Below are 230686 nucleotides of genomic sequence, written 5' to 3'. Positions count from 1 at the left end.
GAGCATGTCGGACATTGCTCACCACCCGGCGGTGTTTCCGGGAGGCAACACCTTTACTCACCATATCGTGCAGCGCCTGTTTGAAGGCCAGGGCCTCACACCCAATATCGCCATGAGCACCAACTACCTGGAAACCATCAAGATGATGGTGTCCATCGGTCTGGCATGGAGCGTGTTGCCGCGCACCATGCTCGATGAACAAGTGGCCTCAATCGCCTTGCCGGGCATACAACTGACACGTCAACTAGGCTATATCGTGCACACCGAAAGAACTTTGTCGAACGCCGCACACGCTTTCATGACACTGCTGGATGCCCAAGTCGACACGCTGCACACTGAGCAACCCTGAAAACACCGGTTCAGGCATGGATCGTTTTCAAGATTTTCAGCCCAAGGACTGCAGTCAATGTCAAACCCCACGGATGCGCTGCACCCTGCCCCTGATGCGTCTGATATCGACCTGTCAGCCCTGGACAATCACGCGCTGAGTGCCACGCAACTGCTCACCGCCATGAACGCAGCCCAACTGGGCGCCTGGTGCTGGGAACTCAACAGTGGCGACTTGCATTGGTCGAATGGAGCCCACGTTTTTTTTGGCTTTGATTCAGCCCTTGCGCTGCCCGGTAACCTTCAGCAATTGGCCTCCCTGCCCTTTGACGACTGGCCCAAGGCCCAACAGGCCTTCGACGCGATTATCAACGGCAAGCAATTACTAAAACCCATTCATTACCGGGTGCGCTGGCCTGATGGCAGCCTGCACTGGCTGGAGATTCACGGCAGCCAGGTCCCCGGCGATGACCCGAACCCACGGATCATGGGGGTGATTCGCGACGTCACCCTGCAACGTCAGCGCCAGCAAGCGCTGAACAGTTCAGAGCAACGCTTTTCGACGCTGTTTCAGCTGTCACCGCACATGGTTTTGCTGGTACGCATCGAAGACGGGCTGATCAGCGAAGCCAACCATAGCTTTGAAAGCCAGTTGGGCTGGACCGCCGCCGAAGCCATTGGCCGTACCACGGTTGAGCTGGGCATCTGGCCAGACCCGGCGCAGCGCCTGCAATTCACCAAAGCCGTCAGTCAGCAGAACGCACCGATCACTCTGGAAGTGCAATTGGCCGACCGTCACGGTCAGTTTCATGAAGGCATGCTGAGCGCGCAAAAAGTCGAACTGGAGGGCGAGGCGTACCTGATCAGCACCTTCGTCGACAACCGTCTACGCAAAGAAGCCGAGCAAGCGCTGATTGAAAGCCAGGAACGCCTGGACCTTGCACTCGACTCGGCGCAACTGGGCACTTGGGACTGGCACATCCCCACCGGCCGCCTGTATGGCTCGGCCCGCGCCGCTCAACTGCATGGCCTGCCCGCAGAGCCGTTCAACGAATCATTTGACGCGTTTTTTGAAGGCGTGCCCGAAGAAGAACGCTTCAACATGCGCAATGCCTACCGCTCGCTGCGCGAAGGCCCGGCCGGCAATTACCAACTGACTTACCGTGTGCCGCTGGCTCACGGCGCCTCACGCTACCTGGAAAGCCGTGCCCGGCTGTACCGCGATGCAGCGGACAAACCGCTGCGCATGGCCGGCACTTTGCTCGACATCACCGACCAGGTAGAGCGCGAACAGCGCTTGAGCGCCTCAGAAGAAAAGTTTGCCAGTGTCTTCCAGACCAGCCCCGACCCCATTTGCGTGATGCTCGCAGACAGCGCGCACTTTATCGAAATCAACACCAGCTTCACCCAGACCTTTGGCTGGACCGTGGCCGACCTGCAAGAAGGTGCAGACACCAGCAGCGCCCTGACCGACGCCAGCGCCCAGCACCTGCGCCAGTTACAGCGCATTATCCGCGCCCCGGCACAGACCAACCCGGCGTTAACCTTGCACCACAAAAATGGCGAACCGCTGACCTGCGTATTGTCCAGCCGCCACATCGAGGTCAATGGCCAGCCGTGCATCGTCACCACCCTGCGCGACATTACCCAGCAACAGCGGGCCGAAGCCGCGCTCAAGGCCAGCGAAGAAAAATTCGCCAAGGCTTTTCACTCAAGCCCCGACGCCATCACCATCAGCGAACTGGTGAGCGGTCGTTACCTTGAAGTCAACGACGGCTTCACCCGGCTGACAGGCTACAGCAGCGACGAAGTGATTGGCCGCAGCCCGTATGAGCTGGGGATTTGGGGCGACAGCTCGAAGCGTCAGGCGCTGCTTGATGAACTGCGTGAAAAGGGCCGCATCAGCAACCGCGAGGTGCTTGGCCGGGCCAAAAACGGCAGCCCGCTCACGGTCGAAATTTCAATAGAGCTGATTACCCTAAACGAGGCGCCCTGCTTGCTGCTGACCGCCCGCGACATCAGCCAATTGAAAAGCGCCCAGGCGCAAGTCCGGCACCTGGCGTACCACGACCCTTTGACCAACCTGCCGAACCGCGCCCTGCTGATGGACCGCCTGAGCCAGCAGACCTCACTGCTCAAGCGCCATGATTTGCGCGGTGCGCTGTTGTTTCTGGACCTTGATCACTTCAAGCACATCAACGACTCATTGGGGCACCCGGTGGGCGATTCGGTGTTGCGCATCATCACCGCGCGCCTGGAAGCCAGCGTGCGCAGCGAAGACACCGTGGCCCGTTTGGGTGGTGATGAATTCGTGGTGCTGCTGACCGGGCTTAAAGGCTCGCAGCAAGAGGTCACTGACGCGGTGTGCCATATCGCCGACACTATTCGCCAATTACTCGCCGAGCCAATGTTCCTCGACGGCCAGCGCCTGCAAGTGACGCCCAGCATTGGTATCGCGCTGATTCCCGACCACGGCGCCAACCCGGCCGACCTGCTCAAGCGCGCCGACATTGCGCTGTACCGGGCCAAGGATGCCGGGCGCAACACCACGCAACTGTTTCACTTTGAAATGCAGACCGCTGCCAGCCAGCGCATGCGCATGGAAAGCGATTTGCGCCAGGCGCTGGCTCGCAGCGAATTCAGCCTGCACTTTCAACCGCAAGTCGACGCCCGCAGCAACCGCATCGTTGGTGCTGAAGCCTTGCTGCGCTGGACGCACCCGGAGCTGGGACCGCAGTCACCCAGCGAGTTTATTAAAATCCTCGAAGACAGCGGTCTGATTCTGGAAGCGGGCACCTGGGTGCTCGATGAGGCGTGCCGTGCTTTCAGCGAACTGCTCAAAGAAGGCCTGCTCGACCCGGAGGGTTTCAGCCTGTGCGTCAACATCAGCCCACGGCAATTTTTGCAGAGCGACTTTGTTGAGCGGGTCCAACGCAGCCTGTTGAATCACCACCTGCCCTACTCGATGCTCAAATTGGAAGTCACCGAAGGCATCGTGATTCAAAACCTGGAAGACACCATCGAAAAAATGCACCAGTTGATCGCCCTGGGCGCCAGCTTTGCGATGGACGACTTCGGCACCGGTTATTCCTCCCTGACCCATCTCAAGCGCTTGCCGGTCGACACCCTGAAAATTGACCAGTCGTTTGTGCGTGACGCAATCCAGGACCCCAACGATGCCGAGATTATCCGCGCCATCGCCGCCATGGCCCATAGTCTCGGCCTGACCGTGGTGGCTGAAGGCGTTGAGCAACTGGCGCAGTTGACGTATTTGCAAACACTGGACTGCCATTTGTATCAGGGCTATCTGCACAGCAGGCCAGTGCCCTTGGCGCAATTTCGCGAGCTGTTACAAAAAACCCCGTAGTCGCTGACGAGGCACGAAGGCTGCGATGCGGGCCGCAGGACCGCCGATTGGGGTCGCTGCGCAACCCATCGCAGCCTTCGTACCTCGTCAGCGACTACAAGATCCTGGGTTACATCCGGCCGAACTTGCCCGACTGGAAGTCCCTGAACGCCTGATGAATCTCAGCCTCGCTGTTCATCACAAACGGACCGTGACCAACGATGGGCTCGTCGATCGGCTCACCGCTGAGAATCAACAACACGGCATCGTGACTGGCGTGCAGTTTTATCTGCGTGCCTTCACGTTCGAACAGCGCCAGTTGGCCTTCGCCCACTGCTTGCGCGCCATTAACCTCAACCGTGCCGTGCAACACAACCAGCGCCGAGTTGCGGCCCGCAGGCAGGTCAAAGGTTGCCGACTTGCCCGCGTTCAGGCGTATGTCCCACACATCGATGTCAGTGAACGTACGCGCCGGGCCACGTGTGCCATCGAACTCACCGGCAATCAAACGCAAGGTGCCGGCATTGTCCTTGAGCGCCAACTGTGGAATTTCGCGGTCCAGAATGCCTTGGTAACCCGGCTTGGCCATTTTGTCCTTGGCGGGCAGATTCACCCACAGCTGGACCATTTCCAGTGCACCGCCACTGCGGGCAAACGCCTCTGAGTGGAACTCTTCGTGAAGGATGCCGGACGCCGCCGTCATCCACTGCACATCACCGGGCCCGATGATCCCGCCGTTGCCGGTGGAGTCACGGTGTTCAACTTCGCCTTTATAGACGATGGTCACTGTCTCGAAGCCGCGATGCGGGTGTTGCCCGACGCCACGACGCTCAGTGGTCGGCGTGAACTCGGCTGGGCCCGCGTAATCCAGCAAAAGGAACGGGCTGATGTGCTTGCCCATCGTGTCGTAGGAAAACAACGTGCGCACCGGGAAGCCATCGCCGACCCAATGACCTCGTGGCGCGGTGTAGAGACCCATAATGTTTTTCATGTTGCACCTCCTGTCATGCATGGCAACCACTATAGATTCGCATCACCCATAGCACTAGATGGCAATTTTGAATTATATCGTTCCACAGATAGAACGATCACTCCAACGCCCCAAACCCCCGTCTAAATTTCTGCGTCATCCCCTCGTCCCCTCCTGATAGCAAAGGCCGTATAGCGGCGGATTTCTACTGAGATGGCGATGACTAAATCACGCAGCAAAAAAGCCCTGTTTATCGGTATTCCTCTGGCGCTGGCCGTGGCCATCGGCGGCGGATTTTTGGCCTGGGACGCGTTTTACAAAGGCAATGCCGGCTACCCGCTGAGCATCGTCAAACAGGCCGATGAACTGCAAAACCGCCTGCTGTCATTCGACAGCCATATCACCGTGCCGCTGGAGTTCGGCAGCGCAGGCAATGAAGCCGACAAAGACGGCCCCGGCCAGTTCGACCTGGTCAAGGCAGCCAAAGGCCGGTTGTCGGGCGCCGCGCTGACGATCTTCGGCTGGCCAGAAATCTGGAACGGTCCGAACGCCCCGCACCGCCCAACCGCAGGCTTTGTCGACGCCGTGCGTAATGATCAAGAGGTGCGCTACACCATCATCAGCGCCATAGTGCGTGACTTTCCCGAGCAAGTGGCCATTGCCTACACCCCGGATGATTTCCGGCGTCTGCACGGCGAAGGCAAGTTTGCGATTTTTATCAGCATGCTCAACGCCTACCCATTGGGTAATGACCTGAACCAACTGGACAAATGGGCCGCGCGCGGCATGCGCATGTTCGGCTTCAGCTATGTCGGCAACAACGACTGGGCCGACTCTTCACGCCCGCTGCCCTTTTTCAATGACACCCCCGACGCCCTGAACGGTCTGTCAGACACCGGCAAACAGGCCGTCAAGCGCTTGAACGATCTGGGCGTGATCATCGACGTTTCGCAAATGTCGAGCAAAGCGCTGGAGCAAGTCAGCCAGCTCAGCCGTACCCCGCTGGTGGCGTCGCACTCTGCCCCACGGGCGCTGGTCGACATCCCGCGCAATCTCAGCGACAAGGACATGCAACGGATCAAAGACACTGGCGGCGTGGTGCAAATTGTCGGTTTCGGCACTTACTTGCGCCCGCTGAGCCAGGCCAGCCAGGACAAGCTCAATACCCTGCGCAGCCAGTTTGATTTGCCGCCCTTGCACAACCTCGAAATGGCCCTGATGCCCGGTGACGCGATCATTACCGTGTGGCCAGAACAACGTTTCGGCCAATACGCCAGCGGGCTGTACGACATCGTCGAGCATGAGCCCAAAGCCACCTTGAAAGACTACGGCGATGCCATTGACTACGCGGTGAAAAAAATCGGCATCGACCATGTCGGTATCAGCTCTGACTTCAACGATGGCGGCGGCCTGGAAGGCTGGAAAGACGTGAGCGAGACCCGCAACGTCACCGCCGAGCTGCTCCAGCGCGGCTATTCAGAAGCCGACATCGCCAAGCTTTGGGGCGGTAATTTCCTGCGGGTCTGGGACACCGTGCAAAAAGCCGCCAACCCTATCTCCCAGTGAAGTGTTTAACCATGCCCACGCTAAAACCGCTGTATTGCCTGTTGTTCGCCAGTGCCCTGCCCGCCTTGGCCCACGCTGCCCCGGCTGCCGAACCGGGCACGGTCTTTCAAGATTGCAAAAACTGCCCGCAAATGGTGGTGCTGCCGGCGGGCAGTTTCGTCATGGGCACCCCTGACGATGAAGTCGGCCGCGAACCTGATGAAGGCCCGATGCACACCGTGACCTTCAGCAAGCCGGTGGCGATCAGCCGCTTTCAAGTCACGGCAGGCGAATTTGATGCGTACATCAAGGAAACCGGGGTCAAGATTGCCGACGGCGACGACCGCCCCGGGCGCAAATGCACGGCGAGCAAACCCAGCTACCCGCAGGGGCCGCGTCAGCCCGCGGTGTGCATGGACTTTGAAGACGTTAAGCAATATGTCAGCTGGCTGGCAAAAAAGACCGGCAAGCCGTACCGCATGGTCAGCGAGGCCACCCGCGAATACGCCGCCAGGGCCGGATCGACCGGGCCTTTCCCGTTCCCGATGGATGAAGGCAAGCCCTACAGCATCGCCAAGCACGCCAATACCTACGGCCCTGCAGATGGCTACAGCTACAGCTCGCCGGTCGGCAGCTACCCGGCCAACGCCTTTGGCGTGTATGACATGCACGGCAACGTGTACGAATGGCTCGCAGACTGCAAACACAACGACTACGTGGGCGCACCCACCGATGGCAGCGCCTGGGTGACTGAGTGCGCGGGCGAACTGATGCAGATCCGCGGCAATGACTGGGGCGAAGCCCCGGTGTTCTCACGCTCGGGCAACCGTAACGACATTTACCCGCAAACCCGTGGCGACTGGATCGGCTTCAGGGTTGAGCGCGATCTTTAAAGCCCATAACCTTATTGTAGGAGCGGGCTTGCTCGCGATACGGGCGGCTCAGTTTGTCTGTCGTCCCCGGTAATGCTATCGCGAGCAAGCCCGCTCCCACAGGTTCATTCTCAACCTGTTGCAGCGGCTAAATCCCCACCCCAATCACTCGTTCACAAGAGACTGCCCTTCCCTTGAGCCAAGGAACTCTTGTTTATGAGCCAGCCTGCCACGCCCCGGACATCGCCCGGGGTTCTTCGAGAACTGTTTATTCTGCTCAAGCCTTTTCGTTTGATCGTCAGCCTGTCGATCGTGCTGGGCATGATCGGCGGGTTAAGCGTGACGGTGCTGCTGGCGACCATCAACAGTGCCCTGCACGCCGAAAGCGGGCTCACCCAACAGGTGGTCGCGCTGTTTGCCGGGCTGTGCGTGCTGGCGCTGATCAGCAGTATTTGTTCCGACATCGGCAGCAATTATGTCGGCCAGCACATCATCGCCACCCTGCGCCGAGAGCTCGGCGAAAAGGTGCTTTCGGCGCCCATCTCGCACATTGAACGTTACCGCAGCCACCGGCTGATTCCGGTACTGACCCATGACGTCGACACCATCAGCGACTTCGCCTTCGCTTTTGCCCCACTGGCGATTTCGCTGACCGTGACCCTGGGTTGCATGGGCTATCTGGCCATGCTGTCGTGGCCGATGTTTGTGATGATGCTCGTAGCAATCGCCATCGGCACGGTGATCCAGTACATCGCCCGCGGCTACGGCCTCAACGGGTTTGCCGAAGCCCGTGAAGCCGAAGACGAGCTGCAAAAGCATTACAACGCAATTGCCGAAGGCGCCAAGGAACTGCGTATTCACCGCCCCCGTCGGCAACGGATGTTTGTCTCCGGCATTCAGCGCACGGCGCAAAAAATCTGTGACATTCAGGTGCGCTCGATCAACACCTTCGTCATCGCCAAAAGCCTCGGTTCGATGCTGTTTTTCGTGGTCATCGGCCTGGCGCTGGCCATGCAGTCGTTTTGGCCCAGCGGCAACCCCGAAGTCATCAGCGGTTTTGTCCTGGTGTTGCTGTACATGAAAGGCCCGCTGGAGCACTTGATCAGCACCCTGCCGATCATCAGTCGTGCGCAAATCGCCTTCCGGCGCATTGCCGACTTGTCCGAACAGTTCAACTCGCCCGAGCCGCACCTGCTGCTCAACGCACAGGACGCACCTGACAAGACCCTCAACAGCCTGCAACTGGTGGACGTGAGCTACAGCTTCCCGCCCGTGGACGGCAGCGCCCCGTTCCGCCTCGGCCCGGTGAACCTGACGATCAAGCAAGGCGACATTGTGTTTATTGTCGGCGAAAACGGCTGCGGCAAAACCACCCTGATCAAGTTGCTGCTGGGCCTGTATGCACCGCAACAGGGTGAGATCCGCCTTAATGACCAGCCCGTGTCAGCTGAAACCCGCGATGACTATCGGCAGTTGTTCACCACCATTTTTGCCGACTACTACCTGTTCGATGACGTGGTGCAAGGCGACATGCACATCCCCCAGGACGCCGAGCAGTACCTCAAGCGCCTGGAAATTGCGCACAAGGTCAGCATCACCGACGGCCAGTTCAGCACCACCGACCTCTCGACCGGGCAACGCAAGCGTCTGGCTCTGGTCAACGCCTGGCTGGAAGAGCGCCCGGTGCTGGTGTTTGACGAATGGGCGGCCGACCAAGACCCGACCTTCAGGCGGATTTTCTACACCGAACTGCTGCCGGACCTTAAGCGCCTGGGCAAAACCATCATCGTGATCTCCCACGACGACCGTTATTTCGACGTTGCCGATCAATTGGTGCGCATGGACAGCGGCAAGGTCAGCACGGCGCTGGACGTGGCGTAATTCCCGGCTCTCAGCCTGCTTGAAGAGCAAAAGACCGCGAGGCGAGCTCGCTCCTACAGAGGTTTTCGACCACAGCTGAGAGCACGGCTAATTTTTTTCAGGAACTTTTATCCGGTTTTTCAATCGTGCTGCGTCTAATAACTATTCCCATTAACAAGAAAGAATTTTTCTACGGAGCCTAGGCACGACATGCAACGACCAACCTTGAGCCGGACACCTCTCGCGATCGCTACCCAGCGTCAGACTGTGCGCCGCACCCTGTTGTCCAGCGCCTTTGTGGCATCGGTTTTACTAGGCTCTTCACTGGTTCAGGCCGCCCCGGTCGCGGTGAACATTCCGGCACAGTCGCTGGCCAGCGCACTGAACGAGTTTGGCAAGCAGGCCAACCTGCAAGTGCTGTACAGCCCGGATCAGGTGCAAGGGATCAAATCGCATTCGGTGTCGGGTTCGCTTGAGCCCATCCAGGCACTGGAAGCCCTGCTGCAAGGCAGCGGGATTTCCTATCAGCTCAATGGCAATACAGTGATTATCAACACCCATCAGGGCAAAGGCCTGGAGTTGGGCGCCACAACCATTACCGGCAAGGGCCTGGGCAACACGCTGATCACTGAAGACTCCGGCTCGTACACCACAGGCGCTACCGCCAGTTCGACCAAGTTGCCGTTGTCGATCCGCGAAACCCCGCAGACCGTGACCGTGATCACCCGCCAGTTGATGAACGACCAGGCAGCGCAAAGCATCGGCGATGTGCTGCGCAATGCGCCGGGCATTTCGACCCAGGCCTACGACAGTGACCGCATGGAGTACTCGGCGCGTGGCTATGCCATCACCAACTTCCAGTACGACGGCGTCAACAGCCAGTACGACGGTGTGTTCGATGAAGGCGCGACCAAGGTCGACATGGCCCTGTACGACCGCGTCGATATCATCAAGGGGGCAACGGGCCTGCTGTCCGGCTCGGGCGAGCCTTCGGCCACGGTCAACCTGATCCGCAAAAAACCGACCCGCGAATTCAAGGCATCGGTCAGCGGCAGCGTCGGCTCATGGGATGATTACCGCACCGAAGGCGATATTTCCGGCCCGTTGAATGAAGACGGCAGCGTGCGCGGCCGCGTGGTGGCGGTGTACCAGGACGCAGACTCGTACCGCGACCATTATTCCAAAAAGAATGACGTGTTCTACGGCATCATCGAAGCCGATCTGACCCCCGACACGCTGTTCACCTTCGGCATGGACTATCAAAAAATCAAGCCGCGCGGCTCGTCCTGGACCGGTAACCCGTACTACTTCTCTGACTACAGCAAGACCGACTTCAGCCGCTCGTTCAACCCGGCCACGGACTGGAGCCGTCGTGATGTCGTCGCGCAAACCACCTTCGCCTCCCTTGAGCACACCTTTGCCAACGACTGGAAGGTCAAAGGCACGCTGAACCAGCAAACCAACGACCACGACACCCAACTGGGCTCGGCCAGTGGCGGCACCCCGGACCCGGTGACTGGTGAGGGCATGTTCTTTTACTGGGGCAAGTGGGAAGGCCATCGCGTACAAACCACCGCCGACATCAATGCGACAGGCCCTTTCACCCTGTTCGGCCGCGAACATGAACTGGTCGTCGGCGCTACATCGCAGTCGTCACGCCAAACCGGCGCGACCTTCGATGGCAGCGCGTTCGGTGAGGTACCCGGCAGTATCTTTGACTGGAAGGGCCATTACCCGAAACCGGATTTCCCGAAAAACGGCAAGTACGAAAAAAACACCAATCAGAACAGTGCCTACATTGCGGCCCGCTTCAAACCTGCGGACGACTTGTCGGTCATTTTGGGTAGCCGCCTGAGCGACTTCCAATACAACGACACCTACAAGTATTACGTGCAGTCGTCTGCATTCAGCGACAACAAAACCACCTCCAAGCAGCACGGTAAAGTCACGCCTTATGCAGGTGTGGTGTATGACCTGAACGACACCTACTCAACCTATGCCAGCTACACCTCGATCTACAAACCGGTGACCGAGCGCAGCCAGTCCAACACCAACCTGCCACCTACCGAAGGCAACAGCTACGAAATCGGCTTGAAGGGTGAATACTTTGGCGGCCGCCTGAACGCGACCGTGGCGGTGTTCCGCACCGAGCAGAAAAAACTGCCGATCTACGCCGGCACAGACGCGGATACCGGTCGCGACTTCTACGAGTCGGTTGATGGAGCCAAAACCAAAGGCATCGAGTTTGAACTGGCCGGTGAGTTGATGCCGGACTGGAACATCATGGCGGGCTACACCTACGCCCAGACCAAAACCGATGACGGCAAGCGCCTGTATGGCTTCCCGCTGGAAACCACCAAGCCTGAAAACGTGGCACGGGTGTTCACCACCTATCGCCTGCCAGGCGCGTTGAACAAAGTCACTGTGGGCGGTGGCGTGAACTGGCAGAGCCCGTTCTACGGGCGGATCTGGAACGACCCGAAAGGCGACTACGACATCATCGAGCAGAACAGCTACGCGCTGGTTAACCTGATGACCCGCTACGATTACAACGAACACCTGTCGTTCAACCTCAACGCCAACAACGTGTTCGACAAAAAGTACCTGTCGGGCCTGGGTAACTTCAGCACCGTTTACTACGGCGAGCCACGCAGCCTGTCGTTGACGACTAAATACACCTTCTAACCCCGCAAAATCTGTAGGAGCGAGCTTGCTCGCGATCTTTTGATCTTTATAAAAGATCGCGAGGCGAGCTCACTCCTACAGTGTCCATGTGTTTTTCGTACATTGCCCTTACACTGAGCACCCCTTGCTCACAGGCACGATCATGGACCTCGACCTGGCCCGTACCTTCCTCGAAATCGTCCGCTGCGGCAGCCTCGCGGCAGCAGCCGAAAAACTTCACATCACCCAGACCGCTGTGACCGCCCGCGTGCAAAAGCTCGAAAGCCTGCTCGGCACCGGGTTATTTGTGCGTAACCGCGCCGGAGCCAAGCTGACCCCGGACGGCGAAGCCTTTGTGGTCTATGCCAATCAACTGATGCAAACCTGGGAGGCCGCCCGCCGTGATGTGCCGCGCCCCGAAGGCTTGCACAAAATGCTGCACATCGGCGGTGAAGTCAGCTTGTGCAACCCGCTGATTCTGAGCTGGGCGAAAACCTTGCGAGAACACCTCACCCAACACGCCTTGCGGATTCAGATTCGCGACGGTGAGTTTCTGTTGCGCCAGATCGAAATGGGCCTGCTGGATGCCGCGCTGGTGTATCAGCCTGCGTATTGGCCGGGGATGCAAGTTGAGCAGTTGCTTGAAGAGAAACTGATTCAGATTCGCTGCCCTGCCCTGCCCGAGCCTTATGTATACGTGGACTGGGGTGAAGACTTCCGCCGTCAGCATGACGCCGCCCTGCCTGACAAAGCCCGGGCGCCGATCAGTTTTAATCTGGGGCCGGTGGCCTTGCATTTCATTCTGGAAAACGGCGGTAGCGGCTACTTTCGCACCCGGGTGGTCAAAAGTTACCTGGACAGCGGCGCCCTTGAGCGCGTGCCCAAAGCCCCGGAATTCAGCTACCCGACCTATTTGGTGTACTCACGCGAACGCGACAGCCCGGCGTTGCAACACGCCATCGAACTGCTGCGCGAGCTGGTCAAGGAGGACGGCGACTGGTCGCAGCGCTGGGGCCCGGAGATTTAACCAACAGCTGTGCGACAACCGGGCGTCTTGTGAAGATGAAAGCTTTCAGCTTTAGAGCCAATCTCTTAATCTGCGAGCGCTGAATAACAAGAACCCCACAGGTGGCACATGACCAATCTCACGCGTACCAACGAAAGCTGGCTGACTTCTGCCTCCCATCAACAGTGGCTGCACGACCAGGGGCAAGCGCTGGTGGATTTCGCCAAGGCTGCGCGCGTGCCGCTTGGGTTTGCCAGCCTCGACCACTTCGGCCAGCGCCCGAACGATGCCCAGGTGGATACCGTAACCACCGCGCGGATGGTTCACAGCTTTTCCCTGGCGCATATTCAGGGCCTGCCGGGCTGCGGGCCGTTGATTGATCATGGTCTCTCGGCACTGGCCGGCGCGCTGCAAGACGCCAATTATGGCGGTTGGTTTGCGACCCCCAATGGCGAAGATGGCAACCGCCGCAAGTACGCCTACCTGCATGCGTTTGTCGCCCTTGCCGCCAGCTCTGCGGTGGTGGCCGGACGCCTGGGCGCTGCTGAATTGCTCGCAGAAGCCGTGGGTGTGCTGGAGCGTCATTTCTGGTGCGAAGAGCAAGGCGCCTTGCAGGAAAGCTTTGCCGAGGACTGGACTGACTGCGAGCTGTACCGTGGGGCCAACAGCAACATGCATGGCACCGAAACCTTTCTGGCACTGGCCGATGTGCTCGACGAAGACCTCTGGCTCGACCGCGCCTTGAGCATCGCCGATCGGGTGATTCATCAACACGCCGCGCAGTCCGGCTACTTGCCCATTGAGCATTTCGACGCGCAATGGCAAGCGCTGCCCGACTACAACATCGATAACCCGGCCGACCCTTTCCGCCCTTTTGGCAAGACACCGGGCCATGCGTTTGAATGGGCGCGCCTGTTGCTGCACCTTGAAGCCGCACGCAAGCAGCGTGGCCTGGAAAACCCTGAATGGTTGCTGGACGATGCCCGCCATTTGTTCGCCAGCGCTTGCCGCTATGGCTGGCAGGTGGACGGTGAACCGGGGATTGTTTACACGCTGGACTGGAACCATCAACCGCAGGTGCGTGAGCGCCTGCACTGGACCCTCGCCGAAGCCGCAGCGGCGGCCACGGCCCTGATCCAACGCACCGGCGAGCCTGAGTATGACGTGTGGTATCAGCGTTTCTGGGACTACATCGACCTGCACCTGATCGACCGTGAGAACGGCAGTTGGCACCACGAACTGGGCCCGGACAACCTGCCATCGGCCACCATCTGGCCCGGCAAGGGCGATTTGTACCACGCTTACCAGGCCACGTTGTTGCCACGCTTGCCACTGGCGATCAGCCTGGCCAGCGCCCTCAAGCTACGCCGATAAAAAAACCCGTCCGTAGCAGTTGTCGAGCCTGCGAGGCTACGTCCGATTGCGCAGCGATCGTAAACGCTAAGTGCAAGGTCGAACTGGCAGACTGGGGCGCTTGCTGTGACGACTGCTTCGCAGCCGGACGTAGCCTCGCAAGGCTCGGCAACTGCTACGAGCAGGACGTTCTCCTAAAGCCATTTAAAAATTAACGAACCACGTCAATCACCGTCAACCACGGCCCATAGCGCGTGACTTTGAGCGGCAGGGTTTGCGCCAGTGCACTCAAGGTATGCGCGGTGTTGTCCAGCGCGAATACCCCAAAGACCCGCAACCGCGCGGCTTCTGGGCTGATGCGCAACACGCCGGCCTGGTAGGGACGCAAGGCATCGATCAAGTCCGACAGCGGCTCATCGTACAGCTCGATGGTTTTGCGTTCACCAGTGCCGGTGTATTGATCGGCCGTCAAGCCTGCCAACGGCACTACGCGGTCTACCAACACGGCGGCGCCCAGACCGAGCAATAACAGCAGCACAGCGCCTTGCAGGGCTTTTTTACGCACTGGCGAAGGCTTATCCAGCAAGGCCTTGAGTGCCGCCTGCATTTGACCCGGGCTACGCCGATCAACCGATTGCAAGTCAGCCATGGAATTTTTCACCAGCCCGGCGACCCGTTGCCAGGCGGCCTTGTGCTCAGGGTTTTCAGCCAGCCAGGCTTTGAACACTTGGCGCTCGGAAGAACAGGCGCGGCCAGACTCAAGGTGCAGAACCCAGTCAATGGCATCACGGGTAATGGGGTCGAGCTTGTTTTTGCTCATGGGCATTGCGCCGTATGTGATAAGCAATGAACAAAGGCACGGTCTGGAAGAGGTGCAGACACGACAGATCACCAGACTCAAATAGCAATAAGTCGCATTATCAGCAGATTGAGCGTAATTGCAATGCGCTTGTTCAGAACATGTCGAGCGCCCCGCGATCTTTTGATCGTTTAAAAGATCGCGGGGCAGGCTCGCTTCTACAGTCGTTTAACGCCCGCCGCCCAGGTCCAGAAAGGTGCCGGTGGTGTAGGAGGCTTTGTCCGAGAGCAGCCAGATGATGGCTTCGGCGACTTCTTCCGGGCGCCCGCCTCGTCCCATGGGGATGAGGGGTTCAAGTTTGCTGACCCGACCCGGGTCGCCGCTGAGGGCGTGAAAGTCGGTGAAGATGTAACCCGGCCGCACGGCGTTGACCCTAATCCCCTCGCCGGCCAGTTCTTTGGACAAGCCCAAGGTGAAGGTGTCGAGGGCGCCCTTGGAGGCGGCGTAGTCGACGTACTCGCTGGGCGAGCCCAGTCGCGCGGCCACCGATGACACGTTGACGATGTTGCCACCCTGGCCGCCGTAACGCGGTGACATGCGCAGCACCGCGTGCTTGGCGCACAAAATCGGGCCCAGCACGTTGGTTTTAAGGGTATGCATGATGCGCACTTGCGACATTTCGTCGACCCGGGACTTCTGCCCCACGGTCCCGGCATTGTTGACCAGCGCCGTGACCGGGCCCAGTTCAAGATCAACCCGCGAGAACAGGCTGATGACCTCATCTTCGTCGCTGACGTCTGCCCGAACGGCAATGGCTTGTGCCCCCAGCGCACGCACCTCGTCCAGCACTTGATGCGCCGCCGTGTCGTCAGACTGGTAGTTGATGCAAATCCGGTAACCCTGTTTCGCCGCCAGCACAGCAGTGGCTGCGCCAATGCCGCGACTACCACCGGTGATCACGATGACTCTATCCATAAATACGCGCTCCCCATTCAACCAGTGGACATGAGCACAAGAGTAACCGCGATACACCGGTTTTGTCAGGCCGAAGCCGGGTTGCCTGCGACGGGCTGTTCAGCGCGGTGAATATCCACCATAAATTGCTCGGCTGGCAGGGGCTGCCCCAGCAAAAAACCTTGCAGGGAATCACAGCCCAAGGTGGTCAGGAAGCTTTGCTGGGTGTCGGTCTCGACGCCTTCAGCAACGATCCGCAACCCCAGCGCCTGACCCAACGCCACAATGGCCGAGACAATCGCCGCATCGTCGCTGTCATGTTCCAGATCGCGCACGAAACCACGGTCGATTTTCAGCTCGTTGGCAGGCAAGCGCTTGAGGTACATCAAGCTGGAATAGCCCGTACCAAAATCATCAATGGACAGGTCAACGCCCATGTGCGAGAGCTTTTGCAGCACCGTCATGCTCGCGTCAGCGTCACTCATAGCGGTGGTTTCGGTGATTTCCAGGGTCAGGCTGTTGGCTGGCAATTGGTTGCGTTCCAGCGCCGAGACCACGCTGTCGACCAGCCCTGAGTAGCAAAACTGCAAGGCCGACAAATTGACCGCGATGCGCCAGTGGCTGTAGCCCTGATCAAACCAGATACGCATTTGCCGGCATGCCTCGTTGAGCACCCACTCGCCAATCGGGATGATCAGGCCGGTTTTTTCGGCCAGCTCGATAAAGTCGTCCGGTTGCAGCAAACCCTGTTGCGGGTGCTCCCAGCGCAGCAAGGCTTCGGCCCCGACCGGCTTGCCGTTGCTGGCATCAAATTTGGGCTGGTAGTGCAGGCGGAACTGGTTATGTTCCAGCGCCTGCCGCAGGTCCTGCAACAGTTGCAGTTGTTTGCGCGCGTTGGTGTTCATCGATACGTCAAAGAAGCTGTAGCCGTTTTTACCACCACCTTTGGCGTGGTACATCGCGGCGTCGGCGTTCATCAGCAGCTCTTCGGCGCTCTGGCCATTGCCGGGGTACAGCGCAATGCCGATGCTCGCAGAGATCTGCAAGTCATGCTCATCTACCCGAAAGCTCTTCGCCAACAGGCTGACCTGGCGGGTGGCCACTTGCGGTGCGTCGTCTGGCCCGGTCAAACGCACCAGCAACACAAATTCATCGCCGCCAATGCGCGCCAGGGTGTCCTGGCTGCGCAACTGCTCGCGCAAACGCAAGGCCACTTCACGCAGTAAGCGGTCACCCACGTGATGGCCAAAAGCATCGTTGACCGGCTTAAAGCCGTCCAGGTCGATAAACATCAGCGAAAAGCACCCGCCCTGCTCCGCGACCTTGGCCATGGCCTGGCTGATCCGGTCAGCCAGCAGGATGCGGTTAGGCAGCCCGGTCAGGGTGTCATGCAAGGCCAGTTGGGTGAGCTCTTCGTTGGCCAGGGTCAGTGAATCCGCCAGCGCCGCCGTGCGGGCGTCCAGGCGGGCATCGAAGATCGAGGTCAGCAGCGCTATCACCAGCACCGCGAGGCTGGACACCAGCACCAGGTTGTCCAGACCTTTGCCGCTCAGCCCATCCACCAGCGCGCCGCAAAAACTGCCCACCGGGAAATTCGCCGCGGCCATGCCGGTGTAGTGCATGCCGACAATCGCCAGGCCCATGATCACCGACGCACCGCCGCGAATCAGGCGCACATAAGGGGTTTGCTTGCGCAAGCGAAACGCGATGGACAGCGCAGCCGCCGAGGCGCCGACCGCAATCACCAGCGACAGGCCAAACAGCGTCGGATCGTAGTCAATGCCCGGCTGCATCTTCAAGGCCGCCATGCCGCTGTAGTGCATGGCGCTGATCCCGGCGCCCATGATCAAGGCGCCCAACAGTAATTGCAGTGCCGGCAGGCTCGGCTGGCTGACCAGCCACAAGGCAAACCCGCAAGACAAAATCGCCACCAGCAATGACCACAGGGTGAGGCCAAGGTCGTAGCCCAGCTCCAGCGGCAACTCCAGGGCGAGCATGCCAATAAAGTGCATCGACCAGACCCCGAAACCCATAGCCAGCGCCCCGCCCCCCATCCACAAATAGGCCGTTCGCCCACGCGCGGTAGCGATTCGCCCTGTCAGGTCAAGTGCGGTATACGAGGCCAGAATGGCCACGCATAAGGAAATAAACACCAGGGCGGGAGAGTACGTTGCAGCAACCATGAGCTTTCTCTTGAACGATCCGGACCAGCATCCATGTCCAGTGAAAAATGCGCGATTGTACTGTTTCCTGAAACGAACGCACGCAAATGCTAACCCGCTTCATGCTTGACCTTGTCTATATAACGCACGACTGCCGCGGACTTTTCAAATCGGCGATAGATCAACGACAACCAGGAGGTTGCGTCACACCCTTCGATAGTCCGGTACAGCACATTCGGCAGGCTGATATGCCCCACCACCGAGGCCGGCACCACCGCCACGCCCCGGTTCAAAGACACCAAAGCGATGACAGCCACCAGCCCGCCGGGCTGCGCACCCAGTTTAGGGGCATAGCCTCCTTGGGCCGCCACGTGCAATGTGCCGCTGATCTGCTCGGGCAAGATGAAGGTCTCGTGCTGCAAATGCTCGGCGCTGATGTGCTTGAGGCGAGTGAGCCACGCGTCGGCGGCTATCGCCAAGACAAACCCTTCGCTGTTCAGACGAATGGCTTCCAGTTCCGGGGGCAGCGCCATCGGTGAGCGCACATAGCCCAGGTCAAAACGCCCTTCGGCCACCATCGTCGGCAAACTGGCCATCGGCGCTTCGCGCACGCTCAAGCTGACTTCTGAGGACTCATCGGCGTAAGCCTTGACCTGGCGCTGCAAGATGCCTGAATACACCGCCGAGGCCACATAGCCCAGTTCGATATGCCCGGTCTCGCCGCGTCCGGCCCGTTGCGCATGCCGCTGTGCAAGCTCGAACTGGCGCACAGTGGCATCGGCTTCAGGCAACAGCGCCTGCCCCGCCTCGGTCAGGCTGACCTGACGCTGCTCGCGCACAAACAAGCGCACCCCCAGGGCGTTTTCAAGGTCCTGGATTTGTCGGCTCAGGGTCGGCGGTGCAATGCCCAGCACTTCAGCGGCGCGGGTGAAATTGCAGTGCTGTGCAACGGCCAGAAAGTAGCGAAAGTGGCGTATTTCCATAGCAGCATTAGCTCAAAGGTAATGAAGTTCGAGCAGCCAGCTAACGCAACTCAGCCAGCGCAGCGATACCCTGTTGACACCGCCATATGAGAGAGACTCGCACATGTCCGTCAACTTGATTACTCACAAAGTAACGCCCTTGGTTGGCACAGGGCAACGCCCATGAAAACAGTAAGCCCACGTCTGACCCTGCTGACTGCCAGCGGGGTGTGTTCATTGATCGTGCTCGACACCAATATCGTCGCGGTCACCCTGCCCACCATCGCCCGTGATCTGGGCGCCAACTTTGTCGACATCGAATGGGTGGTCAGCGCGTATATGCTGGCGTTTGCCGCCTTGCTGCTGCCGGCCGGGAGCATTGCCGACCGCATTGGCCGCAAAACCACCCTGATCTGGGGCCTGTGTATTTTCATCCTCGCGTCACTGGCTTGCGGGGCAGCGCCCAATAGCCTGCTGCTGGAAATCGCCCGCGCAGTAAAAGGCGTTGGAGCGGCGTTGCTGCTGACCTCGGCGCTGGCCTCCATCGGGCATGCCTTCCATGATGAAGTTGAACGGGCCAAGGCCTGGGCGTTTTGGGGCGCGTGCATGGGGGTGGCCATGACCGCAGCGCCAACCTTGGGTGGGCTGATCACCGAGTACCTGGGCTGGCGCTGGATTTTCTACCTCAACTTGCCGGTCGGCCTGGTACTGATGGCGCTGGTGCGCCACGCCATCAGCGAATCCCGCGATCCGCAGTCAGCACGCCTCGATCCTTGGGGCAGCCTGGCCTTCAGCGCCAGCTTGCTGTGCCTGATCTGGGGCCTGATCGAAGCCAACCGGATTGGCTGGGATAACCCGCTGACCTATGCCCGCCTGTGCGGCGGCGCCTTGCTGCTGGCGCTGTTTGTGTGGATCGAGTCGGTGCAAAAACGGCCGATGATCGACCTGCAACTGTTCCGTCACCCGCGGTTTATCGGCGCATTGCTGGGCATGTTTGCCTATGCCGGGTGTGCTCAGGTGATGATGACCTTGCTGCCGTTTTACCTGCAAAACGGGCTGGGCCTCACGGCCATTCTCTCGGGGTTGGGCATGCTGCCGTTTGCCCTGACCATGTTGATCTGCCCACGAATTGGCGCGCGCATGGCATCACGCTACACCCCGGCGAGCATGATGGCTCTGGGGCTGACCCTGGTGGGCTGTGGCAACTTGCTGAGCGCCTGGGCCGTGGGTTATGGCGGCTACCTGAGTTTCGCCCTGGCCACCGCTGTGACTGGCGCGGGTGCCGGGCTGCTGAACGGCGACACGCAAAAAAACATCATGGCCTGCGTCCCGCGAGACCGGGTGGGCATGGCGTCCGGCATGAGCACCACCATGCGCTTTAGCGCCATCGTGTTGGCGATCGGCGTGTACGGCACCTTGCTGGGCGGGCACACCGAGCAAAACTTGCAAGCCAGCCTTGCACAGGTGGCGAGCCCCTGGCTGGAACAAAGCCACTTTATTGCTTCACGGGTGGTCGCCGGCGACATGTCAGGGGCGCTCAGCCAGTTGCCGCTGGCGGCACAAGCGCAGATTCAACCACTGGCGACCCAGGCGTTTGTGGCAGGCTTCAGTACTCTGCTGTGGGTGGCCGGGTTGCTTGCGCTGTTGGGCGCACTGCTGGTGGGTACCCTGATGCGTAAACCGATACCACGGTTTGTCGTTGCCACCTGAAAAGGCTTCGCCCCGCTCATGGTGATGCTGGCATACCTTCCTGCAAGCGCTGCAGTTCGCGGCGAACCATGCTGGCATATTCGGCGGGGCTCAAACTGTACAGTTGCCCCGCCACCCAGCCCAGCCAGGCGCCTTTGAGGTCCGTGCGCCGGGCAAATAGCTCGGCAGCCTTGGCCTGGGCCTGCTCAAGGTGCTGCTGATGAAACTCGCTGCGCGTCAGCGTCACTCTTTGCTGGCCTTGAAGGTCAGCTCACCCTTGCGCCATTTGGCCGCCTTGGTGGTAACCGCCTTCAAGGTTTTGCTCAGGCCAGCTTCGAGTTGCTCGGTGGCCGCAAACACCAGCATCACGGTTTGGCCCTCTTTGAAAACAATACCTTCACCTAAGGGCGACTTGACGTAGGCATAGTCACCAATGCCATACACCGTCATTTTGATTTCACGAAACTTGATGTCCAGCTTGCCGCCTTCACGGCTCGGCATGACGGCGGCACTGAAATGATCGCCAACCTTGAGTTTCAGGCCCGGTTTGTCGTCTACCACCAACGCTGTTTCGGTATCGATTTCAGCGATGTAAATACCTTCTGCCGTTTGTTCGGTGACGTATACAAAGCGCGACTGGAACAATTTGACCAACCGGGCCCGCAAGTCACCCAACACAAATAAAGCGTGCATCTCCAAATTGCTGACTGCCAACGAAAAGCCCTCAATAACAAAAAAATGAATCTGCCTGCTAAAAGGCAGGCAGCAAAAAAGGCCTCACCCGCCCACTTAAAAACCGAGTACGGGAAATTCAACTGACGGCTGGGGTCAGGGATGGCCTGTGACGTAAAAGTAATGGATTCCCGCCTGGGTTGCCCTGACAAAAAGGCGCCAGAACTTGAAGGAAATTAACCAGGGCATGTGCTCGCGCACAGCGGTTTGTACTCAGTTGGGCGGCTATTCTACCGACTCAGGCACAGGAATGGGTATACACATCCTGTTCCCAATTTTGCCAACGGCTTATTTTCTGCCTGATTGGCCCCATATTCAACAGGGCTTTCGTCGCACCGATGCGTTAACTGCGCCACAACCCGCCAACTGCTGCCATACTGGCGCGAAAAATTGGCCTGGCCCATGCCGCCAGGTTGTCTGTACTCCATTACTTGCAAGGAATCATGACACGTGACGGAATTTGATATTGGCGAGTATTTCATCCGTGGTGACGTCAAAGATGTCGACGGAGAGTTTCAGGCAGTGATCGTGATGCGCCCAAAACCACCTTTGACCAAAGTCAGTTACTACCAGGTTGAAAAGGACCGTTGGTTCAAGACCGCCGAACTGGCAAAAATAGCCGGCATGGAATCTGCCCGGCAACTAAAAGAAGCCGTCGACGCGGGCGCTCTCAACGCTTAAACGCACTTTAAACAACACGTTTCATGTTTCTATTCTAGGCTTGGCCTCGAACTCTTTGCTCTCGCAGGCCTCAAAGCTGAGCACCCACTCAAGGAAATGAACATGGACGATACCCCTGTCACCCTGCAAGCGTTGTTTGAACAACTGGGTCTGGATGCTGATCAAGCGTCGATCGACGCGTTTTTTCTCAAGACCCCGACACTGGCTGAAGACGTCAAACTGGCCGATGCGCCTTTCTGGACCGCGGCTCAATCGCAGTTTCTAAAAGAAAAAATCGCCGCTGACGATCACTGGGCCATTGTTATCGACGAACTCAACGAACGCCTGCATCAAGCACGCTGAGCGTGCTCTAGCCGTGTGCCAAGGTTGGCGCCCAGTTGCGCCAACCACGCCGTGCGACATTCTTCTGCTTCGACCCGGCTTGAGAACGCCGTCCCCCGCTGCTCACCATTCACCAGTACTACCCAGCAAGCCTTCTGGCCCAAAACGCGCAAGCTTTTGGGAACACCGCTACCAATCATCACGGCTACATCGACCTGGTTGGTCATGAGGGTCACTCCGCTAATTAGTTAGTCTCCTAACGATGCCGGCTATGTTAGTGCTTCCGTGACAGCGGAAAAAGCTATGTACCGAATAGATGCATTGCATGACCTGTAACAATCCCGCTGTACGCTTACCCGAATACAGGGGCCTTTTGCTCATAGATGAAGCGCCCGCCTTCCTGCGGTCGATTGAAAAAAGCCTGATCGATAATCCCTTCTCCCGAACCCACCGAGGCATTCCAATTGGCCGATTGGTGGATGTAGCGCTGACGTAAAACCCGCTCTTGCTCATCGCTCAGATCGATAGCGCCAAGACGCACTTGCGCCTGAAGACTTGCTTCAATGGGCAGCAGTTCGTCAGGCAGTGCGCAAGCAGCCTCGGTCAATGGCTTGAGCGGCACGCCCTGCTCGCACGCCAGGCTGTGCATGATGCGCAGGTACACCCGCGCCAAATCACCGAATACCCGGCGTTGCATAAACACTGCGGCCAGTACTTGTTGCATGGGGTCTTCGCGGCTGCCCTGGCGGCGTGAATCACTGCGCACTTGCAGCAGGCGATCCGGGTCAGCGGGGTCCAACACGTCCCGGGCCTGCCACTGTGTCAGTTCTGCACTCGCGCGCTGCCAAGCGTGGGTCAGGTTGATGGGTGTGGACGGGCTGACCAGATTGGTTTGCCAGCGCGTCAAAAACACCTGCTCGGACATCAACGCCGGATACCCGCCCCCCACATCGGCATGCGCGCCGGGGACGGCGATTTCCATGGGCCACTGCCCAGCGATGCTGTTGAGCGCAAAATTGCGCCGCTGCTCATCACGTGCAGCCAACTGCACAACATACTTCGCACAGCCAGGGCTCAGGTACAGGTTAAGGCCGGGGTTGATGTCGTCACTGATATCGCCGCCGTCTGCCAGCCCACCCATGGCGGCGACAGTATCGAACAAGCCGATAAAGGCAATCTCGCACTCAAAATCTGCGGCCAGGCTGAACTGCGACTTAAAGGATCCGCTGATGACGAGGTTGGCAAAGTGCCGGGCGGCGGCCGCGCCACGACTGAATCCAAAAATATCCAGCTGTAACCGGCTCAAAGAAGCCGCTGGCGCGGTCTGGATAAAATGCGTCATGCACTCGAGCAGTTGCGCGTAAGCCAGCTCTGCCTTGCCCACTACGCCGCTGCTGCCACGGCCATAGGTCTGGGCCGGAAAACGCGTATCCGCCGAGCCTGTGGTAGTCCCTATACCGCCAATATAGAGAGACGTCACGGCGTTGCCGTCGGTATCGAAAGTCTGTTGCGCCGGGTAATGCTGGTACAGCGCGGCAATATTGGTCGTTGCGTTGGCGTAGCTGCTGTCGCTCTCGACCCTCAGCCCTTGCGCCATTCGGGCCTGACCCGATGCACTGTTGAATTGGTTATTGGCGGTGCCATCAAAAAACACACCCACCCGCAACACGCGTTTTGTGTTGCTTGAATCACCCATGAATTTCACCCTCGCTCAAATCGGCCACGCGTAAAAATGCCGCGCAACTATAAGGTGCTTCACCGGAGGGACCCACTCAACGCGCGGAGATTGTTGTACAAGGTTTTACAAGGCGGGACGGGCAGCAAAGCGAATGCTCGCAGAACCCAAAAGCTACCGGGGCCGTGCGGCCCCGGCAAGGTCAGGCACTCAGGCTTGACGCTGGTGCTTGTCGATTTGCTCGTGACGCTCTTGAGCTTCGATGCAGTACTTGGTGGTCGGGCTGATCAGCAGGCGCTTCAGGCCAATGGCCTCGCCGCTGTCGTCGCACCAGCCGAAGCTGTCTTCTTTGATGCGCTCCAGCGCTTGTTCCAGCTGAGGCAGCATGCGCTGGTCACGATCGATTGCGTTCACCAGCCACGTACGTTCTTCTTCAACCGAGGCGGCATCCGCAGGATCGGCAGGGGTGTCCAGGCTCTCGATCGCAATGCGGTTTTGCTCGATGCGCTCGTGGGTTTCAACCTTCATGCCTTGCAACAACTCAGTGAAAAAAGAGTGCTGCTCGGCATTCATGTAGTCATCCGCCGGCATGGCCAGCAACTGTTCCTTTGTCATTGATTTCTCTATAAAAAATACGTGCATTAAGGCGAAATGGGGAGCGATCGGATCGTTCTTTATCCAAACCCGTTAGGTGCCATCTATCTCAAGCGCCACCCGGCACTCAATTTACGAGGGGCGGCAGTCTAAGGCCGACTTATCGAGTCAGCAACTGAAATGACAGCTATTTGTCCAGCTAAACGTGGAAAGAGACGAAAAAACCGTTCAGAGGGGCTAATGGAGTGCGTTTATAGCAAGAAATTCAATCGTGCTGCTGAAAATCATCACCCTTTGAAAAAAGGCCTCGCTCAAGCAGCCGAGCCCTGACCTTTTACCCTCAGCCGAAAATACTTCGGATTGTTACATCAGAGTAAAAATCAGTAAGACCCAGGCTCAACACGCGAACGTTTGCAGTCATCTCTACGTGCGACTTTAACGCGCTACGTCTCCCGCTTCTTGGGTTGAAAAATCCCACAAACTTCTCCGTAAATCTTATTGGTAGTTACGCACTGCCTGACAATACTGCGCGGGAATCGCGCTTTACAATCACTCGACCAAATCCCATATCCCACGCCAAGTAAATGATCGATATGTCACTGCTTGTATCGCCAGCGCATAACGCTTTAACCGAACCGACTGCCAGATAATAAATAGCCTTTGTTCAGGGGTACGACGTGATGAGAAATTCCTTGTTTGCCGACGATCAACCCGCACGGGCGCCAAGTGTGCCAATTATCCCTCTGCCAGAGCACGCGGTGAGCCTGCCCGAACTGGAGCGATTGAGCACACTGCGCGATGCCCTGCTATTGCTAAAAGTACCGCTGGCCAACAGTTGCGGATTACGTGTCCTGATTGAGAGGCAGTTGCTGAGCAATGACGTGTATGACCGCGTGCTGGGCAAATCATCAACCTCGGACTCTCCCGCCTGCGCACCGACACTGCCGTAGCCTGCACAGGCGCGCCTTAGCTCAATAAAAATGCAGTTAAGCATCATTATTATGAATTTGCGGATTGCAAACGACGCAAGCACACTGCGCACGTTCCTCCCCCAATAAAGGAACACTTTTAAGGGCTTGCCGGGAAACCCGCACGGCCCTTTTTTTATCCCTTCGTTGCCAGATTCCGGATTTCCCCACCATGCAAAACAGCTGGATCAGCCGCCTGTTGCCTGCGGCCACGAATACCCGCCCCACCGAGTGGAGCCGCGCTGCGATAGGCGTCTCGCTGGGCACACTGCTGTGTGTCTGGGTCTGTAGCCTGTTCTTTGGCCTGCCCGTGGCCATGCACCTGATTGGCCCTTTGGGGGCCTCGGCCATTTTGCTGTTTGCCGTGTCCTCCGGGGCCTTGGCGCAACCCTGGTCGATTGTCGGTGGCTACCTGTGTGCAACGGTAGTGTCATTGGGCGTGGTGCATTTTTTCGGCCGCAATCTGGACAGCGCCTGCCTGGCGGTAGGCCTGGCGATGCTCATCATGTGCCTGCTGCGCTGCCTGCACCCACCGGCAGGCGCACTGGCCTTGCTGGTAGTTCTCGCAGACCCGGACAGCGCCCGCCTGGGCTGGGGGATGCTCGGCCCCGTGATGCTCAGCGCTGTGTGCATGCTGCTGGCTGCATTGGTCTACAACAACCTGACGCGCGTGCGTTACCCTAAAAAAAATGCTGAACCGGCACCGGCCATTGTGGCTCCGCATATCCCCGGAGAGGCCGGCATTACGGCTGAGGACTTGCAAAAAGCCATGGAACAAATGGACGCGTTTATTGACGTGACACCCGAAGACCTCGAAGCCCTGGTACGCGCCAGCGAGCACAATGCGCGCCGACGCAGTGTGCGCGAGGTGTTTGCCGAAAGCACCTAGCGCATAAGCGAGCCTCATGCCTGATACGGCGCCTGTCGAAAACCTGAAGACTCCTGCTAGGGTTACTGAAGCGTCGTCCGGGCGGGTTGTGTTCACACACAGTTGATCACTCGGATCCCACACTCCACGTGATCAAGGCTCGCAATGCTCAGAACCATCGAGAACGAAGTCTCCCGGCAGGCTGCGCCCCCCGCCCTGCAAGCTGAATTTGCCCAGCATGACTTTGAGAAGCTGCGCACGTTTTGCAGCCTGACCTATATCGCCAGCACGATTATCTGGCTGATGTTTGACCTGATTGTCAGCACCAAGGGCGGTCAGGGGTTTACCGGGCTTTCCATGCTGTTCATCGCCACCATGGTCGGCCTCACCCTTCTTATCGGCTTTCTGCGCACGGCTCAACAATTCAACCTGTTGAACGTGGTCTTTGTGCTGGTGATCAGCATCGGCATACGCTTGCTGGTTGAGGGCCTGCCAGAGACCGAGCAAGCCGTGTGGCTGACCCTGGCGACCTCAAGCATGCTGTATTGCGCCTCGATCCTGCCCTTGAGCCGCTGGGCATTCATCAGCACCCTGGCTATAACCGTGGTAGTACTTAACCCGTTTGTGCTGACTGAAATATCGTTAATGGACCTGCGGGGCAGCATGCTCCTCTGCTATTACTCTTTTCTGGCCTGCCTGACGACTTACAGTTTTTTCAAGTTGCGCCGCGTGAAACTGCTCAACTACACCCTGTCCAAACTGCTGATTGAGCAGGCCTACATTGACACCCTGACCGAGATCCCCAACCGCCGATCCTTTATGGCGCGGGCTGGCAGCGAATTGGGCATCCGGCCCCGTGAGCACGATCACTACCTGGCGATGATCGACATCGACAACTTCAAGAAAGTGAACGACCTGTACGGCCATGATATTGGCGACGAAGTGCTCAAACGCACGGCGGCGAATATCAAAGCCGTGGTGCAGGGCTATGAATATGCGCGCCTGGGCGGGGAAGAGTTTGCCGTGTACGTTTCAGGAGTGCGCCGGGATGACGTTGAAGTGCTGATGGATGCATTGTGCCGTCAGGTGCGCGAAGACCCGCATCAATACCCGGTGACCATCAGCATCGGCCTGACCCGGGTTGACGACCACGACACCCTCAACCAGGCTCTGGCCAAGGCGGACAAAGCGCTGTACGCGTCCAAAAATAGTGGCAAGGACCGGTTTACGTTTCATGCTGATTGAGGCTACAGAACGCACTAAATCTCGCGATCCTTTAATTTTTCGCAGCCTTCGTGCCTCGTCAGCGACTACGCCGGACGTAGCCTCGCAAAGCTCGTCAACTGCTACGGGGTCTTTGTAAATCACCAACTGTAGGAGCGAGCTTGCCTCGCGATCTTTTGATCTTTCGCAGCCTTCGCACCTCGTCAGCGACTACGGTCGGACGTAGCCTCGCAAAGCTCGTCAACTGCTACGGGGTCTTTGTAAATCACCAACTGTAGGAGCGAGCTTGCCTCGCGATCTTTTGATCTTTCGCAGCCTTCGCACCTCGTCAGCGTCTACGGTCGGACGTAGCCTCGCAAATCTCGTCAACTGCTACGGGATTTGTGTGCACCGCGATCTTTTGATCTTTCGCAGCCTTCGTGCCTCGTCAGCGACTACGCCGGACGTAGCCTGAGCAGGCCCTAGCGCTCGCTCACTTCCATTTTTCCGTCCCAGCCACCGCCCAGCGCGGCGATCAATTGCACGCTGGCGATCAAGCGGCTTTGCAGCAGGTTCAAGACGCTGCGCTCGGTGCTCAAGGCGGTGGTTTGAACGTTGACGACATCCAGATACGCAATCAAACCCGCCTTGTACTGATTGGTGGTCAGACGAAGTGATTCGCGGGCCGATTCCAGCGCCTGCTCTTGCACCACGGTTTCATCACCCAGCACTTTCAACTGGATCCTGTAGTTTTCCACCTCACGGAAACCGTCGAGCACGGTCTGACGGTATTTAGCCACGGTCTGGTCATACACGGCTTCGTTACGGTCCACTTCGGCCGAACGCTGGCCGCCATCAAACAATGGCAATGAAATTTTTGGCCCCACCGACCAGAACCGGTTTGGCGCGCTGATCCAGTCCTGATACTGGCTGCTGCTGTAGCCGCCCGACAGGCTCAGGCTGAAGTCCGGGTAGTACGCTGCCTTGGCCACGCCTATGTTGGCGTTGGCGGCAATAATCGAGCGCTCTGCCGAGGCAATGTCCGGGCGCCGCTCAAGTAGTTGCGAAGGCACGCTGACCGGGATCGCCGGCAGCTTGGGGATGTCGTTGATTTCTGCCAGTTTGAAGCCCGTCGGCGGTTGACCGGTGAGCACCGCAATGGCGTTTTCAAACTGGGCACGTTGCCAGATCAGGTCGATCAGGCTGGCCTGGGTATTGCGCAATTGGGTCTGCGCTTGCGCCACCGCATCTTTGCCGGAGATCCCGGCGCGGTACTGGTTTTCGCTCATTTTCAGCGACCGCTCATACGCCTCGACGGTCGCTTCCAACAAACGCTTCTGCTGATCAATCACCCGCAGTTGCAGGTAGTTCTGCACCAGCTCCGACTGTTGGCTCAAGCGCATGGCTGCCAGGTCGGCATAGCTGGCTTCGGCGCTGGCTTCATTGGCCTCAAGGCCGCGCCGCAATTTGCCCCAGACATCAGCCTCCCAACTGACGCCGACCTGTGCGTTCAAGGTGTCGCGAATACCGCTGCTGGAACTGGTCAGGCTGGAGTTGGAACTGCCGGTACCCTGGCTGGAGCGGGTTTTACCCACACTTAAATCAGCACTCGGCAAGAAGGCTCCACGGGCATTGCGCACCAGCGCCTGGGCTTGGCGAAATTGCGCCTCGGCCTGGGCAACACTCTGGTTGTTGCTGTTGAGCTTGGCCACCAGCGCGTTGAGCTGCGGGTCAGCGTACAACTCCCACCAGGCGCCCCGCTCCAGGGCATCGCTCGGGTTGGCCTGGGTCCAGCCATCAACCGCGTTGAACTGCTGCGGCACGGCCAGTTCAGGGCGCTGGTAATCCGGCCCCACCGCACAGGCGCTGAGCAGCACGCCGGTCAGCACCAGGCCCAACAGACGCGAGCCACGGGCGAGCGCCCAACGTTGTGGCGACAAAGCCGGAGCAAGGTTAAGCAAACGAGAGGTCATAGCGGAGTTTCCAGAGCAGCATCAGTACGCACACCACGCCATTGGTTGAAACGATGGCGCGCACGGTCGAGATAGAGGTAAACCACCGGGGTGGTGTAAAGGGTCAGGATCTGGCTGAAGACCAGCCCGCCGATGATGGTGAGGCCCAAGGGCTGGCGCATCTCGGCGCCTTCGGCATGGCTGAGCATCAACGGCAAGGCGCCAAGGATGGCCGCCAAGGTGGTCATCAGGATCGGCCGCAAACGTTGCAGGCAGGCGCTGCGGATGGACTCTTGCGGGCCCATCCCCGAATGCCGTTCCAGTTGCAGGGCCAGGTCGATCATCAGGATGGCGTTTTTCTTCACCACGCCGATCAGCAGGAAGATCCCGAGCAACGAAATCAGGCTGAATTCACCGCCCGTGAGGTAAATGCTCAACAGCGCCCCGACCCCCGCTGACGGTAAGGTCGAGAGGATGGTCAGCGGGTGAATGTAGCTCTCGTACAGAATGCCCAGTACCAGATACACCGCCACCAGCGCGCCCAAAATCATGAAAGGCTGGCTCTTTTGCGTGGCAGCAAAGGCATCGCCGGTACCGGCCATTTTCACGATCACTTCTTCGGGCAAGCCCAATTTGGCGATCTCGCGTTCAATTGCTGCGGTGCCCTGCTCCAGTGAAACGCCGGGGGCCATGTCAAAGGAGATGGTTTCAGAGGCAAACTGGCCTTCATGTTCAACCCGGTCGTCTTGCAAACTGTTCTCGTAGTGAGCAATGGCCGACAACGGAATCCGTGCACCATCGGCCGTAATGACCTGTACCTGATCCAGGGTTTGCGGATCCTGGGCGTATTTGGGGTTAACCTCCATCACCACCTGATACTGGTTCAGGCTGTCGTAGATGGTCGAAATCTGCCGCTGGCTGTAGGCGTTGTTCAGCACCGCAGTGACCATGTCCATATCGACCCCGAGGCGTTTGGCCTGATCGCGATCTACCACCAAGGTGACTTGCTGCGCACCCCGCCCTTCACGGGCATCAATGGCAGTGAGTTCGGGCAGGGACTTGAGTGCAGCCACCACTTTGGGGTACCAGGTGCGTAACTCACCCAAGTCGCCGCTTTGCAGGATGTAAGAATACTGGGAACTGGTTTGCTCACGGCCACCGCCAAATTGCAGGTCCTGGTCGGCCATTAGCATCAGGCGCCCGCCCGGCACTTTGGGCATGTTTTCACGCAAACGCTCGATAACTTTTTGCGCAGAAATTTTGCGCTCAGTGATCGGTTTAAGCCGCACGATCATCACAGCGTTATTGGTGCCGCTGTTGCCGCCAATAAAGCCCGCCACGCTGTCTACTGCCGGATCTGCCAACACTGCCTGGCGGAAAATATCCATCTTGGGCTGCATCACGCTGAACGACAGGCCATCATCGCCGCGCACAAAGCCAATCAGTTGCCCGGTGTCTTGCTGCGGCATAAAGGTTTTGGGCACCACCACGTACAGCGCAACGTTTACGCCGATGGTCAGCAACAGGCTGAGCAGGGTCAGGCGCTTGTGCCGCAAGACCCAATCCAGGCTGCGGGCATAGCCCAGCACCATGCGGTCGTTAAGCCGGATGCTCCAGCGCTGCATGGCGTTTTCAGTGCCCGGCACATGGGGTTTGAGCCAGCGCGCGCAGAGCATCGGGGTCAAGGTCAGCGATACCACCAGCGACACCACAATCGCCGCCGCCAGGGTGATCGAAAACTCCCTGAACAAGCTTTCAATGATCCCGCCCATAAACAGGATCGACAAAAACACCGCCACCAGCGAAACGTTCATTGAGAGCAAGGTAAAGCCGACTTCCTTGGCCCCCAGGTATGCAGCCTTCATGGGCGAGATCCCGGCATCAATATGCCGTGAGATGTTCTCAAGCACGACGATGGCGTCGTCCACCACCAGCCCGGTGGCCAGGATCAGGGCCATCAGCGACAGGTTGTTCAGCGAAAAGCCGAACAGGTACATGATGGCAAAAGTACCCACCAGCGACACCGGCACCGCCAGGGTCGGGATCAGCGACGCACGAAAATTACCGAGAAACAGGAACACCACCAGAATCACCAGCGCCACGGCAATCAGCAAGGTCATCTCGGCTTCATGCAGCGTGGCCTTGATGACCGGGGAGCGGTCCATGGCCAGGTTCAGTTTGACGCTGGCCGGCAGGACCGCCTGCAAAGCAGGCAACTGGGCCTTGATCGCGTTGACGGTTTCAATAATGTTGGCGCCAGCCTGACGGTTGATCACCAGCAACACCGCAGCATCGTTGTTGAAAAAACCACTGTTGTAGCGGTCTTCAACGCCGTCCTGGACCTTGGCCACATGGCCCAGACGCAAAGCCGCACCGTCCTGGTAACGGATGATCAGCGGCTCGTAATCCTTGGCCTTTTCCAGTTGGTCATTGGCCTGTATTTGCCAGTTATGCTCGTCATTCGACACAGCCCCCTTGGGCCGGCGAACGTTGGCGTTGGCAATGGTGTTGCGCACGTCATCCAGCGCCACGCCGTACTGGTTAAGCAGTTGCGGCTCCAGCTCGATACGCACGGCAGGCAACGAACTGCCGCCGATTTGCACCTCGCCCACCCCAGGCACTTGCGAAAGGCTTTGCGAGAGGATGGTCGAGGCCAGATCGTAAAGCTCGCCCTTGGCCAACACATCGGACGTCAGCGACAGCACCATGATCGGTGCTTGCGACGGGTTAACTTTTTTGTAGGTCGGCATGCTGCGCATACCGCTGGGCAACAGGTTACGCGAGGCGTTGATCGCCGCCTGCACCTCACGGGCCGCGCCATTGATGTCGCGGTCCTGATCGAACTGCAAAATCACCCGCGTCGAGCCCTGGCTCGAGCGGCTGCTCATGGTGTTGACCCCGGCAATCGCGCCAAAGGATCGCTCCAGCGGCGTGGCCACGGTAGATGCCATCACCTCGGGGCTGGCGCCCGGCAAGCTGGCAGACACCACGATCACCGGAAAATCCATTTGCGGCAGCGGCGACACCGGCAGCAAACCAAAGCTCACACCGCCCAGCAACATGATTGCCAGACTCAACAGCATGGTCGCTACCGGGCGCTTGATGAACGGGCCGGACAGGTTCATAGGGTCAGCCTCAAGTTGCAAGCTTCAAGCTTCAAGTTAGAAGCTAAGAGCCCGCACGCAGGTTGAGTCTGCTTTTCTCTTGCAGCTTGCCGCTTACCGCTTGCCGCTAACCCCCTCATACCTCCACCTCTTTCAAACCGGACTTACCAAAGCGCCGTCCCATCCGATCAAACGCCAGGTAAATAACGGGGGTGGTAAACAAGGTCAACACCTGGCTCACCAGCAGACCGCCGACCATCACCAGACCCAGCGGTTGACGCAACTCCGCACCGGAGCCGGTCGCCAGCATCAGCGGCACGGCACCAAACAAAGCGGCCAAAGTGGTCATCAAGATCGGCCTGAAGCGCAGCAACGCCGCCTGGTAAATCGCGTCATGGGGGGCCATGCCCTGGTTGCGCTCAGCGTCGAGGGCGAAGTCGATCATCATGATCGCGTTCTTTTTCACGATGCCGATCAGCAAGATGATGCCGATGATCGCGATCATGCCCAGGTCATTGCCGCTGAGAATCAGCGCCAACAAGGCGCCGACGGCCGCCGAAGGCAAGGTCGAGAGGATGGTGATCGGGTGGATGTAGCTCTCATAGAGCACGCCCAGCACGATGTACATGGTCACCACCGCCGCCAGAATCAGCAGCAAGGTGCTCGACAACGACGCCTGGAACGCTTGTGCAGCGCCCTGGAACTCGGTTTGCACGCCAACCGGCATGCCGATGTCTTTTTGCACCTGATCAATCAGTTCGACCGCCTGCCCCAGCGCCACGCCGGGCGCCAGGTTGAACGAGACCATCACCGACGGGAACTGACCGATGTGGGAAATGGACAGTTGCGACTGACGCTCTTCAACCCTGGCCAGGCTGGACAGCCGGACCTGACCGCCATCCGTGGTTTTGACGTGGATCTGCTCCAGCGACTGCGGGCCGATTTTCTCGCCATCTTTGGCCTGCAATACCACGCGGTACTGGCTGGCCTGGGTGTAAATGGTCGAAATCTGCCGCTGGCCGAAGGCGTCGTACAGTGCGTCCGTGATGTTCGCTACCGACACCCCGAGGCGCGACGCGGCATCGCGGTCGATGACCAAAAACACCTGCAAGCCTTTGTCTTGCAGGTCGCTGGCGACATCGGTCAGTTCTGGCTGATTGCTCAAGGCCGTCACCAGTTTTTGGCTCCAGGTACTGAGCAACTCCGCATCCGGCGATGACAAGCTGAATTGGTACTGAGTGCGGCTGACGCGGTCTTCGATGGTCAAGTCCTGCACCGGCTGCATATACAGGCGAATCCCGATCAGCTTGTCCACCTGCGGTTGCAGACGCGCAATCACTGCTGAAGCACTGTCGCTGCGCTCGCTATGGGGCTTGAGATTGATCAGCATGCGCCCGCTGTTGAGGGTGGCGTTATCGCCGTCCACACCGATGTAAGACGACAGGCTTTCAACATCCGGGTCTTGCAGGATGATCTTGCCCAGCTCTTGCTGACGCTGGCTCATGGCGCTGAACGAAATCGACTGCGGCGCCTCGGAAATCCCTTGAATCACGCCCGTGTCTTGCACCGGGAAGAACCCCTTGGGCACCACCATGTACAGAAACACCGTGAGCGCGAGGGTGCCGATGGCTACCAGCAATGTCAGTGGCTGATGCTTGAGCACCCACTGCAGCATGCGCCCGTACTCGGCGATCATCCAGTCAATAAAGGCACCGCTGGCCCGGTAGAAACGGCCCTGCTCTTCGGGCTTTGGCTCGGCTTTGAGCAAGCGTGCGCACATCATCGGGGTCAGGGTGAGCGACACCACCAACGAGATCAGAATCGCCACCGCCAGAGTGATGGCAAATTCACGGAACAGCCGCCCGACCACATCCGCCATGAACAACAGCGGGATCAGCACGGCAATCAGCGACAGGGTCAGCGAGATCAGGGTAAAACCAATTTGTTTGGCGCCCTTGAGGGCGGCCTGCATCGGGGTTTCGCCCTCCTCGATATAGCGTGAAATATTTTCCAGCATGACGATGGCGTCATCGACCACAAAGCCGGTGGCAATGGTCAGGGCCATCAGTGTCAGGTTGTTGACCGAAAACCCGGCCAGGTACATCACGCCAAAGGTCCCGATCAGCGACAAAGGCACCGCAATCGACGGAATGATCGTGGCGCTGGCGCGGCGCAGAAACAGGAAGGTCACCATCACCACCAGCGCGATGGCGATCAACAATTCATGCTGCACATCACGTACCGAGGCGCGGATGGTTTGCGTGCGATCGGTCAGCACGGTGACATCGATACCGGCTGGCAGGTTGTTGGTGATGCTCGGCAACAGCGCCTTGATCCGGTCCACCACTTCAATCACGTTGGCACCGGGTTGACGCTGGATATTGAGCAATACCGCCTGATTTTCATTGGCCCAGGCGGCCAGGCGTTCGTTCTCGGCCCCGTCGACGATTTCTGCCACGTCTTTGAGTCGCAACGGCGCGCCATTGTTGTAGGCCAAAATCAGTTCGGCGTATTCCTGCGGGGTTTTCAACTGGTCGTTGGCGTCCAGCATCGACACCCGCGTCGGGCCGTCAAAGTTACCCTTGGGCTGGTTGACGTTGGAGGCGCCGATCAGGGTGCGCACATCCGCCAGGTTCAAACCATTGGCGGCCAGCGCCTCGGGGTTGACCTTGATCCTCACGGCCTGGCGCTGACCGCCGGCAATGCTGACCATGCCCACACCATTGATCTGGGCAATTTTTTGCGCCATGCGGGTATCGACCAAGTTGTTGAGCTTGGGCAACAGCATGGTTTTAGAGGTAATCGCCAAAGTAAGCACCGGGGTGTCGGCCGGGTTGACCTTGTTGTACACCGGCGGTGCCGGCAAGTCCTTGGGCAGCAGGTTGGTCGCGGCGTTGATCGCGGCCTGCACCTGCTGCTCGGCGACATCCATGTTCATGTCCAGGTTAAAGCGCAGGGTCAATACCGAAGCGCCACCGGAACTGGTCGAGGCCATCTGCGTGAGGCCGGGCATTTGCCCGAACTGGCGCTCAAGGGGCGCCGTCACCGCACTGGTCATGACATCCGGGCTGGCGCCGGGGTAAAGCGTCATCACGCGGATGGTCGGGTAATCGACCTGAGGCAAGGCCGACACCGACAGCAGGCGATACGCGATGATCCCGGACAAGACGATGGCAATCATGCACAGCGTGGTTGCAACCGGGCGCAGGATAAACAGCCGCGACAGATTCATTCGCCGGCCTTGCCCTTGCCCGTACCCTGGGCTTTGGCAGCACTTGGGTCGGCGTCCGCATCCGGACCACCTTGCAGTTGCCCTGCGGCCGATGTCGGTACTTCGCTGCTGTTGCTGACCACTTCGACCAGGCTACCTTCGCGCAAGCGATCGGTGCCTTCGAGCACCACGCGATCACCCGGTTCCAGGCCTTCTTTGACAACGGTCAAGTCGCCATCGGTCGCACCCAGTTTGAGGGTGCGGATCTTGACCTTTTTATCACCGTCCATTGCATAGACAAACGAGCCATTGGTGCCGTACTGAAGTGCTGCTGTCGGGGCCAGAATCACACCTTTGAGGGTGTCAGCCAGCAGGCGCACGTTGACGAACTGGTTGGGGAACAGCGCCTGATCGCGGTTCTCGAACAGCGCCTTGAACTTCAAGGTGCCGGTGGTGACATCAATCTGGTTATCAATACTGCTCAACACGCCGCTGGCCAACTCTTTCTGATCACCGCGATCCCAGGCTTGTACCGGCAGTTTTGCACCGCTGCGATAACGCTCCAGTACCAGAGCCAGGTTGTTTTCCGGCAAGGTGAAGCTGACCACAATTGGCTCGGTCTGAGTAATCACCACCAGCGCGGTGGTGTCGTTGGCCGCGACCAGGTTACCGACGTCCAGCTGGCGCAAGCCCACGCGGCCGCTGATCGGTGCCCGAATCTTGGTGAACTCAAGGTTGAGCTTGGCATCATTGACGGCCGCCTGATTGGTCTTGACCGTGCCCTGATATTGGCTGACCAGGGCTTCGGCCGTATCCAGCGTTTGCTTGGCGATGCTGTCCTCGGCGTAGAGACCGCGATAGCGCTGCACATCTACCTGGGCGTTTTTAAGCTGGGCCTGGTTCTGCAACAGCGTGCCTTCGGCTTGCAGCAGTGCATTTTGATAGCTGCGCGGGTCGATTTCTGCCAGCAATTCACCAGCTTTAACCATCTGCCCTTCTTTGAAGTAGACCTTGACCAACTCGCCTGCCACGCGGCTGCGCACATTGATCGTGTTCAGCGCAGTGACCGTGCCCAACGCCTTGTAGTAGATCGGGAAATCCCCCCGTGTCACCTCTGCGACCAGAACCGGCACCGGTAACGTTGAGCCACCAAAGCCCGGGCGCATCGCCCCCGTGCGGCTGGTGTGCCCGGCGGGTTGCGCGTTCTGGCCTTTTTTCGCCGATGCGGGCCAAAGCCACCAGCTCACGCCAGCAACGATCAGCAAAATCAGCAGGCCAACCAGCCAGCGACGAGAAGTGCGAGAAACAGAGGATTGCATTGAGTGATCAACCAGTTGGGCGCGAGCGCTTAATTTCAGGAGCCTGAAAGATAAGCAGTGCAGACAGTTATGAAAAGGCTCTTTACCGGCTATTTACGTTATAGCGCGTCAAAGACCTGCTTTACATTCACGACAAGGGCCTGCCCGGACTTTGATCTGTTTAGTTTCCAACACCAACACTCAACCTCAAATAATCCAGACTTGAGGCAGCCCTTGCCTCAATTGTGCCGCGCAGAGTGTCTAGAACCTGTGTGACATTATGTAGGCCGGTTTGATTATTTGATCTTTACGGGCAATAAAAAACGGCCTGGCATTCAATGCCAGGCCGTTTTCGGTGTTGCTGTACGACTTACTTCAAAACAGCCAGAGCTGCTTCGTAGTTAGGCTCTTCAGCGATTTCTTTAACCAGTTCGCTGTGCAGCACAGTGTCGTTTTCGTCCAGTACAACCACTGCGCGAGCAGTCAGGCCTTTGAGCGGGCCATCAGCGATTGCCACACCGTAGTTCTTGATGAACTCGGCACCGCGCAGCGTCGACAGGTTTTGTACGTTTTCCAGACCTTCAGCACCGCAGAAACGCGCTTGAGCGAATGGCAGGTCAGCCGAAATGCACAGCACCACGGTGTTGGCCAGTTCGTTGGCTTGTGCGTTGAACTTGCGTACCGACGTTGCGCAGGTCGGGGTGTCAACGCTTGGGAAGATGTTCAGCACTTTACGCTTACCGGCAAAATCGGCCAGCGTTACATCGGACAAATTACCGGCAACCAGCGAAAACGCTGGCGCTTTGGAACCTACTGCAGGCAGCACGCCGTCGACTTGAACAGGGTTGCCTTTAAGCGTCACTTGAGCCATGAACGATGTCCTTTTTAACTGTTTTTGAAGAGCCGGAAGTTAAACACGAAACGCGCACGCGACCTATGCCCGGAGCACAAATTGTCATGCCGGGTGTGACAAAAAGAGGGGCCCGGCACTGCCAAAGGGATGTCGCCGCGTGCCAGGGCTCTTCTAATCCTTGACCTTCTGAAATGACTGGCGCATGTCCGACGCCCAGCCATCGATCACTGCTTTCACGTCATCTGCCTTCATCACCTGGCTGGCATTGCTCAGCGGTTTGCCCGTGCCTTTGCGCACCACTTGAGCAACAACATGCTGATCGTTCCCGTCGATAAAAACGGCCTCGGTAGACAACTGGGTTTCCTGATCACGGATCCCCGAGGCCGTCGTCACCGCTGCCGCCACCAGAGCGACAGGGATGTACTCATAAGGTGCCAGGCTTTCAGTTTGGCTGCTGACGGCAGTAATCGCCGGGCGCACCACAATCACCCCTGGCCCTGGCGCGCTGGCCAGCGGCAGCACTTTACTGATCTCTCGTTTGAGCGCCTGATCGTAGTAGGCCGTAATCGCGTTCAACGTGCTCTGCGGAATTTTCTCGGTAGGTTTTGGCGCCGGATAGAGCTGGCTCGGCTCTATATACACACTGGTGTATTGGTCGACCTTGATCGTGGGATCAACCCAGCGCATGACCTCAGCCCCCGAAGGCGACCGGGCTTCTTTAAGTCGGCTGTAATCTTTTAAAAAGCCGGAGTATTCATCCGGTTGCTGAACCTTGCTGGCGCATCCGGCCAGTACCAGCGTAGCGAGGCATAACGTACCGATCATCAACCCAGGTTTCATGGTGGAAACTCCTGTATGAGACGCAACCGTTTGAACATGGAGTTGTAGGTATAGCCAACCCTCCACAGATTGCTTTTCTCGCGATTAAATCTCCTGATCAGTTGCACAACGACCTTGTTCGACGGCATTCTGCCACTTATCGTTTAAAGAACTTTTGCTCGACGACGTACTCCATCTGTACAGCCATTAATACCTTTGAGACAGAGACGCTCATGACTTCCAAGCTGGAACAACTCAAGCAGTTCACCACCGTGGTCGCAGACACCGGCGACCTCGACGCGATTACCCGCCTCAAACCCGTTGATGCCACCACCAACCCTTCCCTGCTGCTCAAGGCCGCAGCCCTGCCGGGTTATGCCGACCTGCTGAAAAACGCTATCACCCACGCCAAAGGTGATGTTGGCCTGGCCTGCGATCTTTTCGCGGTGTCGGTGGGTAGCGGTATCTTGAAGGTCATTCCGGGCCGTATCTCCACCGAAGTCGATGCGCGCCTGTCGTTTGACGAGCCAGCCCTGCTGCAAAAAGCCAATCAATTAATCGAGCTGTATGACAAGGCCGGCGTAAGCCGTGACCGCGTATTGATCAAGCTGGCGTCGACCTGGGAAGGCATCCGTGCCGCCGAGAAGCTCGAAAAAGCCGGTATCCAGACAAACCTGACCCTGCTGTTCTCGTTTGCCCAGGCCGCAGCTTGTGCCGATGCCGGGGTGTTTTTGATCTCGCCGTTCGTGGGCCGAATCTACGACTGGTACAAGAAGTCCACCGGTATTGATTACACCGGCTCAGATGATCCGGGCGTGCAGTCGGTAACCCGCATCTACAACTACTACAAGGCCAATGATTACAAGACCGTGGTCATGGGCGCGAGCTTTCGCAACACCAACCAGATCGAGCAACTGGCAGGCTGCGATCGCCTGACCATCAGCCCGGACCTGCTGGAAAAACTGGCGCTGGACGACGGCGCACTGGCGCGCAAACTCAGCCCCGGCGCGACCGGCGAGCCGCGTTTGACCCTCAACGAAGCGCAATTTCGCTGGGCTTCGAACGAAGACGCCATGGCCACTGAAAAACTGGCCGAAGGCATCCGCCAATTCGCCCGCGACCAAGAAAAACTTGAAGCCCTGCTGTCAGGTAACTAACGGCTGACACCCCACCTTCTGTTGGCGCGTCTCGCGATCTTTTGGCCATAACAAAGATCGCGAGGAGCGGTGGCCCTTTACCAAGACCCATAAGGCACCCCGTATTTTTCGATGTAGGCTTTTGTTTCTGGCTCTAACGGCAAGGCATATTTGCCATTAGTCTGGCCGCCAGAAGGCCCTTCCTTAACGATTTCTCCTTGAACCCTGGCCACTTCGATTGGGCTGACGCAAGGGCCTGAAATCCACACCTTGGCAATACCGCCGGGTGCCAACCCTACGGTCACGCCTTTGCGGTAACCGGTGATCCATTTGGCATCGGCGGCACAAAAAGCTTTCTCAGGTTTGACCATGGCCTGCTGAATGGCTTCGGGGATCACGATATAAGCCTCGTAGGTTTGTGGCTCTACCAATGATTGCCAGCGCACATAAATCAGGCGTGGTACAGCAGCCCCGTAAACATATTTACCTTTACCCCAACCGGGATAGCTGGGCCAACCGCGAGGATTACCTTTGAGGTTTTTAGGCGTCTGAATTGCGGCCACTCCACTCATGGCTCGTTTGAATACACGGTCTCGCACATCCACCGCATCTGCGGTTTCGATCCACACTTCCATATAGTTGGGAGCGAACAGTCCAAGCCGCCAGCCATCATAGGGCAACCCATTGCTGCCCTTGGCACAGCCCGCCATCAACCCAAGTACACCGCACACCCATAGCAGCTTGAATGTATTCATTGGGATGCACCGCCCGTGTGCGGCGGCCCTTTACCAAGAGCCATAAGGCACCCCGTATTTTTCGATGTAGGCTTTTGACGTTTCGCCAAGCGGGAAATGATGGCCTTCGGACTTCCCGCCATAAGGTCCTTCTTTCACTACTTCTCCCTGAACCCTGGTCACTTCGATTGGGCTGACGCAAGGGCCCGAGATCCACACCTTGGCAATACCGCCGGGGGCCAGCCCTACCGTCACGCCTTTACGGTAACCGGTGATCCATTTGGCATCGAACTCGCAAAAGGCTTTCTCAGGCTTGACCATGGCCTGCTGAATGGCTGTGGGGATCACGATATAAGCCTCGTAGGTTTGTGGCTCTACCAATGATTGCCAGCGCACATAAATCAGGCGTGGTACAGCAGCCCCGTAAACATATTTACCTTTACCCCAACCGGGATAACTTGGCCAACCGCGAGGATTACCTTTGAGGTTTTTAGGAGTCTGGATAGCGGCTACTCCACTCATGGCTCGTTTGAATACACGGTCTCGCACATCCACCGCATCTGCGGTTTCGATCCACACTTCCATGTAGTTGGGGGCGAACAGTCCAAGCCGCCAGCCATCATAGGGCAACCCATTGCTGCCCTTGGTACAGCCCACCATCAGCCCAAACACAGCGCACACCCATAGCAGCTTGAATTTACTCATTGGGATGCACCGCCCGTTTACCGCCTGCAGCCGGCCGATTAATAAAGAGCACCTCAATGTCGCTGTTGTTCTTGCCGCTGGCAGCATTCCAATTGCCTGACAAGTGGATGTATTTGCGCTGTAGTAAAGCCACCTCTTCATGGGTCAGTCCGGGAAAGCTGTCGCCGACGGCATACGCTTGCAGTTTGATGGCAATGTCGTGCAGGTCAGCAGGAATCGCCAATGCAGGGTTACGATCATCAATGGATACGAAAGGAACCCCATTTCGTACTCCCAACTCGCGCATGGCTCGCAAGTAAATCAGTGACAACTGACCATGCACTTGCCGTTCACTGCGTAGGGCGGCATACACGCGTTTCTCGGCAAACATGTCACGGCGTCTGTTATAAGGCAGAACCACCGCCCATGTGTCGACACTCCAGCGCTGCAGATAGGGCTCCAGATCCGGCAGCATAACCCCCATGAGCTGACGGGCTCGGTCATAAGCGACCGTGGAAGTTTCTGGCATGTCGACAGGCACCTGACTGCTCTGGGGTTTACTCAGCAGCACTTTTTCGGTGGCCAGAGGCAAATAACCGCCGCCAATATCGGAATGGACACCGGGCAGCTCGATGTCATTGTCGGTACGAACCAGTGAGAAGTTATGACGATATTCGCTGCGCGCCACAAATTGCACCACATAGCGCGCAATGCCAGGGGCAAGGTGCAGGTTGAGACCAGGGTTACTGGCGTTATGCGGGCTAAAGTCGCCGCTTAAGGGTGCAACCATCCCAGGCACCGTATCAAACAGGCCGATAAAGTTGAGGTTGAAATCAGTTCGGTGGCGCCATCTAAAGCCATCTGACATGCCCTTCGTTCCCGGAGGGATCGATTGGGCGATAAGGCTTTTCGGCCCCTTCAACAAGTCATTGGCACAATGCCGTGCAGCAGCGGCACCACGACTGAAGCCAAACAGATCGATAACGATTCGCCAAATAGTCAGGCCGGGATTGTTGTCTTGCAGTGTTCGAACCTGCTCCAAAATCAGCGCAGGCGCTTGCTCAACTCGCGCCACAATACCAGTGCTGCCTTGACCGCTAGCCTGGCCATAGACCGAGTCAGCTTGCCCCGTGACTGTACCGATACCTTCTAGGTAGACACTGAGAAACGCCTCTTCAGTTCCTTGCGGCAATTGCGTATCCGCATGATCCGGATACAAGTCATAAAGCCGCGCCACATTGGTGACATCGTTGCTATAGCTGTTATCCGGCGAGTTTCCTTTACCGTCAAAGCCAAAGCTCGCGCAATGCTGACGTATATCCGCGCCTTCCTGTTCACCTATACCCAAGCTAATGGCCAGGCAACCTCGCGCCGCCTCGCTGTTGCCCTGGTTATTCCCGGTGCCATCGAAGAACAAGCCCACATGCAGGGTGATGCCGGTGTCCTGTTCCTCTTCTTCGTCCTCTTCTTCCAGCTCGGGCTCGGGATTAACGGGCGCTGTTTTTTTAGGTGCCGGCGATTCGGGCCACTGAGCCAAATACTCCATGTAACTCTGCTGAGGCCCTCTGGTATCTCCCAGCACTTGGCCTCTGATGTATTGATCAGGGATCAGTCGCGGCGCAGGGCGGCACAGGCACTGGCACAAGTCGCCTTCCAGCGCGGCTTGCCGCCCTCCCAGTGATTCATCATGGCGCGGACCGCACAGTACGATAACGCCTGTGCTGCCGCACACAGGACACTCGATGCTGTCACCTTCGCGGGCCAGAATCTGGTCGTTGATTGTCATCAGCTCCCAGCCCGTCACCACCACGCCGCCCACCGTCGTCCTGGACCCGACGGTGATGTTCATGCGCTTCATACGCAGGCACCGGGCAAGGCGTGAGCGTTGTTGTGTAATAGGGTCATGTCGGCATCCTGGTTGAGGAAGGTTGAGTGCCCGCTAACTGTCAAATTGCCAGTTAGCGGCGCCCAGCCAGTATGCCGAGGGGGTGCGGAACCACCCTGTCAGAAGGATCCGTTTGGTTTGTAGTACGCGTAGCTTTCCGAGAGTTGAGAGGGAATCACGCCGGTTTTTGCGTCACAAACGCGTAAGTGATGTACGGCACGCTGACTTCCCCGCCGTGATTCAACACGCTGTGTGACGCGACAAACGCACGCAACTGCTGCTCCACCTTTTCCCGCTCATCAGGCGCCAGTGCCGAGATAAAGCTGGTGGAACGCACGCGATTGAAAATCACGTCCTCGACCGGCCCGTTATGAGGCTGAATGAACCGTTGCTCTTGCAACGGCCCAAGGCCGTCATACGGAAACGCCTGACGCCAGGCGCCGGTGTAGAAGCGTGGCGCGTCGGCTTCCCATTGATTGACCAACGCATCGAGCTCCGCCACCCACGGTACGCTGGCATCACGCAGATTCCAGATCAGCCCCAGGCGCCCGCCCGGTTTAAGCACGCGATGGATCTCGGCCAAGGCTTCATGGTTGGCAAACCAGTGAAAGGCTTGTGCGCACACCACCACGTCGACACTGGCATCGGCCAACGGAATGGCTTGTACGGTGCCTTGATGGGCTTCGACCTCAGGATGGGCCTTTGACAGCTTGGCGAGCATGGCCTGGACCGGCTCAAGCACGATCACCCGTGCGCCGGTCTGCAACAGGCGCGGGGTGAATTTGCCAGTTCCGGCACCCACTTCGAGTACCGTCTGGCCAGGCTCCAGGCCCAGGGTGTGAGTCAGCCAGGCGCTGACCTGGGGCGGGTAATCAGGGCGCCCGCGCACATAAGTATCAGCGCCCTGGGCATAGCCCTCAGCCGCAGCATGATGAAGGGTTGAGTCGCTCATCGTCTGGCTCCGCTTGGAATGGTTGCTCAACCATAGCCCAATCGTCCCCGCTGCGACATGAAACCCTTGTCAGAAGCTGTACTTCATCCCCAGCATCAGGTTGCGCGGATCGCCATAGTAGTAGGTTGAGTACAGGCCATAACCACTGAGGTATTCGCGGTCAAAGACGTTGTTGAGGTTGACCGTGGCGCTGAGGTTTTGGCTGATGTCATAACGCGCCATCAACCCCACCACCGCGAAACTGCCTTCTTTGGCGTCGGCTTTGATCGATGAGTCCAGCTCACTGTAAGTCGAACCTTGCCAGGACACATTACCGCCCACGGTCAGGTCCTTGAGGTCACCGTCCAGTTGGTAACTGGTGGCCAGTTTGAACAACTGCTCGGGATGATTGCTGTTGATGCGTTTGCCGTCCTTGTCCCGGGGTTGAGCGTAGGTGTAGCCCGCCAGCAATTGCCAGCCGCGTGCCACTTCACCGGAAATCTCGGCCTCAAAGCCCTTGGTTTTAGTGCCGTCGATGGCCTTGTAGGCATCTTCGCCGTTATCGCGCACACCATCGTATTCGGCGTAGTTGTTCTGTTTGATCAGGAACACGGCAAAACTGGTATTCAGTGCACCGTCGAAATACTCCGACTTCAAGCCCGCCTCGTAGCTTTTACCGGTCATCGGTGCGAGCACTTTATCGTTGCGATCGAAATAGCTTTGCGGGGTAAAAATCTCGGTGTAGCTGGCATAAACCGAGTGATTGGCGCTCAGGTCGTAGACGATCCCCGCATAGGGGATCGGCTTGCCGGTCTTTTTCGAATCATCCAGCGTAGGGACCGTTTGCGCAGCGTTGTAGGTCATTGTCCCCTTGCGGTCGTAGTCGACCACGCGAGCACCGAGAATGACCGATAAATCATCCGTCGGCTTGAGGCGCAAGGCGCCATAGAGCGCCGATTCCTTCGTCTTATAGCGCTGTTTCAAGCCTTGGCTCAATTGAGCAGGGCCCGGACGCGGCGCATCGTTGTTCCAGTTTTGGTAATTGATGGTCAGGTCGTCAGCATTCTCGGCCAGGTAGTCGTTGCGACGATTGCTGACATTGGCCCCCAACACCAATTCATGGCTGCGCCCCAAGAACTCAAAGGGCCCGGTGGCATAGGCGTCCAGCGTATCGGTGTTGATCTCGAAGGTTTTGGTGCCGCTCATGAACTGCGCTTCACCCGTGGTTTTGTCCGGGAACGGTCCCCAGCCCACGATATTGCCCTGCAACTGATCGGTGTTGCCCTTCCAGTGGCTGGCTTCGACTTTCAACAGCCAATCGTTATCGAAACGCTGCTCTACCCCGGCGAAGTACTTGGTGCTTTTACTGTCGGCATACGCCCACTTGGCGGCCGGGTTCATGGAGCGCTTAAAGTGGGTTCGGCTGCCATCGCTGTAATACAGCGGCAACTGGCCAAAGCTTGAACCATTGGAGTCGATTTTTTGATAGTCGATACCGGCATACAGCGTCGTATCGTCGGTCAGATCAGCCTCAGCGATGCCATAGAACACATCTTTGATGGACGAGTAACGGTCGATAAAGGAGCGTCCATCTTCATGGGCGGCCACCACGCGCCCGCGCACCGCGCCGTTTTCAGTCAAGGGGCCCGACAAGTCCAGTTCACTGCGATAGCGGTCCCACGAGCCACCGCTGCCCGACACATAGCCCTGGAAGTCTTTGGTCGGGCGTTTGCGCACCAGATTCACCGCCCCCGACGGGCTGCCCACGCCGCTCATCAAACCGGTGGAACCGCGCACCACTTCTACCCGGTCGTAAATGGCCATGTCGCGCATGCCTAGACCGTTGGTATTGGTAGTGAAGTCCGAGGTCGGTACGCCGTCGTACTGGAAGTTATCCAGGGTGAAACCGCGGGAATAGAAGTTGTAACGCTCGCTGTCATCGTGCATCACGGTTATGCCCGGCGTTTGCTCCATCACTTGAGCAATGCTGCCTAGCCCTTGATCGGTCATTTGCTGACGGGTAATGACCGTGACTGACTGCGGTGTTTCACGCAAAGAAAGGGGCAATTTGGTTGCCGTACTGGTTTCGCCCGTGGTGTAGGAATTGCTGCCTTCGGTGGTCCCGCCCAATGCCACGCCGGTCACACTGGTGGCCTGTAGTTGTAACTTGCCGTCTGCGCTGCCAGAGGTCAGCGGGTACAGCGTCCACACCCCGTTGGCCCCTTCGGTGGCGGTCAGGCCGCTGCCTTTGAGCAATTGCTGCAACGCTTGTGGTACATCAAATCGGCCCTTGAGGGCTGGCGCCTGTTTGTTCTGTACCAGTGCCGGGTCGTAAGGCAGCGAGATATTGGCCTGCTGGGCAAAGCGGTTAAGTGCGTCCTCCAGCGTACTGGCCGGCACATCGAAACTGCGTTGCGCACTGACCGATGCGGCCACCGTCATCGAAAACGGTTGCACGGCTGCCAGCACAGCACCGCCCAGCAAGACCGCCTGCAGGGCAATGGCCAAGCGGCTACGCGCGGGCAAGAAAAGAGGTTGAACGGCAGCGGACATGGGTTTTGCTCCTGCAATTAAAAGGTCTTATGCCTAGTTGTCGAAGGACGCGAAAAAACCCGCAAAGAAATTTGATAATTATTCGTATTGACACAGGCACGAGCTGGCCGCGCGATCTTTTGATCTTGGCTAAACCGCCACAATCCGCGTCCAGAACCGCGTTCTGCGCTCGATGCGCACCGCCAGCGTCTGGCTCAAGCCCTGCAATGCCTGGTCGATATGCTCGAGTTGAAACACCCCCGACACGCGCAAATCACTGACAGCGGGTTCGCACAACAACCAGCCCTGGCGATAACGCGACAGTTCGGCCGCCAAGTCTTCCAGGCGCATGTTTTTCGCCACCAGCGCCCCGCTCGTCCAACTGCTGACGTGCAAGGCCGAGGAGGTTTGCAAACGGGCCGATTGCCCATCGATCACATATTCCTTGCCCGCCTGCACCAACACCGGCTGCGTCGCCGGCAGATGGACAGCCACCATGCCCTCTTCAACCATCAGCCGGGTACGGCCAGACTCCTGGCGCACGTCAAACGCGGTGCCGATAGCCTGTAACCGCGCCTCACGGGTGTGCACCCAAAACGGTCGGCGCCCGGCCGAGGCGTCAGGGTCATTGCCGGTACGGATAAAAACCTCGCCGTCACGCAACACAATCAAGCGCTGTTGCTCGTTGAAGACAACGTCCGCAGCGCTGTCGGTATTGAGTTGCAGGCGTGTGCCATCGGCCAGATTAAACACCCGGCGCTCGCCCACGGCAGTGGCATAGTCAGCGCCAAAGGTGCGCCACGGTTGTTGTTGCCACACAAGCCCTCCCGCCCCGGCGCCCAGCACACCTAGCCCCAGGACCTTGAGCGCCTGGCGCCGTGAGCGCAGCCGACTGCTGCCACTCAAGGTGTCCAGCGCCACCCGCCCCGACAAGGCTGACGCCTGGCGAAAAGTCGACTCGGTCACTTGCAGGGCTTGCCAGGCCGCCTCATGGCTGACATGCGCGGCGCGCCATTGCTGGCAGGCTGCGTGTATCTGCGGATCAGCAGCCCCGGACTGGGTTTTCACCAGCCAGTTAATCGCCGCATCCAGCACCTCGGATGAAAACTCGACAGAACCCGACATGGCGCCGTTGCCCCCGCTCACAAGGCCGCGCGCGCCAGGAAGCAATGACGAATCGCCGTCGCCATGTACTTCTCGACCGAACTCACGCTCACCTCCAACCGCTCGGCAATCGCCTGATAGCCCAAGCCTTCGAGCCGCGACAGCAAAAAGGCAGTGCGTACGTTGGGTTTCAGGCCATCGAGCAAGGCATCGATACGTGTCAGGGTTTCCAGCAGGATCAAGCGTTCTTCGGGTGACGGCATGTCCTGTTCAGGCACGTGTGCAAGCGCCTGCAAATAAGCCTGCTCCACCTGCTGACGACGATAACGGTCAATCATCAAGCCTTTGGCAATGCTGCTCAGCCAGGCGCGCGGTTCACGCAACTGCGCGACCTGCTCCGGTTTGCCGAGCACATAAAGGAAAGTGTCCTGCGCCATGTCGTCCGCATTCTCGGCATTGCGCAGCCGCCGTCGCAGCCAATTCACCAGCCAGTGGTGATGGTCGCTATACAGATTGCGAACGTCGGTGTGCAGCAGCGATGAGTTGGACGGTGATGACGACACAAGAGCCCTCGATGCACACTGAAAATAAAATGCGAATAGGAATTTGTCGCAATAGTATTCAGAGTGCAGCCCAGACTCAAGCGTTGCACGACAAGAGACGATCAATCAGTGGCCTGTCGCTGCGCAGAACGGCAGCGACAGGCCCTGGATCAAGGGATCAGCGAGTAGACCAGCGACGAAATCGCTACCAGGCCGACCACGGTGACAAACACGTTGGAGATTTTGCCCGCGTGCTGACGCATGCTCGGCACACGACGAATCGCGTACATCGGCATCAGGAACAGAATGGCCGCAATCACCGGGCCGCCGAAGCTTTCGATCATGCGCAAAATGCTGGGGTTGAGGGTCGCAACTGCCCAGCACACCAGCAGCATGAAGGCTGCCGTCAGGCGCTCCAGGGTTTTGCCGGCAGGACGCTTGCCGGTCTTCAGAATCAACCCTTTCAGGCCCTCATTGGCACCGATGTAGTGCCCCAGGAAGGACTTGGCAATCGCCACAAACGCAATCAGCGGCGCGGCAAAGGCGATGGTCGGGTTGCTGAAGTGGTTGGCCAGGTACGACAGGATCGACAGGTTCTGCGCCTTGGCTTCGGCCAGTTGTTCAGGGGACAGCGTGAGCACGCAACTGAACACGAAGAACAGCACCATCACCACCATCAGCAGGTGCGCGCGAGAGAGGATCTGCGAGCTGCGCTCATCCGCGCTGGCGCCATAGCGGCGCTTTTGATCAACGGCAAAAGCCGAAATAATCGGTGAGTGGTTAAACGAGAACACCATCACCGGGATCGCCAGCCACAGGGTGTGCAGCAAGGCCGATGGCTCCGGCAGGGTGCTGGCCGTGGCCAGAATGCCGCCGTTCCAGTGCGGGATCAAAAACACTGCCAGAAACAGCAGCGCAGCAATGAACGGGTAAACCATCATGCTCATGGCCTTGACGATCACTTGTTCGCCGCAGCGCACCACCGTCAGCAAGCCGAGGATCAGCACCAACGACAAAATGACCCGGGGCGGTGGCGTGATGTGCAACTGATTGAGCATGAAGCTGCCGACCGTGTTGGTCAGCGCCACGCTGTAGATCAGCAGAATCGGGAAAATCGCCAGAAAGTACAGCAGCGTGATCAACGCCCCGGCTGTCAGGCCGAAGTGTTCTTCCACCACGTCAGTGATGTCTGAGCCTTCACGACCGGACAGTACAAAACGGGTCAGGCCGCGGTGCGCATAAAACGTCATGGGGAATGCCAGCAGCGCCAGGATCAACAGCGGCCAGAAGCCACCAATGCCTGCGTTGATGGGCAAAAACAAAGTACCTGCGCCAATGGCCGTGCCAAACAGGCCCAGCATCCAGGTAGTATCGTGGCGGTTCCAGCGACTGAGGGTCGCAGGTGTCGCGTCGTCAAAGCGTTCATCGACGCTGTTAGCCTGGTCATTCATCCGGTCAAATCTCCGCTAGCCGGTCGTTACCACGCAGCCGGGGCGGACAAAACACACCTTACTGACCACGCCCCAGCCATAAGAGGGCCGCGATTGTCCGGGATTAGACATAAGAAGCAAAGGTTTAGCTGAGGAATGGTGAAAATGATTGATCACACTAAAGCAAGACTTTGACACCTATTGATACACTATAGCCTTTCGAAACCTGCGCTCAAGGCCTGTTGCCCATGACTGTTTGTCACCGTTACACCGCATTTGCCGGACTGCTGCTGGCCCTGTCGCTACCTGCAGCCAACGCCGACAGTTTGATGATCACCTGGCCAGGTGGCTGGGACGTCCAGGCCGTGCCGGCCGAGGCCGACACTACCGTTCAACGCCAGCGAGCGGTGAAAAACGACGCCAATGGTGACCCGCAGATGGTCATGGAGCTGACCCAGTCGACCCTCGCGCCTGAGCACCAGGTGAACATGGACGCGGTGTTGCTGGAAATGCGCAAGACCTTGCAGAAGAACTTCGCGCAAGGGGGTTATCAGAGTGCCTGTAACAAAATCCACCCCAGCACCTTGGGCGGCCTGAAAGCGCTAGAGACCACCTGCAAAATCACCCAAAACGGCAACCACGTGATCACCCAGACCCTTGTCGCAGCGACTCAGGGCCAAAGCGCTTACGCCCTCTCCTACGCGGGTCCGGCTGACGGATACAAAGCCAACGAGCCTGAAGTCCAGGGGATCCGCGCCAGCTTGCGATTGAGCCAGACCCAGCCGTAAACCTTGTAGGAGCGAGCTTGCCTCGCGATTTTTTAAAAGATCAAAAGATCGCGAGACAAGCTCGCTCCTACAGGTTGATCAGTTATGGAATCAGCACCACTTTGGTGCTCGCCCCGGCGTTGACTTCAGCGTAGCTGGCCAGCCCTTGCACCAGTGGGGCTTGTTCAAGGTCGCGGGGTGCGGGCAGTAAGCCCTCATCGAAGTACTGGCCAAATTGATTGAGCATGCGTGCGCACTCGGTGCTGCTATATAGCAGGCTGTTGACGCCAATCAGTGAGCCGCCTTTGCGGTACAGCGCCAGCGCCGGGAGTTGCACGTGCCCGTCCAGTGGCGCGGCGATAATGGCCAGCCGACCAAACACCGCCAGCGCTGGCACCGCAGCCGGCAGCCAGTGACCGGTGGTGTCAAAAATCACGTCGGCGCCCCCGGCAAACACCGCATTGACTTCGCCCGCCAATGCTTCGGGTTGTTCAAGCACGATCACTTCATAACCCTGCTCGCGCAGTACACGCGCCTGCTCCGGGCGACGCACGGCAGCCAACACCTGCGCTCCCAGCACTGTTGCCAGGCCCAAGGTGGCCGAGCCCACCGCGCCTTTGGCGCCGATCACCAGTAAACGCGTACCGGCCACTACGCCACTGCGCTGTAAGGCATCCCAGGCCGTGGTGTAGGGCACGCCCATGCTGGCGGCCTGTACAAAGCTCAATGCCTCAGGTTGTTGCGCGACGCCACTGGCGGGCAGGGTCAAATACTCAGCGTGGGAACCGTCACGGTTAAACCCCAGGTCCTTGCCCGTGCCCCAGACCTTCTGCCCTATTAAGGCTTTGGGGCCCTCAACGACGACACCGGCAAAATCGCGCCCCGGAATCCGCGGCAAGGTGGTGTAAGGGAAACGCCCCAGCACGTTCTTTACATCGCTGGGGTTCAAGCCCGCGGCCTTGACCTGCACCAGCACCTGGTCGGCAGTTGGCGTCGGGGTGGGCACGTCGACTACCTGCAAAGCGGCCAGATCACCGGTTTTGGAAAATTGCAGCGCCTTCATGTTCTAGCCTCCAGGTCAGTGAGATAGCCATGAGTCTATGACCGGCAAACGCCGCGCATCGGTCAAACCCTTCTGCCTGTCGGCCAGATTCAAGCGTCTGGCAGGTGGCCCTGCCCATATAAAGACGGCGTAACACCCAGCTCGCGGCGAAACATGTCGCTGAAGCTGCTCGGTGAATACCCCAGCGAACGGGCGATCTGGCTCACCGACACCCCCTGGATCAGCTCCGCCGCCGCCGTGGCCAACTGCACCTGGCGTCGCCATTGCGCAAAGCCCATGCCCAGCTCCGTCTGAAACAACCGCGCCAAAGTACGCACGCTGGCCCCGGCATGGTCGGCATGCTGTTCAAAGGCGATGTCCAGCGTCGGGTTGGCCATTACCGATTGGCACAGATTGAACAGCCGCCGATCCGCAGCGTCAGGCATCGGCACCTTGAGCAGCGTGCGCCGGGCGCGCTGCAACTCGAGCAAGGTCAGATTGAGCAACGCGTCGGTGTAGGCCGGCGGCGCATCAGGCTGATCCACCAGATTGATGATCAACTCTCGCAGCAGCCGCCCGACTTCCAGCACTTGCACATGACTGTCGAGCGTGCGCGCCGTGACTTGGGGCAAATACAGATTGCGCATCTGTAAATCCGACACCACGCGAATCCCGTGGGGCACGCCCGGGGGCAACCAGACCGCACGTTGCGGCGGCACGGCCAAGGCTTCATCCGGGGTATCAACCCACATCACGCCGCTCATGGCATACAACAACTGGCCCCATTCATGCTGATGCGGCTCAATGTACAAACCGCGCGGGTAGGTGCGCGCCAGCTGCTGTACCGGCACGGCGGGGTCAGACAAATCAGGCGGGGCAGCAAGAGCCATAAGCAGTTCACGTCAGAAAAGTAAGTGGGCATGTTACATCAGCGTGTTTGTGCCTAAAGTGTCGGCACCTGACAAAACTGTCATCTGAACATCAGTTGCCTGACAGCCCGCGCAGTCCAGGCTGAGTTATTTCATCAAGAGGTCATCAATGAAGAACCCGTTACGTATTTTTGCGCTCTCTACACTCTTTATTACGTCATTCGCCAACGCTGCTGAACAACTGACCATGGACGTACACCGCGATGCCAACTGCGGTTGCTGCAAGGCCTGGATCTCGCACCTGCAAGCCAATGGCATCAAGGTCAATGACCACGTTGAAGACGACATGAGCCGCGTCAAACAAGAGCTCGGTGTACAACCACGGCTGGCTTCGTGCCACACCGGGGTGATCAACGGTAAATTCGTTGAAGGTCACGTGCCGGCCGAGCAGGTGATTGCCCTGAGCAAGCGTCATGATTTGAAAGGCATTGCGGTTCCGGGCATGCCAATGGGCTCGCCGGGCATGGAAATGGGCGACCGCAAAGACGCTTTCCAGGTGATTGGCTTGCGCAACGACGGCCGTGATGAAGTGGTTGCCGAATACCCTTAACCCCCGCATAAGCCAGCAGGAGCGAGCGCGGTCTTTTGAGCTCTAAAGCTCGCTCCTGCTGTTTGTCTGAAAATTCCTCGTTACCCAATATTCTTGCAATCTCGCCTAGCCCCTTGCGGCATCTCTCCTACACTCATCGCTGTCGTGTATACGACACGCAACGTCGTTTTAAACAAAGCGAACCTTCTACCCCTCTGACAGGTCAACCTGATACAGGGCTGCCTGCTTGGTGCATTCCTTGCAGCACTTTTTTCACCTTCTACGCCTTTGGCCAAGGTGACCTTTATCAATCTGAACGTGGAGGCTGACTGGCCTTAAGGCCGATAGCAGCTCAAATAAGTACAACGGGAGAGAGTCATGATCAGTGCTGCTGCTCCACATCAAGACGAACGGCTAAATCCGCCAGCGGCGTCTTCGATCACGCTCTCCGGGTTGGCACCTGCGGGTAAAGCTGTACCGCCAGTGGTGAATACCAATCCCAATAAAAAGAAAGTCCTGTTCGTGACCTCCGAACTGGCAGACCTGGTCAAAACCGGTGGCCTTGGCGATGTATCAGCCGCCCTGCCCCGGGCCATGCGCCATTTGCACGATGTGCGGGTGTTGATCCCCGGCTATCGGCAAGTGCTGCACAGCGATAACCCGATCCACATCATTGGTGAACTCGGCGGCCATGCCGCGCTGCCACCGTGCAAAATCGGGCGCATGGACCTCGCAGACGGCTTGGTCATTTATGTGCTGATTTGCCCGGAACTGTACGAGCGCGAGGGCACGCCTTACGGCGCCAATAATGGCCGTGACTGGCCCGACAACCACATCCGGTTTGCCCGCCTGGGCCTGGCCGCCGCTGATATCGCCGCCAACCTGGCGCAGATCCACTGGCAGCCCGATTTGGTGCACGCCCACGATTGGCCAGCCGGCCTGGCCCCGGCTTATATGCACTGGCGCGGCCAACGCACGCCCACGCTGTTTACCATTCATAACCTTGCCTACCAGGGTGTATTCAGCCGCGCGTGCTGCCCGGAATTGGGCATTCCACCCCATGCCCTGCAACAGGACGGCATGGAGTTTTACGGCAAGCTGTCGTATCTCAAGGCGGGCATGGCGTATGCCAGCCACATCACCACTGTCAGCGCGACCTATGCCCAGGAAATCACCACCCCGGCCTTTGGCTGCGGGCTGGATGGCTTTTTGGCCAGCAAAACCCAGCAAGGGTTGCTCAGCGGCATCCCTAACGGCATCGATGACACGTGGGAAGCCTCGACCGATCCGCACCTGGTCGCGCCGTTCAGCATCGGTGACTGGGAAGGCCGGGCGGTCAATACCGCTTACGTGCGCGACTTGTTTGGCCTGCAACCGTCTGCCGGGCCTTTGTTCGCCGTGGTGTCGCGGCTGGTCTATCAAAAGGGCCTGGACCTGACTGAAGCAGTGGCCGATTTCATCGTCGCCTCGGGCGGGCAGATCTGCATCATTGGTCGCGGCGAGCCCGAAGAAGAACAAGCCATGCGCGAACTGGGGCTGCGCTTTCCAGGGCAAATCGGCGTGCGCATTGGCTTCAACGAGGCCGATGCCCGGCGCATGTTTGCCGGCAGTGACTTTTTATTGATGCCCTCGCGCTATGAGCCCTGCGGCCTGAGCCAGATGTACGCGCAACGCTTTGGTTCGCTGCCGGTGGCGCGCAATACCGGCGGTTTGGCCGACACCATTGAAAATGGCGTCACCGGCTTTTTATTCGATGAGTCCACCGTCGAAAGCTACACCGAGGCCCTGACCCGCGCCTTCAAGGTCTTCGCCTACCCCGAGCTGATGAACGCCATGCGCTGCCGTGCAATGGCGGCACCGTTCAATTGGTGCAAAGCCGTGGAGCCCTACGCCGAGCTTTATGAGCGCCTGGTGGCGCAGTCCATGGTGCGTACCAGCAAGTTTTAACACCGCAGCAGCCTGATTTGCCCGACGTTCGATAGCCACTCGCCAGCCTTCAAGGGAGCCCGCCAATGAGCGAAGCGCAATTGGAAATACTCGCCGGCCGAGCCGGACTGGCCGTTGACTGGATTGATGCCAACGGCCAACCGCAAAGGGTTACGCAACCGGTGCTGGAAGCCATTCTGGCCGGTTTGGGGCTGCCCGCCGACAGCCCTGAGGCCATTGAAACCAGCTTGCTCAACTTGCAGCTGGAGCAACAAAACAAACGCTTGCCGCCCTTGCTCACCGCTGACGTGGACAAGGCGCTGGACCTGTCGCGGTATTTCCACGCCCACAGCCATTGCACGGTGTACCTGGAAAACGGCGGCTCATTGCCCATCCAGCTGGATGCCGACGCCATGCTGCCGGGCATGATTCCTGTCGGGTATCACCGGGTGCAGGTCGAGGAGCAGCTTTTTACCCTGGCCGTGGCACCGGCCAAATGCTTCAGCATTGCCGATGCCCTGCAACAGACAACGCCCAGAACGTGGGGCTTGAGCGTGCAGCTGTATTCATTGCGCCGCACCGGTGATGGCGGCTTTGGCGATACCCGGGCGCTTGAGGTGCTGCTCCAGGCCGCCGGCGAACGGGGTGCCGACGCACTGGCCATCAGCCCGCTGCATGCCATGTTCAGCAGTGCGCCGAAACACTACAGCCCGTACTCGCCCTCCAGCCGTCTGTTTCTCAACTGCCTGTACGCAACACCGGCGAGCATTCTGGGCGGCGATGCCGTCGACCGGGCGATTGAAGCCACAGGGCTAAAAGACGAACTGGAGCGCCTTGAGCAGTTGCCGCTGATCGACTGGCCTGCGGCGACCCACGCCAAGCAAACGTTGCTGCGCCAACTCTACGAAGACTTCATCAACGAAGACTCGCCACTGCTCAGTGATTTTCAGCGCTTTCGCGACATCGGCGGCGAAGCACTGGAGAACCATTGCCGCTTCGAGGCCTTGCAAGCGGTCAGCGCCGCCGAGCAACGCAGCCTCGACTGGCGCGACTGGCCCGAGCAGTTACGCAACCCGGACAGCCCGGCCCTGCTGCGCTTTGCCGAAGAACACCAGCACCTCATCACCTACTACGCGTTCTGCCAGTGGCTGATCGCGCAAACCCTCGACCGCGCACAAGCCACGGCGCGGGCCAGCGGCATGGCTATCGGTTTGATCGCCGATCTGGCGGTGGGCGCCGACGGTGCGGGGAGCCAGGCCTGGTGCCGTCAGGATGAACTGCTGGCGCAATTGACGGTGGGCGCCCCGCCCGACTTGCTCAACCGCGCAGGGCAAGGCTGGGGTATCTCGGCCTTCTCGCCCGAAGGCCTGAAACGCAGCGGCTTCCGCGCCTTTATCGAAATGCTGCGCGCCAACTTTGCCCATGCCGGTGGTCTGCGCATTGACCATGTACTGGGGCTGCAACGCTTGTGGGTCATCCCGCTGGGCGCCTCGCCCGATCAGGGCGCTTATTTGTATTACCCGGTGGATGACCTGCTGCGTTTGGTCGCCCTGGAGTCGGTGCGCCATCAAGCCATCGTCTTGGGTGAAGACTTGGGTACGGTCCCTGAAGGCCTGCGTGAAAAGCTCAGTGAGCGGGCCATTCTCGGCATGCGCGTGTTGTTGTTCGAGCAGGACTACGGCGCGCACTTCAAGCCCATTCTGGCCTGGCCGGATGACGCCCTCGCCACCACCAGCACCCATGACCTGCCAACGCTCAACGGCTGGCTGCAAGGCCGCGATATTGACTGGAACGAGCGCCTTAATCTGATCGATCCGGTCACCGCCAATGACTGGCGGCGTAACCGCCAGCGTGAATGCGAAGGGCTGGACCGTGCATTGCGCCAGGACCCGCAGAATTTTCAGGAAGAAACCCTGGGCAACGCCCCCACGCTGGACGCGAGTATCCGTTTTCTCGGCCACACCCGCGCACCACTGGTACTGCTGCCCATCGAAGATGCATTAGGCCTGGAAGAACAGGCCAACCTGCCCGGCACCGTCAGCGGCCACCCCAACTGGTGCCGCCGCTTGCCGGCAGATTGCAACACCCTGCTGGACACCCTGGATGCAACGCGGCGCTTCGAGTTACTCGCCTGCGCACGTTTGCAGGCCCATGAACGAGACCGTTAACCCGAGGAGCCATTGCCATGAGTCACGACGATAAGCGTATCCGTGAGTTTGCCTACCAGATCTGGGAGTCCGAAGGCAGGCCTGATGGCCAACATGATCGGCACTGGGAAATGGCCCGCAAGCTGGCCCAGGCCGAAGCATTGGCACCGACTAAACCGGCGCCGAAAGCGGCCAAACCCAAAGCGCCAGCCAAGCCCAAACCCCCTGCCGAGAAAAAGCCGCGGGCGCCACGTAAACCTGCGGGGTCTTGAAGCCATCGGCAGTGAACGCGATGGATTATGCACGGCGTTGAGAAACGCCTGAGTACCGGCAATTATCAAGGAGCGACCATGAGCACGAGCACGTCAGCAGCACCGCAGCCCTCACGCATTCGAGAAGGTCTGCCCTTCCCGCTGGGGGCAACCTGGGATGGACTGGGGGTCAATTTCGCGCTGTTTTCCGCCAACGCCACCAAGGTTGAACTGTGTCTGTTCGACGCTGCGGGTGAAGTCGAACTGGAACGCATCGAACTGCCCGAATACACCGACGAAACCTTCCATGGCTACCTGCCCGATGCACACCCGGGGCAGGTCTACGGCTATCGCGTGTACGGCCCGTACGACCCCGAAAACGGCCACCGTTTCAACCACCATAAATTGCTCATCGACCCCTATGCCAAGCAATTGGTGGGCGAACTCAAATGGTCCGAGGCGCTGTTTGGCTACACCATTGGCCACCCGGATGCCGACCTGAGTTTTGACGAGCGCGACAGCGCCCCTTTTGTGCCCAAGTGCAAAGTCATCGACCCGGCCCACACCTGGGGCCATGACCACCGCATCAGCGTGCCGTGGGAACGCACGATCTTTTACGAAACCCATGTGCGCGGGATCAGCATGCGCCACCCGGCGGTGCCCGAGGCGGTGCGCGGGACCTTTGCCGGGCTGATGGTCGATGAGGTGATCAAGCACATTCGCAACCTGGGCGTGACCAGTGTCGAGCTGCTGCCGATCCACGGCTTCGTCAATGATCAGCACCTGCTGCAAAAAGGCATGACCAACTACTGGGGCTACAACACCCTGAGCTTTTTCGCGCCCGACCCGCGCTACCTGGCCAGCGGCAAAATTGCCGAGTTCAAGGAAATGGTCGCGCACCTGCATGAGGCCGGGCTGGAAGTGATTCTGGACGTGGTTTACAACCACACCGCTGAGGGCAATGAACAAGGCCCGACCCTGTCCATGCGCGGCATCGACAACGCCTCCTATTACCGGCTGATGCCCGATGAAAAGCGCTTCTACATCAACGATTCGGGCACCGGCAACACCCTCGATCTGAGCCACCCGTGCGTCTTGCAGATGGTCACCGACTCGCTGCGCTACTGGGCCGGGGAGATGCACGTCGATGGCTTCCGGTTCGATCTGGCGACCATTCTGGGCCGCTATCACGATGGTTTTGATGAACGCCACAGCTTTCTGGTGGCCTGTCGCCAGGACCCGCTGCTGCGTCAGGTCAAACTGATTGCCGAGCCTTGGGACTGCGGCCCCGGTGGCTATCAGGTCGGCGGCTTCCCGCCCGGCTGGGCTGAGTGGAATGACCGCTTTCGCGACAATGTGCGGGCGTTCTGGAAAGGCGATGAAGGGCAACTGGCCGAGTTTGCCGGGCGCATGACCGCCTCCGCCGACCTTTTCAACCGACGCGGGCGCCGCCCTTATACGTCCGTCAACTTTATTACCGCCCACGACGGCTTCACCCTTAACGATCTGGTGTCGTACAACGACAAGCACAACGAAGCCAACGACGAAAACAACCAGGACGGCAGCAATAACAACCTGTCATGGAACCACGGTGTCGAAGGTCCCACCGACGACCCCGAGATCAACGCGCTGCGCCAGCGTCAGATGCGCAACTTCATGGCCACTTTGTTGCTGGCCCAGGGCACGCCCATGCTGGTGGCCGGTGACGAGTTCGCCCGCACCCAGCACGGCAACAACAATGCGTATTGCCAGGACAGCGAAATCGGCTGGGTCAACTGGGAACTGGACGAGCCCGCCAAAACGCTGCTGTCCTTTGTCAAACGCCTGATCAAGCTGCGCCTGCACTACCCGATCTTGCGCCGCGGGGTGTTCCTGGTGGGTCATAGCAGCGAACAGCCCGGGGTCAAGGACGTCACCTGGCTCACCCCGGCGGGTAATGAGATGACCACCCAAGACTGGGAAGACGCGCAAAACCGTTGCCTGGGCATGCTGCTCGATGGCCGCACACAAATCTCCGGCGTACAGAAATCCGGGGCCGATGCCACCTTGCTGATCATCGTCAATGCGGGCCACGACACCCTGGACTTCAACTTGCCCGAAGTCGACCATGGGAGCAGTTGGGTGTGCAAGCTCGACACCACCGATCCAGAACTCAAAAGCTCGCCCGCCCTGGCATTCAACACGCCCTACAGCGTGACCGGCCGCTCATTGGTGCTGCTGGAACTGCAACACGCCAAGGCGTCTTAAAAACCGTCAGCCACGCCCGTGCCAGACACGTGCGTGGCTAATTACGCAAAGCTTGATAAACATCAGTCACGTCCCCATTCCTTAAGCTATAACCTGTGATTGACATGCGGCATGCCGCCTAAAAGGACAGGAGCGACCATGACCATTGATGTAGTCGGCAACACTCGGGCGCCCATAGCCTCGGTACCCGAGCCTGCCGTGCACCGAATCAAAGTACTGACCGTCAACACCCACAAGGGCTTCACCGCGTTCAACCGCCGCTTCATCCTGCCTGAGCTGCGTGAAGCGGTGCGCAGTACGTCGGCCGACCTGGTGTTTTTGCAAGAAGTGCTCGGTGAGCATGAGAAACATGCCTCGCGCTATGAAGAGTGGCCAAAAACCTCGCAATACGAATTCCTCGCCGACAGCATGTGGACTGATTTTGCCTACGGCCGCAATGCGGTGTACCCGAACGGGCATCACGGCAATGCACTGCTGTCCAAATACCCGATCAAATCGTCGCGCAACCTCGACGTTTCAATCACCGGCCCTGAGCGGCGCGGCTTGCTGCATTGTGTGCTGGACGTACCGGGGCATGAAAACGTGCATGCGATCTGCGTGCATTTGAGCTTGCTCGAAAGCCATCGTCAGCTACAAATCGTATTGCTTCACCAACTGCTCAAGTCCTTGCCGCCCCATGAGCCGGTGATCATTGCCGGAGATTTCAATGACTGGAAGCTGCAAGGCAATGCCGCCCTCGCGCAGCGTGATGACCTGCATGAAGTGTTTGAACGCCATCACGGCCAATTGGCCAAGACCTACCCGGCGCGCTGGCCTTTGTTAAGGCTTGACCGGATCTACCTGCGCAATGCCACCGGGCATGAACCCATCATCTTGGGCAACAAGCCCTGGACGCACCTGTCGGACCATTTGCCGCTGGCGGTTGAAGTGCATTTATAAACCGGGGCCCACCCTCGCGATCTTTTAACAATCAAAAGATCGCGAGGCGAGCTCGCTCCTACAGAGGGCAACGCGAGTTTTTACTCAGCCCGCAGTATCAACACCCCCAACGGCGGCAGGTTCAGGGCCAGTGACACTTCCTGGCCGTGGCTCGGTTGCGGGTCTGTGTTCACACCGCCGCCATTGCCGTAGTTGGACCCGGAATAGACCCCGGCGTCGCTATTGATGATCTCGTGCCAGATCCCGGCCTCGGGCACGCCCACGCGGTAGGCTTCACGGGGTACGGGGGTGAAGTTGGCGACGACCAGTACCGGCTTGCCGGCTTTGCTCCAGCGCAACCACGCGTAGACGCTGTTGGTCGCATCGTCACCAATCAACCATTGAAACCCCTGCGGCACGTCGTCCTGCTCATGCAGTGCCGGCTCTTCGCGGTACAACTGGTTGAGGTCACTGACCAGTTTCTGCACACCCCGGTGTTCAGGGTATTGCAGCAAGTACCAGTCCAGTTGCTGATCATGGTTCCACTCGCGCCACTGGCCGAACTCGCAGCCCATAAACAGCAGCTTTTTGCCCGGATGCGCCCACATAAAGCTCAAGTAAGCCCGCAGGTTGGCGAACTTTTGCCAGCGGTCGCCGGGCATTTTGTCGATCAATGAGTGCTTGCCGTGTACCACTTCGTCGTGGGAAATCGGCAGGATGAAGTGCTCGTGCCAGGCGTACACCAGGCCAAAGCTCAATTCGTTGTGGTGGTGGGCGCGGTACACCGGGTCTTGCTGAATGTAATGCAGCGAGTCATGCATCCAGCCCATGTTCCATTTGTACGAGAAGCCCAGGCCGCCCTGCTCGGTCCCTTGGGTAACGCCGGGCCAGGCCGTTGACTCTTCGGCAATGACCAGCGCGCCGGGGACTTCCAGCGCGACCACGTCGTTGAGGTGGCGCAAAAAGTCGATCGCTTCGAGGTTTTCCCGGCCGCCGTGAATATTCGGCACCCACTCGCCGGCCTTGCGCGAATAGTCGCGGTACAGCATCGAGGCCACCGCATCGACCCGCAAACCGTCAACGTGATAATGCTTGAGCCAGTGCAAGGCCGAAGCCAGCATAAAACCGTGCACTTCAGTGCGGCCCAGGTTGTAGATCAAGGTGTTCCAGTCTTGATGGAAGCCTTCTCGCGGGTCGGCATATTCATACAGCGCGGTGCCGTCAAACTGCGCCAGACCGTGGGTGTCATTGGGGAAGTGCGCGGGCACCCAATCCAGAATCACCCCGATCCCGGCCACGTGGCAGGCATTCACAAAAGCACCGAAGTCTTCTGGCGAGCCGTATCGGGCGCTGGGGGCGAACTGCGACAGCGGCTGATAACCCCACGACCCGCCAAACGGATGTTCCATGATCGGCATCAGTTCGATATGGGTAAAACCCAGCTGCTGCACGTAAGGGATCAAGCGCTCGGCCAACTCGCGCCAGTTGTACTGGCGCGACACATCCCCCACGTCATCGACTTCACACTGCCACGAGCCCACGTGCAGCTCATATATAGACAACGCTGCATCAGTACGCTGATGCTGCGCACGGGCGTGCATCCAGTCAGCGTCCTGCCAGTCAATGTTCAAGGGCGCCGCCACGATGGACGCGGTGAGCGGCGGCAACTGAGTCTGCAGCGCCATGGGATCTGCCTTTAACGGCAGAATCCCTTGCGCCCCCAGTATTTCGTACTTGTACGCTTCACCGGCCAGCAAACGTGGCACAAACAGCTCCCACACCCCGCTCGGATGGCGCAAGCGCATCGGGTGACGGCGTCCGTCCCAGCCGTTGAAATCACCGACCACCGACACCCGCCGCGCATTCGGCGCCCACACGGCGAAACGCACGCCTGGCACACCGTCGACGTGGGTCAACTGCGCCCCCAGGCAATGGCTCAAATCACGATGATTGCCTTCTGCGAACAAATACAGATCCATCTCACCCAGCAGCGGGCCAAAACTGTAGGGATCCTCGCTGATTTGCTGAACATCGCCCCAATCGACCTGCAACAGATACGCCTGCGCCTGCGCAAAATGCCCCACAAACAAGCCTGGGGTTTGAGCCTGCTCAAGACTGCCCAGCAGCGCTTGCCCCTCGCGCACCAGCACCTGAACACTCACCGCTCCAGGCAGAAACGCCCGAATTAACTGACCGCCTTTGCCATCCGCATGCGGGCCCAAGACTGAAAACGGGTCCGGATGCTCGGCCCGGACCAGTGCCTGAATGTCCGCAATCTCGGGTAACAGCGCGTCCTTACCCCCACCTGCCTGCCCACTCGAACTCATGCTGCTCTCCGTACGCTAAAGGTTTCGCATGACGCTGCATGCCGCTGAACCATCCCCTGAGCTGTACCTACAACTCGCAGTCAGTTCCTAGCCTAGTCGTGGTTGGCGTATCTGTATCGCCCGGCGCTCGACCTGCGTTGGATAACACCTTGCGCCAGCGGTGTCATGGCAAAACACTTGCAACTCTTATACCCATACTGCGTGCAGGGTTACGAGCGCAACGCCAGGGTTAAAGTTCAAACCATTGGGCGGAGCCTGAAGCCCGTGCCGTTGATAGGGGCTTCAGTGCACGTGATCATGATCAGTTCGTCTGACAAGCGCCATGCCCGTACACGTCATGCAAATCGGGACCTGACCCAGCTGCGGTAGAGTGTCACAGCCTGCCAAAAAACCTCTCTGATCTGCTTTTTAATCAGCCAGCTGAGCCTGTTATGCAAACAGTTTGCGAGGGATAGTGCCTTTGCCTGATGGAGGCTGATGAGCGAAAGACCATGAGCAGACACATTCCCGTGCACAGACTTGACCCTGTTGCAGCGTCGCCTGACCGCGCTGCATCGAGAAAAAACAAGCCTGCCGACGCACAGATCCACACCCGCAGTTTTACCGGGCTGTTCCGTTCGATTCGGATCGCGGGCAGCGGCTTTTTGTTTTTGCTGTTTTTCGGCACGGTCTGGTTGCATTGGGATGGCCGTCAGGCGGTACTTTGGGACTTGTCCGAGAGCAAGTTCCATATTTTCGGCGCGACGTTCTGGCCGCAGGATTTCATCTTGCTGTCGGCGCTGTTGATCATCGCGGCCTTTGGCCTGTTTGCGATCACGGTGTTTGCAGGTCGGGTGTGGTGCGGCTACACCTGCCCGCAAAGCATCTGGACTTGGCTGTTTATGTGGTGTGAAAAAATCACAGAAGGCGACCGAAACCAACGCATCAAATTGCAGGCCGCGCCCTGGCGCATCAACAAGATTGCCCGGCGCACGGCCAAGCACGCGCTGTGGCTGGCGATCAGTGTGATGACCGCGCTGACCTTCGTCGGCTATTTCACCCCCATCCGGCCGCTGGCCGCCGAGTTGCTGACCCTGGAAATAGCCGGCATCAGTTTGTTCTGGGTGGTGTTTTTTAGCGGTGCCACCTACCTCAGCGCCGGCTGGTTGCGTGAAGCGGTGTGCATGCACATGTGCCCATATGCACGCTTTCAGAGCGTGATGTTTGACAAAGACACCCTGGCGATTGCCTATGACGCCAGCCGTGGCGAGAGCCGAGGCCCGCGCAAACGTGGAGTTGAACAGGCGCAAGCCGGGCTCGGCGATTGCATTGATTGCACGATGTGCGTGCAAGTGTGCCCGACCGGGATCGATATCCGCGACGGCTTGCAGATGGAATGCATTGGCTGCGCCGCCTGTGTCGATGCCTGTGATTCGGTGATGGACAAAATGGGCTATGCCCGTGGTCTGGTGCGTTACACCTCTGAACATGAATTGCAGGGCGGCAAAACCCACCTGCTGCGGCCCCGGCTGATTGGCTACGCTGCGGTGCTGGTGATCATGATCGGCGCGCTGATCATTGCCTTGAACCAGCGTTCGATGGTGTCACTGGATGTCATCAAGGACCGCGGTTTGTTCCGCGAGAACAGCCTGGGCCAGATCGAGAACATTTACAGCCTCAAGATCATTAACAAAACCCAGCAGCCACAGCACTACCGGGTGGCGCTGCAACAGGGCGACGACTTCCAGTTAAACGGCAAGACCGAGCTAACCCTGGCCCCTGGCGAAATTGCTGAAGTGCCCGTGTCCGTCGCGTTACTGGCCGAACGACCGAAAAGCAGCTCCCAGACCCTTGAGTTTGTGGTCACCGACACCGCAGACCCCGGTGTGCGCAGCGTGGCTCAAAGCCGGTTTGTTGCACCGATAAATCGTTAAATCACACATTCTCCTGTGGGAGCGGGCTTGCTCGCGATAGCATCGACCGGTCATTCCGGCATACCGCGTCGTTAACATCGCGAGCAAGCCCGCTCCCACAGGATTAGCTGAGCTTTAGTTCATGAAACGCTACGAAAAATTTGCTGACGATATTGCTGAACTGATCCGCGCAGGCGTGCTCGGCCCCGGCCAGCGCGTGCCCTCGGTGCGCTATGCCAGCCAGACCTACGGCGTGAGCCCGTCTACGGTATTCCAGGCCTATTACCTGCTCGAACGCCGTGGACTGATTCGCGCCAAGCCGCGCTCGGGGTATTTCGTCAACACTCACGCGCCCAGCCCGTTTTCCGAGCCGGAAGTCAGCAGCCACCCCACCGAGTCCACCCAGGTCGATGTGAGTGATTTGGTGTTCTCGGTGCTGGACTCCATCAAAGACCCGAACACCGTACCGTTCGGCTCAGCCTTCCCCAGCCCGATGCTGTTTCCGCTGCAACGTCTGGCCCGCTCCATGGCCACCGCCAGCCGCGAAATGGACCCGCGCATGGTGGTCACCGACATGTCGCCGGGCAACCCGCAGTTACGTCGCCAGATCGCTCTGCGTTATATGGTCGGCGGCCTGATGCTGCCCATGGAGGAGTTGCTGATCACCAACGGTGCGCTGGAAGCCTTGAACCTGTGCCTGCAAGCAGTGACCGAACCCGGCGACCTGGTGGCCATTGAAGCCCCGGCCTTTTACGCCTGCCTGCAAGTGCTGGAGCGGCTCAATCTCAAAGCCGTGGAAATCCCTGTGCACCCGCGTGACGGCATGGACCTCGACGCACTGGCCCATACCCTCGAACGGCACTCCATCAAGGCCGTGTGGAGCATGACCAGTTTTCAAAACCCGATTGGCGCGACCATGCCCGAAGCCAAAAAGCAGGCGCTGGTCGAGCTGTTGCGTGAGCATCAGGTGCCGCTGATTGAAGACGATGTGTACGCCGAGCTGTACTTCGGCCAGCACGCGCCGAAACCGGCCAAAGCCTTTGATACCGAAGGGCTGGTGATGCATTGCGGCTCGTTCGCGAAAAGCCTGGCGCCGGGTTATCGGGTTGGCTGGGTCGCCGCCGGGCGGTTTGCGCAGAAGGTCGAACGGCTTAAATTGATGACCTCACTGTGCCCGTCGATGCCCGCCCAGGCGGCGATTGCCGATTACTTGCAGCACGGCGGCTACGACCGCCACCTGCGGCGCCTGCGCGATGCTCTGGAAGACCAGCAAAGCGCGATGCTGGCGGCGATTGCGCGGTATTTCCCGGCGCAGACCCGGGTCAGCAAACCGGCGGGCGGGTACTTTTTGTGGCTTGAGCTGCCTGAACAGATGGACTCGCTCAAACTGTTCCAGATGGCCCTGGCCCAAGGCATCAGCATTGCGCCGGGGCCGATCTTCTCGGCGACCCAGCGCTTTAGAAACTGCATCCGCTTGAACTACGGCAGCCCGTGGGATGAAACCACTGAAAAGGCCATGGAAACCCTGGGCAAGATCGTTCGTTCTTTTTAAAGCCCCCTTAAAACCAACTGTGGGAGCGGGCTTGCTCGCGATTAGAACAACGCGTTTCAATCTTCAAGCGCGTCGATTCTATCGCGAGCAAGCCCGCTCCCACAGCGTTCCGCACCCGCGCGGGGGGGTGTTAGCCCGGCATGCAGTTGAAGTCGGCGGTGTGGGCCACTTCTTTGCCGCTTGCGTCCACTAGGGTGGCGCTTACGTGAGTGCCAAGGCTCGACTCAACCAGCTTGTAGCGCTCGCCCGCCTTGAAGTTCTGGTAGTTGACATTGCCTTGGCAATCCACCTCGTTTTCATCACCGGTGGCGCCTTCATATAAGGTCACGTCCAGCTTGTGGGCGCCCGGGGTGACTTCAAAGTAACGGCCATCATTGATGTTCTTGCCGTCTACGCGCTCGGCCATCAGGTCGCTGTTACCTTCTTCCTGCAGACCAATCCAGGCTTCACCCGGATCTTGCTTTGGCATGGGGCCGGCACACGCTGTCAGCAGCAGGGCCAGGCTCAGGGTCGGGATAAGCAGCAGTGGTTTAAGGTTCATTACGGTATGCCTCACACAGGGAACCAAAGAGTGCGACTGGCCGAGAGTCAACCCGTCGAGTGGTTCCAAGCTTGGCCCCGTAAACCGCTCTAGCCCAATGAATCTAGGTGAAGGGAGTTTAAGGACTTTACTAACGCAACCTTCATGTTGGTGAAAGCTGAAAGTTAAGGTGTGACGGTAAGACTGCCCGTGTTTGCAATTTTCACTCCTTCGGAGGTTCAGGCATGCTCGGGCTGGTAAAGACCGCACTGCACAAGCCCTACACGTTTATCGTGTTGGCGATTTTTATCTGCATCATCGGGCCTCTCGCGGCTTTGCGCACCCCGACGGATGTGTTCCCTGACATCGGTATCCCCGTGGTTGCCGTGGTGTGGCAATACACAGGGCTGGCGCCTGCCGACATGGCAGGTCGAGTTATTTACACCTACGAACGCTCATTGAGTACCACCGTTAACGATATCGAACACATCGAGTCTCAATCTTTACCCGGCATGGGCATTGTGAAGATCTTCTTCCAGCCGGGCGTCGATATCCGCACGGCCAACGCGCAAGTGACCGCCGTGTCACAAACCGTGCTCAAGCAGATGCCGCCAGGCATTACCCCGCCGCTGATTCTTAACTACAGCGCCTCGACGGTGCCGATCCTGCAACTGGCGTTTTCCAGCCCGACGCTCTCGGAAGCGAAAATTCGCGACCTGGTGCAGAACAACATTCGCTTGCCCCTGAGCGCCCTGCCCGGCCTGGCCATGCCAACGCCCATGGGCGGCAAGCAGCGCCAAATCACCCTTGACCTCGACCCGCAGGCCCTTGCCGCCAAAGGCCTGTCGGCGCAAGACGTGGGCAATGCGCTGGCCGCGCAGAACCAGATCATTCCGGTGGGCACGGCCAAGCTCGGCACTTACGAATACACCGTGATGCTGAACAACAGCCCCACGGCGATTGATGAGCTCAACGACTTGCCCATCAAGACCGTTGACGGTGCGTTGATCACCATTGGCCAAGTGGCCCACGTGCGGGATGGTTCGCCGCCGCAAACCAACATCGTGCGGGTTGACGGCCATCGCGCCGTGCTCATGCCCGCGCTGAAGAACGGCAATATCTCGACCCTGTCGATTGTCGACGGGATTCGCGGGATGCTGCCGCGCATCAATGAAACCTTGCCACCTTCGCTGAAAACTTCCTTGCTGGGCGACGCTTCGGTGTTCGTTAAACAGTCAGTGGGCAGCGTGGCGCAGGAAGGGATCATTGCCGCCCTGCTCACCAGCGCCATGATTCTGCTGTTCCTCGGCAGCTGGCGCTCGACCCTGATCATTGCCGTGTCGATCCCCTTGGCCGTGCTCTCGGCGATTGCCCTGCTGGCCGCCACCGGGCAAACCCTGAACGTGATGACGCTCGGAGGGCTGGCACTGGCGGTGGGGATATTGGTCGACGATGCGACGGTGACCATCGAGAACATCAACTGGCACCTTGAGCAAGGCAAGACGGTGCGCAAGGCGATTCTCGATGGCGCCAAACAGATCGTTGGCCCGGCGTTTGTCTCACTGCTGTGTATCTGCATCGTGTTTGTGCCGATGTTCATGTTGCAGGGCATTGCCGGCTACCTGTTCCGCCCCATGGCACTCTCGGTGATTTTTGCGATGGGCAGCTCGTTCATCCTGTCGCGGACCCTGGTGCCGACCCTGGCGATGTTTTTGCTCAAGCCACACAACCCTGAGCAAGGCCCCGGGCATCACCCGGAAGACGGCTACATCAACCATCACGAGGGTGATCAGCCGCCCCCAAAACATTCGGCGCCAGTGCGTGCGCTGCTGAATTTCCAGCAAGGTTTTGAACGGCGCTTCTCGGCTGTGCGCGATGCGTACTACGGCGTGCTGGAACTGGCGCTGGCCAATCGCAAACGCTTTTTGCTCGGTTTCATGGCCTGTGTGCTGGCGTCCTTTGTCTTGCTCCCGACCCTGGGCCAGGACTTCTTCCCGGCAACCGATGCCGGCGCGCTGGCCTTGCACGTGCGCTTGCCATTGGGGACGCGGATCGAAGAAAGCGCCGCGGCGTTTGACCATATCGAATCGCGCATTCGCGAGATCATCCCGGCTGATCAACTGGACACCATCATCGATAACATCGGCATCCCGTTGAGCGGTATCGACATGGCGTACAGCAGCAGCGGCACCATTGGCCCGCAGGATGGCGATATCCAGGTCACCCTCAAAGCCAATCACGGCCCGACCGCCGAGTATGTCAAACGCTTGCGCGAAGCCTTGCCCGAGAGTTTCCCCGGCAGCCAGTTCGCCTTCATGCCCGCCGACATCAGCAGCCAGATCCTCAACTTCGGTGCTCCGGCGCCGCTGGACGTGAAGATTTCCGGGCGTGACGACGCGGCCAACCGGGCCTACGCCCTGGAACTGCAACGGCGCCTGCAACATGTACCGGGCATTGCCGACCTGCGCATCCAGCAGTCCGTGGGTTACCCGTCACTGCAAGTCAAGGTCGACCGTCTGCGGGCCAATGGCCTGGGCATCACCGAACGCGACGTGACCAACAGCATGGTGGCCTCGCTGGCCGGCAGCTCGCAGGTGGCCCCGACGTTCTGGCTCAACCCGCAAAACGGTGTGTCTTATGGCGTGGTGGCCGCCACGCCGCAGTATCGTCTGGACAGCTTGCCTACCCTGGAAGCCTTGCCGGTGACGGGCAGCAATGGCCAGTCAGCGATCCTCGGCGGGCTGGCAACCATTAGCCGCGTAGACAGCCCGGCGGTGGTCACGCACTACAACATCCAGCCCACCCTGGACCTGTATGCCAACATTCAGGGCCGCGATCTGGGCTCGGTGGCAGCGGATGTGCAAAAGGTCATCGACGGTGCGTCGGACCTGCGCCCCAAAGGCGCGATCATCTCGCTGCACGGCCAGATCGACGCGCTGCATGAGGCGTTCAGCGGCCTGAGTTTTGGTCTGCTGGGTGCGGTGGTGCTGATCTACCTGCTGATCGTGGTCAACTTCCAGTCCTGGCTAGACCCGTTTGTGATCATTACCGCCCTGCCCGCCGCCCTGGCCGGGATCGTGTGGATGCTGTTCCTCAGCGGCACCTCGCTGTCAGTCCCGGCCTTGACCGGCGCAATCTTGTGCATGGGCGTGGCCACCGCCAACTCGATCCTGGTGGTGAGCTTCTGTCGAGAGCGCCTGGCCGTTCACGGCGATGCCCTCAAGGCTGCACTTGAAGCGGGCTACACCCGTTTCCGCCCGGTGTGCATGACCGCCCTGGCGATGATGATCGGGATGCTGCCGCTGGCCATCTCGGAAGAACAGAACGCCCCGCTCGGACGCGCCGTGATTGGTGGTCTGATGCTGGCAACCGTCGCCACCCTGCTGTTCGTGCCCGTGGTATTCAGCCTGGTGCACGGCCGTGAAAAAAATCGCGCTGCTGCTGGAGAAACTACCCATGTCGTCTGATCAAAAACCTTCGCGCAAGCGCCTGATGCTGCTGGGCATCGGCGGCCTGACACTGGCCGCGCTGCTGGTCGCCAATGGCCTCGCCGCGCGCAGCCGGCATGAGCAGGCGGTGGTCGGTTGGACCGAAGCCGCCGCCCTGCCCGTGGTCAACGTGTTCCAACCTTTGCAAAACGCCCACGGCGACACCCTGCGCCTGCCCGCGCACCTGGAAGCCTGGAGCAAGGCGCCGATACATGCCCGTGTGAACGGTTACCTGAAAAGCTGGACCAGCGACATCGGCAGCAAGGTCAAGGCCGGTCAGGTATTGGCGGTGATTGACAGCCCCGATCTTGACCAGCAACTGGCACAGGCTCACGCACATATGCTGCAAGAGCAGTCCAACGCCAAGCTCGCCGCGACCACCGCGACGCGCTGGCAAAACCTGGTGGACAGCCATTCGGTGTCGCGTCAGGAAGCCGACGAGAAACTGTCCAACGCCGCAGCGGCGAAAGCCAACGCGCAGGCCGCCGAAGCGGACTATGCGCGGTTGTCTTCACTGGAAGACTACAAGACCATCCGCGCGCCCTTCGCCGGGACCATCACCGCGCGCAACACCGACATTGGCCAACTGGTGAAGGCTGACACCGACAGCGACCCGGAACTGTTCGACATCGCCGACACCCATCAACTGCGCCTGTACGTGCCGGTGCCGCAAAACTATGCCAGCGTGATTCGCCCCAACATGCAGGTGCAACTCAATGTGCCTGAGCATCCGGGGCAAACCTTCAGCGCCACGCTGGTGGGCAACTCGACCTCGATTGACCGACGTTCCGGCACCCTGACCGCACAGTTTGTGGTGCAAAACCCCAACGACGCCCTGCTGCCCGGCGACTACGCCGAAGCAGCCCTGTCGATTCCGGCAGACACCCATGGCGTGAGCATTCCGGCCAGTGCGTTGATCTTCCGCGCCCAGGGCACCCAGGTGGCCGTGCTGGACACCGCGCAACACGTGCACTTGCAGGACATTCATATCGGCATGGACCTGGGCGACAAACTGGTGATCGACCAGGGTCTGAAACCCACTGACACCGTCATCGATAACCCGCCTGATTCTTTGCGTGACGGCGACTCGGTCAAACTTGCCGATGCGGGAGCCCCTCATGTCGCCAAAACTTAAACGCAGCGCCTTGCTCCTGGCACTCGCGCTGCAAGGTTGCTCATTGGCCCCGACGTACAAACCGCCGGTGCTGGACCTGCCGCAGCACTACCGCGAACAGACCAGCGATGGTCCGTGGCACAGTGCGCAACCGGGCGACAGCGTGTCGCCACAGTGGTGGCGCGCCTATCAGGATGAGCGCTTGAACGACCTGCAACAGCGCCTGCTCAACGCCAACCCGGACCTCGCTGCGGCCCTCGCGCACTTCGATTCGGCGCAAGCGTATGCCAGCCAGTTGCATGCCGGGTTGTTCCCGCAAATCACCGCCAGCGAGCAAACCTTGCGCCAGCGCCAATCGGACAATAGACCGTTGCGCGGCAGCACCCAGCCATCGGTGTACAACAGCAACACCGCGGGCTTTGCGCTGAGCTTCGATCTGGACCTGTGGGGCAAAATCCGTAACCAGGTCGCCGCCGGTGACGCGCAGGTTCAGGCCTCGGCCGATGACCTGGCGGTGGCCCGCTTGAGCTTGCAGAAGCAACTGACCGGCCTTTACGTTCAACTCGATGGCCTGGATGCGCAAAGCCGCATCCTGTCCAAGTCGCTGGACGATTACCGCCAGGCCCTGGACCTGACCAAGGCACGCTATCAAGGGCAAATTGCCTCGGAGATGGACCTGACCCGCGCACAGAACCAATTGGCTCAGGCCGAAGCGCAACTGGACGATGTGCGCGGTCAACGCAACCTCACCGAGCACGCCATTGGCGAACTGGTGGGCGTGCCCGCCAGCCAGTTCCAACTGGCCGCGCGCAGCGACACCTTAAACCTGCCGCAGCCACCGCAAGCCCTGCCCAGCACCCTGCTGCAACGGCGCCCCGATATCGCCGCAGCTGAGCGTCGGGTATTTGCCGCCAACGCGCAAATCGGCGTGGCCAAGGCCGCCTGGTACCCCGACTTCAGCCTGACCGGCCTGTTTGGCGGGCAGACTCAGGGCTACGGCAACCTGTTGGCGGCGAGCAACCACTTTTGGGCGCTGGGCCCGCTGGTCAGCTTGCCGATCTTTGACGGCGGCAGGCTCGACGCCCAAGAGCGTCAGGCCAAGGCCGAGTTCGAAGAAGCCTCTGCCCACTACCGCAGCCAAGTATTGCGCGCTGTACGCGAAGTCGAAGACAACCTGGCGCAATTGCGTGACCTGCAACAGGAAAACCTCGACGAACAAGCCGCAGCCAATGCGGCGCAACACACCCAGACCCTGGCCACCAACAGCTATGAAGCGGGCGCCGTGAGCTATCTGGATGTAGTGACCGCGCAAACCGCTGCCTTGCAGGCCGAACGCCAGGTACAAGCCCTGCGCACCCGGCAGTTGCAAGCCAGTGTCGGGTTATTGACCGCGTTGGGGGGGGGGTGGGAGGGGCAGCAGTAACGTATCACCTGTCTGCGTCGGGCCTGGTTTTTTACGCTTGGCTCGGCGCAGGCCCGTATGAAGACTCAGATGTCCCGGTAAATACCTGCAGCTTCCATTTCGCGGATTTTGGCGTAGTCGCTTTCAATTTGGCCAAGGTCTGGATGAACCAGATAAACCGTACCGGGCTGGCTAAAAACATCGTTGGTGATACCGATGTGTTGTCCATCCGCCAGATAGAAAACCACTTCAAAAAATGAATCCAGACGGGTCAATTCAGCGAGGAACGCTGTCTGTCGGAAAACACCGTCTTCAGTGTTTATGAGGCAGACATTGTAAGTGTATTTGAGCAACTTATAGTCCGCACCAGAAGCCAACAATTGCTCGAACTCTTTGGGGTGCGCAATAGAGAGCGCGACGGCATTAATTTGCCCCAGCCCAGTCGTTTCAGTGCAAACCTTGGACCGAAGAATCCCATCCGTACGGGCCGCAATTTCGACCAACACCGGGCCTGTTTCTGTGTACATGACCTCAGCATGACTCGGTCCATTTTTTATTCCCAGGCTTTTAACCACCTGCCGGGTATAACGCACCAATTCGGCATATACCTCAGCACTGGAATCAATTAATTGATCGATGTCATACACAATTCTGCCCGACGCTAATAGGCGTTTTTGGTATTTGACAACCTCCGTCACTAATGACCGCCCGCCTAAAGACACCATATTGACCACATACTCAGTGCCCAGCAAATACTCTTGCAGCAACACCTGCCTGTTCTCGATATTGAGCCGATTTCGTGTTCCTAGCACCTCTTTGAATGCACGCTCGCACGCTGCGAGATCAGGACATATATAAACTCCATCAGCCCCTGCGCTTTGGAGCGGTTTCACAACAATTGGAAATTTTTTTTGCGTTTTAATCCACTCGCATCCTGCAGCCCAATTATCAACTGCGCACTGTGCGGCAGCTGACAAACCCGCCTGAGTAATGCTGTCGATCATGTCATATTTATTTCTTCGCGCATAAGAACTGGCAGCATCATTGGCATAGCTCAACCCGAGACGTTCATTCAATAGATCGGTCAGCAGCACGCCGCTCTCTGAACCCGCAATGATGACATCAACCTCAAACGGCTCCAGCTCAAATAATGTAGATTCAATATTGAGATGCGTCATTGATTTCTGATAAATACTGACATCAAATCCCACGTAGTAATAATCATCCATCACGGGATTGGACGCCAGATGCCACAAGAGGCAGCCGTGTTCGTGCAATTTTTTCGCCAAGAACTTACCCGAGGAAAACCCGTCAACTATTATAACATTGATCATTTCAAGTCCCACCGTTTTTTCTGACGCTTGCAAGTGATAGCAGCAACAGCAACGCCACGATCACACCGACCGCTACAACACTCGCCATGGAGAATGCAACACGCGAATCCATATATTGTAGCCATAGCGTAAATACTGGCAGTGTCAGCAATACAAAAGACACATGCAGCGCGCTGAGATGAAAAATTGATTGTTGAATCAAGTAAATCGGCAACACATGACCAAGGACAACCAACACCAACATCGGTGCTATCCACTCATTTGCGATTCTGAACGAAACAGTGTCTGTAAAAATAAGCGCACTGCACATCGTAACTATCAAAAAATTTCTGACCGCTAATATTTGCTCGACCTTCCAGTGGCGCGCAAATAATTTTTTAGAAGAAATGGTATACAGCACAGTCCCCAGCGCACATAACACCACACTGGTAATGCCGACAATTCGCTGTTCAAACGTCGTAGAGGAAATACCACTTTCCCCGACAAAAGATTGAAAGAGCATAATTACAACGGACAGCAACACGAGGCATGCGATCACTGCTTCGATCGGTGTCGTTTTACTGTCCGATTTTATAAACCTGGAAATAACTAAGGTTATTGCCGGGCCACAGGCGACCGATGCGACCCCTACGACCGCAGGTTCCAAATAGCGCAAGGCATAAAAAAGCCCTCCCCAGTTAAGGACAACGGCTACATTCACCCACACAACCAACAGACCTGCTTGCTTCACATTAGAAAACAATGACACTCGGTCTTTCCAGAGGCTATACCCGAGAAACAGCAACGAAGACGAAACAAAACAATAAAAAATGACCACAAGGGTATTTAGCGTCTGAATGACAAAAGCCACATAAACATCAAAGGCAGCACTGATAAAACAAAATAACAACCCTAACAAAACGCCCGTGCTTTTGATATGCATATAATTGACCTACGCGACGATAGTAGACCCCAGGCACCCATTGCCATCAAGTGCGGAACACGCCAAACCCCAATACCTGCACCTTCTCGTCAGACAGTTGTATTTTCATCAGCGTTTTAACCGTAATACCGGTCTTGTTGTAAACGTGAACTGCTCCCTTTTTTTCAACCTTTTCAACTGCGCAAACCACATCAACGACTTCAGCGCCACGTTGCCTGATCGATTCAATAAGGGAGATAACAGCTCCGCCAGTGCTGAGGGTGTCATCCACAATCACAACCCGATCACCGGGATTAATACCATTGAGGTACAACGTGCCCTCAAAATATTCAGATGTAATATTAACCACCGCTTGGTTCACACTGTCCAGACTGTAGGTATACCAACGCGCCATGGCCATTGGAATACCGGTCAGCAGCGATACTGCTGTAGCCAAAGGTGCACCTTTGTCTTCTTCCGTGACAATTTTATCTGCAGTCAAATCCATGGACTTGACAACCTCATAAGCTACTTCATAAAGTACCTCAGGTCGCAAGGCCGGTAGTTGATCGGTGAATTCATTAACCGTAATCAAAGTCGATCCGGCACTCACAACTTTAGCGTTCTCGTAAACATCTTTAAGCAGTCTCATTGTGCCTCCGGATAGTCAGGATAATTACCTTCCCATCGACTTTTGTACTTCCAGGCGCTGTCAAAAAACAAAGTGATAATATTTTTATCCTTCACCACACGAGCGATTTCTTCGCACACCAACACATTTGCTCCGCAGGTGGGACCAATCCCGAAATCGTAGTCGGCAATAAACGTTTTCATTCGACCCCACGCTGCATGCCCCTCAACGACCCTTACATCGTCGATCAACTCAGATACGGTATTTACCGACAGCATCCCGGCCCCCAACCCCATAAGATTGTGAGGCTGATGCACAAACACCTCGCCGCGTCGGGAGGCATACAAAGGCGCTGACTTATCGACCTCAACACCGACTGTCTTAATATTTTTATATTCCCGCTTCAACCTGTCGGCTATGCCACTAAACGTTCCGCCTGTCCCGATAGAACAGATAAAAAAATCTGGCACTACCTGTTGCTTCTGCAAATCACAGACTATTTCCAGACCACAGGCATGCCATGCACTTTTATTGAGTAAAGTATTGGATTGATCCAGAAAACAAACTTCGCCAACCCGATGGCTCTGCCTATATTTCTCTGCTGCTATAGCCGCGCCCATCAGGAACGTTTCTTTCGGTGTTTCAATAATTTGCGCGCCAAAAGAGAGGATCTGCCGTTTACGTTCATCAGTCATGCCTTCTGGCATAAAAACAACCACCTTATAGCCTTTTTCCCTGCCTACCCATGCAAGGGCTGCCCCGCCATTACCGGTAGAACAATCAATAAGTGTCATGCCTTTTTTGATGACGCCCTGCTGCTCCATGGTGTTAATGATATACAGATAGGTTCTATCTTTATGGCTGCCCGAAGGATTCATGTATTCACACTTTGAAAAAAGACGATTGCCATTCTGTAGCAATCCAGACACTTCCACCAAAGGCGTATTCCCAATATCAGCCAACTTCATTGCCATTTCCTTTCTGGTTCGAAACCGAGGCAAACGACTTACAAAACAGACGCTAACCCCACCCAGCACAACTCAACAAATAAAATATAATTGAAAATTCCTACACAGGACTACACCTGAAGCTTTCAGCCACTCCTAACTCATTGTTTTCATAACTTCATCAGGCGCCACTGACGCGCATTCAAACAATATTCAGCAACAACTTGAATTATTATCAGCGCTATTAAGCAACCCACGGATCACGGCATCGCAAGACAGCCGATTACCAAGCATGTCTATAGCCCGCCGAAGTAACTACCTTAATGCCTTAGTTTAAGGGCTGTTGCCTGGAGTCGATTTAATTAAGACACGCGGTAACGAGACACACTTGCACAGAAGCTGCCGCAACCTGCGATCTTGAGATTTTCAAAGTCAAAAGATCACAGCCTGTGGCAGTTTCAGAGCCCAAGTGTATAGGGAGGAAGTTAGTGCTGGGCAGCTACGGTTTCGGAGGCTGCCAGCATGGCTTTGAGCAGCACCGCGCAACCCGCTGCAAGGTCTTTGGGGTCGGCGTTTTCGATTTCGTTGTGGCTGATGCCGCCTTCACAGGGCACGAAGATCATGCCCGCCGGGCCCAGTTCGGCGAGGAAGATCGCGTCGTGCCCTGCCCCGCTGACGATGTCCATGTGGCTTAAGCCAAGCTCACTCGCCGCATTGCGCACCGCGTTGACGCAGTCAGGGTTGAAGTACAGCGGCGGGAAATCCGCCGTCGGAGTGAGTTCAAAACTCAGCCCATGTTTGGCGCACGTAGCCTCAATCACTTCGTGCACTTCGCTGATCATCGAGTCCAGCCGTTCCGGCTGCAGGTGACGAAAGTCCAGGGTCATGCGCACTTCACCGGGGATGACGTTGCGTGAGCCAGGGTACGCTTGCAGGCAGCCCACGGTGCCGCAGGCATGGGGCTGATGGCCCAGGGCGGCTTTGTTGACCGCGGCGACCACGGCCGCCGCGCCGACCAGCGCGTCTTTGCGCAGGTGCATGGGGGTTGGCCCGGCATGGGCTTCGACGCCGCGCAGATTGAGATCGAACCATTTTTGCCCCAGCGCCCCGAGCACCACACCGATGGTTTTGCGTTCGTCTTCCAGAATCGGCCCCTGCTCAATGTGCGCTTCAAAATAAGCACCCACCGGATGCCCGCTGACCTTGCGACTGCCTGCATAGCCAATGGCGTTCAGCGCTTCGCCAACAGTCACGCCTTGGGCATCGGTTTTGGCGAGGGTTTCTTCCAGGGTGAACTTTTCGGCAAACACCCCCGAGCCCATCATGCACGGGGCAAAGCGCGAACCTTCTTCGTTGGTCCACACCACCACTTCAATCGGCGCTTGGGTCTGGATGTTGAGGTCATTGAGGGTACGCAGCACTTCGACCCCGGCCAGCACGCCGAAACAGCCATCAAACTTGCCGCCCGTAGGTTGAGTGTCGATGTGGCTGCCGGTCATCACTGGCGGCAGGTCAGGACTAAGCCCCGGTCGACGGGCAAAGATATTGCCCACGGCGTCGACGCTGACGGTGCAACCGGCGTCTTCGCACCAGCGCACAAAAATGTCCCGTGCCTGACGATCGAGGTCGGTCAGGGCCAGGCGGCACACGCCGCCTTTGACCGTGGCGCCCAGTTTGGCCAGTTCCATCAGTGACGCCCACAGGCGTTCACCGTTGATCGACTGGGTGGCTTGCTGCTGAAGGGGATGTGCTGCGTTCATATTGTTATTCCTCAGGCAGTTTTTATTGGGTCAGAGCGTGCTTTTGGCAGCCGCTGTTTGCGGGCTGCTCAGGCGGCACAAGCCGTAGTAAATCGCGGCACCGAGCAGCGACCCGGTGAACCAGCCGTAGTCATAAAACCAGCTGAAAGCGCTGCTGCCCAACGACATCAGGGTCAAGACCACCGGCACGCCGAAGGCGATAAAACCTTTCCAGTTCCAGGCCGGGTACACGCCGTCGCGGTAGAGCCCGGCGAGATCGAGTTTTTGCTGACGGATGATGAAATAGTCGACCACCATGATCCCGGCAATCGGCCCCAGCAGGCTGGAGTAACCCAGCAACCAGTTGGAATACACGGTCTCGAGACTGACATCCGAGACCAGCAAACCGAGTTTTTTCAGCAGCTCATGGGCCATCAGCAGCAGCCCCACCAGCCCGGTCAAGATCACCGCCGTGGTGCGGTTGATGAGCTTGGGCGCAATGTTCTGGAAGTCATTGGTTGGGGAAACGATGTTGGCGGCGGTGTTGGTCGACAAGGTGGCGATGATGATCAACGCCATGGCCAGCGCGACCCAGCCAGGGCTCTGGATATGGCCGATCAGGCTGACGGGGTCGGAGACGGTTACGCCCACCAGTTTTTGCGAGGCGGCGGTCATGATCACGCCTAGGGCGGCGAACAGAAACATGGTCAGCGGCAGGCCAAATATCTGCCCCAGGATCTGGTCTTTCTGGCTTTTGGCATAGCGGCTGAAGTCGGGAATATTCAGCGACAAGGTGGCCCAAAAACCCACCATCGCCGTCAGCCCGGCAAAGAAGTAGCCATACACGCTGGCCCCTTCAGGGCGTTTCGGCGGTTGGGCCAGCAGTTCGGTCATCGACACATTCGGCAAGGCCCACACCAGCAAGCCCAGCCCTACCAGCACCAACAGCGGCGCAGAGAGGGTTTCGAGCCATTTGATCGATTCGGCGCCGCGCAGTACTACCCACAGATTGAGCGCCCAGAACAGCATGAAACCGATGACTTCACCGATGCCCCCCAGGTTTTTCCAGCCCTCAAACACCGAGCCCAGAAACAGGTGAATAGCCAGGCCTCCGAACAGGGTCTGGATCCCGAACCAGCCACAGGCCACCAGTGCCCTGATCAGGCACGGGACGTTGGAGCCGAGGATGCCGAACGAGGAACGCAACAGTACCGGAAAGGGAATCCCGTATTTGGTGCCTGCAAAAGCGTTGAGCGTTAGCGGGATCAGCACCACGATATTGGCCAGCAAAATCGCCAGCAGCGCCTCACCGACGGACAGCCCGAAGTAAGCGGTCAATACGCCGCCCAGGGTGTAAGTCGGCACACAAATCGACATGCCCACCCACAGCGCGGTGATGTGCCATTTGTTCCAGGTGCGTTCATGCACGCGGGTGGGAGCTATGTCGTGGTTGTACCGGGGGCTATCGAGAACTTCAGGCCCGGCTTCCAATTCGTACAAACCATTGCGTTCGGTGACTTGGGATCTGCTCGGTTGCATGCTCATTCACTCTCTTTTTATGGTGATTAACCCTGCGCACGGACGCAGAGCGATTCTCTGTGCAATCACCTGCGAACCTTGACGGTGAGGTAATGGCAGCGACAATCAAAAACTGTGCCGTGTTAATTATTGTGTTCACGGACAGTTGTGTTCACACCTTACAACTCGCTGGTTTATAAGCACTTTTAAACCGCACATAACACGCCGATAAACCCTTATCAAGAATAGTTTGCATTGCCGGATAGAACTAAACGAAACATATCGGTGCACGCTTATTTATTTTTGTTTGGCTCTGGCTGTTCTCCGAAGACTTCAAGCGCCTGATTTAGCATAAGAAACTTCACCCATATTTAATTCCTGTCAAGTGCGCCGAAATGGTTAAAGCGCGCACCAATTTGGTGATTTCAATATTAAACCTATATAAATCAATAAATTAAGTCACTCACACATACTTAAAAATAATGTTTGCTCATTCCTCAACAACCCACTAGATTTTATTCCTGTCACCAGTGGCAGGAATAAAAACCTGTACTACGGTCGTAATAACAACATTAGAACCGGCCCCAGCCGGTCTGCCTGCGAGGAACTTGGTATGTCGCTGTTAATCCGTGGCGCTACGCTTGTGACCCATGATGAAAGTTACCGCGCTGATGTTTATTGCGCAGACGGTCTAATCCGCGCAATTGGCACTGATCTTGAAGTTCCGCCCAGTTGTGAAGTGCTGGATGGCAGTGGCCAATATTTACTCCCCGGCGGTATCGATCCCCACACGCATATGCAGTTACCGTTTATGGGCACTGTTGCCAGTGAAGACTTTTTCAGTGGTACGGCGGCAGGACTGGCAGGCGGGACAACGTCGATTATTGACTTTGTCATTCCCAACCCTCAGCAGTCGTTGCTGGAGGCTTTTCACCAGTGGCGCGGCTGGGCTGAGAAGTCCGCGTCGGACTACGGTTTCCATGTCGCCATCACGTGGTGGAGCGAGCAGGTCCGCGAAGAAATGGCCGAGCTGGTGAGCCACCACGGCATCAACAGTTTCAAACATTTCATGGCCTACAAAAACGCGATCATGGCCGCCGATGACACCTTGGTCGCAAGCTTTGAACGCTGCCTGGAACTGGGCGCGGTGCCCACCGTGCACGCAGAAAACGGCGAGCTGGTGTACCACTTGCAACGCAAGCTGCTGGCACAGGGCATCACCGGCCCGGAAGCCCACCCGCTGTCTCGCCCTTCGCAAGTTGAGGGCGAAGCCGCTAGCCGGGCCATTCGCATCGCGCAAACTATTGGCACGCCGTTGTACCTGGTGCACGTCTCGACCCGTGAAGCGCTGGACGAAATCACCTATGCCCGCAGCCAGGGCCAGCCGGTGTACGGCGAAGTGCTGGCCGGGCATTTGCTGCTCGATGACAGCGTGTATCAAAACCCCGACTGGCAAACCGCCGCCGGCTATGTGATGAGCCCGCCCTTCCGTCCACAGGGCCACCAACAAGCGCTGTGGCACGGCCTGCAATCCGGCAATTTGCACACCACCGCCACCGACCATTGCTGTTTCTGCGCGGAGCAAAAGGCCGCCGGGCGTGACGACTTCAGCAAAATTCCTAACGGCACGGCGGGTATCGAAGACCGTATGGCCGTGCTCTGGGATGAAGGCGTGAACACCGGGCGCTTGTCGATGCAGGAGTTCGTGGCGTTGACCTCGACCAACACCGCGAAAATTTTCAACCTGTACCCGCGCAAAGGTGCAATCCGCGTCGGCGCCGATGCCGATCTGGTGCTGTGGGACCCGCAGGGCACACGCACCATTTCCGCTAAAACCCACCACCAGCAGGTCGACTTCAACATATTCGAAGGCAAGACCGTGCGCGGGGTGCCCAGTCACACCATCAGCCAAGGCCGGGTGGTCTGGGCCGATGGCGATTTGCGGGCCGAACGCGGCGCCGGGCGTTATATCGAACGCCCGGCCTACCCCGCCGTGTTCGACCTGTTGAAAAAGCGCGCAGAGCATCACCAGCCCGTTGCTGTTAAGCGCTGAGTACACCACCACTGCCCGTCAGAGGCAGACGCTTCCCACAACCGTGAGGCAATTCCTGTGATCAAGTCCCTGAATCATCTACCGCACCCCCACGAAAATGCGCTGGTGCTGGCCAGTCACTTCACTGATCTGGCGCCACCGCTCAGCGCCCGTCAGGCTGAACTGGAAAGCTCGCGTTGCCTGTATTGCTACGACGCACCGTGTGTGAATGCGTGCCCTAGCGACATCGACATTCCGTCGTTTATTCGCAATATCCAGCAGGAAAACGTTCAAGGCGCTGCGCAGAAAATCCTCTCGGCCAACATTCTCGGCGGCAGTTGCGCCCGCGTGTGCCCCACTGAAGTGCTGTGCCAGCAAGCGTGTGTGCGCAATAACGCGCAGGAATGTGCGCCGGTATTGATCGGCTTGTTGCAGCGCTATGCGATTGATCATGCGCAATTCAACGAGTACCCGTTCACCCGCGCCGCCTCAACCGGCAAGCGCATTGCCGTGGTCGGCGCGGGCCCGGCCGGGTTGGCCTGCGCCCATCGGCTGGCGATGCACGGGCACGAGGTGGTGATTTTCGAAGCACGGGAAAAATCCGGCGGGCTCAATGAATACGGCATCGCCAAATACAAACTGGTGGACGATTTCGCTCAACGTGAAGTGGATTTTGTCTTGCAAATTGGTGGCATCGAAGTTCGCCACGGCCAGCGTTTGGGCGACAACCTGAGCCTGAGCGACTTGCACCAGCAATTTGATTCGGTCTTTCTGGCCATCGGCCTGGCCGCCAGTCGGCAGCTCGGTCTGGCCAATGAAGAGGCGCCCGGTGTATTGGCTGCCACTGACTACATTCGCGAGCTGCGTCAAAGCGACGACCTGACCCAACTGCCACTGGCCGAACGCTGCATCGTGCTCGGCGCGGGCAATACCGCCATCGACATGGCCGTGCAAATGGCCCGTCTGGGCGCCCGCGAGGTGAACCTGGTGTATCGCCGTGGTCAAGAAGACATGGGCGCAACCGGCCATGAGCAAGACATCGCCAAAGCCAATCAGGTACGCCTGATGACCTGGGCCCAACCCGATGAGGTGTTGCTCGACGATCAGGGCCAGGTTCGCGGCATGCGCTTTGCCCGCACCCGCCTAGCAGACGGGCGCCTGGAGAAAACCGGCGAAACCTTTGAGCTGGCCGCCGATGCGGTGTTCAAGGCCATCGGCCAAACCTTTGACGAAGCCACCCTGAGCGACCCACTGGCCCATTCACTCCAGCGCACAGGCGACCGGATTACCGTGGATGAGCACCTGCGCACCAGCATCCCCGGCGTGTATGCCGGTGGCGATTGCACCTCGCTGGGCCAGGACCTGACCGTGCAAGCGGTGCAACACGGCAAGCTGGCCGCGCAAGCCATTCATGCCCAACTCATGCTCACTCAGGAGGCTGCGTAAATGGCCGATCTCTCGATTAACTTCGCCGGTATCAAAGCCCCCAATCCCTTCTGGCTGGCCTCTGCGCCGCCGACCGACAAAGCCTATAACGTGGTCCGCGCCTATGAAGCGGGCTGGGGCGGCGTGGTCTGGAAAACCCTGGGCGAAGACCCGGCAGCGGTCAACGTCTCTTCACGCTACTCCGCGCATTTCGGGCCTAACCGTGAAGTCATGGGCATCAACAATATCGAGCTGATCACCGACCGCTCGCTGGAAATCAACCTGCGTGAAATCACTCAGGTCAAAAAGGACTGGCCGGACCGCGCACTGATTGTGTCACTGATGGTGCCGTGTGAGGAGCAAGCCTGGAAGTACATCCTGCCGCTGGTTGAAGCCACGGGCGCTGATGGCATCGAGCTGAACTTTGGATGCCCCCACGGCATGCCGGAACGCGGCATGGGCGCGGCCGTTGGCCAGGTGCCGGAGTACGTGGAAATGGTCACGCGCTGGTGCAAGACGTACTGCTCGCTGCCGGTGATCGTCAAGCTGACGCCCAACATCACCGATATCCGCCTCAGCGCCCGGGCGGCCCATCGCGGCGGTGCCGATGCGGTGTCGTTGATCAACACCATCAACTCGATCACCAGTGTCGACCTGGATCGCATGGTCGCCCTGCCTGTGGTGGGCAGCCAGAGCACTCACGGAGGTTACTGCGGCTCGGCGGTCAAGCCGATCGCGCTGAACATGGTGGCCGAAATTGCCCGCGACCCTCAGACCCAAGGCTTGCCGATCTGCGGGATTGGCGGCATTGGCAGTTGGCGCGATGCAGCGGAATTTATCGCCCTGGGCTGTGGCGCCGTGCAAGTGTGCACCGCTGCCATGCTCCACGGGTTTCGGATTGTTGACGAAATGAAAGACGGTTTGTCGCGCTGGATGGACAGCCAAGGTTATTCGAGCCTGGAGGACTTTTCGGGTCGAGCCGTGGGCAATACCACCGACTGGAAATATCTGGATATAAATTACCAAGTCATCGCCAAGATCGATCAAGAGGCATGCATAGGCTGTGGTCGTTGCCACATCGCCTGCGAAGACACCTCGCACCAGGCCATTTCCAGCCAGAAACTGGCCGACGGTACGCATCGCTATGAAGTGATTGATGATGAGTGCGTGGGGTGCAACCTGTGCCAGATCACCTGCCCGGTAGACGACTGTATCGAGATGGTGCCGCAAAATACCGGCAAGCCGTTCCTGGACTGGAACCACGATCCGCGTAATCCGTACCACGTGGCTTCCTGACACCCTTGTGGGAGCGGGCTGGCTTGCGATCGTTTGCTCTTGATCGCAGCCTCGCTCCGCTCCTCAGCGACTACGGTCGGGGGAAGAATCCTTCACGGCTCCAGCCCGATTCCGCGCAGGATGATGCTGGTGACACTGTGTATGGCGCGTTCGAACTGGATGTCACTCAACGGCTGATGCTCGTTGATGATATTCACCTGGTGATCGAAGTCTGCGTAATGCTGGGTTGAAGCCCAGATCATGAACAACACGCTGGAGGGCTCTACCGGCAATATCCGTTTGTCTGCCACCCACTGGCGGATTTTGGCTTCTTTCATTTTTGCCCAATCATAGAGACTCGCATCCAGCGTGAGCCCCAATGTGGGCGCGCCATGGATGATTTCGTCTGCCCAGACTTTCGAGCCGTAGGGCCGCGTACGCGAGTGGGTCATCTTGGCGCGAATGTAACTGCTGAGGACCAGGCGCGGGTCATCATAGGTTTCAAAACACAGCGCATCTTGTTTCCACACTTCCAGCAAACCCAGCAAAACCGCGTTATACAGCTCGGTTTTGGTACTGAAGTAATAGTGCAAGTTGGAACGAGGCAGCTCAACTTCAGCGGCAATATCCGCCATGGCGGTGCCCGCAAAGCCTTTTTCGGCAAAGACCTTTTCGGCTCCGAGAAGGATTTTTTCGACATTGCTGCGACGAATTTCGATCTTGTGATTGCTCATTGCGTGCGGCCCTTGTCGTCACGATTCGTCGATATGTGTCCAGATAAAACTTGCGCCATCTGCCCGCTGCACGCAAGGGCTGAGCCTGGATTAAGGGGTCAGTCAGAGCACACAGCAACGCGCAAGCTCGCCTGTCGGTCCACCCTCTGAAATGTGTTCAGACTGTTATTTTTGACAGGTTCCAAACACCGCAGAACGGTTTATAAATAAGCCCACAGCAAGGAAAAGTCCTACGGGATTTTCCTCTCGATTAGAGAGGAACTTCCTACAACCCACTTACGTTTTTTGATCTATGGGAGCGTCTTGCCATGCATCAGCCTCAATCAGCGACCAGTGGACAATCAACATACCTGCAGCCTGACGCCCAGACCAAAGAAAACGCTCTGAGCGCCATCAAACTCACCCCCAAAGAAAAGGAAGTGCTCGCTTGGGGGGCTCAGGGCAAAACCTCCTGGGAGATTGCGCTGATCCTCAAATGCACGGAGTCGGGGGTCAACTTTCATTTCGGCAATATTCGTCTTAAGTTCGGCGTTTCGAGCCGTAGCGCTGCGTTGATCAAAGCAACGGCCCTGGGGCTTGTCACACCTTTCTAAACGCTGAACAACTTGCATGTCCAGATTGCCGGCGACACGCGCTTAATGTGCGTGTAATCAGGGCATCGTATTGCTGTAATCCTGCTCTCGCCTGGAGCGGTAGCGCCGGGCACGCTTAAAAAAAACAGGTGGCGACATTCGCGTAGTGCCCGTTGGGCACTACGCTTGAACCATGGCTGACAGGTAGTCGATCAAGGCGAAGGCGGCAGCTCTATCACGTCGGTTTCAATGCCTTCGAGCTTGGGTTTGAGCTTGATCTGTTCTTGCACTTCCCGGGCTTGAGCCTCGGTCGCATAAGGGCCGATCAAGAAATGTTGCACACCGTCTTTTTCGAGAATGTAGGGAACAAAGCCATTATCCAGCAGCCTGCCAGTGGTATCCGTAATCGTCGCTCTCTGCCCTTCAGTGAGCTCCAGCGCCCAGTGAGCAACAGGCACCTGGACCACCGTAGAGTGAGAAGCCGCTTTAGCCTGCTCGATTTTATCGTTAGACTCCTGACCGCAAGCCGTCAAGGCCAATATTGCTGTCATCACGATGACTTTACGCACTGCGTTTCCCCTATCTGTATGAGTGGGTCGATTTTATCACTGGGGCAGTGGCCTTTGCTCTCCTTGAACAAATCAAATCCGCCCCTATTTAAGCTTCATAGGCATGAGCTTCCCTCGTTCGGGGAATTTTACCTCTGGCTATGACGTCTGTAATGAGCGGCGCATTTATATGCACTTAGCAGTATTCTGTAGCCATGACCGAAGCCGCACCGTCTCAGAGACGTGCCTTACAAAGCCATCAAGGAGAAAAAAATGCTGATACTCACCCGTAAAGTTGGTGAAAGCATAAACATCGGTGACGATATTACGATCACTATTTTAGGAGTCAGCGGGCAGCAGGTCAGAATCGGCATCAACGCGCCGAAAGACGTCGCAGTACACCGCGAAGAAATCTATCAACGCATCCAGGCAGGTCTGAATGCATCGGACAAAGGCAACCAGTCTTAATTCTCCGAGGTATCAGCCCTTGGAGTGAGTGTCAGGGCTGCCTAGCCAGCCCTCCACGATTGAAACCATCCCCGTTTTTTCCGCAATCATGCCCCGTGATTGCTGGCAGTGACGCGCTGCTGACTTGACATATCCAGGTTTGCGACCACGCTCTATCCTCGCAGAAGACTCAAATTCTCTGAATCACTGCGGCCACGATGCCCCTGCATCATGGCGACTGAGCGACTCCTTTTAATATCAGCCCCTCTGGGCTGGACCTGTATTGTCAAGGAATGAAAGACATGTCCGATCTAATCGTAGTGGGATTTTCAGACACCCAAACCGCCGACCGCGCGCTCACCGAGCTGGTGTCGTTGAGCAAAGAATATCTGGTTGAGCTCGAAGACTCGGTCATTGTTACGCGTAACGGTGAAGGCAAGCTCCACGTCAAACAAAGCGTCAACCTGACCGCTATTGGCGCCACCTCGGGCCTGGTCACTGGCGGGCTTTGGGGCGCACTGGTTGGCCTGCTGTTCCTCAACCCGCTGGCCGGTTTTGCCATTGGTGGCGCCCTGGGCGCTGGCGCCGGTGCACTGTCTGGCTCGTTGAGCGATTACGGGATCGACGACAAGTTCATCAAGAATCTGGGCGAAACCATTCCGAACAACTCTTCGGCGCTGTTTGTGCTATTGCGCAAATACCAACCGGAGAGAGTGCTGGAAGAACTGCAAAAAGCAGGCTTCGAGGGCAAGGTTCTGCGTACCTCGTTGTCCCCTGAGCAAGAGAAAAAACTTCAGGAAGCACTGTCCCATCATGTGCAGGCCCAACCGGCTGCCTGACCGTTAAAAACGGCACCGCCGTGTCGACGTTTCGACTGCCCCTGCCGGGCAGTCGAAACCCTGGATCTGCGCATCCATGCCTGTAAATCCTCGCTTAAAACCGTGCCCTGGCCCTACCGTTGACCGTCCCTTGCAGACACCGTAATTGCTCAGAGACCTCGGCTAAAGTTAGCCGATCGATAGCTGGTCTTCTGCGTGCGCGGTGTTACTGTAGCCAACGCGACCCGCGTAAGGTGGATCGCTCTGCGACATGCCTGCACAGAGGCACTATGCTTTAATCGAATGAATCCAAAGACGTAAGAGTTGGGACCTCTCGCTCGGCCAATGCGAAGTGCTGATATGAACTCATAAAGCTGCGCCACGCCATTTTTGATCCCGCTCACAGGAAGCCCACAATGGTTCAAAGACAAGTCATCAATGCTTCGGTCAGCCCGAAAGGCAGCCTGGAGACGCTCTCGCAACGTGAAGTGCAACAACTGAGCGAAGTCGGCTCAGGCAGCAGTTACACACTGTTCCGCCAATGCGTACTGGCTATCCTCAACACCGGTGCTCATGTCGACAACGCCAAAACCATTCTGGAAGCCTATAAGGATTTCGAAGTCCGGATTCACCAGCAAGACCGTGGTGTTCGCCTTGAACTGCTGAATGCACCGGCCGATGCCTTTGTCGACGGCGAAATGATCGCCAGTACCCGAGAGATGCTGTTCAGTGCCCTGCGCGACATTGTCTACACCGAAAGCGGTCTTGAAAGTACACGCATTGACCTGAGCTCTTCAGCCGGCATCACTGACTACGTCTTCCATTTTCTGCGCAACGCCCGCACCCTGCGCCCTGGTGTAGACCCCAAGATCGTGGTGTGCTGGGGTGGCCACTCGATCAACACCGAAGAGTACAAATACACCAAAAAAGTCGGCCATGAACTGGGCTTGCGTAGCCTGGACATCTGCACCGGCTGTGGCCCCGGCGTGATGAAAGGCCCGATGAAGGGCGCCACCATTTCTCACGCCAAGCAACGCCTGGTGGGGGGGCGTTATCTGGGCCTGACAGAGCCCGGCATCATCGCCGCCGAAGCCCCTAACCCAATCGTTAACGAACTGGTGATTCTGCCCGACATCGAAAAACGCCTCGAAGCGTTTGTGCGTGTAGGGCACGGCATCATCATCTTCCCGGGCGGTGCGGGCACGGCTGAAGAGTTTTTGTACCTGCTCGGGATTCTGATGCACCCGGACAACAAGGACGTGCCCTTCCCGGTCATTCTGACGGGTCCCAAAGAAGCCGAACCTTACCTGCAACAGCTGCACGAGTTTGTCGGCGCCACCCTGGGCGAGGCGGCACAACAGCACTACCAGATCATCATCGACAACCCGCCTGAAGTGGCCCGCCAAATGACCGCAGGGCTAAAAGAGGTGAAGCAGTTCCGCCGCGAGCGCAATGACGCATTTCACTTCAACTGGTTGCTGAAAATCGATGAAGGGTTCCAGCGCCCATTCGACCCGACCCATGCCAACATGGCCAACCTGCAATTGCGCAGCGGCCTGCCACCCCATGAACTGGCCATCAACCTGCGCCAGGCTTTCTCCGGGATCGTGGCCGGCAACGTCAAAGAAAAAGGCATTCACCTGATCGAAAAGCACGGCCCGTATGAGATTCACGGTGACGCCACGATCATGAAGCCGCTGGACAAACTGCTGCATGCCTTCGTTAAACAACACCGCATGAAGCTGCCAGGCGGCGCCGCTTACGTGCCCTGCTATCGCGTCGTCAGTTAAGGCGCCACCCTTGGCCTGTTGAGGTTTCATGGCGTCAGCTGTGAAAGCTCAACAGCCCCTTGAATCCGTCGAGCAGCAAGTGCTGCATCACGGGTGCACCGCCAATAAATGCAGCGCCTCGCGGTAAACCGCCAAGCGCTCGGCATGCCCATTCAGACCACCATTGACCGCCTTGGTGACCGATGCAAAATCATCGCCATCAGCCCACTTATTAATACCGCGTGCCTGCCAATACCAACCCGCACTCGCCACCGCCCATTGCCAGTCTTCCAGCAAGTGGGGCGTCGCGAGCAAGCGCTCATCTGCAAACAGCGCAAGGCTACAGGCGCGATAGTTGCTCTTGCCGGTGACTTGAATCAAACCCCGACCGCGATAGAGCCAGCCCTCCCCCGACGTCTCGGAGCCATTGCCCAAGCGATCACTGTAAACCCGATTGGCAATAGCCTCAGGCTTGCGATGCAACAATTGCGCATCGCTATTGGGCATACGCCGCAAGCGGCTTCCGTCCTTGACCATCACGTATTTACCCGCAGAGTCCTTCAAGGCAAAGCGCGTGCCCCAGGTCATGGCCAAACCATCTGCGCTGTAATTGAGGTTCTCGACAAGTACCGTGAAACCGGTACTTTCGTGCCCCACTTGGGACAGAAAAGCGGCTATCCGCTGCGGGGTATTAATCTGGCATCGTTCAATTACGCCATGCATCAGCGGTAAATAGCTATCAACGTGCCGTGCACTCTTGGGGAATAACTTCAACATTATTTCTCGGTTCAACATCACACTTCACTCTTAATTATTGATAAATAAAAAGTGAAGCACTTTGCGCGTAATAAAACCGCCATTTATCACTCAAGTCGAACTTACCCACCTACATCACAGAATAAACTGACATATGCCGTTCAAACCCAGCATTCAGATGCCCCATCACTGCTCATGACTCTCGGCAAGTAAACGCTCAATAAATTGTTCCTGCTGTTGATACATACCTTCGCCAAAATGCGTGGCCCGCACTTGGCCTTTAGCATCAACAAAATAGTGGGCAGGCCAATACTGGTTATCAAAGGCGCGCCAGATTACGCTGTTATTGTCGATTGCAACCGGGTATTCAATACCCAACTTCTCCACCTGCTGGCGTACGTTTTCGACCACTCGCTCTTCTTCATACTCAGGCGTATGCACGCCAATCACCACCAGCCCTTCTTTGGCGTACTTTTTTGCCCATGCGTTGACATAAGGCAGACTGCGCTGACAGTTAATACAGCCATAGGTCCAGAAATCTACCAGCACCACTTTGCCGCGCAACGACTCGCGTGTCAGCGGCGGAGAGTTAAGCCATTCAACGGCGCCGGACAACGCCGGCATCGGCACACCGCCTTCTTGGGCCGCGAACGCTCCTCCACTCGCGGCCATCGCACCCAGCAACGCCAGCCAACGCGCAGCCCGGCCAACACCTGCAAACTTGCCAGCCATGGACTAGCCGCCCTCGTTGCAGTTTTGCGAAACTTTCAGGTAGTTGAGTTGCTGGGTTTGCCCCTTGGAGTCTAGGTAGGTCATGTGCGATTTGACCACCTGGCAGTCGTAACCTGGGTCTTCAGTGATAGCCAGCACCTTCTTCACATCCAGATGCGTGCCGTAGGTGTAGTTTTGCGCAACGGGCATTTCTTGAGCCTGGGCACCCAGGGCAAACAGGCTTAACGCGGCAAACACACCGGCAGCACAGGTAGCTTTAATGTTCATGATCAGTTCCTCACAGTCTTGGTTAAGAGTCATCGAGGCTTGGTATCTCGATGGGTCCTATTCAAAGCCCGTGAGGTATCGCGAATGTGTCGAAAATCGGCCTCGATGACTCTTTGCGTATCTGGAGGACCTGCAGATACACAGCGATACATTCCAGACCAAGGCCGGGTGAGAACGGCCTGAAGATTTTTGCCTCAGGATGTATCTGTAAAACCTCAGATACACTGAAATACAAAGGCCTGCAGGCAAGAGCGCGGTCTCTGGCTATGATGCGCCTCACCAACCACCCGCGAGAGATTAAAGCCATGGAGCATGTCGATCACATCCTGATCGTTGACGATGATCGTGAGATTCGCGAACTGGTGGGCAATTACCTGAAAAAGAATGGTCTGCGCACCACCGTGGTTGCCGACGGCAGGCAAATGCGCAGCTTTCTGGAAAGCACACCTGTCGACTTGATTGTGCTGGACATCATGATGCCCGGTGATGATGGCTTGTTGCTGTGCCGCGAACTGCGCGCCGGCAAGCACAAGGCCACGCCGGTATTAATGCTGACAGCACGCAGTGACGAAACCGACCGCATTATCGGCCTCGAAATGGGCGCCGACGACTACCTGGTCAAACCCTTCGCGGCCCGTGAACTGCTTGCTCGGATCAACGCCGTTTTAAGGCGTACGCGCATGTTACCGCCCAACTTGCAGGTCACCGACAGTGGCAGCTTGTTGGCTTTTGGCCGTTGGCGGCTGGACACCAGCGCCCGCCATTTACTGGATGAGGACGACACCATGGTCGCGCTCAGTGGCGCCGAATACCGCCTGCTGCGGGTGTTCCTTGACCATCCTCAGCGGGTCCTCAGCCGCGATCAATTGCTCAACCTGACACAGGGCCGTGATGCCGACTTGTTTGATCGTTCCATCGACCTGCTGGTCAGTCGTTTGCGTCAACGCTTGCTCGATGATGCCCGCGAACCGGCCTGTATCAAAACTGTGCGCAGTGAAGGCTATGTGTTCTCACTGCCCGTGAAAATTCTCGGTGCATCACTATGAAATGGCTGCGCTGGCCCAAAACCCTGGCGTCGCAATTGTCGCTGATCTTTCTGGTAAGTCTGCTGCTGGCTAATGGTCTGTCGTTCAGCGTGCAGTTCTATGAGCGCTATTTGAGCGCCCGTTCGACCATGCTCAACAACATGGAAAACGACATTTCAACGTCCGTTGCCATCCTGGACCGCCTGCCCGCCGAAGAGCGTCAGGCCTGGCTCTCGCGCCTGAATCGGGAGCATTACCAGTACCTGCTGACCAAAGGTGACAGCGGTGTGCCCATGGACACTGCAGACCCGCCCATGTCGGCCTCCTCGATCAAAGACACGCTGGGCCAACATTACGCCCTGACTTTTGCCGACATCCCCGGCGTGCGCCCGCACTATCAGGTGTTTTTACAACTGGCTGACGGCAACCCCGTGACCATTGACGTGCGCCCCGCCGACATTCCCGTAGCCCTGTGGCTACCGGTAGTTTTGGTGCTGCAACTGGCGCTGCTGCTGGGCTGCACCTGGATGGCGGTGAGGCTGGCGATACGCCCGCTCAGCCGGCTGTCGCGGGCGGTAGAAAGCCTGGACCCGAATGCCCGCATCCAGCATCTGGACGAAAGCGGCCCGACCGAGGTCGCCCATGCCGCCGTGGCCTTTAATGCCATGCAGCAGCGCATCGCAGACTATCTCAAAGAGCGCATGCAGATTCTCGCGGCCATTTCCCACGATTTGCAGACCCCCATTACTCGCATGAAACTGCGCGCCGAGTTTATGGACGACTCGATCGAGCGCGACAAACTGCTGAGTGATCTGGGGGAAATGGAACATCTGGTCCGCGAGGGTGTGGCCTACGCCCGCAGCGTGCACGGCTCAACCGAGGCCAACTGCAAACTCGACCTGGATGCCTTTGTCGACAGCATCGTGTTCGACTATCAAGACGTGGGCAAGGCGGTTAACAGCAGTGGCAGCTATGGCTCCCCCATCGAAACCCGCCCCCACGCCCTGCGCCGGGTACTGATCAACTTGCTGGACAATGCCTTGAAGTTTTCTGGAGCGGCCGAGTTGGTAGTCAGCGCTGAAGCCAACGGCAACGTATCAATCAAAGTGCTTGATCGCGGGCCGGGTATTTCAGCTGAAGAACTGCGCGAAGTGTTGAAGCCGTTCTACCGGGTTGAGAGCTCACGCAATCGCGACACGGGCGGCACCGGGCTCGGGCTGGCGATAGCCCAGCAACTGGCAATTGCCTTAGGGGGCTCGCTTGGCCTGAGTAACCGCGAAGGGGGCGGACTGTGCGCAGAACTCTTGCTGCCTAAAAGCTCGTACTAGAAAAAGCTGCATCTGCCTGAGAAACAACCAAGATGATTCTTACCTTAAAAAACGAACTAACGGCATCAATGAAAAGACGATGACACCGACAACACCTCAGTTAAGGCTCTAATCTTCAGCTATTCACCCAATGAGAAGGATCTCAAAAATGAATAGCAAATTCAGCGACACACTGATAGTTAACCTGCGCGTAATCAACAACACAGCGCATGAACTAAAAAGAATAGAAGGTACCCACAGCGGCAGAGAGGGAGGCTTCCCTCCTGAGTTTTCCGCCCACAGCAGGAATGTTTTCCAGTTCCATGCAGCCCCCCACTTCAAGGGCGACATATTGATTGAATACGGTGTTAAGAAGCCCATTTTTGAAGCCCGGTTCGCCTACAGCATTGGCAAAGAAATACTGCAGTTTGAAACCAGCTTCTTATACGCCTATGAAAAGTCGTATCTTCATCAGTCGCCAAGAGTTAATTACTTCTGGACTCACAGCGTCATCGGCCCAGGAGATTGCAATTCCCGGTTAAGACAGCACTCAGACGTCTACCCCTATAACTACGCGGTCGATTTTACGATCGAATAAACGCATTCAACCTGCGGGCGTCGTCGAAGTGTGATTGGCAGAGCGGGCAACACAGGTATGCCCGCATCTGAGTGGAAACATCTGATCAACCCGGCGGAATGGTCGCCAAAATACCGATACCGATGGTCAGTATTAAAAAACCGCCTAAAAACCACGCCATCTTACCCATCACATTTCCCCGTCAAACCTACGTAATAAAACAGGTGCAGCACATCGGGCGGCAAAAAGGTGAGTATTGCTTGGCTCTCACACTCTTGCCTGTCTCGAGAGGTTGATGGGAATTGTGCGCTTTGATCTGCACTCATAACAGATGCAGATATGGCGAAAAAATACGTATCAGTTTCCAGGCAATACAAAATGGTCGTGCGACACGCTGCGCTGATAATCCGCGACCACACGCTGACACAAATTGACCACCGCTTCGTTCAATTCCAGCCCCGCTCCGACGCGCCAACTGACAAACACCGCAAACCCTGGTGGCGCCTCCATGGGCAACCCAACCATCGCTTGGCTGTGCAATTCACGGCTGACCAGCACCGGTGGTAACGCGCCTATGCCAAAGCCGTCAGCCACCAGTTTGATGATCGCCGCCACTGAGTTGATGCAACTGACCTTGGGCGTCGCAATGCCTTGCTGATGCAGAAAATTAAGCATGTCCTGATGCGGCCGCGATAACCGCGAAAAGGTCAGCAAGCGTTCCTGACTGAGGTCTGAAAGGCTTGCATAGCGGCGATCAAGCGGGCTGTCCTTGGCCACGACCCAGCTCAGCGGGTAGCTGGCCAGTTGCACATTGCGCACCCCGTCGGCACGCACCAGATCAGTTTGAAAAATAAGGTCCAGATGCCCCTTGAGCAGTTGTTCGTTGAGATTTAACGCCGTATCCGCCGTCAACTCGACTTCAACCTGAGGGTAATCGCGGCTTATGGCGCTGATCAGATCGCTGAGCCAACTGTGGATCACCGTGTCCATGACCCCGATGCGCAAGCGCCCGGCGAAGCTGTCTGTCTGGCCGAGCGATTGCAACAAACGCTGCTGGGTCGCGAGCATCTGTTCGGCATAGCCCAACACCTTCTGACCTTCGCGCGTGAGGCTCACCCCCCGCGAATCACGCTGAAACAACTGCACCCCAAGCTCGTTTTCAAGCACTGAAATGCGACTGGAAACCGCCGCCTGGGTGGTTGAAAGCTTCTCTGCGGTCAGGCGAAAACTGCCAAGCCGTGCGACCCAAACGAAGGTCTGCAGAAATCGAATATTCATAACGCCGTGCTCGCCCGATCCAAACCTGGGCACCACTCTAAACCTTTGGCTTAGAGAGCGGTATTTGCACAATGCCAAAGCCTGCCAAATGCCCTGTAGTCGCTGCCGAAGAATGAGGCTGCGATGGGTGGCAGCGATCCCGGACGGCGGTCCTGCGGCCCGCATCGCAGCCTCGTACCTCGTCAGCGGCTACAGGGAATTTGAATCGTGCGAAAAAACTGTAGGAGCGAGCTTGTCTCGCGAACTTTTGATCTTCACCTATCAGAAGTGGAACGAAACGCCGGTAGTGACGTTGAACGGGTCGCCCGGATAGAAGTTGGCCGAGTCCTGGCCCTTGGCGTCATACGCGGTGTTGGTCGCCGTAGCGTAGCGCTGGTTGGTCAGGTTGCGGGCATCCACAAACACTTCCCATTTTTTGCTCGGGGCTTCGTAACCGATTTTAGCTCCCCACAAGGTGTAGGACGGCGCACTCAGGGTGTTGGCAAAATCGACGTAATAACTGGAAGCCGCACGTGCATTGAGTTGTGCGTAGAAGCCTCCCGCTTGCCGATATTGGAGCTCGGCCTGGTACACCTGACGCGGCAGCCCCGGCAACTGGTTATCTCCAAACGTTGAGTCGTGGCGGTAGTAGAAGTCGTTCAGGGTGTAAGCCTGACGCAACGACACCGTGTCACCATTCTTGCCTTCCCAAAGCAATGCGTTGAGCCCCGCCTCTATCCCCTGGTGAATGGTCGGGCTGCCGTTGGAGGTGGCCACCAATTGGTCCTGGGTCGCCGTGGCCTGACGCACGACCACCGAAAGCAATTCCTTTTGCACCCACGAACGGTACACGGTCAGGCTGCCGTCAAAGATGCCATGACCGCCGCGAATCCCGAACTCCACGGTGTTGGCCTTTTGCGGGCGGACATCGCGAATGTAAGGGGTCCCGGTGCTACCCAGTTGCCAGGTAACGGGGGGATCGACCGAACGACTGACGTTGCCGAACAGCTCGAACTCCGGTGTCAGTTGATAGCGCAAGCCCAGACGCGGGGCAAGATCGGTTTCGGTGTATTCAACACCGTTGGGGAAGGCACTGGTATTAACGCCGGTGGTGTATTTAATGTCGGCCTTGCGTTTGACATTGATCAGCGAGAGCCCGCTGGACAGCCAAGTTTTGTCGCCCAACTGCAACTCGTTCCCCAACGAGAACACCGTATCGCGTGAGCCGGTGTAATCGGTTTTCTGGAGCGTTGCGCCGGTAACCCGACTATGGGACTTCACGTCCGCCAGGTAAGACTGGGTATTGCTGAACGTCACGCTGCTGTCGCTGGGCAAGCCCAGGAACGTGTCGCCCGTGCGCAGATAACGCAGGGTCAGGTTGATGTCTTTAGAGCGCCAGTCTTGGGGGGACGGGCTGTAGCGCCAGCCGTTCAACAGCGGATAGTCGTTGTAGCCCAGGCCCACTTCCAGCTTGGCGTTATCGTCAAAGGTGTAGGTGGTCTTGCTGCCCAACAGGGTCGAGCCGTCTTTCTTGCGACCAATCGGCACCGTGTTGCTGGTCGGGTCATGCTTGAGCTGGTACTTGGTCAGCGTGTTGCCCTGGGTCAGGGTCTCTTCGCGATAACGCACAAAGAATCGCGTTTCCAGCTTTGGATTGAACACGTAGCCAAAGTTGGCGACCAAGCCTTGGCCTTTGTTGGACGTGTCGTCCTGATAGCCATCGCGCTGGTTGTGCAGAACACTGACGTAGTAATCAGCATCACCCACGACCCCACCGGTGCTTAATTGCTCTTTTTGATAGCCGTAACTGCCCGCCTCAAAACGCGCGTAATTGCCTGGATCAGTGCGCCCGGTTTTACTCACAAAGTTGATGGCACCGCCCAGCGACAAGGCGGAGTAAAGGTAAGCGTTAGCGCCGTACAGCACGTCAGTGTGGTCCACCGCTTGCATGTCCAGCATGTCTTCCTGAGTACCGCCCGGCCCGGTCAGCGGCAGGCCGTCAAAGAGGAATTTGATGCCCAGCACATAGCCTTGATAGAAGGTATTGAGCCCCGAGCCACGAATGGAAATCTTGTTGGCGCTAGACCCACTGGTGGCCTGGGCGAACACACCGGGTTGCAAGGCCAGAACGTCTTCGGCATTGGCTGCGCGACCGCGCTCGATGTCCCGGTTGTCGACCACGGCGGTGTTGCCCGCCACTTTCTTCAGTTCTTTTTGCGCTTTTTGCGCTTCGCTGGCCTCGGCACCGGTCACCACCACCGTGGCTAACGTAGGATCTTTGTCCTCGGCAGCCACCGCGGTGGCCTGAACCAGCATCAGGAGAATTCCCATGCTGGAAGCTGTCGCCAGTGCACTACGTCGTAATACTCGCCTTTCTGACGCACTGTTCATTATTAATGCTCCTGCCTGTTAGTGAGTGGAGCATCTATTCGTATAGTCTCGCTCTCACACGGACTTTTGCAGAGTTCGTGCCAGCCCAAAAACAGCGATTTCCGGCAATTAAAGAGCAACTTTCAGGTGTCAACCAAACAGTTTGTAAAGGGGCTGTTTGCATTTCAACAGTCGACCTGTTTTAAAGTTTTCTTATAACAATTTGATCAGTGCATATGCATTTGCATCACTTGCTGTCGTTGCCGTGACGCCCACGGTAGAGGGGTTTTGCATACCTGCTGTTCAACACGTGTTGCTCCAGCAACAGTGCATGAACAATGCGCTGAATTAACCACACTGTTGTGTCTGACAATTAACAAAATACGCCCGATTTACGGCGCTTTTACTAGTTGGTATGGCTCTTGCTATTACTTTTGCATGCCTGTTTGCTTCGGCAACTAAGTGCATTCAGTGGAGTGTATTGATCGCGAATACGACTTCGTTTTGCTAAAAGCCAGGAGTTATTAATGGCCAATGTCCAAACTGCCAGCGCGCTGGATGTGCTCTGGCGCCAGGGCCCCGGCGGCGAACTGCTTGATCTTGGGCGCACGTTTCGCGGCCCACTGTCATTGTCGCGCCTGCAAAGCACGCCCAAGCGCATCCTGAGCCGCCGTGAAGCAGTGCTGCTGGGGGTTTTCGCACTGGCACTGCACGGTGCGGTGATTTACTGGATCAGTCAGAACCCGACGCCGGTATTGCCGATCGTGCCACCGGAAGTGCCGCCGATGACCATCGAGTTTTCTCAACCGGCACCGCCTGTGGTGGAACCGCCTCCGCCCGAGCCGGTTGTTCAGCCCGTGGTCGAGCCGCCTCCGCCTGTAGAAGACGAACTGGCCGTAAAACCGCCACCGCCCAAGCCGATTCCAAAACCCAAGCCGGTGGTCAAGCCTGTGCCTAAACCCGTGGCCAAGCCTGTTGAACAACCGCCAGCGCCGCCGCAACCGGTTGCACCTTCTGCCCCACCCGCGCCGCCTGCCCCTGCGCCAATAACCCCGGCTTCTGCCAATGCCGGTTATTTACACAACCCGGCGCCGGAATACCCGTCACTGGCCATGCGCCGTGGCTGGGAAGGCACTGTGCTGCTGCGGGTCCACGTGTTGGCCAGCGGTAAGCCTGGCGAAATCCAGATCCAGAAAAGCAGCGGTCGCGACCAACTCGACAACGCAGCCAAGGATGCGGTGAAGCGCTGGAGTTTTGTCCCGGCCAAACAAGGCAATGACCCGATTGACGGCTGGGTCAGCGTGCCGATTGATTTCAAAATCAAATAAGCACGGACCTCAATTTTTACACCGCGAGCGTCCTGAAAAAGACGCGGCGCCTTGACCGTTTTGATGACCTAATTTAGAGAGCCTGAACCATGAACCTTATCGCTTCCCCCTTTGAATCCATTGAACATGCGGTCATCTGGCTGCTGATTATTTTCTCGGTGGCCACCTGGGGCCTGTTCTTGCTTAAAGGCGTGCAGTTCAGCCGCCTGAAAAACCAGGACCGTCGCTTCCTCAAACAATTCTGGGCCGCCACCAGCCTCGACTCGGCCGCCGAGCTGGCCAGCACGGCGCCGGGTGCTGCTGCCCGTGTAGCCCAAGCCGGCTATGCCGCCATTCAAGTGACCGATGCGCCACAGGCCAATGACCTGGCGCACAACATCAACCATCAAGACCGCCTTGAGCGCTCGCTGCGCCAGCAAATTGTGCGTGAACGTCGCTCGCTGGAAACCGGCCTGGCGATCCTCGCCAGTATCGGCAGCACCTCGCCTTTTATCGGTCTGTTCGGCACCGTGTGGGGCATCATGTCAGCCTTGAAAGGCATCAGCGCCGCCGGCTCTGCCAGCCTTGAAACTGTGGCGGGCCCGATTGGTGCAGCGCTGGTTGCCACCGGCGTCGGGATCGCGGTCGCAGTCCCTGCGGTGCTGGTTTACAACTACTTCCTGCGTCGCCTGAAACTGACCGCTGCTGACCTTGACGACTTCGCCCACGACTTCTACAGCCTGGCCCAGAAGAGCGCCTTCCGTGTGCACCTGCACCCGGTGCTGAACAAGTCTGCCGCGCCCGCGCAAAAAGTGAAGGAGGCGTCCTGAGATGGCCTTTTCAACCCAAGACAACGACGAAGTACTCAGTGAAATCAACGTCACGCCGCTGGTCGACGTGATGCTGGTGCTGCTGGTGGTGTTTATCGTCACCGCGCCACTGCTGACCAACGCGATTCCGATCAATCTGCCCAAGACCGACTCGGTCGCCCCCGTGGAGCAAAAAGATCCGCTGGTGGTGAGCATCGACGATCAGGGCAAAGTGTTCATCAACAAGGATGAAGTTGAAGCGGGCCTGCTGGAGTTCAACCTGCAGGCGGCCAAGGCCAAAGACCCGGAAGTTCGCGTGCAGTTGCAAGCCGATAACGGTGTGAACTACGGCGAAGTGGCACGCGCCATGGCCTCGATTGAGCGCGCCGGGATCACCAAGCTGTCGGTGATTACGGCCAAGTGAAATAACCCGCAGCCTTCTGGCAACCCCCTGACACGACGTCGGGGGGCGACATTCAAACGAGGTGAACACACGTGACTGTCACACAGCTAAATGCCAGGAAGGCACCGTTGGACATCGCTCGAGAGCTGGCAGTCGAGTTCGCCCTGACCGCGGTGGAGCGTGATGCCCAAGGCGGCACGCCCAAGCACCAACGTAATCTTTTGCGCGACAGCGGCCTGCTGGCCATGAGCATTCCGGGCCAGTTCGACGGCCTCAACGCCACCTGGTCCGAAACGTTTGAAGTGGTGCGCGAATTTGCACGGGTGGACAGTTCTATTGCCCATGTCTTCGGCTTCCATCACCTGATGCTGGCCACTGTGCGACTGTTCGCCAAGCCCTCGCAATGGCAAACCTGGTTCAAGCTGACGGCGAACAAAAATTGGTTCTGGGGCAATACCCTCAACCCGCTGGACACCCGCACCGTGGTCAAGGAGCGTGAAGGCTGGCGTGAGTTCTCCGGCAAAAAAAGCTTCTGCTCCGGCGCCAACGACTCTGAAATGCTGATTGCCTCTGCGATTGACGAAAGCGCAGGCGGCAAGCTGCTGATAGCCGCCATCCCCAGCGCCCGCTCGGGCATTACCTTGCACAACGACTGGCACAACATGGGCCAGCGTCAGACCGACAGTGGCAGCGTGACGTTCCAGCGTGTGCGGGTTGAAGACTCGGACTTGCTGCTCGATCCCGGCCCGCTGAGCACGCCTTTTGCCTGCCTGCGGCCGCTGATAGCCCAACTGCATTTCGCCAATATTTTTCTCGGCATCGCCGAAGGCGCCTTTGAAGAAGCGCGCCGCTACACCCTGGAAGAAACCCGGCCTTGGTTTAAATCCAGCGCTACCCAAAACACTCAGGACCCTTACATTCTTGGCCATTACGGCGACTTTTGGGTCGCCCTGGAAAGCACCCGCTTGCTGGTCGAACGCGCCGGAGCCGTACTGGACGAGGCCTGGGCCAAAGGCCCGGCGCTCACCAGTGAAGAGCGCGGTGAAGTCGCCATCGCCATTGCTACCGCCAAAGTGGCCGCCAGCCGCAATGGCCTGGAGTTGTGTAGCAAGGTCTTCGAGGTCACCGGAGCGCGCGCGACGCAAACCTCCGTGGCGCTCGACAGGCACTGGCGCAACCTGCGCACGCAGAGCCTGCACGACCCTCTGGACTACAAGCTTCAGGAACTGGGCGACTGGGCACTTAACGGCACGTCCCCCATCCCGACATTTTATTCATAGGGACCGACATGCAACTGCTAACCCTCCCCCCTTCCCCGGCCTTGGCCACCTCGATCCGGGCAACTGCGCAAGTCTTTGAAGACCCCAAGTCCAAAGCCTTGCTCCAGCACCTGCAACAAATCGCGCCCAGTGATGCGAGCGTGCTAATCATTGGTGAAACCGGCACCGGCAAAGAACTGATTGCGCGCCATATTCACAACCTCAGCGCGCGCAAACACCAGCCTTTTCTGGCCGTAAACTGCGGTGCGTTCTCAGAATCGCTGGTGGAATCCGAACTCTTCGGCCATGAGAAAGGCGCCTTTACCGGCGCGCTGGGCGCCAAGGCAGGCTGGTTCGAAGAAGCCAACGGCGGCACCCTGTTTCTCGATGAGATTGGTGATTTGCCAATGCCGATTCAGGTCAAGCTGCTGCGTGTTCTACAAGAGCGCGAAGTGGTCCGCCTGGGCTCGCGCAAAAGCATTCCCATCAACGTCCGTGTCCTGGCGGCCACCAACGTACAGCTGGAAAAAGCCATCAACGCCGGGCACTTTCGCGAAGACCTGTTCTATCGCCTGAACGTGGTCAACCTGGAACTCACCCCACTGCGCGAACGCCCCGGCGACATCCTCCCGCTGACCCGCTACTTCATCGACACCTACAGCCGTCGACTGGGTTATGGCGACGTCGTACTGAGCCCGGAGGCAGAGCAAAAACTCGCGCACTCCAACTGGCCGGGCAACATCCGCGAACTTGAAAACGTCATTCACCACACCCTGCTGATCTGCCGCGACGGTGTCATCCAGAGTGACGACTTGCGCATGTCCAACCTGCGCATCACCCGACCAGAAACCAGCAGCGTCAACAGCGACCAGAGCGCCGAAGAACTGCTGGAACATGCATTCCAGCGGCTGTTCGAGAGCCAGTCTGACAACCTCCACGAAAACGTCGAACGCAGCCTGCTGCGCGCGGCCTATCGTTTTTGCCACCACAACCAGGTCCACACCGCCAAACTGCTGGGGCTGAGCCGCAACGTCACCCGCACCCTGCTGATCAACCTCGGCGAATTAAAAGTCAACAAACGCAGCGCAACAGAACCCAAGCAAGATGAACGCGTGTTGCATTTATCGATTTGAATACTGCCTTGCGATAACAACAAAACCCTGTAGGAGCGAGCTTGCCTCGCGATCTTTTAAATAGTCAAAAGATCGCGAGGCAAGCTCGCTCCTACGAAGTAAGCGGAGAGCACAAAGAAAAAGTAACGAAAAAAAAGGGAGCACGAACAATTAACAGAACACATTAAAAACCACACACCTCATAACCTGAAAAATCATTTGAAGCGCTCCAACAAAGTAAAAACCACTACATTCAGCATTTAAAACACCTAGAAATACAGACTACTAATCACTTTCATTCGACGGACTCCAAAACTCTAACTGACTGATGCGCCTTTCGATATCATCCATATCATCTTCCCCAACGGCCGAATCAAAAGGCTCACTTAAAATTCTTCTGATTTTTGCAAGCCTTTGGGTTACCCGCTTATCGTCAATAAAATCGGTTGTCTCACGACGATACTCATCTACAGACTTACCCTCATAGTAGCTTCCAATTTTGTGCAGAGAAATCAATATATATTCCAGATCAGCAAGTGCTTCAAGAGCAGACTCACCACTCAAACTGATTTCTTTATTTTTTTCTAGCATTACTTTCTCCTGAAAAATTCTGGACGCTCTAGTTTAACATTACCCTTAATTGTTAGTTCTACAGCGCCATACCTTGGATTTTTAACTTCTTCCAATTGGCTAACAGGAACATCAAATTCAACATAATCTCTCCCCCTGCCGCGTCCAATTTGATATTTCTCTTCTGCCGATTGCTGATCCAAAGCTTTTTTCCTGGCTGATTCTACATAAACCCTGTTGTTGTCTTGCGCGGTAATCATGCCATCCTGTTCAATCCCAGTTGATCCTCGCCTGTTGGTGTAATGCCGGACTCTTTGAGTCTCTTGAGAATGCAAGACTGGAGCAGGCGTTACGGGGTCATCATGGCTATTACTTTTTTGAGCTTCAGGCTGTTCAACCTTTGGCTCACTATCTGCTTGCCCCGGGCACCTACCCTTGATAGAGCTCAACCCCAACGGATCCACCCACCCTGTCGGGTTGGGCACGTACTGGTAGCTGTTCAGCCCGCCCGCGAGTTTGATCGGGTCGGGGGTAAGGTAGCGCCCGGTGTTTGGATTGTAGTAGCGGTGACGATTGTAGTGTAGTCCGCTCTCTTCGTCGTAGTACTGGCCCTGAAAGCGCAGCGGGTTGGTGATTTCGGCCTTGTCGAGTTTGAGGACGTTGCCGTAGGCGCGGTAGTGGGCCGACCAGGCGATTTGGCCGCGGTGGTCGGTAAGTTCTTGTGGCGTGCCCAGGTGGTCGAGTTGGTAGTGGTAAACCTGTGCTGCGTCGCCTTCACCCTGGAGCAAGGCCAGTGGTTTGAAGGTGCCCGGTTCGTATAAATAGCTGCAGTAGTGGCTGATGCCACGCAGGCCTTTTTGTTGGGTGCTTTCGGCGATCAGGCGTTCGCCCTGCCAGAGATATTGCGTGGTGGTGCCACCATGGTCTTTGCTGATACGCCGCCCGAAAGCGTCGTAGCGGTACGTCACCTGGCTGCCGTCTGGCAAGGTGATGCCGATCAGGCGCTGCTGACTGTCATAGCGGTAGTCGCGGGTCAGGCGTTGGCCCGTGCCGCGTCGCTCTTGGCGCAGGTTGCCGTAGGCGTCGTACTCAAAATGGCTGTCGCCTTGCATCAGCAGGCGGTTGCCTTTGATGTTGGCGTAGCGGCTGTGCCGTTGGCCGTCGATGCTTTGGTCGAGCAGGTTGCCCGCCGGGTCGTGGACGAAGTGTTCGGTCAGTTGGCCGCGCACTTCGGTCAGGCGGTCGAGGGGGTCGTAGGCGTAGCTTTTTTGCCCTTTACGGCTATCACTGAGCAGGCTGAGGTTGCCGTTGGCGTCGTAGCGGTAGTGACGGCCGTACAGCGGCTGACCCTCGATGTCGCCACGGGCATTCAGTTGGCTGACGGCGTGGTCTTGCAGTCGGCCTTGTTCGTCGTATTGGTAGTGACTGACCACGTAGCCTTGTTGGCGGACGGTTTCCAGCCCCGCTTCGTAGCGATGCCCGGTGAGGGTTTTGCCGTTGAGATAGATGCCTTTGAGGGCGCCGCCTTTTTGATAGTGATAGTGCAGACGGTTGCCATCGGGCAGGCGGCAGTCGCTAAGTTGGCCGAGTGTGTCGTACTTATAACGCAGGGTCGCCCAGCCTTGATGCTCACTGAGAAGGCGATCTTGCAGGTCGTATTCGTAGGCCAGCGGCCAGGTACCGTCGTCGACGGCAGTCAAGCGACCCAAAGCGTCGTAGGTGTAGGTGATTTCGCTGCCATCAGGCAGGGTTTTATTTGTCAGCCGCCCTGCAGGGTCGCGCGCGTAGGCAGTGACCAGCGGAGCACTGTCAGGATGTTCTGCGTCCGGGTATTCGGTCTTTTCCAGCAACTGCCCTTTAAGGTCGTAGGCATAAGCAGTTTTACGGCCGTCAAAGCCGATTTCTTGCTGGATCAAACCGTTGGGGTAGTACTCAAGCTGGTAGTGCTCGTGCCGCTCGTTTTCGATACCTGTCAACAATAAGCGGGCGTTGTCGTAGCGGTAGTTGAGCTGGCTGCCATCAGAGTTGATGCGGCGGCTGATCAGGTGCAGGTTGTCGGCGTATTCGTAGCGGGTGATATGGCCGCGCTCATCGCGCTCAGCCGTGACTTTGCCGTAGGCGTTGTAGCTCCAGGCGCGGGTTTTGCCACCAGGCAAGGTGATTTGGCTGAGACGGTTAGCAGCGTCCCACTGGTACTGGGTGATGGCGCCCCGCTCGTCCTGCCGGGTGATGGTGCGACCCTGTGCATCGTAGCGATAACGCCGTTGCGTGCCGTCGGGCAGGGTTTCGTCGAGCAGTTGCCCAAGCGGGTTCCAGGTCAGTGTGTGCTGGCTGCCGTCCGGGTAGTACAGGCCGCTGAGTTGGCCTTTGGCAGTGTATTTGTAGTGGGTTAGATTGCCGTCCGGATCGGTCTGGCAGGTGATGTCGCCCTGGTTGTTGCGCTCATATTTCCAACTGGCAAGACCGCGCTGTACTTTGCGCACATAACCGTTGAAGTAGCTGTAGAACGTTGGTTCGTCAGCGGGCGGGATCAGTGCCGTAAGCTGCCCGGCCTCGTTGTACTGGTATTCGGTAACAGCGCCGAGCGGATCTTTTTCAGCAATCAGGCGGCCTTTGTCATCGTAGGCCTTTTGGTGTTCAGCGCCATCCGGGTCGATCTGGCTGACTAGCCGCGCGTTGCCGTCATGCACATAGACTTGCTGGCTGCCGTCCCGGTTTTTAACCGTGACCGAGCCTTGGTCGTCCCATTCGTAGGTGGCATCCATCTGCCCGAAGTTGGCCCAATGACGGATGCAACGCGCCTGCTTGCCCGTGTGTTGCCACTGCCAGTAAAACGCCGCGCCACCCGCCAGTTGCCGTTCCTGGATGACGTGTTGGGCGTCATAGCGGTAGTGCTCGGTTTCTTCCAGCGCATTGCTCGCGCTAATCAGTTGCCCCGCTGCGTTGTAGCGATAGGTGACCTGCGTGTAGAGGGTTGCCCAACGTTCAAGGTGAATCCCGCACTTGGCGTAGTGGTCATTTGAGCGCTCGGCAAATCCACGGCTGTCATCGTATTGCTGGTAGTCAACAGCGCTGAGCCGTGCGTCGGTGTAGCGCAGCAGCAAGGCGCGGCCGGCACCGTTGTCTATGCGATGCAGACGCCCTTGCTGGTAGGTGATTTTCAGCCGATTGCCGTAGGCGTCGCTGATGGCGGTCAGTCGCAGGTCGTTGAAGTGATAGAAGCGGCTGCTTTTACCGGCGTGGGCGAGGATCAACTCGCAATCATGGTCGCCCAGGTAAATCGCCGCCTTGGCCAAGCTGTTGATGATGGCCGGGCGTTGTGCGCTGGGTTGCGGAAAGCGGGTCTGACGGTTTTCGTGGTCCGTCCAGAGCAGTTCGTCGCCTTCGCGTTGAAGGCGGTGCGACAGTGTGTGGCTCCAGCCAAAGCCCAAATCGCCGTTTACTTCGACCGCGCTGGTGCGATACAGGCGCGTCCACTCAAGGGGCAGCGCGCCGTCGAGCACGCCGTCGGTCAGGGTCAGGAGTTCTTCACCGGTGACCATTGAAACCGGGCAGCCGTGGGTTTGGGTGTCTTTGGCAGGTTCGGCAGGTTTGCCGTTGGGGGTATTGGATTGCGACGGGGCATCGTCGACGTGCTCGACCACCTCCAGCGTGGTTCTCGCCTTGGGTTTGCTTCGGGCTATAACCGTGGCATCAGGGATGCTTTGGGCGGGGGTTAGGCCACTCTGCGGTTTGATATCCAGATCAGCCTTCAATCCTGGATCCAGGCGACCCTCGCTTTGCAGCAAAATCGGCTTGCCCACTGTGGCGTGGTGAGTGGATCGCGCTTTGCTGGTGCGCATCAGCAGGTCGACAAAACCTTCCAGCAACCGAGTCGCTTTTGCGCTTTCAACCACAGTGTTGGCCCCCTTGATAGAGAGCCGTACAGCCAGGCCAATCCCCCCACTGAATATGATGCCGAGGACGATATTGATCAGAACGTCAGTGGTGAGGCGCGCTTGTATCTCGCTACGAACTTGGGGCGGTAATAGTTTGAGCCAGGCGATCAAGGCTGAGAAATAAGACCACATCAGTGGCTCATCGCTGGCAATTAGCAGCGCGGTTTCCAGTGTTTCTTTAGAGGCATTCAAGAGCAACTTCAGTTGCTCTTCGCTGAGGAACTTTTTGAACTTTTCGTAGCTCTGCTGGGGGCGGCTGATCAGCTTCAAGAAACCAACGATGTCATCCCACACGGCCAACAATGACTTGATAAGGCCACTCCACTGGCTCTTGATCTCGATCCAGGAACGTCCCAGTGCATCGGCTTCCTGATGAGCTTGCCAGAGCGACAGATATTCAGTGTCCCATTGGGTACTCAGCCACTGGCTCAGGTCACTGAGCACCTCCTGATAAGAGTTAAAAAACGCATCTAGCTGCTCAGAAGTGATCTGTGGGTAAAAGGTGACGTGGTATTGCTGATTAGGCAGGCAGCCCTCGACACGCGTGATACCGGTGGCATCAATCAACGCTTTGATCTCGACTCCACCCCCCACTGGCACCAAGCGCACTTGGGTATTGCCAATGGGTATAAAACGCGCCGCTTCAAAGGCGTGGACCAACGTCACGGTAGAATCGCGCTGGCATTGGGCATACATGGCCGCCGGCGCCTGATCGTCCTTGTCACGGGTCACTACTTCATCGCCGACACGAAACATTTGCTCGACATCGATCATGCCGCCGTACCAGGAGTCCGCCCGATCCCGATAGCCTTCGATGCAGTGTTCTAGCTCTTGCAAAACCTGCTTTACGTCAGGCTGGGTGTCGCCAATAGTCAGAAGCATTTTGCCGATAATCGTGATCATGGTTACGCACAAACCTCTTGCTGCACATGAGCCAACAAGAGCCCGCTGTCTTTACGTTGTGTAGGGGATGAGCGCTGTACGAAATGCTCGACTTTCAGCCGCAAATGGGCTTCGCCAATCGATGCATACAACGGCGCGTGAGCGTCTTTGAGCCACTGCATGAGGTTGTCGATTACGGTGTTGAGGTCCTGCTCAGCGAGGCTGTCGAGCAGGTCACCGGGCACTTGCCACCATGGGAATGCTTGCGCGGCAAGCACCTCACCCTGCCCCACTGTGACCGGCTGGCCGTTGATCCAGTAGCGGTCGAAGACCGGCAAGACATCACGGGTCGCTGTGCCCAAATGCTGGAGGATGGGCAGCCAGTGGCGACCGTCCCAGAACCGCAAAAACACAGCTTCACCAGCAGGCATCAGGACCTGGGTCAAACTGCGCAAGTGTTCGGTAATACGTTGCGGGCTGGCCGTGGAGATGGCCAACCAGCCCCAATCGTCAGCATCGGTGTGCTCCGCCCACAGGATGAACTCACTGTCAGGCGTCAGGCTCAGCAAATAAGGCATGACAGGGAGCCAATCGGCGTAGGGGGTTTCGGCCCACAGCAGGCAAGGCGGCTCTACTACACCCCGTTGTCGGTAAGCATCGAGCGGGTCGGCATCGCTGGTGGAGCTGATGACCGCGTACAAGCTTTCGCCGGGGCGCAGCGGGTGGTCTGTCAGCCATTGCCGGGGGGTTAAAGGCTCAGATGTCACAAACGCCTCCTTTGCATTTTTCGCACTCTTCGCAAAAAGGTGCGTTGCGCTTGAGGCTGCTGATTTGGGTCGGGGTCAAGACGGCTGCAGTCAGTGCTGCAACGGCAGAGATGACAGCGGGCAATGCCGGTGTGCCGGGCATCGGTACGCCACCGAGCAGGATCGGTGAACTGACGTAGATCCCGGCAGCGCTGACGATCAGATGCTGGCCGCCCGCCGTCAGCGAGATACACGCCCCTGCCGATAACACCACATGGGCACCGGCCTTGATCGTGACTTCCATCCCCGCGTCGACCGTCAGCGCGCCCCCCACCTGGGTGTGGCTGCTGGCGGCTACCTGGCGAAAATCGTTGGCATTGAGTTGGGCCTTGCGATCACCGCTGACGGTGCGTTGATCATCACCTTTGAGGACCGAGACGCTGTTGCCGGTGACGGTCTCAGCGCGCTGACCATCGATTTGCACCAGCGAGTCGTTTTTGATGTGTTGTTCAAGGTCGCGCTGGGCGTGCAGGTAGATCAGTTCCTGGCCCAGTCGGTCTTCAATGTGCAGTTCGTTGTAGCCTGTGCCGTTCGGGGTGCTGCGGCTGCGCAGCACGCTGCGGGTTTTGTAGGCGGGCAACGGATAAGGAGGCGGGTTGAGGCTATTGACCAGGCAACCCGAAATTACCGGCTGGTCCGGATCCCCCTCCAGAAACGCCACCAGCACTTCCATGCCGACCCGTGGCACGGTTACTGCGCCATGACTGTCACCGGCCCAGCTAGAAGCTACCCGCAGCCAGCAACTGCTGGCGTCGTTGTTTCGGCCTTCACGGTCCCAATGAAACTGCACCTTTACCCGACCGTACTGATCGCAATGCACCTCGTCGTTGACGGGGCCGGTGACCCGGGCAGTCAGCAGGCCCAGCACCTGAGGCTTGAGATGTTTGAGTGGCGGGCGGTAGAACACATCCCATGGGGTGGCTGCGAAGTCGTTGCGATAGCCCTGGGTAAACCCGTCTGTTGGCTTGTCGTCCAGATCAGTCCCGGTCTCTTCGAGCACCTGCGGCTGTCGGCCCTGATGATGGATTTCAGTCAGCAGCCACATCGCGTTCCAGTCCCCGTGGGGGTGCTCGCTCAGGATCATGAAATGGCCACTGATAAAACCGCAGTCGTCACTTTCGCCATTGGCCAGACAGCGGTCAGCGCGTTGGCGCTCTAGGGCCCGCTGGCTGAGCAACTGGCCGCGCTGTTCGAGGCTGAAGTGGCCCGGGTAGCGGTAATCCTCAAGATCTCGCTCGACGCGCTGGGTGTCGGGGCCGTAGCTCGCCTCGATCTCGCGACTGGCGGTTTCGAAGTTGTAATCGCGCAAGGTGCTGCGGGTGGAACGGGTGTTGATGCCCACTTCGAAATAGCTGACTACCGGCGCCTCGGCAACCAGGCCGCTTTCGCCCTGATAAGGCACGGGATTATCGAGTTTGGTGAAGGCGCTCTGGCCATCACCGAAGACCAATTGATGGCCTTGGGCTGAGTGACGGAAGTGGTAATGAATACCCTCTTCTTCGCACAGGCGCTGAATAAAGTGCAGATCCGTTTCGTGGTATTGCACGCAGTAGTCGCGAACCGGGTAGGTCCCGTGCAAGTTGAAGGCGTAGGCATTGCTGAGAATGCCGTGCTCCTCGAGGAGCCGGGCAATGATCTGCTCGACCGTCAGTTGCTGGAAGATGCGCTGGTTGGTGCGATGCTCGAGGTAGGCCAGTTGCGGTACGAGAGTCAGGGTATACACCGTCAGGCGCTGGCGAGTCTGGCCTTGGGCAATGGCATAGATGAGCCCGTGAACGCCGCCTCCGCCGTCGGCATACGCCAAAAAGGCCGGGGCATGCAGCAGTGCCACCAGATCCAGATCGGCCCGCGGGCTGACCAGTACCAGCTCGAAGGCATAAGGCGTGCTGATGGCCTCATCACCTTTAAATGACAAGACTTGAAGGTCATCAGCGAAGCCGTCAATGGTCAGGCTGAAACGAAACTGAGGCTGCGAGCGTGACATCCGCGACTCCTTGCGCTGCGGTCGCCCTGATGTAACAAAACGTCAGGGTTTATCGGTGCGCAAGTGTGCAATCACGGCATTGGGGCTGGATGTAGGCTGGGTCTATGACGGCCTGAGCATTAGGCGAATATCGAGTAGGAAAGCTGAATGCTAAGTGTAAGAGTCAGCTTGCCTCGCGATCTTTTCGACCCGCGAGGCAACGGCTACAGCCAGTATTAAAACAATCCGGAGGTCGGTGGCGGCGTGCCTTTCAGTTGCCAGGAGCCAACGGCAGAAGCTTTCCAGTGCCGTGGGTTGTGGTTGGCCACGGTGCGTGCGTTGCGCCAGTGTCGGTCCAGGTTATGCCCGCGCCCCGTGGTCGAGGCGCCGCCCACGTCGAACACCAACTCGGCAGCCTTGAGCGCCGACTCGGCAGCAATGTATTGCGCTTGCGCCACATCGACAGCGGCCTGGTCGACCAGGTGCGGATCGAGGTCGCCCGCCCATGCCCGGTCGATGGACTCTGCCGCGTGCAACACCACCGCTTCGGCGGTGAAGGCACGGGCCGAGATGTCACCGACGCTCAATTCAACATAAGGGTCGTCCACCGAGCGGCTGGCGCTGCTGTGTTTGATGGGCCGGGCATGCTCTTTGGCAAACGCAACGGCGTCGTTCAAGGCGTTGCGTGCAATGCCCGCCTGAACCGCCGCCAGGAACAATTGCAAAAACGGCGTGACAATTGTGCGCTTGCCCTCTTCCACCGTCCGTGTACGGATTTCGTCAGCCAGCACTTGCACGTTGTTCAGGCGCGTGGTGCCACTGGCGGTCAGGCGCTGGCCCATTGCGTCAAAATCGTCGAGCAACTCCAGCCCCTTGCGGTTGCGCGGCAGGATAAACGAAACCGGTTGATCCTCTTCATCCAACGCCACTGCGCTGACCCAGTCGGCGTACAGCGAGCCGGTGCTGTAATACTTGCTGCCGGTGGCCCGGTAGTGGTCGCCGTCGCGCACGATCCGCGCGCTGATCGAGCCGTTGGCGCCGCCCACTTCCCAGCCGGCATTGCCTACCACGATGCCGTCAAGGTAGCGGGCAAACCAGCGCTCGCGCTCGGTTTCGGCCTGTTCGCTGGATGACGCCAGCAAGCCTTCGACAAAGCCGAACCCCGGGCGAAGCGCCTGGGCAACGTTAGAGTCGGCGGCGGCAATGCGGATCAATAAACGGATCACATCCTTGACCGAGCCGCCGCTGCCGCCATAACGCACCGGGATGCGCGTGGTGAAGAAACCGGCCTTGGCAATCTGCGCCACCGCATCAAACGGCAGCAGGCGATCACGCTCGCGTTGTGCGGCCCCCGCAGCAATGGCGGGCAATATTTCATCGGCCCGGAGATTCAGTGTGTCGATCGTGGCAATGGCCTGCTCAGTAACAAGAGACAACGTAGTCATGACAATTCCTTAAGGTGTTCAAGCTTAAATAGCGATCTTCCACAGTTGCGATTCGTCAAATCGCAACGCCGTGCTTTCTGCTTCCAGCGGTGGCACCACCAGCTCACTGTCGGCGCCCGGCAAGCGCGGTACTGCGCCCAAGAGGCGTTGGGTGTAAGCGTGTTTTGGATGTTCAAAAAGGTCTTCGACCGGGGCGCTTTCAACCACTTGGCCGCGACGCATCACCAGCACTTCGTCACTGACATGGCGGATCACGCCCAGGTCATGGGAAATAAACAGGTAGGCCAGCCCCAACGAGGCTTGCAGGTCGGCCAGCAGGTCCAGTACTTGCGCCTGCACCGAGACATCGAGGGCCGAGACCGGCTCGTCACAAATGATCACTTTAGGGTTGCTGGCAATGGCCCGGGCGATGGCCACCCGTTGCCGCTGGCCGCCCGACAGTTGCAAGGGACGGCGGCTCGCCAGCTCGGCTGGCAAGCGCACTTGCTCGAGCAACTCGCGGATCCGCGCGGGCTGCTGCGAAGCTGCCACACCGGCAACATCCAGCGCGTCGGCGAGGATCTGGCCAATGCTCCAGCGCGGGTCGAACGAACTCAGCGGGTCTTGATAAATCACACTGATGTCACGTCGATGCACACGCCGGTCTTTTTCCGCCACCCGATTCGCACCCGCCCCCGCCCAGGCGTGCCCCAGAAACTGCACCTGGCCCGCATCCGGCTCCAGCAACCCCAACACAATGCGCGCCACGGTGGTTTTGCCCGAACCGGACTCACCGACGATGCCCAGCGTGCGCCCGGCTCGCAGCTCAAAGCTGACGTCGTCGACCACTTGGCGAGATTGCTGATCGGGGCCAATGTAGCGTTTACCCAAACCGCTGGCCTTGAGCAGCACCGGGGAGTCAGCGCCCGGCCGAGGTTGCACAAGCTGCCCGCTGTTGTGCGACGACAGCCGTGTGCCCCGCGCATGTTCGGCTGGCACCGCGTCCAGCAACGCCTGGGTGTAAGGGTGACTCGGGGTGCGCAAAACCTGCTGCATCGGGCCCTGTTCGACCACCACGCCGTGGCGCAGCACCAGCACCTCATCGGCCAATTGCGCCACAACCGCCAAGTCATGGCTGATGATCAGCAACGAATCACCGCGAGCCTTGATTTCTTGCAGCACTTGCAGAATCTGCGCCTGCACCGTGGCGTCCAGCGCGGTGGTCGGTTCGTCGGCGATGACCAGCCCTGGGCTCAGCGCCAATGCACTGGCGATCAGCGCACGCTGGCGCAGGCCGCCGGACAATTGGTCGGGCCGCTGGCGGGCACGCAATTCGGGCTCGGGCACGCCGACTTTGTCCAGCAGCTCGATAACCCGCTCAGCGCGGCTGCGCCGGTCGCCCCATTGGTGGGTCGTGAGCACTTCCAGAATCTCTTTGCCCACCGGGCGCAGCGGGTCGAGCGAGACCAGCGCATCTTGCAACACAAAGCCAATGCCTTTGCCGCGCAATCCGCGCCAGCCACGCTCGGACAACCCGAGCAAATCCTGCCCGCCATAACTCAGGGTGCGCGCCGTCACTCTCGCCCCGGCACCGGCCAGACCAATCAAGCTGCGCGCGGTCACACTTTTACCAGAGCCGGACTCACCCACCAGCGCCAGGGTCTTGCCCGGCGCCAGGGTAAACGACACATCGCGCACCACAGTCTGGCCGCCAAACTCAATGGACAGGCCCTCAACGATCAAGTGTTTATCGCTCATGACAGACGCCCCTCCAGACGTTGTTGCAGATAACGGCCCGCGACCGTGGTCGACAGCGTGGTAAGGACGATGAACACCCCCGGGAAGAAGGTCAGCCACCAGGCGTTGGCGACAAAGTCGCGGCCCATGGACAGCATGGTCCCCCACTCCGGCGCAGGCGGCTTGGCGCCCAGCCCCAGAAAGCTCAGGGCCGACGCCCAGACAATCGCCTGACCAATCCCCATGGTCAGGGTCACGATCAGCGGGCGCATGGCATTGGGTAATAGCTGGCGCAGGATGATCCGCCGCGTGGGGTGACCCAAAGCAACCGCCGCTTCGATGTAACCGGCATTGCGCACCGCCAGTACCTGACCGCGCACCATCCGTGCGTAGCCCGGCGCTGCGCCCAGCCCGGTGGCAACAATCAACGGCCCGATGCCGCTGCCAAACACCGCCACAAACAGCAGCGCCAACACCAGGCTCGGGAACGCGAACAGTATTTCCAGCAGCCAGCCAACTCCACGGTCAAGTCGCGCACCGCCAAGCCCGCCGAGCAACCCCAGGGCAATCGCAATGCTCATGGCCAGCACGGTGGCCGCCAGACCAATCAGCAGCGACTGGCGGGTGCCGTAAATCACCCGCGAAAAAATATCCCGACCGGACTGATCAGTGCCGAACCAATGCGCCCAACCCGGCGGATGAAACGCATCGTGCGGCACAATCGCCAGCGGATCAGCGTGGGTAAAAAGTTGCGGCAACAGCGCGGCAACGATCAAAAACGCCAGAAACAGCAGCGCCAGCAAAGGCCCCAGCGGCACCTTGCGCGACGAACGCTGCACCCGCACACCCGGCAACTGCGTTTCGAGAGTCAGTGTGCTCATGCTGTTTTCCCCTGTTGACGAGGGTCGACCCACAGGTGCAACAGGTCGACCAAAATGTTGGCCAGTACATACACCGCCGCAACGGTCAGGCTGATACCGATGGTCAGCGGCAAGTCCTGCGCCTGCACCGCCTGATACAACTGACGCCCCAGGCCCTTGCGCGAAAAGATCACTTCAACCACCACCGCGCCGCTGATCAAGGCGCCGATGGCCCAGCCCGACAACGAAATGCCGGGCAACACCGCATGGCGCAGCGCATGTTTGAAGCGCACGGCGGTTTCGCTCAAACCACGGGTCCGCGCCGTCAGCACAAAGGGTTGCTCCAAGGTTAGCTCCAGCGACTCTCGGGTGACCTGCGCAATAAACCCGGCCAGCGGCACCGCCAGCGCCACAGACGGCAACACCAGGGTTCGCCAGCCATCGCTACCGGCAGGCGGGAACCAGCGCAAGCCGAAGGCAAACACCGCCAGCAGCACCAGCCCCAGCCAAAAATGCGGGACGGCGGCCGAAACGGTTTCGGCAAATGAAGCCACCTTGGCCACCCAACGCTGGCGCCCGGCGGTCAACACGGTAAGCAACAGCACCAACAGCCAGGCCAGGACCAATGAGGTAAACGTCAGTTGCAGGGTCGCCCACGATTGCTCAGCCAGCACGCGGGTTACCGGCAAATGCTGCGAGTAGGACACCCCCAGATCGCCCTGAACCAGACGCCCCAGGTACAGCGCGTATTGCACCGCCAGCGGCTTGTCCAGGCCGTACTCGCGGGTGGCTTCGGCAATGGTTTCGGGCGACGGATTACCACTCGGGCCGCCGAGGATGGCCAGCACCGGGTCGCCCGGCATCAGCCGCAGGGCAAAGAAGGTCAGGGTCGCCACCGCCCACAGCACCAGCAGCCCGCCCGCCACACGCCAGACGGCGCGTCGCCCCACCTGCAGCCAGCGCTCGCGCTGCGGATTTACAGTCTCGATTCGGCTCATTGGTTCACCCTTTTCATTTATTGACCCAGGCGTCATACAAATACGTCACCGCCAAAGACGGCTCCAGGCGCACGCCCTGGGTGGTCTTGTAGATGCCCAGGCGTGAGCTTTGCGGGTACGTGGTCAGTTGCAGGTATTGGCTGGAGGCAATCTGCTGCGCCTTGTAATACAGCGCCTTGCGCTGCTCAGGGTCTTGCGTGGTCAAGGCTTGCTGGATCAGCCCGTCAAACGCCGTATCGCTGAAACCGGCGGTGTTCTGGTGATAACCGCCGACACCCGCCGGGCGAATAAACTCCGAGCCAAAAATGATCCGCAGCACGTCCGGGGTGTTGGTGTTCCAGTAACCGATACGAATGTCGTAGTCCCAGTCCGCTTGGCGCTGAGTGGCCTGCACATCACTCATCTGGTCGATGATCAGTTGAAACCCGACCGCCCGTGTGGTCGCTTGTACTTGCTCCCACAGGGTGTATTCCGAGGGCGGCGTGCGGTTGCCCATCACCACATGCACCTGCAAGCGTTTGCCGTCACGGGTGCGATAGCCTTCGCTGTCACGCCCGGTCCAGCCGGCTTCATCAAGCAATTGCGCCGCGCGCGCCGGGTCGTAGTCCTGGGCGTGTTCGAAGTCCGGGCTATAAAAGCGGGTCGCCGAACTCAGCGGGCCACCGGCACGGGGGAATTCGCTGAAATACACACTTTTGAGCGCGCCCTCGACATCCGAACTGCGCACAAAAGCTTCGCGCACCTTGAGGTCATTAAACGGCGCACGGGTGATATTCAGCGTGCCGTTTGTGGGGTTGCCCGGCCGCAAGGCCACCAATACCGTAAGGTCCGGGTTGCGTCGGGCGGCCTCATGGGATTCGGGCGGCAGCGTCTCGATCACATCAACCTCCCCGGCTTGCAGCGAGGCAAAGCGCACGGACGGCTCCTGAATGAACTTCCAGACGATGCGCTCCAGCCACGCCGGGCCTTGATGCCTGGCGGTGGGTGGCGCCCAGTTGTAATCAGGGTTGCGCACCAGTTCGACCTGGCTTTGCCGGTCCCAGCGGACGATCTTGAACGGGCCGCTGCCCACCGGGCTTTCGCAGTTTTCATCGCGTGAACGAAGCAGCGCGGTGGGCGACTCTATGCCCAGAAACCCCTGAGCCAGGACTTCCAGAAACGCCGCGTACGGGGTGGCCAGGTGCACCACCGCCGTATGGTCATCGAGCACATCGGTGCTGCGGTATTGGCGGATATAACCGCCCGCCGTACTCGATTGGGTTTTCGGGTTAGCCATGTGATCGAGGTTGGCCTTGACCGCCGCCGCGTTGAACGGCGTGCCATCGGTGAAGTGCACGTCATCGCGTAGATGGAAGGTGTACGTCAGGCCATCGGCCGAGACCTCCCAACTTTTCGCCAGCCACGGCCCGATCTGGCCTTGGTCATCCATCGACACCAGCGAGTCGAGGTACTGCTGGCCGATAAACACCTGCGGCATGTCACCCGCCACATGCGGGTCGAGGCACGTGGGTTCGCGGTCGGTGGCATAAATCAACGTCCCGCCGCTGACCGGTTTGTCACTGCGCGCAACGGTTGAGGTTTCCTGCCCGCAGCCGACCAGTACCGAGCACAGGGTTGCGATGCCGAGCAACGGAAAGTTTCGAATAAAGGGGGAAATATTGCGCATGGGGCCTGCTGCCTTAAGTCCGGGACTTAGGCTATTGCACAAGCCATGCCGGGTTTTTCGCCCAGCAAACAGGCGCAAATCGGCGTCACGAGGGAGTCAAAAGCAACAGTCTGTACAGCGACTGTTGGTGATCCAACAGTTGGCTTAAAACCCACTGTAGGAGCGAGCTCGTCTCGCGATCTTTTTAAAGATCAAAAGATCGCGAGACGAGCTCGCTCCTACAGATGATGTGTTCAGAAACGTAATGGCGTGGCCGGTTGTTGCAACACCGCCGGGTCGCGATAGCGGGCGCCGAAATGGTCAGCGGGCAAACGCGCCTGCCCCGCACCAAACAGGCGTTCGCGCAGGGTTTCGCCTTCGTTGTAACGCTCACGGAAACGACCACGACGGCGCAGTTCAGGGATCACCAGCTCAATAAAATCCCGGGCCGTTTCAAACGACAGGTACTGGCGCAAATTGATCCCGTCGATGCCGTCGACATCCAGCCACTTCTCGATTTCATCCGCCACCACGGTCGGCGTACCCGCCACAAAGAAACGCTCGCGGTTAAACCCGGAGAACTGCGACAACACGGTGCCGATGGTCCACTCAGGTTTGTAGCGCTGCAGGCTCTCCCAGCCATCGACTTTAAGCTCGATCAAATCACTGATCAGCGCATCGCTGGGGTAAGCAGTCAGGTCAATGGCTGACTGGTGATGGGCCAGTGACGCTTCGACACTCATCAGCTTGCGATAGCTGTCGAGCTTGCGGCTGACTTCTTCGTCAGTCCGGCCCACGATCACCCCGGCCATGACAATAAATTTCAGCCCCGCCGGGTCACGCTCATGGGCGATGGCCTTGTTGCGCATGGCCTGAATATTCGCGCGCACGGCCGGGGTGTCGAGGCCGCCGGTAAACACCACTTCGGCATGCCGCCCGGCAAATTCGATACCGGCTGGCGAGCCGGTTGCCTGGAACAACACCGGCGTGCGCTGGCGCGACGGTTGGCACAGGTGCGGCCCGGCCACGCTGAAATGCTCACCCACGTGGTTGATGTAACGGACCTTTTGCGGGTCGGTGTAAACCCGTTGTTCACGGTCGATAATCACCGCGTCATCGTCCCACGAGCCCTCCCACAGTTTGTAGAGCACATCCAGGTATTCATCGGCGATTTCATAGCGATGGTCATGCACGACTTCGGTGTCATGCCCGAAGTTGCGCGCCGCATTGGGCAGGTACGAGGTCACGATGTTCCAGCCCACCCGGCCCTTGGTCAGGTGATCAAGGGTGCTCATGCGCCGGGCAAAAGCAAACGGCGGCTCGTACGTGGTTGAAAACGTCGCGCCAAAGCCGAGGTTTTTGGTCACGGCGGCCATGGCCGGAATCACCATCAACGGGTCATTGCTGGGAATTTGCATGGCCTCGCGCAGGGCGGTTTCCGGGCCATTGCGAAAACGGTCATAGGTGCCGATCACGTCGGCCAGAAACACCCCGTCAAAGGTGCCGTATTCCAGCAGTTGCGCCAGCTCGGTCCAGTAATCCAGGTCATTGAAGCGGTGACGGTTGTTCTCGGGATGCACCCACAGGCCGTGAACGATATGGCTCACGCAGTTCATTTCAAACAGGTTGACGTGCAGTTGCTTGGGCATCGCCCGTACTCCTATGGCGCAGGGTTGGGGACACGCTGATGGACGGCCTCGATGCGCGCGAGAATCTCCGGGCTGAGGCTCACGTTGATCGCGCTGAGGTTGTCGCGCAATTGCACGAGGCTGGTTTGCCCGGTCAGCGCGCTGGCCACAAACGGTTTGTTGATGACATAAGCCAGGGCCAATTGCGCCGGGGTCAGGTCATGCTCCCGAGCGATGTCCACATAGCCTGCGATGGCTTCTTGGGCCAGCAGGCTGTCGTAGCGATTGAACGTGCGGTACACCGAGGTCAGACGCGAACCTTCAGGGCGGGCGCCACCGAGGTACTTGCCGGTCAAGGTGCCAAACGCCAGCGGCGAATACGCCAACAGGCCAACGCCTTCGCGATGGGTGAACTCCGCCAGGCCGCCCTCGTACAGGCGGTTCAGCAAACTGTAGGGGTTCTGGATGCTGACAATGTTCGGCAAGCCCAGGCGCTCGCTCTGCTTGAGAAATTCAGCCACGCCCCACGCCGTTTCGTTGGACACACCGATATGACGGATCTTGCCCGCCTTGACCTGATCGGCCAGCACCGAGAGGGTTTCTTCGATGGCCACACTTTGCGTGTCTTCGGCGTACGGGTATTCACGCAGGCCGAAAAAGTTGGTCGGGCGATCAGGCCAGTGCAGTTGATAGAGATCGAGGTAATCGGTTTGCAGGCGCTTGAGGCTACCGTCCAGGGCTTCGACGATGTTGCGCCGGTCATGCCGGGTCAGGCCATCGCGAATATGCAATTGGCCACCCGGCTCGCGGGCCGGGCCGGCAATTTTGCTCGCCAGCACGATGTCAGCACGGCGCGCGCTGTTGGCGCCCAGCCAGTTGCCGATATAGCGTTCGGTGGTACGCCAGGTGTCGCCGCGGGTGGGCGTGGGATACATCTCGGCGGTGTCGATCAGGTTGACGCCTTCAGCCAGCGCCAGTTCGATTTGCTGATGAGCATCGCTTTCGGTGTTTTGGTGGCCCCAGGTCATGGTGCCCAGGCCCAGAACGCTGACGTTAATGCCGCTGTTACCCAGTTGACGGTAGTGCATGAGAGGTCCTTTTAGCTGGCAATCAATACAAACACCTTGAGTGTTTATGACTGCCAGGAACCTATGCACCTAACATGCCACGACCCCAACCTCAGCCATAACAGCGGATTAGCCCTGCGGGTCAGGCAACGTGTTGTTGAACCGTGTGCAATGTGCTCATGAAGTGTTGGGCAACCAACATGTTGATAAGAGCCCCCTCAACCCGGCCCTCTCCCGAAGGAGAGGGAGCCGATTTGGGGATGCGCCAGCCCAGTATTTATGGCGACTCTACTGTGCCGCCCTGGCAGCCGCGCTGATTGGGATTGTCGGTGCAGCCTTGCTGATAACTGAAGTATTGGCAGCCTGCACATAGAACAACAAGGCTCAACAGCATCCATCGCAATGTCATACGTTCTCCTGGGTCAGCTGGTTATTCATCTTCAATAGCCTAGCTGACATAAGAGAACACAGACGTTTAATACCGATTTAAAAGCCTGGCACGATCTGGCCTTTGTAACGGGTCAGGATAAATTGACGCACGGCATCAGAGTGCAAAGCCTTGGCCAGCTTCTGAATACGCGGGTCATTGATGTTGTCCGGGCGTGCCACCAGATACTCGACGTACAAGTCCTTGCCCTTCTCGACAATCAACGCGCTGTTGGTGTCGATACCCGCTTCCAGCGCGTAGTTGGCAAACACAAATGCCAGGTCCACCTGGCTCACGGATCGGGCCAGCATCGCGCCTTCCAGTTCACGGATTTTCAAGTGCTTGGGGTTAGTCACGATGTCGCGGGTGGTCGACTGCGGGTCGCCAGGGTTTTTAAGCGTGATCAGCTTGGCCTCTTCCAGCAGCACCAGAGCACGACCGGCGTTGACCGGGTCATTGGGGATGGCCACCGAAGCGCCGTCCTTCAGCTCGGCGATGTTTTTAATTTTGGTCGAGTACGCGCCAAACGGCTCGATATGCACGCCCACTACCGGGACCAGATCCGTGTGGCGTTCCTTGTTGTACTCATCCAGAAACGGCCGGTATTGGTAGTAGTTGGCGTCGATGTTTTTAAGCGCGAGTTGCTGGTTGGGCTGGATAAAGTCGTTGAACACTTTGATCTGCAGATCAACGCCTTCCTTGGCCAGCTCAGGCTTAACAAACTCAAGAATTTCGGCATGGGGCACCGGCGTGGCACCGACCACCAACTTTTCATTGGCCTGAGCGCTAAAGGCGGCTATCACGGCCACCAGAGCAAGAAGCTTTTTCATTGCACAAACTCCGAACAATCAAAAATGAGCCGTCTCAGCGACGGCTGTAATGGGACACCAGACGGTCACCGGTCATTTGCAGCCCTTGTACCAACAGGACCAGCAAGGCCACGGTTACCACCATGACGTCAGTCTGAAAACGCTGATAACCAAAGCGGATTGCCAAGTCACCCAAGCCCCCGCCACCGATCACTCCGGCCATCGCGGTGTAATCCACCAGCACGATTGCGGTCACCGTGACGGCTGCAATCAGCCCCGGCCGGGACTCTGGCAACAAGGTGTGCCAGATGATTTGCCAGGTCGTGGCGCCCATGGACTGGGTGGCCTCCACCAGGCCGCGATCAACTTCACGCAGCGCGGTTTCCACCAACCGTGCAAAGAACGGCGTGCAGCCCACCACCAATGGCGGAATGGCACCCGCCACGCCCAGCGAGGTGCCGGTGATCAAGGTGGTCACCGGGATCAGCACAATCAGCAAAATGATGAAGGGCAGCGACCGCAGGACATTCACCACCATCGACAGCACGCGGTAGATGCCGGGTTTGGCGTGCAATTGCTGCTTGCCGGTGAGGTACAGCAACACCCCCAGCGGTAGCCCCAGCAACACGGTAAAACCCAGGGCCATGCCGAGCATGCTCAGGGTGTCGAGGCAGGCCTGACCGATTTCCGGCCAGTTAATATTGCTCAGCAGCGCGTCCATCGTTATGACCAGTCATGACGCGGCGGATTGACCCCGTTCAGCAGCCAGTTGCCGACCACGTGGTATTTCCAGCGCACCGGGTCATGCAGGGTGTGCACGCGGGCGTTGCGCCAGTGGCGATCATGGTTGTGACGCGCCAGCGAGGAGCGCGTACCGCCCAATTCGAACAGACGGTTGCTGGCTTCCAGGGCGATTTCAGTGGTCAGCACCTTGGCTTTGGCCACTGCTACCGAAGCGCGCGCCACGCCGGCTTCACCGGGGTTTTCACGCTCGCTATCGAGGACCCGACCGGCCCGCTCAAGCAAGGCTTCGGAGGCGTCCAGCTGGATGCTCAACTTGCCGATCTGGATGATGGTCAGCGGGTCCTCGCTGGCTTTATCCAGCCCCGAGTCGATCCATGGGCGAGCGTGATCACGCACAAAACTCAGGGTGTCGCGCAAGGCGGCGCGGGCAATGCCGGCATCAATCGCGGCGGTGGTGATTTGCGCAATCGGTCCGGCCAGGGTCGGGTTTTCATAAGACTGGTACGTCTTGAACACGTTAAAGGCCGGCACCCGCAGGTTTTCTGCCAGCACCGTGCCGCTGGCGGTGTTGCGCTGGCCAATGCTCGACCAGTCATCCACCACGATCAGGCCGGGCGTGCGCCGCGGCACAAACGCCAAGTGCGCTTTATCGTCGGCATTCAGCGCCAGCACCCCCAGCCAATGGGCGTACAACGAGCCGGTGCAGTAGCCTTTACGGCCATTGATCACCACCTCATCGCCTTCGCTGACAAAGCGCGTCTGGATGTCTTGCACAGTCTTGCCGCCGGTTTCGGAAATGGCATTGGCAAAGCGATTACCCTTGAGCGCCAGCCCCAGAAACCAGGCCTTCTGCTCTTCTGTGCCTTGCAGCCGAATGTCTTCGAGCAGGCAGTAATGGTTCTGCGGGATCTGCCCGAGGGAAGCGTCGGCCGCCGAAATGATGGCGATCACCTCGGCCAGCGTGGCGAACGACACCTCAGCACCGCCGTACTCCTTGGGCACGGTAATGCCCCACAGGCCGCTGTTGGAGAACACATCCACCACCTCAGCAGGCACTTCGCGCTGACGGTCGCGCTCGGCATCACCTTCGAGTAAAAACGCGGCGACCTTGTGGGCGACTTCAATGGCTTCTGCGTCCGAGCGGATGACATGGGCATCGGGAACAGACAGTGGGTAATGGGCGTCGGCTGGGGTGTTCGACATGGGGTTCTCACTCTTTACTCGTGTTTAATCGCCAACAGATGCGATCGTTATTCACAACAGAGCAGAATCCATGCCAGATAATTTATTGTTTAAATTCAGTAAGTTATGGTTTATTCGAAGCATCAATAGTTGGCCTGGCAACAGTCTGTAGAACAACTGTTGCCAGGCCAACACTGCCCGCGCAAACCCAGGGTCACAGCCTTCGTGCCTCGGCAGTTCCTGCAGGTTTAGCGACACGCAGGCGAGCTTGTGAACATCAATGACCGACGACAGCAGCCTCGGCCTGGCGCTGCCCCTTGGGAAAACCGTGCTGACGAGCGTTGAACACGATCAACAACCCGGCCAGCAACAACACCAGCAACGCCCAGGGCAACGCACTCACACCGACTTGATCGAGCAACACGCCACCCGTTAGCGCTCCGCCAGCGATGGCACTGTTCCAGACCACCACGTTCATCGACAACGCTACATCGGCGCCCTCACCTGCGGCGTCTGCCAGCGCCGTCTGCAGCAAGGTTGCCGCGCCGCCAAAGGACAGGCCCCAGATGAAAATACCGACGTACACCACCGGCGCAGACTGGAAGAACACACCAAACAACAGGGCAATCGCGGTAAATGCCGCAAGGCTGACCAGCACCACCTTGCGCAAATGGCTGTCGACCAGCCGACTGGTCAGCCAGATACTCAACAGCGCCGCCAGGCCAAATACCAGCAACACAAGATCCACCTGATCGGCCAGACCCGCTGGCGTCACAAACGGGGCGATGTAGGTGTAGAGCATGTTGTGCGCGAGCATCCAGGTCATCACCACCGCAAGCACGGAGCGCACCCCGGGTGTCAGCAGTACCTGGCGCAAGCCGATGCGCTGGGCGCTGGCCTGCCCCGGATAATCCGGCACTTTGGCCAGCACCCAGACAATCAGCACCACAGTCAGTATGGACATCAGGCCGAAGGCGCTGCGCCAGCCCATCAGCGCCCCCAGCCAGGTGCCCAGTGGCACACCCAGTGACAGTGCGATTGGCGTACCGACCATCGCCACCGCCATGGCGCGGCCCTGCAAGTGCGGCGCAACCATACGCCGTGCGTACCCCGCCAACAGGCTCCAGGCCAGACCGGCCGAAGCACCCGCGCAAAAGCGCGCCACCAGGGTCACGCCATAGTGTGACGACCACGCGGTGATCGAGTTGAACAGCAGAAAACCCACAATGGTCAGCAGCAAGACATTGCGCCGCCGCCAGCCCTGGGTGGCGATGGTCAAGGGAATCGCCGCCAGCAACGAACCCAGCGCGTAGACCGTGACCATCTGCCCGGCCATTGCCGAGGAAATCTCAAGGCCGCTGCTGATTTGGGTCAGCAAACCCGCCGGCAACGTCTCGGTGACAATGCAGATAAACCCGGTCATGGCCAGCGCCAGCAGCGCGCCCATGGGTAATCGCTCAGTAGTGTCGCGCTCTTCAACCATCGCCTGTCCCAACCTGCCTTAGTTATGTATCGATAGGTACAGATGTTGGCGGTGCAAAAGCGATTGGTCAACGACTTTTGTATCGACTAGTATTTATGTCTTGTGAAAAAGGAGGCTGACAATGGCCCAGATGGGACGCCCACGTACGTTTGACCGTGACGCGGCAATCACTCAAGCCATGCACCTGTTTTGGCAGCATGGTTATGACTCCACCTCGCTGAGCCAGCTCAAAGCGAGCATCGGCCCAGGCATTTCGGCGCCAAGTTTTTATGCCGCCTTTGGCTCCAAGGAGGCCTTGTTCAAAGAGGTCATGGAACGTTATCTGAACTCCCATGGCCGCGTGACCGAGAGCCTGCAAGACCCCGGCATTGCCCCGCGTGAAGCCATCGAACTGGCGTTGCGCCGCTCAGCCCGCATGCAATGCGAACCGGGGCACCCGCGTGGCTGCCTGGTAACACTGGGGCTGATGAGTGCCTGCTCGGCTGAAACCCTGGAGATCTGCGCGCCACTGGCCCAGGCACGCGGGCGTAACCGGGCAGGGTTTATTGCTTGCATCGAGCGCGGCGTGGCCTCGGGCGAACTGTCGGCGCAGACCAACGTTGTTGCGTTGGCCACAGTGTTTGAAAGCTTTTTGCTGGGCCTGACGACGCTTGCCCGGGACGGCCTGGAGCACGCAGTACTGGACGCCGCTGTCACCCAGGTAATGAGCGCATGGGACGTGATGCGCGTGGCCGCGTAACGGCTTGCGTTCATGTCTGTTTTTGGCGGGTCAGCTCATCAATCAGCAGTTGCGTCGGGGCGGTTAATGCCACGCCTTTGCGGGTGACAATTTCGTATGGCTCGCTGCGTGATTTCAAGTCCAGCGGCAAGCGCATGAGCATGCCGTGGGTCACCGCCATTTGCGCAACGTCCACCGGCATTACGGCGACCAGTTGCGGGTCCTGCAAGAGCAATGACAGCGTGGTGAAGGTCGATGAGGTTTCAATCGGATACGCCGGAAAGTTAAGCCCCGCTTCCCTGAACTCCCGCTCAAGGGTCAGGCGCATGGGCATGTTGACCGGGAACACCACCCACGACGAATCTGCCAGTTCACTCAACGCCAGCGACGTACGGCGCGCAAACCGGTGCGCGGTGTTAGCGACCACGATCAGCGGCTCCTGCTCGCGCAAGCGGCTGTCATAAGCCGCCGGATGTTTGCTGACGCTGGTGCGACATATGGCCAGGTCCAGGCGCCCTTCGTCGAGTAATCCCAACAGGCGAGCGCTGGTGTCTTCGACGATTTCTACCGATAACTGCGGCTGTTTGGCGCGCAATTGCGCCAGGCATTCCACCAGCACCGGCACTGCGCCCATGATCACCCCCACCGACAGACGCCCGCCATGGCCTTGCAAAATGCCGAGCATTTCTTCGCGCAGGTGCGCCACATCGGTATGTATCAAACGCGCGTAACGAATCACGCAACGCCCCAGATCATTGGGCGTCAGGCCTTTGGGCGTGCGCTCGAACAGGGTTGCGCCCAGCGTCGATTCAATTTCGTGCAGCGCCTTGGTCGCGCCGGGCTGGGTAATTGCCACAGACTCGGCGGCCTTGTGCAGCGAGCCGAATTCGTCCAGCGCAATCAACAACCGCAGTTGTTTGAGGCGCAGCCGGGAAATGATGGTGGTCAGGGATGGCAGCATGGGGATGACTATTGGTTATCGCTCAATCAGCATCTGTCATTAGGCAGCATCCCTGACAAAAATTAAAGTGAGCGCCAGAAGGGGTTAACGACCCGCCATAAAAATAATCTGCGAGAGTTCACTGCATGCGCTTGATCCAATTTGAAACAGCTCAAGGCCAGCGCCACGTCGGGGTGATCGAGGGCGATGAGATCCACGTGGTGCTGGGCACCGAAACCACCCGCGAACTGGCTCTGGAGGCCATTCGTAAAGGCCACGGCCTGGTCGCTGAAGTGCTGGCCCGTGGCACCGAGGCAAGTCCTGTCAGTTATAGCCAGACACTGGAGCAAGGCCGCGTACTCCCGCCGCTGGACCATGCAGACCCGGCCCACTGCCTGATCAGCGGCACCGGCCTGACCCACTTGGGCAGCGCCTCGACACGCGACAAGATGCACCAGCAAAACGCAGCCGATCACAGCGCCATGACCGACACTGCACGTATTTTTCAGTGGGGCATTGAAGGTGGCCGCCCGGCATCCGGCACGGTGGGCGTGCAACCGGAGTGGTTCTACAAGGGTGACGGCTCGATCGTGGTTCGCCCCGGCAGTGCGTTCAGCAAACCGACCTTCGCTGAAGATGCCGGTGAAGAACCCGAGCTGACCGGCCTGTATGTAGTGGGCGACGATGGCAAGCCCTACCGCGTAGGCTTTGCGCTGGGCAATGAGTTTTCTGACCACGTCATGGAGCGCCGTAACTACCTGTACCTCGCGCACTCTAAATTGCGCAATTGCAGTTACGGCCCCGAGCTGCGTGTCGGCGAGCTGCCGCGTCACCTGACCGGCATGAGCCGCATCCTGCGCGGGAACGAGGTAGTCTGGGAAAAAGAGTTTCTCAGCGGTGAAGACAACATGTGCCACAGCCTGGAAAACCTTGAATACCACCACTTCAAGTACCCGCAGTTCCTGCGCCCTGGCGATGTGCACGTGCATTTCTTTGGCACCGCCACTCTATCGGTGGCCGACAACATTCACACCCAGGAAGGTGACCGCTTCGAAATCAGCATGCCGGAGTTCGGCGCACCGCTGATCAACGGTATACAGGCAGGCACCGCTGAACTGCCAGCCGGGCACGTCGTAACGTTGTAGCAAGGCTTTGTGGGCTTACCTGCAAGCCCACTCCCCGCTTGATAAAAAACATAAAAAAGCGAGACGAACATGAACAGCAAAATTGCACCGGCCGCCCCCAGCCAGGCCGCCGGGCTTGCAGACGCCTCACGACCTACCACGGTGCGCTGGCGCATATTTTTGATCCTGCTGCTGTTGTCGGCGATCAACTACATCGACCGCGCGTCACTGTCGGTGGCCTTGCCCCTGATATCCAGCGAATTTGAAATGACCCCGGCCCTGGAAGGCCTGATGCTCAGCGCGTTCTTTTGGTCCTATGCGCTGATGCAAATTCCTGGCGGCATGCTCCTGGACCGTTTTCAGGTGCGCAATATCGTCGGTGTGGCGACCGTGGGCTGGGGCTTCTTCCAGGCCATCGCAGGGGGCGCCCACAGCTGGATGACCTTGCTCGCCACCCGTATCGGTCTGGGCGTTGCCGAATCACCGATCATGCCGGCCGGGGCCAAATTAAACGGTGCCTGGCTGACGCCCAATGAGCGGGGCCGCGGGGCAACCCTGGTGGATGGCGGCGCACCCTTGGGCACAGCCTTTGGCGCCATCATCATCGCGGGCCTGATTACCTGGTTCGACTCGTGGCGCATTGCGTTCGTGATCGCCGGTGTCGGCACCATGATCGTCGGTGTCTGGGCCTGGTGGTACATCCGAAATAACCCGGCCGAACACCCTAAAGTCAACGCGGCTGAACTGGCCTATATCACCAACGCCAATGCCGAAGCGGCGAAAACCAACGGCGAACGCAAAGCCATCCTCAAAGACTTGCTGAAAAGCCGTTCGGTATTGGCCATGTTCGCCGGGTACGCCTGCTACAACAGCGTGTTCTACGGCTTGCTGACCTGGATGCCGAGCTACCTGCACAAGGCGCACAACCTCGATATCAAGGCCATGGGCGGTGCAACGTTCCTGATCTTTATGTGCGGGTTTATCGGCGAGATCTTCGGCGGTTGGCTGGCGGACAAATGGAAGGACGCAGGCGGCGCTCCGAACAAGGTGATGCGCACCATGTTCGGCGGTTCGGCGGCGATTGCTGCGCTGTGCATCCTGCTGGTGGCCTACACACCGGACGCTTTCACCGTGATTTCGCTGCTCTGCGTGGCCCTGTTTTTCATTCGCTGGTGCGGCATGTACTGGTGCTTGCCAGCCATTTTGGGCGGTAAATCCAAGGCGGGCGTACTGGGCGGCAGCATGAATTTCTGCGGCAACATGGTCGGTGTCATCGTACCGATCCTGATCGGCCTGATCGTGCAGTTCACCGGTTCGTACTTCCTCGCGCTGATCTTCTTCGTGGTGATGGCTTTCGGTCTGATGCTGTTCTCATCCCTCATCGACTACCGCGAGCGCGGTCTGGCCTGAGCCTTTCACTGAGGTAACTGTTGATGCAACTCATAACTAAAACAGGCAGTGAAAATGCTGCCAACGCCGTGATTCGACTCAACCCGCTGGACGATGTGCTGATTGCCCGCCAGCCCATTCCCAAAGGCCTGATCCTTGAGGCCGAAGGGCTGACAGCGCTGGACGCTATCCCTTCGGGCCACAAGATCGCAACCCGTGATCTGCCGGCCGGCCAGGCGCTGCGCCGTTATGGGCAGATCATTGGCTTCGCCAGCCAGCCGATCAAAGCCGGTGAACACGTGCATGTGCACAACCTGGCCATGGGGGATTTTTCGCGCGATTACGCCTTTGGTGTGGATGCGCGGGGGATTCATACGCCCGACCAGGACACCTTTATGGGCATCGTGCGCGCGGACGGCCGCGTCGCTACCCGTAACTACGTGGGCATCCTGACGTCGGTGAACTGCTCGGCGACGGTGGCCAAGGCCATCGCCGATCACTTTCGCCGCGACATCAACCCGCAGGCCCTGATCGACTATCCCAACGTGGATGGCGTGGTCGCCCTGACCCACAGTTTTGGGTGCGCAGTCGACCCCGGCGGCGAAGCCCTGGCCATGCTGCGCCGGACCTTGGGCGGCTATGCGATTCACCCCAACTTCGCCTCGGTGCTGATGATCGGTCTGGGTTGTGAAACCAACCAGATCGCGGATTTGCTGGAGGCCCAAGGCCTGGAAAAAGGTGAATTTCTGCGCGCCTTTACCATTCAAGGCACGGGCGGCACGTCGAAAACCATTGCCAGCGGCATCGAGCAGGTTAAATCCCTGCTGGCCGAGGCCAACCGCGTCGAGCGTGAGCCGGTCAGTGCCAAACACTTGATCATCGGCTTGCAATGCGGCGGTTCCGATGGCTACTCGGGCATCACCGCCAACCCGGCGCTGGGCAATGCGGTAGATCGCCTGGTCGCGGCGGGCGGAACTGCAATCCTCTCCGAGACCCCGGAAATCTATGGCGCCGAGCATTTGCTCACACGCCGTGCGGTCAGTCGTGAAGTCGGAGAAAAGCTGATCAAGCGGATTCACTGGTGGGAAGACTACTGCAAGCGCATGAATGCCGAGCTGAACAACAACCCGTCGGCGGGCAACAAGGTCGGAGGCTTGACCACCATCCTCGAAAAATCTCTGGGCGCCGTGGCCAAGGCCGGCTCCAGTGACCTGGTCGATGTCTACGAATACGCTGAGACGGTGCGCGCCCACGGCCTGGTGTTTATGGACACACCGGGCTACGACCCGATTTCGGCAACCGGCCAGGTGGCGGGCGGCGCCAACCTGATTGCGTTCACCACAGGGCGCGGTTCGGCCTATGGCTGCGCGCCCTCGCCGTCGATCAAGCTGGCTACCAACACCCGCCTGTGGGAGACCCAGGAAGAAGACATGGACGTGAACTGCGGCGGCATTGCCGACGCCAGCATGACCATCGAAGAGCGCGGCGAGTACATCTACCGCCTGATGTTGCGCATCGCCTCCGGTGAGCGCAGTAAAAGCGAGCAGCACGGTTACGGCCAAAACGAATTTGTGCCATGGCAGATCGGTGCAATTACCTAAGCCCGTGATGACACACCACACCTGTGGGAACCGGGCTTGCCCGCTCCCACGGGTTTCATTGTTTTTTCAAGGAGATGGACATGACCCAGATTACCGGCCAGAACTTTATTGGCGGCCAGCGCAGCAGCGCTGGCGCTGTTCATTTGCAAAGCCTGGATGCAACGACCGGTGAAGCCCTGCCGTATCAGTTTGTGCAGGCCACCGACGCCGAAGTAGACGCCGCCGCCAACGCGGCCAGCGCCGCCTTCGCGGCCTTTCGCAGTTTGCCCGCCAGCCGCCGTGCGGAATTTTTAGAAGCCATTGCTGAAGAAATCGACGCGCTGGGCGACGAGTTTGTGGCCATCGTTTGCCGTGAAACCGCCCTGCCCGCCGGGCGCATTCAGGGTGAGCGCGGCCGCACCAGCGGGCAGATGCGTTTGTTTGCCCAGGTGCTGCGGCGCGGCGATTTTTATGGCGCGCGGATCGATCAGGCCCTGCCCGACCGCCAACCGCTGCCTCGCGCTGACCTGCGCCAATACCGCATCGGCGTCGGCCCGGTCGCCGTCTTCGGCGCCAGTAACTTTCCGCTGGCGTTCTCCACCGCTGGCGGCGACACCGCAGCCGCACTGGCCGCCGGTTGCCCGGTGGTGTTCAAGGCCCACAGCGGCCACATGGCAACCGCCGAATGGGTGGCGCAGGCGATTATTCGGGCTGCTGAACGCACCGGTATGCCTGCGGGCGTGTTCAATATGATCTTCGGCGCCGGGGTCGGTGCAACGCTGGTCAAGCATCCGGCGATTCAAGCCGTCGGCTTTACCGGCTCACTGTCGGGCGGTCGCGCCCTGTGTGACATGGCGGCGGCACGTCCACAACCGATCCCGGTGTTTGCTGAAATGTCGAGCATCAACCCGGTGGTGGTGCTGCCCGAAGCCTTGTATCAGCGCGGCGAACAGATCGCCAAAGAGTTGGGTGGCTCGGTGATGCTCGGCGCCGGTCAGTTCTGTACCAGCCCGGGCCTGGTGCTGGGGATTGCCTCACCAGCGTTCAGCGCCTTTGTCGATGCGCTGGGTTCGTTTTTCAGCGCCCAACCAGCGCACACACTGCTCAATGCCGGTGGTCTGAAAAGCTACGTCAAAGGCCTCAGCCATTTGGCTTCGGTCGAAGGCATTCGCCATCTCGCAGGTTCGCAACAACAGGGCAATCAGGCGCACCCGCAGTTGTTCCAGGCCGATGCCAGCCTGCTGATCGGCGGTGCCGAGGTGCTGCAAGAAGAAGTCTTTGGCCCGACCACCATCGTCATTGAAGTAGCCGACAAAGCGCAGTTGCTGCAAGCGCTGCACAGCCTGCACGGTCAACTCACGGCCACGCTAATCAGTGAGCCCGCGGACTTGCAAGCCTTTGCCGAAGTGGTGCCGGTGCTTGAGCACAAGGCGGGCCGCTTGCTGATCAACGGCTACCCGACCGGGGTTGAGGTGTGTGATGCCATGGTCCATGGCGGGCCTTATCCGGCGACATCGGATGCCCGTGGCACATCGGTCGGCAGCCTGGCCATCGACCGTTTCCTGCGACCGGTGTGTTTCCAGAACTACCCGGACAGCCTGCTGCCCGATGCGCTCAAGAACGCCAACCCGCTGGGGATCCAGCGCCTGCTCAACGGTCAGCCAAGCCGTGAGGCGCTGAACTGACGCTTACTGGTCAGCCGCGTAAATAACCGTTTGCGCGCCGTCCGGGGCCACGGACTTGAGGGTGAAGTAGGTGTCACCCTCATCCGTGAGAATCTCGTACTGCACTTTGCTCGGCACACGATTCGAGACGCTGACGTGCTTGATGATTTTCAGCACGCGCTGGAATTTCACATTCTGGGTACCGTTCTGGGCGGGGCCGGTGAGCACATTGACGGTCTGAAACCAGTCTTGATTCTTCTTGTGCGACACCAACGTATCGGTCAATGCCTCAAAGCGTTCAAGGCGGGTAAACCCCCACAAGGTTTGCTCTGCCGACGCCTTGCCCTGGGCGTTCGAACCGGTAAACACAAACAGATTAATGGCCGGATTGTCTTCGCAAAAAAAATCGTAGGGCACCAGCCCATCGACCATTTTCTTGCCCGCGACAAAGCCTTTTTTATGCACCAAAAACATGTTCACCTCCACTCAATGGCATCACCACAACCTCAGACAGTGCTGAGCGGGAAGTCTACGGGGGCAAGGCGTACAGAGCCGTCAAGGCTATGTAATATCGTGTAAAGATCACAAAACCTGTGGAGCGAGCTTGCCTCGCGATCTTTTGATCTTGGCTCTTTTTTCGGCCGCTGTGCGCCCGGACGTAGCCTCGCAAGGCTCGTCAACTGCTACGGGGGGTGTTTGCTCGCAGCCTTCGTGCCTTGTCAGCGACTACAGGGTGTACGCGATTCAAACTGTAGGAGCGAGCTTGCCTCGCGATCTTTTGATCTTGGCCCTTTTACGGCCGCTGCGCGCCCGGACGTAGCCTCGCAAGGCTCGTCAACTGCTACGGGGGTGTTTGCTCGCAGCCTTCGTGCCTTGTCAGCGACTACAGGGTGTACGCGCTCCTACACGGGGTCTTTGGGCAGGCTGATTTCTACGGTGAGGCCGCCCGAGGGCTGGTTGTAGGCGACGATGGTGCCGCCGTGCATTTCCACCGAGCGTGAAGCAATTGCCAGCCCTAACCCAAAACCGCCACCGGGTTCGCTGGCGCCGCGCTCGAAGGGCTGGAAAATGCTCTTCAGGCGCTGTTCTTCAACCCCCGGCCCATGGTCGGTAATTTGCACCTGCAAGCTGTTGCCCGCCAGACTGGTCTGGGTGGTTACCCGCACACGCGTGCCGGGGCGGGTATGGCGAACGGCGTTGCGAATCACGTTTTCAAAGCAGCGATACAGCAGTTCACCGCTCACCCGACTGACAAAAGGTGGCCCCGCCTGCAAGGTGACTTCGCAGTCTTTGACCCCCGCCTCAAACTGCGCATCTTCAACGATCAATCTGAGCAATTCGATGATGTCGACCAGCTCCCGCTCGATACTGTCGGGCCGCCCCTGAACGCGGGCCAGGGTCAGCAGCGCTTCAATCAGGGTGTCCATGCGCACCGACTCGCGCTCGATGCGCTCGACCATTTCTTTACGCCCAGGGTCTTGATGCAACAGCCCGATCGCCACTTGCATGCGGGTCAGCGGTGAGCGCAATTCGTGGGAAATGTCATGCAGCAAGCTCTGTTGCGCCTCGACCAGCAGCCTCAGTTGGTTGGCCATGCGGTCACAGTCTTCGGCCAGGTCGACGATTTCATCACGGCGCCCGCCCATCATTGGTTTGACACGCGTACCGAATCGGCCCTGGGCTACGTCACTCATGGCGCGGCGCAAAAAGGTCAACGGCCAGGTCAGGTAAAAGGCCATGTAACCGCTAAATAACGCGCTCATCACCGTGCCGATAATCAACGGCATCAGGCCCGGCCCTTCGCCAAACTCCGGCCCTGGTTCGCCGTGTTCACCCGGCGCGCGGGTCGAGCGGATAAACAGTTCGATGCCTTCTTTGCTCAGCACCGCGCGCTCAAACACCGGGTGCAATACGGGTGACCCGGCCAGCAATTGCCCGCTGCTGTCATACACGCCAATGGCTTGATCATCGGGGTGGCGCCAGACCGTGAGCAGTTGCATGCCCGACTCGACACCAAAGGTTTCAAGCAGGTGGATTTCGCTGGTCAAGATGGTGTCGAGATGCGGGTCCCCCGGTTTTGATTTGCTCAGGATCACAAAGCCCATGCCGACAAAAAACGTCAGCGTGGTGGCCAGCCAGAACGCCAGAAACAGCTTCCAGAACAGTCGACTCGCTTTCATTATTCAGCGATCAACAGGTAGCCCAGGCCGCGCACGCTCTGGATCCAGGCTTTGGCATCAGGACGCGGGCCGAGTTTTTGCCGAATGCTGCTGATGTGCACGTCTATGCGCCGGTCATAGCGGGTCAACGGGCAGCCCAGGGCATTGAGCGACAAATCTTGCTTGCTAACCACTTGCCCGGCGCAGCGGGCCAGTTCTTCGAGCAGGCTGAACTCCGTACTGGTCAGGCCCAGCTCATTGCCTTGCCACAGCGCCTGGCGTTTGCCGGGCCAGAGCACCAGTTGGCCGGTTTTGATCGCTTCGGTGGCGGTCTGATCAGGGGCGGGATTGACCCGACGCATGATCGCCCGCAAACGCGCCACCAGTTCACCCGGCGAGCTGGGTTTGGGCACGTAGTCATCCGCGCCCAGCTCAAGGCCGGTAATGCGGTCAATGTTGTCACCACGGGCGGTCAGCAACACCACCGGCACCTGGCTGCGCGCACGAATGCGCCGCAGCACTTCGATCCCCGACAACCGGGGCAACATCACGTCCAGTACAACAATGCTGTAGCGACCGGACAACGCCTGGACTTCGCCCTCTTCGCCGCTGTGCACGGCGGTCGCAGCAAAACCTTCGCGCTCCAGATATTCACTGAGCAGTGCAGTCAGTTCCTGGTCATCGTCGACGAGCAATACACGGATCATGGCGAACTCTTGCAAAGGGGGGCCAGGCATTATCGTAGCTGAACCGTGCAGCGTCATCGCGTAACGCCAACCTTTACCTAACTTGACACTGGGTTAACCGCACCAAACGCCCCGAGCTTTTATGCTGGCGCTCCACCCGCTTGCGTGGCTCGCGGAGCATGGCGTCTGCTCGAGCCATCCGCACGCCCGCCAGCGCTGCTTGTCGATGTGTTCTGGAAATAAAGATCTTGATGAATTTTCCGCGCCTGCTCTGCTCGGTTGCACTGCTGCTCAATGCCACCCTTGCACATGCCCAGGGTTTCAAAATTTCTGATATTCGAATCAACGGCTTGCAGCGGGTTTCCGCCGGTAGCGTGTTCGGCGCCCTGCCCTTGAATGTCGGCGAAGAAGCGGATGATCAGCGCTTGGTCGAATCCACCCGCGCACTGTTTAAAACCGGGTTTTTCCAGGACATTCAGTTGGGTCGCGATGGCGACGTTCTGGTCATCACCGTGGTTGAACGCCCGTCTATCTCCAGCATTGATATAGAAGGCAACAAGGCCATCTCCACCGACGACCTGATGAAAGGCCTCAAGCAATCGGGGCTGGCCGAAGGCGAGATTTTCCAGAAGGCCACCCTTGAAGGCGTGCGCAACGAACTGCTGCGCCAATACGTCGCCCAAGGCCGTTACTCGGCCTCGGTAGACACCGAAGTCGTCTCCCAACCGCGTAACCGCGTGCAGTTGAAGATCAAGATTGACGAAGGCCAGGTGGCGGCGATCAAGCACATCAACGTGGTCGGCAATAGCGTGTTTGATCAGGCAGAACTCGACGACCAGTTCACCCTCAAGACCACCAACTGGCTGTCGTTCTTCAAGAACGATGACAAATACGCCCGCGAAAAGCTCACCGGTGACCTGGAGCGCCTGCGCTCTTATTACCTGGACCGCGGCTACATCAACATGGAGATCATCTCGACTCAGGTCTCGATTTCGCCTGATAAAAAGCAGGTATTCATCACCGTCAATATCAATGAAGGTGAAAAGTACACCGTGCGCGACGTGTCCTTGCGCGGCGACCTGAAAATCCCCGAGGACCAAATCAAAGCCTTGCTGCTGGTGCAGAAGGGCCAGGTGTTCTCGCGCAAACTGATGACCACCACCTCTGACTTGATTACCCGGCGCCTCGGCAACGAAGGTTATACCTTTGCCAACGTCAACGCCGTGCCTACGCCGAATAAAGACGACCACACGGTTGATATCGTGTTTGTGGTCGACCCGGCCAAACGCGCGTACGCCAACCGCATCAATTTTCGCGGCAACACCAAGACCGAGGACCAGGTGCTGCGCCGTGAAATGCGCCAGATGGAAGGTGGCTGGGCCTCGACCTACCTGATTGACCAGTCCAAGGTGCGCCTTGAGCGTCTGGGCTACTTCAAGGAGGTCAACGTTGAAACACCGGCCGTGGCGGGTGTCGACGATCAGGTGGACGTGAACTACACCGTTGAAGAACAGGCCTCGGGGTCGATCACCGCCAGTGTCGGCTTTGCCCAGAACGCCGGTTTGATCCTCGGCGGCTCGATCACCCAAAACAACTTTTTGGGCACGGGTAACTCCGCCAGCCTTGGCCTGACTCGCTCCGAGTACCAAAGCAAATACAACATCGGCTTTACTAACCCCTACTTCACACCGGACGGCGTTAGCCTTGGCTACAACGCGTTCTACAACAAAACCGACTACAACGATTATTACGACGATGGCGTGTCGTACTACTCGATCAACAGCTACGGTGCCGGGATAACCCTGGGTTACCCGATCAACGAAACCTCACGGGTCAGTTTTGGCCTGACCGCGCAGCACGATGAACTCAAGCCCGGCACCTACAGCGCCGATGAGATCTATGACTTTATCCAGCGCGACGGCAAGTCCTTCACCAACTTCAAAGCCAATCTGGGCTGGTCGGAATCTACCCTGAACAAAGGGATTCTGGCGACACGAGGTTACTCGCAAAACCTCAACCTGATGGTCACAGTGCCCGGCAGCGACCTGAGTTTCTACAAAATCGATTACAGCGGTCAGACCTTCCTGCCACTGACTCAATCCACCTCGCTGCGTTTTCATACCAACTTGGGCTACGGCAATGGTTACGGCTCGACCGACGGCCTGCCGTTCTATGAAAACTACACTGCAGGCGGTGAAGGTTCGGTGCGCGGCTTTGAAAGCGGCACCCTGGGCCCACGCAACACCCCGGCCACCGGCAAATACGCCAGCATGGGTCAGGAGTACTACACCGATCGCAAAACCGATGCGCTGGGCGGCAACATCATGATCACCGGCGGCGTCGAATACCTGTTCCCGATCCCCTTCATCAAGGACAACAAATCACTGCGAACTTCGTTGTTCTGGGACGTCGGTAGCGTGTATTCGGACAAGTGCTACTTGAGTACCACCACCGGCTGCGACGGCGTAGACCTGAGCCAGATGGCCAGCTCGTTGGGCGTGGGCGTGACGTGGTACAGCCCGATGGGCCCGCTGAGCGTCAACCTGGCCTTCCCGGTGCGCAAACCGACCGATGCCGAGACGCAAATCTTCCAGTTCTCGCTGGGGCAAACGTTCTAACCCGCCCAGCAGCGCGAGCGCGTAACTCGTCAACGAATACGCCCTCTCTTTGCTTAGGTTGGGCAGTTTTGTTCAATACCCGGGTCATTCAACTCCGCATACTTGCCCCCTAATTGACAAGCAGGAGTTGAAGAATGAGCGTGCTCGTTTCCATGGCTGTATTCGCCCTCGCGGCCTCCATTTCACCGGGCCCGGTTAATGTCGTGGCGCTGAGTTGCGGCAGGCAATTCGGGCTGGGGCCCAGCCTGCGCCATGTTCTTGGCGCAACGGTGGGCTTTGTGGTGCTGCTGTTGTTCACAGGGTTTGGGCTGCACGAGGTGCTGAGAAAATGGCCGCTGCTCACCGACCTGATCCGCTGGGCCGGTATGGCCTTTTTGCTGTACCTGGCTTGGAAGCTGGCAGCCGATAACGGGCGCCTCGATGCCCAAGGCACGATACTGCAACCGTCGTTCATGAACGGCGCGATGATGCAGTGGCTGAACCCCAAAGCCTGGCTGGCCGCCATCGCAGGGATGGGAGCATTTGTCGCCAGCGGCGAAGCCACGCTGATCTGGACCTTCGCACTGATTTACTTTGTGATTTGCTATGTGTCAGTGGCGTGCTGGGTCTACGCCGGTGCTTTTCTGAACCGCTACCTGCACAACGCGTCACGCATACGGATGTTCAATCGCTGCATGGCATTGCTGCTGGCATCCTGCGCGGTGTCGTTATTGTGGATTTAAGCCTTGTATTGACCCGGCGTGGCCGCAAGGTGCTTTTTGAACACCCGTTGCAAATGGGCCTGGTCGGCAAAACCGCTTAACTGGGCAATGGCGGCAATGGAGGTGCCGTCGCGCAGTTGGGCCTGGGCATGCTGCACCCGGCGATTGGTCAGGTAGGCATGGGGCGTCATGTGATAGCGCTGCTCAAACGCACGAATCAGATAAGCCTGCGACAGATTAGCTGCTTCACACATGTCTTCCAGCCGGATCGAGTGCATGAATTGCGCATCGATGTACGCGGCGACACGCTCTATGCGACGGTTGGCAACCCTGGGGAGCAATTTCGAGCCGCCCAATGACTGCTGCAACAGCGAGAAAAAGCCAACGGCAGCTTCATGCTTGGCCAGCGTCTCGCTAAGGGGATCGATCAGTTGCGCATACAACCCAAGCAACCCGTTGAACAGTTCGGGCAATTGCGTGTGCGTCGCAGCAATGGGCTGAAACGCTTGCCTGGCGCCGCGCCCGCTGGCGTGCTGAATGCCTGCCAACCACTGCGGGTCGACATAAAACATCAGGTAAGACCATGGCTGGTCTTCAATGGGGTTGCAGGCATGCACTTCACCCGGATTCATTAACACTACAGTGCCAGTACTGACGGTATGACGGATTTTCTCGTGCAGGTAAGTAGAGCGCCCGCCAGTGATCGCGCCAATGGAAAACACTTCGTGAGAATGCCGGGCATAACACACCTTGCGGCCATCGGCGATTGAGCGCGCCTCGATAAAGGGCATCTGCGGGTCACGCCAGAATCGTGGGGTGGCGCTCGATACATCGCTGGACATGGTGTTTACCTGATCACGGGGCGGGTCTTTGCGAAATGTATCTTAATTCAGATACATTTCGAACAACCTGCGGGTTGGACAAAGACCGCCTCACATAAACCAGCGGTACTCCCGCGCGCTGATGTCTTGCATAAACGCCAGATGGTCCTGGCGTTTGTTTTCACAATAAACGTCGACGAACTCGACCCCTAAACCTGCGCGCAACTGCGGTTGGGGCTGCATGGCGCGCACGGCTTCGAGCATGTCCAGCGGGAAGTCGACGCCGCTGTTGCGGTCTTCGTTGAGCGGCGCAATCGGCTCTTTGGCCGATTCAAGCCCGTGCTCAAGCCCCACCAGAATAGCCGCCAGCACCAGATACGGGTTGGCATCGGCGCCCGCCAGACGGTATTCCACCCGCAGGTTTTTGCTGTCTGACTCGGGAATCCGCAAGCACGCGTCGCGGTCCTCAAAGCCCCAACTGGCGCGGGTGGCGATGTTGGTGGTGCCACCCAGACGGCGGAATGCGTTGTGGTTGGGGGCAAAAATCGGCATGCACGCGGGCAAGAGTTCCAGGCAGCCGGCAATGGCGTGACGCAGCGGTTGCTGTTGATTGGCCGCCAGCAGGTTGTTGCCCGCCGCGTCATACAGGCTGACGTGCACATGCATGCCGCTGCCCGGCTGATGCAGGTAGGGCTTGGACATAAAGCTGGCCCGGTAACCGTGCTTCATTGCAACACCCCGGGTGCTGCGGCAGAACAGCGCTGACCAGTCGGCGGCACGCAAACCATCGTCAAGGTGGCCAAAGTTGATTTCAAACTGGCCCGGGCCCAGTTCGGCGGTGATGACCGTGGCATCGATACCCTGGATTTGCGCCGCCTCAACCATTTCATTGAGCACCGGGGCAAAACGCGACAGGCGCTCGATGTGCATGTTGGGCTGGTCATCGGTGCCGTCGGTGAACGGGTCACGGGCAAATTGCGGCAGGCCATCACGCAGGTGCTTGTCGAAGAGATAAAACTCCAGCTCAAACGCCACCACCGGATGAATGCCTTTGCTGGCCAACCGGTTAAGCACTTGCGCGAGGACTTCACGCGGCTCGAATTCGATGGGTTTTGCCGTGCCGTCAGAGGTAATCAGCATCTGCCCCAGAGGCTGGCCTTCCCAAGTCACCGGCTTGAGTGTGCCGGGCACCAGACGGCGCACGGCATCAGGGTCGCCATCGTTAAAGCAATAATCACCGATCTTGAACAACCCGCCCTGCGCCCCCAGCAACACGCAGTTTTGCGGCAACTTGAGCGCGCTGCCCCCCGCGACTTTTTCCAGCATGTCGATCGGATAACGTTTGCCGTAAAAATGCCCCGGTATGTCCAGGGAAATCAGGTCGACATACCGCACATCCGGGTAGCGCTGGCGAAAGGTCCGCACTTCGGCCAACAGGTCAGAGCACGCAGCATCCATCGTATTCATCCTTAAATCAGGTGTAGACCCACAGCACGCGTGTGAGCTGCTCGGTCAGGTTGGCGTAACGGCACAAGGTGTTGCTGTCGAACTGAAAACTGTCGCCGGCGCGCAAGGTCACCGGGTCTTCGTCATCGCCCAGCCATAAGGTCAGCTCGCCCTCCAGCACATAGCCGCCCTGCTCGGAGCTGTCGAGCATGTGCCGCTCGCCGCTGGTGGCACCCGCCTCCAGCAGACTTTCGAGCATGGAAAACGATGCGCGGATTTTCGGCGAAACCAGAATGTCGGTGATGCCGTTGGCCAGGTACAGGGTGCGGCGCTCGTCCGGCCGAGTGACCCAGGACAAGGCTTTGGGCTTGGGCATGTTGTAGAAATAGGTGGTCGGTACGTCCAGCGTTTCGCTGATGGCGGTGAGATCTGCCACCGTCGGCCGCGACAGACCGCGCTCAACCTGAGACATAAAACCCACCGAGCGGCCAATTTTATCGGCCAGTTCCGTGAGGGTGACTTTTTTGTGCTTGCGCAGATCGTGAATGAGGATCGCCAGCGCAGCGATTTCTTCTTGTTTATTCACGCCCTGATTCCGCACAGCCTTGAAGGCACATTTATACCGCCATGAAATTTATTTAGCTTAATTTCATGAAAAATTACTCGGTAAATTTCACAAGCGCAAGGCTATTTTTTGACCAGACAAGAGCGCGCCAGGGCAAAAAAACTCTCGGTATGCCCTAAAAAAATACTAAGCGGCTGTTTTTACGTGATTTTTTTCATTCAGGGGGTTCACAGGTCGAGAAAATGTCGATATATTCTCGCCCACTCTTACAGCAGATCTTAAAGACCTCGCAGTAAGCAGCGTCACACAGAGTGCCAGGCACTCTTCGCAACAGATACAGGGGCGTCGCCAAGCGGTAAGGCAGCAGGTTTTGATCCTGCCATGCGTTGGTTCAAATCCAGCCGCCCCTGCCATTTTCCAGTGTTATTCAGCCGCCAGGCATCCAACGAATAACCCAAAAAATTCGCAATACCTGTAATCGTTGCCCAAGCATGAGGCTGCGAAAATCGTTTTATTTACCTCTTCTCGCAGCCTTCGTGCCTCGTCAGCGACTACAACGTCGGGTAGTCGATATATCCGGCAGCGCCCCCGCCATACAGGGTGTTCGGATCCAGCTCAGCCAGAGGCGCACCGGTTTTCAGGCGTTCGACCAAATCCGGATTGGCAATAAATGGCCGCCCGAACGCGAACAAATCTGCCTTGTTTTCTGCCAATTGCTGCTTCGCCAGCGCCAGGTCATAGCCGTTATTGGCGATGTAGGTATTTTTGAAACGTCGACGCAGCCCGGCATAGTCAAAGGGCGCCACATCACGCGGCCCACCGGTCGCACCTTCCACTACATGCAGGTACACCAGGTCGAGCGCCGATAACTGGTCGACGATGTAATCAAACTGCGCCTGCGGATCGCTACTGGTAATCCCGTTGGCCGGGGAAACCGGCGAAATACGGATACCGGTGCGCTGCGGGCCGATCTCGCTGGCCACCGCCGACGCCACCTCCAGCAACAAGCGGGCACGGTTGACGATGGAACCGCCATAGGCGTCGTCACGCAGGTTGGCGCCGTCTTTGGCGAATTGGTCCAGCAAGTAACCGTTTGCGCCATGGATCTCGACCCCGTCAAAGCCTGCCTTGATGGCATTGGCGGCGGCCTGACGAAAATCGTTGATGATGCCCGGCAACTCCTCAAGCTCCAGCGCCCGAGGTTCAGAGACGTCCACAAAACTGTTATTGACGAAGGTTTTGCTCTCGGCCCGCAGCGCTGAAGGCGCGACCGGAGCACCGCCATCGGGTTGCAGGTCTACGTGGGAGATCCGTCCCACATGCCATAACTGGGCAAAGATCCGCCCGCCCATGGCATGCACGGCATCAGTCACTGCACGCCAGCCGTCAATCTGCGCCGGGGAATAAATACCGGGCGTGTCCTGATAGCCCTGCCCTTGCTGAGAAATTTGCGTGGCTTCTGAAATCAGCAAACCGGCCGAGGCCCGCTGGCCGTAATACTCTGGCGCAAACTCACTGGGCACAAACCCTTTACCCGCGCGGTTACGCGTCAGCGGCGCCATCACGATGCGGTTGGCAAGCGTAAGGTGCCCAAGGGCGTAAGGCTCAAACAACGTCTTTTCGGTCATGGCTGCAGTCCTTTTGAGGAATGGCGAAGGACTGTGAGCATAGACCCCGGCGCCTCATGCTGCCGGTGCCAGTAAAAGATCTTGACGACTGCTTCGCAGCCGGACGTAGCCTCGCTGAGCTCGTCAACTGCTACGGGGGTTGCGTGCGCCAAGACTACCCAGGCGCTGCGCGAAGTTGAAGAAGTTGGAGTTAGGCGCTCTTACGGGATTTTTTGATGGCTTCTGCCTTTTCGACAACGCTGCGCTGAGAGGCAATTGCCTTGCTTATCACGATGTTGAAGACTTCGCGCTTCTTCTCTATCGATGCGTTGCAGAAAAAATCGGCCAAGGGACTGGGTTTTTCGGCCTTATTGACAGTCATTTTTTTCAGCCTCGAGCGAAGAGCGGTTCACTCGCACAAACTCAAGTGCGACCTCTTCAATTGCAATCTCTTCACTCGTCATCAGATAGCCCGGAGTCTGTTTTGCCAAAGCTAGCACTTGAAGCTACACAGGGTCATGCCCGCTTCTGATTCACCATTTTGCTGAATCGCTGCATTCGCCGCTGTCTTACTTGGCCCACTCAATCAGCTCGTTGTATGGCGTCTGGATGTCGCGCTCGGGGATTTCCCAGATCACCAGTTTGGGCGGAGTGTCTTTGAAAGCCGGGTTGTTGAAGTAGGTGTTCGCACCACCAGAAAACTCGCCGCCATCCTTGGAGAAGTTGCCCACCGGCGCGGCCAGCGCCTGTTGCAGGAAACCCAGGAAGTTGGAGTTACGCGAAAAGGAGGTGCCGATCAGCGCTATGTTGGGCAGGTTGTCGTCGCCAAACAGGTCATCTTCGCTGGCCGCCCCGCTGCTACCTTCGGTCTTTTTCTCGCTGAACTCGCTAGCCGCCACTGTTTCCGGGGCGGGCTGAGCACTTACCGGCAACCAGTCAAGGCCCGCCAGGTGCACCAGGTCACCCGGACGGCGGGCCGGGCTTTGCACTGTGCGCTCGTAGTCTGTGTGCGGGGTGGCGTTGATGCCCATGGCCTGCACGTGCTGGGCAATCGCTTTGGCCGCCGCCGATGAGCCCACTTCGCTCCAGTGAGTGTCAGTGCGCAGAAACGCCTCGGCACCCAGCGGTTGCAGAGTGGGCGCCAGGTCGATGGCCTTGACGCCCGCCTTATTGAGCGCGGCAACCCAGGCCACCGCGCGATCCTGCAATTGCGCCGGGCGACGCAAATCGCACAGTTGTGAAGCGCCAATCCGGCTCTTGTCCGGCACCACCGCCACCAGCAATTGAATCCCGCGCTTGGCCAGGCGCTGTTGAATGTCGACCACCGCTGCCGCTTTGGTGTCGGCGTTGTCTTGGGCGTGACGGTTGATGCGCATTTCGTCGGTCAGGAATAACCATCCGTCACAGCCCGGACGCACCCGCGCGCCGGTGTCATGGAAGGTCAGCCAACTGGCCGCGCGCTCCAGATCGGCGGCGCGTTCAGGCACCGCCGCCATCGATAATTGCTTGGCGATTTTATGGGTGACCTCGCCATGCAGCACTTGGTCCTGGGTGAGGTTGGGCGGCAACAGTTGAACCTTGCCGCTGACCATTAACCAGACAGCCGAGGCAAAGCTTGCCAGCAAAAACGCGGCGAATACCCAGCCGGACAGCTTGCTGATACGGGCCGTGAATTCACTCGGCATAACCGCTTTTGGGGATGAGTCAGGCATGGGCTCGGCCATCAGAACTGGAAGTACAGGAAAGGCACCGCTTCACGGCTCGCGATCAACGCGAACGAGAGCAGAAAACCCGCCACCGGCCACACGGCCGCTATCGGTGCATACAGCGCTGAGCCGCCGAAGCGTTGCTCATACCGGCTTTTAAAGGCCGGCGCGAGGATGCAGGCGATCCCCAGCAAAGCCGCCAGGCCATGGGCCGAACGCAGGGTCACGGCCAGCGCATCACCCAGTGCAAAGTCGTGCAAACCAATCTGCCCGGCGTACATGTTCAACGCCGAATGGAAGTCCGGCGCGCGGAACAACGTCCAGGCCATAAACACAAACAACAGGGTCAAGGTGTGCGCCAGCACCGGCGGGATGCTCGGCAAGGTCGAGCGCGACCACAGGCGGTCCACGCACAATGCAATACCATGCGCAGCGCCCCACAGCAGGTAGTTCCAGCTGTCGCCGCCATGCCACAGACCGGCGATGGCCATGGTCAGGAACAGGTTGCGGTAGGTTTTCCAGGCGCCATTGCGGTTGCCACCCAAGGCGATGTACAGGTAGTCGCGCAACCAGCTGGACAGCGACATGTGCCAGCGCCGCCAGAAGTCCTGAATGCTTCGGGCCAGGTACGGCTGATTGAAGTTTTCCGGGAAGTGAAAGCCCAGCATCAAGCCCAGGCCGATGGCCATGGCGCTGTAACCGGCAAAGTCGAAAAACAGTTGCAGTGAGTACGCCAGGCAGCCGATCCAGGCATCGACAAAAGACGGGTTGTCCAGATGAAACGCCACGTCCACTAACGGCGACAGGGTGTCGGCCACCAGCACCTTCATGCACATGCCGATCATGAAACGGCGAGCACCCAGCGAGAAGTTCTGCCAGTCGAAGTAGCGCTTGACCAGCTCGCGGCGCACCCAGTCGTAACGAATAATCGGCCCTGCAATCGAGTGGCCGAACATCGAAATGTAGGTGGCGTAGTTCACAAAGCTGCGCTCGACCGGCACGGTTTTGCGGTGCACATCCACCAGATAAGAGATCGCCTGCAGCACGATAAACGACAGCCCGGCAGGCAACGCCACGCGCTGCCATTCCAGCGGCATGGCACCCGGGTAGGTGATCCACTCCATCCAGGTGGCCGCAAGGATGTTGGCGTACTTGTACCAGCAGAGCACGGCGGTGTTGAACACGATCAGCGCGACCAACAACCGCACACGACCCTTCGAGTCTTCCCGCGAGCGGTCAATCAGCAGCCCGCCGACCCACGCGACCACGGTCAACGCCATGTGCAACGCGAGAAACATTGGGTTCAGCCAGCCGTAAAACAACCAGCTGCCGATCAACAAAATAACGTTACGCCACTGCGGCTTGCCCAGCGCATAGATGAGCAGGAACGCTGGCAGAAATAACGTCAGAAACTCGAGAGAGGCGAAGACCATGGCGGCGGCAGAATCCGATCAGTGGGATAGAGTGTCCGTTGCGTGCAACAACCGCGGCCCGCTGGCAGACGGCACCAACATCACGCTGTAACGCTCGCCCGCCTTGAGTTGGCCCAGATCCAGCGCAGCGCCTGCATTGGTATTCGCGCACACCAGTTGCACCGACAATTGCACCGGATTGATCAGGCGGCGCTGGGCGGTGTTGACCGGGACAGACTTGAACAACTCAGCGTTACGGCCCGCAGCAAGCAGCGCGGCATCGGCACATGACGCATCGACATTAAAAAACGCCAGCGACGCCTTTAAAGCGTTGAAGTCAGTGTCGGGCTCGCGCACCACCGCCTGTTGAATACCCGCGCCATCCGGCACAGCAAACACCGTGACAAACTCACTGGGCTCGATCTTCAAATCGATGGGCAACTTCTGCCCGCCACTGACCAACGTGCCCTTGACCGGTTTGCTGGAGTCCACGGGAAACAACAGCGACACCGGCTGCGCCGTCTCCAGACGCAGCGGCGCCTGCCCAGGCTGAGCAACCACCTCCAGCGGCGCAGGGCTGGCGTTGACGAAGCGTATGAATGCCGAGTCTGCACTTGGCCCTGTCGGATACAGGGCGAACTCTGCAGCCATTAGCGTCGTACTGACCCCCATCGCTGCAATAGTGGTAAACATGGGAAATAAACGAGTCACTATTTAGCCCCTTTATTGCTGACAGCGTCCGCGGGTAATTTGCCCAACGCCTCACCAATTGCATTAGCCCAGGACTTATAACCGGCCACAGTAAAATGCTGCCCATCTGTAGTGACCCATTGACCGGGCTTGGAGAACTGCAACGAGTCGATATAAGTGCACGGTGCAACGTTGGACGCCAGAAATGCCGACATCAGCTTGGTGCGTGGATCGTTCTTTTTGTACTGGCCGCCCTCCTTACCCCATGCAGGACCTACCCATGCGCACTTGGCACCGTTCGCTGTAATTTCTTTGACCAGATTTGAAACGTTCTGCCATGCCCAGGCCTTCGGAAAAACCGGGTTGTCATAGGAAGCCATCGTATCTCCAATCACCAGCACTACCAGATCAGGCTTGTCAGCAGCAATCAAGTCCTTGATAGGGGTTGTCGTCGCATCGCGTCCCTTGATCACTATTTTGCTATTGCCTTTTTCTTCGGCACCGCAATCGACTTTTTTCGTGACCAGCCAATCCCCGGCACTGGCACCGCAGGCACCAATCGAATGCACATTAGCACCCTGCTGGGTCAAGTTGGCATGCAACGGCTCCATCAAATGGTCCGCCAGACTCATGTGGCTTTCTCCAAGCACCAATAAGGTCATACCAGCAAGAACAGAAGAAGGCATTGAAGGCTCCAGATAATTAATTTGAATAAGGGGAACGGTAAGGACTTACCGGTAGTTCCATCGCACCATTCATGTCCTCAAACATGTAGCGCAGGTACAGTGCGCCTGTGTATTGCTTATAGTCTTGCGCGTTATCCAGTCCCAGGTTGCCACCCAGGAAAAAGTTTGAGCCGAACTTGTATTCCCCAGCCGCACTCAAACTGTAGCCGATGCCGGTTTTGTTCTGGCCTGAATAGCGCTTGCCGCTGGCTGCTTGCAGATTCTTGTCATTCGGGAAGTAGTCCGCAGCATCTTGTTCAAAGTGTTGAACACCCACCGAACCTTTTAGCTGATAAGTCAAACGGTCATTACGCTGAGACCATGTGACCGGTACACCGAGAGCAAAGTAACTCTGGGGGCTGAAATAGCCACCATGCCCATATGTAAAAAAATCCTGATTGTTTTCAAAACTCAAACTGGTAGCACTTAAGCCGAGAGTCAGCTTGGAGTCTTCGACATTTTGCAGATACCAGTACACTCCGCCGCCCAATTCCGTGCGACTGTTGGATTCAACATTGTGTCCAACCAGCTTGTGCCACGAACCATAGCCATAGGCACCGACTTCCTGGTCGTCATAGCTCAACTGCCCGCGCCCGCCGTTGGCTGTAACCCCACCCCATGACTGCCCCGTCCGGCCATCAGTAGTACCGGCAAATGAGGTCACACTATCGACGACAGGGCGCCGAGAGACGTTGACGCCGTATCGAACATTAGAGTTGCTCTCAAGCGGGCGATCGACGCTAACACCACCAGCCATCGTGCTGTACTTGAAGCCCATTGGAGTGGTCCCGATATCGGCTTTGATGCCTTCATCCGGGCGCGCGTAGCCCACACTCACACCCACACCCTGATCGCGCTGCGAGCCAATACCGTCGGCCGATTCGCCACCGCTGCCAAAACGCTCGGCAGCATCAGTGCCTACTCGGCCGGCAGTCAGTGAAACAGGGGTTACGCGAACAGAGTAACGATCATCCCCGACCGGAATATTCACCTCAAGAGGCGCTTCGACGTCTGTTAGCTTACTCAAGCCGGATTCACTGTCATTGCTGCGGATCGTAACGCCTTGGGTTACGTATCCACTGCGTTCCTGCAGGATACTGTCCAAAGCGCGCTGAGCAGAGCTGACTTGCTCTACAGCAACGTTGACCGTCCCTGAAGGCGCAAATGGGTTAGCTGTATCGCCGCCCAGACGAACACCAGGGACCACAGCAACTGTCGAGCCTGCCGGCGCCCTGCTGCGTGTTAACGGGTCGGCATACAGGTCCGCCGGTAACGGCACTGAACTGGACGACGTATATGAGGAGGACTCCAGAAGCGCCTGCGTCGGCGCAGGGATAGTATCCAGCGCTGCGCGCCCCTCTTTAAAACGCTGCGAAGATGTGCCAGCAAAAGGGTTACCAGGTGTATTGGACGTTGCCATCTGAGACGCCAGGCTACGTTTTTGCTCGCTCTGCTCAATGCCTACGGCTTTGCGTAGCAAATCGGTTGCCTTACTGCTTTTACCCATGCTGCGATAAATACGTGCCGCCTGCTCCAATGACTGCGGATCGAAGTTTTGCAGCTTCTCATACTGCTCCAGAGCCCGTTCGGCATAACCGTTGTCATGCGCCAATACAGCTGCATCGGCCGCATTGAGGAGCATCTGCGGATCATTGGGCTGACGCTGCAACAAAGGCTTGTATAACTCGAAAGCTTTGGCATTGTCACCGCTGGTGGCGTACATACGGGCCAGGGCTGAAACAGCACCGACATCATCGGGACGCGAGGCCAGAGCCGGCGCGAGGGTCTCGTAAGCACCCGCCAGGTCACCCGCTTCGCGCAGCAAATCAGCTTGGCGAATCCGATATTGATAAAGCACATCATCGTAGCGTTTGCGGGTGGCAACACTCATACGCTGGTTTTGTAAACCACGCAGGATTGAGTTGACCTGCGCATCATTGCCGGTTTTCAGCAGCAGGTTGGCATACTGCAGCATGAGATCGGCAGACGGGGTTGGCGTCTGATTGATGACGTCACGCATCATGGTCAACGCCCGCTGCGAGTCTCCCGCATCCACATAAGCGGAAGCCAAAGTTGCCATGCGATCAGGGCTGCGGGTGGCCATTGGTTGCAAGCGGTCAAGCAAAGCCAGCGCTTCTTGTCTCTGGCCCCGACGAGCCATCGCAGCTGCAATCTTGATCTGCACTGTCAGCGTTATCTGATCAGCCAACTCGTTCATATCAGCAGTGCGACGACCAACCGGGATTCGGCTGATAGCAGCTTGCGCGGCATCCCACTGCTCCATCTCAACAGACAACAAAGCACTGGTGTAGAGTGCATCGACATCTGTCGGGTGCGCCTTGAGGTAACTGTCGATCAGATCACGCGCTTTCTGAGGTTCGCCGGTCTTAAGGTAAAGCCTTGCCAGGTCAAACCGGGTCCATACGTTATCAGGGTCATCGTTGACCGCTTGCAACAGAGCTTGTTGTGCCCCGCGAGTGTCACCTCGTTGCTCGGCAATTTTTGCCTTCTGAGTAGACCGCAGTGCACGCAAACGCCCTCCCCCGCCAACCTCAGCCTGCTGGGCGGGAGTCAGGGTATCAAGCAGGCGCAGCGCTTCATCAGCCTGGCCTGATTGCGATAGCACATTCACCAAGCCCTGCACAGCCTGGGCATTACCACGCTGCGAGGCCAAAACCTGACGGTAGTTGGACTGCGCGGCATCCAGCTGGCCGTTTTGAGCTTGTACATCTGCTAGCGCCAACCGCGCCTCAAACCCCTTGGGGTTAAGGCGCATCGCTTGTGCAATGCTTTGCTGAGCCTTTGCAGGCTGGTTCTTCGCCTCGCCCCGCGCCTGTTGAAGCAATGCCCAGTAGCGCACGTTGTCGAGTGCCGGTTTCCAGCGTGAGCCACCATTGGCAATAGCTCGGTTGAGCAGTTGCTCAGACTCAGCAAGACGATTCTGTTGCTGGCGAACCACTCCCATGCCGCCAAGTGCGTCGGGGTCGTTAGATTTATTTTTCAAACGAGCAGAAAAAGCTTGCTCTGCACTAGCCTGATCGTTCTTTTCAAGCGCCTGTAATCCACGCGCAACCAATGGATCCGGTTGCCAAGCCACGGGCCGGCTTGCTGCGACGGATTGAGACTTGCCTTTGTTTAATAAATCGCGAATCCCCTGATCATCAGGATGGACTTTCAGAAATTGCTCGAAAAGAGGCACTTGTACTGCGTTCGGCGGTCCCATCCAGACCAATGCGAGACGCCAGCTTTCATCCGCATCACCGCCAATGTCCACTCGAGTCGAGAGTTTCGCTAATGCCCGAATCCCCTCAGCTCGACTGTCTTCATGGCGAACAAGGTGCTTGGCATAAAATAGCGCTAGAATCGGCTCGTCTGGCGTTTCACGCAACAAACGCTCAAAACCTTTGCGCGCTTCGGGCCAACCGGTCGGATTGAAAGCCAGGTTAGTGTAATACTCTCGTCCGACTTGCCCCTCTGGGGTTCGCCCTGCAAAAAGCTTTCGGAACGTTTCGGTTGCCTGATCACGCTGATCACTATCAGCAAAGCGTCGCGCTTCAGCGAGCAATGCAATATTTTTCGGATCAGTAAGGGCAATATCCTGCTCAAGCTGCGCTGCTAGCCAAGGCCGGGGCGACAATGCCTGCAAACGGGCAAGGTATTGTTTCGCCTGCTCAGGCTTGTTCATTTTGAGAGAGACCAGCCCCATGCCATACAGTGCGTCCACTTGCTTGGCATCAAGTCGTAGTACTTTCTCCCACGCCTCAGCAGCGCGTGGGGCATCAGAGCGCGCTTGCCAGTATTGACCCTGCTCGATCAACACTTTTTGCACATCACTGTTTTCAGCATGGGCCGTTGCGCCAATAACAGCAGTCATTAGGCCGATAACTAGCGAGTTTCTGCGCGAACGCATGGCGTCTCCCAAGACATTTTTAATGTTCCATCATCACGAAACTGATAACGCTTTTCTGCCCATCCAAGCGCGAACAGGCTAAGCATAGTGTTGTAATACAACGGTTCGCTGCCTGAGTTTCCACCGTTAAGCAACGCGGCGTTTAGCGACTCTTCTACTCGACGCCGCTGTATATCCGCTAACCAGGGTTGCCCCTTCGCTTCAAAATAGGGGATCAACGCCGCAGAAAACCCGAAAGGCCCTTGCCCCTTGAGTGCCCCGCTCTGGATCTGAACATTCTCAGGTGGGAAACCTGTTGACCCCGTACCAAGAGACATTCCGTTGAGGCTAGACAGGAGTGGCCCCGCCAGCGGATCAGACTTAGGGGTCATACCGGCCCACAAGTAGACTCGGATTGCGTCATAGCTACCGATGTCACCCTTGACCGGATCGACGACAAACAGGCCTTCTTTCGGCCCTGTTGCCCTATAACCGACCCAGTCAGCAACATAGCCTTCAGGACTCGAGGCCTTAACCATTTTCACGGTGTTTTCGGCAACCTCTTTCCACGGACCGTTCGGTGCTTCTTTGGCGAGGCGGCGCAAAAGTGGAATCGGCAAATAACTGGCGTTAAGACGCCAAAGATGATCAGGCTGGACAAACCCCTCAGGGCCGGGAATCACCATTTTGCCCAGCCCAGGAAGACTCATCACCAACTTCGACTCAATAGTTTTCAGCAAGCGCAGAGCATCATCGTGATAATCCGGACGCTGCCATACCCTGGCAGCTTCGAGCAATGAATAAGCCATCCACAAGTCGGCATCAGAGGCTGAATTGGCGTCCTGCAATTGCCACTGTTCATCCTTTCCACGCCCCCACAACCATCCTGGCAAACGGATATTTATGTCAGCACCTGCCAAATTGGCAGTTGTCCATTTCCACAGTGACTCAAATCTTTGAGGATCATTCGCAACCAAGGCAAACAGCATCCCATAGGACTGCCCTTCAGAGGTGCTGTGATTGGGCTCGACGCTTGACTCGAGCATCCGCCCATCATCCTGCACATAACGTGCTGCATAGGCTTGCCACAATGGCCAACTTTCATTCTTGCACACCGAATTACCTGCCAAAGCAGGACTCAAGCTAACGGCAGCAAGAAGACCGCCCAGCCAAGAGAATACGGTGCGTCTACTGCGCGAAAGTGAGTTCAATGCAGAGCTGGAAATAACCTTCATGGCAGATCAGTTACCCAACCGTTTGTTGGCACGTGAACGCAATGCCAGATATGCCATGCCACTAAGCAACACCACGCCCAACCCGGTCAGTATCAATACCCAAATCACATGCCGCGACATGAGCCACTGCAGGTATTTGATTGGGCCCAGGCTGCCGACGTAGTAATCCTCGTCAGCAACCAGCGCCTCGACGGCTTTATCGCGAACCACCACCAGGCTGCCCTGGACCGACTGGTTGTAATCCTCCCCGCCAATCAGGGCATTGGTCGCATCCGCCAGGCCGTCAGGGCCGCCCCCCGCGATCACCACCACACTGCGACCGCTCTTGAGCGGCGACTCAAAGCCCGTCAGGTAAGTGCTGCGCGCACCACCGGAGAACGCCATCGCCAGCTTGGTTTTACGCAAGTTGGCTTCCGGATCCGGGCTGAACCAGTCGCGAACGCGCATCGGCAGGTCAGACAGATGGAATTTCTGCTGGCCATTAGCATCGTAAGCCGGCAGGCGATCGGCCCATAGAGACAGCAACGGCTGGTTGTTACCCGAGGCAAACACCAGCAGGTCTTTATCTGCGGCGCCCGCCACTTTGTCGGCTTCAATCACTTGCACGCCAACCGCCGGGTAACCGGTGGACTGGCCAAAACGGCCGAGGACGGTCAGGAACGCATTCAGTTCAGCAATGCCGGGGTGATCAGGCAGCACCACCGCAGTTTCTGACAGGTCAGCCATGCGGGTGAACGGGAAGCCGGCGTCTTTGAACACGCCCAGGTTAGGCATCGCGATGAAATGGTCGTAACCGGTCAAGTCCAGAGTCGACTCGGGGTCGATGGAGCCGCGCATGTTGTCGATGATGATGTCGCGGCATTCGCCCTGCTTGATGTAATCAAACATGTAGCGCAGTTGCAGGCGTGATTGCAGCGCCACCGAGTTCAGCGGCAAACGCACGTTGGCCTCACGCTCCAAATTGCCATTGTTAGCTTTAAGCGAACTCAACACACTGCTGTCGAGCTTTTCTTCTGATGGCAGGCTCTGTGATTGAATCAACGCTTCATTGAAGCTGATGATAAATGACGAGTTGTTAGATTTCTCTTGCGGTGTGTAACGGTATTTAAGGTCCAGCGGGGCCCCATCATCTCGCCAAGTAAACAAGTCCGGGGGAAAGTTCAATGGCACGACGATATCGCCAGGATTGTAACCGGATACATTAAACTGCTGCTCGGGAAGAAGTTCGCCGAGCTTGACCTTGCGATCTGTTGGCAACCAGTTTGGCGCATCGTAAGGCTTGCGCGGTTGCACTACTGCAAGGCTGTCAATAACCACACTGTTGCCCGACAACGCCTGACTTCCCAAGACCAGTGCTGTGGCTGCGCGCTTGACTTCTGCGCTGTCACGACCAGTGATGAGCAATAATTTGCCATTCGGGTCATTGGGGTTGGTCATGATATTGATGCTAGGGCCCTTGGCTGCTGGCAAGCTCACCCCATCCAGTAGCAGCTCACCCGGTCCGCTAAGCAGAACCACGGCATTACCGCTGGCTGGGATCTGGTTAAAGGTTGACGAAAACCGGGCACCGCGGTAACTGGCCAGCGCACCAAACCAGGACGACAGCGCACCAGCTGCCTCTAATGTGGTGTTGTCCGGTGAAGCTGCGAATACAAATGGCATGTTTAATGGCAACGCGTCACGGCGGTCAAAAAATGGCAGCGGTAAAATCGACAGATCGTTGGGTAATGCCAATGGCGATATATCAAGGCTCAAATTGGTGCTGTTGTTTATCTTGGCCCACAAACTGGTGTGCTGAGGATCCTCGCAACTCATGGTGTAGTGGCCGATAAACTGAAGACTCAATCGATTGAATTCGGTGATCAGATGCGCCGGAATTTCGATTGTCTGCTGCTGGGGCTGTCCGGCCTTGTCTTTAGGCAAAGGTAAGCTCGCTGCCACCTCGTCATTGATCAGCACGTTGATTTGCGACAACTCCGCCAGCAATGCAGGCGAATACGAATACTGCAAATTCAACTTGGCGCCAGTCACAATAGAATCTGCGCGCACATTAAAGCTGACGCTGTCCGTCGAATCTACACCACGCAACGTCATTGGATAATTTCGTCCCAATTGTTTGAGCGTAACGGTGTAGCCCTGTGGGCTGGCCACTGCAGGCGCAACAGAAGTAGCAGGCGCAGCAGCAGTTTCGGCGAATACAGTGCCGCCACTCAACGCCAGCCAGGCGCATGCAATGCCTGCCAGGGTGCGACGCGGGTCGCGCAGATTACTGAAAGCGAAAGACTTTGATTTCATCATTTGTCCATTACGTTTTCTGGAGTGGAGGGGCCGACACGACGACGCTGAAAGAACTGTCGTGCTTCCATGATCGTGGCTTGAAAAAGTGCATGAATACCCCGCCAACCAATGCGGGTAACAGCGCGCAAAGCAGTCAGAGGAGTATCGATTTGGCCATGCCCCCATGTAGAAGCCCAGGTATCAGCACGTGAAAACGTCAGACGAATCAGTTCGCTTTGCTGGCGCAACGTCAAGTGATCAAACTGCAGACCGAGCAAGGAGCCGCGACTGAACACAATGCTTGCCGGGAACACACTGGGATGATCATCTCTATACAACGAAAGCTTGACCCGCGCCCCTTGAGGCACGCTAAAGCCTTCAGGCAAACGCAATCCCATGCCCTTTTGTGAAAAGTCCTGAGTGACGCCCTCTATTGAACGACCATCGTCCAAGGTCAACAACGCCGGCAACTCGGCTGCAACCCGCGGCTCTGAACGCACCTGACGGGTTTCACTGGCTACCGCCACGGCAGCGCTGGTGATGATCAGGTTATAGACCGTCCAAACCAAGTTAATCAGCAAGGTCGTAACAGCACCCTCATCGCCTGTTGCAAGCTGCACAAAACCGAAAATCATGCCTGCAACGTTGAGCGCCAGAAGCACGATATAAGGCCGGGCCAGCTTCCAGTCGAAAAAAGTTTGATCGATGATCCCGCCTTTGTCGGTAACGTTGAAACCACCGAACTTTGGGTTTACGAGCGCCATCAGTACCGGACCCATGATGTACCAGGCCAGGACGGTCTCATACACCTCGTTCCAGAACGAATGACGGTAACGCCCTTGGATAGCCGAGTTGGTCAAACTCGCATGAAAAATGTGCGGCAACGCATACGCCGTGATCATTAACCCTGTTGCATGGAAAATCTGAGCATCGAAAAACAGATATGCCAGTGGCGCAGTCAGGAACACAAGCCGCGGCAAGCCATAGAAAAAGTGCAACATTGCGTTGAGGTAGCATAAGCGCTGCCCCAGTTTGAGACCCTTGCCGAACAACGGGTTATCCGTCCGAAAAATTTGCGCCATCCCTCGCGCCCAACGAATCCGCTGGCTGATATGTCGCGACAGGCTCTCTGTGGCCAAACCGGCTGCTTGAGGAATAGCCAGATAAGCTGTGTTGTAACCGGCACGGTTGAGCTTCAACGCTGTGTGGGCGTCTTCAGTTACGGTTTCTACTGCCACGCCACCAACTTCCAGCAATGGCTCACGGCGCAGCACTGCACAAGAGCCACAGAAGAAGGTTGCGTTCCACAGATCGTTTCCGTCTTGCACCAAGCCGTAAAACAGCTCACCTTCGTTGGGTACAGAGCGGAAGGTGTTGAGGTTTTTCTCGAATGGATCCGGAGAAAAGAAAAAGTGCGGCGTCTGCAGCATCGCAAGCTTGGGGTCCTTGAGAAACCAACCGATACTGATTTGCAGGAACGAGCGTGTTGGCACGTGGTCAGCATCAAAAAATGCCACAAATTCGCCACTAGTGACTTTAAGAGCTTCGTTAAGGTTGCCAGCCTTGGCATGACGGTTGTTGTCACGAGTAATGTAGTTGACATTGATCTGGGCGCAGAACTCGCGGAAGTCCTCACGCCGACCATCGTCGAGTACATGCACGCGAAGCTTGTCCTTGGGCCAGTCAATTGCTTGGGCTGCAAAGATCGTCAGCTTTACGATATCCAGAGATTCGTTATATGACGGGATAAATACATCTACAACGGGCCACTCGCTGGGCGGCCCCTTGATCAAAACCGGTTGACGACGCAATGGCCAGGCTGTTTGCAAGTAACCGAAGACCAACACAACCAGCGCATATAGTTCAGCCAGCACCAACCCATAACCGAAGGCCATGTCGACCCAGCTCTCAAAGCCCAGGGTCGACGTGACGCGCCAATACATGTAGCGCAACGACGCCGTCAATGAAAGGCCGATCAAGATCAGGACCGTAAGGCGACCCGGGATCTTGCGCAAAATCAGCGCCACCATGAAACAGCCCAAACCAAAGATGCACTGCGCATACAACTCAAAAGGCGTAATGATAATAAAGATGGCAAGCAAGCAGCTTAAGAGGGTCACACCTATGCCCAGAGTTCGACGTAATGCCGTCGGCCACCGCTCAATACGATCAGAAAATGCCTGGGCCCAACGCTGCGTGCGTGTAGACGGGGCTCCGGATTCTGGAGTTGTTGTTATCATCAACCTTCAATCCCTTGAACAGGTGTAGCTTCGAATCTGGCCTTTAGCTGTTTTGCGAGATTCAACACGTCTTCACACGCCGGCGAAGGCTCAACCGTTGAAAAAGGGTTTCGTCCATAGGCAAGCGCTTCACCCAAGGTATGATCCAGGGAAATAACCGCCATCAACTGCGCCCCAAGGCGTCGCTTAAGAACCTGGAGCATATCCCGTGAAAACTCACGGCTGGCATCGAACTGATTGACTAAGTAGCTGCAACGTGAATACGCCGGACGAGCATCGCTCTCGCCCAACACGCCATCGATCTGATCCAGGGCGATGAAACTCGACGCATCAGCCGTCGTCACAACAAGTACTTCATCCGCCACATCCAGGGCCTGCATCAATGCCAGGTTGTTGCCGGTCGCTGTATCGATCACCACTACATCGTTTTCATCCAGATTCATGCTGTCTAATTGGCGAGCCAGCCAATGGCGGTCCTCGGTCATGTCCTTAATCAGTGAACTCCGCTCGTCTTCGCTCAATATGCCGTAGGGCAACAGCAAAGCATCGTTAAAAGCGCGTTGCCACCTCTCGCTCCAGTTGAGCCCTGCCATGCTGGAGCTACCGAAACCGGACACGCTGTGTTCGACCCCTAGGTGATATTGCAACGCGTTTTGCGGATCAAGATCGATTGCCAGCGCTCGCCCCCCCTTAAGCCGCAAACTGCTGACCAGACCGGCACTCAGAGTGGTCTTTCCGACCCCACCCTTGAGCGAAATCATCACCACAATGTGCGCCTTGCACTTGGCGGGACGACCACGGGCTGCCGCTTGACGCAACGCTTCCTCAGCTAGGAGTTGTGCCTCTGCCTGACGGGCCAGCACTACTTCAGCGAGCAGGTTGCGCAACTGGCCAGGTGCAGTGACAGGAGGAACTGCTGGCAAAGCCTGCTTTTGTTCTACCAGCAACACATCAGAGCGCCCGGATTCTGACGCTTCTTCGGCCGCAAGCAGTTGGCCAGCAGCCTCTATAGCCGGTCGCTCCTGAGCGATTTCAGACAACAGATTACGCAGTTGGCTTGGCGCAGTAACAGAAGTCACTGCTGAAAACGACTGCTCCTGCGGCGTTCGGAACTCAACTGACTGCTCGAATTCAGCCCCTGTAGCAGACGCCTCAAAACAATCACCAGCATCAATAACTTCTGGCAACGCAGTGGGCTCAGCAGTACTCGAAGTCGGCACTGGTAATGCAGCGGCTTCAACTTCAAGCAGTTCAGACGCGAGACAAGCCTCAACAACCGGCAAGCAATCGCCCACTACGACAGGAGCAGACGATACTGAAGATACTTCATGCAGCGAGGAGTGCACGTCAACCTGCACAGGCTCGATAAGCTCTTCGAGCACTTCAGCTACAGGATCAAGTGGGACGTTACCAGGAACGGGGGCAAGCTCTGAGCCAGACGGCATTTCTTCCTGCTCCTGAGCCGGCTGAGCCTCTTTGAAATCGACCTGACTATCGAACTCGTGATAACTCTCAGCACTTGCTCCGAATCGACCAAAAAGATTCGATATGTCATCTGTACGATTCATAGACATTTCCCGTGACGCTGACTTTCTAAAAAGGACATCCGCAACGCCACTTTATATACATCAAGATAAGCCACCAAAATGATATCGTCAATATTTTGGATAATCCAGCAAAAAAAGCTGCATCACCAAGTTAAAACAACTGGCATCGTCATTTTTTTGGCGTTTTTGGTTTTTCATTACCGACACAATCAAGATCAAACAATCACCAAACGCATCCCGCTCGCTTGAACCCACCAATTGAAGGCCTCACGACAAGTTTTTTAAGCCATGCAATAACTTCACAACCTTTCTAGTGCGCCACAAAAAACGATACCTGACTGACGGATAGCCACTTGAGCAATTGTTGTACCACCCTCTCCATCTCACGTTAACGCCCGCATACTTAGAACAATTCGACCACAATCATTTGAAAAGACTAAAAAACTTTGATTACCGCAGCCTCCAGCTCAAATGAACATCAGCCATCGCGGATACCGCCACCTGTTTGGCATAAATTTTTTTGACCTCCATTTATTGTAGCAGCGCACGGTGAGCCCTCCAGCGCACCAGACCACAGACAACTACCTACCAACCTGCGCACAGATTTCGCCTCAGGTCGCTTAGCGGCCAACTTTGCCCCCCCCACGTAGAATCCAGAGTAATTAGCTATAAGAAGACCACCCGCCTTACCTTCTAAAGCAATTACTTGCCATAAATTGTCGCTCAATATGAGCCGCGAATTACACCCACTCAAACATACCCCGCCACCAAGCAGACTCACCCCAAAATGCAAACCGGGCAGCACTTAACCCGAAAAAACTTTGACCCGAATGCCAAGCCCATAACGCACCTGCCGAGCTCTAATTAAGGGATAAATGGTTTGATCACGTCGACAAGGACAGAATCTGTATAGCATCAGAGCCACATAACAACCCTTGAGCTATCGGCTAGCCTGATGCATTTAAGGAGGACGCTAAATTTTAGACAACAAAAAAGGGCTCACCTTTCGGTGAGCCCTTCTAGACCGCCCAGCAGAGCGGATTTTGTTTGGTAGGCGCGATTGGACTCGAACCAACGACCCCCACCATGTCAAGGTGGTGCTCTAACCAACTGAGCTACGTGCCTGCTGTGGGGTCGCATTCTATAGATTTGCGGAGGGGTGTCAACACCTTTTTTGCAGCTAACCCCATGAATAGTCGAAATTTTTATTTTCACCCCGAAAATACTCAGTTGGCGCTGGCTGGCGGGCGAATTTCAACTGAGGTAGCATCGGGCGCACTCGTAAAAAATATAAAACAGAGGTTGCAGAATGGCGAACACACCTTATCCCCAGTCCTACTATGCGGCTTCGACTAATCCGGCGCCGGAGCGCCCTGCCCTGCAGGATGAGGTTGAAACGGATGTCTGTGTGATCGGCGCCGGTTATACCGGACTGTCGAGTGCTCTGTTTCTGCTGGAGCACGGTTTTAAGGTCACTGTGCTTGAGGCGGCCAAAGTAGGTTTTGGCGCGTCAGGACGTAACGGCGGCCAGATCGTTAACAGTTATAGCCGCGACATTGATGTGATTGAACGCACGGTCGGCGCCAAGCAAGCCCAGCTGTTAGGCCAGATGGCCTTTGAAGGCGGCAAGATTATTCGTGACCGCGTTGCCAAGTATCAGATCCAGTGCGATTTAAAAGACGGTGGTGTGTTTGCCGCGATCACCAGCAAGCAAATGGGTCACCTCGAAGCACAGAAGAAGCTGTGGGAGCGCTACGGCAATACGCAACTAGAGTTGCTCGACAAGCGCCGGATTGGTGAAGTGGTTGCTTGTGACCTCTACCAGGGCGGCCTGCTGGACATGAGCGGCGGGCATATCCACCCTCTGAATCTGGCGTTGGGCGAAGCGGCAGCGGTCGAATCCCTTGGGGGCACGATTTACGAGCAGTCGCCCGCTGTGCGCATCGAGCGAGGTGCCAACCCGGTGGTGCATACGCCACAGGGCAAGGTCCGCGCCAAGTTCATTATCGTGGCGGGCAACGCGTATCTGGGCAATCTGGTGCCTGAGCTGGCGTCCAAGTCCATGCCGTGTGGCACGCAGGTCATTACCACTGAACCGCTGAGCGAGGAGTTGGCCAAAACGCTGCTGCCTCAGGATTACTGCGTCGAGGACTGTAACTATTTGCTCGACTACTATCGCCTGTCCGGCGACAAGCGCCTGATCTTTGGTGGTGGTGTGGTGTATGGCGCGCGCGATCCGGCCAACATTGAAGCGATTATTCGGCCGAAGATGCTCAAGGCGTTCCCGCAGCTCAAGGACGTAAAAATTGATTACGCATGGACAGGCAACTTCCTGCTGACGCTGTCCCGTTTGCCGCAGGTTGGGCGCATTGGCGACAACATCTATTACTCCCAAGGTTGCAGCGGGCACGGGGTGACGTATACGCACCTGGCGGGCAAGGTGCTGGCCGAAGCGCTGCGCGGGCAGGCTGAGCGTTTTGATGCGTTTGCTGATTTGCCGCACTACCCTTTCCCCGGCGGGCAGTTGTTGCGTACACCGCTGACGGCGTTGGGTGCCTGGTATTACAGCCTGCGTGACAAGTTCGGGTTTTAACGGGCTAAACCAAGGGCTCGCGATCTTTTGAGCTTGGTCGTTGCACCGAGTGGGAGGGTTGGCGGCCGCTGCGCTGTCGATCGCAGCCTTCGTGCCTCGTCAGCGACTACAGGGTTTGTGTGCGCCAAGCCCTGTAGGAGCGAGCTTGCCTCGCGATCTTTTAAAAGATCAAAAGATCGCGAGGCAAGCTCGCTCCTACAGGGTATTTGGCTATTGCAGGGCTTTGATGGCTTTGCTCGCTGCTTGTTCCTGGCCCAAGCGGGACAGGTCGTTAGCCGCCTTTAACCAGCGTTCTTTGTCGACATTCACCGGCAGTTGGTCCGGGGCCAAAATCAGTACAGCCCAGCTGCCAGCATCCTTCCAGCTGGACTCAAACTTGCTGAAGTCCATGACCCGGCGCCGATCCATGCCCGCACGCAACAATACGGTTTGCTTGTTGCGGTCATAGCCCGCCAGCACTGCATAACGCGGTTCGCTCCAGACTCGCCCCTCCGTAAAGCGCACCATCGCCGGGTGGCCTGCGGCAACCTGGGTCAACAGCGCTGTGAGCGCAGGATCCAGCCGGTACACCATGAGCCCGTATTGCCCGGCCAGTTGCTCCATATTGCTTTGCAACGAAGCTTCGGCCTCTGGCAGTTTGAGAGGCTTGGTCAAAAGGCCCGGGGTGATTCTGATGCGCTGCTCACCCAGCATGCTGGCCAGCACCTGCGGGCCGCTTTGATGGGCGTTACCGCGAAAAAAGGGCACACCGTTAAGCTCAACCCGCTCTGGCAGGTGACGCATTTGCGCCTGGTCAACACTGGCACACCCCACAACAGTCACCGCCAATGCGGCCAGCAGCCACAGACGCAGCCCTTTCAATCCACTCAGTCCCTGCATACGCCCTCGCTTTGAATGAACACCAGACCGCAAGGTCTGCCATGGTCGACGATCATAGGGCGCCAACAGGGTCTGGTATAGCCTTAAAGCACAGTGAAAGTTCCTACATAGAGCCAATCAGTTGGTGCAGCACGACCTTTGGTCAATAGACTGAAACACTGCTCAAGCTAGACTGTCATCTGAAGTGTGTTTATGCCCGTCGTGGGCAAAGGAGGCACTTATGAGCCCGACATTGACCATTATCTTGCTGATCACCGGGTGGCTGGCCGTTGCCGCCGCCATGCTCTGGGGCCTGATGCGCATCAGCCGTCATCATCATCCGCAACCCCAGCCAGAACCCAAGCAAAAACCCGCCCAACCGGCCGCTACCACCGCCAACGCGCACTAAATGCAAAAAAACCGTCCACCCTGACAAGGATGGACAGTTTTTAAGTGGCAGCCTGCGCTTACTTGGTCACGCCAGCCTGACGTTTTTCCCGAGCCCGACGCGCGAGAATGTTCAGGGTTTCTACGGTGGCGGAGAACGCCATCGCCGCATACACGTAGCCTTTTGGTACATGAGCGCCAAAACCTTCTGCGATCAGGGTCATGCCGATCATGATCAGGAACGCCAGCGCCAGCATCACCACGGTCGGGTTTTCGTTGATGAACTTGGCCAGAGGCTCCGAAGCCAGCAACATCACCATCACCGCCACCACGACCGCAATCACCATGATCGGCAAGTGCTCGGTCATACCGACCGCCGTCACGATACTGTCGATGGAGAACACCAGGTCCAGCATCAGGATCTGACCGATCGCAGCGGCAAAACCTACAGCTACTTTGGACGACACGCTCTCGGCCTTGTCCTCGGCGTCAGGGGTCATGTTGTGGTGAATTTCACTGGTGGCTTTCCAGACCAGGAACAGGCCGCCCGCGATCAGAATCATGTCTTTCCAGGAGAACGCCTGCCCCAAGACTTCGAATACCGGCGTGGTCAACTGCACGATGTAGGCGATGGTGCTGAGCAAGCCCAAGCGCAGAATCAGCGCCAGGCCGATACCGATACGGCGGGCCTTGGTACGAAATTGCTCAGGCAGCTTGTTGGTCAAAATCGAGATAAAGATCAGGTTGTCGATCCCGAGCACCACTTCCATCACGATCAGCGTGGCCAGTGCAATCCAGGCCGTAGGGCTGACCGCCAGTTCTAAAAGGTATTCCATAGGTGTGTTCTGACCCTTCTGTAAGACAACTTAAATAGTGTGCGATGTTTCTTTATTTTCTTCAGCCGGTGGCTGCTGTTCAATCAAGCGCCCGCCGGTTGCGTCGTTGAGCGCCTGCTCAGCCGCCTTGTGGGTGTCATCAATGGCCTGCTTGGCAGCCTCAGCGGTTTTGCTGAGCATCTGCTGCGCGGCTTTTTCTGCCTGATCACAACCGCCTATCAGCAACAAGGTGGACGCCAACAGCGCGACATAACCTGCTTTTTGAATCTTCATCGTGACGTGTCCTCTTTAAACCTGCGGCCAGCAACGTGGCCTGCGAATAACGCGCGATTTTAGAGAGCTAGACACTTCAGGAAAATTCGTATTTTTAAGCGTTATACTTCGGTTTTTACGAAGTGTTGCCAATCATATGCTCAATTACCGCCAACTCCATTACTTTTGGGTCGTTGCCAAAACCGGCAGCATCGTGCGCGCCTGCGAGCAATTGAACCTGACAGCACAAACCATCAGCGGGCAAATCAGCCTGCTGGAAGACACCTACGGCCTGCCCTTGTTTCGCCGGGTCGGGCGCCAACTGGAGCTGACCGAAACCGGGCGCCAGGTGTTGCCATATGCCGAACAGATCTTCCAGGTGGGCGCCGAGCTGGAAAGCATGCTGTGCATGGCGCCCAAAGAGCAACAGGTGATCTTGCGGGTCGGGGTTGCCGATGTAGTGCCCAAGTCGATTGTGTATCGGCTGATCGCCCCGACCATGGAGCTGGACAAACCCGTTCGCATTACCTGCCGCGAAGACAAGCTCGACCGGCTGCTGGCAGACCTGGCGATTCAACGGCTTGATTTGGTCATTTCCGACAGCCCGATGCCTTCCCATTTAGACATTAAAGGCCTAAGCCAAAAGCTTGGCGAATGTGGAATCAGTTTTTTTGCCACCGCAAGCCTCGCCCAAGCATATGCCGAACACTTCCCGCAGAGCCTGCAAGACGCGCCCCTGCTGATCCCGGGCCCGGAAACAGTGATCCGCACGCGTCTGTTGCGCTGGTTGGCCGAGCTGAAAATCCAGCCAAGAATTGTCGGTGAATTCGATGACAGCGCGCTGATGCAGGCGTTTGGCCAATCAGGCACCGGCGTGTTTATCGCCCCCAGCGTGATCGCCGACGAGGTCATGCGCCAATTTGACGTTGAGCTGATCGGCCAGACCGAGGCCGTCACCGAATCGTTTTATGCCATTACCGTCGAGCGCAAGATCCTCCACCCCGGCATCGTGGCGATTACCGAGGGGGCGCGACGGGAGCTGTTTACCGAAAGTCGCTGATCAGGCGCAGGCCGCCCGCGGCTTCATCGCCATCAGCAGCGATGCAAGGATGATCGATACCAGAATAAAACCGGCGCCGGCGAAGCCCAGGCTGCCCAGCCCGTAGGTATCAATCACATGCCCGCCAAACAGCGCGCCCAGGCCGATCCCCAGGTTAGCCCCGGCAATGTTCAATGATGCGGCAAAGGCCGGTGCCTGCGGCGCGGCTTTCATCAGCCGCACATGGCTGACCAGAAACAGCGCCGCCTGGGTTATCCCCCAAACACCCATCGCGGCCGCCAGCCCCAGCGTGGAGTGAATGCTCGGCACCAGCGCCACCATGCCGCCAATCATAAACGCGCAAAACACCATCGACGCAATCAGCGGGTGGCGGTCTACCATGCGCCCGCCCAGCGAATTGCCAATCAGGCCAACAGCGCCAAAGCCCATCAGACACCACCCCACCAGCGTGCCGTCAAACCCGGCCAGGCGCTCCAGGATATCGGCCAGATAGGTGTAGGCCGTGAACATGCCGCTGAACACCAGCACTGACAGCACGATATGCCCGATCATCAGCGGGCTGCGCAGCAGGCCAAACTGTGAACGCAAGGTGACACCCTCTTTGACGCCTTTGACTGCCGGCAAATACACCCACAGCAGCAAGGCCTTGGCCAGGGCGATCACGACCAGAATTGCGAACGCACTGCGCCAGCCCCAGGCATCCGAGATCAACGTCCCGACCGGGATACCGAACACCGTCGCACAGACAATCCCGAAGCCGATCTTCGCAATCGCCCGGCCCGCGTATTCAGGGCCGACAATGTTGACGGCGGTTTCGCTGGCCAGCGCCCAAAACACCGGCAAGCCCAGCGCAGGCAGCAACCGCGCAAACGCCATGACCCAAATATTCGGCGCCAGCGCGGCCACGGTATTGGCGAAGGCAAACATCAGCAAAATGCCGATAAACAGGCGCTTGCGCTCAAAGCGGGCGAAGTAGGCCGTTAAAAAAGGCCCCAGCGCTGCCACGGTGAAGGCGAACAACGTGACCAGCAAACCGGCCTGCGACACGCTGACCTCAAGGTCACGGGCGATCGCAGGCAACAGCCCGACAATAATGAACTCGGTGGTGAGCACGGTGAAACCGGCCGCAGACAGCAGCAGGATGGGCAACAGCATGAATAACTCCAAAGACGACAACGCCAGCGAAAGCCCGAAAGGCCCGCTGATTTAAAGAAAGTGGGGGATGCGCAATGGTAACAGAATGCTTCGCCAGCATGGGGAGTTGGCGCAGTAGACCTACGCGCTAAGGTGCGGCAGATCGCCCTTACGCAGGAAAGGTCCTACTTCTGTATGGTAAAGTCCGCCCCCCGTTCTGACCTTAGTCAGACAAGCGTGCTCAGCACGCATAACTGAATCTGCCCCCTACTCTGCTTAACTCAACACGTTCAAGTGCGGCGGCTGGCCGTTATTGCCTGCCGGCTAAAGGTTGAGTCAACACCAGAGTCTTTGAATGCGCCACCCACAACAACTAGAGACACTCCTATGACTGATGCTCCACCTACCCTGCTGCAAACGCTCAAACGCACCAGCCTGGTGACCCAAATTGTCATCGGTCTGATTGCCGGTATTTTGCTGGCCTGGCTGGCACCTGCTGCGGCACTCTCGGTGGCCTTTGTCGGCAAGGTGTTCGTCAGCGCCCTGAAAGCCGTGGCGCCGATTTTGGTGTTTGTGCTGGTCATGGCCTCGATTGCCAACCACAAACAGGGCCAGGTCACCCACATCCGCCCAATCCTGGTGCTGTATTTGATCGGCACGTTTGCCGCAGCGGTTGTCGCCGTGATCGCCAGCACGCTGTTCCCGTCCAGCCTGATTCTGCTCACCGAAGACATCACCGTGTCCGCTCCCGGGGGCATCAGCGAGGTCTTGCAAAGCCTGCTGTTGAGCGCGGTGGACAATCCGGTCAGCGCCCTGATGAACGCCAACTTCATCGGCGTTCTGGCCTGGGCGATTGGCCTGGGCATTGCTGTTCGCCATGCGGGCGAAACCACCCGCACCGTACTCAATGACTTGTCCAACGGCGTGACCTTGATCGTGCGAGTGGTGATTCGCTTCGCGCCATTGGGCATTTTCGGCCTGGTCAGCGCGACCCTCGCCACCTCCGGTTTTGGCGCCCTGCTGGGCTACCTGCACCTGCTCACTGTTCTGATCGGCTGCATGCTGTTTGTGGCCCTGGTGGTCAACCCGCTGATCGCCTTCTGGAAGCTGCGCCGCAACCCGTACCCGCTGGTGTTCATGTGCTTGCGTGAAAGCGGGATCACCGCGTTCTTTACCCGCAGCTCTGCAGCCAACATCCCGGTCAACATGGCGCTGAGTGAGCGTCTGGGCTTGCATGAAGACACCTACTCAGTGTCGATCCCATTGGGCGCGACCATCAACATGGCAGGTGCGGCCATCACCATTACCGTCTTGACGCTGGCAGCCGTGCACACGCTGGGGATTGAGGTGGATGTGCCGACCGCGATTCTGCTCAGCGTGATGGCGGCCGTGTGCGCCTGTGGCGCTTCGGGTGTTGCGGGGGGCTCGCTGCTGTTGATTCCGTTGGCGTGCAGCCTGTTTGGTATCCCGAGCGAAATTGCCATGCAGGTGGTGGCGGTCGGTTTCATCATCGGCATCCTGCAGGACTCCGCTGAAACCGCACTCAACTCGTCAACCGACGTGCTGTTTACCGCTGCTGTGTGCCTGGCCGAAGAAGAACAGGCCTAGGCCTTACAAAACAGGAGCACCCGCGCGGGTGCTCCTGAGTCTGTCACGCGTGGCTTGGCGCAATGCTTAGAACGCGCCCATGTAGTCACGCTTGCCGATTTCAACGCCGTTGTGGCGCAGAATCGCGTAAGCGGTGGTCACGTGGAAGAAGAACTGCGGCAAGCCGTAGGTCAGCAGGTAAGCCTGGCCGGTAAAGCGTTTTTCTTTCGGCGTGCCCTGACGGGTGATGATTTCGATCCCTTCCTTGCCATCGATTTGCGCAGGCGTAATGCCATCAACAAACGCCAGCACCTTGCTGATCAGGGCTTGCAGGTCAGCAAAAGTCACTTCGCTGTCATCGTATTTAGGCAGCTCGATCTCAGCCAGACGGCCCGAAACACCCTTGGTGAAATCAACCGCGATTTGCACCTGACGCACTAGCGGGAACATGTCCGGAGCCAGGCGTGCTTGCAGGAACACACTCGGGTCAATGTTCTTGGCTGCGGCGTGAGCTTCAGCTTTGTTCAGAACACCGCTCAGGGCATTAAGCATTTGTTTGAACACAGGAACAGAAGCAGCGTACAGAGAGATAGTCATGAAAGTCTCGACAGTCTGTGGGCGGGAAGTGAATGTGCGGCGATTATAGGCATACGCCGCGTAAGAAGCGGCTTGTCTTTTAGTCAGTGTTGAACCTATAAGGGGCGGATGACAATTGGGTGTGATCGCAACACACTGATCTCCATTTAAACGCACAAGGAAAGCGTGATGAGCACTGAACACGACAGCGACACCGGAGCTCGGCTTAACAGCACTGAAATCCGCATTCTCGGTTCCTTGATCGAGAAGCAGGCCACCAACCCGGAAACCTACCCCCTGACCCTCAATGCGCTGGTGCTGGCCTGCAACCAGAAAACCAGCCGCGAGCCGGTGATGAACCTGACCCAAGGCCAGGTCGGCCAAAGTTTGCGTGCGCTTGAAGGCCAGGGCTTTACCCGTTTGGTCATGGGCAGTCGCGCCGATCGTTGGGAGCACAAAGTCGACAAGGCATTGGAGCTGGTCCCTGCCCAAGTCGCTCTGCTCGGCCTGCTGTTTCTGCGCGGCCCGCAAACCCTCAACGAATTGCTCACCCGCAGCAACCGCATGCATGACTTTGAAGACACAGAACAAGTCCAGCATCAGCTCGAACGGCTGATTGCCCGTGATTTGGCGCTGCTCATTCCTCGCCAGTCGGGCCAGCGCGAAGATCGCTATACCCACGCACTGGGCGACCCGGCAGATATCGAAGCAATCATCGCAGCCCGCCAGCAACCCGCCGAGCGCAGCCCTTCAGGTGTGTCCCTTGAGCGCTTTGAAGCACTCGAAGCACGCATTGCGGCACTGGAAGCGCGGTTGAGCGAACTGGAATAGCACCCTGCATAGCCCCCCTCAGATGCCGCGCCGCTCAATCCGGCATCGGGGGCTCTTTTAAAAAAGCCACTCTTTATCAGGAACCTTCCCGCGCGTTAAAGCGACTCGTCTTTAAATACATCCGATGATCGAGGACTAGGCTAAACACTTCATATCGTAAAACGACGGCGTCATGGAGTGCTTCAGTAATGACCTTGTGTTCAATAACACCTAAAAACCTTAAACCCGGCAGCCGGATCGCCATCGTCTCCCCGGCCGGGGCTGTGTCTAATCCAGACCTGCTGACGCACACTCACAACATGATCATTGAGCAGGGCTATACACCTGTTTACGGTGAGTTTGCGCTCGCCAGACATGCGCATCATTACACCTATGCGGGCACGCCCGAACAACGACTCAGGGACTTGCAGTGGGCGCTGGACGACGACTCAATTGATGCCATCTGGGCAACCCGTGGCGGCTATGGCAGCGTTCAACTGCTGGAGCACATCGACCTGAGCCGTTTCGTACATAACCCCAAATGGTTAATCGGCTACTCCGACATCACCTTCTTGCAGAGCCTGCTGGCCAGGCACGGAATTGAGTCGGTACACGGCCAAAACATCATCAGCACGCCAACCCCGTCAGCCGATTCTTATCAGAATATTTTCAACCTCTTTAAAGGCATCAAACCGACGTACCAACTGGACAATAACCTGCTCAATGAACCGGGCTCGGCGTGCGCCACCCTGATTGGCGGAAACATGACCGTCGTGACCGCACTTTCTGGCACTCGCTTTAACTTCAATTACGACAACGCCATTCTGTTTCTCGAAGAAATCGGTGAGAACGCTTACTACAAGATTGACCGCTACCTTAAAAGCCTCGAACAGACAGGGGCTTTTGAAAAGATTAAAGGTCTGATTATTGGCGGCATGAAAAACATCGCGGATGACACCTCGCCGCACAGCCCCATTGCTCAATCAATCATTGCCGAACGCGTGGCCCAGTATTCCTTCCCGAAAGTGTTCGGGTTTCCCAATGGCCATATCCCGGACATGCGCCCACTGATCATCGGCGGCACCGTGAGCCTGCGTGTTGACGAAAATGGTGTGCGACTGGCGCACCTTTAAGCGCTAAGCGCCATAAAGGCCGAATCTCGGCCTTTATGGCTCAACCATCAACTGCGGGCAAAGGCCACCGCCGCCTGGAACTGCTCCGGGGTTGGGCGCACGCCGGTGTACAGGGCAAATTGCTCAACCGCCTGGATGGCAATCACTTCAAGGCCCGTAATGACCCGTTTGCCTTGCTCTCGGCCACGAATGATCATGGGCGTTTCAACGGGGATCGCTACCACATCAAACAGGATCTCGGCCTGATCGATCGCCTCAGCAGCAAACGCCAGATCATCGGCCTCAGCCCCGCCCGCCATGCCAACCGGTGTGACGTTGATGAGCATTTGCGGCCTCTGCTGGCCCAGTTCTGCCTGCCATGAGTAGCCGAGGTTTTTCGCCAGCGCAGAACCCGTGACCTCGTTACGGGCCACGATCATGCCATTGTGATAGCCGCCATCGCGCAAGGCTGAAGCCACGGCCTTGGCCATGCCGCCGCTGCCGCGCAAGGCGAACGTGGTGTCCTTGGCAACCTGGTGATCACGCAGCAATTGCGCAATGGCGATGTAATCAGTGTTGTAGGCCTTCAGGTGCCCGTCTGTGTTGACGATGGTGTTGATCGACTGAATGGCCTGCGCCGAGGCGTCCAGTTCGTCGACCAACGCAATGCTCGCCTCCTTGAAGGGCATCGACACCCCGCAACCGCGAATACCAAAAGCCCGGATGCCGGTAATGGCCCCGGCGAGGTCTTTGGGGCTGAAGGCTTTGTAGTAAAAGTTCAGGCCCAACTGTTCATACAGATGATTATGAAAACGCAGTCCGAAATTCCCGGGTCTGCCTGACATCGAGATGCATAGCCGGGTGTCTTTGTTCGGATTCATTTGCATGTTCATCTCCTCGTGCTTTCGGATAAACGGCTCAAGCTGCCGCGATAAATTTGCCGGATCATAGCGCTCGCTGAAACGTGTCAGCGAGCCCAAGACCTTACACAAACTTTACCGAAACATTTTGCAATTTTTTCTAAAAAGATTGTCTCAATGTTATCCCCGCTATTTCATATGGCCTGGTGCAGGCCAAGACGCGGGGTTGAAAGCAGAGGAATCGTCATGATGCGTACCTTCCCCAAAGTTGCTTTGCTGATCGGCGCCCTGGCTGTCGCTGGCCAGGCATCCGCCCATGGCGGTTGGGGTGCTGGCCCGGCGCTGGTTGGCGCAGTGGTCGGTGCTACGGTTGTTGGCTCGATAGTCGCCAGCCAACAGCGCCCGGTTTACGTAGAACACCCGGTCTATGTGCAACCACAACCGGTTTATGTGCAGGCACCTCCGGTGTACTACCAGGCGCAGCCAGTTTACGTACAACCACAACCGGTTTATGCACCGGCCTATTACGGCCGACCACAACCGGTGTACTACGGTCCACCCCGCGGTTATTACGGCCCACCACGCTGGTAATCGCAGTCAACACCCCAGCGGCAGGCTTGTTCAGTTGCCGCCAGGTTTGAATTGAGGTTGCGATTGTCACGCACTGGACACAGTATTGGCAGAAACTACGGCATCAGCATGCACACACTTTCGACGCTCTGGCCGTGACACTTCGCACACCATAAAAACAAGGACGACCTGTATGCCGACACAAAACCCGCACCGCACTGTAGGCCTGTGCACTTCCACCAAGGTCTACAACACGCTGACCGAACTCAAACAGCTTGAAGGCCACCGCGCCGCCAAGCTGGTTTCTCTGCTGGCTCAACACCTGGTTAGCCAGGGCTTGTTGAGTGACCATGAAGTGATGCAAATGCTGGATCAAGTCGTCGACTAAACTGCCTGGAAGCAACCTATGTAGCGACACACCTTTCAGGCGGCCGTAGTCGCTGACGAGGCACGAAGGCTGCGGTCGGACAGGGTTGTTTAACGTAGCTTTTTAGATCAAAAGAACAGACTTTCGCCGCATCAAAATCTTCGTAGGAGCTGCCGCAGGCTGCGATCTTTTGACGTTGAAGATCAAAAGATCGCAGCCTGCGGCAGCTCCTACAACGCGATAATTCGTTAACCTTCTAAAGTTGTATAGATACCTATACCCGCATCAATGGCGACTATCACGCGTAATGATTTTTTGCGCATGGGCCCAAGCCTTAAAGTGGCGCCATTGTTTGATAGCAGGAGGTTCCTTTGCCAAAGGTCCATATCATGTCGGTTGTCGGCAGCGCAGTCCCCGAACCGCTTCGCGCGGACGGTCTGCTGGCGTGCTGGTATGTGGTCATTGACGGTGTTCCCGTCAGCGGCCCGTTCAAATCACGCGCCGCAGCGCAAGTTATAGCCACCAGCGAAACAGATAAAACAACGCCACACTTAACACGACACTGAGCAACACGTTGCGGGTCCAGAGCATCAGCCCTATCGCACACACAGCCGCCAGCAGGTACGGGTTGGTGGGGCTCAGATCAAGGGTGTGATCCTTGATAAAAATGATCGGCCCGCAAATCGCCGTCAACATGCCCGGCACCGCAAACCCCAGAAACTCACGAACCCCGCGGTTCAAGCGAATCGGCAAACGCGGCTCAAGAAACAGATAGCGGTTAAAAAACAGAATCAGCGTCATCCCGCCAATAATCAGCCATACCGTCATGCGAAGTACGCTCCCAGCCGTTTGCACAGATACCCGACGGTCATACCCGCCAACCCCGCCAGCACAATCGCCGACTCCCATTGCCAATAACTGAACAGCACCACGCTCAATAACGAGACGGCGACGCAAATCAGCGTTGGCACATTGCGCACAATGGGCGTGATCAGGGCAATGAACGTCGCGGCAATCGAGAATTCCAGCCCCAATTGATCCAGCCCCGGAATGCTTTTACCGACAATCACCCCCAGGCAGGTAAACAGGTTCCAGCCCACATACATGCACAGGCCAACGCCCAGGGCGTACCAGCGGTTGAAGGTTTTTTGGTCATACGGGCTGACCAAGGCAAAAAACTCATCGGTCAGCAAAAAGCCAAGGCTGGCGCGCCATTTAGCCTCCATGGGCGCGACAATGGGGCGCAAATGCATCGCATAGAGGATGTGTTGCGAGGTCAGCAGCAGCGTGGTGATCAAAATGGACAGCGCACTGGCGCCCCCTTTGATCATGCCAATGGCCACCAATTGAGCCGCCCCGGCAAACACAAAAAGCGACAGCCCTTGGGCTTGCATCGGTGTCAATTGCGCATCAATCGCCGTCGAACCGGCTAAAAGTCCCCAGGGCGCGCACGCCAGGGTCAAGGGCAGACAAGCAATCGCGCCGCGTGTAAAAGCGACGCGAGGAAGCGAAGTAGGCATCAAAAAACATCCCGGCAGTAAGCAGCGACAAAGGGTCGCAACTTGGTCAGTGAAAGTCTTGAACGATCTTGCTCTTCGTCAGGTCGTAACGTTTAGCCGCCCTTATTGAGCCGCCCGGCGGGTTTGACGAACCACTGTTCGTGGTCTTTAGTCAGCCCCACTATTCATTCGTTTAAGCCTATTCACAGCCAACACGAGGAACGACCATGAAAGACCTGAAATCCGCCAAGGAAAGCAGAAAGGCCGATCTGCGGACACCTTCGGCGCTGAGCGAAGAAGCACGCATCAACATTGCTGCAGAAGTGAATGCATTGCTGGCCGACACGTTCGCCATTTACATGAAAACCAAGAACTTCCACTGGCACATGTCCGGCCCGCACTTCCGTGACTTCCACCTGCTGCTGGATGAGCAATCTGATCAGATTTTTGCCACCACCGATGCCATTGCCGAGCGCGTGCGCAAGCTGGGGCGCACCACAATCCGCTCGATCGGACATATCAAAAATCTCCAGCGCCTGCTGGACAACGATGCTGATTTCGTGACCCCGGAAGACATGCTCGCCGAATTGCGCGAAGACAACATCCAGTTGGCCGCCTACATGCGCGCCACCCACGAGCTGTGCTCTGAGTCGGGTGACGTGGCCACTACCAGCTTGCTGGAAAACTGGATCGACGAAGCCGAACGCCGCGTCTGGTTCCTGTTTGAGTCGTCGCGCACTCGCTAACGTGTGAGCCGCGGGGGGCCACCGTCCTCGCCGATATTCCCTCTCCTTCGGGCGAGGGAATATCAGATCAAAAGATCGCGAGGCAAGCTCGCTCCTACAGGGCCTGCAGTTTCACCCGGCTCATGAATTTTGTTTCACGGTGGTCACAACAGGCGACTTGTATAGTGATCCCGCTCATTCAATGAACCTTGGCCCGCACTCTCCCGCGGGCTTTTTTTTGCCTGTCACACGCCCTGCTTGAACACCAGCGCTTTCAGCCCGCACTCAGGATCGGCATCCGGAAACTCCGGCGGGTTTTCCAGCCGTTGCTCAAAACGCAGGCTCGGCGCCTCGGCGGTCACGCCATTGATCAAAAATTCGGAGCCCAGCGAAGGATCGTTCATGCACGCCAATACCGTGCCGTTATCAGTGAGCAATTCCGGCAAGCGCCGCAGCACGCGCTGGTAATCCTTGGTCAGCAAAAAACTGCCCTTCTGGAACGAAGGCGGGTCGATGATGACCACATCGTAAGGCCCCAGGCTTTTGACCTTCCCCCAGGACTTGAACAACTCATGCCCAAGGAAGCTCACCTTGCCGGTGTCATGCCCGTTTAGCCGGTGGTTGTCCCGGCCACGGCTCAGGGCCGCACGTGACATGTCGAGGTTCACCACATGCTCAGCGCCGCCTTCAATGGCCGCGACAGAAAACCCGCATGTGTAGGCAAACAGATTCAACACCCGCTTACCCTCGGTATTCTCCCGCACCCAGTTACGGCCATAACGCATATCCAGAAACAGCCCGTTGTTCTGCTTGCGGCCCAGGTCCACCTGATAACGCAATCCGCCTTCTGTGAGCGTCCACTCGTCCACCGGCTCACCCGCCAGCCATTCAGTATCACTTTGCAACGTGTAGCGATGCTGCATCACCAGCGTGTGGGCGCCACAGGCTTGCCACACCGGCGACTGCACAATCGTCAGCAGCATCTGCTTCAGGGCTTCAAGCTGGGCGGGCTCCGGCTCTTTGAACAACGAGACCAACACCACACCTTGCAGCCAGTCCACCGTCAACTGCTCCAGGCTCGGCCAGCAGCGGCCGCGCCCATGGAAAATACGCCGTGTTTCAGCAGGCGCAGCCTCCAGGGCGGTCATTAAATGCAGGTGCAAGGTGGTTAACGCTTCAGGGGTCATCAGGCTGGCCGGTCAATTTCAAAGGCCGGCATTTTACACAATTGCGCAGTAGCACTTAAACAACACACCCCTGCCCGGAATTCACGCAGACATCAAGCTGCAATCTGTCGCCATAAAATTATCGTTTTACAATCATTTATTATCGAATTACGATACAGCCACTGCACAGGCCTACCCGGAAGGACTGCGCAGCCTCCGGACACTTAAATCGATGACTACGCATAAAAGGATTGTTCGATGACAACAGATCTCCTGGCCAATCGCAGCCGGATCTTGGCGACCGCCACATTGGTACTGGTGGTCAGCATGCTGCTGGCCAATATCGCTTACTGGATTTTCCCTGACGCGCTCGGCAGTTTCATGGGCGGATTCAACTTGACCGCGATGATCGGCCAATTGAACGCCAACATCTCGCTCATGCCCTGGTGGCAAGCGGCCGGCGGAATCGTCCTGTCCAGTATCCCGCTGCTGATACTGGCAAAAGGTTTACTGGCGCTGCGCAGCCTGTTTCTGGCCTACAGCAAAGGCGAATACTTTTCGTCAGAGTCGGCAGACCTGCTGGGCAAAGTGGGCAAGAGCGTGTTGCTCTGGGTACTGGCCAGCCTGGTGCTGACACCGGTGATGAGTGTGTGGATTACCTTCACCCGACCTGCAGGCGAACGGTTGCTCAGTATTAACTTTGAGCCGTCACATATTGTTGCGTTATTTCTCTCAGCCTCTCTTATGATCATCGCTCGCAGCTTGTCCAACGCGTGTTCGTTGGCAAGAGAGAATGAGCAGTTTGTTTAAGAGGGCACGATGCCGATAGCCATAAAACTGGACGTCATGCTGGCCACACGCAAGATGAAGTCCAAAGACCTCGCGCAAATGATCGGGATAACCGAGCAGAACCTTTCACTGCTCAAACAAGGAAAAGTCAAAGGTATAAGGCTGGCCACCCTCGAAGCCATCTGTGTCGCTCTGGATTGCCAACCCGGCGACTTGCTGCATTTTCAACCGGAGCCGTAACCCGCCCCTCCCTGGCACCTAAACTGCAAAACGCCCATGAGCCTGACACCTCATGGGCGTTTTGCGTTTTAAAGCCCCTTGATTCCCCGCTGCAACGTCTGTTCAGCCAGCCAACAGCATTGCGCTGCTAGGCTCGTGCGATGCACGCTTCACGGGCTTGTGAAGCAGCAAAATCCTCACCGGCACGGCGCACAATACCCAGGCTCACCTACCGCGTGAAATTTCTCTGCTAACCCCCTGCAAATACAGGCATTTCTAACGTTATTAATCCATACTCAGAAAATGTAACGTTATATGTATACCAACGGTTGCCGTTCAGAATTCCCTAACCATCATTGAGTCAATCTGCGTGAAAATTCATCTTTCGATTTTGAGCCTATTTTTAGTTCTCACAGGCACAGCCGCTCCTTCAATCGCCGCAGCGACGGAAGGCACCATGTCACCCCGAGACATGTCGAAACTGCACATTGCTTCTGGCAGCGCGCTGCTGATCGACCTGCAAACCAATAAAGTCATTTACGCCAGCAACCCGGACGTGGTCGTGCCCATCGCATCGGTTTCCAAACTGATGACCGCGATGGTGGTGCTGGACGCCAAGCAATCGATGGACGAGTACATCTCGGTCAACATCAGCGACACCCCGGAAATGAAAGGCGTGTTCTCGCGGGTCAAGCTGGGCAGCGAGTTGTCACGTCACGAAATGATGCTGATCACCCTGATGTCCTCGGAAAACCGCGCTGCGGCCAGCCTGGCGCACCACTACCCGGGCGGCTACGTGAAATTTATTGCTGCCATGAACGCCAAGGCCAAGAGCCTGGGCATGATGCACACCCATTACGTTGAACCTACCGGCCTGTCGCCGCGCAACGTCTCGACGGCCCGCGACCTGAGCAAATTGCTCGCCGCCGCGCGCCACTACCCGATGCTCAGCCAACTGAGCACCACCAAAGAAAAATCGGTGACGTTCCGTAAACCCAACTACACCCTGGGCTTTCACAACACCGACCATTTAATCAACAAAGACAAATGGAACATCAAGATCACCAAAACCGGCTTCACCAATCAGGCAGGCCATTGTCTGGTGCTGGTGACCGAAATGGGTAATCGCCCTGTGTCATTGGTGATTCTGGATGCATTCGGTAAATACACTCACTTTGCCGATGCCGGGCGTATTCGTAACTGGGTTGAAACCGGCAAAGCCAGCAGCGTGCCTGACGTAGCGCTGCGCTATAAAGCCGACAAAAACCTGCAACAGCATCAACCTAAAACGGCGCATGTCGCCGAGTAACACGGCACTCGTTAAAAAACAGGCACCTGCCCCGGGGAGAGAGTCGGAGCAAGTGCCTGTGTGTTGCCCGTTAACGCTTGGGTGAAGGCTTGGGCGTTTTCTTGATGGTTTCGACGGTGGTTTCTTTCGGGCGGCGCTTGGCCTCCTCCAACGGAATAAACAGACCCGTTTCTGAATCACGTGCGCGTTTGTTTTTCATCTAAAGCTCCAGTCAAAGCCCCGAGGTTGAGGCCTGTCCTGGCAGACTAGTTGAAGCTTTGGGCCCTTTCGGGCGATAGAAACACGCGCTTGCAGATCCGTTGCAATCTCCCCCCCTCCTCCTGCAAAAAAGAACCCCGCCTATAAGACGGGGTTCCAGCACAGACTCACATCAGTTTTGCAGAGCAGGCTGTTGATCCCCACTGTTGATCGGGATGCGTTTGGCTTTTGCTTCTTCGGGCACCACCCGCTGCAGGTCGATGCTCAGCAAGCCATTGCTCAAGTTCGCGTTTTTGATCTCGATGTGGTCATCGAGACGGAAGGACAGTTTGAATGCCCGTTGCGCGATGCCCTGATGCAAGTAGGTCACGCCTGATGCTGGTTTTTCAGCGCTGCTTTCGGTGTTGTCACCGAAGGTTTCACGTTTGCTGCCGCTGACGCTCAACACACCTTTTTCAACTTGCAGGTCCAGATCATTCTGGGTAAACCCTGCTGCCGCGATCACGATGCGATAGCTGTCATCACCGTGCTTTTCGACGTTGTAGGGTGGATAGCCAGCGCTGGAGTCGTTGCGCAGCGCGGTTTCAAACAGATCACTAAAACGGTCAAAACCGACAGAATTACGGAACAGTGGCGCCAGAGAAAATGCGGTGTTCATAATTTAGCCTCCTGATTTCAGCGAGATTTTGTCTTCGCGACCCGGTTTCGGCATCGCTTAACCCCTAAGTAGGGATCAGCAAAATCATTTCAAGAGGCTTTTTTGAAATTTTTTACGCGCCTTCCACAGGCGGGTTGTTGACCAGATGCCGAACCTTTTCACAGTCGGTTTCGCGGCGCATGGCATTGAACAGCACCACCGCTTCAGGGTAGTTGCGCGTCAACATGGCCAACCACTGCTTGAGCCGCCCCGGCGCCGAACGCGGCGTCAGTTGCGCCTCAGCTTGCGCCCAGAATTCGCGGATCATCGGTTGTAAATCCGCCCAGGTCATTTCAACCACCTCTTCGCCCGCCCGCGCAGCGGCGATTTGCCGGGCAAGGTCCGGGCGCGACACCAGACCGCGACCGAGCATGATGTCTTCAGCCCCGCTGATTTCGCGGCAACGGCGCCAGTCTTCAACCGACCAGATATCACCATTGGCAAACACCGGCACCTTGACCACCTCTTGCACTTGGGCGATGTACTCCCAATGCGCAGGCGGCTTATAGCCATCCATTTTGGTCCGTGCATGCACCACGATCTGGCTGGCGCCCCCCTCCGCCAGGGCAATCGCGCATTCATTGGCGCTGTCGGGCGTATCGAAGCCCAGGCGCATCTTGGCCGTCACCGGGATATGCGCAGGCACGGTACGGCGCACCTGCAGCAAAATCGCATGCAGCAGCTCAGGCTCTTTGAGCAGCACCGCACCGCCACGGGACTTGTTCACGGTCTTGGCCGGGCAGCCAAAGTTGAGGTCGATGACCTCGCTGCCCAATTGGCAGGCCAGCGCGGCGTTGTCCGCCAGACACGCCGGGTCAGAACCCAGCAGTTGCACGCGCAGGGGCACGCCAGCACGGGTTTTGGCACCGTGTTGCAGCTCAGGGGCGAACTTGTGGATATAGGCTTCGGGCAACAGCCGTTCAGTGACCCGAATAAATTCGGTCACACACCAATCAATACCGCCGGTGCGGGTCAGGACATCACGCAGGATGTTGTCGACCAACCCCTCCATCGGCGCCAAAGCAATTTGCATGGGTGACTCTCATAGAAAACGTGCGGCAGTTTACGGGGTTATGTAACCAATCGGTATCTCGATCAGGGCGCTACGACCGCCGAACCGTAGCCTTCCAGAAACTCCGGCGGCAGGCGCTTGGGCTTGCCCGTCGACAGTTCGATGCAGACAAACGTGGTTTGCGCGCGCAGCAAGGTCGCGCCATCACTTGGCCGGATCAATTGAAAGTGCCGAGTCAGACGCAGGCGCTTGTCAAAATCGACAATCCAGGTCGCGAGCTGCAGCTCATCCCCTTCATAGGCGCTGGCCAGATAATCGATTTCGTGGCGCGCCACCGCCATGGCCCGGTCGAGCCTGCGGTATTCGGTCAAATCCAGCCCAAGGCGCTGGGAGTGGCGCCAGGCGCAGCGCTCCAGCCAAACCACATAGGCGGCGTTATTGGCATGGCCAAAACCGTCGATGTCTTCGCTCTGCACGTGCAGATCAATGATGAACGGCGTCGCCAGATCCCAATTCATGCCTGTCTCCCTGCCTACAAATAAAGCGCGCAGTGTAACGCACCCGATCTGCGCTGAGGCAGGCCCGGACTGATGGCAAAGGCAAAAGGGATGGAAATGGCCGAACGCCAGAAAAACAAAAGGGCCATTCAATAAATGAATGACCCTTAAAAATCCCGCAGAGCGGGTAATCGTGGCGTCCCCTAGGGGACTCGAACCCCTGTTACCGCCGTGAAAGGGCGGTGTCCTAGGCCACTAGACGAAGGGGACACAAACCCTTCTAACAGTGATCAGTGCTGAGTACTGATCGATTCAATGCCAGTGTGGCCCGGCATTGAACTGTAAATTGGTGGAGCTAAACGGGATCGAACCGTTGACCTCTTGCATGCCATGCAAGCGCTCTCCCAGCTGAGCTATAGCCCCGATTTATCGCCTGGCGGCGGAGCAACACCGAAATGCTGCTTCTGTGAAACTGGCGTCCCCTAGGGGACTCGAACCCCTGTTACCGCCGTGAAAGGGCGGTGTCCTAGGCCACTAGACGAAGGGGACACAAACCTTCTATTTGATCAGCGCTGAGTGCTGATCGATTCAATGCCGGTGTGGCCAGGCAGTGAACCTAAAATTTGGTGGAGCTAAACGGGATCGAACCGTTGACCTCTTGCATGCCATGCAAGCGCTCTCCCAGCTGAGCTATAGCCCCAAACAGTCAATGTTGCGTGTTGCTGTGTGGACGGGCCGCATATTAAGACTGGATCGGTAGGCTGTCAAACTTATTTTTAAAAATTTCTAAAAAAATTTGTCGTGAGAACAACCACTTACCCTTAAAACCCCGAAAACACGGGGGCGCGCTGATTAAATTTGTAGTCGCTGCCGCAGGCTGCGATGGGCTGCATAGCAGCCCTGCTGTTCCAAAATACCTTCGGCCCCTCTCGCAGCCTTCGGCAGCGACTACAAATAAACGCGAATCAAGCCATTGCGCTGAACAGCTTTTCCCACTCTTTGTTTTCTTTCTTCGATACGCCACCCAGCAGGTCCAGCGCCTGACGCAGACGGAAGCGCGTCAGGTCCGGGCCCAGGATCTCCATGGCATCCAGTACCGACACCGAGCTGGCCTGGCCAGTGATGGAAGCGAACATCAGCGGCATGGCATCACGCAGCTTTAGCTCAAGGGCTTCCACCACGGTCTGAATGCACGCCGTGATCGCGTCTTTCTCCCACTGACGCAGGCTTTCGAGCTTCCACAAAATCAACTGCATCAACTGGCGTACTTGATCGCCAGAGAGCTTTTTGTGCTCAAACAGCTTGGCATCCGGCTGCACGCCGCCTGCGAAGAAGAATCCGGCCAACGGCGCGATCTGGCTGAAGGTTTCAACCCGGCCCTGCACCAGCGGCGCAATCTTCATCATGTAGTCGGGGTTCAACGCCCAGTGCTGCACGCGGCTGGCGAACTCTTCCAGCGGCAAGTCACGCAGCCATTGGCCATTGAGCCAGGAAAGCTTTTCGATATCGAAAATCGGCCCGCCCAGAGAGACACGGGACAGATCAAAATTATCGACCATTTCTTGCAGCGAGAACTTCTCGCGCTCGTCCGGCATCGACCAGCCCATGCGGCCCAGGTAATTGAGCATGGCCTCAGGCATAAAGCCCATGCGCTCGTAGAACGTCACCGACGTCGGGTTCTTGCGCTTGGACAGCTTGCTCTTGTCCGGGTTACGCAGCAGCGGCATGTAGCACAACTGCGGTTGTTCCCAGCCAAAGTATTCGTACAGCAGGATCAGTTTTGGCGCCGATGGCAGCCATTCTTCGCCACGCAGCACGTGGGTGATGCCCATCAGGTGGTCATCGACCACGTTGGCCAAAAAGTACGTTGGCAGGCCGTCAGCCTTCATCAGTACCTGCATGTCCATGCGGTCCCACGGGATCTCGACGTCGCCACGCAGCATGTCCGGCACCACGCACACGCCTTCGGTCGGCACTTTCATGCGGATCACGTGCGGCTCGCCTGCGGCCAGGCGGCGGTCGATTTCTTCTTGCGACAGCAGCAAGGCACGGCCGTCGTAACGCGGGGTTTCGCCCTTGGCCATTTGCTCGGCGCGCATTTGGTCCAGCTCTTCTGCGGTGCAGAAGCACGGGAACGCATAGCCCTTGTCGACCAGTTCCTGGGTGTATTGCTTGTAGATGTCACTGCGCTCGCTTTGACGGTATGGACCGTGCGGGCCGCCTACGTCCGGGCCTTCGCTCCAGGTGATCCCCAACCAGCGCAGGGCGTCGAAGATCTGCTGTTCAGACTCGCGGGTCGAACGCAATTGGTCAGTGTCTTCGATGCGCAGGATGAATTCGCCGCCATGCTGCTTGGCAAAGCAGTAGTTGAACAAAGCGATGTAAGCGGTACCTACGTGGGGGTCGCCAGTCGGTGATGGCGCGATGCGCGTGCGAACGGTGGTCATGAGCGATCTCGAAGTGAAGATAAAACAAAGGGCGAATCTTAACAGGCCGACCCGGCTCGGCTCCAGCGCAGCACGCAGGCAAAGCCCGAACATCCGACGCGCAGATGAAAAAACCTCCAAATAGAGCGTTTGTATCAAGTTGATACAGGGAAAACCCCGGGACAGAGGTGCTAATCTCGCCTCATTCTCGGTCAATCCTGTCTGGAGTCTCCCCATGGGCCACGTAGTGCTGGTGCTGGTTGAAACGGTTAACGACTGTCTGTATCTGCTGGAGGACCAGGGTTATGAACTGATTCTTGCGCCCAGCGCCGCCAGCCGCGCCGAGGCCATCGCCACTCACGGCGCACGTATTGACGTCGTGCTGACCCGCGGCCCGCTGGGCTTGCGTGACGATGAAATGGCCGCCCTGCCCTTGCTCAGCATCATCTGCGTGATTGGCGCTGGCTATGAAGAAGTCGATTTGCAGGCCGCCAGCAATCGCGGGATCAAGGTGACCAATGGCGCCGGGGCCAACGCCTCGTGCGTGGCTGACCATACCCTGGCGCTGCTGTTGTCTACGGTGCGCGGCATCCCCCAGGCGGACGCCAGCGTGCGCCGTAACGAGTGGATCAAAGTACGCCAGCCGAGCCTGTCCGGAAAACGCTTGGGCATTGTCGGCCTTGGCGCAGTGGGTCAAGCCATCGCCAAACGGGCCGCGCTGGGTTTTGACATGAGCGTCAGCTACAACACCCGCCAACCCCGCCCGGACAGCCCGTACACCTACCGCGCCAACGTACACGACCTGGCCAGCGCGGTGGACTTTCTGGTGCTGGCGACCCCCGGCGGTGCGGGCACGCGACACTTGGTCGACGCCAGCGTACTCCAAGCGCTGGGCCCCGACGGCTACCTGATCAACATTGGCCGGGGCAGCGTGGTCGACACTCAAGCCCTGATCACCGCCCTGGCCGCAGGCACCATCGCCGGTGCCGGGCTTGATGTGTTTGACGGCGAGCCATTGGTCCCCGATGGCCTGAAAACCCTCAGCAACGTGGTCATGACCCCGCACGTGGCCGGCCAATCGCCCGAAGCGGCTAAAGACACCGTGCAATTGGTGGTCGACAACCTGCAGGCGTTTTTTAGTGGCCAGCCGTTACTGACACCGCTGCAACTGCCTGCACCTCGCTAACACTGATTTATAAAGTCCCGGAGCCCGCGTTTGAAATTCAGCCTGCCAAAAATCGCCACCGCGCCCTTCTGCCCGCCTGAAGTCAGCGGCAGCGTCCCCGTGGACACCAGGGCGCCGTTCTGGAAACGCGCGCTGAGCTTCGCCGGGCCCGGCTTGTTGATCAGCATCGGTTACATGGATCCGGGCAACTGGGCCACCGCCATCGAAGCAGGTTCGCGCTACGGCTACAGCTTGCTGTTTGTGGTATTGCTCGCCAGCCTGGCCGGGATGGCCGTGCAGTGTTTGTGCTCTCGCCTGGGCATCGCCACCGGGCGCGACCTGGCGCAACTTTGCCGCGAACGCTACAGCCAGCGCTCGGCGCGGTTTCAATGGGTATTGGCAGAAATCTCGATCATCGCCACCGACCTCGCCGAAGTACTCGGCTGCGCGCTGGCCTTCCACTTGCTGCTAGGCTGCTCGCTGACCTTCGGCATCGCCCTGACCGCCTTCGACACCCTGTTGATTCTGGCGCTGCAAGGCAAAGGCTTCCGCCGCCTCGAAGCCATCATGCTGGCTCTGGTGATGACCATCGCCGCGTGTTTTTTCGTTGAACTGGTGCTGATCAAACCCTACTGGCCGGATGTTTTCGAAGGCTTCAAACCTTCCCTTTCCGCCATCAGCGACGCCGCGCCGCTGTACATCGCCATCGGCATCATTGGCGCCACGGTCATGCCGCACAACCTCTACCTGCACACCTCCATCGTGCAAACCCGCCTGACCGGCCGCGACTACGCCAGCAAACTCGACGCCGTACGCCTGTCGCGCATCGACACCATCGGTTCGCTGACCCTGGCCCTGCTGGTCAACGCCGCCATCCTGATCCTCGCCGCTGCCGCCTTCCATCAGACCGGCCATTCTGACATCGTCGAAATCCAGGACGCCTACCGCATGCTCGACCCGCTGGTCGGCGGCGCGATGGCCAGCGTGCTGTTTGGCGTGGCATTACTGGCCTCGGGGCAAAGCTCGACCTTCACCGGCACCATTGCCGGGCAAGTGATCATGGAAGGCTACTTGAACCTGCGCATCCCCTGCTGGCAGCGCCGCCTGATTACCCGTGGCCTGGCGTTGATCCCGGCGTTCCTCGGGGTGTGGCTGATGGGCGATGACGCCGTGGGCAAACTGCTGATCCTTAGCCAGGTCGTGCTGAGCCTGCAACTGCCCTTTGCGCTCTACCCGCTGATCCGCATGACCAGCGACCCGACGCTCATGGGGCCTTTCGCAAATCGGCTGCCGACAAAGCTGCTGGCGTGGTTCCTGTTTGCCGTGATCAGCGGGGCGAATGTGTGGTTGATTGCGCAGATTGGATTTGGGGATTGAAAACGGTTCGTGTAGCCACATCTGCGCCAGCAGCAATAACGGAAAGCACCGGCTTTGAGAGTCACAAAGCCATATCCAGGAAAAACAAACTCATCCACCCAACTTTTAACTCTCCACCCCAAAAAACCAAGTTGCCGTTATTTAAACGGCGCCTTAACCCTCTACAATTAGGCACAATACTTTAACAGTCTACACCCGAGCATGGCGTAAAAAAACAACTACAGAGAAATGCAGTTGTAGTGAATTTTCCAGAGCACCCACCCAAGTAAGAACTTCGCCTTTATTGCGACGGAAATTTCATACAAATAGGTTTCAGTATTCGAAAAACCTTACAAGAACAATCAACACACACCCCACACACACCTACAACACCATGAATAGTAAGAAAAATATATTAGCACCCCCACCCTTCATAAAAACCAAGCACTTTTAAAACACTTTTTCCCCACAAAAAAAACCAATGACAGATCAACTGCGCCTAGCTACCATCCATCCAAGCCGCAAAAATCAAACTCAATAAACCTCCATTGCTAACTGAAAAAGGATATGACACATATGTCTTCCTCACTAACCCCACCTACTGTTTCGAACGAAACAGCAGGAGACGGCGTAGAATATAGCAATGCATCGTGGACTTTTGGAGGTACTACCCCACAGCATTTCGATTCCCATGTATCCAAGTCCGTACCTCACTATAAAGACGGGCACAGTATTGTACTGTCACTCAGCGATTTTTTCGTAAAACATGACAGCACATGCTACGAACTTGGAAGTTCCACCGGCACTTTAACCAGACAGCTTGCACTGCGTCACTGCTCCTCGACAAACTGGGTCGGCATAGATTTGGAACCGGCGATGACACTCAAAGCCAATGACCATTTGTGCGCACCCAAACAAGACAACGTTAGTTTCATAACCGACGATATATTGACCTTCCCCTTTGCAAAAAGTGATTTGATTGTTGCTTACTACACTATTCAATTTGTGCACCCACGTGCTCGTCAGTTATTAATTGATCGCATCTACGAATCTTTGAACTGGGGCGGCGCATTCATTATGTTTGAAAAAGTCAGAGGACCAGACGCTCGATTTCAAGACATCCTCAACAGCCTTTATATAGATTACAAGCTTGACCAGGGCTATAGCGCCGATGAAATATTAGCCAAATCAAGAAGCTTAAAGGGTGTTCTGGAACCTTTTTCCACGTCCGGCAATATAGATATGTTGTCTCGATCCGGCTTCAAGGACATAACCAGCGTATTTAAATATATTTGCTTTGAAGGTTTCTTTTGCATTAAGTGACCGGAGCTATATTGTGAGCACACTCATAGCGCGACAGTATTTACAGCTTCTGCAAATGCCCGGCACGTTTCACGCGCAAAAAATCAATTGTGAGCTGTGCAATTCCAATGATCATTTGTGTTTGCTGGATAGCGTCCAAGGCCCTTGTGGCAAGGCAGTAGCATTACCAGTACTCGGCTGTCGTGATTGCGGACATATTTACCAAAAATACCGCTTTAGTGAAACCTTTTATAAAGCGTATTACAACAAATTCTACCGCTTGAATTTATTTGGCAATAATGAGCCAGAGCGCGCTTTTTTTCAGGATCAGGTGCGCCGTGGCGAACACCTGTGCCAGTACTTAAAAAGCATATTACCCAGCAAAGGAAAACTACTTGATGTTGGATGCTCCGCTGGCGGCATGATGATTCCTTTCGCTAAGCGAGGTTGGTCAGTAAAAGGTAATGATCCTGACCGGGCCTATGTGGAGTACGGAAAAAAAATTGGACTTAGTATTGACTTGGTAGGAGCAGAACATATGAGCCCCCACGGAGACTACAATTTCATTATCATTAATGGTTCACTGGAACATGTTCATGACGTCAATAAAGTTATGCGACTTTGCCGTAAAGCCAGTGCAGAGAATGGTCTGCTGCTGATTGAAGGTCGGGCCTTGGGTTACGGTATCAAGCAAGGATTTTTAACCCATAATCATCGCCGCTACTTAACTACCAATAGCATCGAGCACTTGATGTACCAGCACAACTGGGAGCCTATACATACCACCCATGATCCCGTCTGCGGCCCCACCCGACCAGGAGCGGTTTTCGTATTGGGGCGAGCCTGTGTGAATATAGACTCTAAGCGTCTTGAAGGCATTAAGGCTCAGGGCCGCAAGGCGCTTCAAGAGGACCATATGCCAAGCCTACGCGCGTTACGCCCCCTTACATGAGTACTTCGACGTCATATCTCGACAAGCCGGGTGTCCAAGCCTGCTCCAGCTTCAGAAATGACCTAATCGCAATCCCGCCGGCAGCAGATTCTGTTACTCGACGCTACAACATTTACGATCCGTCTAATGACATAAGCTTTGAACTAGGCAAGGCCGAGTATTTATTGGCGTTACTTTTCGATGGACAACGAAACCTGGAAGATATAGCAATAGTTGCTCTTACGCAGTATCAGATAAAAGTAAACCTCGAAAAACTTGCCCAGTTCGAGCGCAAACTACTTAAACTAAAATTGCTAAGCAAACAAAACACCCCTAAAGCAAAGAAGTTTTACGACCCCGCAATGGGTATCACCTACGGCCCCTTTAAAAGATACCTTTTAATCAACCTTGTTAAAATCAATCCTCAGCCACTGCTAGATCGTATTTATCGGCTGATGCCTTGGTGTTGTTACGCGGTATTCGTTTTGCCATTGTTGGCGCTAGCTATTGCGAGCTTCATTTATTTAGGACTGCATTTTGACACTTTTATGGACGATGTTGGCAGAACCTACGTCCAAAGCTACAACTGGCTACTCTGGCACTTCCCGGTCATATTGACGTCCATCGCCCTTCACGAATTAGGACACGCGATGGCCTGTCGTCACTATGGAGTCAAGGTCAACGATTTCGGAATTGGTATCTACTTGTTGTTGGCCACCGGCTGGGTGCGTCCGGAACAAAAGCAATGGTCGCAGTTGCCGCTAAAGCATCGGGTTATAACAATTCTTGTGGGCCCTTTGGTCAGCCTACTGTATGCAGCTTCAGGCATTGTTCTATGGGCACTTTTCCATGATACGCAAAGCATTTTAGATACCCTATTTGTGGTCATGGTCGTGGCATCACTCGTCTCCCTCATACCTACTCTGCTACCCACCTTTAATGGCGACAGCTACCTGGCTATTACCGAGGTTCTGGGGCAACCGCGTCTGCGCCAGCATGCTTTCAACTATGTGAAACGTCATTGGAGGACCGCTCCTCTCAAAGATATCTCCCCCGCTTTGCGCAGACTCTACTGGAGCACATTCCTATTGACCTGCCTAGGCTGGATAGCCACTTGGTACTTTACCGTATTTTTCCTGATCCGCCTCTTCGACAACCCATAAGGACAACGCCATGAACCAATCAGTAGTTACTCTGGACACAGCCGAAACCGTTGAGCACACCGTCGACCTCATAGATCTACCAGATCCCATCTCTACTACCTTTGAGGAGTTTGATCTGGACGATATAGAAATTATCGAGAGTAAAGTTTTCGCGTGATCGTTCTGCGCTTCCTCGGATTGACGCCGAGGAAGCCTTTCTTTCTCTGGATGGGCAATTACATGGCTCACTTCGTTAAGCCCAAACCGATAGGTGTGGGAATCCAGTACAACCCCGAGATCCTTGAATGGTTTCCATTTGAGGAGATCGAAGTTGATATCTTGGAAATTCTGCTCGATAACATCATGGCCCCTATGGACGGCCCTCAGGTTATCAAACCCGCGGCCCAAGCAATGATCAATCGGCTGGCTGAGAAATTCACGCTACTGGCCCACTCCAATTATGGTTGCGACTTTGGCTTCAGCCCTCTTGAAGAAACCGCCGCGTTGAAACGTCATGTGCCCTTGGCCAAAATGCTAAAAAGCCCATGGGTCGCCAATCATTGTTTTTATGGCGACAACTCTTGGCTAGATATCTGGAGCAGTCCATTGCAGTTTTCCAATGCAGAAGTACTCCGATGCGCCGAGCGAGCAAAAACGTTGCAGTTTCATTATGGGATGCCACTGGCCCATGAAAACGCCGCCTATTACGTGCAATGCCCAGGTGCACAAATGCGTGAAGCCGAGTTTATGGCCCGGCTAATACAACAATCCGGAACTTTTTTGCACTTGGATTTACACAACATCTACGCCAATCATTTAAACCTTAAAAACTTCGACTTGCGCGACTACCTTGACACCTTGCCATTAGACAAAGTGATCTCGGTACACCTGGCAGGCGGCAGTTGGCACAACGGGCTTTATCATGATTGGCACGACTCGTGTGTACCCGAACCCGTCTGGGATCTACTTCAGGAGCTCATGTCTCGTGCGCAGCCTTCGGCAATTATCCTGGAATACCAAGGGCAGGCACACCATGCGCTTACACGCGTAATGGACTCTAACGACGAACACATGATCATCACGGATGTGAAACGCGCCCAGAAAATCTGGAATCACTATACAAAACCGATGCAGGAACTGACGCATGGATGCTGAGCAGGTCTGGACGTTATGGCGACGCCTCCTACGCGATGAAACGATGCAGCAGCAGATGTACCAAGCAGAGGGGGCGACTCAATGGTTAGATGGTCTCTCAGATGACGAACGGGTGATTATGCTTACCTACGCCAGCCAGTTTGAGAATGTGAAATGGCTTGTCGAAAACTATCAATTTCGCTTGATCAACTCGTTCATTAATGCGCTGGATACCGGCGCTCCGCTGACGTTGCGCGCACTACTTAACATTGGCCTGGATCTGCCAACACTCTCCAAGGAATTTCTGCGTAAGCACGCATGGTTTGATTACGGCCCCAAGGTGTATGGCTATTGCGATGCAGTACTGTGCTATCTGCTCGAACACCCGAAACTATCAGATTATCCGGAGATTCATGACCTAATGCGGCTTGAGCGCGAAGGCGTTCGCCTCTACACAGGATTAGTCCAAGCTCGCGCTTTAATACCAGAGCAGTATCAGCGCGCTGATAGCGCACGTGTATATCAGAGTCGGTATACGTTATCGCATTGGCTTCGTGACAAACATCATTTGGGAATCAGCAGTCTGGAGGAATCAAGCCAATGCATTCTGGTGTATTTGCCCAGCCCTGAGGCACGTCATAAATTTACGCTCATCTGCACACGCTCAGCGAACCTCTATAAATGTCTGGGAAGGCCACAATCGCTCGCTACATTGGCGCGGTTAACTGGTTCTGCAAGCTCCGAGCATCCTAGCGACGAAGATATGACACTGCTGAGAAAGCTGCACCAATTCAACGCCATATGGATACCCGTCTAGATAATGGAAAGCTCACAGTACTTCTGGCTACGTTCAACTGGCTTTCCCATTCACTACTTGACTGATCTTGGTCGACTCTCCGAGTTACCTGCATGTCGTGCCTTTGAGCAAGACTTCCGTGCATTTCAAGCGCTGAAGGCAATGATGCTTGAAGAAGCAAACTCACATTCCTTACTAACCTGCCGCAAACTCATCCGTAAACTCAACGAAGGCCAGTCCTTACTGCTTTCTGACCTACCACAAGCACTTCGCGAACCGCTTAACACCGCGGTACTGAAATGGAACGACTTATTGAAGCGGCTCGTCATAGGGGACGTTGCACGTCATGAATACAGCACTTATCTGGAAAGAGCACGCCAAGGACTAATTAATTTCCTGGATGATGACGCGGTAAGCGAGGCCTTGTTTATATCTAATCCATCGGCTCGGGCCCGCATCCAAGAACTCATCAAGGATCGGCACAGCAGAAGTGACTCACGGAAAAAACAGAAACTACGTTTGGGCTGGAGCTATGCACAACGTTTCTGCGCAAAAAACGATACCTCCAGTTTTTTCGGACCCTTGGCTTGGGGGCACTTCAAAGACCAGCAGATCGCCAATGTACAACTGACCCAAAATGACACTACATGGCTTAAGGATCGCCACACTTTCTTCGAGAACTGGGTGATGCAGAGACTGGTTGAACAGATCAATCAACAATGCCCAAATACCGACTGCATGCCTTTGAAACTTAATGCCAGTTGCTATTTACGTGAACAACACTTATTCATGCCAATAAATAAAAGCCAGCGTCTTACCCCCCTTACTGCGCAAGTACTCCACACCATCAACGCTCAACACAAAGAAGACGTTACATTTAAGCAGATATTGAATGCCTGCTCAGATATCTCACCCTACACTCTGCGCGATCTGCTGGATCACTTAGTTAATAAACGGATTGTGCGTCGAGGCTGGGATATTTCGCCCCGCGAGCGTAACCCTATCGTACGACTTCAACACTATCTGGCCACAACCGGGGTGTCTCCTGACTTCCAAAAAGCGTGGCATTCTCGCCTTCATGCACTTGAACAGGCACGCTGTGACTATGCCAATGGCGACCTGATACGCCGAACCGAAATTCTTGAAAAGTTGAATCGATTGCTTGGCGAGGCGGGCGTCGATCTCTGTAGGGAGTCTGGCACCATGTATGTAGGCCGATATCCGATTTACGAAGATTGCTCAAGAAACATCAACATCAGTTTTGGCCAAACAGTATTCCACCAAGTCAACAAAGAACTCGCACCGCTTATGCGCATAAATCAGTGGCTGATCAAAGCCATTGCACACCAGCTTAACAGTGTCTTCGTCGAGGCATGGGAGCAGCGCCAAGCTATTAACCCTTGCAGAACAGTAGATTTTCTTGACCTAATCAATACCTTGGCCCCTCTTCTACCCGCGATCGAAACTAGTATCATCGTAGATCTCAACCAACGCTTGGAAACAGCCTGGACGCAGTTGTTGCGAGAGTTCCCAGCGCAATCCGAGGTGCGTCTTTGCGCGACTGATATTGACCATCTAATTAGTCGGCTAAACAAGGATTTTGACGTTTCAGATTTCACCGTTTTCGGCAGTGACTATCACTCTCCGGACCTACTGCTCTCAAGCGCGTCAATCGAGGCCTTCAATCTTGGCCACTACGAAATAATCGTAGGAGAAGTGCATCCCGCGGTTCATACCCTTAGCCAGCCCGTTGCGGATCCATTCGGCCCCTACAATTCCCAGATTTGCCAACAGGTGGAAACTATTTTTCAGCGCCCTCGCCTGATACTGGCGGACTCGCCTGACAGCTATCAACGCTCGCACATCGACTGGCCATTGCAGCCATTTTACTTGCAACTGGTGTTGCCATCGGGGGGCGGTTGCGTCGAACCGCACCAACAGTTTGCCGCAGGCAGGGCAAAAGTCTTGTTTGTGAATGGGCGTCTGCAAGTGGTCGATACCCTTGGCCAATTCAGTGAAGACTTGCTATGTGTGTACCCCACTCCTTTACATCGAATTGGTTTTACTCTAGCCGATAGCGCCGTAGCCAAACATGAGTACCGACGTATCTGGTTAGGTCGTACCCTCTATAAGCGCGCTTCCTGGCTATTCACTCGTGAGCAGCTACCGGAGCCTAAGGGCACAATCGAGGAACTTGAATATACGATGCAATGGCGAGCTTGGGCAGTGTCTCAAGGATTACCCCGCTACGCCTTTATCAAAATTGACACCGAACCCAAACCGCTTTTTCTTGATTTTGATAACCCCTTGTCCTTGGACGGCATCATCAATGCACTGAAGAGCGCTGGTCACGTTAAGTTCTCTGAAATGCGACCCGGCCCCGATGAACTGTGGCTTGAAGACGCCAGAGGACGCTTCTGTTGTGAAATACGCACAACCTTTTCCATAAATAAGGCTCTGGCGACATGAACAATGAGCAAACCGAGTCTTGCAACAAGGCTGCCCAAGAAGCTAAACATTCATTTTTATATTTGTTTCTGACCATATTCATCCCCTTTGGCCTCGGTCATTTCGTGTCGTACCTGTTTCGCACAGTCAATGCCTTGATCTACGTGGATTTGGAACAAGAGCTGCACTTGCCGGCCAGTAGCTTGGGCCTGTTGACGGGGGTGTACTTTCTAACATTTGCTGCGGCGCAGATCCCGCTCGGTGTAATGCTTGACCGCTACGGTCCACGTAGCGTGCAGGCCCCCATGCTGCTATTTGCTGTAGTGGGTTCGCTAATTTTCAGTGTCTCCCACAGTGAACTGGGCTTGATAATTGGACGCGGCCTGATTGGTCTAGGGGTTGCCGGTTCACTGATGAGTGCTATTAAAGCGTGCGCTATCTGGCTGCCTGTTGAACGTCTGCCGCTAAGTACTGCGTGCCTGTTGTCAGTAGGCGGTTTGGGTGCCATGGCTTCTACCACGCCGCTGCATGAGCTACTGAAATGGATCTCTTGGCGAGAAGCTTTCTTGATTTTGGCTCTACTCACACTATTCGTCTGTGTGATCATTCATCTCAGCGTACCTCGCACCTATAAACCCAAGCACACCACACTCGCGGAAATGTCCAAGGCCGTGGGGACTCTTTATTCCTCATGGGTATTCTGGCGTCTTGCGTTGTACTCGGTGTTTGCCCATGCGATCTATATGTCAGTGCTGTCGCTCTGGATGGGGCCATGGCTAAGGGACGTGGCTCAATTAAGCGATTCCAGCATGGCCAATACTTTGCTCTGGGGCGCTGTAGCCATGGTGGCTGGTTCGCTGGTGTTCGGCTCGATTACCGACTACCTGCAGCGCTTTGGTGTACAGCCCATCATGGTGTGCGGCACCGGGGTTCTAATCTTCATCTCGTTTCAATCACTAATGATCAGCGGGCTGCACATATCGCCATTGTTGATTGCTATGGGGTTTAGCTTCTTCGGCACCTCTACCACCATGAACTACGCGATAGTCGCTCAATCGGTATCTCCCGAACTGGCAGGACGGGTCAGTTCATCGTTCAATCTGGTGGTTTTCGTACTCGCATTTATCTTGCAGTGGCTGATGGGGGAAATGCTAAGCCTGTGGCCGTCAACTGGACAAGGACACCCTCTGGAGGCTTATCAGTGGTCGCTGGGGATAATGATTGCGCTACAGATGCCAGGGGTGTTTTTGTGGCTGAGCTTTAAACCGTGGCGACTCAAAAAAGCGTCTGCGCGCTAAACCATAATGACCGCGACGCAGCCTGCGGCAGCTCCAACGGGTTACTTTGCCAGCCTTTTATCCAGCCAACCCGCCACCCGCCCATGGATCTCCGGCACTTGCTCCAGCAGGCCGCTCATGCGCATAAAGTCGTGGGTCATGCCGGGTTCTTCCAGCAACAGCACGTCGTTACCGGCTTGTTCAAGCTTGCGGGCGTACGCCAGGCCTTCGTCATATAACGGGTCGTAGCCAGCCAGGTACACCAGCGCCGGGGCCAGGCCGCTGACGTCCGTTGCCAGTAACGGCGAAATCCGCCAGTCCTGCAGCGCCTGTTCACCCTTGGCGTAATGCCCGTAAAACCAGTCCATGGTCGCGGTTTCGAGCAGGTAGCCCTCGGCGTAACGCTGATGGGAGTCACGCTTGCAGCTGCCATCGGTTACGGGATACAGCAGCACTTGAGCGCGGGGCACGATGGCGACTTCTTGCGGTTCCTGCACCGCGAGAATCGATAACACCGTGCTCAAGGTTCCGCCCGCACTGTCTCCGGCAAAGGCCACCCGCGAGGCGTCCAGCCCATGTTGACGGCCCTCACGCAGCAGCCAGTTCACTGCATCGCAGGCGTCATGCACGGCGGTGGGAAACACCCACTCCGGGGCTAGCCGGTAATTGACCGCCAGCAAGGCAAAATCCCCGGCCGCCGCCAACCGGCGGCACAGCGAATCATGGCTGTCGAGGCTGCCAATGACATAGCCACCGCCATGAAAATAAACCACCACCGGCAACGGCCCGACCTCAAGGCCAGGACGACGATAAAGCCGCGCCGACACGCTGAAACCATCACGCGCCGGGATGCGCACGTCGTAGCTGTCCACCGCCGTCAACGGCACATCGAACACGCTGGCGCTTTGCTCGAACTCGCTGCGGGCCTGGACCGGGGTCAGCGCATGCATGGGCTGGGTCTTGCCGGTCATGCGGCTGAATTCAGCCAATTCTAAAAATGCTTCCAGTTCGGGCAACACCGACATTTCTACTTTCCTCAATAACAAACTGTTAGTGGGGCCGCCCGTCGTCGGCGCCAACTGTCGCGCAGCAAACAGGCCGCCGATTTTCTTCAGCATCCCCCAATCGATTCCCTCTCCTTCGGGAGTGGCTAGGGTGAGGGGCTTTTGACTTGAGTACATATCCGTTGCTGCGGCAACGGCCACTTAGGGTTCCGGCCTTACGCCGCGTCACTTTGCAAAAGCGGCAAAGTAACCAAAACGCTTTTGCCCCAACCCCTCGGTGCCTCGCTCTGGCTCGGCATGCCCTCACCACAGGCCTTGCTCCGTGGGCCCGCCGCGATCGGCCATCCATGGCCGTGTCGCGGCTAACCCGGCTTCCTGCCTGGTTACCCTCTGCGCAAAACCTGCGTTCGGCCAGCGTGGTTTAACGGGGCCTCTTAGATCAAAAACCAGATCAAGATCAAAAGATCGCGAGCAAGCTCGCTCCTACAGATTCTTTAAAATCAATCGCTTAGTTCATATTTGATAACGATCTTTTGCTCCGCCCCCGTTCAAGCCAGATCAAGCTGCACAGCCAACAGGTCATCCAGTTGTGCCAGCAATCGCGCATGGCGCATCAATTCGTAATGGCCGCCACTCAACACCTCATGGCTGGCGCCCGCGCCGATTTGTGCCGCGTGCACCCGGCGCTCGTCTTCACGGCCTGCCACCCACCAGTGGTGGGCCTGCACCCGCGTCTGCGGCAAGCAGCGCTGGGCCAACGCCAAGTGTTTGAGCCGTGCACCCACGGCGAAGATCTGGCTCAGTTCTGCCGCCCCCAACACGCCATGCTCATGGGTGGTCAGCGCTGCTTCAATCACCTGCTCGGCACTATGCTGGTCATCCGCCATTAGCGTCTGCGCCTCGGCCTGCGTCACGCCCAGCACGAAGCGCAAAAAGTCTTGTAGATCTTCACGCCCGTCACTGGCTTGCGCCGTACCCGCCACGTAGCTGTCGACCAATCCGGCAAACGCCACTTCCTGGCCTTGGGCCTCCAGCTCTTGCGCCACCAGCAAGGTCAACGCTCCGCCCAGCGACCAGCCCAGCAGGTGATACGGTCCGCGAGCCTGCTGCTGGCGGATATGCCCGGCGTAGGCCTGGGCCATGGTTTGCAATGAGTCGTCCTGCCATGCCGGATCCAGCAACATTCGGCACTGCACTCCATAGACGCTGCGGCGCCCGTCCAATTTACGGGCCAGCGGTTCATAGTCGAACACCGTGCCAAACCCCGCGTGCAGGCAGAACAACGGCGGCACGCCACTGACCCGGCTGTTGAGCGCCAACAAAGGGTCCGGCGCAAAGGCCGCAATGTGCGGTTCATAACCGCTCAGTTGCGCGATGCAGGGCTTTTGCATCAGGTCGCGCAGTTTCAGGCTGAAGCCCAAATGCGCCTGATGACGGACCTGCGAGATGACTTTCAACACCTGCAACGAGTCGCCGCCCAGCTCAAAAAAGTTATCGTCGATACCGACTTGCTCCAGGCCCAGCACGTTTTGCCAGATCTGCACCAAGGCCTGTTCCAGCGCATTGCGCGGCGCGCGGTAATGGTCTTGGGCACGCTGGGGCTGTGGCAAGGCGCGGCGATCCAGCTTGCCGTTGGCCGACAGCGGCAACCGTGCCAGTTGCACGATCTGCGCCGGCACCATGTAGTCCGGCAGTTGCGCCTGGAGTTGCTCTTTCACCTCGCGCTCAAGGCCCTGACCGGGCGCGGCAACCACATAGCCCACCAACTGCTTGCCGGTCACACCCTCAAAGACGTTGACCGCCGCGTCCTGCACGCCCTCGCATTGACGCAGGCGCGCTTCGATTTCGCCCAGTTCGATGCGGAAACCGCGGATCTTCACTTGTTGGTCCAGACGACCCAGGTAGTCGACTATGCCGTCTTCACGCTGGCGCACCAGATCACCGGTGCGGTACATGCGCCCGCCCTTGGCATCGAACGGGTCCGGCACAAAGCGCTCGGCGCTCAAACCGGGCTGGTGATGGTAACCGCGCGCCAGGCACTCACCGCCCAAGTACAACTCGCCGCTGACGCCCACCGGCAACGGGTTCATGTCCGCATCCAGCACGTACACACCGCGCCCGGCCACGCTGCGGCCAATCGGCGCGTAGGCGGCGTCACACTGCTGCGTCACCTCGGCGCGCCACAGCAGCGGCGTGACCACGGTTTCTGTCGGGCCGTAGCCATTGACCAGACGCTGCGGTTGCAAGGCGCGTTTAACCATTTCAAAGCTGGCATCCGGCACCGCATCGCCGCCAAAGCAGTAGGTGTGCACCGCTGGCGGCGGCCCTTGGGTCAGCGCCACTTCGGCCAGTTGTTGCAGATAAGCCGGCGGGAAGCACGCCACATTGACCTGCTGCTCATGCAGCACCTGCAAGGTCTGCTCGGGAGTCCACAGGTGGTCGCCACGAATCACCAGGCTGCCACCGGCCAACAACACGCTGAGCCAGCGTTCTTGGGCACCGTCGAACGCGAACGACATAAAGTGCAATTCACGGCTCGCCGGGCTCAGCTCATACAGCTCGATAATTCCCTGGCAATGTCGCGCAATCGGCTCGCGGGCCACCGCCACGCCTTTAGGTTGGCCGGTGGAGCCCGAGGTGTAGATCAAATACGCCAGGTGCCCGGCCAATGGCTGCACGGGGTGCGGCGTGCCTTGAACGTCCGCCAGTGTGTCCAGCTCCAGCCGCGCCAGGGCCGGATCAAACGCCACCCGCTGATCGACGTCGCTGCGGCACAGCAACAGGCTCGCGCCCGAGTCCGCCAACATATAGGCCAGACGCTCGGCGGGGTAATCCAGGTCCAGCGGCAGGTACGCCGCGCCCGCCTTGAGCACCGCCAAAAACGCTACGACGGTGAGCTCCGAGCGCGGCAGCGCCACGGCCACCACCTCCTCCGGGCCGATGCCTCGGGACTGCAACTCACAAGCCAGCCCATTGGCTTGACGCTCAAGCTCGGCATAACTGAGTTCGCGGCCGTCACAGCTCAGCGCCCTGGCCTGCGGCTGGCGCAACACCTGCTGGCTAAAGCCCTGCACCAGATCAGTCACCGGCAGAGCGGGATGCGTCGGTTCGATACAGGCGTTGGGCAAGCCGATGGCACCGATCAAACGCTCGGCGTCTTGCGGCAACTGTGCCAGCAACCCTTCCAGTTGCGCACGAATGCGCTCGACCTCAGGCGCACTGAAGCGCTCGCGCAGGTACAGGTATTCAACCTCCAGGCCTTGCTCGCTGGCGCTGACCATCAAGTCCATCGGGAAGTTGGTCACCCCGCCGCTGCCGACCTCGGCAAAGCGCAGCTCTCCGTCCTGCTCGCCGCGCAAAGCGCGGTCTACCGGGTGGTTCTCAAACACGATGATGCTGTCGAACAACCCCTGCCCGCCCTGCCCGGCCCAGCGCTGAATATCTGCCAGCGGCGTGTGTTCAAAGTCGCGGATCGCCAGGTTGTAGTCCTGCACCTGACGCAACCAATCGCCCAGCGCCTGCTGCGGGTCGAGGATCTGGATCACCGGCAAGGTGTTGATAAACAGCCCGAGCATGTCCTGCGCCCCGGCCAATTGCGTCGGTCGCCCGGCCACGGTGGCGCCAAAGGCCACGCTGCGCTGCCCGGTGTGACGCTGCAAGAGCAACAGCCAGGCCCCCTGAATCAGCGTGTTCAGGGTGACGCGCTGGGCATTGGCAAAGCGATGCAGACGCTGGGTCGCCGCGCTGTCCAGATAGCTGTACAACACACCATGCCCGCTGCCTTGAGTATTCGCGGCCTTGGCCAAAATGCTCGGTGCATCCAGCGCTTGCAGGCGCTCGCGCCAGAAGTGTTCGGCCAGCGAGGCGTCCTGGCGCTGCAACCAACTGATGTAGTCGGCATAACGCCCGGTCAGCGCTGGCAACGCCTGCCCGGCGTACACGCGGAGCATCTCACCGAGCAGGCGCGAGGCGCTCCAGCCGTCGAGCAGCAAGTGATGGTACGTCCAGATCATTTGCACACGGGACTCGCCCACATGCACCAGGGTGAAGCGCATCAACGGCGGGCAGTTGAGGTCAAAGCCACGGGCCTGTTCATCCGCGGCCAGTGCCTGCAAGGCGGCTTCGGGCGCGGCATGATCACGCCAGTCCAGCTCGACAATCGGCAGTTCGGCATGCCGATACACCGCTTGCATCGGCTCGGTCACGCCGTCACGCCAGCGGAACGCAGCGCGCAGCACCTCATGGCGTTCGAGCAAGGTTTGCCAGGCGGCGCGAAAACGCTCTACCTGCAAGCCTTCAACCGCCACGCTCAACTGGTTGACGTACAGATTAAGCTCGGGCGACTCGATGCAATGGAACAGCATGCCCTGCTGCATCGGCGACAGCGGGTAGACATCGTCCAGCTCATTGCGATCAATTGCCAGCGTGTCGGGTGCAAGGGCAAACGCCGGAGTGTTGAGGGCTTCAAGCCGTTGCGGCTCGGCAGTCTGGGCCAATGCCGCCAACGCACGGATGGTTTGTGCGGTGAACAACTGCTTGGGGGTAAAGGCCAGCCCACGGGCCCCGGCACGGCTCACCGCTTGCAACGAGATGATCGAATCACCGCCCAGCTCGAAGAAGTTCTCGGTGACGCCAATCGCCTCCAGCCCCAGCAACTCCTGCCAGATCTCAACCAGCAACACCTCGGCCGGAGTGCCTGGCACGACACGTTCAGCCACCTCCCGGCAGGCCTGCGGTGACGGCAGCGCCTGCCGGTCCAGCTTGCCGTTGGGGGTCAGCGGTAACGCCGCCAGGCACAGCACATGGGCGGGCAGCATATGCGCGGGTAAACGGCTGCGCAGATGATCGACCAGCGTTTGGCGCAACGTCGCCTCGTCGGCCAGCGGGTCACGGGCCACCACATAGCCCACCAACTGACGGCTGAGCGGGCCTTCGCGGTCCACCACCCAGGCTTCGCGCACGCCATCGTGCTCCAGCAAGCAGGCTTCAATTTCGCCCAGCTCGATGCGGAACCCGCGAATCTTCACTTGCTGGTCAATCCGCCCCAGGTACTCGACCACACCGTCTTCGCGCAGCCGCGCCAGGTCGCCACTGCGATACAGCCGCGCGCCCGGTACAAACGGGTCGGGCACAAAGCGTTCGGCGGTCAGGTCCGGGCGCTGGTGATAGCCGCGGGCAATGCCTTCGCCGCCCAAATACAGCTCACCCGCCACACCCACTGGCAGCGGCTGCAAGCTGACATCCAGCACATAGGCGCTGCGCTCACCCACCGGGCGCCCGATCGGCAAAAACGCCGAGTCAAATTGGGTGTCCGGATAAGCGCACCAGATCAACGGCGTGATCACCGTTTCGGTCGGGCCGTAGCCGTTGATGATGCGCGGCGGTTGCAACACGCGCTGCACTTCATCAAAGGCGTGCTTGGGCATGCCCTCACCGCCCACGGTATAGGAGCGTATTGGCAGCCTGCGCCCGGCTTCGCCAATGTAATCGGCCATTTGCAGCAAATAGCTCGGGGTAAAACAGGCGATGGTGATGCCGTGGCGCTCGATTTCTTCGCAGGTACGCTGCGCGCTCCAGACCTCGTCGTCACGGGGCATCAACGCCGAGCCGAACACCAGCGGGGTCAGCCAGCGCTCGTGGGCACCGTCAAAACTGATCGAAGCAAATTGCAGCTCGCGGTCGTTCGGGGTCATGCCGTACAGCGCGCCAATGGCCAGGCAATGCATGGCCAACGGGCCGTGGGCCACGCTCACGCCTTTGGGCCGCCCGGTCGAACCCGAGGTGTAAATCAGGTACGCGAGGTTCTGTGCAGTGACCAAGTTGACCGGGTTGCTGGTCGGCAAGTAGCTGACGTCTTCACGGTCGAGTTCCAGCAGCGGCAGGCCGTCGATCTGCGGTAACTGCTTGCGCAACCACGACTGGCTCAGCAGCAAGGCAATGCCGCTGTCCTGCATCAAGTAACTCAAGCGCTCTGGCGGGTACGCCGGGTCCAGCGGTACATACGCGCCCCCGGCCTTGAGAATGGCCAGCAAGCCGATAATCATCTGCGGCGAACGTTCTACCGCCAGCCCCACCCGCACTTCGGGGCCGATCCCCAGTTCACGCAAGCGATGGGCCAAACGGTTGGCCCGCTGGTTGAGTTCGGCATAGGTGAACGTGCTGCTGTCAAAGATCAGCGCCGTGGCGTCAGGGCGTAGCGCCGCCTGGGCGGCGATCAACTGATGCACACTCTGCTCGGTCGCGGCTTTAGGGGGCAGGTTCCACTCACGCAATTGTCGGGTGTGCTCGACAGCACTTAGCAACGGCAATTCGCCCAGCGCACACAACGGCGCCGCCACCATGGCGTGCAGCAGGCACGCCAAGTGCTCGCTCATCCGGGCAATGGCCGCCGGTTCAAAATGGCTGCACAAGAAGCTCCAGGTCAGGCTCAACTGGCCTTCACTGACCGCCGCCAGCGTCAGCGGGTAGTTGGTGCGCTCATGGTTGGCCGGTACGGCAAAGCTCAAGCCCTCTGGCGCGCCCTGCTGCAAGGCCGCGCCGATGGGGAAGTTTTCAAACACCAGCAAACTGTCGAACAGCGGCTCACCGGCACGCCCGGCCCAACGCTGCACATCGCTCAGCGCGGTAAATTCATGCTCGCGCAGCTCCAGGTTATGCGCCTGCAAGCGGCTCAACCACTGCGCCACACTTTCAGCCGCCTGTGGCTGAGTGATCACCGCCAAGGTGTTGATAAACAGCCCGAGCTGGTTTTCTGCACCCGGCAGATCCACCGGACGCCCGGACACAGTGGCGCCAAACGCTACGGTCTGTTGACCGCTGTAACGCTGCAACAATACCGCCCAAGCGCCCTGCACCAAGGTGTTGAGGGTGATGCTGTGCTGGCGGGCAAAGGCATTGAAGGCCTCGCTGCTCGGCCCATCAAACACCTGCCGATGATCCGCGTACTCGCTGCTGTCTGAACCACCGTGCGCCAGGCTTTGTGCCAACAGCGTCGGGTTGTCCAGGGTCGCCAGTTGCGCACGCCAAAAGGCTTCATCGGCCTGAGCATCCTGCCCTTGCAGCCAGCCGATGTAGTCGCCAAAGCGGCCCTGATGAGTGGCCACCTCAACCCCGGCATAACGCTGCAACACCTCACCCAGCAGCAAGGCATTGCTCCAGCCATCCAGCAGTAAATGGTGATGGGTGTAGATCAGTTGCTGGCGCTGCTCATCGAGACGCACCAAGGCCAGACGCAGCAGCGGTGGCTGGGCCGGATCAAACTGCAAACGCTCGCTGCGCGCCAGCAACTCCAGCTCGGCGGTTTGCTCGGCGCGGCCGCGCCAGTCGAGCACGGTTAGCGGCAACTCCAGCGCCCGCTGCACCACCTGCACCGGCTCACTGGCGCCCTGGGGCCAATGGAAACCACTGCGCAAAATCGGGTGTGCATCCAGCGTCGCCTGCCAGGCCTGCGCCAAGCGGCTGGCGTCCAGCCCGCTCGCCGCGACGCTGAGCTGGTTGACGTAGGCCCCGGCCTGGGGCTCGTACAAGCTGTGGAACAGCAAACCGCGCTGCATCGGTGACAGCGGATACAGGTCTTCGATCTGCCGTGGCGGCACGGGCAGTTGGTCAAGTTGCGCCTGGGTCAGGTTAGCCAGCGCGAAATCCGCCGGGGTCACGCCGCTGTGCTGCGGGTTGAGGCAATGCTCAATCAGCGCCTGCAACTGGGCCTTAAGGCTTGAGGCCAGGGCCTCGATATCCACCGTGTCGAAACATTCCTGGCTAAAGCTCAGGTCCAGCTTCAATTCACCGCCATACACCTGGCCATCGACCGACAACCAGTTGGCCAACGGCGAATCCAGGCTCTGCGCCGCGCCGCTGGCCGCTTGAGCCGGGACGAATAACCCGTCGTCGTTGAAGCTCTGGTCAAACTGGCCCAGGTAGTTGAACGTCACCCGTGCCTGCGGCAAGGCCGCGAGGCTGGCTTGGGTCTGGGCATCGCCCTGGTAGCGCAACAGCCCAAAGCCCAAGCCCTTGCCCGGCACCTCACGCAGTTGCTGCTTGATCGCTTTGATCGACTCAGCCATGCCCGCGGCTGGGGTCAACTTGACCGGGAACAGGCTGGTGAACCACCCCACCGTGCGGGTCAGGTCGATATCCGCAAACAGGTCTTCACGGCCGTGGCCTTCCAGCTGGATCAAGGCCGTCGAATCGCCGGTCCATTCGCACAGGGCACGGGCCAGCGCGGTCAGCAGCAGGTCATTGATCTGCGTGCGATACGCCGCAGGCGCCTGTTGCAGCAAGTGCCGGGTCTGCGCCCGGTCCAGGCCCAGGCTCACCACCTGGCGATGACGCAACGCCTGGCTGGCCTCCGTGCGGGCATGGGGCAACCGGGCCCTGGCGCCTTGCAACTGCTGCAACCAGCTGTCGCGTTCTGCCATCAATGCCGGGCTTTGCGCATAGGCCGACAACTGCCGGGCCCAGTCTTGCAAGGCGCTGGTTTTTTCTGCCAGGGCTTGCCCGGCGTAGGCCGCCTGCAAGTCTTCAAGCAAGACCCGCCACGACACGCCGTCCACCACCAGGTGATGAATCACCAGCAACAAACGCTGGGCCCCTTGCTCGTGGTCGATCAACACCGCGCGCAGCAGCGGCCCGTCGTGCAGCGACAAACTGCGCTGCGCCTCGTCGCACAAGGCTTGTAACGCCTCGCAGCTTTGCACTTGGGCGGTCCACAGCAAATCGGTGGCCGCGCTGCTGTCCAGCGGCACATAGCGCGCCGTCCATTGCCCGGCCTGCTCGCGGAACTGCAAACGCAACGCGTCGTGTTGGGCCAATACCTGCTGCAAGGCGGTTTGCAGGCGCAGCAAGTCCAGCGGCTCGCGCACGTCCAGCAGCACCGACTGGTTCCAGTGCTGGGGCTGCTCGGTTTGATTGGCAAAGAACCACTGCTGCACCGGGGTCAGTGTTTGCGTGCCCTCCACCGGCCCTTGAGGGATGTGTGCGACCTGTAGCGGGCTTGCCGCAGCGGCCAGCGCCTGCAAGGTCGGCTGTTGAAACAGGTCACGCGGCTGCAAGCGCAACCCGGCACGCCGCGCCCTGCTGACCACCTGAATCGAGATGATCGAGTCGCCGCCCAGCTCAAAGAAGTTGTCCTGACGGCCGACCTGTTCAAGCCCCAGTACGGCTTGCCAAATCGCTGCCAACTGACGTTCGTTGTCGCTGCGTGGTGCCTCGAAAACCCGCTGGCTGACGCTGGCCTGCGGCGCCGGCAACAACTTGCGCTCCAGCTTGCCGTTGGGGCTCAGCGGCATGCGCTCGATCAACAGCAACTGCGTCGGCACCATGTAATCGGGCAGGCTCAGCAGTACATGGGCTTTCAGGGTGTCACGCCAGACGGTTTGCGCTTCGGGGTGTTCCAGCAGCGCCACGTCGCTGGGCACCAGATACGCCACCAACTGGTTATCCAGCGCCAGCACCACCGCTTCCTGAACCTGCGGGTGTTCTTGCAGGCGCGCTTCGATCTCGCCCAGCTCGATGCGCAGGCCGCGAATTTTCACCTGATGGTCGATCCGGCCGCAGTACTCGATAGCACCGTCAGCGCGATAACGCGCCAGGTCGCCAGTGCGGTACAGCCGTTCGCCACTGCCAAACGGGTCGACCACAAAGCGCTCGGCCGTCAATGCCGGGCGCGCATGGTAGCCCCGGGCTAAACCCGCGCCCGCCAAGTACAATTCGCCAATGGCGCCGGTCGGCAAGGGCAACAGTTCCGGGCTGAGGACGTAGCTACGCAGGTTGGCAATCGGCCGCCCGATCGGCACGCTGTCGCGGTGTTCTTCAACGCACGTCCAGTGGGTCACGTCGATGGCCGCTTCGGTAGGCCCGTACAAGTTGTACAGCGCCGCTTGGGGCAGGTTACTCATTGTCTGGCGTTGCAAGGCAATCGGCAGCGCCTCGCCGCTGCACACAATCCGTCGCAGCGAGTGACACTGCACAGCCTCGTCGCTGTTGATGAAGGCTTGCAGCATCGACGGCACAAAATGCAGGGTGGTAACCCCCTGTTCGACGATCAGTTGCGCCAGTTGCTGCGGGTCGCGGTGCGCACCAGGAGCGGCGACCACCAACATCGCGCCATGCATCAGCGGCCAGAAAAACTCCCACACCGACACGTCAAAACTGAACGGGGTTTTCTGTAAGACCCGGTCGGCAGCGTTCAGGCCATAAGCTTGTTGCATCCACGCCAGCCGGTTGTACAACGCGCCATGGCTGTTGCCTGCGCCTTTGGGGCGGCCGGTGGAGCCCGAGGTGTAGATCACATAGGCCAGATTCTCGGGATGTGCCAGGTTAGTCAGGTTTTCAGCGCGCTCATGATCGTTTGAGAGTTCGCGAGGCAAGCTCGCTCCTACACTGGGGTCCAGGATCATGACGGGGATGTGTGGCGGCAACGCCATCTGCACGTGCGCCTGGGTCAGCAGCAAACTGATGCCGCTGTCTTCAACCATATAGGCCAGGCGTTCAGCCGGGTATTCGGGGTCGAGCGGCACGTAAGCGCCCCCGGCCTTGAGAATCGCCAGCAAGCCAATCACCAGCTCCAGAGAACGCTCGCAGGCCACGCCCACGCGCACTTCCGGACCCACTGCGCTCTCGCGCAGCTGATGCGCCATACGGTTGGCGCGCTGATTGAGTTCGCGATAACTCAACGACTGCCCGGCAAACACTAGCGCACAAGCCTCCGGTGTGGCCGCCGCTTGCGCTTCGATGTGCTGGTGCACGCAGGCGGGGCCGGGATAGTGCTGTTGGGTGGCATTCAGGCCATACAGCGTGGCCTCGATTTCATGTGCGGCGAGCATCGGCAATTCGCTGATCGCGCATTCAGGGTTCGCCACCACACCAGCCAGCAGGGTGCGCCAATGCGCGGCCATGGCTTCAATGCGCGGGGCATCGAACAGATCAGTGGCATAGGTCAGGCTGGCCAGCAGGTGCTCGCCTTCTTCATGGGTATCGAGTTGCAGGTCAAACTGAGCGGTGCGCCCCTGCCATTCCAGGCTCTCGACCTGCAAACCGGCGAGCATCCCGCGCAGTGCGCCGGGGCGGCTTTGCTGGTGGTTGAACATCACTTGGAACAACGGGCTGTGGCTCAGGCTGCGCTCGCCCTGCAAGGCATTGACCAGCCGTTCGAAGGGCACGTCCTGATAACCCTGGGCATCCAGTGCGCGGTCACGGGTCTGGCTTAGCAATTGGCTGAACGGCATACGCCCGTCCAGCTCGGCCCGCAGCACCTGGGTATTGACGAAAAAGCCGATCAGGCCACGGGTTTCCGCCCGCGTGCGGTTGGCCACCGGCACACCGATACGCAGATCCTGCTGGCCGCTGTAGCGGTGCAGCAGCACTTGAAAACTGGCCAGCAAGAGCATAAACGGCGTCACCCCGCGCTGCCTGGCCAAGCTCAGCAGGCCTTTGGCCAACTCGGCTGGCAGCGCGAAATCCAGTCGCGCGCCGTGCTGGCTTGGCTGCACAGGGCGTGAGCGGTCGCTGGGCAACTCCAGCACCGGTTGCTCGCTGCCCAGTTGCCCGCGCCACCAGTCCAGTTGCCGCTCCAGCTCCCCGGCCTCCATCCAGCGCCTTTGCCACAGGGCGTAGTCGACGTACTGAATCGCCAGCGCGGGCAACGCCAGGGTTTTGCCTTGGGCATGGGCGGCATACAACTGTGAAAACTCGTCGACCAGCACGCCCATCGACCAACCATCAGCCACGATGTGGTGCAAGGTCAGCACCAGCACATGATCCTGCGCGTCCAGTTGCAACAGGCTCACCCGCAGCAACGGCCCGTGTTGCAGATCGAACGGTTGCGCGATGTCCTGCTCGACCAGGCGCAGCGCCAGGTTCAGGCGTTCGGATGGCGGCTGATCGCGCAGGTCGTGGCGGGTCAACAGCATTGCTGAATCTGTGGGAGCGGGCTTGCTCGCGATAGCATCACCGCTGTTGTCCAGAAACTCCGCGTTGTCTGCATCGCGAGCAAGCCCGCTCCCACAGACAAAGACCCTACGCAAGCTGTGATGGCGCTCCAGCAGGGCATCAAAACTGTGCTGCAACGCCGCCACGTTCAGCTCGCCGCGCAAACGCAAGGCGGCCGGGATGTGGTACGCGGCGCTCTGCGGGTCAAGCTGCCACAAAAACCATTGCCGTTGCTGGGCATAGGACAGCGCGCAGGGTGCGTCTGGCGATGCGGTCTGCGGGATCGGCAACTGGCCGAAACTCACGCCCTGCTCTTGCATCTTGTGCAAGAACTCTCGGCGCTGCTGTGGGGCAAGGCTGGCGAAGCGGTTGGCAATACGCCAGGCGGTAGAGTGTTCCATCAGTTGATCTCCATCTCGTCGAGCAGCGACTCAAGTGCGCTCAGACGAACATCGTTATCCGCAGGCGTTTGGGCCTGTACCAGAGCGGCATAGGCGTGCAGGTCGGGGGTTTCGAACAGCGCGCGCAGCGCCACTTCAAGGCCCAGTTCCAGTTCGACCCGGGCGTTGGCCTGGGCTGCGAGCAGCGAGTGCCCGCCCAATTCAAAGAAGTTGTCGTGGCGCCCTACCCGCTCGACCTCCAGCACCTGGGCCCAGATCGTTGCCAGCCTGGTTTCCAGGTCGCCCACCGGGGCACTGTAAGGGCGCTGCCAGTGCTCGGCGTCAGGCAATGGCAACGCCTTGCGATCGAGCTTGCCGTTACCGGTCAGCGGCAGGGCTTCCAGCAGCAGCCAGTGGCTCGGGACCATGTAATCCGGCAAATCGACCTTGAGCGCGGTGCGCAAATGCTCGCGCCACGCCAACGGATCGATTGGCGTCTGCTCGGCCACCACATAGGCGCAGAGCTGGCCTTGATGCACGCTCAGCACCGCATCGCTGACGCCCACTTGCTGTTTAAGGCACGTTTCGATTTCGCCCAGCTCGATGCGGAACCCGCGAATCTTCACTTGCTGGTCAATCCGCCCCAGGTAGTCGAAGTTGCCGTCAGCGCGCTGGCGGGCCAGGTCGCCGCTGCGGTACAGGCGCACGCCCGGCGCAAAAGGGCTGGGCACAAAACGCTCGGCGGTGAGCCCGGCGCGACCGTGGTAGCCACGGGCCAGACCGGCCCCGGCGATGTACAACTCACCGGCGCAGCCTGGCGCTACGGGTTGCAACTGGCTGTCGAGCAAATACCAGCTGAGGTCGCTGATGGGCCGGCCGATCGGGCTTTGTACCTTGGCATCGAGGTCTTGCGCGCTCAGGCCGCGCCAGGTCACATGCACCGTGGTTTCGGTGATGCCGTACATGTTGACCAGCGTGGTGGGCGCATCACCAAAGCGCGCGTACCACGGGCACAAGCTCCCCACATCAAGGGCTTCGCCACCAAAGATCACCCAGCGCAAGGCCAGGGTTTGCGGGCTGTTGCAGGCAATGGGCAGCAATTGCCGGAACGCCGTCGGGGTCTGGTTGAGCACCGTGACCTGCTCATCGCAGAGCAACTGATGGAACGCCTGCGGCTCGCGGCTGATGAAGTACGGCACGATCACCAGACGCCCGCCGGTGCACAGCGCGCCGAACATCTCCCACACCGAGAAATCGAACGCATAGGAATGGAACAGCGTCCACACATCACTCGGACCAAAGGCAAACTCATCGGCGGTGGCGCTGAGCAAACGGCTGACGTTGGCATGGCTCAGCAACGCCCCTTTCGGGCGCCCGGTGGAACCCGAGGTGTAGATCACATACGCCAGATTGTCGGGCTGGGTCAGGTTGAGCAGATTGTCGGCGCTAAACGCCTCCCACTGAACATGTTCCAGACATAGAGCCTGCACGCCGACCCGCGGCGGCAGGTTTTCCAGCAGGTGCTCCTGGGTCAGCAATAACTGAATGCTGCTGTCTTCGATCATGTAGCTCAGGCGCTCGGCGGGGTATTGCGGATCGAGTGGCACATACGCGCCCCCGGCCTTGAGAATCGCCAGCACCCCGACCACCAGCGCCACAGCCCGCTCAGTGGCAATGCCAACCCGCACTTCCGGGCCGACACCGCGCTCGCGCAGTTTGCGGGCCAGGCGATTGGCCTGGGCGTTGAGCGCTGCATAGGTCAGCGAATCATCACCGCAGCGCAACGCCAGAGCGTGCGGGTGCAAGGCGGCCTGCGCCTCGAACAGTTGGTGCAGGGTTGGCCCGGCAGGCTGCACCTCAACCTGCGGGTTCCAGTGCGTCAGCAACGCCTGTTGCTCGCCCGGACTCAGCATGGCCAATTCAGCGATACGTTGCTGGGGTGCCTGCACCACCGCGCGCAGCAGGTTCAGCCAGTGCCCGGCCAAGCGCTCAATGGTCGCGGCGTCATACACATCGCAGGCGTAGGTCAGGCTGGCGTGCAAGTGCTCGCCCTGCTCTTCGGTGTCCAGCGCCAGATCGAACTGCGCCGTGTGCTGCTGCCAGTCCATGCGCTCAATGCTCAGGCCCGGCAGTTGCCGCTCGACGCTCTCGCCGATCTGCCGCTGATGATTGAACAGCACTTGAAACAGCGGGCTGTGGCTCAGGCTGCGCTGCGGCTGCAGCGCGTCCACCAGTTGCTCGAACGGCAGGTCTTGATGCGCTTGCGCCCACAGGGCGTTGCGCTTGACCTGTTGCAACAGGCTGGCAAACGTTTGCTGGCCGTCGATCTCGCTGCGCAGCACCTGGGTGTTGATAAAGAAACCGATCAAGCCTTCCGTTTCGAGTTGTCCACGCCCGGCATTCGGCACCCCGACATTGATCGCCGACTGGCCGCTGTAGCGATGCAACAAGGTCTGATAACTGGCCAACAGCAGCATAAACAGCGTCACATTGTGCTGTTGCGCCAACTGCCGCAGTGCACTCGCCAATGCCGGTTCAATGGCCACGTCCAAACGCGCCCCCCGCTCACTGCGGATCGCCGGGCGAACCAGCTCGCTAGGTAGCTCCAGCGGTGCATGCTGGCTGCCGAGCTGCTCACGCCAGGCGTTCAACTGGCGCTCGCCCTCGCCGGCTTGCAATCCGTCGCGCTGCCAGGTGGCGTAATCGGCGTAGCTCACGGCCAAGGGCGGCAGCTCATGGCCCTGGTACAGTTCAGTGAATTCATCGACCATCACCTGCATCGACCAACCGTCAGCCGCAATGTGATGCACGGTCAGTACGAGCACGTGCTCATCGGCCGCGACCTTGAGCAGCAACACGCGCAGCAACGGCCCCGTGCGCAGGTCGAAGGGCTGACGCATTTCTTCGGCCACTTGGGTGTCAATCTGCGCGGCTGATGGCTGATCGAGGGTTAATTCACGCAGCACCAACGGCAAATGTGCGTGCAGCACGCCACGGGCCTGGTCACCGTCCTGAACAAAGGTGGTGCGCAAGGTTTCGTGGCGTTGTTGCAGGGCGTTGAAGCTGCGTAGCAAGGCCTCGCGATCGAGTGAGCCTTTAAGCCGCAGCGCCGCCGGAATGTTGTACGCGGAGCTGTGCGGGTCGAGCTGCCAGAGCAGCCATTGGCGCTGCTGTGCATACGACAACACGCCGGGCTGGCCGGGCGCACGCGGGCGCAATGGCGGCTGACTGAGGGTTTGCGGCTGTGAGGCGCAACGGGCAGCGAAATCGCTGAGCACGCTGCTTTCAAACAAGCTGCTCAGCGCCAGTTCGATGCCGAGCTGCTGGCGCACCCGAGACACCACTTGTGCCACCAGCAGCGAATGGCCGCCCAGTTCAAAGAAGTTGTCGTCGCGGCTGACCGCCTCAAGTTTGAGCACCTCTTGCCAGATCGCGGCTATACGGGTTTCGATCCCGGCATGGGGCGCAATCACCTCGCGCTGCCAGTCAGCCGCTTGGGCCTGGGGCAGCGCCTTGCGATCAACCTTGCCGTTGGCATTGAGTGGCAAACTCTGCAATTGAACCCAGTGCAGCGGCACCATGTAGTCCGGCAGTTGCGCCTTGAGCGCTGCTTTCAAGGTCTCGCGCCATTCGCTCCAGGCACTCGCTTCATCGTCGGCCACCACAAAGGCCACCAGCGCCTTGCCGGTCGGGCTGTCCTGCACGACCACGGCAGCTTCACGCACGCCAGGCAAGTCACGCAGACGCGACTCGATTTCGCCCAGTTCGATACGAAAGCCGCGCACTTTGACTTGCTGGTCGATACGGCCCACGTATTCCAGTTGGCCGTCCGGGCGCCGCCGGGCCAGGTCGCCGGTGCGGTACAGGCGCTCGCCCGGCCTCGCGGCGTAAGGGTCAGGCAAAAACACCGCCGCGCTGCGCAGCGGGTCGGCAAAATAGCCCCGGCCCACGCCCGTACCGGCCACGTACAACTCACCGACCACACCGGTCGGCACCGGCTGCAAGTCGCCATCCAGCACATACAAACGGTTGTTGTCGGTGGCCAGGCCAATCGGCAAATACGCGCCTTGGGCCGACGCCACGTCAACACGGAACAGCGCCACGTCGTCCGAGCATTCCGCCGGGCCGTAGGCGTTGACCAGACCAATCTGCGGATAACGCTGCAACCAGCGGCGCGCCAGCTCCGGGGGCATGGCTTCGCCGGTGGGCAGCATCCAGCGCAGCGCAGCCAGCGAACCCTCGGGCTCGTCGAGCAGACTCTGGATCAGCGACGGCACGCTTTCGAGCACGGTGATCCCGCGTACGGCCACATGCGCCAGCAAGGCGGCCGGATCATGGGCGATAACGTTGGGCACGATGTCGACTTGCGCGCCTAACAACGGCGCCGCGAGGAACTGCCACACCGAAATATCAAAACTCTGCGACGCCGTCTGGGCGATCACGTCCGCCGCACTCAGGTGCAGATACGGTTGCTTGCTCAGTTGGTTATTCAGCATCCCGGCCTGCTCGACCATCACCCCTTTAGGCGTGCCGGTGGAGCCCGAGGTGAATATCACATAGGCCAGATTGTTGGGCGCGGTGTAGATGCCCGGTGAAGTGCTGCAATACCCGGCGCCTTGCACGTCCTCCCACACCAGCAAGGGCGGGCGCTGCGCCGGGCTGAGCAAGGCCAGCACGCGCTCGGCCTGTTCGCGGCACGCCGCACTGGCCACCAGCAACGGCACATGCCCCAGTTGCAGCAACGCCAACAGGCGCTGGGTCGGCAGGTGCGGGTCGAGGGGCAAGTAGCCCGCCCCGGCCTTGAAGGTGCCCAGCATCATGCCCAGCAGTTCGAGGCTGCGCTCGGCCAGCAAGGCCACCGGCTGATCAACAGTGACGCCCGCCGCCAGCAAGGCATGGCCGAGCCGGTTCGCCCGCTGATCCAGCATCTGGTAGGTCCAGCGCAGGTCCAGGCACGTGGCAACCACCTGCTCCGGATGCGCCGCCAGCTGCGCTTCAAACAGCCGTACATATCCCTGCGCCAACGGGTAATCGCGAGCGGTCTGGTTGCCCGCCTGCAACAACTGCGCACGCTCGCCAGCCTCCACTAACGGCAGGTCGGCAACGTTGCCTTCGGCGTGTTCGCCAATCGCCAGCAACAAGCGCTTGAAGTCCGCCAGCAAGCGCTCGACCGTGGCCTCATCAAAAAAGCGTTTGTCGTAGGACAGGTGCAAGCCCAGCGCATCGCCGGGGTACACCACCACGGTCATCGGGTAGTTGGTGTGAGTGCGTGCGTTGTCGGACTTGGCGCTGATCTGCTCGGCGCCGCTGACCACCGCGCTCTCCACCGGGGCGTTTTCATAGACAAACAGGCTGTCGAAAATCGGCTGGCCTTTGTCCAGCGCACTGCACGCCTGGATGCTCAACAGCGGCAAATGTTCGTGCTCACGCAGCGCCAGGTTGTGCGCAAACACCCCTTGCAGCCACTCGCGCACGCTGACCCGCCGGCCTGCCTGCGGCAAACGCATGCGCAGCGGGATGCTGTTGATGAACAGGCCAACGGTGTCTTGCATTTCCGGGCGATTGACCGGGCGCCCGGCCACGGTGACGCCAAACAGCACTTCGTCGAGCCCGCTGTAGCGCTGCAACACTAGCGCCCACGCGGCTTGGGTCAGGGTGTTGACGGTCACATGGTAACGCTGGGCCAGTTCGCGCAAGGCGCGGCCCTGGCTGACCTCCAGGTCGGCATAGCAATCACCGATCTGCGAGAACCCGCCCTGACGGCGCACGGCACGGTCAAAGGGCAATGGCGTCGGCTGTTCAAACCCGGCCAGTTCAGCGCTCCAGGCCTGCAGAGCCTCGCGCTCGCCCTGGGCTTGCAGCCATTCAATAAAGTCGCGATACCGCGCCGCGGGCGGCAGGCTGCGCTGGCCGCTGTACAGGGCAAAGAAGTCTTGCAGCAACAGCGAGCGGCACCAGGCATCAATCAGGATGTGGTGGTTGCTGAGGATGAACCAGTAATGCCCGGCGCTGCGCCGGATCAGGCGCAGGCTGAAAGGCGGCGAGTTGAGCAGGTCAAAGCCTTGGGCCCGATCTTCGGCCAGCAACGTTTGCAACGCCGCTTCGTGTTCGCCCTCGGGGCGATCCGTCCAGTCGTGCACTTGCACGTTGGGCGCAGCATCGCGGTGGATGATTTGCAGCATCTGGCCGTCATCGTCGAGGCTGAACGAAGCGCGCAACGCGTCATGACGCTGCACCACCGCGTGCCAGGCTGCGGTAAAGCGTGGCAGGTCGATTTCGCTGTCGATGATGTAACGGTCTTGCATGTAGTAAATGCCCGAGCCGGGCTCGAGCAAGGTGTGCACCAGCAAGCCCTGCTGCATCGGCGATAGCGGGTAGATGTCTTCGATGGCACTGGCCGGAACTTTGAGGGCGTCCAGTTGCGCCTGGGTCAGTTGTGCCAGCGGGAAGTCCGACGGGGTCATGCCGCCCTGCTCGCTGTTGACGCAATGGGCAATCAGTGCCGTCAGTTCGCCCCGATAATCGTCCACCAATGCCTGCACAGTGGCGTCATCAAACATCTCGTGGCTGTAGGTCCATTGCAGGTTGAGCTCGCCGCCATATACCTGCCCTTCGATGCTCAGCCAGTTGGCCAGCGGTGCGTTTTCGTCCTGCGCCAGCCCGGCGCTTTCAGTGGCCGGGGCAAACATCGCGGTGTCATCGAACTGGCGATCAAACTGGCCCAGATAGTTGAAGGTAATGCGCGGCGTTGCCAGGCTGGCCAGTTGTTGAGCCACGCCCTCGCCTGCCAGATAGCGCAGCAGGCCATAGCCCACGCCTTTGTCCGGCACGCTGCGCAGTTGCTCCTTGATCGACTTGATCGAGTCACCCAGATAAGCACTCGGGGTCAATTGCACCGGGTACAGACTGGTAAACCAGCCCACAGTGCGCGACAGGTCGAGGTCGGCAAACAGGTCTTCGCGGCCATGGCCTTCCAGTTGGATCAAGCTGCTGGGCTGCCCGCTCCAGCGGCAAATAACCCGCGCCAACGCGCTCAGCAGCAGGTCGTTGACCTGTGTGCGATAGGTGGCGGGGGCGACTTGCAGCAACTGGCGGGTCAGTTCGGCGTCGAGGGTCAGGCCCAAGGTTCGAGCATGGCGGTTTTGCAAACCGGCATCAGGCCGGTCCCACGGCAACTCGCTGGACGCACCGGCTAGTTGGCGCTGCCACAGCGCCAGTTCCCCGACCCGCACCTGTGCCTCCTCGGCCAAACGGGCGGTCCAGGCCTGATAGGCGCTGGTTTTGGCCTGCGCAGCCTGCAGCGGCTGGGTGTAGAACTGCTGCAAGTCTTCAAGCAGCACCCGCCACGACACGCCGTCCACCACCAGGTGGTGAATTACCAGTAACAGGCGCTGACTGTGATCGGCCATGTCCACCAGCAACGCCCGCAGCAACGGGCCGTTGTGCAAGTCCAGACTGCATTGGGTCTGTTCGCACAGGGTTTTGAGCTCGTCAGTTGACGCGGCCTGGCGCTGCCACAGCAGCGGCTCGTTCGGCAGCTCGGCATAGGCTTGCTGCCATTGGCCGGGGTGCTGAACAAAGCGCAAACGCAGTGCATCGTGATGGCTCACCAGCGTGTTCAGCGCCTGTTCCAGTAACCCGGCATCCACCGGCTGACGCGGGTGCAACAGCAATGACTGATTCCAGTGCTGGCGCTGGGGCATGTCCAGGCTGAAAAACCACTGCTGCACCGGCGCCAGCGCCACCGCACCCGTGGCCAAACCCTGATCGACAAGGGTCTCGGTGCTCAGCGCGGCAATCCGGGCAAGGCTGCGAATGGTTTGATGCTGGAACAGGTCGCGAGGGCTGAAGGCGATCCCGGCCTGACGGGCACGGCTGACCACTTGGATCGAGATGATCGAGTCGCCGCCCAGGGCAAAAAAGTTGTCATCGACACCGATCTGCGCCACGCCCAATACCTGTTGCCAGATCTCGGCCAGGCGCTGTTCCAGCTCAGAGGCCGGTGCGACGTAGTCTTGCTGCACGGTGCTGATGTCCGGGCGCGGCAAGGCTTTACGATCGAGCTTACCGTTGGGCGACAGCGGCAAACGCTCAAGGCTGACCCAGTGGTTAGGCACCATGTAGTCCGGCAAGCTGAGTTGCAGTTGACTGGCCAATTCCGCTTGCCAAGGGTCGGCAGGCGCCTGCGCATGCAGCACCACGTAGGCCACCAGTTGCTTGCCGTCGAGCACCTGCACCACAGCTTCGCGCACGGACGGCTGCTCGGCCAGACGCGCTTCGATTTCTCCCAGCTCAATGCGCAACCCGCGCAGTTTGATCTGATGATCAAGCCGGCCCAGGTATTCAATGACCCCGTCAACCCGCTGGCGCACCCAATCGCCGGTGCGGTACAGGCGCTCGCCCTGATTAAACGGGCACGGCACAAAACGCTCTGCCGTCAGCGCCGGACGACGGTGGTAACTGCGCGCCAGCCCGGCCCCGCCCAAATACAACTCCCCGGCCACGCCCAAGGCTACGGGCGAGAGGTTGGCATCCAGCACCAGCGTGCGCAGGTTGGCGATGGGCAAGCCAATCGGCACGCTGGCCGCACCCTCATCGATGCAGGTCCAGTGCGTTACATCGATAGCCGCTTCGGTCGGGCCATACAGGTTGTACAGCTCTGCATCGGGCAGTTTGCTGAACACCTGCTGCTGAGCATCAACCGGCAACGCTTCCCCGCTGCAGACAATCCGCCGCAGGCTGGTGCACTGCTCAACGCCCACCTCATGAATAAACGCCTGCAACATTGACGGCACAAAATGCAGCGTGCTGATCTGCTGCTGGCGAATGGTTTCGATCAGGCGCAGCGGCTCGCGGTGTTCACCCGGTTGCGCCACCACCAGACGTGCGCCGGTGAGCAGCGGCCAGAAAAACTCCCACACCGACACATCAAAACTGAACGGGGTCTTTTGCAGCACGGCATCGTCGGCCGTCAGGCGATACGCCTGCTGCATCCAGCTCAGGCGGTTGACCAACGCGGCATGGGTGTTACCCGCGCCCTTGGGCTTGCCGGTAGAGCCGGAGGTGTAGATCACATAGGCGAGGTTTTGCGGCCGGGTCAGATCAACCGGATTCTCTGTACTGTAGGCGCGAGCTTGCCTCGCGATCTGTTGGTCGTTTAAACAATCGAGGCACATGACCGGGATGTGTTGTGGCAATGCCGCCTGCAAGTGCTTTTGCGTGAGCAGCAACTGAATCCCGCTGTCGTCGATCATGTAGCTCAAACGTTCGGCCGGGTACTCCGGGTCGAGCGGCACATAGGCGCCGCCCGCCTTGAGAATCGCCAGCAGGCCGATCACCATTTCTACTGAACGCTCTACGGCAATCCCCACCAGCACATCCGGGCCGACACCCCGTTCACGCAACTCATGGGCCAATTGGTTGGCGCGGGCATTGAGCTGCGCATAGCTCAGGGACTGCGCGCCAAACACCAACGCCGTGGCGTCGGGGGTGCGCTCAACCTGGGCTTCAATCAACACCTGCAGGCCAGTTTGGGTCGGGTATTCAGCGTGGGTGCGGTTCCAGTCGTGCACACGGGTCTGTATTTCACTGGCGTCGAGCATCGGTAATTCACCGATCCGCCGTTCGGGGTGGTCCACCAGCGCTCGCAGCAGGTTGCACCAGTGCCGTGCCATACGGCTGATGGTGGCGCCGTCAAACAGGTCATTGGCATAGGTGAGCGCTGCGTGCAGGCGGCCGGATTTCTCGTAGGTGTCCAGGCTCAAGTCAAACTGCGTGGTGCGCCCTTCCCACTCAATCAGGCCCAGTGTGAGCCCCGAAGCCGTTTTGATCGCTTCAATGTCGGCCACTTGCGGCTGGTGGTTGTACATCACTTGAAACAGCGGGTTGTGGCTCAGGTTGCGCTCAAGTTTGAGGGCTTCTACCAACTGCTCGAACGGCAGCTCCTGATGGGCTTGAGCACCGAGCGCAGTCTCTTTGACCGCAGCCAGCAATTCGGCCACGGTGGTGTCTGCCGTCAGTTGGGTGCGCAGTACCTGGGTGTTCACAAAGAAGCCGATCAACCCTTCGACTTCACGGCGGTTACGGTTGGCAATCGGCACGCCCACGCGCAGATCGTTTTGCCCGCTGTAGCGCTGCAACAGGATGTTGAACGCACCCAACAGCAGCATAAACAGCGTGACCGTGTGCTGCTGGGCCAAGGCCCTCAACTGCTCAACCAGCTCCGGGGCTACGGCGAACTCATGGCGCGTGCCGCGATAGCTGGGCACGGCCGGGCGCGGGTAGTCGTTGGGCAAGGTGATGACCGGGTGTTCATCACCCAGTTTGGCCTGCCAGTACGCCAGTTGCCGCGCTTGCTCACCCGCCTCCAGCCAGCGGCGCTGCCACAGGGCGTAGTCGCTGTACTGGATGGCCAGCTCAGGCAACGACGGCGCCTCGTTACGCACAAAGGCATCGTAACTGCGGATAAATTCGTCGATCAGCACGTTCATCGACCAGCCATCAGAGACGATGTGGTGCAAGGTCAGCAGCAACACATGCTCGTCAGCGCCAAGCTTGAGCAGCTTGATCCGCAGCAGCGGGCCATTGGCCAGATCGAAAGGGTGCAGCGACTGCTGCTGCGCCTCTGCGGCCACCGCTTGTTCGCGCTCGATGGCCGGCAACAGGGTGAAATCCACATGTTCGACGGTGATCGGCGCCAGACGCTCGACTTGCTCCAGGCTGTCGTCAGGGTTCTGCCGGAACACCGTGCGCAAGGTCTGGTGACGCTGCACCACACAAGCGAACGCCTGTTCCAGCGCACTGAGGTTAAGCGTGCCGGTCAGGCGCACGGCACCGGGCAAGTTGTAGGCGCCGCTGTGCGGGTCCAGTTGCCACAAGAACCACATGCGCCGCTGTGCGTAGGACAACGCCTGGCGATCCGCCTGAGGCACATCGGCAGGAATCGGAAACTGCGAAAAGTCGATCCCTTCCGCACGCAGACCGTCGAGGAATAACCGGCGTTTTTCAAGCGGCAATTCGATGAACCGGCGGGCAAGTTTGAGGGACTTCTCAGCATTCATCTGACTTCTTCCGTACACGTTGGCAATCGAGCTTTGGCTCGGCTATCCCTACGGAACGGATGAAGCGGGGGGAAAATTAAAAGGCCCGCGAGCTTGACACATGCCCTGTGGGAGCCGGGCTTGCCCGCGATGCAGGCGACGCTCAGTCATCTGTTACACCGCGCCGATATCATCGCGGGCAAGCCCGCTCCCACACCATAAGCCACCCGGGCTTAAATTTATTCCCAGGCAGCTCGTTCTATATGGGTCTCCAGCTCATTGATGGGTGCTCTCCATGTCTCCCGCAGCTTTGGTGCAAACCCTGCGCAAACGGCTCAGTAAACCGACCGGCTATCAACTGTTCGACATTCACCTCAAACAGCGCATTGCCTTGAGCCCTTCACTCACGCGTTTTGTGTTTACGGGCGAGGATGTGGCGCTGATGCACACGCTGGCCCCCGATCAGCGGGTCAAGCTGTTCTTCCCCAGCGCCAATGGCAGCGCGCCCGACTTGCCCAAGGTTGGCGACTGGCAAGCCGCCCGCCGCACCCTGAAGCCCGAGCACGCGCCGCCGATGCGCACTTACACCATTCGCGCTCTACGCCCCGACATGAACGAACTGGACATCGACTTTGTGCTGCATGGCGAAGCCGGCCCCGCTTCGCGCTGGGCGGTCCATGCAAGGCCAGGCGACCCCTTACAAATAGTCGCGCCCAACGCTGCCTACCACGCCGACCCGGGCGGCTATGAATGGATGCCGCCGCAGGGCGTGCGCAAAATCCTGTTGATCGGCGACGAAACCGCCCTGCCCGCCATCGCCGGGATCCTCGAACAACTGGCCAGCCATCCCGACGCCCCGCAGGTCCAGGCGTTTATCGAAGTGCCCGAAGAGGCCGATTGCATGCCGCTGCTCTGCGGCGTGCACACCAAAGTGCACTGGCTGCCCCGCCTCACGCTGCACAAGCAGCATGGTGAAGGCATGATCCTCGCGGCCCGCGAACTGGCGAGCTTGCCGCCCACCCGGGCCAACCTCAACGACAGCGCAGCATTGCAAGAGCTGGACCTCAATAGCCAGCGCCTGTGGGAACTGGCCAGCGCCAAGCGCAGCGAGTTCTATGCCTGGGTGGCCGGAGAATCCGCAGCGGTCATGGATATTCGTCGGTTTTTCATCAATGAATGCGGGCTTGATCGCAAAGGGCTGACGTTGATGGGCTACTGGAAACTGGGACGTTCGCTTGAGTAACTCAATCGTGTGGGCGCTCGCGATCTTTTAAGGATCAAAAGATCGCGAGGCAAGCTCGCACCTACAGATTCGTGCTTGCCTAGTATGAAACACTTTTTTACAACTCTACCTTCGGGTTTGCGACATCTCATACGTCCTACATGGATAGCAATCGCATTCTCAGTTGCGATTAAACATGCTCAGCCGTGAGTCTGCCGTCCCCCATGTCCAAAAAATCCCGCTCCAAGGTCTGGTTCCTGGTCCACAGCTGGTTAACGCTGCCGATCTGGTTCTTTGTATTGATTGTGTGTGTCACCGGCACGTTGGCGGTGGTCAGCCAGGAGATTGTCTGGCTGGCGACCCCTGAAGCCCGTGCCACACAGCCTTCAAGCGATGCTCCGTTGCTCACTTATGAGCAGGTGCTGAACACCATTCACAAGGCAGAACCGGCGCTGGCGGTGCAGTCGATCAGCCGCCCGGATGAGTCGCACTTTGCACTGGTCGCCAGGGTGGTGTACCCGGACGGGCGCTCGCCGGCGCTGTACATCAACCCGTATACCGGGGCCATTCAGGGCGAGAGTTCGAGCTTTGACTTCCGCCAGTTCACCCGCGCCCTGCACGGCTGGTGGCTGGTGCCGTTCACCAACGGTTATAGCTGGGGCTGGTACTTGGTGTCTTTCCTCGGCCTGCCGCTGCTGGCGTCGTTGATTACCGGGCTGGTGGTGTACAAAAAATTCTGGAAAGGCTTCCTCAAACCCACGCTGCGGTTAAAACACGGCGCGCGGATCTTTTGGGGCGACTTCCATCGGCTGTGCGGGATCTGGTCGATCTGGTTTATCGCGGTGATTTCCATCACTGGCGTGTGGTTTTTAATTCAGGCCTTTATGTTCGATAACCAGATTTCAATCTCGACTGCGGGCAACCCGCCGGTCGTGGCGCGTCAGGATGTGCCGATCATGCCGGACGGCCAACCGGCGCCAATGATCAATCTCGATCAGGCCGTGAAGATTGCCGCCGAGAGCATTCCAGGCCTTGAAGCGAGCTTTGTCAGCTTGCCAAGCAACGCCTACGGCCATATCGAAGTGGGCGGCCCGGGCTGGTACCCGCTGCTGTTCCAGACCGCCGACATCAACCCGTACAACGGCGCCATCGAAGGTTCACGGATGATCGCTGACCGTTCCGGGCTGGAACTGGTGACTGAATCCATGCGCCCGCTGCACACCGGTGATTTCGGCGGTCTGTGGGTCAAGCTGATCTGGTTCTTCTTCGGTCTGGTACTGAGCATGATGGTGTTGAGCGGCCTGCTGATCTGGACCAAACGCACTGCCCTGGCCACTGCCAACGCGCTTAAACGCAGCAATAAACCCGCCCGTGTACCGACCGGCAGGCAAACCGTCACAGCGCGCAGCGCACAGCCCGAGGAGGCCAATGTATGAGTAAGGCAGCGGCGGTAGCGCCCTCTTCTGCACTGGGTCGCTGGTGGCTCAAATGGCGGTTTCACATCAACATTCTGTTGTTGCTGATCCCGCTGGGCTTTATGCCCAAGTATTTTCATGAGGCGTCACTGTTTCGGGGTGACAGCGGCCTGGGCGAGCGCGAAATCGGCACGGTGCAGGTTGGCCCCTGGAGCCTGCGGCTGGCAGAAATGCGCAACGAGGGCCCACGCCCTGATGGCCCCGCTGGCTATATGAAAAGCTTCACTGCTGCCCTGTGCGACACCTGTATCGATCAGGTCAAGGCCGGTTATTTACGCATCGGCAAGCCGCGCAGCTTGCGCGCTGCCGGGGTGATTTTTTTCGGCACGCCCTACCGCATGGGCGCCACCTTGCCGATCCCGGAACGTACCAAAGACGATGCTGAGTTGTGGATCACCCTTGAGGGCTGGGACGGCTCAATGCATCAGGCATCCATCCCCCTGAGCGAGGCCTCACCGGCAACCATGGCCTGGCTGGCTCAACAAGGAGGTAAACGATGAGTTCGCACCTGTTCAAACACCCCGCGCGCCGTGTCATGGCCGCGGGTTTTCTGGCCTTGCTGGGGTTCAGCGGCCAGGCCCTGGCGCACAACCCGATGTGTGAGTGCAAAAGCCTGGGCGACGACCAGATCCGCTGCACCGGCGGGTTTTCTGATGGCAGTGGCGCACCGGGGGTGACGCTGGATGTGATCGGTTATGACGAAACCATATTGGTGCCCGGCAAGTTGGGCAGCGATTCGACCCTGACCTTCAAACGCCCGGAAGGTGAATTCTACGTGCTGTTTGACGCAGGCCCCGGCCACATTGTTGAAATCGACCAAGCCGATATCGAATGAATACTCACGTCGTGCGCCCGGCCGGTGCCGGGCATGAAACCCTTTATGTGCTGCTGTTGTGCCTGCTGATTCTGTGCGTCGCGGGGTCGGTTGTGGCCTGGCGTCACGAGTCCCATGAAGCAACCTCAGTGGCGGCCCACCAACTGGATGCCCGGCTCGATCTAAATGCCGCCGAGCAAGGTATCTACGCTGACCTGCGGGTCACCCTGGACGAGATCAACCTGCTGCACGAAGAAACCGGCGCCCTGCCCCAACCCGGGCAGTTGGCCGAAGAAGGCTTCGCGCCTTTTGCCAGCGACGCCAGCTCGATGAGCCGCGGCAACCATGCCTGGCAATTGCTGGGCGACCAGGCCTACCTGGGCGTGAGCCCCAACCCTGAGGTGGCCGGCTCGTTCTTGATGCGCATCAGCGAGCAGCCCGATGTATGGCTTAACCGCAACAGTAACGTCAGCGCCCCCACCGACTTCAGCGATGGCGCCTTGCTCCAGAACGGCTGGAAGCAAGTGATCGCCCAATTCGATGCCGGGGTGACTCGCCAGCATCGGCACTGAACCCACCGCTTTACCTGAGAGAAGACTGCTCGCCATGTCCATTTCATCTGTATTTCGACGCCGCACCTTGTTGCTGGCCGGCCTCCTGGCCCTCTGCCTTTCACCTCTGACTCACGCTGACACCCCCGCCCCGGCGCCGCTGGCCAAACCGTTGCGCATTGGCATCACCTTGCACCCGTATTACAGCTACGTGAAAAACATTGTTGGCGACAAGGCTGAAGTGGTGCCGTTGATTCCAGCCGGTTTTAACCCGCACGCCTATGAACCCCGCGCTGACGACATCAAGCGCATCGGCACGCTGGACGTAATCGTGCTCAATGGCGTGGGCCATGATGATTTCGCCGACAAGATGATCGAGGCCAGTGAAAAACCGGACATCCCGGTCATCGAGGCCAACCAGAACGTACCGTTGCTGGCCGCCACCGGCACCGCCGCGCGGGGCGCTGGCAAAGTGGTCAACCCGCACACTTTCTTGTCGATCAGCGCCTCGATTGCCCAGGTCAACAACATCGCCAGGGAACTGGGCAAGCTCGACCCGGCCAACGCCAAAACCTATACCGCCAATGCCCGCGCTTACGGCAAGCGCCTTCGCCAGATGCGCGCCGACGCCCTGGCCAAACTCACCGAAGCCCCCAACGCTGATTTGCGGGTCGCCACCGTGCACGCCGCCTATGACTACTTGTTGCGCGAATTTGGCCTGGAAGTAACCGCCGTGGTTGAGCCAGCCCACGGTATTGAGCCGAGCCCCAGCCAACTGAAAAAGACCATCGACCAACTGCGCGAGCTGGATGTGAAAGTGATCTTCTCCGAGATGGACTTCCCGTCGACGTACGTTGAAACCATCCAGCGCGAGTCCGGGGTCAAGCTGTACCCGCTGTCGCATATCTCCTATGGCGAGTACACCGCCGACAAGTACGAAAAAGAGATGAACAACAACCTCAATACCGTGGTCAAGGCGATTCAGGAGTCCGGGGCATGACGGCGGCTGTACCTCTTGCAGTGCGGGCCCGCGGGCCGGGTGTGGAGTTTGATCAGGTGTCGCTGACCCTGGGCAGCACGCCCATTCTGGACCGCGTCAGTTTCAATATTAAGGCGGGTAGCGTGCATGCGCTGGTGGGGCCCAATGGCGGCGGCAAAAGCTCGCTGATCAAAACCCTGCTCGGGCAAATGCCGCATCAGGGCGAGTTGCGCCTGAACTGGAACGGCGAGCCGGGGTTGATCGGCTATGTGCCCCAGGCGCTGGAATTTGACCGTGGCTTGCCCATGACCGTGGACGACTTCATGGCCGCCATGTGCCAGCGGCGCCCGGCCTTTATGGGCTTGTCGCGCAAGGTTGCCCCGGCCATTGGCGATGCGCTGGAACGGGTGGGCATGCAACACAAACGCAAGCGCCGCATGGGCGCCTTGTCGGGCGGTGAACGGCAACGGGTGCTGCTGGCCCAGGGGCTGATCCCGGCCCCGCAATTGCTGGTGCTGGATGAGCCGATGTCGGCGCTGGACGAAGCCGGGGCGCAGGTCTTTGAACGCTTGCTCAACGACTGGCAGCAATCAGGCGTCACGGTGGTGTGGATCGAGCACGATCTGGCGGCCGTCAAACGTCTGGCGGATCGCGTCACCGGGCTTAATCGCCAGGTGCTGTTCGATGGCCCGCCTGCGCAAACCCTCAGCCCTGAGCGCCTGTTAAGCCTGTTTTCAACCCACCCTAAAGCCTGCGGGAGCGCCCAGCCATGAGCTATGAAGCCTTCCGTTTGATGATTCAGGGCTGGGCCACCGCCGGGTATTTGCCTGAGGTGCTGGCCTACGGTTTTGTGGTCAATGCGCTGCTCGCCGGTTTACTCATCGGCCCCGTGCTGGGCGGCCTCGGCACCCTGGTGGTGGTCAAGCGCTTCGCGTTCTTTTCCGAAGCCGTGGGCCACGCAGCGCTGACCGGGGTGGCCATCGGCATCCTGCTCGGCGAACCCTACACCGGGCCTTATGGCAGCCTGTTCGGCTATTGCCTGCTGTTCGGCATTTCGCTCAATTACCTGCGCAACCGCACAGGCCTGGCCCCAGACACGCTGATCGGGGTCTTCCTCTCGGTGTCATTGGCGTTGGGCGCCAGCCTGCTGCTGATTCTCGCGGGCAAGATCAACATCCATATCCTTGAAAACGTCCTGTTTGGCTCGGTGTTGACCGTCAACGGCAACGATCTGCTGGTGCTGGCGGTGGTCGGCGCGCTGGTGCTGGGCCTGAGCCTGCCGCTGTACAACCGCATCATGCTGGCCAGTTTCAACCCGCAACTGGCCGCTGTGCGCGGGGTGGCAGTTAAATCCCTGGATTACCTGTTTGTGATACTGGTAACACTGATCACCGTGGCAGCGGTCAAGGTGATCGGGGCGATTCTGGTGGGCGCACTGCTGGTGATTCCGGCTGCTGCGGCGCGCTTGCTCAGCCAGTCGTTGAAGGGCTTTTTCTGGATTTCGGTGCTGATCGCCACGGTCAGCACCTTGTGCGGGATTTTGCTGCCTATCGTCCTCGACCTACCGATTCCGTCCGGCGCCGCGATCATTCTGGTGGCCGGTATCGCCTTCGCCCTGGCCGCCATTGCTCGTGGCGTGGTGCCAAGCCTCAAAGGGAATATTGGATAAATGTTCACGCTGCGCAAACTCACTCTGGCAATTGCCATCACCGGACTGCTCAGCACCCCGCTGCTGACCGCCACCCCGTCACCGCAACCAGTGCGCATTCTCGCCAGCTTGCCGATTACCTATGGCTTGAGCGAGCTGCTGCTCAAGGACAGCGGCGTGACCCTTGAACGCGCAGCGGCAGCCAACCTGCCCGGCAGTCGGCAAAGTGCCTACTTCAGCGGTCGCGGCGCCCCGGCCCTGCAAAAACTCGCAGAAAACGCCGATGCGGTGGTCGGCCTGCGCTCGCTGTGGAGCGACGACCCGCTGTACCCGATGGCTAGGCGCAGCAACATCCGCATCGTCGAAGTAGACGCCGCACGCCCTGTGGACGGCAGTTTGCCGGGCATTGCCGTGCAACCTGACGTGCACAGCGATGGCCTCAACAGCCAGCCGTGGCTGTCCAGCAACAACATGGGCCGTATGGCTGACGTGATTGCGGCTGACCTGGTACGTTTGGCCCCCGCCGCCAAGCCCAAAATCGAAGCCAACCTGGCCAAGCTGAAACAGCGCCTGCTCAAACTCAGCGCCGAGAGCGAGTCACGCCTGGCCAAGGCCGATAATTTAAGCGTCGTGAGTGTCTCAGACCGGCTGGATTACTTGATCAGCGGGCTGAATCTGGAGCGCGTTGACGTGGCCCATAACAGTGAAGACCCGTGGACACCGCAAGCCCTCAAGGCGCTGACGCAAACCCTCAAGGACAATGACGTGGCGCTAGTGCTCGACCATCGCGAACCTTCGCCAGAGTTGAAGGCAGCGATTACCGAGGGTGGCAGCCACCTGGTGGTGATCGGCGCTGACGGCGCAGATCCGGTGGCGCAGTTGCAGAGCAACATTGATGCGATTGTAAAAGCCTTGTAGCGAGGTTGCTCGCGATCTTTTCAAGGTCAAAAGATCGCGAGGCAAGCTCGCTCCTACCGTGATTGCGCTTAGTGCGTGGCCACTGCATCCATCTTCTGGCGCAGGCTCAAGGGCCGCATGTCGGTCCAGACTTCTTCGATATACGCCAGACACTCAGGTTTGAGGCCGCTTTTGCCCACGGCGCACCAGCCGTTGGGGATGGCTTTGTAGTCCGGCCAGATCGAATACTGCTCTTCATGGTTCACCACCACTTGGAAGAGGATGTCATCGCGGTCAAATACTGAACTCATGTGCGGGTCTCCGTCGCTGTAAAAGATATGAATCTAACGAGTGATGGCGGGCAGAAATTAGAGCCGGGTGATCGCTGCGGCCATGGCATTGCCAAAGATGGCCGCGACCTGGTCGATTTCACTGGCGGTGATGATCAGCGGCGGCAAGAAGCGCACCACGCTGCCCTGGCGCCCGCCCAACTCCAGAATCAAGCCGCGCTTCAAGCATTCACGCTGCACCAGCGGCGCCAGCCGGGCAAAGGCTGGCGGGTGGCCCAGGGCATCGGGGCTGCCGTTGGGGTCAACCAGTTCAACCCCCAGCATCAGGCCGCGACCGCGAATATCGCCCAACTGCGGGAAGTCGCGCTGGAGGATGCGCAGGTGTTCGCTGAGGCGCTCGCCCATGGCAGTGGCGTGCGCAGCAACGTTGTGCTGCTTGAGATAGCGCATCACCGCCGAACCTGCGGCCATGGCCATCTGATTGCCACGGAACGTTCCGGCATGGGCGCCCGGCAGCCAAGTGTCGAGCCACTCGCGATACACCACCACCGCCAACGGCAAGCTGCCGCCAATGGCTTTGGACAACACCACCACATCCGGGATGATGCCAGCGTGCTCAAAGGCGAACATTTTGCCGGTGCGGGCAAAGCCGCTCTGGATTTCATCGACGATCAGCGCCACGCCGGCTTGCTCGGTAATCCGGCGCAACCCGCGCAGCCAGTCGAGGTCTGCCGCAATGACGCCGCCCTCACCCTGCACCACTTCAACAATCACCGCAGCCGGTAGCTGCACACCGGCTTCGGGGTCGCTGAAGAGGTTTTGCAGGTAGTGCAAATTGGCCTGCACGCCCTGCTTGCCGCCCAGCCCGAACGGGCAGCGGTAATCGTAGGGGTACGGCATGAATTGCACGCCATTGCTGAGCAAGGCAGCCAACGGCTTTTTCGGCCCCAGGCTGCCCATCAGGCTCAAGGCGCCCTGGCTCATACCGTGATACCCGCCGGTAAACGACACCACGGTGTTGCGCCCGGTGGCGGTGCGCACCAGTTTCAGCGCGGCTTCGACGGCATCAGTGCCGGTCGGGCCGCAGAACTGGATCTTCGCTTCGCTGGCCAAAGCGGCGGGCAGCAGGCCGAACAGGTCTTGAACAAACTGGTCTTTGACCGGGGTGGTGAGGTCGAGGGTATGCAGGGGCAGTTCATCGCTCAGCACTTGTTGGATGGCGGCGATCACGACCGGGTGGTTGTGCCCCAGCGCCAGAGTCCCGGCACCGGCCAGGCAATCGATGAAGCGGCGACCCTCGACGTCTTCAACGTACAAACCCTTGGCACGCTTGAGGGCCAGCGGCAAGCGCCGCGGGTAACTGCGCGCGTTGGACTCCTGACGGCTCTGGCGGGCCAGCAACGGAGACTCTTCAAACTCGTACAGCGTTTCAACCGGATGATTTTCAGCAAGGCTGGTAGCGACTGACATTCCTGGGACCCTCAATACGCCGATGAGATTGACCAAAACATTCCTGTTTTGAAAACGCATCAGCGTGGTGAGGATTTAGCCAAGCCCAGAAGTTTCCCGGTTTCTGTAGCCGCTGCCGCAGGCTGCGATAAGGGCCGAAGGACCTTCACCCCATAGAACAGGGCCGCTTCGCGCCCCAACGCAGCCTTCGGCAGCGACTACAAGGATTGAGAGGTTCAAGCCGTCTGCAGCGGCATGCGCAGTTCAACCCGCAAGCCATCGGCCTGGCTGTCGAAATTCAGTTCGCCCGCACACCGTTCAACAATGGCCTGCACAATCGCCAGGCCCAAGCCGCAACCGTTGCTGTTGCCGTTGCGCCAGAAACGTTGGGTCATGTGTTGCAAGGTCTCAGGCGCAAGGCCGGGGCCGTGGTCACGCACCACGAACACGACGTGGCTGCCCTCGGCATGCACCTTCAATTGCACTTGGGTGTCCGCCGGGGTGTGGCGCAAGGCGTTGTCGAGCAGATTGCGCAAGGCGGCGATTGCCAGCACCGAAGGCACATGCAGACGGGTGTCCGGGAGGTCATCGGCCAGTTGCAAATGCACACGGTCAGCCGCGCCGCTGGCCGCGTCGTTGATGGCCAGACGCGCCACTTGTTCGGCTGAGCACTCTACACCGTCATCAAACGATAAGCTGCCTTCAACCCGCGCCAGCAGCAGTAGCTGCTCCAGGGTCCGGTGCAAACGGTCTGCCCCGGCTTCGGCGTGGGCCAGGGACTGTTCGCGCGCCGCGCCATCGGTCATGCGCGCCACTTGCAGGTGGGTTTTGATCGCGGTCAGCGGGCTGCGCAGTTCATGGGCGGCATCGCCAGTCAGGCGCCGCTCACGTTCGATGGCTTTGGATATTCGCGCCAGCAACTGGTTCTGGGAATCCAGCAATGGCTTTAATTCGCTGGGCAACGGGCTGATTTGCAGTGGTTGCAGCGAGTCGGCATCGCGGCGCATCAGGGCATCACGCATGCGGTTAAGCGGCGCCAACCCCTGGCCGAGGCCCAGCCACAACAGCAGCAAACACACGATCAAGGCCATGCCCACCGGCACCGAGGCGGCGAGCAGCACGGAAAGGTTCAGGGCTTCGCGCTCGACCTGGCGGTCGGCGGTGGTAATGCGCACATCACCCCGGTCGAGGGTGAACGTGCGCCAGGCGGCGCCATCAATGATCTGGTCATGAAAACCTGCCGACTCAGAGCGCATCGGTTGGTCCGGGTTGTTGTGGCTGCGAGCCAGCACTTCACCGCGCAACGAACTCACCTGGCACGCCATACCGCCAGGGATGGTCAGTTGTTCCGCACTGAAATGGGTGCCCTCGCCTTTCACCGGCAACTGCGGCAATTGCTCAAGCAGCCCCGCCACCATACGCGCGGACGCCACCAGACGCTGGTCAAGGGAGAACATCATTTGCTGACGCAAGTCACTGAGCATCCAGGCCGCCGCCAGCGCCCAGATCAATACAAACGCCGAGCCTATGGTCAGGCTCAAACGCAGACGCATGCTCATCATGGCTGCTCGGCACCGTCGGCAGTGCCCAGACGATAACCGAGGCCGCGCACGGTTTCGACGATGCCTTTGCCCAGTTTGGAGCGCAGGTGATGGATATGAACGTTCAGGGCATTGCTCTCCAGTTCGTCGCCAAAGCCGTAGATGCTGTCTTTGAGCTGCTCGGCCGACAACACGCGGCCGCGGTTATGCAGCAAGGCTTGCAGCAGTGCCTGCTCGCGCCGCGACAGGTCGACCGGCTGACCGGCCAGCAAGGTAATGCGGCTGCTGGGGTCATAGCTCAATTGCCCGTGTTCGATCAAATTGACGCTGCGCCCGGCCACTCGACGCAACAAGGTGTGCAGGCGGGCGGCCAGTTCGCGCAGGTCAAAGGGCTTGAGCAAGTAGTCATCGGCCCCGGCTTGCAGGCCATCCACCCGGTCGGTCACCGAGTCACGGGCGGTCAGCACCAGCACGGGCAGTTCAAAGCCCTGCTGACGCAGTTGCTGCAACAGCTTGAGGCCGTCTTCGTCAGGCAACCCCAGGTCAAGCACCATCACGTCAAACACGGCGGCCTTGAGCATGGCTTTGGCTTTGCTGGCGGTACCGACATGTTCAACCGTCAGCCCCTGCGCCGTCAGCCCGGCCACAATGCCGCTGGCAATCAGTTCATCGTCTTCGCAAACCAGTACGTGCATGCTCATACCCGCGTAAATAGGCTGATTAAAAAATCATGGGATTAAGGGCGGATTATCCACCCTATAAATCTAGTGCACCTGCATTGTTTAAAGCGCTTGTCAGTTTCGCGACCCTATTAACACTCGGTTAATCATGTGTCGCCAAGGTGTTGCCTATTCATAAAGACCAAGGCTGGGCGTATGCACCGTTTGTTTATTTTTTTGTTTCTACTGCTGACGGGCTTCAGCCAGGCGCAAGCCAGTAATGATCCTTTTGCCCAGAAAGTCGACTTCTTGCCGGTGGCCAAGGCATTCGCCTTCAGCAGCGAAGTGTTGCCATCGGGCGAAACCCGGCTGAGCTGGCAGATTGCGAACAACTACTATTTGTACCAAAAGCGCTTCAAGTTTGACGGTCTGGACGCTGCGCACACCCCCGTGCTGCCCCAGGGCGAGGAGCACAATGACGAGTTTTTTGGTGCCAGCCAGGTCTATCGCAATCAAGTCGACGTGCTGATCCCGGCGGGTGCCAGCGGCCAGGTCAAAGTGAGCTGGCAAGGCTGCGCCGATGCCGGTCTGTGCTACCCGCCGCAAAGCCAGGTGGTGGATCTGGGCGGCGCACAACCCGTCGCCGCTCAAGGCCAGGCCCAGGACCAGTCACTGGCGGCCAGCTTGCAGCAGCGTTCATTGGGCTGGAGCTTGTTGCTGTTCTTCGGCCTGGGCCTGTTGCTGGCCTTTACCCCGTGCTCATTGCCCATGCTGCCGATTCTGGCCGGGCTGGTGGTGGGCAGCGGTGCCAGCGCCGGGCGCGGTTTCGCCGTCGCCAGCAGTTACGTAGTGAGCATGGCGTTGGTGTATGCAGGCTTGGGCGTTTTGGCCGCCCTGCTGGGCGCCAACTTGCAGGCCCTGCTGCAACAACCCTGGTTGCTCGCAAGCTTTGCCGCCCTGTTTGTGGTGCTGGCACTGCCGATGTTCGGCTTTTTTGAATTGCAGTTACCCGCCGCCTTACGCGACCGTCTCGAAAACGCCGGCCGCGGCCGTAAAGGCGGCAGCCTGCTGGGTGCAGGCATCCTCGGCGCCTTGTCGGGTTTGCTGGTAGGCCCGTGCATGACCGCCCC

178 protein-coding genes and 6 tRNA genes (2 of these 184 only partly in view) are annotated in these 230686 nt (G+C 58.3%); 83 read left to right on the top strand and 101 right to left on the bottom strand.

Annotated elements, in window-relative coordinates; all coding sequences use genetic code 11:
- Positions 1–349 carry the end of a LysR family transcriptional regulator gene (locus TU84_RS10600; RefSeq protein WP_048369006.1) on the top strand. 545 nt of this gene lie to the left of the window's left edge, so the window shows 349 of its 894 coding nt (coding positions 546–894); its start codon lies beyond the left edge, outside the window; it ends in the stop codon at positions 347–349.
- A gap of 57 nt (positions 350–406) precedes the next feature.
- On the top strand, positions 407–3694 hold the full coding sequence (locus TU84_RS10595) for a bifunctional diguanylate cyclase/phosphodiesterase (protein ID WP_082148665.1): 3288 nt from the start codon (positions 407–409) through the stop codon (positions 3692–3694).
- Positions 3695–3803: 109 nt separating this feature from the next.
- On the opposite strand, the gene TU84_RS10590 is transcribed toward TU84_RS10595, so the two are convergent.
- Complete coding sequence (locus TU84_RS10590; protein ID WP_048369005.1) at positions 3804–4664, bottom strand: pirin family protein; 861 nt, start codon at positions 4662–4664, stop codon at positions 3804–3806.
- Between the two features lie 198 nt (positions 4665–4862).
- On the opposite strand from TU84_RS10590, the gene pvdM reads away from it, so the two are divergent.
- From pvdM to TU84_RS10560, 6 genes are all read left to right on the top strand, one after another.
- Entirely contained in the window at positions 4863–6209 is a 1347-nt protein-coding gene (gene pvdM / locus TU84_RS10585) for a pyoverdine-tailoring dipeptidase-like protein PvdM (protein ID WP_048369004.1), read from the top strand.
- 11 nt (positions 6210–6220) lie between these two features.
- Positions 6221–7081, top strand: coding sequence for a dihydropyoverdine dehydrogenase (gene pvdO / locus TU84_RS10580; RefSeq protein WP_048369003.1), 861 nt, complete (start codon positions 6221–6223; stop codon positions 7079–7081).
- Positions 7082–7276: 195 nt separating this feature from the next.
- Positions 7277–8941, top strand: coding sequence for a cyclic peptide export ABC transporter (locus tag TU84_RS10575; protein WP_048369002.1), 1665 nt, complete (start codon positions 7277–7279; stop codon positions 8939–8941).
- A 189-nt stretch (positions 8942–9130) separates the two neighbouring features.
- Positions 9131–11605: a TonB-dependent siderophore receptor gene (locus tag TU84_RS10570; RefSeq protein ID WP_048369001.1), complete on the top strand. Its 2475-nt coding sequence runs from the start codon at positions 9131–9133 to the stop codon at positions 11603–11605.
- A gap of 142 nt (positions 11606–11747) precedes the next feature.
- Positions 11748–12611: a LysR family transcriptional regulator gene (locus tag TU84_RS10565; RefSeq protein ID WP_048369000.1), complete on the top strand. Its 864-nt coding sequence runs from the start codon at positions 11748–11750 to the stop codon at positions 12609–12611.
- 108 nt (positions 12612–12719) lie between these two features.
- Complete coding sequence (locus tag TU84_RS10560; RefSeq protein ID WP_048368999.1) at positions 12720–13964, top strand: D-mannose isomerase; 1245 nt, start codon at positions 12720–12722, stop codon at positions 13962–13964.
- A gap of 190 nt (positions 13965–14154) precedes the next feature.
- On the opposite strand, the gene TU84_RS10555 is transcribed toward TU84_RS10560, so the two are convergent.
- From TU84_RS10555 to TU84_RS10540, 4 genes are all read right to left on the bottom strand, one after another.
- Complete coding sequence (locus TU84_RS10555) at positions 14155–14763, bottom strand: DUF4880 domain-containing protein (protein WP_048368998.1); 609 nt, start codon at positions 14761–14763, stop codon at positions 14155–14157.
- A 207-nt stretch (positions 14764–14970) separates the two neighbouring features.
- Positions 14971–15717, bottom strand: coding sequence for an SDR family oxidoreductase (locus tag TU84_RS10550; RefSeq protein ID WP_048368997.1), 747 nt, complete (start codon positions 15715–15717; stop codon positions 14971–14973).
- Positions 15718–15782: 65 nt separating this feature from the next.
- Entirely contained in the window at positions 15783–17879 is a 2097-nt protein-coding gene (locus TU84_RS10545) for a putative bifunctional diguanylate cyclase/phosphodiesterase (RefSeq protein ID WP_048368996.1), read from the bottom strand.
- 89 nt (positions 17880–17968) lie between these two features.
- A complete protein-coding gene (locus TU84_RS10540; RefSeq protein WP_048368995.1) occupies positions 17969–18841 on the bottom strand; it encodes a LysR family transcriptional regulator in 873 nt (290 codons plus the stop codon).
- Positions 18842–19003: 162 nt separating this feature from the next.
- Between TU84_RS10540 and TU84_RS10535 the strand changes: the two genes are divergently transcribed.
- Positions 19004–20530 (top strand): MFS transporter, encoded by a 1527-nt coding sequence (locus tag TU84_RS10535; RefSeq protein ID WP_048368994.1) that lies wholly within the window; start codon positions 19004–19006, stop codon positions 20528–20530.
- Between the two features lie 16 nt (positions 20531–20546).
- On the opposite strand, the gene TU84_RS10530 is transcribed toward TU84_RS10535, so the two are convergent.
- The gene (locus TU84_RS10530) at positions 20547–20756 is read right to left on the bottom strand and encodes a hypothetical protein (protein ID WP_048368993.1); all 210 of its coding nucleotides are present in this window, start codon (positions 20754–20756) and stop codon (positions 20547–20549) included.
- Positions 20753–21223, bottom strand: a complete 471-nt coding sequence (locus tag TU84_RS10525; protein ID WP_048368992.1) for a hypothetical protein — start codon at positions 21221–21223, stop codon at positions 20753–20755. Before TU84_RS10525 ends, TU84_RS10530 begins: the two co-directional genes overlap by 4 nt.
- Before the next feature lie 468 nt (positions 21224–21691).
- Here TU84_RS10525 and TU84_RS10520 point away from each other — a divergent pair, with 468 nt between their 5' ends.
- Positions 21692–21922, top strand: a complete 231-nt coding sequence (locus tag TU84_RS10520; RefSeq protein WP_048368991.1) for a hypothetical protein — start codon at positions 21692–21694, stop codon at positions 21920–21922.
- 102 nt (positions 21923–22024) lie between these two features.
- A complete protein-coding gene (locus TU84_RS10515; RefSeq protein WP_048368990.1) occupies positions 22025–22264 on the top strand; it encodes a DUF2789 family protein in 240 nt (79 codons plus the stop codon).
- Here the strand turns inward: TU84_RS10515 and TU84_RS10510 are convergent.
- The 3 genes from TU84_RS10510 to TU84_RS10500 all read right to left on the bottom strand — a co-directional run bounded on the left by TU84_RS10510 (position 22252) and on the right by TU84_RS10500 (position 24533).
- A complete protein-coding gene (locus tag TU84_RS10510; protein ID WP_048368989.1) occupies positions 22252–22470 on the bottom strand; it encodes a hypothetical protein in 219 nt (72 codons plus the stop codon). The genes TU84_RS10515 and TU84_RS10510 overlap by 13 nt on opposite strands.
- A 125-nt stretch (positions 22471–22595) precedes the next feature.
- On the bottom strand, positions 22596–23939 hold the full coding sequence (locus TU84_RS10505) for a phospholipase effector Tle1 domain-containing protein (RefSeq protein ID WP_048368988.1): 1344 nt from the start codon (positions 23937–23939) through the stop codon (positions 22596–22598).
- Positions 23940–24128: 189 nt separating this feature from the next.
- Positions 24129–24533: a TraR/DksA family transcriptional regulator gene (locus tag TU84_RS10500; protein ID WP_048368987.1), complete on the bottom strand. Its 405-nt coding sequence runs from the start codon at positions 24531–24533 to the stop codon at positions 24129–24131.
- 659 nt (positions 24534–25192) lie between these two features.
- Here TU84_RS10500 and TU84_RS26045 point away from each other — a divergent pair.
- From TU84_RS26045 to TU84_RS10490, 3 genes are all read left to right on the top strand, one after another.
- Complete coding sequence (locus TU84_RS26045; RefSeq protein WP_157403794.1) at positions 25193–25462, top strand: hypothetical protein; 270 nt, start codon at positions 25193–25195, stop codon at positions 25460–25462.
- A 190-nt stretch (positions 25463–25652) separates the two neighbouring features.
- Positions 25653–26369, top strand: coding sequence for an HPP family protein (locus TU84_RS10495; protein ID WP_048368986.1), 717 nt, complete (start codon positions 25653–25655; stop codon positions 26367–26369).
- Positions 26370–26513: 144 nt separating this feature from the next.
- Positions 26514–27593, top strand: coding sequence for a GGDEF domain-containing protein (locus TU84_RS10490; protein WP_048368985.1), 1080 nt, complete (start codon positions 26514–26516; stop codon positions 27591–27593).
- A gap of 440 nt (positions 27594–28033) precedes the next feature.
- Here TU84_RS10490 and TU84_RS10485 read toward each other — a convergent pair whose 3' ends face one another.
- The 6 genes from TU84_RS10485 to TU84_RS10460 form a co-directional block, all read right to left on the bottom strand.
- Complete coding sequence (locus tag TU84_RS10485) at positions 28034–29524, bottom strand: efflux transporter outer membrane subunit (protein WP_048368984.1); 1491 nt, start codon at positions 29522–29524, stop codon at positions 28034–28036.
- Positions 29521–32628 carry an efflux RND transporter permease subunit gene (locus TU84_RS10480; RefSeq protein ID WP_048368983.1) on the bottom strand — a complete coding sequence of 1036 codons (3108 nt, stop codon included), beginning with the start codon at positions 32626–32628 and terminating at the stop codon, positions 29521–29523. The genes TU84_RS10485 and TU84_RS10480 overlap by 4 nt, the downstream gene beginning before the upstream one ends.
- Before the next feature lie 115 nt (positions 32629–32743).
- Entirely contained in the window at positions 32744–35839 is a 3096-nt protein-coding gene (locus tag TU84_RS10475) for an MdtB/MuxB family multidrug efflux RND transporter permease subunit (protein WP_048368982.1), read from the bottom strand.
- A complete protein-coding gene (locus tag TU84_RS10470; protein ID WP_048368981.1) occupies positions 35836–37137 on the bottom strand; it encodes an MdtA/MuxA family multidrug efflux RND transporter periplasmic adaptor subunit in 1302 nt (433 codons plus the stop codon). The genes TU84_RS10475 and TU84_RS10470 overlap by 4 nt, the downstream gene beginning before the upstream one ends.
- Positions 37138–37486: 349 nt before the next feature.
- Complete coding sequence (tpx, locus tag TU84_RS10465) at positions 37487–37987, bottom strand: thiol peroxidase (RefSeq protein ID WP_048368980.1); 501 nt, start codon at positions 37985–37987, stop codon at positions 37487–37489.
- A 153-nt stretch (positions 37988–38140) separates the two neighbouring features.
- Positions 38141–38809, bottom strand: a complete 669-nt coding sequence (locus tag TU84_RS10460; protein ID WP_048368979.1) for a DUF3313 domain-containing protein — start codon at positions 38807–38809, stop codon at positions 38141–38143.
- Between the two features lie 212 nt (positions 38810–39021).
- On the opposite strand from TU84_RS10460, the gene tal reads away from it, so the two are divergent.
- Positions 39022–39945: a transaldolase gene (tal, locus tag TU84_RS10455; protein ID WP_048368978.1), complete on the top strand. Its 924-nt coding sequence runs from the start codon at positions 39022–39024 to the stop codon at positions 39943–39945.
- A 77-nt stretch (positions 39946–40022) separates the two neighbouring features.
- Here tal and TU84_RS10450 read toward each other — a convergent pair whose 3' ends face one another.
- The 8 genes from TU84_RS10450 to TU84_RS10415 all read right to left on the bottom strand — a co-directional run bounded on the left by TU84_RS10450 (position 40023) and on the right by TU84_RS10415 (position 49787).
- A complete protein-coding gene (locus TU84_RS10450) occupies positions 40023–40679 on the bottom strand; it encodes a DUF2931 family protein (protein WP_048368977.1) in 657 nt (218 codons plus the stop codon).
- Between the two features lie 30 nt (positions 40680–40709).
- Complete coding sequence (locus TU84_RS10445) at positions 40710–41363, bottom strand: DUF2931 family protein (RefSeq protein WP_048368976.1); 654 nt, start codon at positions 41361–41363, stop codon at positions 40710–40712.
- Complete coding sequence (locus TU84_RS10440; protein WP_048368975.1) at positions 41356–43200, bottom strand: phospholipase effector Tle1 domain-containing protein; 1845 nt, start codon at positions 43198–43200, stop codon at positions 41356–41358. The genes TU84_RS10445 and TU84_RS10440 overlap by 8 nt, the downstream gene beginning before the upstream one ends.
- Positions 43201–43402: 202 nt before the next feature.
- A complete protein-coding gene (locus TU84_RS10435) occupies positions 43403–44179 on the bottom strand; it encodes a class I SAM-dependent methyltransferase (protein WP_048368974.1) in 777 nt (258 codons plus the stop codon).
- Between the two features lie 69 nt (positions 44180–44248).
- Positions 44249–46711 (bottom strand): TonB-dependent siderophore receptor, encoded by a 2463-nt coding sequence (locus TU84_RS10430; protein WP_048368973.1) that lies wholly within the window; start codon positions 46709–46711, stop codon positions 44249–44251.
- Positions 46712–46840: 129 nt separating this feature from the next.
- Entirely contained in the window at positions 46841–47815 is a 975-nt protein-coding gene (locus tag TU84_RS10425) for a FecR family protein (RefSeq protein WP_048369098.1), read from the bottom strand.
- Positions 47816–47832: 17 nt separating this feature from the next.
- Positions 47833–48357 (bottom strand): sigma-70 family RNA polymerase sigma factor, encoded by a 525-nt coding sequence (locus TU84_RS10420; protein WP_048368972.1) that lies wholly within the window; start codon positions 48355–48357, stop codon positions 47833–47835.
- Between the two features lie 149 nt (positions 48358–48506).
- The gene (locus TU84_RS10415; protein WP_048368971.1) at positions 48507–49787 is read right to left on the bottom strand and encodes a serine/threonine transporter; all 1281 of its coding nucleotides are present in this window, start codon (positions 49785–49787) and stop codon (positions 48507–48509) included.
- Positions 49788–50014: 227 nt separating this feature from the next.
- On the opposite strand from TU84_RS10415, the gene TU84_RS10410 reads away from it, so the two are divergent.
- Positions 50015–50554 carry a DUF4946 domain-containing protein gene (locus TU84_RS10410; protein WP_048368970.1) on the top strand — a complete coding sequence of 180 codons (540 nt, stop codon included), beginning with the start codon at positions 50015–50017 and terminating at the stop codon, positions 50552–50554.
- Positions 50555–50636: 82 nt separating this feature from the next.
- Here the strand turns inward: TU84_RS10410 and TU84_RS10405 are convergent, their stop codons facing one another.
- Together TU84_RS10405 and TU84_RS10400 are read right to left on the bottom strand one after the other, a co-directional pair.
- Complete coding sequence (locus TU84_RS10405; protein WP_048368969.1) at positions 50637–51596, bottom strand: quinone oxidoreductase family protein; 960 nt, start codon at positions 51594–51596, stop codon at positions 50637–50639.
- A gap of 89 nt (positions 51597–51685) precedes the next feature.
- Positions 51686–52465, bottom strand: a complete 780-nt coding sequence (locus tag TU84_RS10400; protein ID WP_048368968.1) for an AraC family transcriptional regulator — start codon at positions 52463–52465, stop codon at positions 51686–51688.
- A gap of 148 nt (positions 52466–52613) precedes the next feature.
- Between TU84_RS10400 and TU84_RS10395 the strand changes: the two genes are divergently transcribed.
- From TU84_RS10395 to TU84_RS10370, 6 genes are all read left to right on the top strand, one after another.
- Positions 52614–53054 (top strand): DUF411 domain-containing protein, encoded by a 441-nt coding sequence (locus tag TU84_RS10395; RefSeq protein ID WP_048368967.1) that lies wholly within the window; start codon positions 52614–52616, stop codon positions 53052–53054.
- Positions 53055–53411: 357 nt separating this feature from the next.
- A complete protein-coding gene (gene glgA / locus TU84_RS10390; protein WP_048368966.1) occupies positions 53412–54980 on the top strand; it encodes a glycogen synthase GlgA in 1569 nt (522 codons plus the stop codon).
- Between the two features lie 65 nt (positions 54981–55045).
- Positions 55046–57127: a 4-alpha-glucanotransferase gene (malQ, locus tag TU84_RS10385; RefSeq protein ID WP_048368965.1), complete on the top strand. Its 2082-nt coding sequence runs from the start codon at positions 55046–55048 to the stop codon at positions 57125–57127.
- 17 nt (positions 57128–57144) lie between these two features.
- Positions 57145–57378 (top strand): DUF2934 domain-containing protein, encoded by a 234-nt coding sequence (locus TU84_RS10380; RefSeq protein ID WP_048368964.1) that lies wholly within the window; start codon positions 57145–57147, stop codon positions 57376–57378.
- Positions 57379–57456: 78 nt separating this feature from the next.
- Positions 57457–59604 (top strand): glycogen debranching protein GlgX, encoded by a 2148-nt coding sequence (glgX, locus tag TU84_RS10375; protein WP_048368963.1) that lies wholly within the window; start codon positions 57457–57459, stop codon positions 59602–59604.
- Positions 59605–59742: 138 nt separating this feature from the next.
- Positions 59743–60543 (top strand): endonuclease/exonuclease/phosphatase family protein, encoded by an 801-nt coding sequence (locus tag TU84_RS10370; RefSeq protein ID WP_048368962.1) that lies wholly within the window; start codon positions 59743–59745, stop codon positions 60541–60543.
- An 80-nt stretch (positions 60544–60623) separates the two neighbouring features.
- On the opposite strand, the gene glgB is transcribed toward TU84_RS10370, so the two are convergent.
- Positions 60624–62849: a 1,4-alpha-glucan branching protein GlgB gene (glgB, locus tag TU84_RS10365; protein ID WP_048368961.1), complete on the bottom strand. Its 2226-nt coding sequence runs from the start codon at positions 62847–62849 to the stop codon at positions 60624–60626.
- A gap of 491 nt (positions 62850–63340) precedes the next feature.
- On the opposite strand from glgB, the gene ccoG reads away from it, so the two are divergent.
- Together ccoG and mapR are read left to right on the top strand one after the other, a co-directional pair.
- Positions 63341–64762, top strand: coding sequence for a cytochrome c oxidase accessory protein CcoG (gene ccoG, locus TU84_RS10360; protein WP_048368960.1), 1422 nt, complete (start codon positions 63341–63343; stop codon positions 64760–64762).
- A gap of 121 nt (positions 64763–64883) precedes the next feature.
- Complete coding sequence (mapR, locus tag TU84_RS10355; RefSeq protein WP_048368959.1) at positions 64884–66293, top strand: GntR family transcriptional regulator MpaR; 1410 nt, start codon at positions 64884–64886, stop codon at positions 66291–66293.
- Positions 66294–66423: 130 nt separating this feature from the next.
- Here mapR and TU84_RS10350 read toward each other — a convergent pair whose 3' ends face one another.
- Complete coding sequence (locus TU84_RS10350) at positions 66424–66834, bottom strand: PA0061/PA0062 family lipoprotein (RefSeq protein ID WP_048368958.1); 411 nt, start codon at positions 66832–66834, stop codon at positions 66424–66426.
- 224 nt (positions 66835–67058) lie between these two features.
- Here TU84_RS10350 and TU84_RS10345 point away from each other — a divergent pair, with 224 nt between their 5' ends.
- Genes TU84_RS10345 through TU84_RS10335 form a run of 3 tightly spaced genes read left to right on the top strand, consistent with a single transcriptional unit; the run spans position 67059 to position 72838 of the window.
- Positions 67059–70280 carry an efflux RND transporter permease subunit gene (locus TU84_RS10345; protein WP_048368957.1) on the top strand — a complete coding sequence of 1074 codons (3222 nt, stop codon included), beginning with the start codon at positions 67059–67061 and terminating at the stop codon, positions 70278–70280.
- Positions 70270–71436, top strand: a complete 1167-nt coding sequence (locus tag TU84_RS10340) for an efflux RND transporter periplasmic adaptor subunit (protein ID WP_048368956.1) — start codon at positions 70270–70272, stop codon at positions 71434–71436. Before TU84_RS10345 ends, TU84_RS10340 begins: the two co-directional genes overlap by 11 nt.
- Positions 71420–72838 (top strand): efflux transporter outer membrane subunit, encoded by a 1419-nt coding sequence (locus TU84_RS10335; protein ID WP_048368955.1) that lies wholly within the window; start codon positions 71420–71422, stop codon positions 72836–72838. Before TU84_RS10340 ends, TU84_RS10335 begins: the two co-directional genes overlap by 17 nt.
- Positions 72839–72903: 65 nt before the next feature.
- Here the strand turns inward: TU84_RS10335 and TU84_RS10330 are convergent, their stop codons facing one another.
- The 6 genes from TU84_RS10330 to TU84_RS10305 all read right to left on the bottom strand — a co-directional run bounded on the left by TU84_RS10330 (position 72904) and on the right by TU84_RS10305 (position 79908).
- A complete protein-coding gene (locus tag TU84_RS10330) occupies positions 72904–74151 on the bottom strand; it encodes an ATP-grasp domain-containing protein (RefSeq protein ID WP_048368954.1) in 1248 nt (415 codons plus the stop codon).
- Between the two features lies 1 nt (position 74152).
- The gene (locus TU84_RS10325; protein WP_048368953.1) at positions 74153–75073 is read right to left on the bottom strand and encodes an EamA family transporter; all 921 of its coding nucleotides are present in this window, start codon (positions 75071–75073) and stop codon (positions 74153–74155) included.
- A gap of 46 nt (positions 75074–75119) precedes the next feature.
- Positions 75120–75704, bottom strand: a complete 585-nt coding sequence (locus tag TU84_RS10320) for an adenine phosphoribosyltransferase (RefSeq protein ID WP_048368952.1) — start codon at positions 75702–75704, stop codon at positions 75120–75122.
- Positions 75701–76651, bottom strand: coding sequence for a cysteine synthase family protein (locus TU84_RS10315; RefSeq protein ID WP_048368951.1), 951 nt, complete (start codon positions 76649–76651; stop codon positions 75701–75703). Before TU84_RS10315 ends, TU84_RS10320 begins: the two co-directional genes overlap by 4 nt.
- A gap of 464 nt (positions 76652–77115) precedes the next feature.
- Positions 77116–78390 carry a Zn-dependent hydrolase gene (locus TU84_RS10310; protein WP_048368950.1) on the bottom strand — a complete coding sequence of 425 codons (1275 nt, stop codon included), beginning with the start codon at positions 78388–78390 and terminating at the stop codon, positions 77116–77118.
- Positions 78391–78420: 30 nt separating this feature from the next.
- Positions 78421–79908, bottom strand: a complete 1488-nt coding sequence (locus tag TU84_RS10305) for an NCS1 family nucleobase:cation symporter-1 (RefSeq protein WP_048369097.1) — start codon at positions 79906–79908, stop codon at positions 78421–78423.
- 592 nt (positions 79909–80500) lie between these two features.
- Between TU84_RS10305 and hydA the strand changes: the two genes are divergently transcribed.
- The 3 genes from hydA to preA are packed head-to-tail and all read left to right on the top strand — an operon-like array spanning position 80501 to position 84640.
- Positions 80501–81940, top strand: a complete 1440-nt coding sequence (gene hydA / locus TU84_RS10300) for a dihydropyrimidinase (RefSeq protein ID WP_048368949.1) — start codon at positions 80501–80503, stop codon at positions 81938–81940.
- Positions 81941–81997: 57 nt separating this feature from the next.
- Positions 81998–83365, top strand: a complete 1368-nt coding sequence (locus TU84_RS10295; protein ID WP_048368948.1) for an NAD(P)-dependent oxidoreductase — start codon at positions 81998–82000, stop codon at positions 83363–83365.
- A complete protein-coding gene (preA, locus tag TU84_RS10290; protein ID WP_048368947.1) occupies positions 83366–84640 on the top strand; it encodes an NAD-dependent dihydropyrimidine dehydrogenase subunit PreA in 1275 nt (424 codons plus the stop codon). It begins immediately after the preceding gene.
- Positions 84641–84732: 92 nt separating this feature from the next.
- Here the strand turns inward: preA and TU84_RS10285 are convergent, their stop codons facing one another.
- Positions 84733–85353 carry a TetR/AcrR family transcriptional regulator gene (locus TU84_RS10285; RefSeq protein WP_048368946.1) on the bottom strand — a complete coding sequence of 207 codons (621 nt, stop codon included), beginning with the start codon at positions 85351–85353 and terminating at the stop codon, positions 84733–84735.
- A gap of 308 nt (positions 85354–85661) precedes the next feature.
- Between TU84_RS10285 and TU84_RS10280 the strand changes: the two genes are divergently transcribed.
- Positions 85662–85946, top strand: coding sequence for a helix-turn-helix transcriptional regulator (locus TU84_RS10280; RefSeq protein ID WP_048368945.1), 285 nt, complete (start codon positions 85662–85664; stop codon positions 85944–85946).
- A 191-nt stretch (positions 85947–86137) separates the two neighbouring features.
- Here TU84_RS10280 and TU84_RS10275 read toward each other — a convergent pair whose 3' ends face one another.
- Positions 86138–86494, bottom strand: coding sequence for a hypothetical protein (locus TU84_RS10275; RefSeq protein WP_048368944.1), 357 nt, complete (start codon positions 86492–86494; stop codon positions 86138–86140).
- Positions 86495–86746: 252 nt separating this feature from the next.
- Here TU84_RS10275 and csrA point away from each other — a divergent pair, with 252 nt between their 5' ends.
- The 3 genes from csrA (at position 86747) to ppnN (ending at position 89528) form a co-directional block, all read left to right on the top strand.
- A complete protein-coding gene (csrA, locus tag TU84_RS10270) occupies positions 86747–86941 on the top strand; it encodes a carbon storage regulator CsrA (RefSeq protein ID WP_048368943.1) in 195 nt (64 codons plus the stop codon).
- Between the two features lie 281 nt (positions 86942–87222).
- Positions 87223–87759, top strand: a complete 537-nt coding sequence (locus TU84_RS10265) for a DUF1269 domain-containing protein (protein WP_048368942.1) — start codon at positions 87223–87225, stop codon at positions 87757–87759.
- A 395-nt stretch (positions 87760–88154) separates the two neighbouring features.
- The gene (gene ppnN, locus TU84_RS10260) at positions 88155–89528 is read left to right on the top strand and encodes a nucleotide 5'-monophosphate nucleosidase PpnN (protein ID WP_048368941.1); all 1374 of its coding nucleotides are present in this window, start codon (positions 88155–88157) and stop codon (positions 89526–89528) included.
- Between the two features lie 87 nt (positions 89529–89615).
- Here the strand turns inward: ppnN and TU84_RS10255 are convergent, their stop codons facing one another.
- The 3 genes from TU84_RS10255 to TU84_RS10245 all read right to left on the bottom strand — a co-directional run bounded on the left by TU84_RS10255 (position 89616) and on the right by TU84_RS10245 (position 91262).
- Positions 89616–90284, bottom strand: coding sequence for a glycoside hydrolase family 19 protein (locus tag TU84_RS10255; protein WP_082148664.1), 669 nt, complete (start codon positions 90282–90284; stop codon positions 89616–89618).
- 165 nt (positions 90285–90449) lie between these two features.
- The gene (locus TU84_RS10250) at positions 90450–90995 is read right to left on the bottom strand and encodes a thioredoxin family protein (RefSeq protein WP_082148663.1); all 546 of its coding nucleotides are present in this window, start codon (positions 90993–90995) and stop codon (positions 90450–90452) included.
- 3 nt (positions 90996–90998) lie between these two features.
- Positions 90999–91262: a DUF2790 domain-containing protein gene (locus tag TU84_RS10245; RefSeq protein ID WP_048368939.1), complete on the bottom strand. Its 264-nt coding sequence runs from the start codon at positions 91260–91262 to the stop codon at positions 90999–91001.
- Between the two features lie 305 nt (positions 91263–91567).
- Here TU84_RS10245 and TU84_RS10240 point away from each other — a divergent pair, with 305 nt between their 5' ends.
- The 3 genes from TU84_RS10240 (at position 91568) to TU84_RS10230 (ending at position 94192) form a co-directional block, all read left to right on the top strand.
- Entirely contained in the window at positions 91568–92308 is a 741-nt protein-coding gene (locus TU84_RS10240) for a response regulator (protein ID WP_048369095.1), read from the top strand.
- Positions 92305–93615: a sensor histidine kinase gene (locus TU84_RS10235; protein ID WP_082148662.1), complete on the top strand. Its 1311-nt coding sequence runs from the start codon at positions 92305–92307 to the stop codon at positions 93613–93615. The genes TU84_RS10240 and TU84_RS10235 overlap by 4 nt, the downstream gene beginning before the upstream one ends.
- Positions 93616–93763: 148 nt before the next feature.
- The gene (locus TU84_RS10230) at positions 93764–94192 is read left to right on the top strand and encodes a hypothetical protein (RefSeq protein WP_048368937.1); all 429 of its coding nucleotides are present in this window, start codon (positions 93764–93766) and stop codon (positions 94190–94192) included.
- 336 nt (positions 94193–94528) lie between these two features.
- On the opposite strand, the gene TU84_RS10225 is transcribed toward TU84_RS10230, so the two are convergent.
- Together TU84_RS10225 and TU84_RS10220 are read right to left on the bottom strand one after the other, a co-directional pair.
- A complete protein-coding gene (locus TU84_RS10225; protein ID WP_048368936.1) occupies positions 94529–95449 on the bottom strand; it encodes a LysR family transcriptional regulator in 921 nt (306 codons plus the stop codon).
- Between the two features lie 261 nt (positions 95450–95710).
- A complete protein-coding gene (locus TU84_RS10220) occupies positions 95711–97759 on the bottom strand; it encodes a TonB-dependent receptor family protein (RefSeq protein WP_241486398.1) in 2049 nt (682 codons plus the stop codon).
- Between the two features lie 566 nt (positions 97760–98325).
- Between TU84_RS10220 and TU84_RS10215 the strand changes: the two genes are divergently transcribed.
- The 5 genes from TU84_RS10215 (at position 98326) to TU84_RS10195 (ending at position 102709) form a co-directional block, all read left to right on the top strand.
- The gene (locus tag TU84_RS10215) at positions 98326–99126 is read left to right on the top strand and encodes an energy transducer TonB (protein WP_048368934.1); all 801 of its coding nucleotides are present in this window, start codon (positions 98326–98328) and stop codon (positions 99124–99126) included.
- 89 nt (positions 99127–99215) lie between these two features.
- A complete protein-coding gene (locus TU84_RS10210) occupies positions 99216–99935 on the top strand; it encodes a MotA/TolQ/ExbB proton channel family protein (protein WP_048368933.1) in 720 nt (239 codons plus the stop codon).
- Position 99936: 1 nt separating this feature from the next.
- A complete protein-coding gene (locus TU84_RS10205) occupies positions 99937–100338 on the top strand; it encodes an ExbD/TolR family protein (protein ID WP_048368932.1) in 402 nt (133 codons plus the stop codon).
- Positions 100339–100409: 71 nt separating this feature from the next.
- Positions 100410–101597: an acyl-CoA dehydrogenase family protein gene (locus TU84_RS10200; protein ID WP_048368931.1), complete on the top strand. Its 1188-nt coding sequence runs from the start codon at positions 100410–100412 to the stop codon at positions 101595–101597.
- An 8-nt stretch (positions 101598–101605) separates the two neighbouring features.
- Complete coding sequence (locus TU84_RS10195; protein ID WP_048368930.1) at positions 101606–102709, top strand: sigma-54 interaction domain-containing protein; 1104 nt, start codon at positions 101606–101608, stop codon at positions 102707–102709.
- Positions 102710–102973: 264 nt separating this feature from the next.
- Here TU84_RS10195 and TU84_RS10190 read toward each other — a convergent pair whose 3' ends face one another.
- The 16 genes from TU84_RS10190 to TU84_RS10120 form a co-directional block, all read right to left on the bottom strand.
- The gene (locus TU84_RS10190; RefSeq protein WP_048368929.1) at positions 102974–103279 is read right to left on the bottom strand and encodes a hypothetical protein; all 306 of its coding nucleotides are present in this window, start codon (positions 103277–103279) and stop codon (positions 102974–102976) included.
- Entirely contained in the window at positions 103279–108099 is a 4821-nt protein-coding gene (locus TU84_RS10185) for an RHS repeat-associated core domain-containing protein (RefSeq protein WP_053225210.1), read from the bottom strand. Before TU84_RS10185 ends, TU84_RS10190 begins: the two co-directional genes overlap by 1 nt.
- A 2-nt stretch (positions 108100–108101) precedes the next feature.
- On the bottom strand, positions 108102–108845 hold the full coding sequence (locus TU84_RS10180; RefSeq protein ID WP_048368928.1) for a DUF4123 domain-containing protein: 744 nt from the start codon (positions 108843–108845) through the stop codon (positions 108102–108104).
- Positions 108835–110868 carry a type VI secretion system Vgr family protein gene (locus TU84_RS10175; protein ID WP_048368927.1) on the bottom strand — a complete coding sequence of 678 codons (2034 nt, stop codon included), beginning with the start codon at positions 110866–110868 and terminating at the stop codon, positions 108835–108837. Before TU84_RS10175 ends, TU84_RS10180 begins: the two co-directional genes overlap by 11 nt.
- Positions 110869–111083: 215 nt before the next feature.
- A complete protein-coding gene (locus TU84_RS10170) occupies positions 111084–112292 on the bottom strand; it encodes an acyl-CoA dehydrogenase family protein (protein ID WP_048368926.1) in 1209 nt (402 codons plus the stop codon).
- Between the two features lie 24 nt (positions 112293–112316).
- Positions 112317–114029, bottom strand: a complete 1713-nt coding sequence (locus TU84_RS10165) for a dipeptide ABC transporter ATP-binding protein (protein ID WP_048368925.1) — start codon at positions 114027–114029, stop codon at positions 112317–112319.
- Positions 114026–114889 carry an ABC transporter permease gene (locus TU84_RS10160; protein ID WP_048368924.1) on the bottom strand — a complete coding sequence of 288 codons (864 nt, stop codon included), beginning with the start codon at positions 114887–114889 and terminating at the stop codon, positions 114026–114028. Before TU84_RS10160 ends, TU84_RS10165 begins: the two co-directional genes overlap by 4 nt.
- Positions 114886–115866, bottom strand: a complete 981-nt coding sequence (locus TU84_RS10155) for an ABC transporter permease (protein ID WP_048368923.1) — start codon at positions 115864–115866, stop codon at positions 114886–114888. The genes TU84_RS10160 and TU84_RS10155 overlap by 4 nt, the downstream gene beginning before the upstream one ends.
- 13 nt (positions 115867–115879) lie before the next feature.
- Positions 115880–117532, bottom strand: a complete 1653-nt coding sequence (locus tag TU84_RS10150; protein ID WP_048368922.1) for an ABC transporter substrate-binding protein — start codon at positions 117530–117532, stop codon at positions 115880–115882.
- A gap of 233 nt (positions 117533–117765) precedes the next feature.
- Positions 117766–119160, bottom strand: a complete 1395-nt coding sequence (locus TU84_RS10145) for an LLM class flavin-dependent oxidoreductase (RefSeq protein ID WP_048368921.1) — start codon at positions 119158–119160, stop codon at positions 117766–117768.
- A gap of 11 nt (positions 119161–119171) precedes the next feature.
- Positions 119172–120227: an NADP(H)-dependent aldo-keto reductase gene (locus tag TU84_RS10140; RefSeq protein ID WP_048368920.1), complete on the bottom strand. Its 1056-nt coding sequence runs from the start codon at positions 120225–120227 to the stop codon at positions 119172–119174.
- 256 nt (positions 120228–120483) lie between these two features.
- Complete coding sequence (locus tag TU84_RS26595) at positions 120484–120615, bottom strand: hypothetical protein (RefSeq protein WP_256678844.1); 132 nt, start codon at positions 120613–120615, stop codon at positions 120484–120486.
- A gap of 77 nt (positions 120616–120692) precedes the next feature.
- Positions 120693–121463 (bottom strand): MetQ/NlpA family ABC transporter substrate-binding protein, encoded by a 771-nt coding sequence (locus TU84_RS10135; protein WP_048368919.1) that lies wholly within the window; start codon positions 121461–121463, stop codon positions 120693–120695.
- A 34-nt stretch (positions 121464–121497) separates the two neighbouring features.
- Positions 121498–122163 (bottom strand): methionine ABC transporter permease, encoded by a 666-nt coding sequence (locus TU84_RS10130; protein WP_048368918.1) that lies wholly within the window; start codon positions 122161–122163, stop codon positions 121498–121500.
- A gap of 2 nt (positions 122164–122165) precedes the next feature.
- Entirely contained in the window at positions 122166–123389 is a 1224-nt protein-coding gene (locus tag TU84_RS10125) for an SfnB family sulfur acquisition oxidoreductase (RefSeq protein WP_048368917.1), read from the bottom strand.
- Positions 123390–123645: 256 nt separating this feature from the next.
- Positions 123646–124851, bottom strand: a complete 1206-nt coding sequence (locus tag TU84_RS10120) for an MFS transporter (protein ID WP_048368916.1) — start codon at positions 124849–124851, stop codon at positions 123646–123648.
- A 121-nt stretch (positions 124852–124972) separates the two neighbouring features.
- Here TU84_RS10120 and TU84_RS10115 point away from each other — a divergent pair, with 121 nt between their 5' ends.
- Complete coding sequence (locus TU84_RS10115; protein WP_048368915.1) at positions 124973–125590, top strand: TetR/AcrR family transcriptional regulator; 618 nt, start codon at positions 124973–124975, stop codon at positions 125588–125590.
- A gap of 10 nt (positions 125591–125600) precedes the next feature.
- Here TU84_RS10115 and TU84_RS10110 read toward each other — a convergent pair whose 3' ends face one another.
- Positions 125601–126530 carry a LysR family transcriptional regulator gene (locus tag TU84_RS10110; RefSeq protein WP_048368914.1) on the bottom strand — a complete coding sequence of 310 codons (930 nt, stop codon included), beginning with the start codon at positions 126528–126530 and terminating at the stop codon, positions 125601–125603.
- 125 nt (positions 126531–126655) lie between these two features.
- Between TU84_RS10110 and araD1 the strand changes: the two genes are divergently transcribed.
- The 4 genes from araD1 (at position 126656) to TU84_RS10090 (ending at position 132287) form a co-directional block, all read left to right on the top strand.
- The gene (araD1, locus tag TU84_RS10105; protein ID WP_048368913.1) at positions 126656–127654 is read left to right on the top strand and encodes an AraD1 family protein; all 999 of its coding nucleotides are present in this window, start codon (positions 126656–126658) and stop codon (positions 127652–127654) included.
- Between the two features lie 69 nt (positions 127655–127723).
- Complete coding sequence (locus TU84_RS10100; protein ID WP_048368912.1) at positions 127724–129043, top strand: MFS transporter; 1320 nt, start codon at positions 127724–127726, stop codon at positions 129041–129043.
- 23 nt (positions 129044–129066) lie between these two features.
- A complete protein-coding gene (locus tag TU84_RS10095) occupies positions 129067–130623 on the top strand; it encodes a UxaA family hydrolase (RefSeq protein WP_048368911.1) in 1557 nt (518 codons plus the stop codon).
- A gap of 80 nt (positions 130624–130703) precedes the next feature.
- On the top strand, positions 130704–132287 hold the full coding sequence (locus TU84_RS10090; protein ID WP_048368910.1) for an aldehyde dehydrogenase (NADP(+)): 1584 nt from the start codon (positions 130704–130706) through the stop codon (positions 132285–132287).
- Positions 132288–132290: 3 nt separating this feature from the next.
- On the opposite strand, the gene TU84_RS10085 is transcribed toward TU84_RS10090, so the two are convergent.
- From TU84_RS10085 to TU84_RS10075, 3 genes are all read right to left on the bottom strand, one after another.
- Positions 132291–132740: a hypothetical protein gene (locus tag TU84_RS10085; protein ID WP_048368909.1), complete on the bottom strand. Its 450-nt coding sequence runs from the start codon at positions 132738–132740 to the stop codon at positions 132291–132293.
- A gap of 428 nt (positions 132741–133168) precedes the next feature.
- A complete protein-coding gene (locus TU84_RS10080) occupies positions 133169–134449 on the bottom strand; it encodes a sensor histidine kinase (RefSeq protein ID WP_048368908.1) in 1281 nt (426 codons plus the stop codon).
- Positions 134446–135132 carry a response regulator transcription factor gene (locus tag TU84_RS10075; protein WP_048368907.1) on the bottom strand — a complete coding sequence of 229 codons (687 nt, stop codon included), beginning with the start codon at positions 135130–135132 and terminating at the stop codon, positions 134446–134448. Before TU84_RS10075 ends, TU84_RS10080 begins: the two co-directional genes overlap by 4 nt.
- A 230-nt stretch (positions 135133–135362) precedes the next feature.
- Here TU84_RS10075 and bamA point away from each other — a divergent pair, with 230 nt between their 5' ends.
- On the top strand, positions 135363–137729 hold the full coding sequence (gene bamA, locus TU84_RS10070; RefSeq protein ID WP_048368906.1) for an outer membrane protein assembly factor BamA: 2367 nt from the start codon (positions 135363–135365) through the stop codon (positions 137727–137729).
- A gap of 134 nt (positions 137730–137863) precedes the next feature.
- On the top strand, positions 137864–138451 hold the full coding sequence (locus TU84_RS10065) for a LysE family translocator (RefSeq protein WP_048368905.1): 588 nt from the start codon (positions 137864–137866) through the stop codon (positions 138449–138451).
- Here the strand turns inward: TU84_RS10065 and TU84_RS10060 are convergent.
- The 3 genes from TU84_RS10060 to TU84_RS10050 form a co-directional block, all read right to left on the bottom strand.
- Positions 138448–139272, bottom strand: a complete 825-nt coding sequence (locus tag TU84_RS10060) for a helix-turn-helix transcriptional regulator (protein ID WP_048368904.1) — start codon at positions 139270–139272, stop codon at positions 138448–138450. The two genes, TU84_RS10065 and TU84_RS10060, sit on opposite strands and share 4 nt — an antisense overlap.
- A 90-nt stretch (positions 139273–139362) precedes the next feature.
- Positions 139363–140709, bottom strand: a complete 1347-nt coding sequence (locus tag TU84_RS10055; RefSeq protein ID WP_048368903.1) for a glutamine synthetase family protein — start codon at positions 140707–140709, stop codon at positions 139363–139365.
- A gap of 16 nt (positions 140710–140725) precedes the next feature.
- A complete protein-coding gene (locus TU84_RS10050; protein ID WP_048368902.1) occupies positions 140726–141283 on the bottom strand; it encodes a helix-turn-helix domain-containing protein in 558 nt (185 codons plus the stop codon).
- A 317-nt stretch (positions 141284–141600) separates the two neighbouring features.
- On the opposite strand from TU84_RS10050, the gene TU84_RS10045 reads away from it, so the two are divergent.
- A tRNA-Gln gene (locus TU84_RS10045) sits at positions 141601–141675 on the top strand.
- 138 nt (positions 141676–141813) lie between these two features.
- On the opposite strand, the gene TU84_RS10040 is transcribed toward TU84_RS10045, so the two are convergent.
- The 12 genes from TU84_RS10040 to TU84_RS09990 all read right to left on the bottom strand — a co-directional run bounded on the left by TU84_RS10040 (position 141814) and on the right by TU84_RS09990 (position 159715).
- Entirely contained in the window at positions 141814–142890 is a 1077-nt protein-coding gene (locus tag TU84_RS10040; protein ID WP_048368901.1) for an alkene reductase, read from the bottom strand.
- Between the two features lie 190 nt (positions 142891–143080).
- On the bottom strand, positions 143081–143251 hold the full coding sequence (locus TU84_RS26280; RefSeq protein WP_164488141.1) for a hypothetical protein: 171 nt from the start codon (positions 143249–143251) through the stop codon (positions 143081–143083).
- A gap of 187 nt (positions 143252–143438) precedes the next feature.
- Positions 143439–144581 (bottom strand): alginate O-acetyltransferase AlgX-related protein, encoded by a 1143-nt coding sequence (locus TU84_RS10035; protein WP_048369093.1) that lies wholly within the window; start codon positions 144579–144581, stop codon positions 143439–143441.
- Positions 144582–144592: 11 nt separating this feature from the next.
- On the bottom strand, positions 144593–146008 hold the full coding sequence (locus tag TU84_RS10030; RefSeq protein ID WP_048368900.1) for an MBOAT family O-acyltransferase: 1416 nt from the start codon (positions 146006–146008) through the stop codon (positions 144593–144595).
- Between the two features lie 18 nt (positions 146009–146026).
- Positions 146027–146680 (bottom strand): alginate O-acetyltransferase AlgF, encoded by a 654-nt coding sequence (locus TU84_RS10025; RefSeq protein WP_048368899.1) that lies wholly within the window; start codon positions 146678–146680, stop codon positions 146027–146029.
- Positions 146681–146697: 17 nt separating this feature from the next.
- Positions 146698–147363, bottom strand: coding sequence for an SGNH/GDSL hydrolase family protein (locus TU84_RS10020; RefSeq protein WP_048368898.1), 666 nt, complete (start codon positions 147361–147363; stop codon positions 146698–146700).
- Between the two features lie 16 nt (positions 147364–147379).
- On the bottom strand, positions 147380–151312 hold the full coding sequence (locus TU84_RS10015; RefSeq protein ID WP_048368897.1) for a cellulose biosynthesis protein BcsC: 3933 nt from the start codon (positions 151310–151312) through the stop codon (positions 147380–147382).
- Positions 151288–152526, bottom strand: coding sequence for a cellulose synthase complex periplasmic endoglucanase BcsZ (gene bcsZ / locus TU84_RS10010; protein WP_082148660.1), 1239 nt, complete (start codon positions 152524–152526; stop codon positions 151288–151290). The genes TU84_RS10015 and bcsZ overlap by 25 nt, the downstream gene beginning before the upstream one ends.
- 6 nt (positions 152527–152532) lie before the next feature.
- The gene (bcsB, locus tag TU84_RS10005) at positions 152533–154821 is read right to left on the bottom strand and encodes a cellulose biosynthesis cyclic di-GMP-binding regulatory protein BcsB (protein WP_048368896.1); all 2289 of its coding nucleotides are present in this window, start codon (positions 154819–154821) and stop codon (positions 152533–152535) included.
- A complete protein-coding gene (gene bcsA / locus TU84_RS10000) occupies positions 154821–157043 on the bottom strand; it encodes a UDP-forming cellulose synthase catalytic subunit (RefSeq protein WP_048368895.1) in 2223 nt (740 codons plus the stop codon). Before bcsA ends, bcsB begins: the two co-directional genes overlap by 1 nt.
- Positions 157043–158611, bottom strand: a complete 1569-nt coding sequence (gene bcsQ / locus TU84_RS09995) for a cellulose biosynthesis protein BcsQ (protein ID WP_048368894.1) — start codon at positions 158609–158611, stop codon at positions 157043–157045. The genes bcsA and bcsQ overlap by 1 nt, the downstream gene beginning before the upstream one ends.
- A gap of 1027 nt (positions 158612–159638) precedes the next feature.
- A tRNA-Val gene (locus TU84_RS09990) sits at positions 159639–159715 on the bottom strand.
- A 184-nt stretch (positions 159716–159899) separates the two neighbouring features.
- Here TU84_RS09990 and TU84_RS09985 point away from each other — a divergent pair.
- Positions 159900–161183, top strand: a complete 1284-nt coding sequence (locus TU84_RS09985; RefSeq protein WP_048368893.1) for an NAD(P)/FAD-dependent oxidoreductase — start codon at positions 159900–159902, stop codon at positions 161181–161183.
- A 210-nt stretch (positions 161184–161393) separates the two neighbouring features.
- Here TU84_RS09985 and TU84_RS09980 read toward each other — a convergent pair whose 3' ends face one another.
- Positions 161394–162062, bottom strand: a complete 669-nt coding sequence (locus TU84_RS09980; protein WP_048368892.1) for a PA2778 family cysteine peptidase — start codon at positions 162060–162062, stop codon at positions 161394–161396.
- A gap of 220 nt (positions 162063–162282) precedes the next feature.
- Between TU84_RS09980 and TU84_RS26275 the strand changes: the two genes are divergently transcribed.
- Positions 162283–162450, top strand: coding sequence for a hypothetical protein (locus TU84_RS26275; protein ID WP_164488140.1), 168 nt, complete (start codon positions 162283–162285; stop codon positions 162448–162450).
- 58 nt (positions 162451–162508) lie between these two features.
- On the opposite strand, the gene TU84_RS09975 is transcribed toward TU84_RS26275, so the two are convergent.
- Positions 162509–163264 (bottom strand): TerC family protein, encoded by a 756-nt coding sequence (locus TU84_RS09975; protein WP_048368891.1) that lies wholly within the window; start codon positions 163262–163264, stop codon positions 162509–162511.
- 30 nt (positions 163265–163294) lie between these two features.
- Positions 163295–163537, bottom strand: coding sequence for a hypothetical protein (locus TU84_RS09970; RefSeq protein WP_048368890.1), 243 nt, complete (start codon positions 163535–163537; stop codon positions 163295–163297).
- Positions 163538–163673: 136 nt separating this feature from the next.
- On the opposite strand from TU84_RS09970, the gene nhaR reads away from it, so the two are divergent.
- Entirely contained in the window at positions 163674–164576 is a 903-nt protein-coding gene (gene nhaR / locus TU84_RS09965) for a transcriptional activator NhaR (protein WP_048368889.1), read from the top strand.
- Here the strand turns inward: nhaR and TU84_RS09960 are convergent, their stop codons facing one another.
- On the bottom strand, positions 164577–165731 hold the full coding sequence (locus tag TU84_RS09960) for an MFS transporter (protein ID WP_048368888.1): 1155 nt from the start codon (positions 165729–165731) through the stop codon (positions 164577–164579).
- Between the two features lie 366 nt (positions 165732–166097).
- Between TU84_RS09960 and sstT the strand changes: the two genes are divergently transcribed.
- Positions 166098–167318, top strand: a complete 1221-nt coding sequence (gene sstT, locus TU84_RS09955; protein ID WP_048368887.1) for a serine/threonine transporter SstT — start codon at positions 166098–166100, stop codon at positions 167316–167318.
- A 66-nt stretch (positions 167319–167384) separates the two neighbouring features.
- On the opposite strand, the gene TU84_RS09950 is transcribed toward sstT, so the two are convergent.
- Positions 167385–167894 (bottom strand): DUF1993 domain-containing protein, encoded by a 510-nt coding sequence (locus TU84_RS09950; protein ID WP_048368886.1) that lies wholly within the window; start codon positions 167892–167894, stop codon positions 167385–167387.
- A 168-nt stretch (positions 167895–168062) separates the two neighbouring features.
- Between TU84_RS09950 and TU84_RS09945 the strand changes: the two genes are divergently transcribed.
- Together TU84_RS09945 and TU84_RS09940 are read left to right on the top strand one after the other, a co-directional pair.
- Positions 168063–168704, top strand: a complete 642-nt coding sequence (locus TU84_RS09945; RefSeq protein WP_048368885.1) for a YceH family protein — start codon at positions 168063–168065, stop codon at positions 168702–168704.
- 188 nt (positions 168705–168892) lie between these two features.
- Positions 168893–169816: a S66 peptidase family protein gene (locus TU84_RS09940; RefSeq protein ID WP_048368884.1), complete on the top strand. Its 924-nt coding sequence runs from the start codon at positions 168893–168895 to the stop codon at positions 169814–169816.
- 47 nt (positions 169817–169863) lie between these two features.
- On the opposite strand, the gene TU84_RS09935 is transcribed toward TU84_RS09940, so the two are convergent.
- Positions 169864–170682 carry a shikimate 5-dehydrogenase gene (locus tag TU84_RS09935; protein ID WP_048368883.1) on the bottom strand — a complete coding sequence of 273 codons (819 nt, stop codon included), beginning with the start codon at positions 170680–170682 and terminating at the stop codon, positions 169864–169866.
- 219 nt (positions 170683–170901) lie between these two features.
- Here TU84_RS09935 and TU84_RS09930 point away from each other — a divergent pair, with 219 nt between their 5' ends.
- The 3 genes from TU84_RS09930 to TU84_RS25515 all read left to right on the top strand — a co-directional run bounded on the left by TU84_RS09930 (position 170902) and on the right by TU84_RS25515 (position 172158).
- Positions 170902–171246, top strand: coding sequence for a hypothetical protein (locus TU84_RS09930; RefSeq protein WP_048368882.1), 345 nt, complete (start codon positions 170902–170904; stop codon positions 171244–171246).
- A 172-nt stretch (positions 171247–171418) separates the two neighbouring features.
- Positions 171419–171613 (top strand): hypothetical protein, encoded by a 195-nt coding sequence (locus TU84_RS09925; protein WP_048368881.1) that lies wholly within the window; start codon positions 171419–171421, stop codon positions 171611–171613.
- A 350-nt stretch (positions 171614–171963) separates the two neighbouring features.
- Positions 171964–172158 (top strand): hypothetical protein, encoded by a 195-nt coding sequence (locus TU84_RS25515; protein ID WP_082148659.1) that lies wholly within the window; start codon positions 171964–171966, stop codon positions 172156–172158.
- Here the strand turns inward: TU84_RS25515 and TU84_RS09920 are convergent.
- Together TU84_RS09920 and TU84_RS09915 are read right to left on the bottom strand one after the other, a co-directional pair.
- Positions 172106–172420 (bottom strand): AzlD domain-containing protein, encoded by a 315-nt coding sequence (locus tag TU84_RS09920; protein WP_048368880.1) that lies wholly within the window; start codon positions 172418–172420, stop codon positions 172106–172108. The genes TU84_RS25515 and TU84_RS09920 overlap by 53 nt on opposite strands.
- On the bottom strand, positions 172417–173112 hold the full coding sequence (locus tag TU84_RS09915; RefSeq protein ID WP_048368879.1) for an AzlC family ABC transporter permease: 696 nt from the start codon (positions 173110–173112) through the stop codon (positions 172417–172419). Before TU84_RS09915 ends, TU84_RS09920 begins: the two co-directional genes overlap by 4 nt.
- A gap of 206 nt (positions 173113–173318) precedes the next feature.
- Between TU84_RS09915 and TU84_RS09910 the strand changes: the two genes are divergently transcribed.
- Positions 173319–173837, top strand: a complete 519-nt coding sequence (locus TU84_RS09910; RefSeq protein ID WP_048368878.1) for a Dps family protein — start codon at positions 173319–173321, stop codon at positions 173835–173837.
- A 224-nt stretch (positions 173838–174061) separates the two neighbouring features.
- Here the strand turns inward: TU84_RS09910 and TU84_RS09905 are convergent, their stop codons facing one another.
- Complete coding sequence (locus tag TU84_RS09905; protein WP_048368877.1) at positions 174062–175003, bottom strand: class I SAM-dependent methyltransferase; 942 nt, start codon at positions 175001–175003, stop codon at positions 174062–174064.
- 237 nt (positions 175004–175240) lie between these two features.
- On the opposite strand from TU84_RS09905, the gene TU84_RS09900 reads away from it, so the two are divergent.
- The 3 genes from TU84_RS09900 (at position 175241) to pbpG (ending at position 177299) form a co-directional block, all read left to right on the top strand.
- Positions 175241–175792 (top strand): DUF2975 domain-containing protein, encoded by a 552-nt coding sequence (locus TU84_RS09900; RefSeq protein ID WP_048368876.1) that lies wholly within the window; start codon positions 175241–175243, stop codon positions 175790–175792.
- 9 nt (positions 175793–175801) lie between these two features.
- Positions 175802–176011: a helix-turn-helix domain-containing protein gene (locus TU84_RS09895; RefSeq protein WP_048368875.1), complete on the top strand. Its 210-nt coding sequence runs from the start codon at positions 175802–175804 to the stop codon at positions 176009–176011.
- A gap of 349 nt (positions 176012–176360) precedes the next feature.
- The gene (pbpG, locus tag TU84_RS09890) at positions 176361–177299 is read left to right on the top strand and encodes a D-alanyl-D-alanine endopeptidase (RefSeq protein ID WP_048368874.1); all 939 of its coding nucleotides are present in this window, start codon (positions 176361–176363) and stop codon (positions 177297–177299) included.
- A 70-nt stretch (positions 177300–177369) separates the two neighbouring features.
- On the opposite strand, the gene TU84_RS26590 is transcribed toward pbpG, so the two are convergent.
- The 9 genes from TU84_RS26590 to gltX all read right to left on the bottom strand — a co-directional run bounded on the left by TU84_RS26590 (position 177370) and on the right by gltX (position 182150).
- Positions 177370–177498, bottom strand: a complete 129-nt coding sequence (locus TU84_RS26590) for a hypothetical protein (RefSeq protein ID WP_256665494.1) — start codon at positions 177496–177498, stop codon at positions 177370–177372.
- Positions 177499–177669: 171 nt separating this feature from the next.
- On the bottom strand, positions 177670–178155 hold the full coding sequence (locus tag TU84_RS09885) for an Hsp20 family protein (RefSeq protein WP_048368873.1): 486 nt from the start codon (positions 178153–178155) through the stop codon (positions 177670–177672).
- Positions 178156–178267: 112 nt separating this feature from the next.
- Complete coding sequence (locus tag TU84_RS09880) at positions 178268–179227, bottom strand: tRNA dihydrouridine synthase (RefSeq protein WP_048368872.1); 960 nt, start codon at positions 179225–179227, stop codon at positions 178268–178270.
- Positions 179228–179289: 62 nt separating this feature from the next.
- A complete protein-coding gene (locus tag TU84_RS09875) occupies positions 179290–179724 on the bottom strand; it encodes an acyl-CoA thioesterase (protein ID WP_048368871.1) in 435 nt (144 codons plus the stop codon).
- A gap of 173 nt (positions 179725–179897) precedes the next feature.
- Positions 179898–179973, bottom strand: a tRNA-Glu gene (locus tag TU84_RS09870).
- Positions 179974–180050: 77 nt separating this feature from the next.
- Positions 180051–180126, bottom strand: a tRNA-Ala gene (locus tag TU84_RS09865).
- A gap of 50 nt (positions 180127–180176) precedes the next feature.
- Positions 180177–180252 (bottom strand) — tRNA-Glu (locus tag TU84_RS09860).
- Between the two features lie 75 nt (positions 180253–180327).
- Positions 180328–180403 (bottom strand) — tRNA-Ala (locus tag TU84_RS09855).
- Between the two features lie 265 nt (positions 180404–180668).
- Positions 180669–182150 (bottom strand): glutamate--tRNA ligase, encoded by a 1482-nt coding sequence (gltX, locus tag TU84_RS09850; RefSeq protein WP_048368870.1) that lies wholly within the window; start codon positions 182148–182150, stop codon positions 180669–180671.
- A gap of 214 nt (positions 182151–182364) precedes the next feature.
- Here gltX and TU84_RS09845 point away from each other — a divergent pair, with 214 nt between their 5' ends.
- The 10 genes from TU84_RS09845 to TU84_RS09805 all read left to right on the top strand — a co-directional run bounded on the left by TU84_RS09845 (position 182365) and on the right by TU84_RS09805 (position 193701).
- A complete protein-coding gene (locus tag TU84_RS09845) occupies positions 182365–183315 on the top strand; it encodes a 2-hydroxyacid dehydrogenase (RefSeq protein WP_048368869.1) in 951 nt (316 codons plus the stop codon).
- Between the two features lie 30 nt (positions 183316–183345).
- Positions 183346–184671 carry an Nramp family divalent metal transporter gene (locus tag TU84_RS09840; RefSeq protein ID WP_048368868.1) on the top strand — a complete coding sequence of 442 codons (1326 nt, stop codon included), beginning with the start codon at positions 183346–183348 and terminating at the stop codon, positions 184669–184671.
- 555 nt (positions 184672–185226) lie between these two features.
- Positions 185227–185973 (top strand): methyltransferase domain-containing protein, encoded by a 747-nt coding sequence (locus TU84_RS09835; RefSeq protein ID WP_048368867.1) that lies wholly within the window; start codon positions 185227–185229, stop codon positions 185971–185973.
- Between the two features lie 13 nt (positions 185974–185986).
- A complete protein-coding gene (locus TU84_RS09830) occupies positions 185987–186904 on the top strand; it encodes a class I SAM-dependent methyltransferase (protein ID WP_241486397.1) in 918 nt (305 codons plus the stop codon).
- Entirely contained in the window at positions 186901–188046 is a 1146-nt protein-coding gene (locus tag TU84_RS09825; protein WP_174479322.1) for a M50 family metallopeptidase, read from the top strand. The genes TU84_RS09830 and TU84_RS09825 overlap by 4 nt, the downstream gene beginning before the upstream one ends.
- A 10-nt stretch (positions 188047–188056) precedes the next feature.
- A complete protein-coding gene (tglA, locus tag TU84_RS26040) occupies positions 188057–188203 on the top strand; it encodes a 3-thiaglutamate biosynthesis pearlin carrier peptide TglA (RefSeq protein WP_153329789.1) in 147 nt (48 codons plus the stop codon).
- Positions 188200–189180 (top strand): DUF692 domain-containing protein, encoded by a 981-nt coding sequence (locus TU84_RS09820; RefSeq protein ID WP_241486396.1) that lies wholly within the window; start codon positions 188200–188202, stop codon positions 189178–189180. Before tglA ends, TU84_RS09820 begins: the two co-directional genes overlap by 4 nt.
- Positions 189170–189976: a hypothetical protein gene (locus TU84_RS09815; RefSeq protein WP_048368866.1), complete on the top strand. Its 807-nt coding sequence runs from the start codon at positions 189170–189172 to the stop codon at positions 189974–189976. The genes TU84_RS09820 and TU84_RS09815 overlap by 11 nt, the downstream gene beginning before the upstream one ends.
- A gap of 3 nt (positions 189977–189979) precedes the next feature.
- Positions 189980–192424 carry a lantibiotic dehydratase gene (locus TU84_RS09810; RefSeq protein ID WP_048368865.1) on the top strand — a complete coding sequence of 815 codons (2445 nt, stop codon included), beginning with the start codon at positions 189980–189982 and terminating at the stop codon, positions 192422–192424.
- Positions 192421–193701: an MFS transporter gene (locus TU84_RS09805; RefSeq protein ID WP_048368864.1), complete on the top strand. Its 1281-nt coding sequence runs from the start codon at positions 192421–192423 to the stop codon at positions 193699–193701. Before TU84_RS09810 ends, TU84_RS09805 begins: the two co-directional genes overlap by 4 nt.
- A 41-nt stretch (positions 193702–193742) precedes the next feature.
- Here TU84_RS09805 and TU84_RS09800 read toward each other — a convergent pair whose 3' ends face one another.
- The 3 genes from TU84_RS09800 to TU84_RS09790 form a co-directional block, all read right to left on the bottom strand.
- A complete protein-coding gene (locus TU84_RS09800) occupies positions 193743–194705 on the bottom strand; it encodes an alpha/beta hydrolase fold domain-containing protein (RefSeq protein WP_048369087.1) in 963 nt (320 codons plus the stop codon).
- Between the two features lie 527 nt (positions 194706–195232).
- Positions 195233–207013 carry a non-ribosomal peptide synthetase gene (locus tag TU84_RS09795; protein ID WP_048368863.1) on the bottom strand — a complete coding sequence of 3927 codons (11781 nt, stop codon included), beginning with the start codon at positions 207011–207013 and terminating at the stop codon, positions 195233–195235.
- On the bottom strand, positions 207013–218052 hold the full coding sequence (locus TU84_RS09790; RefSeq protein ID WP_048368862.1) for a non-ribosomal peptide synthase/polyketide synthase: 11040 nt from the start codon (positions 218050–218052) through the stop codon (positions 207013–207015). The genes TU84_RS09795 and TU84_RS09790 overlap by 1 nt, the downstream gene beginning before the upstream one ends.
- 274 nt (positions 218053–218326) lie before the next feature.
- On the opposite strand from TU84_RS09790, the gene TU84_RS09785 reads away from it, so the two are divergent.
- The 9 genes from TU84_RS09785 (at position 218327) to TU84_RS09745 (ending at position 225638) form a co-directional block, all read left to right on the top strand.
- Complete coding sequence (locus TU84_RS09785; RefSeq protein WP_048368861.1) at positions 218327–219274, top strand: siderophore-interacting protein; 948 nt, start codon at positions 218327–218329, stop codon at positions 219272–219274.
- 203 nt (positions 219275–219477) lie between these two features.
- Entirely contained in the window at positions 219478–220689 is a 1212-nt protein-coding gene (locus TU84_RS09780; RefSeq protein WP_048368860.1) for a PepSY-associated TM helix domain-containing protein, read from the top strand.
- Entirely contained in the window at positions 220686–221228 is a 543-nt protein-coding gene (locus TU84_RS09775) for a hypothetical protein (RefSeq protein ID WP_048368859.1), read from the top strand. Before TU84_RS09780 ends, TU84_RS09775 begins: the two co-directional genes overlap by 4 nt.
- Positions 221229–221263: 35 nt before the next feature.
- Positions 221264–221563, top strand: coding sequence for a hypothetical protein (locus TU84_RS09770; protein WP_174479323.1), 300 nt, complete (start codon positions 221264–221266; stop codon positions 221561–221563).
- Positions 221560–222114 (top strand): DUF6162 family protein, encoded by a 555-nt coding sequence (locus TU84_RS09765; RefSeq protein ID WP_048368857.1) that lies wholly within the window; start codon positions 221560–221562, stop codon positions 222112–222114. Before TU84_RS09770 ends, TU84_RS09765 begins: the two co-directional genes overlap by 4 nt.
- Positions 222115–222148: 34 nt before the next feature.
- Entirely contained in the window at positions 222149–223093 is a 945-nt protein-coding gene (locus TU84_RS09760) for a metal ABC transporter substrate-binding protein (protein ID WP_048368856.1), read from the top strand.
- Positions 223090–223845, top strand: coding sequence for a metal ABC transporter ATP-binding protein (locus tag TU84_RS09755; RefSeq protein WP_048368855.1), 756 nt, complete (start codon positions 223090–223092; stop codon positions 223843–223845). Before TU84_RS09760 ends, TU84_RS09755 begins: the two co-directional genes overlap by 4 nt.
- The gene (locus TU84_RS09750) at positions 223842–224741 is read left to right on the top strand and encodes a metal ABC transporter permease (protein ID WP_048368854.1); all 900 of its coding nucleotides are present in this window, start codon (positions 223842–223844) and stop codon (positions 224739–224741) included. The genes TU84_RS09755 and TU84_RS09750 overlap by 4 nt, the downstream gene beginning before the upstream one ends.
- Complete coding sequence (locus TU84_RS09745) at positions 224742–225638, top strand: metal ABC transporter substrate-binding protein (protein ID WP_048368853.1); 897 nt, start codon at positions 224742–224744, stop codon at positions 225636–225638. It begins immediately after the preceding gene.
- A gap of 68 nt (positions 225639–225706) precedes the next feature.
- Here TU84_RS09745 and TU84_RS09740 read toward each other — a convergent pair whose 3' ends face one another.
- From TU84_RS09740 to TU84_RS09725, 4 genes are all read right to left on the bottom strand, one after another.
- Positions 225707–225928: an MbtH family protein gene (locus TU84_RS09740; protein ID WP_048368852.1), complete on the bottom strand. Its 222-nt coding sequence runs from the start codon at positions 225926–225928 to the stop codon at positions 225707–225709.
- Positions 225929–225985: 57 nt separating this feature from the next.
- Positions 225986–227377: an aspartate aminotransferase family protein gene (locus tag TU84_RS09735; RefSeq protein WP_048368851.1), complete on the bottom strand. Its 1392-nt coding sequence runs from the start codon at positions 227375–227377 to the stop codon at positions 225986–225988.
- A gap of 215 nt (positions 227378–227592) precedes the next feature.
- Positions 227593–228918 carry an ATP-binding protein gene (locus tag TU84_RS09730; protein ID WP_174479321.1) on the bottom strand — a complete coding sequence of 442 codons (1326 nt, stop codon included), beginning with the start codon at positions 228916–228918 and terminating at the stop codon, positions 227593–227595.
- A complete protein-coding gene (locus TU84_RS09725) occupies positions 228915–229592 on the bottom strand; it encodes a response regulator (RefSeq protein ID WP_048369085.1) in 678 nt (225 codons plus the stop codon). The genes TU84_RS09730 and TU84_RS09725 overlap by 4 nt, the downstream gene beginning before the upstream one ends.
- A gap of 180 nt (positions 229593–229772) precedes the next feature.
- On the opposite strand from TU84_RS09725, the gene dsbD reads away from it, so the two are divergent.
- Positions 229773–230686, top strand: partial view of a protein-disulfide reductase DsbD gene (gene dsbD / locus TU84_RS09720; RefSeq protein ID WP_048368850.1) — the 5' portion only. The gene runs 829 nt beyond the window's last position; the window shows 914 of its 1743 coding nt (coding positions 1–914); it begins with the start codon at positions 229773–229775; its stop codon lies beyond the right edge, outside the window.

The sequence above is a fragment of the Pseudomonas helleri genome (assembly GCF_001043025.1).
GTDB classification, from domain to species: domain Bacteria; phylum Pseudomonadota; class Gammaproteobacteria; order Pseudomonadales; family Pseudomonadaceae; genus Aquipseudomonas; species Aquipseudomonas helleri.
Note: the sequence above shows the minus strand (reverse complement) of the source record. Positions and strands in the feature narration are given on the sequence as shown.

Coding starts and splice junctions, on each gene's coding strand:
- TU84_RS10595 (WP_082148665.1), top strand. CDS start 407: ATGTCAAACCCCACGGATGCGCTGCACCCTGCCCCTGATGCGTCTGAT.
- TU84_RS10590 (WP_048369005.1), bottom strand. CDS start 4,664: ATGAAAAACATTATGGGTCTCTACACCGCGCCACGAGGTCATTGGGTC.
- pvdM (WP_048369004.1), top strand. CDS start 4,863: ATGACTAAATCACGCAGCAAAAAAGCCCTGTTTATCGGTATTCCTCTG.
- pvdO (WP_048369003.1), top strand. CDS start 6,221: ATGCCCACGCTAAAACCGCTGTATTGCCTGTTGTTCGCCAGTGCCCTG.
- TU84_RS10575 (WP_048369002.1), top strand. CDS start 7,277: ATGAGCCAGCCTGCCACGCCCCGGACATCGCCCGGGGTTCTTCGAGAA.
- TU84_RS10570 (WP_048369001.1), top strand. CDS start 9,131: ATGCAACGACCAACCTTGAGCCGGACACCTCTCGCGATCGCTACCCAG.
- TU84_RS10565 (WP_048369000.1), top strand. CDS start 11,748: ATGGACCTCGACCTGGCCCGTACCTTCCTCGAAATCGTCCGCTGCGGC.
- TU84_RS10560 (WP_048368999.1), top strand. CDS start 12,720: ATGACCAATCTCACGCGTACCAACGAAAGCTGGCTGACTTCTGCCTCC.
- TU84_RS10555 (WP_048368998.1), bottom strand. CDS start 14,763: ATGAGCAAAAACAAGCTCGACCCCATTACCCGTGATGCCATTGACTGG.
- TU84_RS10550 (WP_048368997.1), bottom strand. CDS start 15,717: ATGGATAGAGTCATCGTGATCACCGGTGGTAGTCGCGGCATTGGCGCA.
- TU84_RS10545 (WP_048368996.1), bottom strand. CDS start 17,879: ATGGTTGCTGCAACGTACTCTCCCGCCCTGGTGTTTATTTCCTTATGC.
- TU84_RS10540 (WP_048368995.1), bottom strand. CDS start 18,841: ATGGAAATACGCCACTTTCGCTACTTTCTGGCCGTTGCACAGCACTGC.
- TU84_RS10535 (WP_048368994.1), top strand. CDS start 19,004: ATGAAAACAGTAAGCCCACGTCTGACCCTGCTGACTGCCAGCGGGGTG.
- TU84_RS10515 (WP_048368990.1), top strand. CDS start 22,025: ATGGACGATACCCCTGTCACCCTGCAAGCGTTGTTTGAACAACTGGGT.
- TU84_RS10510 (WP_048368989.1), bottom strand. CDS start 22,470: ATGACCAACCAGGTCGATGTAGCCGTGATGATTGGTAGCGGTGTTCCC.
- TU84_RS10505 (WP_048368988.1), bottom strand. CDS start 23,939: ATGGGTGATTCAAGCAACACAAAACGCGTGTTGCGGGTGGGTGTGTTT.
- TU84_RS10500 (WP_048368987.1), bottom strand. CDS start 24,533: ATGACAAAGGAACAGTTGCTGGCCATGCCGGCGGATGACTACATGAAT.
- TU84_RS26045 (WP_157403794.1), top strand. CDS start 25,193: ATGAGAAATTCCTTGTTTGCCGACGATCAACCCGCACGGGCGCCAAGT.
- TU84_RS10495 (WP_048368986.1), top strand. CDS start 25,653: ATGCAAAACAGCTGGATCAGCCGCCTGTTGCCTGCGGCCACGAATACC.
- TU84_RS10490 (WP_048368985.1), top strand. CDS start 26,514: ATGCTCAGAACCATCGAGAACGAAGTCTCCCGGCAGGCTGCGCCCCCC.
- TU84_RS10485 (WP_048368984.1), bottom strand. CDS start 29,524: ATGACCTCTCGTTTGCTTAACCTTGCTCCGGCTTTGTCGCCACAACGT.
- TU84_RS10480 (WP_048368983.1), bottom strand. CDS start 32,628: ATGAACCTGTCCGGCCCGTTCATCAAGCGCCCGGTAGCGACCATGCTG.
- TU84_RS10475 (WP_048368982.1), bottom strand. CDS start 35,839: ATGAATCTGTCGCGGCTGTTTATCCTGCGCCCGGTTGCAACCACGCTG.
- TU84_RS10470 (WP_048368981.1), bottom strand. CDS start 37,137: ATGCAATCCTCTGTTTCTCGCACTTCTCGTCGCTGGCTGGTTGGCCTG.
- tpx (WP_048368980.1), bottom strand. CDS start 37,987: ATGGCTCAAGTGACGCTTAAAGGCAACCCTGTTCAAGTCGACGGCGTG.
- TU84_RS10460 (WP_048368979.1), bottom strand. CDS start 38,809: ATGAAACCTGGGTTGATGATCGGTACGTTATGCCTCGCTACGCTGGTA.
- tal (WP_048368978.1), top strand. CDS start 39,022: ATGACTTCCAAGCTGGAACAACTCAAGCAGTTCACCACCGTGGTCGCA.
- TU84_RS10450 (WP_048368977.1), bottom strand. CDS start 40,679: ATGAATACATTCAAGCTGCTATGGGTGTGCGGTGTACTTGGGTTGATG.
- TU84_RS10445 (WP_048368976.1), bottom strand. CDS start 41,363: ATGAGTAAATTCAAGCTGCTATGGGTGTGCGCTGTGTTTGGGCTGATG.
- TU84_RS10440 (WP_048368975.1), bottom strand. CDS start 43,200: ATGAAGCGCATGAACATCACCGTCGGGTCCAGGACGACGGTGGGCGGC.
- TU84_RS10435 (WP_048368974.1), bottom strand. CDS start 44,179: ATGAGCGACTCAACCCTTCATCATGCTGCGGCTGAGGGCTATGCCCAG.
- TU84_RS10430 (WP_048368973.1), bottom strand. CDS start 46,711: ATGTCCGCTGCCGTTCAACCTCTTTTCTTGCCCGCGCGTAGCCGCTTG.
- TU84_RS10425 (WP_048369098.1), bottom strand. CDS start 47,815: ATGTCGGGTTCTGTCGAGTTTTCATCCGAGGTGCTGGATGCGGCGATT.
- TU84_RS10415 (WP_048368971.1), bottom strand. CDS start 49,787: ATGAATGACCAGGCTAACAGCGTCGATGAACGCTTTGACGACGCGACA.
- TU84_RS10410 (WP_048368970.1), top strand. CDS start 50,015: ATGACTGTTTGTCACCGTTACACCGCATTTGCCGGACTGCTGCTGGCC.
- TU84_RS10405 (WP_048368969.1), bottom strand. CDS start 51,596: ATGAAGGCGCTGCAATTTTCCAAAACCGGTGATCTGGCCGCTTTGCAG.
- TU84_RS10400 (WP_048368968.1), bottom strand. CDS start 52,465: ATGGCTCTTGCTGCCCCGCCTGATTTGTCTGACCCCGCCGTGCCGGTA.
- TU84_RS10395 (WP_048368967.1), top strand. CDS start 52,614: ATGAAGAACCCGTTACGTATTTTTGCGCTCTCTACACTCTTTATTACG.
- glgA (WP_048368966.1), top strand. CDS start 53,412: ATGATCAGTGCTGCTGCTCCACATCAAGACGAACGGCTAAATCCGCCA.
- malQ (WP_048368965.1), top strand. CDS start 55,046: ATGAGCGAAGCGCAATTGGAAATACTCGCCGGCCGAGCCGGACTGGCC.
- TU84_RS10380 (WP_048368964.1), top strand. CDS start 57,145: ATGAGTCACGACGATAAGCGTATCCGTGAGTTTGCCTACCAGATCTGG.
- glgX (WP_048368963.1), top strand. CDS start 57,457: ATGAGCACGAGCACGTCAGCAGCACCGCAGCCCTCACGCATTCGAGAA.
- TU84_RS10370 (WP_048368962.1), top strand. CDS start 59,743: ATGACCATTGATGTAGTCGGCAACACTCGGGCGCCCATAGCCTCGGTA.
- glgB (WP_048368961.1), bottom strand. CDS start 62,849: ATGAGTTCGAGTGGGCAGGCAGGTGGGGGTAAGGACGCGCTGTTACCC.
- ccoG (WP_048368960.1), top strand. CDS start 63,341: ATGAGCAGACACATTCCCGTGCACAGACTTGACCCTGTTGCAGCGTCG.
- mapR (WP_048368959.1), top strand. CDS start 64,884: ATGAAACGCTACGAAAAATTTGCTGACGATATTGCTGAACTGATCCGC.
- TU84_RS10350 (WP_048368958.1), bottom strand. CDS start 66,834: ATGAACCTTAAACCACTGCTGCTTATCCCGACCCTGAGCCTGGCCCTG.
- TU84_RS10345 (WP_048368957.1), top strand. CDS start 67,059: ATGCTCGGGCTGGTAAAGACCGCACTGCACAAGCCCTACACGTTTATC.
- TU84_RS10340 (WP_048368956.1), top strand. CDS start 70,270: ATGTCGTCTGATCAAAAACCTTCGCGCAAGCGCCTGATGCTGCTGGGC.
- TU84_RS10335 (WP_048368955.1), top strand. CDS start 71,420: ATGTCGCCAAAACTTAAACGCAGCGCCTTGCTCCTGGCACTCGCGCTG.
- TU84_RS10330 (WP_048368954.1), bottom strand. CDS start 74,151: ATGATCAATGTTATAATAGTTGACGGGTTTTCCTCGGGTAAGTTCTTG.
- TU84_RS10325 (WP_048368953.1), bottom strand. CDS start 75,073: ATGCATATCAAAAGCACGGGCGTTTTGTTAGGGTTGTTATTTTGTTTT.
- TU84_RS10320 (WP_048368952.1), bottom strand. CDS start 75,704: ATGAGACTGCTTAAAGATGTTTACGAGAACGCTAAAGTTGTGAGTGCC.
- TU84_RS10315 (WP_048368951.1), bottom strand. CDS start 76,651: ATGAAGTTGGCTGATATTGGGAATACGCCTTTGGTGGAAGTGTCTGGA.
- TU84_RS10310 (WP_048368950.1), bottom strand. CDS start 78,390: ATGAACGCAGCACATCCCCTTCAGCAGCAAGCCACCCAGTCGATCAAC.
- TU84_RS10305 (WP_048369097.1), bottom strand. CDS start 79,908: ATGCAACCGAGCAGATCCCAAGTCACCGAACGCAATGGTTTGTACGAA.
- hydA (WP_048368949.1), top strand. CDS start 80,501: ATGTCGCTGTTAATCCGTGGCGCTACGCTTGTGACCCATGATGAAAGT.
- preA (WP_048368947.1), top strand. CDS start 83,366: ATGGCCGATCTCTCGATTAACTTCGCCGGTATCAAAGCCCCCAATCCC.
- TU84_RS10285 (WP_048368946.1), bottom strand. CDS start 85,353: ATGAGCAATCACAAGATCGAAATTCGTCGCAGCAATGTCGAAAAAATC.
- TU84_RS10280 (WP_048368945.1), top strand. CDS start 85,662: ATGCATCAGCCTCAATCAGCGACCAGTGGACAATCAACATACCTGCAG.
- csrA (WP_048368943.1), top strand. CDS start 86,747: ATGCTGATACTCACCCGTAAAGTTGGTGAAAGCATAAACATCGGTGAC.
- TU84_RS10265 (WP_048368942.1), top strand. CDS start 87,223: ATGTCCGATCTAATCGTAGTGGGATTTTCAGACACCCAAACCGCCGAC.
- ppnN (WP_048368941.1), top strand. CDS start 88,155: ATGGTTCAAAGACAAGTCATCAATGCTTCGGTCAGCCCGAAAGGCAGC.
- TU84_RS10255 (WP_082148664.1), bottom strand. CDS start 90,284: ATGTTGAAGTTATTCCCCAAGAGTGCACGGCACGTTGATAGCTATTTA.
- TU84_RS10250 (WP_082148663.1), bottom strand. CDS start 90,995: ATGGCTGGCAAGTTTGCAGGTGTTGGCCGGGCTGCGCGTTGGCTGGCG.
- TU84_RS10245 (WP_048368939.1), bottom strand. CDS start 91,262: ATGAACATTAAAGCTACCTGTGCTGCCGGTGTGTTTGCCGCGTTAAGC.
- TU84_RS10240 (WP_048369095.1), top strand. CDS start 91,568: ATGGAGCATGTCGATCACATCCTGATCGTTGACGATGATCGTGAGATT.
- TU84_RS10235 (WP_082148662.1), top strand. CDS start 92,305: ATGAAATGGCTGCGCTGGCCCAAAACCCTGGCGTCGCAATTGTCGCTG.
- TU84_RS10230 (WP_048368937.1), top strand. CDS start 93,764: ATGAATAGCAAATTCAGCGACACACTGATAGTTAACCTGCGCGTAATC.
- TU84_RS10225 (WP_048368936.1), bottom strand. CDS start 95,449: ATGAATATTCGATTTCTGCAGACCTTCGTTTGGGTCGCACGGCTTGGC.
- TU84_RS10220 (WP_241486398.1), bottom strand. CDS start 97,759: ATGGGAATTCTCCTGATGCTGGTTCAGGCCACCGCGGTGGCTGCCGAG.
- TU84_RS10215 (WP_048368934.1), top strand. CDS start 98,326: ATGGCCAATGTCCAAACTGCCAGCGCGCTGGATGTGCTCTGGCGCCAG.
- TU84_RS10210 (WP_048368933.1), top strand. CDS start 99,216: ATGAACCTTATCGCTTCCCCCTTTGAATCCATTGAACATGCGGTCATC.
- TU84_RS10205 (WP_048368932.1), top strand. CDS start 99,937: ATGGCCTTTTCAACCCAAGACAACGACGAAGTACTCAGTGAAATCAAC.
- TU84_RS10195 (WP_048368930.1), top strand. CDS start 101,606: ATGCAACTGCTAACCCTCCCCCCTTCCCCGGCCTTGGCCACCTCGATC.
- TU84_RS10190 (WP_048368929.1), bottom strand. CDS start 103,279: ATGCTAGAAAAAAATAAAGAAATCAGTTTGAGTGGTGAGTCTGCTCTT.
- TU84_RS10185 (WP_053225210.1), bottom strand. CDS start 108,099: ATGATCACGATTATCGGCAAAATGCTTCTGACTATTGGCGACACCCAG.
- TU84_RS10175 (WP_048368927.1), bottom strand. CDS start 110,868: ATGTCACGCTCGCAGCCTCAGTTTCGTTTCAGCCTGACCATTGACGGC.
- TU84_RS10170 (WP_048368926.1), bottom strand. CDS start 112,292: ATGACTACGTTGTCTCTTGTTACTGAGCAGGCCATTGCCACGATCGAC.
- TU84_RS10165 (WP_048368925.1), bottom strand. CDS start 114,029: ATGAGCGATAAACACTTGATCGTTGAGGGCCTGTCCATTGAGTTTGGC.
- TU84_RS10160 (WP_048368924.1), bottom strand. CDS start 114,889: ATGAGCACACTGACTCTCGAAACGCAGTTGCCGGGTGTGCGGGTGCAG.
- TU84_RS10155 (WP_048368923.1), bottom strand. CDS start 115,866: ATGAGCCGAATCGAGACTGTAAATCCGCAGCGCGAGCGCTGGCTGCAG.
- TU84_RS10150 (WP_048368922.1), bottom strand. CDS start 117,532: ATGCGCAATATTTCCCCCTTTATTCGAAACTTTCCGTTGCTCGGCATC.
- TU84_RS10145 (WP_048368921.1), bottom strand. CDS start 119,160: ATGCCCAAGCAACTGCACGTCAACCTGTTTGAAATGAACTGCGTGAGC.
- TU84_RS10140 (WP_048368920.1), bottom strand. CDS start 120,227: ATGCACTACCGTCAACTGGGTAACAGCGGCATTAACGTCAGCGTTCTG.
- TU84_RS26595 (WP_256678844.1), bottom strand. CDS start 120,615: ATGACATTGCGATGGATGCTGTTGAGCCTTGTTGTTCTATGTGCAGGC.
- TU84_RS10135 (WP_048368919.1), bottom strand. CDS start 121,463: ATGAAAAAGCTTCTTGCTCTGGTGGCCGTGATAGCCGCCTTTAGCGCT.
- TU84_RS10130 (WP_048368918.1), bottom strand. CDS start 122,163: ATGGACGCGCTGCTGAGCAATATTAACTGGCCGGAAATCGGTCAGGCC.
- TU84_RS10125 (WP_048368917.1), bottom strand. CDS start 123,389: ATGTCGAACACCCCAGCCGACGCCCATTACCCACTGTCTGTTCCCGAT.
- TU84_RS10120 (WP_048368916.1), bottom strand. CDS start 124,851: ATGGTTGAAGAGCGCGACACTACTGAGCGATTACCCATGGGCGCGCTG.
- TU84_RS10115 (WP_048368915.1), top strand. CDS start 124,973: ATGGCCCAGATGGGACGCCCACGTACGTTTGACCGTGACGCGGCAATC.
- TU84_RS10110 (WP_048368914.1), bottom strand. CDS start 126,530: ATGCTGCCATCCCTGACCACCATCATTTCCCGGCTGCGCCTCAAACAA.
- araD1 (WP_048368913.1), top strand. CDS start 126,656: ATGCGCTTGATCCAATTTGAAACAGCTCAAGGCCAGCGCCACGTCGGG.
- TU84_RS10100 (WP_048368912.1), top strand. CDS start 127,724: ATGAACAGCAAAATTGCACCGGCCGCCCCCAGCCAGGCCGCCGGGCTT.
- TU84_RS10095 (WP_048368911.1), top strand. CDS start 129,067: ATGCAACTCATAACTAAAACAGGCAGTGAAAATGCTGCCAACGCCGTG.
- TU84_RS10090 (WP_048368910.1), top strand. CDS start 130,704: ATGACCCAGATTACCGGCCAGAACTTTATTGGCGGCCAGCGCAGCAGC.
- TU84_RS10085 (WP_048368909.1), bottom strand. CDS start 132,740: ATGTTTTTGGTGCATAAAAAAGGCTTTGTCGCGGGCAAGAAAATGGTC.
- TU84_RS10075 (WP_048368907.1), bottom strand. CDS start 135,132: ATGATCCGTGTATTGCTCGTCGACGATGACCAGGAACTGACTGCACTG.
- bamA (WP_048368906.1), top strand. CDS start 135,363: ATGAATTTTCCGCGCCTGCTCTGCTCGGTTGCACTGCTGCTCAATGCC.
- TU84_RS10065 (WP_048368905.1), top strand. CDS start 137,864: ATGAGCGTGCTCGTTTCCATGGCTGTATTCGCCCTCGCGGCCTCCATT.
- TU84_RS10060 (WP_048368904.1), bottom strand. CDS start 139,272: ATGTCCAGCGATGTATCGAGCGCCACCCCACGATTCTGGCGTGACCCG.
- TU84_RS10055 (WP_048368903.1), bottom strand. CDS start 140,709: ATGGATGCTGCGTGCTCTGACCTGTTGGCCGAAGTGCGGACCTTTCGC.
- TU84_RS10040 (WP_048368901.1), bottom strand. CDS start 142,890: ATGACCGAAAAGACGTTGTTTGAGCCTTACGCCCTTGGGCACCTTACG.
- TU84_RS26280 (WP_164488141.1), bottom strand. CDS start 143,251: ATGACTGTCAATAAGGCCGAAAAACCCAGTCCCTTGGCCGATTTTTTC.
- TU84_RS10035 (WP_048369093.1), bottom strand. CDS start 144,581: ATGCCTGACTCATCCCCAAAAGCGGTTATGCCGAGTGAATTCACGGCC.
- TU84_RS10030 (WP_048368900.1), bottom strand. CDS start 146,008: ATGGTCTTCGCCTCTCTCGAGTTTCTGACGTTATTTCTGCCAGCGTTC.
- TU84_RS10025 (WP_048368899.1), bottom strand. CDS start 146,680: ATGTTTACCACTATTGCAGCGATGGGGGTCAGTACGACGCTAATGGCT.
- TU84_RS10020 (WP_048368898.1), bottom strand. CDS start 147,363: ATGCCTTCTTCTGTTCTTGCTGGTATGACCTTATTGGTGCTTGGAGAA.
- TU84_RS10015 (WP_048368897.1), bottom strand. CDS start 151,312: ATGCGTTCGCGCAGAAACTCGCTAGTTATCGGCCTAATGACTGCTGTT.
- bcsZ (WP_082148660.1), bottom strand. CDS start 152,526: ATGAAGGTTATTTCCAGCTCTGCATTGAACTCACTTTCGCGCAGTAGA.
- bcsB (WP_048368896.1), bottom strand. CDS start 154,821: ATGAAATCAAAGTCTTTCGCTTTCAGTAATCTGCGCGACCCGCGTCGC.
- bcsA (WP_048368895.1), bottom strand. CDS start 157,043: ATGATAACAACAACTCCAGAATCCGGAGCCCCGTCTACACGCACGCAG.
- bcsQ (WP_048368894.1), bottom strand. CDS start 158,611: ATGAATCGTACAGATGACATATCGAATCTTTTTGGTCGATTCGGAGCA.
- TU84_RS09985 (WP_048368893.1), top strand. CDS start 159,900: ATGGCGAACACACCTTATCCCCAGTCCTACTATGCGGCTTCGACTAAT.
- TU84_RS09980 (WP_048368892.1), bottom strand. CDS start 162,062: ATGCAGGGACTGAGTGGATTGAAAGGGCTGCGTCTGTGGCTGCTGGCC.
- TU84_RS26275 (WP_164488140.1), top strand. CDS start 162,283: ATGAGCCCGACATTGACCATTATCTTGCTGATCACCGGGTGGCTGGCC.
- TU84_RS09975 (WP_048368891.1), bottom strand. CDS start 163,264: ATGGAATACCTTTTAGAACTGGCGGTCAGCCCTACGGCCTGGATTGCA.
- TU84_RS09970 (WP_048368890.1), bottom strand. CDS start 163,537: ATGAAGATTCAAAAAGCAGGTTATGTCGCGCTGTTGGCGTCCACCTTG.
- nhaR (WP_048368889.1), top strand. CDS start 163,674: ATGCTCAATTACCGCCAACTCCATTACTTTTGGGTCGTTGCCAAAACC.
- TU84_RS09960 (WP_048368888.1), bottom strand. CDS start 165,731: ATGCTGTTGCCCATCCTGCTGCTGTCTGCGGCCGGTTTCACCGTGCTC.
- sstT (WP_048368887.1), top strand. CDS start 166,098: ATGACTGATGCTCCACCTACCCTGCTGCAAACGCTCAAACGCACCAGC.
- TU84_RS09950 (WP_048368886.1), bottom strand. CDS start 167,894: ATGACTATCTCTCTGTACGCTGCTTCTGTTCCTGTGTTCAAACAAATG.
- TU84_RS09945 (WP_048368885.1), top strand. CDS start 168,063: ATGAGCACTGAACACGACAGCGACACCGGAGCTCGGCTTAACAGCACT.
- TU84_RS09940 (WP_048368884.1), top strand. CDS start 168,893: ATGACCTTGTGTTCAATAACACCTAAAAACCTTAAACCCGGCAGCCGG.
- TU84_RS09935 (WP_048368883.1), bottom strand. CDS start 170,682: ATGCAAATGAATCCGAACAAAGACACCCGGCTATGCATCTCGATGTCA.
- TU84_RS09930 (WP_048368882.1), top strand. CDS start 170,902: ATGATGCGTACCTTCCCCAAAGTTGCTTTGCTGATCGGCGCCCTGGCT.
- TU84_RS09925 (WP_048368881.1), top strand. CDS start 171,419: ATGCCGACACAAAACCCGCACCGCACTGTAGGCCTGTGCACTTCCACC.
- TU84_RS09920 (WP_048368880.1), bottom strand. CDS start 172,420: ATGACGGTATGGCTGATTATTGGCGGGATGACGCTGATTCTGTTTTTT.
- TU84_RS09915 (WP_048368879.1), bottom strand. CDS start 173,112: ATGCCTACTTCGCTTCCTCGCGTCGCTTTTACACGCGGCGCGATTGCT.
- TU84_RS09910 (WP_048368878.1), top strand. CDS start 173,319: ATGAAAGACCTGAAATCCGCCAAGGAAAGCAGAAAGGCCGATCTGCGG.
- TU84_RS09905 (WP_048368877.1), bottom strand. CDS start 175,003: ATGACCCCTGAAGCGTTAACCACCTTGCACCTGCATTTAATGACCGCC.
- TU84_RS09900 (WP_048368876.1), top strand. CDS start 175,241: ATGACAACAGATCTCCTGGCCAATCGCAGCCGGATCTTGGCGACCGCC.
- TU84_RS09895 (WP_048368875.1), top strand. CDS start 175,802: ATGCCGATAGCCATAAAACTGGACGTCATGCTGGCCACACGCAAGATG.
- TU84_RS26590 (WP_256665494.1), bottom strand. CDS start 177,498: ATGAAAAACAAACGCGCACGTGATTCAGAAACGGGTCTGTTTATTCCG.
- TU84_RS09885 (WP_048368873.1), bottom strand. CDS start 178,155: ATGAACACCGCATTTTCTCTGGCGCCACTGTTCCGTAATTCTGTCGGT.
- TU84_RS09880 (WP_048368872.1), bottom strand. CDS start 179,227: ATGCAAATTGCTTTGGCGCCGATGGAGGGGTTGGTCGACAACATCCTG.
- TU84_RS09875 (WP_048368871.1), bottom strand. CDS start 179,724: ATGAATTGGGATCTGGCGACGCCGTTCATCATTGATCTGCACGTGCAG.
- gltX (WP_048368870.1), bottom strand. CDS start 182,150: ATGACCACCGTTCGCACGCGCATCGCGCCATCACCGACTGGCGACCCC.
- TU84_RS09845 (WP_048368869.1), top strand. CDS start 182,365: ATGGGCCACGTAGTGCTGGTGCTGGTTGAAACGGTTAACGACTGTCTG.
- TU84_RS09835 (WP_048368867.1), top strand. CDS start 185,227: ATGTCTTCCTCACTAACCCCACCTACTGTTTCGAACGAAACAGCAGGA.
- TU84_RS09825 (WP_174479322.1), top strand. CDS start 186,901: ATGAGTACTTCGACGTCATATCTCGACAAGCCGGGTGTCCAAGCCTGC.
- tglA (WP_153329789.1), top strand. CDS start 188,057: ATGAACCAATCAGTAGTTACTCTGGACACAGCCGAAACCGTTGAGCAC.
- TU84_RS09815 (WP_048368866.1), top strand. CDS start 189,170: ATGGATGCTGAGCAGGTCTGGACGTTATGGCGACGCCTCCTACGCGAT.
- TU84_RS09810 (WP_048368865.1), top strand. CDS start 189,980: ATGGAAAGCTCACAGTACTTCTGGCTACGTTCAACTGGCTTTCCCATT.
- TU84_RS09805 (WP_048368864.1), top strand. CDS start 192,421: ATGAACAATGAGCAAACCGAGTCTTGCAACAAGGCTGCCCAAGAAGCT.
- TU84_RS09800 (WP_048369087.1), bottom strand. CDS start 194,705: ATGTCGGTGTTGCCCGAACTGGAAGCATTTTTAGAATTGGCTGAATTC.
- TU84_RS09795 (WP_048368863.1), bottom strand. CDS start 207,013: ATGGAACACTCTACCGCCTGGCGTATTGCCAACCGCTTCGCCAGCCTT.
- TU84_RS09790 (WP_048368862.1), bottom strand. CDS start 218,052: ATGAATGCTGAGAAGTCCCTCAAACTTGCCCGCCGGTTCATCGAATTG.
- TU84_RS09785 (WP_048368861.1), top strand. CDS start 218,327: ATGTCTCCCGCAGCTTTGGTGCAAACCCTGCGCAAACGGCTCAGTAAA.
- TU84_RS09780 (WP_048368860.1), top strand. CDS start 219,478: ATGTCCAAAAAATCCCGCTCCAAGGTCTGGTTCCTGGTCCACAGCTGG.
- TU84_RS09775 (WP_048368859.1), top strand. CDS start 220,686: ATGAGTAAGGCAGCGGCGGTAGCGCCCTCTTCTGCACTGGGTCGCTGG.
- TU84_RS09770 (WP_174479323.1), top strand. CDS start 221,264: ATGGCCGCGGGTTTTCTGGCCTTGCTGGGGTTCAGCGGCCAGGCCCTG.
- TU84_RS09765 (WP_048368857.1), top strand. CDS start 221,560: ATGAATACTCACGTCGTGCGCCCGGCCGGTGCCGGGCATGAAACCCTT.
- TU84_RS09760 (WP_048368856.1), top strand. CDS start 222,149: ATGTCCATTTCATCTGTATTTCGACGCCGCACCTTGTTGCTGGCCGGC.
- TU84_RS09755 (WP_048368855.1), top strand. CDS start 223,090: ATGACGGCGGCTGTACCTCTTGCAGTGCGGGCCCGCGGGCCGGGTGTG.
- TU84_RS09750 (WP_048368854.1), top strand. CDS start 223,842: ATGAGCTATGAAGCCTTCCGTTTGATGATTCAGGGCTGGGCCACCGCC.
- TU84_RS09745 (WP_048368853.1), top strand. CDS start 224,742: ATGTTCACGCTGCGCAAACTCACTCTGGCAATTGCCATCACCGGACTG.
- TU84_RS09740 (WP_048368852.1), bottom strand. CDS start 225,928: ATGAGTTCAGTATTTGACCGCGATGACATCCTCTTCCAAGTGGTGGTG.
- TU84_RS09735 (WP_048368851.1), bottom strand. CDS start 227,377: ATGTCAGTCGCTACCAGCCTTGCTGAAAATCATCCGGTTGAAACGCTG.
- TU84_RS09730 (WP_174479321.1), bottom strand. CDS start 228,918: ATGATGAGCATGCGTCTGCGTTTGAGCCTGACCATAGGCTCGGCGTTT.
- TU84_RS09725 (WP_048369085.1), bottom strand. CDS start 229,592: ATGCACGTACTGGTTTGCGAAGACGATGAACTGATTGCCAGCGGCATT.